The sequence below is a fragment of the Acinetobacter sp. AG3 genome (assembly GCF_022343575.1).
GTDB lineage: Bacteria > Pseudomonadota > Gammaproteobacteria > Pseudomonadales > Moraxellaceae > Acinetobacter > Acinetobacter guillouiae.
Genome location: NZ_JAKQZD010000001.1, coordinates 1,903,160 through 2,133,845, shown reverse-complemented (window position 1 = coordinate 2,133,845; position 230,686 = coordinate 1,903,160). Strand labels below are relative to the sequence as shown.

At 37.2% G+C, this 230,686-nt stretch carries 207 protein-coding genes, 1 other RNA gene, 2 pseudogenes and 2 riboswitches (1 of these 212 only partly in view); of the genes and pseudogenes, 90 read left to right on the top strand and 120 right to left on the bottom strand.

The window, feature by feature from the left end:
- From L3V46_RS09845 to L3V46_RS09765, 17 genes are all read right to left on the bottom strand, one after another.
- Nucleotides 1-558, bottom strand: the 5' portion of a protein-coding gene (locus L3V46_RS09845) for an adenosylcobinamide-GDP ribazoletransferase (RefSeq protein ID WP_034616781.1). 183 nt of this gene lie to the left of the window's left edge; 558 of the gene's 741 nt are visible here — the first part of the coding sequence; its start codon is at nucleotides 556-558; its stop codon lies off the left edge, out of view.
- On the bottom strand, nucleotides 555-1,166 hold the full coding sequence (locus L3V46_RS09840; RefSeq protein ID WP_004821760.1) for a histidine phosphatase family protein: 612 nt from the start codon (nucleotides 1,164-1,166) through the stop codon (nucleotides 555-557). Before L3V46_RS09840 ends, L3V46_RS09845 begins: the two co-directional genes overlap by 4 nt.
- Nucleotides 1,167-1,196: 30 nt before the next feature.
- Nucleotides 1,197-2,249 (bottom strand): nicotinate-nucleotide--dimethylbenzimidazole phosphoribosyltransferase, encoded by a 1,053-nt coding sequence (gene cobT, locus L3V46_RS09835; RefSeq protein WP_004821763.1) that lies wholly within the window; start codon nucleotides 2,247-2,249, stop codon nucleotides 1,197-1,199.
- Nucleotides 2,250-2,329: 80 nt separating this feature from the next.
- Complete coding sequence (gene cobU, locus L3V46_RS09830; protein WP_239045565.1) at nucleotides 2,330-2,842, bottom strand: bifunctional adenosylcobinamide kinase/adenosylcobinamide-phosphate guanylyltransferase; 513 nt, start codon at nucleotides 2,840-2,842, stop codon at nucleotides 2,330-2,332.
- A complete protein-coding gene (locus tag L3V46_RS09825; protein ID WP_239045564.1) occupies nucleotides 2,830-3,498 on the bottom strand; it encodes a 2'-5' RNA ligase family protein in 669 nt (222 codons plus the stop codon). Before L3V46_RS09825 ends, cobU begins: the two co-directional genes overlap by 13 nt.
- A 100-nt stretch (nucleotides 3,499-3,598) precedes the next feature.
- Nucleotides 3,599-4,273, bottom strand: coding sequence for an HAD family phosphatase (locus L3V46_RS09820; RefSeq protein WP_239045563.1), 675 nt, complete (start codon nucleotides 4,271-4,273; stop codon nucleotides 3,599-3,601).
- Between the two features lie 63 nt (nucleotides 4,274-4,336).
- A complete protein-coding gene (locus L3V46_RS09815; RefSeq protein WP_239046769.1) occupies nucleotides 4,337-5,935 on the bottom strand; it encodes a histidine-type phosphatase in 1,599 nt (532 codons plus the stop codon).
- Nucleotides 5,936-6,005: 70 nt separating this feature from the next.
- Nucleotides 6,006-7,301, bottom strand: a complete 1,296-nt coding sequence (locus L3V46_RS09810; RefSeq protein WP_239045562.1) for an MFS transporter — start codon at nucleotides 7,299-7,301, stop codon at nucleotides 6,006-6,008.
- A 139-nt stretch (nucleotides 7,302-7,440) separates the two neighbouring features.
- Entirely contained in the window at nucleotides 7,441-9,717 is a 2,277-nt protein-coding gene (locus tag L3V46_RS09805) for a TonB-dependent receptor (protein ID WP_239045561.1), read from the bottom strand.
- A gap of 10 nt (nucleotides 9,718-9,727) precedes the next feature.
- On the bottom strand, nucleotides 9,728-10,981 hold the full coding sequence (locus tag L3V46_RS09800; RefSeq protein WP_239045560.1) for an MFS transporter: 1,254 nt from the start codon (nucleotides 10,979-10,981) through the stop codon (nucleotides 9,728-9,730).
- On the bottom strand, nucleotides 10,969-11,352 hold the full coding sequence (locus L3V46_RS09795) for a hypothetical protein (RefSeq protein WP_004821778.1): 384 nt from the start codon (nucleotides 11,350-11,352) through the stop codon (nucleotides 10,969-10,971). Before L3V46_RS09795 ends, L3V46_RS09800 begins: the two co-directional genes overlap by 13 nt.
- Nucleotides 11,353-11,366: 14 nt before the next feature.
- Nucleotides 11,367-11,999: a GNAT family N-acetyltransferase gene (locus L3V46_RS09790; RefSeq protein ID WP_239045559.1), complete on the bottom strand. Its 633-nt coding sequence runs from the start codon at nucleotides 11,997-11,999 to the stop codon at nucleotides 11,367-11,369.
- 100 nt (nucleotides 12,000-12,099) lie between these two features.
- Nucleotides 12,100-13,908: an IucA/IucC family protein gene (locus L3V46_RS09785; protein ID WP_239045558.1), complete on the bottom strand. Its 1,809-nt coding sequence runs from the start codon at nucleotides 13,906-13,908 to the stop codon at nucleotides 12,100-12,102.
- On the bottom strand, nucleotides 13,905-15,377 hold the full coding sequence (locus tag L3V46_RS09780; RefSeq protein ID WP_239045557.1) for a SidA/IucD/PvdA family monooxygenase: 1,473 nt from the start codon (nucleotides 15,375-15,377) through the stop codon (nucleotides 13,905-13,907). The genes L3V46_RS09785 and L3V46_RS09780 overlap by 4 nt, the downstream gene beginning before the upstream one ends.
- Complete coding sequence (locus L3V46_RS09775; RefSeq protein ID WP_239045556.1) at nucleotides 15,370-17,154, bottom strand: IucA/IucC family protein; 1,785 nt, start codon at nucleotides 17,152-17,154, stop codon at nucleotides 15,370-15,372. Before L3V46_RS09775 ends, L3V46_RS09780 begins: the two co-directional genes overlap by 8 nt.
- Before the next feature lie 538 nt (nucleotides 17,155-17,692).
- Nucleotides 17,693-19,276: a phosphoethanolamine transferase gene (locus tag L3V46_RS09770; RefSeq protein WP_239045555.1), complete on the bottom strand. Its 1,584-nt coding sequence runs from the start codon at nucleotides 19,274-19,276 to the stop codon at nucleotides 17,693-17,695.
- A gap of 44 nt (nucleotides 19,277-19,320) precedes the next feature.
- A complete protein-coding gene (locus L3V46_RS09765) occupies nucleotides 19,321-19,896 on the bottom strand; it encodes a TMEM165/GDT1 family protein (protein ID WP_171066908.1) in 576 nt (191 codons plus the stop codon).
- A 71-nt stretch (nucleotides 19,897-19,967) separates the two neighbouring features.
- Nucleotides 19,968-20,112: riboswitch (yybP-ykoY riboswitch) on the bottom strand.
- A gap of 496 nt (nucleotides 20,113-20,608) precedes the next feature.
- Here L3V46_RS09765 and L3V46_RS09760 point away from each other — a divergent pair.
- Nucleotides 20,609-21,928 carry an NAD(P)/FAD-dependent oxidoreductase gene (locus L3V46_RS09760; protein ID WP_239045554.1) on the top strand — a complete coding sequence of 440 codons (1,320 nt, stop codon included), beginning with the start codon at nucleotides 20,609-20,611 and terminating at the stop codon, nucleotides 21,926-21,928.
- A 222-nt stretch (nucleotides 21,929-22,150) separates the two neighbouring features.
- Here L3V46_RS09760 and aqpZ read toward each other — a convergent pair whose 3' ends face one another.
- The 5 genes from aqpZ to L3V46_RS09735 all read right to left on the bottom strand — a co-directional run bounded on the left by aqpZ (nucleotide 22,151) and on the right by L3V46_RS09735 (nucleotide 26,103).
- On the bottom strand, nucleotides 22,151-22,843 hold the full coding sequence (aqpZ, locus tag L3V46_RS09755) for an aquaporin Z (RefSeq protein ID WP_239045553.1): 693 nt from the start codon (nucleotides 22,841-22,843) through the stop codon (nucleotides 22,151-22,153).
- Between the two features lie 346 nt (nucleotides 22,844-23,189).
- On the bottom strand, nucleotides 23,190-23,543 hold the full coding sequence (locus L3V46_RS09750; protein WP_239046768.1) for a YcgJ family protein: 354 nt from the start codon (nucleotides 23,541-23,543) through the stop codon (nucleotides 23,190-23,192).
- A 700-nt stretch (nucleotides 23,544-24,243) separates the two neighbouring features.
- Complete coding sequence (locus L3V46_RS09745; RefSeq protein WP_239045552.1) at nucleotides 24,244-25,023, bottom strand: APH(3')-VI family aminoglycoside O-phosphotransferase; 780 nt, start codon at nucleotides 25,021-25,023, stop codon at nucleotides 24,244-24,246.
- Between the two features lie 244 nt (nucleotides 25,024-25,267).
- On the bottom strand, nucleotides 25,268-25,570 hold the full coding sequence (locus L3V46_RS09740; RefSeq protein WP_239045551.1) for a hypothetical protein: 303 nt from the start codon (nucleotides 25,568-25,570) through the stop codon (nucleotides 25,268-25,270).
- Between the two features lie 32 nt (nucleotides 25,571-25,602).
- Nucleotides 25,603-26,103, bottom strand: coding sequence for an enoyl-CoA hydratase/isomerase family protein (locus tag L3V46_RS09735; protein WP_239045550.1), 501 nt, complete (start codon nucleotides 26,101-26,103; stop codon nucleotides 25,603-25,605).
- Nucleotides 26,104-26,202: 99 nt separating this feature from the next.
- Between L3V46_RS09735 and L3V46_RS09730 the strand changes: the two genes are divergently transcribed.
- Nucleotides 26,203-26,613, top strand: a complete 411-nt coding sequence (locus L3V46_RS09730) for a helix-turn-helix domain-containing protein (RefSeq protein WP_239045549.1) — start codon at nucleotides 26,203-26,205, stop codon at nucleotides 26,611-26,613.
- Between the two features lie 304 nt (nucleotides 26,614-26,917).
- Here the strand turns inward: L3V46_RS09730 and ybaK are convergent, their stop codons facing one another.
- Nucleotides 26,918-27,385 carry a Cys-tRNA(Pro) deacylase gene (gene ybaK, locus L3V46_RS09725; protein ID WP_239045548.1) on the bottom strand — a complete coding sequence of 156 codons (468 nt, stop codon included), beginning with the start codon at nucleotides 27,383-27,385 and terminating at the stop codon, nucleotides 26,918-26,920.
- Nucleotides 27,386-27,543: 158 nt separating this feature from the next.
- On the opposite strand from ybaK, the gene L3V46_RS09720 reads away from it, so the two are divergent.
- The 8 genes from L3V46_RS09720 (at nucleotide 27,544) to L3V46_RS09685 (ending at nucleotide 35,105) form a co-directional block, all read left to right on the top strand.
- Complete coding sequence (locus L3V46_RS09720; RefSeq protein ID WP_034617948.1) at nucleotides 27,544-28,179, top strand: CDP-alcohol phosphatidyltransferase family protein; 636 nt, start codon at nucleotides 27,544-27,546, stop codon at nucleotides 28,177-28,179.
- Nucleotides 28,180-28,207: 28 nt separating this feature from the next.
- Nucleotides 28,208-29,956, top strand: coding sequence for a bifunctional alpha/beta hydrolase/class I SAM-dependent methyltransferase (locus tag L3V46_RS09715; RefSeq protein WP_239045547.1), 1,749 nt, complete (start codon nucleotides 28,208-28,210; stop codon nucleotides 29,954-29,956).
- A gap of 91 nt (nucleotides 29,957-30,047) precedes the next feature.
- Nucleotides 30,048-31,403: a phosphatase PAP2/dual specificity phosphatase family protein gene (locus tag L3V46_RS09710; RefSeq protein WP_239045546.1), complete on the top strand. Its 1,356-nt coding sequence runs from the start codon at nucleotides 30,048-30,050 to the stop codon at nucleotides 31,401-31,403.
- A complete protein-coding gene (locus L3V46_RS09705) occupies nucleotides 31,400-31,828 on the top strand; it encodes a hypothetical protein (protein WP_239045545.1) in 429 nt (142 codons plus the stop codon). The genes L3V46_RS09710 and L3V46_RS09705 overlap by 4 nt, the downstream gene beginning before the upstream one ends.
- 317 nt (nucleotides 31,829-32,145) lie before the next feature.
- A complete protein-coding gene (locus tag L3V46_RS09700; protein ID WP_004821804.1) occupies nucleotides 32,146-32,886 on the top strand; it encodes a lysophospholipid acyltransferase family protein in 741 nt (246 codons plus the stop codon).
- On the top strand, nucleotides 32,883-33,827 hold the full coding sequence (locus L3V46_RS09695) for a phosphatidate cytidylyltransferase (protein ID WP_034617942.1): 945 nt from the start codon (nucleotides 32,883-32,885) through the stop codon (nucleotides 33,825-33,827). Before L3V46_RS09700 ends, L3V46_RS09695 begins: the two co-directional genes overlap by 4 nt.
- A 28-nt stretch (nucleotides 33,828-33,855) precedes the next feature.
- On the top strand, nucleotides 33,856-34,437 hold the full coding sequence (locus L3V46_RS09690) for a hypothetical protein (RefSeq protein WP_239045544.1): 582 nt from the start codon (nucleotides 33,856-33,858) through the stop codon (nucleotides 34,435-34,437).
- Between the two features lie 131 nt (nucleotides 34,438-34,568).
- The gene (locus L3V46_RS09685; protein ID WP_239045543.1) at nucleotides 34,569-35,105 is read left to right on the top strand and encodes a transglycosylase SLT domain-containing protein; all 537 of its coding nucleotides are present in this window, start codon (nucleotides 34,569-34,571) and stop codon (nucleotides 35,103-35,105) included.
- 121 nt (nucleotides 35,106-35,226) lie between these two features.
- Here the strand turns inward: L3V46_RS09685 and cysK are convergent, their stop codons facing one another.
- Nucleotides 35,227-36,225 (bottom strand): cysteine synthase A, encoded by a 999-nt coding sequence (cysK, locus tag L3V46_RS09680; RefSeq protein ID WP_154130056.1) that lies wholly within the window; start codon nucleotides 36,223-36,225, stop codon nucleotides 35,227-35,229.
- Nucleotides 36,226-36,457: 232 nt separating this feature from the next.
- Between cysK and plsB the strand changes: the two genes are divergently transcribed.
- On the top strand, nucleotides 36,458-38,659 hold the full coding sequence (gene plsB, locus L3V46_RS09675) for a glycerol-3-phosphate 1-O-acyltransferase PlsB (protein WP_239045542.1): 2,202 nt from the start codon (nucleotides 36,458-36,460) through the stop codon (nucleotides 38,657-38,659).
- A 154-nt stretch (nucleotides 38,660-38,813) separates the two neighbouring features.
- On the opposite strand, the gene L3V46_RS09670 is transcribed toward plsB, so the two are convergent.
- The gene (locus tag L3V46_RS09670; RefSeq protein ID WP_239045541.1) at nucleotides 38,814-39,494 is read right to left on the bottom strand and encodes a class I SAM-dependent methyltransferase; all 681 of its coding nucleotides are present in this window, start codon (nucleotides 39,492-39,494) and stop codon (nucleotides 38,814-38,816) included.
- Between the two features lie 29 nt (nucleotides 39,495-39,523).
- Nucleotides 39,524-40,153, bottom strand: coding sequence for a TetR/AcrR family transcriptional regulator (locus L3V46_RS09665; protein ID WP_034615342.1), 630 nt, complete (start codon nucleotides 40,151-40,153; stop codon nucleotides 39,524-39,526).
- Between the two features lie 516 nt (nucleotides 40,154-40,669).
- On the opposite strand from L3V46_RS09665, the gene L3V46_RS09660 reads away from it, so the two are divergent.
- Both L3V46_RS09660 and L3V46_RS09655 read left to right on the top strand, forming a co-directional pair.
- Complete coding sequence (locus L3V46_RS09660) at nucleotides 40,670-41,911, top strand: transporter (protein WP_239045540.1); 1,242 nt, start codon at nucleotides 40,670-40,672, stop codon at nucleotides 41,909-41,911.
- Between the two features lie 193 nt (nucleotides 41,912-42,104).
- Nucleotides 42,105-42,350 carry a hypothetical protein gene (locus L3V46_RS09655; RefSeq protein WP_004719975.1) on the top strand — a complete coding sequence of 82 codons (246 nt, stop codon included), beginning with the start codon at nucleotides 42,105-42,107 and terminating at the stop codon, nucleotides 42,348-42,350.
- Nucleotides 42,351-42,438: 88 nt separating this feature from the next.
- Here the strand turns inward: L3V46_RS09655 and L3V46_RS09650 are convergent, their stop codons facing one another.
- On the bottom strand, nucleotides 42,439-43,197 hold the full coding sequence (locus L3V46_RS09650) for a phosphodiester glycosidase family protein (protein ID WP_239045539.1): 759 nt from the start codon (nucleotides 43,195-43,197) through the stop codon (nucleotides 42,439-42,441).
- A 188-nt stretch (nucleotides 43,198-43,385) separates the two neighbouring features.
- On the opposite strand from L3V46_RS09650, the gene L3V46_RS09645 reads away from it, so the two are divergent.
- Nucleotides 43,386-43,922, top strand: a complete 537-nt coding sequence (locus L3V46_RS09645; protein ID WP_004821822.1) for a lecithin retinol acyltransferase family protein — start codon at nucleotides 43,386-43,388, stop codon at nucleotides 43,920-43,922.
- Between the two features lie 57 nt (nucleotides 43,923-43,979).
- Here L3V46_RS09645 and L3V46_RS09640 read toward each other — a convergent pair whose 3' ends face one another.
- The 3 genes from L3V46_RS09640 to L3V46_RS09630 form a co-directional block, all read right to left on the bottom strand.
- Nucleotides 43,980-44,423 (bottom strand): SRPBCC family protein, encoded by a 444-nt coding sequence (locus L3V46_RS09640; RefSeq protein WP_239045538.1) that lies wholly within the window; start codon nucleotides 44,421-44,423, stop codon nucleotides 43,980-43,982.
- Nucleotides 44,424-44,571: 148 nt separating this feature from the next.
- Nucleotides 44,572-45,704 (bottom strand): IS3 family transposase gene (locus L3V46_RS09635; RefSeq protein WP_225367773.1). Its coding sequence is split into 2 segments (ribosomal slippage): nucleotides 44,572-45,452 and nucleotides 45,452-45,704, totalling 1,134 coding nucleotides; the frame shifts between segments, so codons are not numbered across the junction.
- A gap of 115 nt (nucleotides 45,705-45,819) precedes the next feature.
- Complete coding sequence (locus tag L3V46_RS09630; protein WP_239045537.1) at nucleotides 45,820-46,872, bottom strand: aldo/keto reductase; 1,053 nt, start codon at nucleotides 46,870-46,872, stop codon at nucleotides 45,820-45,822.
- A gap of 104 nt (nucleotides 46,873-46,976) precedes the next feature.
- Between L3V46_RS09630 and L3V46_RS09625 the strand changes: the two genes are divergently transcribed.
- Nucleotides 46,977-47,873, top strand: coding sequence for a LysR family transcriptional regulator (locus tag L3V46_RS09625; protein WP_239045536.1), 897 nt, complete (start codon nucleotides 46,977-46,979; stop codon nucleotides 47,871-47,873).
- Between the two features lie 24 nt (nucleotides 47,874-47,897).
- Here L3V46_RS09625 and L3V46_RS09620 read toward each other — a convergent pair whose 3' ends face one another.
- Together L3V46_RS09620 and L3V46_RS09615 are read right to left on the bottom strand one after the other, a co-directional pair.
- Nucleotides 47,898-48,218: a pyrimidine/purine nucleoside phosphorylase gene (locus tag L3V46_RS09620; protein WP_239045535.1), complete on the bottom strand. Its 321-nt coding sequence runs from the start codon at nucleotides 48,216-48,218 to the stop codon at nucleotides 47,898-47,900.
- Between the two features lie 136 nt (nucleotides 48,219-48,354).
- Complete coding sequence (locus L3V46_RS09615) at nucleotides 48,355-50,076, bottom strand: glutamine--tRNA ligase/YqeY domain fusion protein (RefSeq protein ID WP_239045534.1); 1,722 nt, start codon at nucleotides 50,074-50,076, stop codon at nucleotides 48,355-48,357.
- Between the two features lie 168 nt (nucleotides 50,077-50,244).
- On the opposite strand from L3V46_RS09615, the gene L3V46_RS09610 reads away from it, so the two are divergent.
- From L3V46_RS09610 to nfsB, 3 genes are all read left to right on the top strand, one after another.
- The gene (locus L3V46_RS09610; RefSeq protein WP_004821835.1) at nucleotides 50,245-50,754 is read left to right on the top strand and encodes a peptidylprolyl isomerase; all 510 of its coding nucleotides are present in this window, start codon (nucleotides 50,245-50,247) and stop codon (nucleotides 50,752-50,754) included.
- Nucleotides 50,755-50,847: 93 nt separating this feature from the next.
- The gene (locus L3V46_RS09605) at nucleotides 50,848-51,594 is read left to right on the top strand and encodes a UDP-2,3-diacylglucosamine diphosphatase (protein WP_239045533.1); all 747 of its coding nucleotides are present in this window, start codon (nucleotides 50,848-50,850) and stop codon (nucleotides 51,592-51,594) included.
- Nucleotides 51,595-51,692: 98 nt separating this feature from the next.
- On the top strand, nucleotides 51,693-52,346 hold the full coding sequence (nfsB, locus tag L3V46_RS09600; protein WP_034615314.1) for an oxygen-insensitive NAD(P)H nitroreductase: 654 nt from the start codon (nucleotides 51,693-51,695) through the stop codon (nucleotides 52,344-52,346).
- Between the two features lie 81 nt (nucleotides 52,347-52,427).
- Here nfsB and L3V46_RS09595 read toward each other — a convergent pair whose 3' ends face one another.
- From L3V46_RS09595 to L3V46_RS09550, 10 genes are all read right to left on the bottom strand, one after another.
- A complete protein-coding gene (locus tag L3V46_RS09595) occupies nucleotides 52,428-53,036 on the bottom strand; it encodes a DUF4303 domain-containing protein (RefSeq protein ID WP_239045532.1) in 609 nt (202 codons plus the stop codon).
- 82 nt (nucleotides 53,037-53,118) lie between these two features.
- Nucleotides 53,119-54,363, bottom strand: a complete 1,245-nt coding sequence (locus tag L3V46_RS09590; RefSeq protein WP_239045531.1) for a D-amino acid dehydrogenase — start codon at nucleotides 54,361-54,363, stop codon at nucleotides 53,119-53,121.
- A 173-nt stretch (nucleotides 54,364-54,536) separates the two neighbouring features.
- Nucleotides 54,537-54,625, bottom strand: a riboswitch (glycine riboswitch).
- Between the two features lie 292 nt (nucleotides 54,626-54,917).
- Complete coding sequence (locus L3V46_RS09585; protein WP_239045530.1) at nucleotides 54,918-55,577, bottom strand: Imm19 family immunity protein; 660 nt, start codon at nucleotides 55,575-55,577, stop codon at nucleotides 54,918-54,920.
- An 18-nt stretch (nucleotides 55,578-55,595) separates the two neighbouring features.
- Entirely contained in the window at nucleotides 55,596-56,864 is a 1,269-nt protein-coding gene (locus tag L3V46_RS09580; RefSeq protein ID WP_004719943.1) for a D-amino acid dehydrogenase, read from the bottom strand.
- A 311-nt stretch (nucleotides 56,865-57,175) separates the two neighbouring features.
- The gene (gene rodA, locus L3V46_RS09575; protein ID WP_004821848.1) at nucleotides 57,176-58,312 is read right to left on the bottom strand and encodes a rod shape-determining protein RodA; all 1,137 of its coding nucleotides are present in this window, start codon (nucleotides 58,310-58,312) and stop codon (nucleotides 57,176-57,178) included.
- Between the two features lie 99 nt (nucleotides 58,313-58,411).
- A complete protein-coding gene (gene ispD / locus L3V46_RS09570) occupies nucleotides 58,412-59,131 on the bottom strand; it encodes a 2-C-methyl-D-erythritol 4-phosphate cytidylyltransferase (protein ID WP_034615302.1) in 720 nt (239 codons plus the stop codon).
- Nucleotides 59,094-59,480, bottom strand: a complete 387-nt coding sequence (gene ftsB, locus L3V46_RS09565; RefSeq protein ID WP_004719933.1) for a cell division protein FtsB — start codon at nucleotides 59,478-59,480, stop codon at nucleotides 59,094-59,096. The genes ispD and ftsB overlap by 38 nt, the downstream gene beginning before the upstream one ends.
- Before the next feature lie 404 nt (nucleotides 59,481-59,884).
- A complete protein-coding gene (gene eno, locus L3V46_RS09560; protein WP_004719930.1) occupies nucleotides 59,885-61,174 on the bottom strand; it encodes a phosphopyruvate hydratase in 1,290 nt (429 codons plus the stop codon).
- A 45-nt stretch (nucleotides 61,175-61,219) separates the two neighbouring features.
- A complete protein-coding gene (kdsA, locus tag L3V46_RS09555; protein ID WP_004719923.1) occupies nucleotides 61,220-62,077 on the bottom strand; it encodes a 3-deoxy-8-phosphooctulonate synthase in 858 nt (285 codons plus the stop codon).
- A 30-nt stretch (nucleotides 62,078-62,107) separates the two neighbouring features.
- Complete coding sequence (locus L3V46_RS09550; protein ID WP_004719920.1) at nucleotides 62,108-63,748, bottom strand: CTP synthase; 1,641 nt, start codon at nucleotides 63,746-63,748, stop codon at nucleotides 62,108-62,110.
- A gap of 229 nt (nucleotides 63,749-63,977) precedes the next feature.
- On the opposite strand from L3V46_RS09550, the gene L3V46_RS09545 reads away from it, so the two are divergent.
- Entirely contained in the window at nucleotides 63,978-64,442 is a 465-nt protein-coding gene (locus L3V46_RS09545; protein ID WP_096734258.1) for an internalin, read from the top strand.
- A gap of 144 nt (nucleotides 64,443-64,586) precedes the next feature.
- Here the strand turns inward: L3V46_RS09545 and L3V46_RS09540 are convergent, their stop codons facing one another.
- Nucleotides 64,587-66,005: an aspartate ammonia-lyase gene (locus L3V46_RS09540; protein WP_239045529.1), complete on the bottom strand. Its 1,419-nt coding sequence runs from the start codon at nucleotides 66,003-66,005 to the stop codon at nucleotides 64,587-64,589.
- 145 nt (nucleotides 66,006-66,150) lie between these two features.
- Between L3V46_RS09540 and L3V46_RS09535 the strand changes: the two are divergent.
- Nucleotides 66,151-67,026: pseudogene (locus L3V46_RS09535) on the top strand (LysR substrate-binding domain-containing protein).
- A gap of 291 nt (nucleotides 67,027-67,317) precedes the next feature.
- Here the strand turns inward: L3V46_RS09535 and L3V46_RS09530 are convergent.
- The 3 genes from L3V46_RS09530 to L3V46_RS09520 form a co-directional block, all read right to left on the bottom strand.
- The gene (locus L3V46_RS09530; RefSeq protein WP_004821858.1) at nucleotides 67,318-68,400 is read right to left on the bottom strand and encodes an alpha/beta fold hydrolase; all 1,083 of its coding nucleotides are present in this window, start codon (nucleotides 68,398-68,400) and stop codon (nucleotides 67,318-67,320) included.
- A gap of 90 nt (nucleotides 68,401-68,490) precedes the next feature.
- Nucleotides 68,491-68,901, bottom strand: a complete 411-nt coding sequence (locus L3V46_RS09525; protein ID WP_239045528.1) for a nuclear transport factor 2 family protein — start codon at nucleotides 68,899-68,901, stop codon at nucleotides 68,491-68,493.
- Between the two features lie 139 nt (nucleotides 68,902-69,040).
- Nucleotides 69,041-71,065 (bottom strand): NADPH-dependent 2,4-dienoyl-CoA reductase, encoded by a 2,025-nt coding sequence (locus tag L3V46_RS09520; RefSeq protein WP_239045527.1) that lies wholly within the window; start codon nucleotides 71,063-71,065, stop codon nucleotides 69,041-69,043.
- A 168-nt stretch (nucleotides 71,066-71,233) separates the two neighbouring features.
- On the opposite strand from L3V46_RS09520, the gene L3V46_RS09515 reads away from it, so the two are divergent.
- Both L3V46_RS09515 and L3V46_RS09510 read left to right on the top strand, forming a co-directional pair.
- Nucleotides 71,234-71,785, top strand: a complete 552-nt coding sequence (locus L3V46_RS09515) for a PadR family transcriptional regulator (protein WP_004719902.1) — start codon at nucleotides 71,234-71,236, stop codon at nucleotides 71,783-71,785.
- Nucleotides 71,786-71,793: 8 nt separating this feature from the next.
- Nucleotides 71,794-72,705 carry an alpha/beta hydrolase gene (locus tag L3V46_RS09510; RefSeq protein WP_034615279.1) on the top strand — a complete coding sequence of 304 codons (912 nt, stop codon included), beginning with the start codon at nucleotides 71,794-71,796 and terminating at the stop codon, nucleotides 72,703-72,705.
- A 71-nt stretch (nucleotides 72,706-72,776) separates the two neighbouring features.
- Here the strand turns inward: L3V46_RS09510 and L3V46_RS09505 are convergent, their stop codons facing one another.
- The 3 genes from L3V46_RS09505 to L3V46_RS09495 all read right to left on the bottom strand — a co-directional run bounded on the left by L3V46_RS09505 (nucleotide 72,777) and on the right by L3V46_RS09495 (nucleotide 76,914).
- Nucleotides 72,777-74,042: a DcaP family trimeric outer membrane transporter gene (locus L3V46_RS09505; protein WP_239045526.1), complete on the bottom strand. Its 1,266-nt coding sequence runs from the start codon at nucleotides 74,040-74,042 to the stop codon at nucleotides 72,777-72,779.
- 111 nt (nucleotides 74,043-74,153) lie between these two features.
- Entirely contained in the window at nucleotides 74,154-75,527 is a 1,374-nt protein-coding gene (locus L3V46_RS09500; protein WP_004821870.1) for an MFS transporter, read from the bottom strand.
- Between the two features lie 460 nt (nucleotides 75,528-75,987).
- Nucleotides 75,988-76,914, bottom strand: a complete 927-nt coding sequence (locus L3V46_RS09495; protein ID WP_004821871.1) for a LysR family transcriptional regulator — start codon at nucleotides 76,912-76,914, stop codon at nucleotides 75,988-75,990.
- 282 nt (nucleotides 76,915-77,196) lie between these two features.
- Here L3V46_RS09495 and catA point away from each other — a divergent pair, with 282 nt between their 5' ends.
- The 6 genes from catA (at nucleotide 77,197) to benE (ending at nucleotide 83,328) form a co-directional block, all read left to right on the top strand.
- Complete coding sequence (gene catA, locus L3V46_RS09490) at nucleotides 77,197-78,117, top strand: catechol 1,2-dioxygenase (RefSeq protein WP_239045525.1); 921 nt, start codon at nucleotides 77,197-77,199, stop codon at nucleotides 78,115-78,117.
- Between the two features lie 82 nt (nucleotides 78,118-78,199).
- Complete coding sequence (gene benA, locus L3V46_RS09485; RefSeq protein WP_224963616.1) at nucleotides 78,200-79,600, top strand: benzoate 1,2-dioxygenase large subunit; 1,401 nt, start codon at nucleotides 78,200-78,202, stop codon at nucleotides 79,598-79,600.
- Complete coding sequence (gene benB, locus L3V46_RS09480; protein WP_239045524.1) at nucleotides 79,597-80,106, top strand: benzoate 1,2-dioxygenase small subunit; 510 nt, start codon at nucleotides 79,597-79,599, stop codon at nucleotides 80,104-80,106. The genes benA and benB overlap by 4 nt, the downstream gene beginning before the upstream one ends.
- Nucleotides 80,107-80,212: 106 nt before the next feature.
- Nucleotides 80,213-81,229, top strand: a complete 1,017-nt coding sequence (gene benC, locus L3V46_RS09475; protein ID WP_239045523.1) for a benzoate 1,2-dioxygenase electron transfer component BenC — start codon at nucleotides 80,213-80,215, stop codon at nucleotides 81,227-81,229.
- A gap of 27 nt (nucleotides 81,230-81,256) precedes the next feature.
- The gene (gene benD, locus L3V46_RS09470; protein WP_239045522.1) at nucleotides 81,257-82,042 is read left to right on the top strand and encodes a benzoate diol dehydrogenase BenD; all 786 of its coding nucleotides are present in this window, start codon (nucleotides 81,257-81,259) and stop codon (nucleotides 82,040-82,042) included.
- 59 nt (nucleotides 82,043-82,101) lie between these two features.
- Complete coding sequence (gene benE, locus L3V46_RS09465) at nucleotides 82,102-83,328, top strand: benzoate/H(+) symporter BenE (protein ID WP_239045521.1); 1,227 nt, start codon at nucleotides 82,102-82,104, stop codon at nucleotides 83,326-83,328.
- 136 nt (nucleotides 83,329-83,464) lie between these two features.
- On the opposite strand, the gene L3V46_RS09460 is transcribed toward benE, so the two are convergent.
- The 4 genes from L3V46_RS09460 to L3V46_RS09445 form a co-directional block, all read right to left on the bottom strand.
- Nucleotides 83,465-84,829: a hypothetical protein gene (locus L3V46_RS09460; RefSeq protein WP_239045520.1), complete on the bottom strand. Its 1,365-nt coding sequence runs from the start codon at nucleotides 84,827-84,829 to the stop codon at nucleotides 83,465-83,467.
- 176 nt (nucleotides 84,830-85,005) lie between these two features.
- The gene (locus tag L3V46_RS09455) at nucleotides 85,006-86,163 is read right to left on the bottom strand and encodes a hypothetical protein (RefSeq protein ID WP_239045519.1); all 1,158 of its coding nucleotides are present in this window, start codon (nucleotides 86,161-86,163) and stop codon (nucleotides 85,006-85,008) included.
- A complete protein-coding gene (locus L3V46_RS09450; protein ID WP_239045518.1) occupies nucleotides 86,160-87,668 on the bottom strand; it encodes a hypothetical protein in 1,509 nt (502 codons plus the stop codon). The genes L3V46_RS09455 and L3V46_RS09450 overlap by 4 nt, the downstream gene beginning before the upstream one ends.
- Before the next feature lie 8 nt (nucleotides 87,669-87,676).
- The gene (locus L3V46_RS09445; RefSeq protein ID WP_239045517.1) at nucleotides 87,677-90,517 is read right to left on the bottom strand and encodes a type VI secretion system Vgr family protein; all 2,841 of its coding nucleotides are present in this window, start codon (nucleotides 90,515-90,517) and stop codon (nucleotides 87,677-87,679) included.
- Between the two features lie 591 nt (nucleotides 90,518-91,108).
- On the opposite strand from L3V46_RS09445, the gene L3V46_RS09440 reads away from it, so the two are divergent.
- From L3V46_RS09440 to L3V46_RS09430, 3 genes are all read left to right on the top strand, one after another.
- Complete coding sequence (locus L3V46_RS09440; RefSeq protein WP_004821900.1) at nucleotides 91,109-92,407, top strand: MFS transporter; 1,299 nt, start codon at nucleotides 91,109-91,111, stop codon at nucleotides 92,405-92,407.
- Nucleotides 92,408-92,516: 109 nt separating this feature from the next.
- Nucleotides 92,517-92,852 (top strand): hypothetical protein, encoded by a 336-nt coding sequence (locus L3V46_RS09435; RefSeq protein WP_004821903.1) that lies wholly within the window; start codon nucleotides 92,517-92,519, stop codon nucleotides 92,850-92,852.
- Between the two features lie 172 nt (nucleotides 92,853-93,024).
- Entirely contained in the window at nucleotides 93,025-93,726 is a 702-nt protein-coding gene (locus tag L3V46_RS09430; RefSeq protein WP_239045516.1) for a Sir2 family NAD-dependent protein deacetylase, read from the top strand.
- A gap of 54 nt (nucleotides 93,727-93,780) precedes the next feature.
- Here L3V46_RS09430 and L3V46_RS09425 read toward each other — a convergent pair whose 3' ends face one another.
- Complete coding sequence (locus L3V46_RS09425) at nucleotides 93,781-94,782, bottom strand: DUF4349 domain-containing protein (protein WP_239045515.1); 1,002 nt, start codon at nucleotides 94,780-94,782, stop codon at nucleotides 93,781-93,783.
- 143 nt (nucleotides 94,783-94,925) lie between these two features.
- Complete coding sequence (aspA, locus tag L3V46_RS09420) at nucleotides 94,926-96,377, bottom strand: aspartate ammonia-lyase (protein ID WP_239045514.1); 1,452 nt, start codon at nucleotides 96,375-96,377, stop codon at nucleotides 94,926-94,928.
- Between the two features lie 374 nt (nucleotides 96,378-96,751).
- On the opposite strand from aspA, the gene putP reads away from it, so the two are divergent.
- The gene (gene putP, locus L3V46_RS09415) at nucleotides 96,752-98,257 is read left to right on the top strand and encodes a sodium/proline symporter PutP (RefSeq protein WP_239045513.1); all 1,506 of its coding nucleotides are present in this window, start codon (nucleotides 96,752-96,754) and stop codon (nucleotides 98,255-98,257) included.
- 51 nt (nucleotides 98,258-98,308) lie between these two features.
- Here the strand turns inward: putP and L3V46_RS09410 are convergent, their stop codons facing one another.
- The gene (locus tag L3V46_RS09410; protein ID WP_004821915.1) at nucleotides 98,309-98,806 is read right to left on the bottom strand and encodes an Lrp/AsnC ligand binding domain-containing protein; all 498 of its coding nucleotides are present in this window, start codon (nucleotides 98,804-98,806) and stop codon (nucleotides 98,309-98,311) included.
- Nucleotides 98,807-98,926: 120 nt separating this feature from the next.
- On the opposite strand from L3V46_RS09410, the gene putA reads away from it, so the two are divergent.
- The gene (gene putA, locus L3V46_RS09405) at nucleotides 98,927-102,682 is read left to right on the top strand and encodes a trifunctional transcriptional regulator/proline dehydrogenase/L-glutamate gamma-semialdehyde dehydrogenase (protein ID WP_239045512.1); all 3,756 of its coding nucleotides are present in this window, start codon (nucleotides 98,927-98,929) and stop codon (nucleotides 102,680-102,682) included.
- Between the two features lie 141 nt (nucleotides 102,683-102,823).
- On the opposite strand, the gene L3V46_RS09400 is transcribed toward putA, so the two are convergent.
- From L3V46_RS09400 to L3V46_RS09380, 5 genes are all read right to left on the bottom strand, one after another.
- Nucleotides 102,824-103,390, bottom strand: coding sequence for a TetR/AcrR family transcriptional regulator (locus L3V46_RS09400; RefSeq protein WP_239045511.1), 567 nt, complete (start codon nucleotides 103,388-103,390; stop codon nucleotides 102,824-102,826).
- A 29-nt stretch (nucleotides 103,391-103,419) separates the two neighbouring features.
- Nucleotides 103,420-103,764: an SMR family transporter gene (locus L3V46_RS09395; protein ID WP_239045510.1), complete on the bottom strand. Its 345-nt coding sequence runs from the start codon at nucleotides 103,762-103,764 to the stop codon at nucleotides 103,420-103,422.
- Nucleotides 103,765-104,664: 900 nt separating this feature from the next.
- On the bottom strand, nucleotides 104,665-104,889 hold the full coding sequence (locus L3V46_RS09390) for a hypothetical protein (protein ID WP_004719860.1): 225 nt from the start codon (nucleotides 104,887-104,889) through the stop codon (nucleotides 104,665-104,667).
- Between the two features lie 77 nt (nucleotides 104,890-104,966).
- Nucleotides 104,967-105,962 carry an alpha/beta hydrolase gene (locus L3V46_RS09385; RefSeq protein ID WP_239045509.1) on the bottom strand — a complete coding sequence of 332 codons (996 nt, stop codon included), beginning with the start codon at nucleotides 105,960-105,962 and terminating at the stop codon, nucleotides 104,967-104,969.
- Nucleotides 105,963-106,094: 132 nt separating this feature from the next.
- Nucleotides 106,095-106,310, bottom strand: coding sequence for a hypothetical protein (locus L3V46_RS09380; RefSeq protein ID WP_239045508.1), 216 nt, complete (start codon nucleotides 106,308-106,310; stop codon nucleotides 106,095-106,097).
- 339 nt (nucleotides 106,311-106,649) lie between these two features.
- Between L3V46_RS09380 and L3V46_RS09375 the strand changes: the two genes are divergently transcribed.
- Entirely contained in the window at nucleotides 106,650-106,931 is a 282-nt protein-coding gene (locus L3V46_RS09375; RefSeq protein ID WP_004821930.1) for a hypothetical protein, read from the top strand.
- A gap of 554 nt (nucleotides 106,932-107,485) precedes the next feature.
- On the opposite strand, the gene L3V46_RS09370 is transcribed toward L3V46_RS09375, so the two are convergent.
- The 3 genes from L3V46_RS09370 to L3V46_RS22845 form a co-directional block, all read right to left on the bottom strand.
- Nucleotides 107,486-108,712, bottom strand: a complete 1,227-nt coding sequence (locus L3V46_RS09370; RefSeq protein WP_209826047.1) for an acetamidase/formamidase family protein — start codon at nucleotides 108,710-108,712, stop codon at nucleotides 107,486-107,488.
- A gap of 411 nt (nucleotides 108,713-109,123) precedes the next feature.
- Nucleotides 109,124-109,504: an NADPH-dependent 7-cyano-7-deazaguanine reductase gene (locus L3V46_RS09365; protein WP_239045507.1), complete on the bottom strand. Its 381-nt coding sequence runs from the start codon at nucleotides 109,502-109,504 to the stop codon at nucleotides 109,124-109,126.
- Between the two features lie 560 nt (nucleotides 109,505-110,064).
- A complete protein-coding gene (locus tag L3V46_RS22845; protein ID WP_004821939.1) occupies nucleotides 110,065-110,190 on the bottom strand; it encodes a hypothetical protein in 126 nt (41 codons plus the stop codon).
- Between the two features lie 210 nt (nucleotides 110,191-110,400).
- Between L3V46_RS22845 and L3V46_RS09360 the strand changes: the two genes are divergently transcribed.
- Entirely contained in the window at nucleotides 110,401-110,865 is a 465-nt protein-coding gene (locus tag L3V46_RS09360; protein ID WP_239045506.1) for a DoxX family protein, read from the top strand.
- 93 nt (nucleotides 110,866-110,958) lie between these two features.
- Here L3V46_RS09360 and L3V46_RS09355 read toward each other — a convergent pair whose 3' ends face one another.
- Together L3V46_RS09355 and L3V46_RS09350 are read right to left on the bottom strand one after the other, a co-directional pair.
- A complete protein-coding gene (locus L3V46_RS09355) occupies nucleotides 110,959-111,360 on the bottom strand; it encodes a hypothetical protein (RefSeq protein ID WP_239045505.1) in 402 nt (133 codons plus the stop codon).
- Between the two features lie 80 nt (nucleotides 111,361-111,440).
- The gene (locus tag L3V46_RS09350; RefSeq protein ID WP_239045504.1) at nucleotides 111,441-111,767 is read right to left on the bottom strand and encodes a hypothetical protein; all 327 of its coding nucleotides are present in this window, start codon (nucleotides 111,765-111,767) and stop codon (nucleotides 111,441-111,443) included.
- 88 nt (nucleotides 111,768-111,855) lie between these two features.
- On the opposite strand from L3V46_RS09350, the gene xseA reads away from it, so the two are divergent.
- On the top strand, nucleotides 111,856-113,118 hold the full coding sequence (gene xseA / locus L3V46_RS09345; protein ID WP_239045503.1) for an exodeoxyribonuclease VII large subunit: 1,263 nt from the start codon (nucleotides 111,856-111,858) through the stop codon (nucleotides 113,116-113,118).
- On the top strand, nucleotides 113,111-113,305 hold the full coding sequence (gene xseB / locus L3V46_RS09340; protein ID WP_034615548.1) for an exodeoxyribonuclease VII small subunit: 195 nt from the start codon (nucleotides 113,111-113,113) through the stop codon (nucleotides 113,303-113,305). Before xseA ends, xseB begins: the two co-directional genes overlap by 8 nt.
- A gap of 114 nt (nucleotides 113,306-113,419) precedes the next feature.
- Here xseB and pepN read toward each other — a convergent pair whose 3' ends face one another.
- Nucleotides 113,420-116,029 carry an aminopeptidase N gene (gene pepN, locus L3V46_RS09335; protein WP_239045502.1) on the bottom strand — a complete coding sequence of 870 codons (2,610 nt, stop codon included), beginning with the start codon at nucleotides 116,027-116,029 and terminating at the stop codon, nucleotides 113,420-113,422.
- A gap of 205 nt (nucleotides 116,030-116,234) precedes the next feature.
- Here pepN and L3V46_RS09330 point away from each other — a divergent pair, with 205 nt between their 5' ends.
- The 5 genes from L3V46_RS09330 (at nucleotide 116,235) to dsbG (ending at nucleotide 120,708) form a co-directional block, all read left to right on the top strand.
- Entirely contained in the window at nucleotides 116,235-116,477 is a 243-nt protein-coding gene (locus tag L3V46_RS09330; protein WP_227504254.1) for a hypothetical protein, read from the top strand.
- Nucleotides 116,478-116,504: 27 nt separating this feature from the next.
- Complete coding sequence (locus tag L3V46_RS09325) at nucleotides 116,505-116,960, top strand: hypothetical protein (RefSeq protein ID WP_034615556.1); 456 nt, start codon at nucleotides 116,505-116,507, stop codon at nucleotides 116,958-116,960.
- A 68-nt stretch (nucleotides 116,961-117,028) separates the two neighbouring features.
- A complete protein-coding gene (gene dsbD / locus L3V46_RS09320) occupies nucleotides 117,029-119,059 on the top strand; it encodes a protein-disulfide reductase DsbD (RefSeq protein ID WP_239045501.1) in 2,031 nt (676 codons plus the stop codon).
- An 11-nt stretch (nucleotides 119,060-119,070) separates the two neighbouring features.
- On the top strand, nucleotides 119,071-119,901 hold the full coding sequence (locus L3V46_RS09315) for a TlpA disulfide reductase family protein (RefSeq protein ID WP_239045500.1): 831 nt from the start codon (nucleotides 119,071-119,073) through the stop codon (nucleotides 119,899-119,901).
- Between the two features lie 57 nt (nucleotides 119,902-119,958).
- Entirely contained in the window at nucleotides 119,959-120,708 is a 750-nt protein-coding gene (gene dsbG / locus L3V46_RS09310) for a thiol:disulfide interchange protein DsbG (protein WP_239045499.1), read from the top strand.
- 137 nt (nucleotides 120,709-120,845) lie between these two features.
- On the opposite strand, the gene hpaR is transcribed toward dsbG, so the two are convergent.
- From hpaR to L3V46_RS09295, 3 genes are all read right to left on the bottom strand, one after another.
- Entirely contained in the window at nucleotides 120,846-121,277 is a 432-nt protein-coding gene (hpaR, locus tag L3V46_RS09305; RefSeq protein ID WP_004821962.1) for a homoprotocatechuate degradation operon regulator HpaR, read from the bottom strand.
- Between the two features lie 678 nt (nucleotides 121,278-121,955).
- Nucleotides 121,956-122,336: a hypothetical protein gene (locus L3V46_RS09300; RefSeq protein ID WP_239045498.1), complete on the bottom strand. Its 381-nt coding sequence runs from the start codon at nucleotides 122,334-122,336 to the stop codon at nucleotides 121,956-121,958.
- Between the two features lie 19 nt (nucleotides 122,337-122,355).
- On the bottom strand, nucleotides 122,356-122,694 hold the full coding sequence (locus L3V46_RS09295) for a hypothetical protein (RefSeq protein ID WP_151957464.1): 339 nt from the start codon (nucleotides 122,692-122,694) through the stop codon (nucleotides 122,356-122,358).
- A 137-nt stretch (nucleotides 122,695-122,831) separates the two neighbouring features.
- Between L3V46_RS09295 and umuD the strand changes: the two genes are divergently transcribed.
- Together umuD and L3V46_RS09285 are read left to right on the top strand one after the other, a co-directional pair.
- Nucleotides 122,832-123,371, top strand: coding sequence for a translesion error-prone DNA polymerase V autoproteolytic subunit (gene umuD, locus L3V46_RS09290; RefSeq protein ID WP_151802384.1), 540 nt, complete (start codon nucleotides 122,832-122,834; stop codon nucleotides 123,369-123,371).
- 107 nt (nucleotides 123,372-123,478) lie between these two features.
- The gene (locus L3V46_RS09285) at nucleotides 123,479-124,681 is read left to right on the top strand and encodes a crosslink repair DNA glycosylase YcaQ family protein (protein ID WP_239045497.1); all 1,203 of its coding nucleotides are present in this window, start codon (nucleotides 123,479-123,481) and stop codon (nucleotides 124,679-124,681) included.
- Between the two features lie 132 nt (nucleotides 124,682-124,813).
- Here the strand turns inward: L3V46_RS09285 and L3V46_RS09280 are convergent, their stop codons facing one another.
- Entirely contained in the window at nucleotides 124,814-125,020 is a 207-nt protein-coding gene (locus tag L3V46_RS09280) for a hypothetical protein (protein ID WP_209826038.1), read from the bottom strand.
- 351 nt (nucleotides 125,021-125,371) lie between these two features.
- Between L3V46_RS09280 and L3V46_RS09275 the strand changes: the two genes are divergently transcribed.
- From L3V46_RS09275 to accC, 4 genes are all read left to right on the top strand, one after another.
- Nucleotides 125,372-126,688, top strand: a complete 1,317-nt coding sequence (locus L3V46_RS09275) for a Y-family DNA polymerase (RefSeq protein ID WP_239045496.1) — start codon at nucleotides 125,372-125,374, stop codon at nucleotides 126,686-126,688.
- A gap of 235 nt (nucleotides 126,689-126,923) precedes the next feature.
- Nucleotides 126,924-127,379, top strand: a complete 456-nt coding sequence (gene aroQ, locus L3V46_RS09270) for a type II 3-dehydroquinate dehydratase (RefSeq protein WP_004719793.1) — start codon at nucleotides 126,924-126,926, stop codon at nucleotides 127,377-127,379.
- 17 nt (nucleotides 127,380-127,396) lie between these two features.
- On the top strand, nucleotides 127,397-127,816 hold the full coding sequence (locus tag L3V46_RS09265) for a biotin/lipoyl-containing protein (RefSeq protein WP_004719790.1): 420 nt from the start codon (nucleotides 127,397-127,399) through the stop codon (nucleotides 127,814-127,816).
- Nucleotides 127,817-127,832: 16 nt separating this feature from the next.
- Entirely contained in the window at nucleotides 127,833-129,197 is a 1,365-nt protein-coding gene (gene accC / locus L3V46_RS09260) for an acetyl-CoA carboxylase biotin carboxylase subunit (protein ID WP_239045495.1), read from the top strand.
- Nucleotides 129,198-129,312: 115 nt separating this feature from the next.
- On the opposite strand, the gene L3V46_RS09255 is transcribed toward accC, so the two are convergent.
- On the bottom strand, nucleotides 129,313-129,801 hold the full coding sequence (locus L3V46_RS09255) for a hypothetical protein (RefSeq protein WP_004821977.1): 489 nt from the start codon (nucleotides 129,799-129,801) through the stop codon (nucleotides 129,313-129,315).
- A 253-nt stretch (nucleotides 129,802-130,054) separates the two neighbouring features.
- On the opposite strand from L3V46_RS09255, the gene L3V46_RS09250 reads away from it, so the two are divergent.
- Both L3V46_RS09250 and L3V46_RS09245 read left to right on the top strand, forming a co-directional pair.
- Nucleotides 130,055-131,530, top strand: coding sequence for a GGDEF domain-containing protein (locus L3V46_RS09250; protein WP_151802379.1), 1,476 nt, complete (start codon nucleotides 130,055-130,057; stop codon nucleotides 131,528-131,530).
- Nucleotides 131,531-131,552: 22 nt separating this feature from the next.
- Nucleotides 131,553-133,043, top strand: coding sequence for an amidase family protein (locus tag L3V46_RS09245; RefSeq protein WP_004821981.1), 1,491 nt, complete (start codon nucleotides 131,553-131,555; stop codon nucleotides 133,041-133,043).
- Between the two features lie 205 nt (nucleotides 133,044-133,248).
- Here the strand turns inward: L3V46_RS09245 and L3V46_RS09240 are convergent, their stop codons facing one another.
- Genes L3V46_RS09240 through L3V46_RS09230 form a run of 3 tightly spaced genes read right to left on the bottom strand, consistent with a single transcriptional unit; the run spans nucleotide 133,249 to nucleotide 136,959 of the window.
- Nucleotides 133,249-134,739, bottom strand: coding sequence for a flavodoxin domain-containing protein (locus tag L3V46_RS09240; RefSeq protein WP_239045494.1), 1,491 nt, complete (start codon nucleotides 134,737-134,739; stop codon nucleotides 133,249-133,251).
- Nucleotides 134,740-134,751: 12 nt separating this feature from the next.
- Nucleotides 134,752-135,342, bottom strand: coding sequence for a PepSY-associated TM helix domain-containing protein (locus tag L3V46_RS09235; RefSeq protein ID WP_004821984.1), 591 nt, complete (start codon nucleotides 135,340-135,342; stop codon nucleotides 134,752-134,754).
- A gap of 60 nt (nucleotides 135,343-135,402) precedes the next feature.
- Complete coding sequence (locus L3V46_RS09230; protein WP_239045493.1) at nucleotides 135,403-136,959, bottom strand: DUF2271 domain-containing protein; 1,557 nt, start codon at nucleotides 136,957-136,959, stop codon at nucleotides 135,403-135,405.
- A gap of 101 nt (nucleotides 136,960-137,060) precedes the next feature.
- Here L3V46_RS09230 and L3V46_RS09225 point away from each other — a divergent pair, with 101 nt between their 5' ends.
- Entirely contained in the window at nucleotides 137,061-137,957 is an 897-nt protein-coding gene (locus L3V46_RS09225; protein ID WP_239045492.1) for a DUF4198 domain-containing protein, read from the top strand.
- Nucleotides 137,958-138,430: 473 nt separating this feature from the next.
- Here the strand turns inward: L3V46_RS09225 and L3V46_RS09220 are convergent, their stop codons facing one another.
- Nucleotides 138,431-139,675, bottom strand: coding sequence for a transposase (locus L3V46_RS09220; RefSeq protein ID WP_239045165.1), 1,245 nt, complete (start codon nucleotides 139,673-139,675; stop codon nucleotides 138,431-138,433).
- 365 nt (nucleotides 139,676-140,040) lie between these two features.
- Between L3V46_RS09220 and L3V46_RS09215 the strand changes: the two genes are divergently transcribed.
- From L3V46_RS09215 to L3V46_RS09205, 3 genes are all read left to right on the top strand, one after another.
- Nucleotides 140,041-140,919: a sulfite exporter TauE/SafE family protein gene (locus tag L3V46_RS09215; RefSeq protein WP_239045491.1), complete on the top strand. Its 879-nt coding sequence runs from the start codon at nucleotides 140,041-140,043 to the stop codon at nucleotides 140,917-140,919.
- Nucleotides 140,920-141,062: 143 nt separating this feature from the next.
- Entirely contained in the window at nucleotides 141,063-142,154 is a 1,092-nt protein-coding gene (locus L3V46_RS09210) for a 3-deoxy-7-phosphoheptulonate synthase (RefSeq protein WP_004719768.1), read from the top strand.
- A gap of 74 nt (nucleotides 142,155-142,228) precedes the next feature.
- On the top strand, nucleotides 142,229-142,753 hold the full coding sequence (locus L3V46_RS09205) for a protein tyrosine phosphatase family protein (RefSeq protein WP_034615591.1): 525 nt from the start codon (nucleotides 142,229-142,231) through the stop codon (nucleotides 142,751-142,753).
- A gap of 113 nt (nucleotides 142,754-142,866) precedes the next feature.
- Here the strand turns inward: L3V46_RS09205 and L3V46_RS09200 are convergent, their stop codons facing one another.
- The 5 genes from L3V46_RS09200 to rmuC form a co-directional block, all read right to left on the bottom strand.
- The gene (locus L3V46_RS09200) at nucleotides 142,867-145,824 is read right to left on the bottom strand and encodes a M66 family metalloprotease (protein WP_239045490.1); all 2,958 of its coding nucleotides are present in this window, start codon (nucleotides 145,822-145,824) and stop codon (nucleotides 142,867-142,869) included.
- Nucleotides 145,825-146,188: 364 nt separating this feature from the next.
- A complete protein-coding gene (locus L3V46_RS09195; protein ID WP_239045489.1) occupies nucleotides 146,189-146,917 on the bottom strand; it encodes a phosphoglycerate mutase family protein in 729 nt (242 codons plus the stop codon).
- A 375-nt stretch (nucleotides 146,918-147,292) separates the two neighbouring features.
- Complete coding sequence (locus L3V46_RS09190) at nucleotides 147,293-148,144, bottom strand: 3'(2'),5'-bisphosphate nucleotidase CysQ (protein WP_004719760.1); 852 nt, start codon at nucleotides 148,142-148,144, stop codon at nucleotides 147,293-147,295.
- Between the two features lie 139 nt (nucleotides 148,145-148,283).
- Nucleotides 148,284-148,511, bottom strand: coding sequence for a hypothetical protein (locus L3V46_RS09185; protein ID WP_239045488.1), 228 nt, complete (start codon nucleotides 148,509-148,511; stop codon nucleotides 148,284-148,286).
- 32 nt (nucleotides 148,512-148,543) lie between these two features.
- The gene (gene rmuC / locus L3V46_RS09180) at nucleotides 148,544-149,869 is read right to left on the bottom strand and encodes a DNA recombination protein RmuC (protein ID WP_239045487.1); all 1,326 of its coding nucleotides are present in this window, start codon (nucleotides 149,867-149,869) and stop codon (nucleotides 148,544-148,546) included.
- 289 nt (nucleotides 149,870-150,158) lie between these two features.
- Here rmuC and L3V46_RS09175 point away from each other — a divergent pair, with 289 nt between their 5' ends.
- From L3V46_RS09175 to L3V46_RS09150, 6 genes are all read left to right on the top strand, one after another.
- On the top strand, nucleotides 150,159-150,878 hold the full coding sequence (locus L3V46_RS09175; protein WP_239045486.1) for an HAD-IA family hydrolase: 720 nt from the start codon (nucleotides 150,159-150,161) through the stop codon (nucleotides 150,876-150,878).
- Nucleotides 150,862-151,302 (top strand): S4 domain-containing protein, encoded by a 441-nt coding sequence (locus L3V46_RS09170; RefSeq protein ID WP_004719756.1) that lies wholly within the window; start codon nucleotides 150,862-150,864, stop codon nucleotides 151,300-151,302. Before L3V46_RS09175 ends, L3V46_RS09170 begins: the two co-directional genes overlap by 17 nt.
- A gap of 159 nt (nucleotides 151,303-151,461) precedes the next feature.
- Nucleotides 151,462-152,505 carry a recombinase RecA gene (gene recA / locus L3V46_RS09165; protein ID WP_004719755.1) on the top strand — a complete coding sequence of 348 codons (1,044 nt, stop codon included), beginning with the start codon at nucleotides 151,462-151,464 and terminating at the stop codon, nucleotides 152,503-152,505.
- Nucleotides 152,506-152,651: 146 nt separating this feature from the next.
- Entirely contained in the window at nucleotides 152,652-153,500 is an 849-nt protein-coding gene (locus tag L3V46_RS09160) for an SDR family NAD(P)-dependent oxidoreductase (protein ID WP_239045485.1), read from the top strand.
- A 1-nt stretch (nucleotide 153,501) separates the two neighbouring features.
- Entirely contained in the window at nucleotides 153,502-154,932 is a 1,431-nt protein-coding gene (locus L3V46_RS09155; RefSeq protein ID WP_239045484.1) for a class I adenylate-forming enzyme family protein, read from the top strand.
- Nucleotides 154,933-155,135: 203 nt separating this feature from the next.
- Nucleotides 155,136-155,762 carry a regulatory protein RecX gene (locus L3V46_RS09150; RefSeq protein WP_239045483.1) on the top strand — a complete coding sequence of 209 codons (627 nt, stop codon included), beginning with the start codon at nucleotides 155,136-155,138 and terminating at the stop codon, nucleotides 155,760-155,762.
- A gap of 139 nt (nucleotides 155,763-155,901) precedes the next feature.
- Here L3V46_RS09150 and ffs read toward each other — a convergent pair.
- An RNA gene (ffs, locus tag L3V46_RS09145) (signal recognition particle sRNA small type) lies at nucleotides 155,902-155,998 on the bottom strand.
- 380 nt (nucleotides 155,999-156,378) lie between these two features.
- Here ffs and L3V46_RS09140 point away from each other — a divergent pair.
- Entirely contained in the window at nucleotides 156,379-157,236 is an 858-nt protein-coding gene (locus L3V46_RS09140; protein ID WP_239046767.1) for a YbgF trimerization domain-containing protein, read from the top strand.
- A 70-nt stretch (nucleotides 157,237-157,306) separates the two neighbouring features.
- Here L3V46_RS09140 and lpxA read toward each other — a convergent pair whose 3' ends face one another.
- The 12 genes from lpxA to rimO all read right to left on the bottom strand — a co-directional run bounded on the left by lpxA (nucleotide 157,307) and on the right by rimO (nucleotide 169,704).
- A complete protein-coding gene (lpxA, locus tag L3V46_RS09135; RefSeq protein WP_004822130.1) occupies nucleotides 157,307-158,095 on the bottom strand; it encodes an acyl-ACP--UDP-N-acetylglucosamine O-acyltransferase in 789 nt (262 codons plus the stop codon).
- Complete coding sequence (gene fabZ / locus L3V46_RS09130; protein WP_004719745.1) at nucleotides 158,092-158,577, bottom strand: 3-hydroxyacyl-ACP dehydratase FabZ; 486 nt, start codon at nucleotides 158,575-158,577, stop codon at nucleotides 158,092-158,094. The genes lpxA and fabZ overlap by 4 nt, the downstream gene beginning before the upstream one ends.
- 2 nt (nucleotides 158,578-158,579) lie before the next feature.
- Complete coding sequence (gene lpxD / locus L3V46_RS09125; protein ID WP_239045482.1) at nucleotides 158,580-159,650, bottom strand: UDP-3-O-(3-hydroxymyristoyl)glucosamine N-acyltransferase; 1,071 nt, start codon at nucleotides 159,648-159,650, stop codon at nucleotides 158,580-158,582.
- A 3-nt stretch (nucleotides 159,651-159,653) separates the two neighbouring features.
- Nucleotides 159,654-160,139: an OmpH family outer membrane protein gene (locus L3V46_RS09120; protein WP_004822135.1), complete on the bottom strand. Its 486-nt coding sequence runs from the start codon at nucleotides 160,137-160,139 to the stop codon at nucleotides 159,654-159,656.
- A gap of 43 nt (nucleotides 160,140-160,182) precedes the next feature.
- Complete coding sequence (gene bamA / locus L3V46_RS09115) at nucleotides 160,183-162,711, bottom strand: outer membrane protein assembly factor BamA (RefSeq protein ID WP_239045481.1); 2,529 nt, start codon at nucleotides 162,709-162,711, stop codon at nucleotides 160,183-160,185.
- A gap of 36 nt (nucleotides 162,712-162,747) precedes the next feature.
- Nucleotides 162,748-164,103, bottom strand: coding sequence for an RIP metalloprotease RseP (rseP, locus tag L3V46_RS09110; RefSeq protein ID WP_034613921.1), 1,356 nt, complete (start codon nucleotides 164,101-164,103; stop codon nucleotides 162,748-162,750).
- Nucleotides 164,104-164,105: 2 nt separating this feature from the next.
- A complete protein-coding gene (ispC, locus tag L3V46_RS09105) occupies nucleotides 164,106-165,302 on the bottom strand; it encodes a 1-deoxy-D-xylulose-5-phosphate reductoisomerase (protein ID WP_034613919.1) in 1,197 nt (398 codons plus the stop codon).
- Nucleotides 165,303-166,127, bottom strand: a complete 825-nt coding sequence (locus tag L3V46_RS09100) for a phosphatidate cytidylyltransferase (RefSeq protein ID WP_004719733.1) — start codon at nucleotides 166,125-166,127, stop codon at nucleotides 165,303-165,305.
- Entirely contained in the window at nucleotides 166,127-166,879 is a 753-nt protein-coding gene (gene uppS, locus L3V46_RS09095; protein WP_004719730.1) for a polyprenyl diphosphate synthase, read from the bottom strand. The genes L3V46_RS09100 and uppS overlap by 1 nt, the downstream gene beginning before the upstream one ends.
- A gap of 7 nt (nucleotides 166,880-166,886) precedes the next feature.
- On the bottom strand, nucleotides 166,887-167,441 hold the full coding sequence (gene frr / locus L3V46_RS09090) for a ribosome recycling factor (RefSeq protein ID WP_004719727.1): 555 nt from the start codon (nucleotides 167,439-167,441) through the stop codon (nucleotides 166,887-166,889).
- A gap of 125 nt (nucleotides 167,442-167,566) precedes the next feature.
- Complete coding sequence (pyrH, locus tag L3V46_RS09085) at nucleotides 167,567-168,295, bottom strand: UMP kinase (protein WP_004719725.1); 729 nt, start codon at nucleotides 168,293-168,295, stop codon at nucleotides 167,567-167,569.
- Nucleotides 168,296-168,360: 65 nt separating this feature from the next.
- Nucleotides 168,361-169,704 carry a 30S ribosomal protein S12 methylthiotransferase RimO gene (rimO, locus tag L3V46_RS09080; RefSeq protein WP_239045480.1) on the bottom strand — a complete coding sequence of 448 codons (1,344 nt, stop codon included), beginning with the start codon at nucleotides 169,702-169,704 and terminating at the stop codon, nucleotides 168,361-168,363.
- A 363-nt stretch (nucleotides 169,705-170,067) separates the two neighbouring features.
- On the opposite strand from rimO, the gene glnL reads away from it, so the two are divergent.
- From glnL to L3V46_RS09065, 3 genes are all read left to right on the top strand, one after another.
- A complete protein-coding gene (gene glnL / locus L3V46_RS09075) occupies nucleotides 170,068-171,174 on the top strand; it encodes a nitrogen regulation protein NR(II) (RefSeq protein WP_034613940.1) in 1,107 nt (368 codons plus the stop codon).
- Nucleotides 171,164-172,648, top strand: a complete 1,485-nt coding sequence (gene glnG / locus L3V46_RS09070; RefSeq protein ID WP_004822147.1) for a nitrogen regulation protein NR(I) — start codon at nucleotides 171,164-171,166, stop codon at nucleotides 172,646-172,648. The genes glnL and glnG overlap by 11 nt, the downstream gene beginning before the upstream one ends.
- Nucleotides 172,649-172,768: 120 nt before the next feature.
- Nucleotides 172,769-173,485, top strand: a complete 717-nt coding sequence (locus L3V46_RS09065; protein WP_004822149.1) for a hypothetical protein — start codon at nucleotides 172,769-172,771, stop codon at nucleotides 173,483-173,485.
- 56 nt (nucleotides 173,486-173,541) lie between these two features.
- Here L3V46_RS09065 and L3V46_RS09060 read toward each other — a convergent pair whose 3' ends face one another.
- A complete protein-coding gene (locus L3V46_RS09060) occupies nucleotides 173,542-174,144 on the bottom strand; it encodes a YidB family protein (RefSeq protein WP_004719714.1) in 603 nt (200 codons plus the stop codon).
- 123 nt (nucleotides 174,145-174,267) lie between these two features.
- On the bottom strand, nucleotides 174,268-174,738 hold the full coding sequence (locus L3V46_RS09055; protein ID WP_004822152.1) for a DUF6231 family protein: 471 nt from the start codon (nucleotides 174,736-174,738) through the stop codon (nucleotides 174,268-174,270).
- Between the two features lie 32 nt (nucleotides 174,739-174,770).
- On the opposite strand from L3V46_RS09055, the gene L3V46_RS09050 reads away from it, so the two are divergent.
- Nucleotides 174,771-175,643, top strand: a complete 873-nt coding sequence (locus L3V46_RS09050; protein WP_239045479.1) for a DUF2797 domain-containing protein — start codon at nucleotides 174,771-174,773, stop codon at nucleotides 175,641-175,643.
- Between the two features lie 160 nt (nucleotides 175,644-175,803).
- On the opposite strand, the gene lpxB is transcribed toward L3V46_RS09050, so the two are convergent.
- Nucleotides 175,804-176,979 (bottom strand): lipid-A-disaccharide synthase, encoded by a 1,176-nt coding sequence (lpxB, locus tag L3V46_RS09045; protein ID WP_239045478.1) that lies wholly within the window; start codon nucleotides 176,977-176,979, stop codon nucleotides 175,804-175,806.
- A gap of 229 nt (nucleotides 176,980-177,208) precedes the next feature.
- On the opposite strand from lpxB, the gene L3V46_RS09040 reads away from it, so the two are divergent.
- The 3 genes from L3V46_RS09040 to L3V46_RS09030 are packed head-to-tail and all read left to right on the top strand — an operon-like array spanning nucleotide 177,209 to nucleotide 181,249.
- On the top strand, nucleotides 177,209-179,344 hold the full coding sequence (locus tag L3V46_RS09040; protein WP_239045477.1) for a TonB-dependent siderophore receptor: 2,136 nt from the start codon (nucleotides 177,209-177,211) through the stop codon (nucleotides 179,342-179,344).
- A gap of 60 nt (nucleotides 179,345-179,404) precedes the next feature.
- Nucleotides 179,405-179,683 carry a hypothetical protein gene (locus L3V46_RS09035; RefSeq protein WP_239045476.1) on the top strand — a complete coding sequence of 93 codons (279 nt, stop codon included), beginning with the start codon at nucleotides 179,405-179,407 and terminating at the stop codon, nucleotides 179,681-179,683.
- A gap of 3 nt (nucleotides 179,684-179,686) precedes the next feature.
- Nucleotides 179,687-181,249, top strand: coding sequence for a PepSY-associated TM helix domain-containing protein (locus L3V46_RS09030; RefSeq protein WP_239045475.1), 1,563 nt, complete (start codon nucleotides 179,687-179,689; stop codon nucleotides 181,247-181,249).
- Between the two features lie 401 nt (nucleotides 181,250-181,650).
- Here the strand turns inward: L3V46_RS09030 and L3V46_RS09025 are convergent, their stop codons facing one another.
- Nucleotides 181,651-181,953, bottom strand: coding sequence for a helix-turn-helix domain-containing protein (locus L3V46_RS09025; protein WP_004719697.1), 303 nt, complete (start codon nucleotides 181,951-181,953; stop codon nucleotides 181,651-181,653).
- The gene (locus L3V46_RS09020; RefSeq protein ID WP_239046766.1) at nucleotides 181,946-182,302 is read right to left on the bottom strand and encodes a type II toxin-antitoxin system RelE/ParE family toxin; all 357 of its coding nucleotides are present in this window, start codon (nucleotides 182,300-182,302) and stop codon (nucleotides 181,946-181,948) included. Before L3V46_RS09020 ends, L3V46_RS09025 begins: the two co-directional genes overlap by 8 nt.
- Nucleotides 182,303-182,727: 425 nt before the next feature.
- Between L3V46_RS09020 and L3V46_RS09015 the strand changes: the two genes are divergently transcribed.
- Nucleotides 182,728-184,599, top strand: a complete 1,872-nt coding sequence (locus L3V46_RS09015; RefSeq protein ID WP_167321166.1) for an ABC transporter ATP-binding protein — start codon at nucleotides 182,728-182,730, stop codon at nucleotides 184,597-184,599.
- A gap of 378 nt (nucleotides 184,600-184,977) precedes the next feature.
- Here L3V46_RS09015 and L3V46_RS09010 read toward each other — a convergent pair whose 3' ends face one another.
- From L3V46_RS09010 to L3V46_RS08995, 4 genes are all read right to left on the bottom strand, one after another.
- Entirely contained in the window at nucleotides 184,978-186,126 is a 1,149-nt protein-coding gene (locus tag L3V46_RS09010; protein ID WP_004822164.1) for a phospholipase A, read from the bottom strand.
- A gap of 27 nt (nucleotides 186,127-186,153) precedes the next feature.
- The gene (locus tag L3V46_RS09005; RefSeq protein WP_239045474.1) at nucleotides 186,154-189,093 is read right to left on the bottom strand and encodes an insulinase family protein; all 2,940 of its coding nucleotides are present in this window, start codon (nucleotides 189,091-189,093) and stop codon (nucleotides 186,154-186,156) included.
- Between the two features lie 229 nt (nucleotides 189,094-189,322).
- The gene (locus L3V46_RS09000) at nucleotides 189,323-190,078 is read right to left on the bottom strand and encodes a hypothetical protein (protein WP_239045473.1); all 756 of its coding nucleotides are present in this window, start codon (nucleotides 190,076-190,078) and stop codon (nucleotides 189,323-189,325) included.
- A 363-nt stretch (nucleotides 190,079-190,441) separates the two neighbouring features.
- Nucleotides 190,442-190,909 (bottom strand): GNAT family N-acetyltransferase, encoded by a 468-nt coding sequence (locus tag L3V46_RS08995; protein ID WP_239045472.1) that lies wholly within the window; start codon nucleotides 190,907-190,909, stop codon nucleotides 190,442-190,444.
- A 314-nt stretch (nucleotides 190,910-191,223) separates the two neighbouring features.
- Between L3V46_RS08995 and L3V46_RS08990 the strand changes: the two genes are divergently transcribed.
- The 3 genes from L3V46_RS08990 to L3V46_RS08980 are packed head-to-tail and all read left to right on the top strand — an operon-like array spanning nucleotide 191,224 to nucleotide 193,187.
- Complete coding sequence (locus tag L3V46_RS08990; RefSeq protein ID WP_004822172.1) at nucleotides 191,224-192,228, top strand: adenosine kinase; 1,005 nt, start codon at nucleotides 191,224-191,226, stop codon at nucleotides 192,226-192,228.
- Between the two features lie 18 nt (nucleotides 192,229-192,246).
- Complete coding sequence (locus L3V46_RS08985; RefSeq protein WP_239046765.1) at nucleotides 192,247-192,558, top strand: Rieske (2Fe-2S) protein; 312 nt, start codon at nucleotides 192,247-192,249, stop codon at nucleotides 192,556-192,558.
- 14 nt (nucleotides 192,559-192,572) lie between these two features.
- On the top strand, nucleotides 192,573-193,187 hold the full coding sequence (locus L3V46_RS08980) for an OB-fold-containig protein (RefSeq protein WP_004822174.1): 615 nt from the start codon (nucleotides 192,573-192,575) through the stop codon (nucleotides 193,185-193,187).
- A gap of 70 nt (nucleotides 193,188-193,257) precedes the next feature.
- On the opposite strand, the gene L3V46_RS08975 is transcribed toward L3V46_RS08980, so the two are convergent.
- Nucleotides 193,258-193,854 (bottom strand): NAD(P)H-dependent oxidoreductase, encoded by a 597-nt coding sequence (locus L3V46_RS08975; RefSeq protein WP_239045471.1) that lies wholly within the window; start codon nucleotides 193,852-193,854, stop codon nucleotides 193,258-193,260.
- A gap of 546 nt (nucleotides 193,855-194,400) precedes the next feature.
- On the opposite strand from L3V46_RS08975, the gene cydP reads away from it, so the two are divergent.
- Genes cydP through L3V46_RS08950 form a run of 5 tightly spaced genes read left to right on the top strand, consistent with a single transcriptional unit; the run spans nucleotide 194,401 to nucleotide 197,752 of the window.
- Nucleotides 194,401-194,592: a cytochrome oxidase putative small subunit CydP gene (gene cydP / locus L3V46_RS08970; protein WP_004719678.1), complete on the top strand. Its 192-nt coding sequence runs from the start codon at nucleotides 194,401-194,403 to the stop codon at nucleotides 194,590-194,592.
- Entirely contained in the window at nucleotides 194,592-196,178 is a 1,587-nt protein-coding gene (locus L3V46_RS08965) for a cytochrome ubiquinol oxidase subunit I (RefSeq protein WP_239045470.1), read from the top strand. Before cydP ends, L3V46_RS08965 begins: the two co-directional genes overlap by 1 nt.
- A complete protein-coding gene (cydB, locus tag L3V46_RS08960) occupies nucleotides 196,175-197,320 on the top strand; it encodes a cytochrome d ubiquinol oxidase subunit II (protein ID WP_004719675.1) in 1,146 nt (381 codons plus the stop codon). Before L3V46_RS08965 ends, cydB begins: the two co-directional genes overlap by 4 nt.
- 30 nt (nucleotides 197,321-197,350) lie before the next feature.
- Nucleotides 197,351-197,452, top strand: a complete 102-nt coding sequence (cydX, locus tag L3V46_RS08955; RefSeq protein WP_002120988.1) for a cytochrome bd-I oxidase subunit CydX — start codon at nucleotides 197,351-197,353, stop codon at nucleotides 197,450-197,452.
- Nucleotides 197,453-197,455: 3 nt separating this feature from the next.
- Nucleotides 197,456-197,752, top strand: a complete 297-nt coding sequence (locus L3V46_RS08950; RefSeq protein WP_004719673.1) for a cyd operon YbgE family protein — start codon at nucleotides 197,456-197,458, stop codon at nucleotides 197,750-197,752.
- 47 nt (nucleotides 197,753-197,799) lie between these two features.
- Here the strand turns inward: L3V46_RS08950 and L3V46_RS08945 are convergent, their stop codons facing one another.
- From L3V46_RS08945 to L3V46_RS08935, 3 genes are all read right to left on the bottom strand, one after another.
- A complete protein-coding gene (locus L3V46_RS08945; RefSeq protein ID WP_239045469.1) occupies nucleotides 197,800-198,348 on the bottom strand; it encodes a GNAT family N-acetyltransferase in 549 nt (182 codons plus the stop codon).
- Nucleotides 198,338-198,706 (bottom strand): hypothetical protein, encoded by a 369-nt coding sequence (locus tag L3V46_RS08940; RefSeq protein ID WP_239045468.1) that lies wholly within the window; start codon nucleotides 198,704-198,706, stop codon nucleotides 198,338-198,340. The genes L3V46_RS08945 and L3V46_RS08940 overlap by 11 nt, the downstream gene beginning before the upstream one ends.
- A 78-nt stretch (nucleotides 198,707-198,784) precedes the next feature.
- Complete coding sequence (locus tag L3V46_RS08935; RefSeq protein WP_239045467.1) at nucleotides 198,785-199,450, bottom strand: DUF2057 domain-containing protein; 666 nt, start codon at nucleotides 199,448-199,450, stop codon at nucleotides 198,785-198,787.
- 278 nt (nucleotides 199,451-199,728) lie between these two features.
- Between L3V46_RS08935 and L3V46_RS08930 the strand changes: the two genes are divergently transcribed.
- Both L3V46_RS08930 and L3V46_RS08925 read left to right on the top strand, forming a co-directional pair.
- On the top strand, nucleotides 199,729-200,922 hold the full coding sequence (locus L3V46_RS08930; RefSeq protein ID WP_239045466.1) for a hypothetical protein: 1,194 nt from the start codon (nucleotides 199,729-199,731) through the stop codon (nucleotides 200,920-200,922).
- A 128-nt stretch (nucleotides 200,923-201,050) separates the two neighbouring features.
- Nucleotides 201,051-201,314, top strand: a complete 264-nt coding sequence (locus tag L3V46_RS08925; RefSeq protein WP_004822185.1) for a hypothetical protein — start codon at nucleotides 201,051-201,053, stop codon at nucleotides 201,312-201,314.
- Nucleotides 201,315-201,451: 137 nt separating this feature from the next.
- Here L3V46_RS08925 and L3V46_RS08920 read toward each other — a convergent pair whose 3' ends face one another.
- Complete coding sequence (locus L3V46_RS08920; RefSeq protein ID WP_239045465.1) at nucleotides 201,452-201,685, bottom strand: DUF6678 family protein; 234 nt, start codon at nucleotides 201,683-201,685, stop codon at nucleotides 201,452-201,454.
- Nucleotides 201,686-201,880: 195 nt separating this feature from the next.
- Between L3V46_RS08920 and L3V46_RS08915 the strand changes: the two genes are divergently transcribed.
- Genes L3V46_RS08915 through L3V46_RS08905 form a run of 3 tightly spaced genes read left to right on the top strand, consistent with a single transcriptional unit; the run spans nucleotide 201,881 to nucleotide 204,592 of the window.
- Nucleotides 201,881-203,035, top strand: a complete 1,155-nt coding sequence (locus tag L3V46_RS08915; RefSeq protein WP_004719663.1) for a hypothetical protein — start codon at nucleotides 201,881-201,883, stop codon at nucleotides 203,033-203,035.
- 9 nt (nucleotides 203,036-203,044) lie between these two features.
- Nucleotides 203,045-203,911, top strand: a complete 867-nt coding sequence (gene thiM, locus L3V46_RS08910) for a hydroxyethylthiazole kinase (protein ID WP_239045464.1) — start codon at nucleotides 203,045-203,047, stop codon at nucleotides 203,909-203,911.
- 60 nt (nucleotides 203,912-203,971) lie between these two features.
- The gene (locus L3V46_RS08905) at nucleotides 203,972-204,592 is read left to right on the top strand and encodes a DUF4240 domain-containing protein (RefSeq protein WP_239045463.1); all 621 of its coding nucleotides are present in this window, start codon (nucleotides 203,972-203,974) and stop codon (nucleotides 204,590-204,592) included.
- Between the two features lie 38 nt (nucleotides 204,593-204,630).
- Here L3V46_RS08905 and L3V46_RS08900 read toward each other — a convergent pair whose 3' ends face one another.
- The 6 genes from L3V46_RS08900 to aceI all read right to left on the bottom strand — a co-directional run bounded on the left by L3V46_RS08900 (nucleotide 204,631) and on the right by aceI (nucleotide 212,812).
- Entirely contained in the window at nucleotides 204,631-205,014 is a 384-nt protein-coding gene (locus L3V46_RS08900) for a 5-carboxymethyl-2-hydroxymuconate isomerase (protein ID WP_239045462.1), read from the bottom strand.
- 543 nt (nucleotides 205,015-205,557) lie between these two features.
- Nucleotides 205,558-207,012, bottom strand: a complete 1,455-nt coding sequence (locus L3V46_RS08895; protein ID WP_239045461.1) for a SulP family inorganic anion transporter — start codon at nucleotides 207,010-207,012, stop codon at nucleotides 205,558-205,560.
- A 397-nt stretch (nucleotides 207,013-207,409) separates the two neighbouring features.
- Nucleotides 207,410-207,823: a hypothetical protein gene (locus tag L3V46_RS08890; RefSeq protein WP_239045460.1), complete on the bottom strand. Its 414-nt coding sequence runs from the start codon at nucleotides 207,821-207,823 to the stop codon at nucleotides 207,410-207,412.
- Between the two features lie 23 nt (nucleotides 207,824-207,846).
- The gene (locus L3V46_RS08885; RefSeq protein WP_239045459.1) at nucleotides 207,847-209,562 is read right to left on the bottom strand and encodes an AAA family ATPase; all 1,716 of its coding nucleotides are present in this window, start codon (nucleotides 209,560-209,562) and stop codon (nucleotides 207,847-207,849) included.
- 131 nt (nucleotides 209,563-209,693) lie between these two features.
- The gene (locus tag L3V46_RS08880) at nucleotides 209,694-211,763 is read right to left on the bottom strand and encodes a hypothetical protein (RefSeq protein WP_239045458.1); all 2,070 of its coding nucleotides are present in this window, start codon (nucleotides 211,761-211,763) and stop codon (nucleotides 209,694-209,696) included.
- Nucleotides 211,764-212,386: 623 nt separating this feature from the next.
- Nucleotides 212,387-212,812, bottom strand: coding sequence for a chlorhexidine efflux PACE transporter AceI (gene aceI, locus L3V46_RS08875; RefSeq protein WP_004822192.1), 426 nt, complete (start codon nucleotides 212,810-212,812; stop codon nucleotides 212,387-212,389).
- A 147-nt stretch (nucleotides 212,813-212,959) separates the two neighbouring features.
- On the opposite strand from aceI, the gene L3V46_RS08870 reads away from it, so the two are divergent.
- The 4 genes from L3V46_RS08870 (at nucleotide 212,960) to L3V46_RS08855 (ending at nucleotide 217,592) form a co-directional block, all read left to right on the top strand.
- On the top strand, nucleotides 212,960-213,850 hold the full coding sequence (locus L3V46_RS08870; RefSeq protein WP_034618362.1) for a LysR family transcriptional regulator: 891 nt from the start codon (nucleotides 212,960-212,962) through the stop codon (nucleotides 213,848-213,850).
- Nucleotides 213,851-213,938: 88 nt separating this feature from the next.
- The gene (gene tal, locus L3V46_RS08865; protein ID WP_239045457.1) at nucleotides 213,939-214,922 is read left to right on the top strand and encodes a transaldolase; all 984 of its coding nucleotides are present in this window, start codon (nucleotides 213,939-213,941) and stop codon (nucleotides 214,920-214,922) included.
- Between the two features lie 149 nt (nucleotides 214,923-215,071).
- Nucleotides 215,072-215,725: a leucine efflux protein LeuE gene (leuE, locus tag L3V46_RS08860; RefSeq protein ID WP_239045456.1), complete on the top strand. Its 654-nt coding sequence runs from the start codon at nucleotides 215,072-215,074 to the stop codon at nucleotides 215,723-215,725.
- A gap of 694 nt (nucleotides 215,726-216,419) precedes the next feature.
- A complete protein-coding gene (locus L3V46_RS08855) occupies nucleotides 216,420-217,592 on the top strand; it encodes a benzoate/H(+) symporter BenE family transporter (RefSeq protein ID WP_034617575.1) in 1,173 nt (390 codons plus the stop codon).
- A gap of 349 nt (nucleotides 217,593-217,941) precedes the next feature.
- On the opposite strand, the gene map is transcribed toward L3V46_RS08855, so the two are convergent.
- A complete protein-coding gene (map, locus tag L3V46_RS08850; protein ID WP_004822201.1) occupies nucleotides 217,942-218,736 on the bottom strand; it encodes a type I methionyl aminopeptidase in 795 nt (264 codons plus the stop codon).
- A 335-nt stretch (nucleotides 218,737-219,071) separates the two neighbouring features.
- On the opposite strand from map, the gene brnQ reads away from it, so the two are divergent.
- Together brnQ and L3V46_RS08840 are read left to right on the top strand one after the other, a co-directional pair.
- Entirely contained in the window at nucleotides 219,072-220,364 is a 1,293-nt protein-coding gene (brnQ, locus tag L3V46_RS08845) for a branched-chain amino acid transport system II carrier protein (protein ID WP_004822203.1), read from the top strand.
- Between the two features lie 647 nt (nucleotides 220,365-221,011).
- Nucleotides 221,012-221,248: a hypothetical protein gene (locus L3V46_RS08840; RefSeq protein ID WP_004719635.1), complete on the top strand. Its 237-nt coding sequence runs from the start codon at nucleotides 221,012-221,014 to the stop codon at nucleotides 221,246-221,248.
- 522 nt (nucleotides 221,249-221,770) lie between these two features.
- On the opposite strand, the gene L3V46_RS08835 is transcribed toward L3V46_RS08840, so the two are convergent.
- Nucleotides 221,771-222,229 (bottom strand): hypothetical protein, encoded by a 459-nt coding sequence (locus tag L3V46_RS08835; RefSeq protein ID WP_004822205.1) that lies wholly within the window; start codon nucleotides 222,227-222,229, stop codon nucleotides 221,771-221,773.
- A gap of 126 nt (nucleotides 222,230-222,355) precedes the next feature.
- On the opposite strand from L3V46_RS08835, the gene L3V46_RS08830 reads away from it, so the two are divergent.
- Nucleotides 222,356-223,228: an alpha/beta fold hydrolase gene (locus L3V46_RS08830; protein WP_239045455.1), complete on the top strand. Its 873-nt coding sequence runs from the start codon at nucleotides 222,356-222,358 to the stop codon at nucleotides 223,226-223,228.
- A 448-nt stretch (nucleotides 223,229-223,676) separates the two neighbouring features.
- Here the strand turns inward: L3V46_RS08830 and L3V46_RS08825 are convergent, their stop codons facing one another.
- The gene (locus tag L3V46_RS08825) at nucleotides 223,677-225,215 is read right to left on the bottom strand and encodes a transporter associated domain-containing protein (RefSeq protein WP_004822208.1); all 1,539 of its coding nucleotides are present in this window, start codon (nucleotides 225,213-225,215) and stop codon (nucleotides 223,677-223,679) included.
- A gap of 964 nt (nucleotides 225,216-226,179) precedes the next feature.
- Here L3V46_RS08825 and L3V46_RS08820 point away from each other — a divergent pair.
- Nucleotides 226,180-226,644 carry a MarR family transcriptional regulator gene (locus L3V46_RS08820; RefSeq protein WP_004822209.1) on the top strand — a complete coding sequence of 155 codons (465 nt, stop codon included), beginning with the start codon at nucleotides 226,180-226,182 and terminating at the stop codon, nucleotides 226,642-226,644.
- Nucleotides 226,645-226,647: 3 nt separating this feature from the next.
- Here L3V46_RS08820 and L3V46_RS08815 read toward each other — a convergent pair.
- The 3 genes and pseudogenes from L3V46_RS08815 to L3V46_RS08805 form a co-directional block, all read right to left on the bottom strand.
- Nucleotides 226,648-227,318, bottom strand: a pseudogene (locus L3V46_RS08815) (SOS response-associated peptidase family protein).
- Nucleotides 227,319-227,466: 148 nt separating this feature from the next.
- On the bottom strand, nucleotides 227,467-228,087 hold the full coding sequence (locus L3V46_RS08810) for a 2OG-Fe(II) oxygenase (protein ID WP_004719624.1): 621 nt from the start codon (nucleotides 228,085-228,087) through the stop codon (nucleotides 227,467-227,469).
- A 190-nt stretch (nucleotides 228,088-228,277) separates the two neighbouring features.
- A complete protein-coding gene (locus tag L3V46_RS08805; protein WP_239045454.1) occupies nucleotides 228,278-230,440 on the bottom strand; it encodes a malate synthase G in 2,163 nt (720 codons plus the stop codon).
- Nucleotides 230,441-230,686 lie beyond the last annotated feature (246 nt).

The following is a 230,686-nucleotide window of genomic DNA, read 5'->3' as shown; positions in this document are numbered from 1 at the left end:
GCCCAATAAACTGATACCAAAAATGATCATTGCCCAAGTTTTAGGGATATATTGAGCAATGGACCAGCCTAAGCCCTTTTCACGGACATATTCAGTGGTCAGAAATAAAAATAATGGTGTTAAACGCCCTAAAATAGGAAATAGAATCAAAGCAGTATAGTGTTGTTCCTGTAATAACACATACAGTGCAGACCATTTAATCAAACAGATAACAATTAAACTCAGCACACCAAACGGTCCACATGCTGGGTCTTTCATAATTCTTAAGGTATTTTCTTTATCACCAAAGCCACCGACCCAAGCATCCGCAGTATCCGCTAAACCATCTAAATGTAAGCCACCCGTGAGCAAAATCCAGATGACCAGAATAATGGTACTGAGTAAAACTACAGGCAAAACATGTAGAAAACTGGCAACGGCAAACAGAACCAAACCAATCAAAAGCCCAATCACTGGATAAAATAGCAGTGACTGACCATTTTGTTTTGGCGAAGGCATATTTTTTAAATAAACAGGGAAAATCGTTAAAAATTGCAATGCAATAAAAAATGGGGTCATTTATTGCTCTCCAATAACTCTAATTGCATGGTTTCGCTGTCCAACATAAAGCGATTTAATTGCCCAAGCTCAGCAGACATTTTTAAAATATCATCAAGAGATTGTTGTAGCGCCATACATTTTAAAAGCTTAATCACACCACCATGCGTCACAATCAAAGCTGTTTGACTTTGTGTAATCAGCATTTGCTCTTTGATCGCTTGTAATGCTTGCTTAATTCGATACTGAAAATCTAAATATCTTTCAGCATTTGGTGGAGTATAACGTGTCGGAGATTGCCAAAAATTTTCCAATAACTCAGGCGTTTTTGCATAAATCTGCTGTGTTGAAATACCTTCCCAATCACCAAAATGAATTTCTTGTAATCGATGATCTTGCATCAGTGGTATTTGAACTTGTTCAGAAAGTCTCTGTGCAAATGAGAAACAGCGCTTTAAAGGCGAGCTAAACATAAAATCCCATTGCGTTTGCACAGAGGATTGATCATAGGAAATGGTCTGGTGCATTTGTTGCCAGCCCAATTCTGTCAATTCATCATCAGTCGAACCACGCAAAGTATGATTCAGCGTAGTTTCCCCGTGACGTAATAGATCAATCCTCAATTTCATGCATATGCTCTTTTTGAATTATGAATAAATTTAAACTTTCTCGCCAATTACCGCAGCTTCTGCAAAAGTGGCCATATTGTTATGTAAACTACATGCCAACTTAATCACACCCAAGGCAGCACCCGCACCACTGCCTTCTCCCAAACGTAAATTAAGCTTTAATAATGGATCAGCATTCAACTCTTGTAATAGGCGTTGATGCCCATATTCAGCAGACTGATGACCGAACAACATCCATTGTCGAACTTCAGGATTGAGTCGTACCGCGACTAATGCCGCCACAGAACTAATAAAGCCATCGACAATTACAGGCATCCCGAGTTGAGCACAGCGAATATAAGCTCCTGTCATTGCAGCAATTTCTAAGCCACCTACAGCACACAAAACTTTAAATGCATCATTTTCAACATAATTTTTATGTAACTCAAGTGAATGCTGAATGATATTTTTTTTATGAATCAACTGATCAGCACGAATCCCCGTGCCTACACCTGTCAGTTGCTCAGCTGGTTCATTTAATAAGAAACATGCAATCGCTGAAGCTGAACAGGTATTTCCAATCCCCATTTCCCCAGCAATGTAAATTGAAGCACCCTGTGCAATGGCTTTTTCTACACTCTCACGCCCTAGCGCCATGGCTTGCTGACATTGTTGTTCAGTCATTGCCACTTGTTGAGCAAAATTGGCAGTCCCTTGAGCGATACTATGACGTTCAACGCCTTGATATTGGTAAACCTCACCCACTGTGCCGCAATCAATGACTTGTAAAGTCGCAGCATATTCTTTAGCAATCACACTGATACAAGCCCCACCCGTTGCAAAGTTTTGCAACATTTGGCGCGTTACAGCTTGCGGATATGCTGAAATATTTTCAGCCATTACCCCATGATCACCTGCAAAAATCGTGATCCAAGGTTTATCTACATTCGGTTTTGAATTACTTTGCAAAGCTGCCAATTGCACGGCGACATTTTCCAAAACAGACAGCGAGCCTGTTGGCTTGGTCAATTGTAATTGACGTTCTTCAGCCTGTTGTTTTGTTTCTGCGTTTGGCACTTTACATGCTTCTAACCACCAATTCATTGTTGCTCTCCATCTCGTATTTTAAAAATTCATTGTTAATCGTTAAAATGCTCAAGTTTATATGATAAAAATCACAATATTTATCCTTTTAATAACATCGGAAAACCTGCGATGCAAAACACTACTTTATCAGCTATTTGACCTAATAGTTGATGTAAACGTCCTGATTCATCAACAAATTTTCGAGTTATTTCACCCATTGGTATAACACCGAGTCCTGTTTCATTGCTAACTAAAACAATTTTAGACTTTAATGTAGGTAGAATTTTCAGCAATTTTTCACATTCGATGCGCTGAAGATTTGAGTCCTCATGCATCAATAAATTACTCATCCATAAGGTTAAGCAATCCACCAAAATCACTTGTTCTTGTTGATCTATTTTTTTTAAACAATCGGCGAGGTAAAGTGGTTCTTCAATCAGCCGCCATGCATCAGGTCGTTGTGTCTGATGGTGTGAAATACGTTGTCGCATTTCATCATCCCATGCTTGTGCGGTAGCAATATAAACAACTTGTAGATTTGAGTCTTTTGCGATCTGTTCAGCTAATTTACTTTTGCCAGAACGCGCGCCACCTAGGATTAATTGCAACATAAATTTGACTCCCAAGATCCATCTGTTTTTTTCGGATTGAGTATAAGCTGATGTAACGTAGCTAAAGGCCCCTGTAAGACTTGCGCTTGATATATACCAAAATTAAGCTGATCAATGCCAATTTCAAAACTTTTTTGATCAATCGTTTCGATAGCCTTAAATATTTGTTGCGCTTTAAACTCAGCTGAATACAAACCTAAGGTGATATGCGGACAATAATCTAAAGCAGCAATTTCTTGGCTTGAATGGGATAATAATTGTCGAATATTGCTTAGGCTATTTTCGTGATCTTGAATTTCTATAAATAAAGCACTGCTAAAACTATTTATTTTTCCTGTTGTTAATTTAAAACTATTTAACTGGTTTTGGCTCAAAATTTTAAGCTGTTGTTGAAATTTACTTTGGATAAAATCATCATCAAATTGCTTTTTATCTTCGGTTAGAAAGCCACAAATATACAATGTGATATGAAATTGGCGTGTGTTGGGGTGCAATAAATAGTTTGAGAATTTTTCTGTTAAATCGCTTAAATAAGCCAATAATTCAGGATGATGAATTTCGATATACCATAAGGCGTAGTGTTTTCTCCCTTTGTGCCACTCGGGATAATCATGTGTCTCAGTTGGAGTTGTTAAACTTTGAGAACCTAAAAACACATCAAATTCACATTAATTTTAATGCTTCTATTAAAGCACGTAATCATCATGTTTAAATCTTGAATTGACTGAGTGTTGTTCAATTGAAAATGAATTTTATTCAGTCAGATTTTATGATTGCTTGATAAAAATCCAACATAGATTCAAAGTAGTAATCTGCTCTTGCCAGCATGGTCTGATTTGGCGCTTTAATATCCTCAATCAAAATCGTTACTCCCCCAGCCAAATCTGCTGAAGTAATCCCATTTTCAGAATCTTCAATCATCAAGCTGTGTTGCGGATTTAGATTTAATAACGTGCAGGCTTTGTTAAAAATTTCTGGGTGTGGTTTACCTTGTATCACGTCATCGCCACAGACCAACAAGGTAAAATAATGATCAATTTTTGCAAGTTTTAAATATTTTTCAGCAATTTTTCGGGTACTAGATGTAGCGACAGCCAATCGGATATTTTGAGATTGCAAATAAGCTAATATTTCTAAAAGCCCAGCTTTCACTGGTACGCCTTGCGACAAAATCATCTCAAGTTCAATTTGTTCAGCACGTTGCCGAATGTGCTGGTAAGGGATATCTTGACCATAAAACTTTTGTGCTAAGTGTTCTGAGCTTAACGCATTAAGCCCTAAACATTGCATCAAATAATCTAAGCTAAATTCTACACCAGTGATTTCCAAAGACGCTTGTTTTAACACATCAAACCTAAGCCGTTCAGTGTCCAGCATCGTACCGTCCATATCAAAAATAGCAGCTTGAATCGTATGTTGCTGGAATTTCACAGTGTCCCTTTTATAAACAGATTAAAAGGGAGAAACCCGTTCTCCCTCAAATTTTATAGCAATCTATTGAATACTATAACATTGTTTCAACTTTAAATAATCATAATAATAGCTGTTTGCTTTATAGCGGGCATAATCACAACCTTTTTTAAAAGCAATCTCTTTTTCGTTATAGAGCATTTTTAACAAAGTCTGCCCTTGCGAATTCTGATAAATATCCCACTGTAAGTTTGCTGCCATCGGTGAGATATCTTCACCACGCCACGCACTATTTGAATAATTAAACGTCTGCGTCAAGGGCACAGATTGCATCATCCCCTTTAACTCTAAGCTGGTGGCTAAAGGGATTATGATTTCAGCATGAGCAAATCTTAATACAGCAACATTCTTTTGTGTATTGCTCATAACATCATCAACTTGTTTAAATAAATCCTGTTTGAGTGATTTGGCAATATCTGTTGTTACAGCTTTGCCTGTATCAAAGCTTGGGCCCTTACTATAAAAATCATTGGCATCGTTATATTGCGCATAAAACTTAGCCGCTTCAATTGGCATATATTTTTTAAAATTTGTCGCTCCAAGCTCGTCTTGCATTCCGCCAGTGATTGAATACAACTCGTACACATAAGCAGCAGCATCTACTGCACTGGCAATGGTATTTTTCCCCTTTCCTTTTTCAGTAATCTGTTCACCTTTAGGGCTTGTTACAGTGAATGATCCTGAATTACTAAAGCTATAGCCAGTTTGACCAATTTTTTGAATAAATGCTGTTTTAAAAATTGGGCTTAATACTTCTGTTGCGATTTTTTGCGCATTAGGATCTGCACTCAATGTTTTAATTTTTTGTTTTAAATCTGGATCATTCTCTTCAAAATCTTGATATTTTAAACTAGCCGCATAGACTGTTTTGTCTAAATCCGTTTTAACATTGGCCAAATCGTCTTGTGCATTTAAACTATGAAAATACAGATGAAAGCGATTTACCCCGCCATCGACAATACTTGGTATAGAGGTACTGTTGAGGCTTTGATAGCTTGCTGGTGTAATTGCAGTCTTTAAACTTGGTTGCTGTTTCAACAATTCATTGGTAAAAAATTTAGCACTGTCCACCGCACGATCCACACCCGAGCTAACGATCTGTACAGATTTACCTTGTTGACTGGCTTGATTAAACAATTGTGGTAAGCGTTGTAATAAGCGATCGGCAATACCCTGATGTTCTTTAATACCTACAGAAGTTTCGTTGCCATAGCCATACTGGCGTATACCTTCCACTCCATAACCCAATAGAATATTGGCTTTCATCATGCCTTCTAAATCAGCACCCAATTGTTCACCCAATGGCGTTAAGGCATTTTCCTGTTTTGCTTTTAACCACATGTTGTATAAAGCTAAATCATATTTAATACTCGATAAACCTCGTGAACCATGTCGAGCAACTAATTCTGTAAAAACTGCACGATAACCTGCTGGCGTTGCTTCATAACTGCTTAGTTTCTGCTGAGGTTGATAGGGTTGTTTGGTCTGTAAATATAGTGATGTATCAGCTTTAGGTGGGACGACAACAGCTGAATTATCATCATGATCATTATTGCAGGCTGTTAAAAATAGTCCTGAAGCAAAACAAATGATTAGCGAATGTTTAATTTTAAATGGTTTCATCATTGAAATGTCATATTTGATTTAATGCAGGCAAACTAATCAAAGAACATGACACTGGTATGACCATCCTCTATTTATTCCATTTAAAAACAACAAAATAAAAATACAGCAATAAGAAAATACTAAACAGTAAATAATATGGGAAGATAATGTTAAGTTGGTACAGCCCTGTGCTCATTAATGGTGCAACAACCAAACTGAGCGCTTGCGCCATGGTGCATAAAGCAGCAATTTTAGTTTGCAAATTTATCGAAACTGATTGTGATGCACCTGTGGTAAATGCAGGCATTAGACATGCCACAGCGATACCATAAAAAACATAAGCCAACTGAAAAATCACGATCTGCTGGGTATAAATTGACAAGATCAGCCCAACCAACATCGTGCTTAATCCGACCATTAAAAGCTGTGTTAAAGACCATTTAAACCATTTAGAAATCGCAATTTGCATCAAGACCGAAACAATCCCCACAATCAACAAGCATTGGGAAAAATAGAGGGCACTTTGCTGAATGTTAAATTGAAATTTATCTTGAATATAAAAACCTGCAGTTAAATTCAGAGTAATAATCGCAATATATAAACTAAATCCAAGGATCAACCAAATCATCGATTTTCTTAGATCATCATCACTCAGACGAACCAATTGCGAATGACTAGAATCTTGCTGAGAAATCTCTTTTTGTAAAAGTGCGTCTTGAAAATGCTGATCTTCATCAAAATGATAGGTTAAAGGCGAATGGTTTGGATCATGACGTTTTGAATGTGACTGTTGAGCATTTTCCCCGTTGTGTTGATATAAACCTACTATCAGCATACTCATGACAGTCAAAAGCAATACGGCGAGCCACAAAGGAATCAATATTCCCCAAATAATGAGTAATGTGGTTAAAAATGGCCCTAAAATTAGCCCTACACTGTTTAAGGCACCAAAGCTTGCCATCTTCTGACTGCGTGTCGTTTCATCTATATATCGCGTCATCACATAACTTTGTAATGCGATTTGCGGCATTGCCATAAAAAAGCCAATACTGCTTCGTGTAAGCAATAATAAAGTGAAAAATAGTCCAATTGGCATGCTATACATTAGCCCATAACTTAATACCCCTGAAAATAGTCCCCACGTTATGCTCATTCCAATAAAACCGATACTCAATAAATAATAATGATTTTGAAGATTCGGTTTTTTAGAAATCCACATTGCAGTCAAACTCATCAGCAATGCACTAGCAGACACCATCAAACCTGCCTGAAGCTCTGAGATTTTTAATAGACGAATAAGAGGTGCAAGTAAAGGTAAAATCATGGATAAGCTGATCCCGTTGAGCAGCGTTGCCATCATCCAAATATCATTATTTTTATTCATTTGAATCTCCTAAAATAGCAGTCTTGACTGATTAGGAAAATTTTTATTGGATTTATATAATTACCCACGCTTCAGTTTTTTCATCGAGATATTGCTCAATAAAAAGCCTCTTTCAAATTTTAAAAAGGCTTTATCTGGATCAATACTTCAGCGTATAAGTTAAACCGTAGCTACGACCTTGTGCAGCCAAACTTGAAATAGCCCCATAGGTTGGCGCAACCGCTTGACTAAACACTGTTTTATAGTCTGTATTCCATACATTATAAACGCCAAAGCCTAATCTGCCTGGACCTACTTTTGCACTGGTGATCACATCCATAATCGCAAATCCCTTAATCTCAGCGGGTTTTCGACTACTGCGGTCATTTAGTGGATTGACATAGTCTTTAGTGGCCTGATCTGTACCACCAATTGCTAAAGTCTGTACGCGTAAATTGATATTATCTGCAAATTGCCATTCTGAAAATAGCGTGCCTTTCAGTGGTGAAACTCGTGTAGCATCTAGCTCTTGCCAATCACCGAGTATATTTTTAAATTGACCGCGCGTATAAGCAATAGTTCCTCCCATATTCCACATATTTGAAATTGCATATTTTACATTGGCTTCCAAACCATATATGCGTTCATCGGTATCAATCACTTCAATATTAAAATTTGGGGCAGCATTAAACCTCACAGATTTATCAGAATCATTATAAAAAGCAGTCAGCCCTAGATTGAGTCCCTTTTGCTCTTGTAAACGCCAGCCGAGTTCATAATTATTCACTTTAATCGGATCAATATTATTACTGGTCACAACAAAACTTGCTGGAACATCTCGCAGCATCCGTTGTACGTCTGGAATACTAAAGCCTTGAGAAAAATTAGCAAAAATTTGTTGCGTATCATTTAAGTGATAAACCCCGCCCAAATTAAATAAAGTCGCATTATGTTTAACTTCACCACCTTTTAAACTTTTCGCCGTATAGCTAGGATCGAAGTCAGCGACAATACTTTCAGGGTACGGGGTAGAATCACTGACATCACTATTAATTCGTTCGTGACGCACGCCTGTCTGTAAATTTATACGATCCGTAACTGCATAATTCGCCTGAATAAATGCCCCAAGTTTTGCAATTTGAACATCTGGTCCCATCGCATAGTTTTTTGTCGCTTGATGATTTAAGCCATTACTCGCAATAAAAGTATTAGTATCATACCTTTGCCCTTCTTGACCATTTTTCTCATTTTCAAAATCTAAACCGTAACTTAACCCTAAAGCCCGATCTACAACTTTAAAATCTTTCTGTAAGGCTAAACGTGATCCCCAAATATTAATATCCGTATTAGACTGCATCACAACAGGAATACTTCTAGTAGGAAGAGGTAATTGCGGATGCGGTAAATTTACTGCCGTTGGAAACCATCTTGCCTGCTCTTTACGGTAATAAGCTTCCAAGGTTAAACTTTGCCCCAATACATCATTATGGTTATATTGGGCGTGCGTTGACCAGCGTTTTGTTCTAGGTTGATCTTCGAGTTGTAAGCCTTTTAATGCTTTTAAACTGGGTGTAGCTCCTCTAAATATGACAGATAAACCCTGCCCATAATCAGGTCCATAATCACTGTCTTGTTCATCATTATAATATTGTGCGCCAACGGTTAAGTGCTGTTGATCTGAAATGTTCCAAGTGAGTTGTCCATTGACATCAAGGGTCTGGGTATCTTGACGATCAGTTTGCGCAACCTCAGGCCCAATACGATCGCCACGACTGTCTTGAATTTCACCACGTTTAACATAGCCAACACCCAAATTACCTTTGATGCGTTCTTGGTTAAACGAAACATTTTGTGAAGCTTCATAAGCCAAGGCATCGCCTTTAAAATTATTCCCTGACGTTAGCCCCAGTTTGGTTTCAAAACTTAAAGGCTTGTCACCGCCTTTTCTGGTAATGATATTGATAATACCGCCAGTTGCACCTGAGCCATAAATACTCGTTGCCCCAGACACAACTTCTATTCTGTCAATCACTGAAGGAAGAATGCTATTGAGCTGACGCGATCCATCCCGTGAACCTGTTTGTGGTATCCCATCAATCATATATTGCACCACACGGCCGCGCATGGTCATACCATAATTAGAAGTTGTACCAGTATTGGGCGTGAGCGAAGGAACCAATAGTCCTAAAATTTCTGCCGTGCTTTTACCCGCATTGGCTTGCTTTTCAATTTCACTACGCTCAATGCGATACACCGTCCCTGCAATATCTGAAATACTTTTTGCAGAACGTGTTGCCGTGACCACGATTGGCGCTAGGCTTTTTACCTCTGCCCCAGTATTTTCAACTTTTTGAGTCGTGGGCTCTTGCGCATAAATCTGTGTCGCAATAGCCAAACTTAAACACGTCAGTTGTATTTGAATTGATGTTCTTTTCATGATTTATCCCTTACAACATCTCTGATCTTAGAGTTTTTTGTGATTTGGAAATAATGAGTTGTGAGAGAATCAAACTCACTACAGATGCAATAGCTAAAACAATATAAAAATTGCCATAACCTAATGATTTGGCAAGAAAACCTGAGCCAGCCCCGCCAATAAAATAGACCAGCAATTCAAAACACACCAAAATTGTAAAGTCGGTCCCTGCTTGCGCTTTTGAGCTACTCTGCATGAAATATGCATATAAAGAAGTCATTGCGATATAACGAATTGCAAGGAATGCAATCACAAAAATACCCAGCAAAAGCTGCCACTGATTTAACCATCCGAACAGAATAGCGATTCCTAAGAGTCCATATATCAGTGTTCTCACCCAGCCAGCCCATAGCAGTAATTGGGTCGCCTTTCGCTTTTTAAGCAGCAATGCAGCAGAAACGGCAGCAAGCAATCCAACAGCTGCACCCACCACAGACATCAACACACCAATTTGTGAAAGTGACCATTTTTGATCAATCAGCATTGGATTGAGCATTGCCATTGCGGGGGCTTCTACAAAGCGATAACAAACAATTAAAAGTAATGCCCAACGAATTTCAGGTCGTTTAAATGCTCGCATTAAACTCGGTGGGCTTTTCATCATGTGTTCAGTGTTTTTTTCTTGTATTTGAAAAACTGCAAACATTGTCAAAGCGGTTAAGCTTGCTAAACAAATCAGTGCTGTTTGCCATCCATAATATTGATATAGCCAAAGTGTTGCAGCACCACCGAGCATACTGCCAAGTGCAATGCCAATGCTTTGCGCCATACTGCCAAAGCGGTAATCTTGTGGTGAAAATGCTTCAACGGTATATCCATCAATGGCAATATCTTGGGTGGCTGCAAAACTCGATATCCATAAACCAATAACGACAAAGACCAGTAACCCATAAGAAAACTGAGTCAATGCAAGCGCAATAATTCCTAAAACCAAAGCAATTTGAGTGAACAGCAACCACGTTTTTCGTTTGCCTAATTTTTTAATATAAAAACGGTCAATGAGTGGCGCCCAAAAGAATTTGAAAGCCCAAGGAATATAAAGCAGTGACAATAGCCCAATCCAGCGTAGATCTACGCCTTGATGTCTTAAAATCGCAGGCAATGCCACATTATAAAAATACAAAGGCAAGGCATGAGCCAAATATAAAACAACCACAACACTTAGACTCATGACGGAAATTTGTTGAGTAACAGATGGTTTGGTTAAATTATTTATGCGTTGCATAATAGCCACCTCTGCACAGCCCATTGCAATGCATCAGCACGATCTAATGTCACATAATATGGAACTTGCCATGCAACATGTAGCGCAGGTGTATTGAGCCGTTCTTGATCGGCTTGATCTAAGGCGATCCGTACTAAACCTACACAGTACTTAAAAAAATTGGCTTTATTTTTTTTATACCAATTCGCTTGAATTTGACGGTATTCCTGTGGAAATGTCGTACCTTTTGCACTCCTCATCACCAAAACAAAATTTTGTTGCTGACATAGAAATGTTTCAATTTCAGCCAACCAGAACTGAAATTCAACGATTGAGACATCTTTGCAAAAAATCATCTCTTTGATCTGAATATGTATAGATTGATAACTCATAAGGCAAATTCAACTTATTGGATTTTATATTGTTTTTTTTGTGCTAAATATTGCTGAGATTGGACTAGGTATTCACCAAATTTTTGGTAAAAAGTATCTCTAAAACAATAATATAACATTGCATCTTTCTCTGGCATCCTAAGAATACCCTGAGTTTCGTAGCACATTTCTTCTACAACTGCTGCATAGGGTTTAACTGTCGAGTCAGGTTCACCTACGATTTTCAGCGAGTTCGCATGCTCAAAAATATAAAAGTTTAATAAGCGCGCTACTGTTCTAAGATAGCCTTTACCAAAGGCCGATTTTTCACCAAACAGCAAATGCCAGCCCAAGTCCAGTTCATGCGCAATATAATAACGACTTAATCGATCTCGTTTAGCTTCATAGATTTCTGCATAGCCCACATCCTGTCCATCAACTCCAACGACAAATAAACGATGATGATCATCAGCCAATTGTTTTTCAAAATAGACCTTCAGATCTGTTTCTGATTTATTCAATTGCCACTGCGGAATCACATGTGGTTCATGCATCCATTTGTGTAATAAAGCCATATCATCAGGGTATTTCACTTGACGTAAATAAAACTGATTGCTGTTTTCATAGTATTCATAAAAGTCTGGCAATTGCTGTGATAACGTTTTCATCACGGTCACCTTTATTGTATTTGTTAGATTATTGAGCTTTTGATTCGTGTTAAATCTAGGTGCTACACAGATAAAACACACTCTGCACGAGCACGGTTTATCATGCTGGCGCAGGCGAAAATTGTGCTATCCAACTGTTTAAGGTTTCTGGGCTTACAGGGTTTGCAATCAAATCTAGAATTACAGGTACGGGGCGTTGTGCTTCATCGTGATAACTGGTGGTAAATAGACGAACACGGTTTAAGCAAACCTTATGGTATTGATTTCTAAACATTGCAAACTTTTCAATTCTTGCTGAATATTCTGGATGCTGTTGATGAAATTCATCAATTACATAGGATACGGTTTGCCAGAATTCAATTTCATGATGTTGTGGGAAATCCTGTAGAAATACATTACAGATATAGCGGTAATGCACCATAAACAAACCTGTAAAAATAAAGTGACTCAGGTCTTGTGCAGAATGTCTCAGTAAAATTTTAGCCTCGTCAGGAAGATCCGCCAATTCAGGAAAATCTTCATCGACAAGATTGATATCATCAATAAAGTCTTTAAGCACCATGGCTTTAGGTACACCATTTTCATGAATTAACATGGTATTTTCACCATGGGGTGAAAATGCAAGTCCGTATTTATAAAGGCAAATTAGAAGCGGATGAATACTGACTGTAATAAATTGTTTTAACCAATCCAATGGGGCTAATCCTGAAGCTTGGATAAGCACCGTTAAAATGGAAAGCCCTTGAATATCACGGTGTAATAAAGCAGCTTGTGATAAGACCTGCTGATGATATTCAACAAATGGATCTACACTCTCACGCCATAAACAGCCAAATAATTCTTTAAATTGATAAGGTGCGCCTGCAATGTGATCATAACAAGGCTGCCGAATGGTCAAGGTTGCAATCTCACCTAAAAACACCACCCCCGTTTTTTGTAAATCCACATCTTGTTTTAAAATATTTTTTAACCATGCTGTAACAGCAGGTGCTGCTAAGTTGCGTTGAGCAGGCAACCCTCGATAAACGGCGGTATTTAGAATACTCAATGGTAGTTTAATGTAATGACGTTGTGCATATGATGTATTACATAAAGTGCGTATTGACTGCATTGGTGCATAATCATCTTGACCAATTTCAAGTTCGACAATTTTTTGATCTACAATTTCATTGGCATAAGTTGGCACAATCCATTGATGCCACTGCCAAGCATGTGCAGGAATGAGATAATAATCCTCTGAGTTTAAAGCAAGACTTTGCATTTTTTCACGGAATTGTCGCAATTCCTGCTGGTCAAACTCATGGCAATATAACTGTCCTGCATACCATTCAGGTGTAGAACGAAACTCTGCCAAATCACGATGCACAGCCAGCCATAACACTTTGACTCTGGGTAAAATCTCAGGCGCTGAGTTCAGATAATCATCATAACCAAAGCCCATTCGTCCTTTACTCATAATTAACCAAGGATGACCGCGCAACATCGCTTCAATTTGGTAATGCGGTGCAGTCAGTACTGCTGCGCTTGTTAGTCGATTTTCATCCAGTACATGTGCTTCGGCCAACCATGTATTGTTCATCTCTTTAATCAAATAGGCTTTGGTAAAGGGTTTAACCTCAACCTGATTGGAAAAAGCAGCAATAAATTGATGCAAATTCCAAGCAGGCCTTTTCGTATCCAAAGTTAAATCACGTACTGAACCCTCTTGAATCTGCCAATGTCCCAATAAATACTGTTGTGCATTAAACTGATAAATTCGGTCATCCAATCTCAATTGAAATACATCATCACCCAGACTTTCCGCCTGAATAATTTCTTCATATAAAAACTCAGCGATTGCCATTTCAATTAAGCGCTGGCCTGCACTTCGCCATTGCTGCTGATTAATTTGTAACTGTGCAAAACTCATATGCTGCTCTCAATATTCGAATATCGTTGATGGTTTTGTTGATGCTGAGAATGTTGTGTAGTTGGGCTTTGAGATTGAAAATTGACATTTTTAAGCAAATCTTCAACATGCTGAGCATGCACATGATGCTGTGTTGTGATATTTTTCGAGATCACTTGGACTTGCGGATTCTGCAAAGGATCAAAATGTTGGAAACATTGGGGAGATGTTGCTAAGTCATATAGCGCATAACCCACTAGCTGATTGGCAATTGTCGCCGCACGATAAGCACCTAAACCCAAATCAGGTGTGCCAATACCATGACTATGCATATCCATGTTCTGAACAAAAATTTTGCCAATGCCAGCATATTCAGCAGCATAATTTGCTGAAATATTCCAATGTCCTTGTGGATTGGTTTTAATCAAGGGCTTCAGTTGCTTGAGAAATTGAAATTCAGGACGGCGATAGCCTGTAGCACAGATCACATAGTCACTGTCTAGACTGAACTGATTTAAAGTCACTCGATCTTGAAAAATCAGTCTAATTTTCCCCTGTTCCGTTAAAACAACATCAATTAGGTTGGACTGACTATGCAAATGTGTTGCTAAATCATTTCCAGCAAGATGTCGGTGGTAAAGTTTCTTATATATTTCACGAATGGTTTGCGCACTGATTCCTTTATATAAAAGTGACTGTTTACTCAATTGTAAATCTTTATTGAGGTCATCAAAGTGATGAAAATGTTGGCTATAATCTGGACTAAAATGTTCTAAAGCTAATGGAGTATATTCCATAGGAAAAAAGCCATTGGCTCGGGTCAGCCAATTGAGATTGAATTTCGGTTGAGAAACCTGATCAAATTGATATTGACGATCGAATAAATCTAAAAAGATTTCTGCCGCAGATTGCCCTGATCCCAGTACCACAACATTGCCTTGTAAATTTTTTGGCTGATGCTCTAGATAATGTGCTGAATGTTTACATCGCTCAGGATAGCTTTGAATCAATGTCTGCATACATTGTGGGATATAAGGCACATTTCCCGCCCCTAATACAATGTTTCGACAGCGATAGCGCTGATAAATCCCCGCTTGAAAAACGAGAACTTCAAAGCCATAGGATTTGGGTACAATTTCTGTGACTACAGATAAATATTGAATATGTTCAATTTGATCTGCAACCCATTGGCAATAATGATTATATTCTTTACGAGGGATATGCGGTTGTTCCAAAAAATAGAACTTATAGAGTCGCTGTTGCGCTTTTAAATAATTGAGAAAACTAAATGGGCTGGTCGGATCTACCATAGAGACCAAATCAGCCATAAAAGGCACTTGCAACATTGTGTTTGGAAGCTGCATTCCTGCATGCCAATCAAACTGAGCTTGTTTTTCAAAAAACAGATATTTTAGCTTTGATTTTTGTTGTAACAAGCTGGCTAAACTCAAATTAAACGGTCCTAAACCCACAGCAATAAAATCAAGCATAAATTGCATCCTTTTGTTTTAGACATAAAGGATTTGGCAACTGAATATAAATTGATTGCTGTTCTACAGGCGCAATCAGTTCATCCAGCTCATATAAACGCGTAAGTAAATTCCCTTTATATGGCAAGGTTGGTTGATACAATAAGCCTTGTAATAAACTACTGTCAGGATACTGTTGATATAATTCCATCAATTTATCTTGCAATAGATCAATAAGTTGCTGTTCTGAAACACTCCCTGTTGCTCCAATTGCGTTGATCATGCCAAATAAAGTATTAGCAAAAAAATAATAGCTAAACCTTTCATCAACCAAAGTTTTTGGCCCAACAGCCTGCGCTTTTCCATCAAGTTCCGGGTATTCTTTTAATATTTCAGTGGCGTATTCTTTGATGTAATAAAAACCCTGATTGTCTCTTAACCATAAATTTTGAGGATACGCATTTTCCAATTCGACCAGTACATTCTGCTGATGTGACTCAAATGCCATGCCATAGTGATGATACAAATACATCAAGGGAACTAAGCTGATCGCTAAAAATCGCTCAAACCAATTTAATGCAATTTTTTCAATACTTAGCTGCGGTTCTGCCTGTGCAATTTGTTCAAATAAATGATCAAAGCGATTTAAATTTTTTGCTGGATGATCTTGGCATAAGGAGGCAATACATGACACTTGCTGCTGTCGATCAAAGGGCTGATCTCTAAAAATGCAGATCGTTTCGTTAACAATTGTTCCGTCGATGATTAACGCAGTCCATGCGGGGTCATGAATTGCTTTCAATGTAGGACAAGATTTTAAAATCGATTGACCTATTCGCCCCTGCCAAAGTTGACGCGTGATTTCTCCACGATGACATTCTTTGGCCAAATTGACTCGGATAGAGTTGGTAATCATCACGGATAGTGAAAGTTTCACCATCCACGGCGCTGAATAGCTGACCAATGTTCTGACGGATGTTGTTGCAGAAAAATGCCAAGCCTTTTCACCAAAATCAATTAGTTTTTTTTTGGCTTTTAACTCTTTATACCAATCTTTGCTCTGTAAATAACGTGCTTGCCATGGATGCAGCGTCAACAATTTATAGCTTGAATGTGTATGAATTAAATCTAATTCTGCTTCGCTCAAATACCATTGCATATGCTTGATGAGTTGAGTCGTGATTGGCTGATCTGATGTTGTACTTTCTGCCAGATATTCTGGTGCAACTAACCAATAATACAGTTGTGTTTGACCCTTGTGTTCTGGTGAGAATCTTAACCAATCTTCATGAACGAAACCTGTGCGACTCTTTGGCGCTGGATGCATACTGTGCCCAAGAATCAATGCTTGTTCTGTCTGGATAAAATCTTGTTTGGCTTGAATCAATTGGTCAAAATCATATTGACGCTGCTTTAAAAACTCAGCTAAAGCATCTCGGCTTTGGATCCATTTTTCAACCAATGATGCTGAATCTAAGGATTCAACAGAATTTCGTAGCAGCTCTTCTAGAAGTAAGCAAACCATCGCAATTGGACTAAACCTTTGCGCTTGTCCTTTATTAAAAATCTGCGGCAGTTTATCTATTCGATGCCGCCCTAGAAGACTTCTATACGAAAGCGGTACATATAATTGGGATTGGATGGATTCCAATGGAATCATTAACAAGGTCAAGCCTTGGCTAAACGCAAGTTGTGTAGAGTTTTGCTGATATTTCTCCAGTAAAATTCTACTTCCTGTTTCTTGTGAGTATGCATTGATTAGGTGCTGCATCGCCAATCGGCTGGCAAGCTCTTTCATCTGACCATATCCTCTGTACAAGACTTTTTACTGCACTAAAAAGATCTAGAAATTTGATTTATGTTTTTCTTGGATCGTGTAGCTCTGCTTAACACAAAATAATGATAATCATTCTCATTTGAGAATGCAATGTTATACCCTGCTTGTCTATACAGGTTTAACACTATGATTTTGTGAAGATTCATGATGAATTGGTCTTTTTCTTATGGTTTATATTTTAAAATTTTAAATTGTAATAAATGATAATATTCTCATTTAGAATTGAGAAATTTCATCGAAATTTTCATTTTAAGAGATTATTTAGCAAGTTTTATCGATCTATAACTTCACTAGCAGATTTTAATCTATGGCTTATGTATTGATTTATCGTGATATTTCTAATGGAAAAATAAAAAGTAGATTTAACGATATCCGTGAATTGTGTCGCTTCTTTAAAATGTTATTTTATCTACATCTTGTCGAAGCAAATCTGACCCAATCAATCAGAGCGATACGGTTTAGCAAAAATTTTGTCCAAAGCTAATATAATATCGCTTGTTTATTTTGGTGAATGCCAAAGTAACTGAGGTACAAAATTACAAGTTTGATCTAACCAACACAATTTTTCTTTACGATCCAATCGATCATGAGCACCCATGAGGTGTAATACATATCGATCTAGGTCACTGGCATCAATTGGTTTTTCACTGACTATTCCTTTAGTCGGCATATGATCATACCAAATAATAATTGGAATACGGTAGCCAGCTTCAGTATTTGCACTATGCCCAGCATAGTTTTTAGCATGCCCGACTTCATTACCATGATCCGATAAAAAGGTAAAAGATCTAAAATCAGATTGTGTGGAAATTAAAAGATCGAATAACTTTGCAACAACCCAGTCTTGGTAAAGTATGCTGTTATCGTATTCATTGCGTTTTAACTGAATTAAGTGATTGATCTCATTTCGTTCAAGTTTTTCTTCAACCTCATCATTGCTAGAATCATTAAACTTAGAAAATTGCTCTGGGTAGCGCAACTTATAATTTGGATGTGAACCAATGAGATGCAAAATAATCAATTTACGAGGATCTGGGTCATCCAATGCAATTTTATAAGCGGGCAGAATATTTTCATCTAATGACGTGCTACTACGACCTGACTTTTTATTGATAAAAACAGCTTCATCTGCAAATGAGGCAAAAAGTGAAGAGATATAAACATCATCTTGGTTACTAATCCAATAAACTTTAAAACCTGCAGCCTTAGCGTATGCCATAATATTTTCAGGGGCATGATCATCCATTGCATTTCGCGTACCATCATTAAACAAATAACGTAAAGATTGGATAGTAGATGATGCTGGCGAGTAACCACGACAAAAGACTTTGAATTGATCACTCCGTTGAGTTAGCTCAGGTGTTGTATTTCGTGGATAGCCACATAATCCAAAATTAAAACTGGTAATGCTGTCAGTTAAAACTATGGTATGTGTCTGCCTTTTATTCAATTGACCACTAAAATCTAAGCGCTGTTCTGCATTCAATGTCCATTCTTTATGTATCTGATCATGCTGTAGAATACGCTGTTTAAAATCTTGAATTTTGCCATAGTATCCATACCAAAATGGCAATGGATGTAAAGCAATTGAAGGCTTAATCGCATAGCTGGCAGTACACAGTAGAAATAACAAACCTATAGCATAACGTCCTAATCGATGTACTTTCTGATCATGGAACTCACGCGTATTAAAATATTTAAATAAAATAAAAAAATATAAAATCAAAACGCTTAAAATAAAGCCAACAAATAGAATAAAAAAACCAAGATGCAGTTGAAAAAATTCTAAACTTTCATTCAATGTTGTATTCGCGATAGATTCAATAATTGAATATGCTTCAGCATCACTATTGAACAACAGCCAACTTACTGAGAGTAAGCTGGTATGAAATATAAAAATAAACCACCAAATGATTGAAAATAATTTCCAAAATAAATTTGATTTTTTTGTGGCTTGAAAACACAACCAACACCCTGGTAGTGATAAAAATGCCAAACGAACACTATCCGACCAACTCCCAGCTAAACCTAATAACAGTAAAGTGATCAGTGGTAGTGCAAGTAGATACGGTATAAAAAACATGCGTTGCCAGCTTACTGGTATTCGATTAAATCGTTTCATTGTCATTAGAAAAAGTAATGTTGAATGAGTGCTGCAACACCAATAATTAAGAAGACAAGTGCGCCAATTTTATGAATGAGTGAAATTGGAAGTTTTTCTGCAAGTTTATTACCAATAAATACGGCTGGAGCATTCACCAACATTATTCCTAAGGTAGTACCTACAGTTACCCAGCCGATACTGTCAAAACGAGCAGCTAATGCCACAGTCGCTATTTGAGTTTTATCACCAATTTCTGCCAAAAAGAAAAGCACAAAGGTTGCGCCAAAGACACCGTATTTTTGCCACTTATCGATACTTCCAGATTCATCATCTAGCTTATCTGGGATTAACATCCATACGGCCATCCCAATAAATCCTAGAGAAACAATCCACAATAAGACAGTTGGACTAAGAACAGTCGTAATCCACTGCCCGAGTACGGCAGAAACACCATGATTTACCAGTGTCGCGAGAAAAATAGCGATAAGAATAGGAATAGGTTTTCGGAATCGTGCAGAAAGCAGTAGTGCCAGTAATTGGGTCTTATCTCCCATTTCAGATAAAGCAACTACAGCAAGAGAGATTAGGAAAGCAGATATCATAATAATTTCTCTGGCTAGCAATAATTACCAATGATTTATTACTCTTGCTAGCCATAGCAGAGTCATAAATCAAAGGTCTTGCCAACAAAAAGAAATCTATGATCGGAGGATCATTTGGTTCTTTGCTATGATGACCATGCTAGTTTAAGCAATTATGTTGACCATCACCTTTTTACCTAAGGTAAAAAGCGGCTACTCCCCAATGAAGTTTTTTTATTTTAGTAGAATCAAGTGTAGTTTTCAATCATACTTTTTAGATAAATTAAAAGAACTCATTCCTGTTTGATTACGCCGTCTACTCACCGCATATTCCTATAAAAATATTTTAAATATTGATCAGTAACAAAATTGCAAAGTTATGAATATATTTAGCTAGAAGGAAATAATATTAAAAACGATCAATTCTAACAAAAAACATTTAAATTCAATAGATTATATAATATTTATTTTTAAATAGCAGCCATTGCGTGTACGCATTGGTCGCATAAGCATGACTTTAATTTCATTCTACTTGGCGCTTTTATCGAAAACAAAAAAAGCTCATATTAAAAGATTATTATTCAACAGTCTCAGCCATTCTAAAGAACCTGTAATCAATGTGATAAAATATAATTTACTGATTTTTTAAAATAAAAATCAAATAATTTTATCTGAGAAGTATAAGGTGTATTATCTTAATTTTAGATACAAAACTGAGCTATAGATTTTTATGTTGGAACATAGCGAGATTAATTTACCGATTATTATTATTGGCGCTGGGATAGCAGGAATCGCATGCGCTAAAAAATTACAAGAAAATGGTAAAAAAGTTACCATACTCGAAGCGAGGTCTCGCACAGGTGGGCGCATAGATTCATTGCAATCTGATGCTGATGTTTTTGATTTAGGTGCATCATGGATTCATGGCGTTGAAGGTAATCCTATCTGGGAAATTACCCAAGAGAATCATATAGCAACAACTGTATTTAACTATGACAAATCGCAATATTTTCATGAAAATGGGTTGTTATTTTCTGACAAAGAAGTCCAAGAGTTTGAATCTTATGTAGAGGAAATAGAAAAGCAACTTTCTCAAACACAAACGCAATCTGCCCTCAAGGCGACTGAAGAAATAATTTCTTCTTTACATTATTCAGGTAATACATTTTCAGAAGATTATCTTAAACAATTATTATTTAACTTTTTCAACCGAATAGCAAATGACCCATTTGCGACAAATCTTGAGCTACTTTCATCAAATTACAAAAATTACGAAGGTTATTTTGATGGTGATGAAGTTATTTTTCCCAATGGCTATGCCCAAGTTATAGAGGTGCTTTCAAAAAAAATCGACATTCAATTCAATGTTGATGTAAAAAAAATCATCTGTGAAAATGATTATGTCAAAATTATTGATTCCAATGATAATTTTTATATAGGTTCCCGTGTAGTGGTTACTGTCCCACTTGGAATTTTAAAGAAAAATCATATCGCGTTTGATCCTGCATTACCTCATCACTATACTCAATCTATTCAAGATATTGGATTTGGATCCTTTAATAAAGTATTTTTTGAATTAGAACAACCACTTTCTTTTAGATCCAAAATGCCGATAGACAAGATAAGTGATTTCTATTGGAATGAGCTTGGTTGTTTTAATATTCTAGACTTATCTGGAATTTATAAAAAACCAATTTATTTAATGCTGTTTGGAGGAAAGCAATCTGAGTTTATCGATAATTCAGTGGATCATGAAATATCAAAGTTTATTTTTAGTAACTTGCAGAAACAATTTAACAATATTCCCCATACACCTAAAAGACTCATCGTTACACGTTGGGGTGCCGACCCTTATAGCTATGGTTCTTTTAGTTTTCCCTCACTAAAGCACAGTGAGGATATTGTTAAAGTGTTGCATCAACCAATTCAAGAAAAAATCTTCTTCGCTGGCGAACATTGTAGCTTGAAATATGCAGGTACGGTTCATGGCGCATATTTAAATGGCGATGAAACAGCTCAAAAAATATTAGCTGAAGTTTCACTTATTTAAGTCTAATCTCAGCCATGAAAAAACCTCCCGAGGGAGGTTTTTATAATGTTGTCTAGAGTTAGGCGCATTGATAATAGACTTCTTTCATAAGTCCTTTTTAAAACCATTAATCAACATAAAAGCACCCTCATCCTAGCCTTCTCCCAAAGGGAGAAAGAACTTTCAATACCAATATGATTCACTCCACATGATCATTTTTTGATTTATGAAAGATCTTTAATGCTATTTGCAATTTTTTTGCTCAAAACACTTATAAATTAAAGCGCCAATCACAGCGCCAACAAGTGGTGCAACCCAGAAAAGCCATAATTGACTCAGTGCAGCCGTTTCAGCAAACAAAGCCACTGCTGTACTACGTGCAGGATTGACCGAAGTATTGGTGACAGGAATACTGATTAAATGGATCAAAGTTAATGCCAAACCAATAGCAATAGGTGCAAAACCAGCAGGTGCACGTTTATCTGTAGAACCGAGAATTACAATTAAGAAAATAGCAGTTAAGACAATCTCAATTATTAATGCAGAAAGCAAAGAATATTTTCCAGGCGATAAATCACCAAAACCATTTGTTGCAAATCCACCCGTACCAGTGAATCCTGCTTGACCTTGTACAATCAAATACAATATAAATGCAGCGAAGATACCACCTACGAGTTGAGCAATGATGTATGGTGCTAAGTCTTTTGCATTAAAACGACCGCCAACCCATAAACCTATACTTACTGCGGGATTGAAATGTCCACCTGAAATATGACCTAATGCATACGCACCAGTCAGTACAGTGAGACCAAACGCGAGTGCAACACCGACAAAACCGATACCCAATTCTGGAAATGCTGCAGCAAGTACTGCACTACCACACCCTCCAAAGACCAGCCAAAATGTTCCAATAAATTCTGCAAAATATTTATTCATGTTCATTACTTTTCTGTTCAATAAATCCAAGCGAAATTTAGCAAAACAAGTCACACTTTTAAACAAAAACATGAATTATTTTACAAAAAGCATAAGTAATTGATGAAATGACGAAATTCATAATTTTTATAAAACAAACCCTTCGATTGAAGGGTTTGTTAGACAAATTAAAATTCCAATTCAGAGGGGGAAGAAGGAATGATTTAATAAATCTATTGGTAATTATTAACATGTATATAGATTTATACAATCTTATTTAATAGAACACAGCATTCTAAAAATTTGAAGATCAATCAAAAAAAAGCCCATCTGCGGGTAAGCTCTTTAGCCGATTTATGGCAAAGAATTACTTATTATTAAAAAGCTGATCTGTTATCTTTTGATTAACTTTACTTCGATGTCCATTGTCAAAATATCGATCTACATGGCATCGTTTTGTATTTGTATCGGAGAACACCCCATTTGAGAAAGTAAATGCAGAGTGATCAAAATCACCTTGTGAGAAAACTTTATTCGCTTTTTGGGTTCCTAAATATTGAGCTGTAAGTGATTTTGATACACCTTTGTTATTTACACAAATATATTGATCACAAATCACACCTTTTTTAGGTGAAACTAAACTTGTGTTGGTTTTAGCAATCACTGGAAAACTGATGATTAAACAAGCATAGCTGATGAGACTCAATAATCCTTTAGAAATTTTCACTTTTAAACCTGCAAAACAATACAAAAAAATAAAGGAAAATTATAAGATCAATTGGATTTAAGATATACAACAATTATGTTTAAACCTATATAAGAAAACACATTAGGCTTCTTTTATAAGATATTTTTAAAACGATAAATCAACATAAAAGCCCCTCATCCTCGCCTTCTTTTAAAGTGAGAAGGCGATTTCAATAGCAATATGAATCACTCATTATAAACATTCATTCAGTTTAGAAATAATCTAGAGATATTATGATTAACAGCAGAATTATCGATAAAATCAAATAAGTATTGATATTATTAAAGCTCTTAAGATAATTTAACATTCGTCATTTCCCATAAGAATTTAATAAAATACTATATGGCTGACAGATAGATAAAAGACTAGGAAAAGAAAAGCAGACAAAAAAATACCATCGATAATCAAATTGGTTAAAAATGTTGCACGATGAAATTTAAATAAACTTGTAAAGCTAATAAATTAACAATTTTATATTCATAAAAACTTAAATCACAAGTTAAGCTAATAAACAGTTTTAGATATTTTAAATAAGTTCATTTTAAAAACCAAAATTTAGATTTATTGGTGATATAAAACTTTAAATCAGTGGCTCCACTAACACTCTTCACTTATTTATTTAAAATTTAGCGACGTTAAAAGACAATTAAGTATTTTTAGATAATGCTTAGAATCAATTCAATTCATCAAGTTTTAAAAAATAATTCCTTTTGTCAGGTCTATCATTTTTTAAATGCTTTAAAAATATTTTAGCAGTTTCCTCCGAGGCATCCTCTCTTAGGCAACGTTCAACAAAGGATATATCTACAAATTCATCAGCTAACCCAGCACGGCCAAGATCTAAAAAGTAAATTTCATTGAATTTATCTATAAAAATATTACTATCCGTGATATCGCCATGAGAAAAAACCAATCTTTCTTCAACACGAGTCTCAGTTAACTCATTCCATAGACTTAGGTAAGTTCTATGGTCTCCCCATAATTCAGCGTCAAAATCATCTTGATCTATATCGTCAAGGAGTTGGTTATCAATAAAAAATTTTGACTCTTTTAACCGATGATCAATGTTTGAAATAAATGGACAATCAATAATAGCAACTGAATTTAACAGATTGAGTGCCTCCTTATAGATAGCAAGCAATTCTTGGTCTGTTAAAAAAAGCGCTGAAATTGGTTTTGCATTGATCGCTTTAGTGATCATGAATTCAAACTGCTCATCCTGAAAAGTCATGATGAGTTCAGGCACCTTTAATTTCTCAGAGAGCCAACTCAACATTTTCGCTTCGCGAGAGACACTGTATGTGGTCTCTGTATATAAAGTGCTAGATCGCTTAAGAAAAAAAGTTTCATTATTTCGATTAAAAGAATAAACATCCGATGGCGACTGACCAATTTTATTTGGCTCTAAAATGCTGTTTCCAATAAATTGTTGAATGATATTGGGCAATTCCATCAAGTTTTCCTTTTATTTCAGCATTAAAAACCCCGCAAATGCGAGGCCTAGTAAATAGATGATCTTAATTTGGTTCACTGTAGCAAAAATATGGCTTATTCCCTATAGATGATCAATACTTCAAAATTTTGTCATCATCTTTCAATTATATAAATTGCGCTAGACTTAAAAAGTGGAGTGCAGTATTTCTCGACCGCAAACCTCAGGAATAAGCTAGAGCAGAATATTAGACAGCAGCAAGACCTCAGGATGCAGATAAATCGCGGAGTAGCTGCTCTAAATCCTGTTCGCCTACTTTTGTTTGAGCACCTGCCTGCAAGCCGCCACGAATGAGTTTTTCAGCAGCAGGACGCGCAAACTGACCTGCCCATGCTTTGTGCTCTCGAAGGAAGCCTTCGCTTAAATCCGCTGGTGGGATTACTTTCTTTGCAGCGGCGATGACTCCTTCAGGTAAAGCTGCAATATTTGTGGCGATGCGATGAACAAAAGCGTCTAAATCATTTGCCGGAAGCGCACGATTTACCCAGCCATATCGTTCGGCTAGCAAAGCGTCAATCAGCTCAGCACCAAGAATTACCTCTAATGCACGCCCCGTGTCATACGCTGTGAAAGATATTGAGTACCACCACCACCAGGAATAATCCCCATCAATGCCTCACATTGGGCGAGGCCAGCACGCCCAATAGCAGCAAATGCCATATCCACTGCTGCTACAAATTCAGCACCGCCACCACGCGCCAAGCCTTCGAGCTTAACAATCGTCACTTGCGGCTGTGCCTGAATCATCTCTCCTAAAGCCTGAAATGGATTCAATCCATTAGGTAGATCTTTTGCGAACTGGTCAAAAGCGTTTGGCTCATCAATTAAGGTCATGTCTACATGAGCGATGAAAAACTCAGGATCGGCGCTTTGGAACACGATTACACGTGTTTGTGGGTCATCACGTACCTGAGTGAGAAAAGCTCGAATATCACTCATCAAGGCAACATCCAATACATTAACTGGTGGATTGTTAATACTGACAGTCGCCACGCCTCGATCATACTCAATGTGAAGTGTGGAATAAGTTGGAATGGTCATCATATACCCTTGATTTTAGCTGTGTGCAATCATGGTATCTTATGTATACTTAGTGTCAATTACGCACCTTAAGCATCCTAAGTATCTTGGAGCATACCTATGAACCCTGCTCACGATCCAATCTACCGTGCCGACTGCCCAAGCCGTGCCATTCTCGATCAAATCGCAGATAAATGGTCAATGCTGGTTTTGATGGTGTTACATGAACCACGTCGCTTCAACGCCATCAAACGGCGTCTTGATGGTATTACCCAACGTGTATTGACACAGACGCTTCGCAAGTTAGAACGCAATGGTATGGTGACACGCACCGTTATAGATGGGAAAACTCTAGGCGTGGAATATGCCTTGACGCCACTTGGTCAATCACTCAAATTGCCTTTTAACGCGCTCTACGACTGGACTGTCGAGAATATGGACACCATTCAGGTGTGCCAATCTCGCTATGATCAATCTGATGATGTTATTCGCACAGCGACCACCCAGCAATCAGGCATAACACTAAAATAACGTGTGTAGTCGCTAGCTAGAAATGTGAGAGTTTGGCTTGTTCGTCCAAAATCGTATGAATATGGAAAAGATTATTTAGGTTTTAAAACTACCACCTGTTTTGCTTACTTAATTTTACTTACTTAATTTAGTTCCACTTTCATCTATACAATAAAAAACCACCGCAAAGGTGGTTTATATCTTGAATGAATGACTGTAATCTTGGTCTTTAATTTTCAGTTCTATTGCCTTAGTGGAGTCAATATTTTTGTGACTAACTATAGTGAATCACAGCTTTTTTTAAATTTAACTCAAGAAACTCTTCTTATTCATCAACAATATCAGCAAAATTCGCACCCAAAACCTTAGCTAAATCTAGTGGATTAACCCCAATATCCAAGCCCCTTTTACCACCACTCACATACATTTTACTTAACTGTTGTGCACTTTCACAAATTACCGTTTTTAAACGCTTTTTTTGACCTACAGGACTGATTCCACCGACTAAATATCCAGTTAAACGCTCTGCATCTTTAGGATCAGCCATATGTAGTTTTTTACAAGAAAAAGCACTCGCCACTTTCTTTAAATTTAATTGATGGTTCACTGGAAGGATGGCAACAAAATAGTTTTTATCATCTGTCACCATCAAAGTTTTAAACACTTCTTCAACATTTAAACCTAATTTTTCAGCAGCCTCTAAGCCAAAACTTTTTGCATTTACATCATGTTCATATTCATGAATTGAAAATTCAATTTTATTTGATTTTAAAACTTTGCAAGCAGGCGTCATAGAATAAACAAGATCAAAATTAAGAAGACATTTGAATTATAGGACTATTTATGTAAATTTTAAAATAACAATACAAATTTAAATGATGAAAATTAATACTTGTAAAATCATGGAAAACTTGATTAAAATCCTGTCATATACCTTATATTACTAGAACAATGCCATCAATCTATCAATTAAAACCAGCATTTCAAAACTTATTGCGCCCTTTTGTTCAAAAGCTTTTTAATATCGGAATCACGGCAAATCAAGTCACCTTATTAGCGATGTTTATATCGCTTGGTTTAAGCTTTTTTCTATACCAGTATTATCTGAATCATGCTGTAAATGGGTGGTTATTGCTCTTTCCCTTGTGGATGCTGCTACGAATGGCTTTCAACGCCATCGATGGAATGCTTGCCCGTGAATTTAAACAACAATCCAACTTAGGTGCGTTTTACAATGAGTTGTGTGATGTTATTTCGGACACAGCACTCTATCTATGCTTGATTGCTTTTGGCTTTATTAATGCAAAATTACTGTTATTGATTGCTTTCCTTGCAATTCTAAGTGAATACACTGGTGTAATGGCGCCACTGATTGGGCAAGAACGTCGTTATGATGGTCCAATGGGAAAAAGTGACCGTGCATTTTGGTTTAGTTTAATCACAGTCGTGATTGTCGCCTTGCCATTTTTCACTACAAATTTACAACTTCTCGGCTTAATCTGTAATGGCATACTCATTTTAATTGGTCTGCTGCTTAGTTTAACCATCTATAACCGAATTAAAAATAGCTTAAAAACAGCTTTATAAAACAGTTTCATATTTAGGGTAAATTCGTATGTATAACAACAGTCATCACACCTTTAACAGTCATGATGGAACAGAATTGTTTTATCAACATTGGGCAACCAACTCACCGAGCGAAACAAAAAAAGCCATTCTTCTGTTTCATCGTGGACATGAACATTCAGAACGTATGGCGCATTTGGTCAAGGAACTCAATTTAAGTGATTTTGATTTCTTTGCATGGGATGCCCGTGGTCACGGCGATTCCCCAGGTGAACGTGGTGATGCACCTAGCTTCTCTGCATGTGTAAAAGATATTCAATATTTTGTCCAACATATTGAAGAAAACTATGCTATCGACGCCAAGAATATTGCTGTAGTTGCACAAAGTGTAGGTGCGGTATTGGCCGCAACATGGGTACATGATTATGCGCCTAAAATTCGCGCCTTGTGTCTCGCGTCCCCTGCTTTTGACATTAAGCTTTATGTGCCATTTGCCGAACCAAGTTTAAGAGTTATGGAAAAAATTCGTGGTAATTTTTTCATCCAAAGTTATGTTAAAGCCAAAATGCTGACCCATGATGAAGAACGTGCTCAAAGCTATGATACCGATCCTAAAATTGCTAAAGCAATTTCGGTGAGAATGTTGCTTGGACTTTATGATGCCTCAAAGCGTATTGTTGCAGATTCACAAAACATCTTTGTACCGACTCAAGTGTTATGCTCAGGTTCAGATTTTGTGGTTTTTCAAAAACCGCAACGTGAGTTTTACCAAAAGCTTCCGCATCCTAAAAAAGAATTACATATTTTAGATGGCTTCTTTCACGATACTTTAGGTGAAAAAGATCGCCATATAGCAACAGAGAAAATACGCCGATTTATCCAGCAATGCTTTGCGGTTGAATATCAAGCTCCAGACGTTTTAAATGCGGACAAAATTGGTCCAAGTTGTGCTATCGCTGAAGATCTCAGTTCACCTTTACCCGCTAAATCAATGAAAAATGCATTTTGGGAAATCACCAAAAAGAATCTAAAAATTGGTAGCCATTTATCTAAAGGCTTAAAAATTGGTGAAGACACTGGCTATGACTCTGGAAGTACTTTAGATTTTGTCTATCGTAATCAATCTGAAAGTTCCAATCCTATTGGCAAAATCATTGACCGCCAGTATTTAAATGCGATTGGTTGGCGTGGGATCCGTGTCCGCAAACAGAACATTGAACATTTGGTTCAGAAATATGCGGATATTCTGATTAAAAAACGCAAGCCATTGAGAATTATGGATATTGCATCTGGTCATGGGCGTTATATTTTAGATGCTGCGGTTCAACTACCAAAACGACCAGATTCGATTTTATTGCGTGATTATAGCGATATCAATGTACAAGCTGGTCAGCAAATGATTGCAGCGCGTGGACTCAATGACATTGCTGAATTTGTTCAAGCAGATGCGTTTGATACACAGTCTTTGGCCTCTGTTAAACCAAAACCATCACTTGCTGTGGTTTCGGGTTTATATGAATTATTTGCAGACAATGATTTGCTCCGTCAATCACTTGAAGGCTTAAGTAAAGCAATTCTTAAAGATGGTTATTTGATTTATACCGGTCAAATTTGGCACCCACAACAAGAATTTATTGCGCGTGCACTAACCTCACATCGTGAAGGTGATGCATGGGTAATGCGTTTACGCTCACAAGCGGAAATGGATGCACTTGTTGAAGCTGCTGGCTTTAAAAAGGTTGACCAATGTATTGATGAGTTTGGAATATTTACCGTCTCAGTCGCACAAAAGCTATAAAATTTCTGCTATCACAGTTGGTGACTTGATATAAATCAATCTAAGTCACCAATTTTTTAATTTAAATAGAATAAAAATCTACGGATGTTTTATGCAAACACTCATCAAAGAAACTGGGACATGGAAATGGGGCGTACTTTGCTTAGTTTTTCTTGCGCCTTTCTTTTTCCTCACTTATGGCTTTGCAAATCAATATGCATCAGGTCTGAGTGATGTTCCAAGTATTGTCTTTGCTTGGGAAAAGCATATTCCACTTTGGGCTTGGACGATTGTGCCGTATTGGTCAATTGACCTGTTTTATGGTCTCTCCTTATTGCTTTGTTGGAATAAGTTTGAGCTTAAACAACAAGCGCTTAGGCTATTTTTAGCGCAAGTTATTTCGATTAGTTGCTTCTTACTGTTTCCTTTAAAGTTTAGTTTTGAACGCCCACCTTTAGATGGTTTTTTCGGTCTATGGTTTGATGTCCTCATGGGCTTCGATAAACCCTTTAACCAAGCGCCCTCATTACATATTGTTCTGTTGATTATCCTTTGGGATTTCTATCGTCGCCATGTATCGGGGATATGGAAATATTTGGTCGATTTTTGGTGTGTGCTGATTGGCATCTCTGTACTCACCACATGGCAGCATCATTTTATTGACCTTCCTACAGGAATACTGGTTGGTGCTTTATGCTTATGGTTATTTCCAATTTCAGTAAAATCCCCATTTAGAAAAGATGGACTGCAACTGTTAACAGCAAAACATTTAAAGCTTGGCAGTTATTATCTATGTGGTTCAGTGATTTTCTTTATCTTAGCTTATGAGTTTAGATCATGGGGGTTGTGGTTAATTTACCCTGCTGTGAGCCTGTTTATCGTTGCACATAGCTATAGTTTTGTACGTCCACATTTTTTTCAAAAACAAGAAAATGGCAAAATGACGGTTGCAGCACAAATACTGCTTGCGCCTTATTTAATCTTTGCTTGGTTTAATAGTCGTTTTTGGACCAAAAAGCATCCCGAAGATTCTTTCATCATTCAACATGAACTTAAAAAAATCTATATTGGAAGAATTCCAACACAACAACATCACCACCAATACAATGCAATATTTGATTGTGTTGCTGAGTTACCCTTAAACCATGCAACGGTATATCAGCAATATCTCAGTCTAGATCTGATTCCATTACAAGCCAATCAGCTTGAGTTAGCCGTAGCACGATTAAATGATTTGATGTCAAAGCTTGAAGCAAGCTCTACCCAAAATATTCTGATTTTTTGTGCCTTAGGTTATTCAAGAAGTAGCGCTGTACTCACTGCTTGGCTGATTCAACAAAACCAAGATGCCAATATTGATGAAATGGTAAACATTATTCGTAAAGCTCGCCCTTGGGTGGTATTAAAACAAGCTCAACTTGAAGAATTAGAAATTTACCATCTAAAACTGAAAGGTTTAGCGCCATGAAAATGAATTTTTATGTGGTTGCGCAACTGTTATCAGCAACCACAGCTATATTGCTTTCAGGTTATTTGGCTTTTGCCTTATCTATTTTTGCCATCCTGTTCAAAGGCTGGCAATCCATTGAGTTTTGGACGTTCATTGTCATTACATTGTTATTATCTGGGTTTCATCACTATCTCTCATTTCGAGTTAAGTTTGATACTCAACTCATTAAAATAATTGCACGAGAATCACAAACTGAATCTATTGAAAACTTAACCCTGCAATTTGATCAAACCCTAGTGAGTATGAAATTGATGCCCGCATCCAAAGCAGGACGTGATTGGTCACAGCGTTTTGCAGGATGTTTTAAACTTTTAAAACTTCAAATTGCTTTATTATTGATACAATATCTGGTTTTAATGATTTTGATTTCTAGAATTATTTAAAGCGATTTTAACCTCAACTGATACAGTTTTAGCTGATATATCAATTGTTATCGTATGATGGCTTGAATCATCTTAAATCAAGAAAATTTTCAGCTTCTCAGCAGTGAAGATCTTGAAATGCTATAAAATTCTTCTATGATTCAAAAAATAGAAATGATAAATTTGTAAAAGGAGACCAAGCTTTTTACTTTTTATTCAAAACTAAGTTTGGTTATATTTTTATTTTAATCACTTAAAAAGTAGAATTTTATACTTTAATCATCTTATTATACAGCTTGCCCCACAATAAAATGCTTCAATATCAATCGGCTTAGAGAATGAATCAACTACCTGAACAACGTTCCGAACAAGATAAAGAGTCATACAATAAACCGTCTTTAGAGCAAAAGACTCAACACTTAGATTCATCTAATGGAAATTTAGCATCACACTCTATTGCTCGCTTTATCGCATTTTTGACACGCCGTGGCGCACGACTCTTAACTGGTGCTCGTAGCTTGTGGGTTGGTTGTCAGCCTGAGATGAAACAACGTATTTACTATGCCAATCACAATAGTCATATCGACTTTATCTTATTATGGTCTTCACTTCCCAAACTGATGCGTCGTAAAACTAAACCTGTTGCTGCTTCAGATTATTGGCTGAAAGATGGTTTTAGACAATTTTTAATTAAAGACACCTTTAATGGTGTCACGATTCAACGTAATCGCGAAGATAATGCAGACCCTTTACAACCTGTGAAAGACGCTCTTGCTCAGGGTTATTCCATTATTTTCTTTCCTGAAGGTACTCGAAATCTCGATGATGATCTTGAGCTATTACCTTTTAAAAGTGGCCTCTATAACTTACATAAACAATTTCCTGAGATTGAGATTGTCCCTGTTTGGATTTCAAATCTAAGACGTGTCATGCCAAAAGGTTCTTTTGTTCCTTTGCCATTACTGTCTACCGTATGCTTTGGCTTTCCTTTAGAACAACATTTAGAAATGGATAAAGCCACATTTATAGATTATGCACAGAAGCAGCTATTACAATTAAAAGAGGTTGAGAATCAATGATTTTAGATAATCTGAATAAAACCTATCTTTTATTTGGTATTTTTGCGGGAATTTTAGTTTTTGCATCTAGCGTGGGCTTTATTCTCAAGCAAAAAGCTGGGCAAAAACCCTCATCAGTGATTGATAATTTAAATGCACGGATCAATGCTTGGTGGGTGATGTTGATCGTCATTGGTGCAGCCATCCTATTGGGTCAAACTGCATTTATTATCTTATTTGGGATTATTTCCCTGTTTGCTCTACGAGAATTTACCAGTCTATTGCCGACACGGCGTGGTGATTATTTTCCTTTACTTATCGCCTTTTATTTTGTTATTCCCTATCAATATTATTTGATCTATATCGACTGGTACGGCTTATATTCAATTTTTATTCCACTTTATGTATTTTTACTGATTCCGATTGCTAGTTTAAAACAAGAAGATACCAAACACTTCCTTGAACGTAGTTCTAAAATTCAATGGGGGCTCATGGTCTGTGTTTTCTGTATTTCCCATGTTCCGGCATTACTCAATTTAAAACTAAATGGTTTCAAAGGTGAACCGATTTGGTTAGCAATCTGGCTGATTATGGTCGTTCAAGCATCCGATGTTTTACAATATGTCTGTGGTAAGCTTTTTGGAAAGCACAAGGTTGCACCAGTCTTATCACCATCAAAAACAGTTGAAGGCTTAGTGGGTGGGATTGTTTTAGCCACAGCTTTAGGTGTTGCTATGGCATGGCTTACTCCATTTAGCTATCTACAAGCGACATTGATAGGACTGGTTGTATGTATCTTTGGCTTTTTCGGTGGTTTGGTGATGTCAGCCATCAAACGTGACCGTGGTGTCAAAGATTGGGGACAGTTGATTCATGGTCATGGTGGGATGTTAGATCGGATTGATTCTATCTGCTTTTCAGCACCCATCTTCTTTCATATTTTAAGATATTGGTGGAGTTAGTGAATAAACATGATTGTGAGAGATATAGATGAATTACAAAATAATATTTACAATGCTCTGTGTAGGTTTGGGTCTGCAAGGGTGCAGTTTATTTAATCAGTCTGAATGTAATAATCAACAAGTGACTGATCGTGTAAAAAAACTCTACTCAAGTCAGGTAAATATCAGTTTTGGATCAAAATTAAATCAACTTACTCAACAATTTAATCCAAATGCAAACAAAACAACAAAAACCATACCTTCTATAGAAGGAATCACTTTAACTAAAATAAAGCGATTAAATCTGGAAAAATTACAGGCTGATAAAGACAATCAGGATTCACAAAATCTAATCGATTTGATTACTGATCGTTTTGAAGGTGCACAATATATTTGCCAAGGTGTAATTCAACAAGAGATTAGCACCAATGTACTTGCAGATATGACCAAAGAACTTTTAGATAAAGACTCAAATGTGATTGAAGAAAATAAATTAAATATTCCAGTAATTTATGCTCTGTACCAGCACAATGGAAATCAACAATTTGAAGTCCAATATACTGCTCAGAATCCATTGCATTTAATGTTGGCAATAATGTTACAGAAAAAACAAGCAAAAATGACGAAATAACGCCTAAATAGCAAGCAACCAACAGCTTAAGATACAAATCACGAATAAATCTACCAATTTTCATAGATTGACAGGTTTAAATCAGCTACTTAACATCAGGGCAATCTTGGATACATAGCATTGGTTTTATTTTGAATTTTCAGTATCAGTTAAAAATAATTTCTGCAGTAGGCTTAACACTTGCGATCACAGCATGTTCGTCTTTGGGTGGCGGCTCTGTGCAAAAACGTGCTGCTAAACTTTCGACTGGAATCCAAAAAGCCTATTCTGTCTCTCCCGATGTTGCCAATCGTGTATCCCCAATGATTGTACAAAGCGCAGATCAATATGATGTAGATCCTTTACTGATCGCAGCAACCATCCGTCAAGAATCGAGCTATCGGAGTTATGTCACCTCTCCATCTGGTGCTGTTGGGCTTACCCAAATCATGCCGCGTTATTGGCAACAGGCCTGCCCTGGTGATTTGTTTGATGAATATACCAATGTACGCTGTGGCACCATGATCTTGGCAAAATATAATCAAAGTGCAGGAAGCTGGAAAACGGCCTTAGCCTACTACAATGTTGGACCCACAAATTACCAAACAAATCGTAAAATGAAACGCCAAGGTAAACGATACGCGAAACAAGTCAAACAACATGAAAAGCAGTTAAAGTCTTCATTATAAAATTTAAGAATAGAAACTGAATATCAATAAAATAAACCCACTCTTGCTGATACTTGAGCGGGTTTATTTTTTAGTCTATAACAACAATACACAACATAGACATAAACGATTTAATTCAAACTTAATCTGCTGAAATATCTTCAAACAAAACGGAAGACAAATAACGTTCACCCGCATCTGGAAGAATCACCACAATGGTTTTGCCTGCATTTTCAGGACGAGCAGCTAATTGTGCAGCAGCAGCTAACGCCGCACCACTAGAGATACCGACAAAAATACCTTCTTGAGTGGCACTTTGACGGGCAAAATCAATCGCTTCTTGGTTGTCGATAGCAATAACTTCATCAACTAAGTCTAAATCCAAGTTTTTCGGAATAAAGTTTGCACCAATCCCTTGGATCTTATGTGGCCCAGGCGTTAAAGTTTCACCACGTTTGGTTTGTCCAATAATTGGTGAATCTGCGGGTTCTACAGCAACGGAGTAAATCGCTTGCTGCTTGACCTTTTCAAAATAACTTGAAATACCTGAAATGGTACCGCCAGTTCCGACACCAGCAACAAGAATATCGACTTTACCGCCTGTTGCAGCCCAAATTTCAGGACCAGTTGTTGTCTCATGTATTTTAGGATTGGCTGGGTTTTCAAATTGTTGCGGTAAATAATATGTTTCAGGTTGTTCTGTCGCTAAACGTACTGCCTCGTCAACTGCGCCTTTCATACCTTTTGCGGGTTCAGTTAAAATTAAATTTGCACCCAACGCTTTTAATACTTTACGGCGCTCTATACTCATACTTGCTGGCATGGTTAAAGTGATGGCATAACCTTTTGCCGCTGCTACAAATGCCAATGCAATACCAGTATTGCCGCTGGTTGGTTCTACAATATGCATGCCTTTTTTCAAAAGCCCCTTTGCTTCTGCATCTGCAATAAGTGCAGCGCCAATTCGATCTTTAACAGAAAACGCAGGATTACGACTTTCAATTTTTGCTAAGACCGTTGCGCCACCTGTAATAAGACGATTGATACGAATAAGTGGTGTATTTCCAATTGCCTCAGCATTATTAGAATAAACAGCAATCCCTAAGTTTTCAGTTGCTGGAAAATTTGGATCTGTAGACATGACCTTTCCTTGAATTTAAATGAATTTATATCAATCTATCATAATGCTTTTCTATGAAACTTTGATATTGAGTAACTGAATTTAATTATACCAATATCGAAATAGTTTATTGATAAAAATCATAAGTTTAGTTTTTAGGCAAAGTGTTTGACCGATTTGTCGTCAAATCAAACTATATATTTGTATATTATTTCAAGCATAATAACGATATGACTCATATTTAGAGAATATTATGGCAAGCAATGCTTATCAAAAATTTTATCGTCAATTTACAAAAAAAATCTTAGATAAAATTGTCAGCCCACAAGTTTTAGGCGATACAAAAACTCTTGAAAATACAGTTAATGATCCAAACACAGCTAATTTTCCGATTTGCTATGTCATTCAAGATGACTCAACTTCAAATAAAGTCTTGATCGACAATGAAACAGAAAAAAGAAAACTCAGCCCTGCTTTTGCGCCACTTAATCTAGGGGCAGATTATCAGGAAGATGATCGTTTTATCACTTTAGAACCTACCAAAAGCAATGCTTCTGCCTACTACCCAGATAAAATTATTCGCTTAGTCGAATATTTATTGAAACATCCTGAGCAAGATGTGCTTTTAGTGCCAACAACGATTTTATGGGGACGTGCACCAGAGAATGAAGATAGCTGGTATAAAGCATTGATGACCGATGCTTGGGCTAAACCAACGGGCATTAAACAAGCACTGAATATTACCCTGTATGGCCGTAATAATTATATTGAATTCCATCAAGCAGTTTCTTTACGCCAGTTAATTGACTCAGCCATTGAACTCACACCCAATTTTTCACCAGCGCATTATGTGGTGACTGAGCTCAATAAACAATTTAATGGCTATAAAGAAGCAATTCTTGGTCCTGATATTTCAGATCGTCGCAATGTGATTAACAAACTCATGGTGAGTGATGCGGTCAAAGAAGCCATTCTCAATGAAAGCATTCATAAAAAAATCAGCATTAATGAAGCCGAAGCACTCGCGCATAAATACCTCGATGAAATCGTCTCTGATTTTTCTTATTCGACCTTACGCTTTGCTGAAATTGCTTTAACTAAATTATGGACCCAGCTCTATGATGGTATCGAAGTACATAATTTCGATACGGTTCGTGAACTTGCCAAAGATTATGAAATTGTCTATACCCCTTGTCATCGCAGCCACATTGACTATTTGTTATTGTCTTATGTGATTTATAACCGTGGCTTGATGGTTCCCCATATTGCAGCAGGTATTAATTTAAATATGCCAGTGGTTGGGCAACTGATGCGTGGTGCAGGTGCATACTTTATTCGACGTAGCTTTAATGGTAATGCGCTTTATACCGCTGTTTTTAAAGAATATATCTACAGTATGCTCAATCGAAATACACCGATGGAATACTTTATTGAAGGTGGTCGTTCTCGTACTGGACTTTTATTGCCGCCTAAAAAAGGGATGCTCGCAATGACCATCCAAAGTTATTTGCGTGGCAATAGTAAACCGATTGCCTTTATTCCGACTTACTTTGGATATGAAAAACTGATCGAAGGCAGTTCATACATAAAAGAACTGGGTGGACAGAAAAAACAAGCTGAATCACTATTTGGACTACTTAAATCTATTCAAAAGATTGAAAAAGTCTTTGGTGTTGTCCACGTCAATTTAGGTGAACCAGTTTTCCTTGAAGAGATCTTAAAAAAGAACAATGCTCCACAACGTGTTGCTTTGCATGAAGAGATGCCTGAGTCTGTTAAAGCCACGGTCAATGATGTTGCATTTGATATTTTGGAAAATATCAATAAAGCCGTAGTGATTAACCCTATCAGTTTGATTTCTCTAGTCTTATTAAATGCACCAACCCATGCTTTGGCAGAGCGTGAAGTATTGGTACGTTTAGAACAATTCCGTAATCTACTCAAACAGCATCGTTATGATGAGCGTATGCAAATCACTGAACTTTCCAACACAGAAATCATTCAATATGCCATGAAGCTTAAACAAGTTGAATTGATTGAGCATGATAATGAACGTTGGGTGAAAGTCAGTGATATACAGGTGGGCTTGCTTAAGTATTTCAGTAATAACATTCTGCACACGTTTATACTGCCAGCACTGATTGCCAAAGTATTGCGCGTTGAAACAGAGCAGCAGCTGTTTGAGATTTCAAAATCTGATTTATATACCCAAGTCATCGAACAATACCCACTTATTCAAAAAGCCTTCTTTTTAAAATGGGATGAGTCTGAAATTGAGAGTGAAATCACACAAATTGTCGATTATTTTGTTGCGGAGAAATTAATCACACTTGAAGCAGATCAAAGCATTAAGATTTCAAATGCAGATCCTAAAATTCGTTTACTTTCCGCCCTTGCTCATCTATATGATGTCAATGTGGTGAAAGAACCTGAAAAAGAAAGCAAAGAGAAATAATCCTTTATGTTTTGGTTTTGATCCACAATAAAAAAGTTCCTTCAACCATTTGGATAAGGAACTTTTTTATAAGCGTATATAGCTCATAGAAATATGGCTAATTGATTTACTTTAAAGCAAAAAATGATTTTTAGTTATTACTTAGACGTTTTTCTTAATCCGTTTTAAATGCAATAAAACCATGATAATTCAATACTTGAGCAAAGTTTTCCACACGCTTAAAACCTGCTTGCAAATACAAAGCGCTCATTTCATCAACAGAAATTAAAGCAAAATCTTGTTCAATACGATCGGTCATAAGTTGCGCCTGTTTTTCTGTTAATCCGGTTGCTAAACTCAGATTTTTTAAAGCTTGTAATTGTTTGGTATTCGAAATTTCCATCAACTCATAACTTAAACATAGACCAGTACTGCTTAGGTGATTTGCAATATCTTTTAAGAATTGTGCTTTTGCATCAACTGGAACAAAATGTGAAACCAAGATCGCCAAAGCCACATCAAAACTCTCATCGACTCGTTTAAGAACAGATGTATCACCTTGTATAAACTGAATACGAGAAGAAAACCCTAAGCCCGCTATATGTTGTTTGGCTTTATCAATCATATTTGCTGCAGGATCGATTGCTGTAAAATTCCAATGAGGAAATTGCTCAGCCAAATATTGCAGTTCATAACCTGTACCACATCCCACGACTAAAATCTGCGCTTGAGTCGATACATAGCTCTTTAATACAGCATGGACTTGTAAATGTATCAGTTCATAACCGGGAATTAATTTACGAATATGTGCATCATATCCTTCAACTACAACTGGATTATTAAAGTCCTTTGCCATTTCTTTAAGCCTTGCAATGATGATTAATATTATTCCTGAGGATGTTTGACTTTCACTGCCTGTAAACAAAAATCAGCGATTTGTTTTACAAAATACTCTTTATAACTTTTATCAAAACGCTTGGTCTTGGCGATACTTAAAGGTTCAATCACAACAAAAGTCATTGCACCCACGATGCACAATGCCGTGGTGTTTAAATCCTCAAAAATAAACTCACCTGAATGACGTCCTTCGGTCAAAATTTTAATAATACTTTCTTTAATCAATTGCTTGCTTTGAAAACGTTCTAATTCAAATTGAGGATCGACAGGTTCAAACAATAAAGAATAAGACAGTCGAGGGCTATTCATTGCCCTTTTTACAAAGGTTGTGACAGCTCGATCTAATTTTTCTACAGCGCTGAGTTGGGTATGTGCAATATCATTGAGAATATTGACTTCGATATGAATCGCCGCATTTAAAACTTCAATCAATACCTGATTTTTATTTTCAAAATAACGATAGACCAGTCCACTTGAAACGCCTGCCCGATCTGCAATCGCTTGAATTTGTGCATCTTTAAATCCTCCTTGTGCAACCAGTTCTCGTGCAGACAATAAAATCATCTCGCGGTTCTGTTGCATTTTCTCTTCCATGACAGAGGATCTTTTATAGTTCATAGCGATACGTAAATTCCATTCCAAATAAACTGGCAGCGAATAGTTTACCCTGTTGATACCACAAGGTAATTTAGATTAAATACTAATAAATTTTGCAACAATTAGCTATCCACCTAGATCGCTTGATTCAATATTTAATAAATCATTGATGAACTTAATCATCTTGTTGATGTTATTTTGTACCATTGCTGATCTATCAATTCCTCATCGATCAAAGCAGTCATTTTAAATTACTTCTTTTTGGAAAATGATCTTTTTTAAATCAGCGATTGATCCTTCAATATTCTTCAATGATCTAAGGCAACTTCTTAAGACAATGCACATATGAATTGTCCGATAATCCCCCCTTAAATTGGTCATTACACCCCTTTATTAAATCCAGTAAAAATGATTCACTAAAATCATCAAGCTTTCAGATAAAACTTAAATAAACTAATAGCTTAACCTCTATTAATCACTATAGTTTTGTCTGAATTTTATATGCGAAATAAAAAAAACATTCAAGGAAAGAAAAGCATGAAAACTCAATCACTCATTCTCAGTATCCTCAGCGTTTTACCCACTGCTTATACTCATGCAGCTGCGATGGATCAATCTGGTCAATCGATACTGGCGTTTCTTGAAGACAAGAATTATTTCGAAGCCAGTATTGCCGCAGTTGACCCGAAAGTATCAGGCAAAGTCCGAAATCGACCTGATTTAGTCAATGCGGGCAGCAATGATCTGAGTACAGGTGATATGGCACAATCATATCAATACTATAATGCAGCATTAAAACTGCAAATTGCGCCAAAAGTTTCCTTTGGGCTCATCTATGATCAACCTTATGGTGCTGCAATCGAATATCCTTTACGTAGCAATAATACCTTCTCTGATACTGAAATCAGTATGAAAGGTACCCTTGCGGATGTTGATACTCAAAATATTGCGATGCTATTTGGTTTTCAGCCAGATGCTCATTTTAACCTCTACGGTGGTGGCGTATACCAGACAGTCAAAGGTAAAGTGTCTTTACGTGGTAATTCGATGAGTGTGTTTAATGGCTATGATGCCAACTTTAAACAAGATAGTGCTGTTGGATGGCTTGCTGGTGCTGCTTTTCAGATTCCTGAAATTGCTTTAAAAGCAGCAGTGAGTTATCGTTCTAAAATCAAGCACAAAATAGATGCTCAAGAAACAATTTTTGGACAACCTTTAGCATTCACCACTGATAAAGATACAGAAATCAACACGCCACAATCGGTAAATTTAGATTTTCAAACAGGAGTTTATAAAGATACGCTGGCATATTTAAATGCGCGTTGGGTAAATTGGAAAGATTTTAGAATCCGTCCAACACAGTTTGGTGCACTCACTGAACTGGCAACGGCTGAGTTAAGCCAAGGCCTATATGCTGGTGGATTTAATCTGGATGACTATCAAAAAGACCAATACAGCATCACTGTTGGCTTAGGACATCAATTCACACAAAAATGGGCTGCGTCGGCTGATGTTTCATGGGATTCTGGTACTGGAAATCCTGCTTCTGTATTAAATCCTACCAAAGGCGGTTGGGGCTTAGGGTTGGGTGTTCAATACAATCCTACTGACAATTACTTTATCGCAGGAGGCATCAAATATATTTGGATTGGGGACGCCACGGCACAAGATGGTACCTATTACATTCCGGTACCCGGTGCTTCAGAAATTGCCCAACAAGGTGATTATCGTGACAACAATGCCATAGGCTATGGTTTAAAAATAGGTTACCGTTTCTAATGCTCGATGCGTGATCTTGTTAAAATTATTTTTTAGCGTAGACTTCATTCTAGTGTATATACTTGAGAATGAAGTCTTTTTCTTTTTATTCAAAGACAAATTCATTTTTCCGTCATTTGTATACGCTATAAATTTTAATGATCAATATGAATAAACCTCAGTAAAAAACCAACTTAAATTAAAGGATCAGAATATGAAATTATTACGTTTAATTCCAATTCTCGCTTTAGGCACTATCTTAACCGCATGTGGTGGTATGCCAAAGGAATGTGAAGAATCTTGGAAGCATATGGAAGACTTGGCAAAACAAAGTGGCATTCCTGAAGATTCACTAAAAGAACAGAAAAAAGCCTTTGAAGAAGAAATTAAAAAGTTATCTAAAGAAGATGCTATTCAAGCCTGTAAAGCACAGTCTTCAATCATTGGCATGGTTAAGTAATTTATCTTTGATCTACAAAATGGATGCTTCTGTTTGCAGGCATCCATTTTTGCCTGTAAATAAAAACTCAAACTTTAATTTTGCCATTTTAATCGTCACAATTTTTTGCTTCACTATAAATAAACATTGGGCCTAAATCATAAGTCTGATCATTCCTTTTCACTTGTGGAATGAATGCACTTGAAATTGAACCATCTAAATATAAAGCTTGATCTGTTTTAAGCTGCGACTTAAAAATATCAGCAAAATTATAAAAATTAATTTTTCCACGACTTATCACAAAATACAGTTGATTATTTTTAATTCCCACCCCATTGCGAACTTTTAATGAATCTGAGTTTTTAACGAAAATTGGATTGATCTCACCATTGATCAATAACATTGGACCAGATTGGGTAGCATAACGAGCTTTAAAATTAGATTTAAGATATTGTTCTGTGGTTTTAATCACAGCTTGCTTATTGTTCCAAGCAACCACACCATTGGGTTGCATAAAAAAATTACCAAATTTGTTTTTTTGTTGGTTTAATTCTGTTTGTTGTTTACCTTGTTCAATGTACAACCCCACTGGTGCAAAATTAGGGTGATACATTCCTGCATTCATGGCAAAACTGATCTGGCATTTTTTAAGCTCTTTTTGCACAGTTGCGAACTTTTTATAGGTTTGCCCTTGTTGGTTTTTTAAAAATAGTTGTAGCTGATCCAGATCTTCGATACGTACAGCATCTGCGATCACCTTCTTGTCTTTGATTATTTTGATATAGTCAGTATTGGCATTGACGTGAAATGAAAGTGCACTCAATCCCATCATGCTTATCAGCGCATATACCCCAGTTTTAAAATTCATAACATCCCCATGCAAAGCGTTATATTTTATCGTGTGATCTATTGAATAATGAAGGCTAATTAGCACTTTTAATGCATTTTTTTACTTAATTATCACTTTAAGGGCTATCAAATTCATTTTGCATGGTTATAATCAAACTATCCTTTCAATTAAATACATGTGTACACTTTATTTGAACTGAGTGGAATATGCAGACAAAACAAATAGCTAAATACCCGTTAGGTGCGCATTTAATCGTCAAACATTTTGGCTATAGCCATCATGGAATCTATGCTGGAAAAGGTCGTGTTATACATTATTCAGGGCTGGCACATTTTGTAAAAAAACGCCCAATCGAAATCACTTCACTTGAAAAATTTTCACATGGTAAAGTGATCCGTGTCCGTTACTATGATCAACCTAAGTTTTCTGGTCGTCATGTGGTGCGACGTATGCGTACACGTATGAACGAAAACAGCTATCATTTGATTATCAATAATTGTGAACATCTGTGTAGTTGGGCAATTACAGGAGTTGAAAGTAGTCCTCAAGTGGTAAAAATGATGAACCGTTTAACCACGATTGGCTATATCAGTTCAATCATGACCTATATGAATGGTTTATTTTTAACAGTTGCAACCACCTGTTTTGCATTGGTCTTATATATAAAAATGAAACTCAGGGCCCAGTCAAAATTAAAACTTCCAACCTATTTATCACTTAAAGAACAACAGCCTAAAAAGTAAAATACTCAACTAAGTTCTTCATATGACGTTAGGCAAAGCCCTGATTTTAAATCACCACTAAAATGGTGAAAATTTGTCTTCAACCAATTTGAGTTCTATTCCATGTTCCAAATAAGCTTTTAAACCATCCAGCACTGTGGTGAATCCCCCAGTCGCATCTATAATAAATTGAATCAGTTCAGAGCCTTGTAGTGAAATATCGTAATTTCTAATTTTTAAATAGGTTTGCTCGGGGCTAATTTCTTCAAATATAAAATCTACCGATGTTTTGGGTTCACCCCAAGTAATTTGAATCAATTTATTTTCAATAATGTTAAATACCATAACCTTTGCGCTGACTTGATACTTATCCCAACTCCATTGCACAATTTTGCCTTCTTTTAGCGGGCCTGTAGAACGACTAAACCAGAATTTTGAAGTAATTTCAGGATCAATAAATGCATTAAAAACCGCAGACACGGGTTTACGAATTAACATTTGAGTTTCAATGGTTGGATTCATTCTTATTACTCTTCTAAGCTTATATAGAACTATATATGGATAACAAAGTGATACTGATAACATAAGTGCTATGTAATCAGTATCATGAGAAGTGGTCCCACATGTTTGAACAACTAAAAGCTTATTTATAAGTGATACTCTGCTCTAGTTAAGCTACCTTATTTTGTTGTGGTAGCTGGTCATAGTAAAACTCATCTGGAGTCATTTTGTCCAGACTCGAATGAGGTCGTTTCAAATTATAAAATTCAAAATATGCGTTTAATTGCTTCTTCGCATCCAAAACATTGCTGTAGGCTTTGAGATACACCTCTTCATATTTAACGCTCCGCCATAATCGTTCAACCATCACATTATCAACCCATCGACCTTTACCATCCATGCTGATTTGGATGTCATTTGATTTCAATACATCAATAAATGCATCACTGGTAAACTGACTGCCTTGGTCTGTATTAAATATTTCAGGTCGACCATATTTTTCAATAGCTTCATTTAATGTTTCTATGCAAAATGTAACCTCCATACTAATCGATACTCTATGCGCAAGTACCTTGCGGCTATGCCAATCAATCACAGCACATAAATAAACAAAGCCTTTTGCCATAGGGATATACGTTATATCCGTAGACCACACTTGATTACTGCGCTGAATAGCCAATCCTTTGAGCAGATATGGATATTTGCGGTGAGCTTGATTAGCCTGGCTTAAATTTGGTTTGCAATATAACGCATTAATGCCCATTTTCTTCATTAAAGTACGTGTATGACGTCGTCCTATATGATGTCCTTGACGATTCAACAAATCACGCATCATACGGCTACCTGCAAAAGGGTATTGCATATGTAACTCATCCATACACCGCATCAGCTTCAGATCTGATGCACTCACAGGTTTTGGGCGATAGTAATAACAACCACGGGAGACTTTCAGCAGCTGAGCTTGCTTAGATACTGAAATCTGAAGTGAGTCATCGATTAACTTTTGTGGTTGAAGCGGCCCAGTTTCTTCAACACACCTTCTAAAAAATCAATTTCTAATGCCTGCTCACCGATTTTTGCATGTAGTTTTTTTAGATCGATGGGTGGTTCTGTTGGAGCTTTTGATTGATCGAAAGCTTGCGAGGAAGCTGAAATCAGTTGATTTTTCCAGTCGATAATTTGGTTTTGATGAACATCAAATTCAGCACTCAATTCAGCAAGTGTTTTTTCTGCTTTAATCGCAGCAAGTGCTACCTTAGCTTTAAAATCATTTGAATGATTTCTTCTTGGTCTACGTGCCATAAAATACTCCATATATTGATGTTTATAACATCATTTGGGGAGCAAAATATCACTTATAAGTGTTGTTCAAATTTCCTGATCCACCTCTCATGTTTTTGTTAACAAATTTAACGGATTAGTTTTGAATAAGTGATGATTCAACAATGCGCTGATAGCGCTCTGAAAATTGACCATTCCAATACGGGTAATATGGATATACTGGATAAACCGCACTGACTTGATTTAAACGCTGTAATTGTGAATCCGTAAGCACTAGATCTGTTGCAATGAGATTATCTTGCAGTTGTTGTTGATTTCGAGCACCAATCAGTACAGTAGACACTGTAGGACGTGTGAGCAACCATTTTAAAGCAATTTGTGGGACTGAATATCCTGTGTCTAATGCAATCTGTTTTAAGGCATCGATTACCCTATAAAGATATTCTTCGTTTACAGGTGGTGCAAATTGAGCTGTTTCGTGTAAGCGACTATTTTCAGGCAAAGGATTGTGACGATCAAACTTACCTGTCAAACGTCCCCATCCCAAAGGACTCCACACAGCAGCACCTATATGCTGATCATGATTTAAAGGCATCAACTCCCATTCATAATCCCGACCTATCAATGAATAATACACCTGATGTGCCACCATTTTTTCATAACCATAACGATCTGCAATCGACTGCACTTTCATCAATTGCCAGCCTGAAAAATTAGATGCCCCGATATAACGAACTTTTCCGCTTCGGACCAATTCATCTAAAGTTTTCATAAGCTGATCTAGCGAAGTAAAGCTATCAAACTGATGTAACTGTAAAACATCGATATAGTCTGTATTTAAGCGTTTTAACGATTGCTCTACAGCATGAATTAAATAATGACGACTCAATCCGACCTGATTCACTTGTTCATTGCTACGAAGCGCAACTTTAGTTGAAATAATTGCACTGTGCCGATACGGCGCTAATGCAATTCCAAGCATTTTTTCAGATTCACCGTCTGAATACACATCGGCCGTATCAAAGAAATTAATTCCTGCATCTATACATGTAGTAATCATTTGATTGGCTTCTTTCTGCCCTGCTTGTCCCCATGCAGAAAATAGAGGACCTTTCCCACCAAAGGTTCCAGCACCAAATCCCAACTCAGATACTTTTAAACCAGAATTGCCTAAAAAATTATATTTCATGATCATTCACCTTGATTGAATAATGTGTCTCATCACAAAATAACAACTTGGTATTATTTTAAAAATCAGGATAATAAGGAATTACTTTTTCGATTTTATGGAAAATGAATACACAAGACTTTCAATTCTTCTTACGTGTCGCAGATTTAGGTTCAATCAGCCAAGCGGCAAAAGAAGCCAATATTGCAGTTTCAGTGGCAAGTCAACGAGTGCAAAGGCTTGAAAATCAGCTCAGTCTTAAACTTTTTTATCGCACGACACGGAAACTGAGTCTGACCGAAGAAGCCAAAATATTGATTGAGCAAGGACGTCCACTACTCGATAGTTTCCAGACATTAACCGAAAATTTAAAGCTTCAAGATCAAAAGCTTTCAGGAAGCATCAATATCACGGCTTCCGCAACCTTTGGAACACAGATACTGGTTCAGGTTATTGCTGAGTTTTTAAAACAACACCCTGAATTATTAATCAATTTAGATTTAGATGACCAAAATGTAGATCTTATTAGTCAAGGCATGGATCTCGCGATTCGCATTGGCAAACTACAAGATTCTTCTTTCATCGCAAAACCATTATCTATCAATAAGCGCTTACTTTGTGCTGCACCTGAATATCTCACTAAATTTGGTATCCCCAAACGTTTAGAGGATTTACAGCAACATCGTTGTATCGTGCAACGTCATCAACAAGGCATCAGCAATACATGGAACTTTGTGGATCATGCTAACCCAAATAGAAGATTAGATATTCAGGTAAATGGCTATTTTATTACCAACTCCGGCGAAGGGATTCGTCAGGCATCTTTGGCAGGGCTCGGCATATCTAATCACTCACTTTGGCATGTCAAAAACGATTTAGATTCAGGAAAACTGGTTCATGTGCTTCCTGATTTTATGGTAGAACCCACTGCTATTTATGCTGTTATTCCCGATAAAAAATTAATCTCTGATAAAGTAAAAGTTTTTATTGAGTATTTACAGGATTACTTTAAAGAATTCTAATGATGATTTGGCTAATGTTATCCGTTATTCCAAATGACAAACATAATCTACAACTTCGCTGGATTGCAAACTAAAACGGCTATTTGCAGGAACAGTAAAAAACTCTCCAGAACTGTAGACTTCCATTTCTTCTTGATCTGCTATCCGAACCAAGCATTTTCCAGAGACAATCTCAATGCGCTCAGTCACATGCGTTTCAAAAGTTAAAGGTTTCTCTGTGGGTAAAATTACCCCCAATGTTTTCTTCGAACCATCTTTGCATTCGATAAGATAACTGATTGATCGCCCTTTATAATGAACATTAGGTTTAATATGGACCGTAACAAAATCAAATTGGGAAGACATATATTTGTCCTGATTATTATTTGTGCATTTACTATATCGCTTTTCTATAGTATTCCTCAATCAATTTCAAACAGCATAAAAAAAACCTAGCCGAAGCTAGGTCTTAAATCATGATTTCATTCAAGATTGAATAAAATTATTTACCTGGTTTAAAGCTATCTTTCAAATCTAAGACACGGTTAAACACAGGTTTATCTGCTGTATGATCATATTGATCCGCAACAAAATAACCCTCACGCTCAAACTGGAAACGATCTTCTGGTTGCGCTTGAGCCAAAGCAGGCTCGATCACTGCTTGAAGTACCGTTAAAGACTCTGGATTTAAATTTGCCAAGAAATCATCATCTGCATCTGGTGCAGCTTCGGTGAATAAACGATCGTAAACACGAACCTCAGCCGGAATCCCTTTCGACGCAGAAACCCAATGTACAACGCCTTTCACTTTACGACCTTCTGGGTTTTTACCTAAAGTTTCAGGATCAATTGAACATTTCAACTCGATCACTTCGCCATTGGCATCTTTAATCACTTCATCACACTTGATCACATAAGCATGACGTAAACGTACTTCACCCTCAGGAACTAAACGTTTAAAGCCTTTTGGTGGAACCTCTTCAAAGTCTTTACGATCAATAAAGATTTCAGAGGTCAAAGGAATAATACGATCGCCCATATCTACATTTGGATGACGTGCATGGCTTAAATCCAAATCTGCTGGCAAGTTAGTCAAAGTTACTTTCAGCGGATTTAAAACAGCCATACCACGTGCTGCTGTATTTTCAAGAGATTGACGAATACAGAACTCAAGCATAGCCACATCAACGATACCGTCTGTTTTAGACACGCCTACACGCTTACAGAACTCACGTAACCCTTCAGGGGTAAAACCACGACGACGCATGCCCACCACAGTTGGCATACGCGGGTCATCCCAACCATGAACATAGTTACCTTCTACCAATTTACGTAATTTACGTTTAGAGGTAATCGTATAGTCTATATTTAAACGGCTAGATTCATACTGACGTGGAACTGATTGTGAATGCACTTTCTCAACCACCCAATCATAAAATGGACGATGGTCTTGAAACTCTAAAGTACATAATGAATGGGTAATCCCTTCAATCGCATCTGACAATGGATGAGCATAGTCATACATTGGGTACATTTTCCATTTATCACCCGTTTGGTGATGTTCTGAATGAAGTACACGATATAGAATTGGATCACGCATATGTACATTTGGTGAGGTCATATCAATTTTGGCACGTAATACTGCTTCACCTTCAGCTAACTCACCATTGTTCATTTTTTCAAAACGAGCAAGGTTTTCTTCAATAGATGCATCACGATAAGGTGAGTTTTTACCTGGCTCGACAAAATTACCACGGTTAATTCTAATTTCTTCTGGGCTTTGTAGATCTACATAAGCATCGCCCTGTTTGATCAACTGAACTGCCCAAGAATGTAATTGGTCAAAATAACTTGATGCATAGCGAGGTTCGCCATTCCACTCAAAACCTAACCATTTTACGTCATTGGCAATACCGTCAACATATTCTTGTTCTTCAGCATCTGGGTTGGTGTCATCAAAACGCAAGTTACACAAACCATCGTATTCTTGAGCAATGCCAAAATTTAAGCAAATAGCCTTTACATGGCCAATATGTAGATAACCATTTGGCTCAGGTGGAAAACGTGTAACAACTTTTTGTGTACGGCCCGCTGCCAAATCTTCTGTAATGACTTGGCGTACAAAATCTAAGCCCGCTTGTTGTTCTTGCTGCGCATTATCGACAGGGCTTGGACTATTTGTCGGGGTTTTCGGCAGTTCTGAAACAACATCATTTGGCTTCATAGTTGATAAATCACTTCTAAAAGTTAAAATTGAATATAGAAAATGTGATTTTATCCTTTTTTAACAAAAGAATTTCACATTTTTACTTGCTATGTAGTTTACAGTTTGCTTATGCTTCTCTCAACCAAAAACCCATGACATTTTTAGTCATGATTAGGAGATTATAGAATGAGTTTTCCTCAAGTCGAATTAAACACCAACAAAGGACGCATTGTTCTTGAACTTAACTCTGAAAAAGCACCAAAAACTGTTGCTAACTTTTTAGAATATGTTCGTGATGGTTTTTATGATGGCGTAATCTTCCATCGTGTTATTGATGGTTTCATGATCCAAGGCGGTGGCATGGATGAAAACTTCAAAGAAAAAACCACACGTGATTCAATTGAAAATGAAGCGGACAATGGTTTAAGCAATGACGAAGGTACGATTGCAATGGCACGTACTCAAGCGCCTCACTCTGCTTCTGCACAATTTTTTATCAATGTAAAAAACAACTCTTTCCTTAACCATACAGGTAAAACTGCTCAAGGTTGGGGTTATGCAGTATTTGGTAAAGTAACTGAAGGTTTAGACATCGTTGAAGCAATCAAAGGCGTTCGTACAGGTAACCGTGGTTATCATGCTGATGTTCCTTTAGAAAACATTGTGATTGAATCTGCAAAAATTATCTCTGAATAATTTATAAATCCTCCCGAAGCTGACTTTTAAATAAAAGGATACTGTTCCCTTTACAAAGCAAGCTTGGGAGGAGTTATTAAATAGGAAAAATAAGTGACCTATCTGTTTATCGCTGATTTACATTTGTCACCAGAACACCCTCGACTGGTTCGAGGGTTTTTTGATTTATTAGAACACTATAAATATCAAAATACGCAACTGTTTATTCTCGGTGACTGGTTTAATGCTTGGATTGGGGATGATTATACTGCGCCTTGGTTAGATGAAATTATTGAGCATCTAAAACAATTTTCCTTGCAAGCTGGTAATCAAATTTATTTTCAAGTGGGTAACCGTGATTTTGCCTTAGGGCAAACATTTTTAAATCAGTTTAATGGTAAATTACTTCCTGAATTTTATACATTTAACATTGGTAATAAAAAATTTCGTCTTGAACATGGCGATGCTTTATGTACCGATGATATTTCTTATCAACGATTTAAAAAAATTATTCGTAATCCAATTGTATTGGGACTTTTAAAAAGCACCCCACTTGGTTTTAGACAAAAACTTGCCAACGGTTTTCGTAAAAAAAGCCGTGAATCTCAACAAAATAAATCCTATAAAATTATGGATGTTAACCAACAAGCAGTAGAAAAAGCAGTTAATAATGTCGATCTGTTGGTTCATGGTCATACTCATCGCCCTGAAATTCATGATGTAAATGGTAAAACTAGAATTGTTTTAGGGGATTGGCGTGAAAAAACATCTGAAGCAATGATTTTAGAAGTGGATGAAAATGCGGATTGGAAATTTATTAAATGGACAATTTCAGACACAAATCACTTTACCCATGATTAAAAATCATGATTTTTCACCTTTATTTACGTTTTGAAGATTCAAATTTCGCGATTTTAGCATACAATATATCGAAAATTTACGATATATGAGATCGCCTTATGGATGTATTAAATGTAGCAAAAACACGTTACACCACAAAAGCTTATGATTCTTCTAAAAAGATTCCTCCAGCACAATTTGCACGTTTACTTGAAATCCTGCGTTTAACCCCATCGTCAATCAATATCCAGCCTTGGCATTTTTTTATTGCTGACAATGATGCAGCTAAACAACGTATTGCTAAAGCCTTAGTCGGAAAATATAGCTACAACGCACCAAAGGTTTTAGATTCATCACATACGATTTTATTCTGTACCAAAGCCGATATCACAGAACAGCACCTGAGTAATTTACTTCAGCAAGATGATCTCAGTGGCCGCTTTAAAGATGACAAGGCCAAACAAGGTCAAAAAGACAGTCGTACAGGCTATGTCTCTTATTATCGCAATGAAAAAGGTGATATTCAGCGCTGGGCGGAAAATCAAACCTTTATCGCACTGGGTCAAATGCTATTAGCTGCAGGTATTGAAGGTATCGATGCAACGCCAATCGGTGGTTTTGACGAAGATATTCTGACTGAAGAATTAGGCTTAATTGAAAAGAATTTGGTCCCGTCTGTGATTATGACACTCGGTTATCGTAGTGATAGTGATTTTAATGCAAAACTGCCCAAGTCTCGTTTGACCCAAGAAGAAGTCTTTACTCGTCTATAACTTTTTAAAGTACTTGCTCCTACTTAATAAGTGCTGTGGGGCACACCACGTCCCTCAGCACTGAATCATAAGAACTTTTTGTTAAGAGAAATCACTTTCACAGGCATCCATAAATTCATTGATTAACGCGCTTGGATTGGCTCTTTTGGTCCACGAAATGGGTTCTTCATAATATTCAAGCTCATGAATAATGACTGGAAGATTTTTCCCAAATGTATCTTGAAGAATATTTTCAGAAAATAATTGCTGAACCATTTTGATTATTTGTGTAATAAACAATTGAGCAAACTGCTCGCCTTTTTCTAAAAGTTCATTAAATAGCGCATCATCTTCTTGTTCAGCATATTCCATCTGTTTTTGAGAATAATAAAATGGCGTTTGCTCAAACCATTGTGCCAAAAGCTGATCATTCTCTCCACCAATATCCCAAGACGGTTCTTGTAACCAATAGGCATAATTCCATTTCGCTTCAGCTTGACTCGAAGCTTCAGAAATTTGCGCTTGAAACTGTTGATTGGTATTAAAGTTAAGTTCAACTTTGGGAAAACAAGGTTCATCATCGTCACAATAGTAGTACAAGGCCAAGGCGTACACATCGTGATAATTTTGTGCAATATATTGAATCGATTCAACTAACTTTGCATAACTCGTTTCATGCCAGTGCTTTTGCGTTGTTGATTCTATATTCATAACACACCTAATTATTTTTACCAGCACTCTGGTGAATATGGACATTCACCAGAGTGCAAATACAAAAATATTGCCTATATGATTAAATCGGATGCGAACTTGCAATTTCCTGACTAATCATCACAGCTGTTGCAGCAGACAACGTCCAGCCTAAATGCCCATGCCCTGTATTGTAAAATACCCGTTCACGTTTTCCACGTTTTACCACAGGCATCATATTCGGCATCATCGGACGTAAACCCGCCCACGGAATACAATGCTCGGTTGAAATATCGAAGTTCTTATTGACCCAATCTGTTAAAGGTTGGATACGATCTGAGCGGATATCTCGATTATAGCCATTAAATTCAGCAGTTCCAGCAATACGTAAACGATTGGCACCTAATCGTGACGTGACGATTTTCGCACTTTCATCGAGCAAGCTGACCCAAGGTGCGCCATTGATACTTTTTTCATCATCCAATTGTACGGTGATGGAATAGCCTTTTACAGGATAAACATTCACACGATCGCCCAATTGATTGGCCAATTGGTAACTGCCAACACCACCACAAATCACCACGGCATCTGCACTGAGTTGTTCGACTGCTACTGAACCGCCTTCCATGTTTTCAACACTCGAATGATATTGAATATTTACCCCATTGGCAGTGTGTTCTACATTCAAGACTTCCATACCAAATAAATATTTTACCCCATATTTTTCAGTCGCTTTAGCAAGTCCAGTGGTAAATTTATGGATATCACCAGTTGCATCACCTGGGCAATAAAAACCACCATAGTATTCACCCGTCAAACTCGGCTCGATGGATTTAATTTCTTCATTGGTCACGGCATGACGCTCTAAACCACCTTTACATAACAGCGCATTGACGTTGGTTGCCACTTTATAATCATATTCAGAATGGTAGAAATGTAAGATGCCACGTTTTTCTAAATCAAAATCAATGCCTTCTTGTTCAGCAATATTAAATAGCCTTTGACGCGCTAAAAGTGCCATTTTCACTGTATTTTGAGTATTTGCTTCATAGTGTTTGATATTGCCAAGGAATTCGACCAGCCATGCATATTTGTGCAAATCAAAAGATGGATTGAGCAATAATGGTGCATCTTTCTTCGTCATCCATTTAATGCCTTTTAACACAGTGGATTTTTGATTCCACACTTCAGCATTACACGCAGACAGCTGCCCACCATTGGCAAAAGATGTTTCCATTGCGGGAAATAAATGTTTATCAATAACAGTAACTTGATAACCTAATTGAGCAAGTTCATAGGCAGAGGTAACACCTGTAATACCAGAACCAATAATGACGACATGACACATACGCACACTCCGTTGAAATGCAATATTTTTTTATTACATTGTCAATGTATGCCCCATCTGTCATGTGTACCTGAGAGCTTCGATAAAAACCTAAACTATTTAGGCTTTACCATCCCCTTCGGTGAGTCATTTCTTTTTTGTTTTCAATAGAATGACTTCTCTCCAGAGGTTTTACAATGATTACAGTCCTTTTGCCTGAGAGTTTCCGGGGTCGTTGCTCCTTCGGCGAGTCCGCAAGAGACTTCTCTCCTGCAATCATCTTTCCTTGTATTAGCAATTAATATGCCATGAATTTGTTCGAATACAAGTAAAATATGTTCAATTATTCTCTAATTTTTAAATTAAAAATTAAGATCTTTAAATTGCTTAAGAATTAAATAGCTTAGCGATTAAATTGTTCAGCGACTCTGGCTCTGTTGTAGCTTGATTGAAGTCAGCATCAAGCTTTGTCAATTCTTGAAAAGTTGTCGAACATCTTGCAAAGTTACAGCGAATGTTTTTCATTTCCCCATTTCTAATCGCGGTAAACGACGCTTTTATTATTATTTTCATATTTATTCATGCTTTAAAATAAGATTAATGGTTTTTATATGTTCCAAATCATCAGGATATAACTCAACATTACGCATACTATGATTTTGTCGATTTAATATCCCGATTTGTTCATCCTGATAAAATTCTTGATTCATCTTTAAACCATTCACGATACAATTTGCGATGTAATCTTGTTGCCCTTGAAATAACAGAATGTTATTTAATCTTTTTGATATTTGAATTTTAGCCTCTAAAGTCTGTTGATGTTCAACACCCAACATCGTTAACAATAATAAGAAATGCTGATCATTCAATTGAAAACTCAAAAGTTCTTCTAGCGTAAAAAACCATGCTTCAAAGTGCCCACTCAGATTGCCTATATATAGATCATTGAGATAATAATTAATCTGCTCTTGGGTAAACTGGATATCTACCCGAATATCAGCACTAATGGAAAATTGATAATTTCGAATGCTATTATTTTCACTGGGTAGAAATGATTGATACCACGCTGCCAATTCCTTGCTATACGGATCTAAACCAACCGCTTCCTGAATCGCCTCATCTAAATTCAACTCCTTTTCTTCATCAAAACCACGAAGTAAAAGCAGAAACCAATGCCAAAAATATACATTGGAAAATGAAATTTCCTGTTCTGCGACTTGGTGATTTTGATTCATATCGCCTTAACAATCGTCTTAGTGATTCACTGAGTCATATCGGAACACATTCAAATCATCATATTCAATTTGTGGTGTGGTTCCAGAAATAATATCGGATAATAATTTTGCTGAACCACATGACATGGTCCAACCTAAGGTGCCATGCCCTGTATTGGTATATAGATTTTGATACCTTGTTTTACCAACAATCGGTGTGCCATCTGGCGTAGCTGGTCTTAAACCCGTCCAGAAATGTGCATCTGATATGTCACTTGCATTTGGAAATAATTGTTGTAAAACCATAAGCAAAGTGTCTTCACGGCTAGATTTTAAAGAGCGATCAAAACCATTAATTTCAGCCATCCCCCCTACACGAATTCGATCATCAAAACGGGTTAAGGCAATTTTATAAGACTCATCTAGAATTGTAGAAACCGGTGAAAGTGCCGGATCAACAATTTTGGTGGTGATCGAATAGCCTTTTAAAGGGTATACAGGTGCATCTATCTCTAATTGTTTGAGCATTTCATGACTATAACTGCCCAATGCCATGACATAAGCATCTCCCTTGATTTTGCTACCATCTTTCAAGTGAATCGCGGTAATCCGTTCAGCATCTTTTTCGATTGATTCAATTACCGTATTAAATAAAAAATTGACCCCTTGTTTGGCTGCAAGTTCTGCCAACTCTGTTGTAAATTTTTGGCAATCGCCTGTCTGGTCATTGGGTAAACGCAAACCACCAACAAAATCGACTGTTGCATGGGCTAAAGCAGGTTCTGCCTTGATAACCCCAGCTTTATCCAACAACTCAAATGGTACACCTTCATGTTTTAAAACTTCAGTATCTTTGCCTGCCACATCCAATTGATGTTGTTTACGAAAAAGTTGTAATGTGCCTAGTTGACGTTCATCAAAATGAATCTTGGTCTCTGCACGTAACTCATCCAAACAGTCACGGCTATATTCTGAAATTCGTACCATTCGCTCTTTATTGATCTGGTAGCGATTGATATTACATTCAGCCAACATGCGCACCATCCACTGATACTGATGCATATCGCCTGTTAGCTTAATTGCCAGTGGTGAATGTGGTTGAAACATCCATTTAAACGCTTTTAGTGGAATACCTGGCGCAGCCCAAGGTGATGCATAACCTGGAGAAATCTGCCCAGCATTGGCAAAACTGGTTTCTAAAGCCACATTGGGTTGTCGATCAATCACAGTGACTTCATGACCTGCTTGTTTTAGATAGTAGGCGGATGTTGTACCAATAACACCTGCCCCCATGATGATGATATGCATACTGAACCGAACCTTATACGAATTAATCGTCTTATAATAAAAATGATGTAGTTAGAGAAATAATTTATATAACTATTTTAATTTAGCACTTAGAACAGATTTAGCAATACCGATTTGATGTTGAAATGTCAGCTTTAATTCGATTTTAAATAGATAAATCATTAACAATATCACATGATTTTTAAACTATCAGGAAACTATATAAACGGTTTAATTTTAAGAAAAATATTTTTATTTATGTTTGATACCATCCTTCTCTTAAAAAAGAGAAGGAATAGCTTTAGATTGAGAAATTCTAAATTGCAAAGATTTTATTTATGCGTATGGATAGACATAACAATACCAAAACTCGCTAACAATGCAATTACGGCTGATCCGCCATAACTCATCAGCGGTAATGGATCGCCAGTTACAGGTAAAATCCCACTGACCATACCCGAGTTTACAAATACATAGAAAAACAAAGACAAACCAATCGTACCCGCCAATAAACGGCCATAGTTATGGAAGCTGCTTAAGCTAATGATCATACATCTAAAAATCATTGCGGTATAAAGTGCAAATAAGAAGAATACCCCAATAAAGCCAAATTCTTCTGCATAGGTCGACATAATAAAATCAGTATGATGTTCAGGTAAATAACCCAACTGAGACTGTGTTCCTTCTAAGAATCCACGCCCAGTCATTCCACCTGAACCAATCGCAATTTTAGATTGGATAATGTTCCATCCTGCCCCAAGCGCATCTGACTCAGGATCAAATAAGGTCATGATCCTTTTCTTTTGATAAGCTTGTAATACAAAAGTCCAAATTAAAGGAAAAGCCAGTGCCAATGCAGCTAAGGTCCCAATAATTAAAGTCCACGACATGCCACTTAAAAACAAAGCAAACACACCACCAATCACGATACCAATTGCCAAATCTGGCTGTAACAACGCCAATACGAAAGGCACCATCATGATGATCAAAGCAATTACAATATGTTTAAACTTAGGCGGCAACGGGTTACGTGCAAAATACCATGCCATCATCAATGGCATGGCGAACTTCATAAATTCGCTGGGTTGCATACTGCCAATCCCGGGAATAGTCAGCCAGCGCTTTGCGCCTAATCGAACATCACCAACCAATAAAACCAGAATCAACAACAAAATTGCAAACAAATAAAACCAAGGACTGATCGCTTGATATACTTTTGGTGGAATTTGTGCACAAATAAAAAGCAGAACAAAACCAACACCGAAACTCACGGCTTGTCGAATGACCATAGACATATCTTCAGAAGATGCGCTATAGACCATCAATAAACCCAAAATCGCATTGATAATTAAAAAGCCCAATAACCAAGGATCAAGGTGTAGTTTGTCCCACCTTGAAACTTTTTGATTAATACTTAAACCATCTCTGACTGATTGACGTAAAAACTTATACTGTGGCGATGGTGTCATGAATACAAATCTTAAACCTAGTTTAATCTGGTCAAATTATAGAGATAAATAACGGTTGAGAAAATCAATCAATGCATAATTATTTTTATTTTCGTTGTTTTATTGCTGCGATTGCAAAATTAACTTGGCTAACTCCAAATCGTCTGGATAGGTAATTTTAATATTATCAGAACGCCCCATGACCACTTTGACAGGTTCATTGATATATTCCAATGCACTCGCCTCGTCTGTAATGACAATATTATTCGCTAAAGCTGTTTCGATTGCCGTTTTAAGCTTTGAAAAGGTAGAAATTTGTGGTGTCTGTGCTTGCCATAATTGATCTCGACTGACTGTTTTATTGATATCTTGCTGATTTTCAACACACTTCAAAGTATCTCTTACAGGAATTGCAAGAATCGCACTACTGTTCAGGTTTATTGCGGTATCGACTAAATTTTCAAGACATTGTTGTGTCACACAAGGACGAGCAGCATCATGTACAAAAACCAAATCATCGGCTTGTGCAAATTGTTCTAAATAACGCAACGCATTTAAAACAGAATCAACACGTTCTGCACCACCCAAACAAAAATGACTCAAATGTTTATTTTTTAATGGCAATGTTTGCGCATAATGGTCTTGCTCACCAACAGCGAGTACATAACCCGCAAGCGGTAAATCGTTTAGACGCGCTATGGTATGCGCTAACACTGTTTGATTTTGGATGACTTGGTATTGTTTAAGTTCGGTTTTTGAAAAACGACGCCCTGAGCCAGCCGCAGGAACAATTGCCCAAATTTTACGGTTGTTCTGGCGCAGGTTCGTTGTCATCTTCATTGGTTCTTAAATCTACACTTGGATCGGTATAAATAGGTTTGTAATGGGTACTGATGGTACTCATCTGTACAAAAGTTTCATGTGGCTTGACTAGACCAAGGTCTAAACGTGCATGTTCTTCTATGGCTTCAGCACCATTTTTTAAATCATACACTTCAGCAGCAAGAATTCGGTTGCGTTCTTTTAACTCAGCATTGACTTCAGCTTGCTGTTCAATTTGCTGTAGTAAAGCTTGATGAGGGAAATGACCACCCTCACCGAACCAAAAGCGATATTGTAATACCACAACGATTAAAATCGCGAGTACTGCAATCACTTTACTTGAAGTTGTTTTAAAGACTTCTAACATGGATTTGCGTCTTGAGTAACAGCATTAAATTAAGATGCTAATATACATCAAATATTTTGTATGAAGAACACTAAACTATGCGAAAACTGCAAAACTAGAACAAAATAACTTTTCTTTCTTTATAAAAAATAAGTGGGTGATCAATAATCTACTTTGTAATTAAAAATCAAAAAATTATCTTTATGCTAAAAACTCACATATCGCGATATTATTTATTATAAATTTCCATTTTCAATAAACTAAGTTAATTAAATTCTTACCCTAAATTTTATTATCAATCAATTACATGATATTAAATTTCCCTTAAAACATACTATTCATGATTATTTTTTAGCGTATAAAAAAGCCATCCCCTATATCAAATAAAAGAATGGCTTTTTTTTAATTTAAATCAATAAAAGATATTAATTTAAACCTTTAAACTCAGCTTTACCGCGATAAGCAGCATGAGTCAATTCTTCAATACGAAGCAATTGGTTATATTTTGCAACACGGTCAGAACGGCAAAGTGAACCAGTCTTGATTTGACCCGCTGCTGTACCCACTGCAAGATCTGCAATTGTTGAATCTTCAGTTTCACCTGAACGGTGTGAAATCACAGTGCTATAACCATTCGCTTTAGCAAGATAGATTGCATCTAAAGTTTCAGACAAAGTACCGATTTGGTTGTATTTGATTAAGATAGAGTTACCTACTTTCTCATCAATACCACGTTGTAAAATCTTAGGGTTTGTAACGAACAAATCGTCACCGACCAATTGGATTTTATCACCAAGGATAGAAGTTAAATAGCTCCAACCTTCCCAATCAGACTCATCCAAACCATCTTCAATTGAGATAATTGGATATTGTTTAACAAGGCCAGCAAGATAGTCAGCAAATTGGTTGCTTGTGAATGCTTTGTTGCCTTCACCAGCAAGAATATATTGACCATTTTTGTAGAATTCCGAAGATGCACAATCAAGCGCAAGCATAATATCAGAACCTGCTTTATAACCAGTTGTTTCAATTGCAGAAAGAATAACAGTAATTGCTTCTTCATTTGAACGTAAGTTAGGTGCAAAACCACCTTCATCACCAACTGCAGTATTTAAACCTTGTTTTTTCAATACAGATTTTAAAGCATGGAAAATTTCAGCACCAGCACGTAAAGATTCAGCAAAAGATGTGAAACCTACAGGCTCAATCATGAATTCTTGAATATCAACAGTGTTGTCCGCATGTGCGCCACCGTTCAAGATGTTCATCATTGGAACAGGCATAGACAAAGTTGTTTGACCACGAAGATCTGCAATGTATTGGAACAATTCAGTTTTCTTCTCAACAGCAGCCGCACGTGCAGCCGCCAAAGATACAGCCAATGTTGCGTTTGCACCTAATTTTTCTTTGTTTTCAGTGCCATCAAGCGCAATCATTTTGTCATCAAGCGCTTTTTGTTCAAATACGTTTTGACCTTTTAATAAGTCTTTGATTTGACCATTTACGTTTTGAACTGCAGTGCGAACACCTTTACCTAAGTAACGTGATTGATCACCGTCACGAAGTTCTAAAGCTTCACGAGAACCAGTTGAAGCACCAGATGGTGCACATGCACGGCCAACAACGCCAGAGTCTAGGATTACGTCTGCTTCGATGGTTGGGTTACCACGAGAGTCCAAAATTTCACGTGCACGAATGTCAACGATTTGGCTCATGAATAATTCCTCAGTTGATTAAAAATAAGATGCTTTCTAAGCGCATCAATGTGTATCTAACTTTTTGAAACCTTTAACTAAGGTATCCAATTCTTTTAACTGTGCTAAAAATGGCTCAAGCTGTGACATACGTAATGCACAAGGACCATCACATTTTGCATTTTCAGGGTCTGGATGACTTTCTAAAAATAAACCTGCAAGCCCTGTTGCCATACCCGCACGTGCTAAGGTCGTGATTTGCGCACGACGACCACCTGCTGAATCAGCACGACCGCCTGGGGTTTGCAATGCATGCGTGACATCAAAAAATACCGGCACATTCATTTCTTTCATGATGTCGAAACCCAACATATCAACAACTAAGTTGTTATAGCCAAATGACGTACCACGTTCACACAAAATGAGCTTGTTATTACCCGCTTCTAAACATTTGTTTAGAATATGGCTCATTTCACGAGGAGAAAGGAATTGTGCTTTTTTGATGTTGATAATGGCTTGAGTTTTCGCCATTGCTTCAACCAAATCAGTCTGACGACTGAGAAATGCAGGAAGCTGGATAATGTCAGCAACTTCAGCGACAGCTGCAGCTTGGTGAGGTTCATGAACATCGGTAATAATCGGAACATTAAAATGCTTTTTAATGTCGCCTAACCATTCGATGCCTTTTTCCAAACCGGGGCCACGGAACGAATGTAAGCTTGAACGATTGGCTTTATCAAAACTGGCTTTAAATACATAAGGTATCTCTAAACGAGTACAGATATCGACATACGTTTCTGCAATTTCAAAAGCCAAGTCTTTCGACTCAAGTACGTTCATGCCGCCGAATAATACAAATGGCAAGTGATTTGCCATTTGTATATCGCCTAAACGTACAATTTCTTGTGGTTTTAATTGTGACATTTAAACTTCCTAGTTTAAGTTCTTACATACTTACTTGCTGTTTTGGTGCTGCTTTTTAGCGGCATCGATAAAACTAGCAAATAATGGATGTCCATCACGTGGTGAACTTGTAAATTCCGGGTGGAATTGTACAGCAATAAACCAAGGATGTTCAGGAATTTCTACAGTTTCAACAAGATGTTGCGCTGTAGAATAACCCGAAATTTTCATACCTGCCTGTTCAATTGCAGGAATAAAGCGATCATTCATTTCATAACGGTGACGATGACGTTCAGTAATTTCCGCTTTACCATAAACTTCACGTGTTTTAGTGCCTTCAACCAATTCTGATTTTTGTGCACCTAAACGCATTGTGCCACCAAGGTTTGACTCAGTACTACGATGCTGGATTTCACCACGTTCATCTAACCATTCAGTAATTAAACCAATCAATGGAAATTTTGTTGAACGATTAAACTCTGTAGAAGTCGCTTCTGGCATAGCAGCAACATGACGAGCAAATTCAATCACGGCCAATTGCATACCTAAACAAATACCCAAGAAAGGTACTTTGTTTTCACGGGCATATTGAATCGCCTGCATTTTGCCTTCAGTACCACGTTCACCAAAACCGCCAGGAACCAAGATTGCATCGATACCTTTTAATACTTCAGCTGGATTTTGGCTTTCAAGCTCTTCAGCATTGATATAGTCAATTTGAACTTTGACACGATTTTGAATACCCGCATGTAAAAGTGCTTCATTGACAGACTTATATGCATCTGGCAATTCAACATATTTACCCACCATCGCTACACGAACTGTGTACTCTGGATTCAATAATGCTTCAACCACATGATCCCAATCCGAAAGATCGGCTTCAGGCAAGCTGTCATAACCAAAACGTTCACAGATTAAATCATCAACGTTTTGTTCATAGAATGTACGTGGGATTTGATAAATTGAACGTGCATCTTTACACACCACAACGGCACGCGCTTCAACGTTTGTAAAGAGTGCAATTTTACGGGTGGTATCTGCGTCAACATCATGTTCAGTACGACAAATCAGAATGTCTGGTTGAATACCAATCGACAATAATTCTTTAACAGAATGTTGAGTTGGTTTGGTTTTAAGTTCAGCAGCAGACTTGATATAAGGTAATAAAGTCAAATGCATCAACATGGTACGTTTATGACCAAGCTCAACCATCAACTGACGTACAGATTCCATGAATGGGAGAGATTCAATGTCACCTACTGTGCCACCGATTTCCACAATGGCAACGTCATAACCTTCGCCTGCGCGAAGAACACGTTCTTTAATATTATCCGTAATATGTGGAATAACTTGTACTGTACCGCCGAGATAATCACCACGACGTTCTTTATTTAAAACGTCTTGATAAACACGACCTGAAGTAAAGTTATTTAATTTGGTCATTTTGGCACGACGTAAGAAACGCTCGTAATAACCCAAATCTAAGTCAGTTTCAGCACCATCTTCTGTGACAAATACTTCACCGTGCTGGAATGGGCTCATAGTCCCAGGATCGACATTAATGTATGGATCCATTTTGACCATGGTTACTTTTAAACCACGGGCTTCTAAAAGTGCAGCAACTGAAGCAGCTGAAATACCTTTACCTAGTGATGATACAACACCACCAGTTACGAATATAAAATGGGTCATTAAGTTTCTCGTACAATGGAGCCTAAATTGGCCTACAATGTTGTGCGATTTTACTTTACCTTGTACCAAGAAAGCAAAGTCAATTCACATCAATTCATAGAACAATAAACAATTGGCTATTCTATCAGCATTTCCAATAAAAAATTAGCACTTGATAAGGTGATTTTTAAATATCATTTTGCTGTTATACTAAGTAACATCTCTTTAATACGTTTTGTTTTGAGTCATTATGAATAAGAAATTTTTAATTTGTGGTGCAATTGCGACAGCGCTTTTGGTATCTGCTTGTGTAAAAAAAGAAGAGCCTAAAGAAGCTGAGCCAGAGAAAGTTGAAACTGCTCAACCTGCGACTTCTGAACCGACACAGTTTGAAAGCTTACCAAGTGTTGAGCAGAATAATGCACAACAAGTCGAAATTCCGGCACATGTAGAAGTTGAACGCACAGAAACAGCAAATACAAGCACTGAAATTCGCCGTGAAGCAACGCATGAAGCCCATGCAACTATGCCAAGTGCACAAGCGGAAAATAAACCTGCTGCGACTGAGGCGAAGCCTGCAAAAGCAGAGTCAGTAAAAACTGAAACTGCACAAACCAAAACACCAGCACCAAAAGCAAGCTCTGGTTCAGCACAATCTGAAGATGATGCTGTTGCCGCTGCCATCGCTGCTGCTACACCAGCTTTGAAAAACTAAGATTTTGCATCGCTAAAAAAAGGGAAATGATAATTTCCCTTTTTTTATAACTCCGTATAAGTATTCAGTTGCATATGCCATATGAAACTGAATTTCTTATGATAAGTCATGAATGAGTTTAATTGTACCTGTAGCTTTTAAAAACTAAGCCGCATGTTGTTTTGGCTGAACCATATTATGAACAGCAAGTACATCTGCTAAAATTTCATCTGAAAGTAATCCCTCAGCTTTGATCAAAGCCAAGACACTCTGCCCAGATTCATTTGCCATCTTTGCAATTCGTGTAGTGGTTTCATAACCTAAATATGGGTTTAACACCGTAATGATACCAATTGAGTTATCCACTAAATGCTGACAATGCGCTGCATTGGCACGGATATTTTGGATGCATTTTTCATTCAGCATTTGCATCGCTTTGCCTAATAACTCAATAGATTCAAATAGTTTAAGCGCAATTAACGGTTCAAACGCATTTAATTGTAGTTGACCACCTTCTGCAGCCAAAGTAATTGCTAAATCATTTGCAATAATTTGATAGCACGCCAAATTCATCGCTTCAGGAATCACTGGATTTACTTTTCCTGGCATGATTGAACTACCAGGCTGACGTGGTTCCAATTGTATCTCACCTATACCAGTACGCGGTCCACTCGATAACAAACGTAAATCATTAGAGATTTTAGACAACTTTGTTGCAGTACGTTTGAGTAAACTTGATAAAAGTACAAAGTCACCCATATCTGTAGTCGCTTCAATCAAATCAGGCGAGCTTGAAATGTTTTTACCAGTAATTTCTGATAAAGCTTGAATGGCATTTAAGCGATACTCAACCTCGGTATTAATCCCTGTACCGATTGCTGTCCCACCTAAATTAATCACACTGAGTGAGTCGGGCATAATATGATTTAACTTTTGCAAATCATTTTGTAAGGTATGCGCAAAAGCACTAAATTCTTGCCCTAATGTCATCGGTACCGCATCTTGTAACTGAGTACGTCCCATTTTCAAGATATCAGAGAACTCTTCAGCTTTGCGACCTAGGCTTTCAATTAGTTTTTGAAACGGAATATTGAGATGATCCAATGCAAATAATAGACCTATTTTTATTGCACTTGGATATACATCATTGGTCGATTGAGACATATTTACATCGTTATTGGGATGTAGATATTGATATTCGCCTTTTGCATGACCAAGAAATTCTAATCCAATGTTTGCAATAACTTCATTTGCATTCATATTTGTAGAAGTTCCTGCCCCACCCTGAATCATATCAATAGGGAATTGATTATGGTATGAACCATTTATTAATTGCTGACATGAATGTTGAATCGCTTTATATTTATTTTCTTCAATTTTATTTAATTTAAAATTAGCCTCTACACAAGCAGACTTCACCATAGCAAGCGCTTGAATAAAAATAGGAAAATGACTTAATTTATGTGCACTTAGGTTAAAGTTCTCAACCGCTCTTAATGTTTGTACACCGTAATAGCAATGAAATGGGACTTCTTTCATTCCCAATAAATCTTTCTCAGTTCTCGTTTTAATTTCAATGTTCATTTGCAATGTAACTCTACGAAGATAATCAATTCATCTTAGGTGAAACAATCTAAACTTGACCAATGTAAAAAAATATATCTGTATGCATTTTTTGCATATCACTTGTTATACTTTGCTTGAGTTAAATATTTATTGGTGATTGAACATGACGCTTGAAATTCGGTGGATAGAGGATCTTCTTGCATTAGACCAAGAGAAATCCATTTCTAAAGCTGCAGCTATACGTCATGTCACTCAATCGGCTTTTACACGTAGAATACAAAATATTGAAGAGTCGTTAGGGTTTCAAATTTTAAAGCGTTATAGTAAAAATATTGATTTTACAGATGCTGGTCAAGTCTTGCTCTCAACAGCAAAAAACATTCAGAATCAAATGGATACAACAATAAAGTATTTAGAAAAAAACATTAAAGATAATGAACTCTCAATTAAATTTGCAGTATCCCATTCTCTCATCACGCAGTTTTTTCCAAAATTTATTCAAAAACTATACTCAGACTATAATGATCTAAAGTTGGAAATTATTGCTGCAAATCTGCAACAAGGGATACATTTATTAAAAGAAGGTTCTTGTGATTTTCTCATTTGTTATTGTGATCAACTCACTTTACAACAATTGGATCTCACACTTTTTACCTATCATAAAATTGTAAATATGCAAATTGTACCTGTTACAGCCAGTAAAAATGGATTACCAAAATACCAACTCAACCAAACCTTCCCCCTTTTGGCCTATAGTAAACAAGCCTATCTGAGAAAATGTGTAGATAAAATTATAGAAAGTAAACTCAATTACCGAACGTTATATGAAACAGATAATGCCAGTGACTTAAAAGCGTTGGCTTTACAAGGCTTAGGTGTAGCTTGGCTACCTCGCTTACTGATTGAAGAAGAAATAAATTAAAATAAATTAAAAATACTTGATGGTTATAGTTTCTTTCAAGATATTTATATCGTTCGTAGCAATATTATTTACTCGCAAAAGATAAATTTTGTTTGGAATTATTTAGCGTTTAAATAGGTCTTTATTTTAAACAAAGATCTTTATTACTTCAAAAAATGATCATGTAACGAGAATCTATTGATATTGAAAAGTGCTTTCTCCCACTGGACGAAGGCTAGGATGAGGGGGATTTTATGTTGGTCTGTGTTTTAAAATGGACTTATAAAAGAAGTCTAATATTTATCTTAACCTAGCAACATAGGATCAATAAAACACCCAGTTGAAAAATTAAAACTGACAAATCAAATGATAATAGTTTGATCTGTCAATTTTTTAATTTAAAGAGATATTTATTGATACTGCGTATCATCATGAATACTGTCTTAAAAAATCAGCCATTAAACGCGAAGCCCAAGATTTGGTATTAAGACCTTCATAAAAACCACAATGACTGCCCTTTTTGGTCGTCACCACCACAACATTGTCCATATTTTGAATGGTTTCTTTAAATGGCTCTAAATTCTTTATTGAACATACAGGATCATCTTCTGAGTTTAGAATCATTAATGGAATTTTAACATTTTCAAATACATAAATTGGATTTGTGGCTTTTGAATAGCTTTCATAATCTGAAAAACCAGCCATTTCAAAATATTCAGTTTGAAACTCTTGTAGAGTTTTCGTTTGTAGAACATTTTGTACAGAATGTAATGGTGTCCAGGTTTGCTCATAAGGCTTAATAAATGCCTTAAACAATTTTTTGGTCATGACTTTGGTGTAGAAAGGATGGACATTTTGAAATCCAAGCTCAGTATCATAACCAGGGCACATGGCAAAAGCAGCTTTAAAAGGTGTATCTAGGCCTTGTTCACCAAGATAACGCACAAGTAGGCCTGTACCAGCGGAAGAACCTACTGCATAAAGATCAGATTGTGGGAATGTGTTTTGAATCGAAGCCAATTGCTCTTTTAAATCAGAAGTTGAACCAAAAATCGACATTAAAGGAACAGGCATAGGTAAGCCTGCATGCCCACGGCGTAGACATAATGCAATACGCCATCCCGTATATTCATGGAGATCTTTGACCAATTCACGCATACTGTCAGGTGTGCCTGTAATCGTATGCATAATCACGATGGTGGGAGTTTCTTGTGGTAAATCGTAGCCATACCATGCAATTGCCGTAACACCACCATCTTGCATGGTCAGCTGATCAATTCGATCATAGTCCAGCTTAACGGATTTTTTCTTAATTAAATCAAAATATAACAGATGGGCATGGGTATTGCTGAGCCATGGTGTAGGACGATATTTATCCTGTAGTTGAGGCAGTTTCTTGATAATCTCAGACATTTTCCCTTGCTGATTAAAATACAGCTTTGGTAATTCAGCACCTGTCACTTGATCCAATAAATCTTGGCTAATCTCAGTAAACTTATGTAATACAGACATTTTCCACCTCAACTCTTTTATCACTCATCATCATTTTAAAAATTAAGAAATTTTTCACGCTTAATTTTATTTATTGCAGTATATACGTAATTAGGCTTTAGGTATAAAGCTGGCCATACGTTGCCCCATTTGAGCTGCCAATGCTTCCAAACCACTTTTTGGTCGAATCATCACTTCAAAATCAACAATTTGACCTTGTTGATTAAAACGAATCATATCAATCCCTTTTAATTTTTTTTCACCAACATTGGCAGAAAATTCTAAAACTACACTTTGCTCATCTTCTGTAAAAAATTCTCGATGATATGTAAAGTTTTCAAAAATTTGAATCACATTACTTAAAATGAAAAAGACCACTTGCTTACCTTCATAGGGGTTATAAGCCACAGGTGAACGAAAAACCACATCGTCTGCCAGTAATTCATTTAAAAGACTCATGTCTCGACTTTTCAGTATGTTGTGCCATTTTTGGATTGCAGGCTTGGTATTTGTATAACTCATTTTTTATATCCCTTTAATTTGAAATAATTTGAATTTATGTCCATCATTTTTAAAGATCATTCATAAAACCCCTTCTCTCGCAGCATGCTTCACACTACACATGACTTAAAGAGAAGGAGTTCAAACAGGGTTTATTCTTTTAAATCACAGCTGCCAATTCAGCACCTTGGCGAATTGCACGCTTCGCATCTAACTCGCCCGCTTCTTTTGCACCACCAATCAAATGTACAGATTTTCCATCAGCTTGGAGTTGATCAAACATTGCTGTATAAGGTTCTTGGCCTGCACAAATCACCACATTGTCGACATCTAAAATCATGGTTTTGTCGCCAACCGTAATATGTAAGCCCTGATCATCAATCTTGTCGTAACTTGCGCCAGGAATCATATTGACATGACGATGTTTTAAACCTGTACGATGAATCCAACCTGTTGTTTTGCCTAAACCAGCACCAACAGATTTGGCTTTACGTTGCAGTAAGTAGATTTCACGAGGAGATTGTTCAATCTCAGGTTGTTTCAAGCCACCCACATGTTCATAGGATGTATCAATTCCCCATTCATCATAGAATTTTTGTGGATTTAAGCTGCCACTCTCTCCTTCATGGGAAAGATATTCAGCAGTATCAAAACCAATACCGCCTGCACCAATAATTGCTACTTTCTTACCGACAGGTTTACGCTCACGTAAAACCTCGATATATGACAAAACTTTTGGATGATCGATACCTTCAATATTTAAATGACGAGGCGTTACACCTGTAGCCACCACAACATCATCAAAGTCACCAGCCGCTAATTCTTCATAGCTTGCAGTGTGGTTAAGTACCAGTTTGATATTCGGTTGTAATTCAATTTTACGTTTAAAATAACGTAAAGTTTCATAGAACTCTTCTTTGCCAGGAATGGTTTTTGCAATATTAAACTGACCACCAATCTGATTAGATGCTTCAAAGATTGTAACTTTGTGCCCACGATCAGCTGCATATGTTGCAAAACTAAGTCCCGCTGGACCTGCCCCAATTACAGCAATATTTTTAGCTACTGGCGATTCTTTAAAAATAAGTTCAGTTTCATAACATGCACGTGGATTGACCAAACACGTTGCAATTTTCATTGAAAAAATATGATCTAAGCAAGCTTGGTTACAACCGATACAGGTATTGATTTCATCAGCACGGCCTTGTTCAGCCTTCAATACAAAATGCGAATCTGCAAGCATGGGGCGCGCCATCGAAATAATATCAGCATCGCCTTGAGCCAAAACATGCTCAGCCATTTCAGGAGTATTGATACGGTTCGAGGTAATTAAAGGAACTTTGACGGAACCTTTTAATTTTTTCGTCACCCAAGTAAATGCGGCACGCGGTACTTTGGTGGCAATGGTTGGAATACGTGCTTCATGCCAGCCAATTCCAGTATTGATAATGGTTGCACCGGCTTTTTCAATTTCTTTCGCAAGTTGAATCACTTCCTCAAGTGTAGAGCCGCCTTCAACCAAATCCAACATAGATAAACGATAGATAATGATGAAGTTTTCGCCGACTTCCTGACGTGTTCTTCTGACAATTTCAATCGGGAAACGGATACGATTTTCATAACTTCCGCCCCATTCATCATCACGATGATTGGTACGTGCAGCAATAAACTCATTGATCAGATAACCTTCTGATCCCATGATTTCCACACCATCATAACCTGCAATTTGTGACAATTTTGCACAATTGGCAAAGTCTGCAATGGTTTGATGAACTTCTGCTGAAGTTAAAGCATGTGGCTTGGTTGGATTGATTGGCGCTTGTATCGCAGATGGTGCAACATTTTCAGGGTGATAAGAGTAACGACCTGTATGTAAAATTTGCAGTGCAATTTTACCGCCAGCATCATGCACAGCTTTGGTAATGAACTTATGTTTTTCTGCTTCTTCTAAATGATCCAGTTTTGAACCACCAAAGAATGTTACCCCATGATCATTGGGCGAGATGCCACCCGTCACAATTAAGCCAACGCCACCTGCTGCACGTTCTGCATAAAATGCAGCCATACGTTCATATCCACCTTGAACTTCTTCTAGTCCAACATGCATTGAACCCATCAATACACGGTTTTTTAATGTGGTAAAGCCTAAATCTAAAGGCGCAAGTAAATGCGGATAATTAGACATGTGAACTCCCTTGGCGTGCTCTCGCTAGCTATCAATCTGTTAAATGACACTTCATATCTGTTTAATGCAACAAGTTGCATAGTGTGAGTATTTATAATCGAGATTTGATTTTTATGCAACATGTTGCATAATGACTTTATATTCATTTTGTTGATGTGATATTACACAATGTCATTAGCCCATGTTTTATTGACCAGTCTGATAGAGAAGCCAAGTACAGGTTTTGAATTGGCGCGACGCTTTGACCGATCTATGGGATTCTTCTGGAATGCAACGCATCAACAAATCTACCGTGAACTTAACGGCATGCAAAAGAAAGGCTGGATTTCCACCCTTGAAGATCAGTCTGATCATGGCCGTAAAAAAACCTATCAAGTTGAGCAACTTGGACGGGTCGAACTGGCTGACTGGATGGTCAAACAAGGCCAGCCTGCACAGCTTCGTGAAGAAATTATGGTTCGCTTACGGGCAGAAGCACAATTTGGTGGAAATACTGTTTTACCTGAACTTGAGCGTCATTTAGAATTACATCGTGAAAATTTAAAACTATACCGCCAGATTTTTTCCAAAGATTTTGAACAAATCGAGCAACTGGATCGAACTTTATATATTCACAAAATGATTTTACAATTGGGTATAGACTTAGAAATGGGCTGGATCAATTGGCTCGACCAAGTCATTCCACAGCTTAAAGCGTTTGAGAATAAAGAGAATTCATAGGAAACTGCATGCCACACTATACAATGCCAGATGGCGAAAAATTATTTGTTCGTGAAATTGGTCAGGGTGAACCTGTACTGGTCCTGTCTGGTTTAGGTATGCATAGTTGGCAATGGCTTCCCTTTTTACTGCCTAATATTAAACATTATAAATTTTATATCCCAGATTGGCGCGGATTTGGTGGCTCTAGAACCTGTAAGATCCCTCAAGAAATCGATGCGATTAGCAACCATTGGCGTGATCTTGAAAGCTTAATTGACCAGTTAAATTTAGATCATTTTATTCTTATGGGTTATTCCATGGGAGCAACCACTGCCATGCATGGGATGCAATATGGCAATTTGGCTGAAAAACTCAAAGCTTATCTACACATTGATCAAACCCCTAAAATCCCAACGGATGAAACATGGGAGTTTGGATTATTTGGGAAAAAGTATTTTAAAATTAAAAGATTGCTAAAAGACTTCTCTGATTTTTTACATCAATATTCAAATTATCGTTTTGTCGATGAATTACCGATTGAACCACGAACTGAACTGATTCAAATTTGGTTAAATTTTATTAAAATTCAGGGCAGTAATAAATTAAGCCCATTTATGTTTAATTTGGCGCTTAAACATCCTCAATTACAAAAACATTTATTACCTATCCGTCGAATGGATTATTTAACTTGGTATATCGATAATTATCTCAACCATGATGAAGATTATCGTCAGGCAATTTCACAATTGGAATGTCCAACTACATTCTTTATTGGGGAAAAGTCATCGCTCTATCCTGCTGAAGGTCAAATGCAAATTTCTGACAGTTTAGCCAATGCGAAAAATATTATTTTTAAACGTTCAGGGCATACGCCGCTTATTACAGAACCCGTGAAATTTAGCCAAGCAATCCGTTTATTTTTAAAAGAATCCGCTTAATTGAATTCCAAAAGCCCTGTTTAATGCATATTAAACAGGGCTTCTTTGATGATTATACTGCAACGGATAACTTAGAAATTATACATCGCAACCGCATTAAAACGATTGTCCTCACCTGTATCCTGTCCATTAGGCGCTGCAACAAAGGCTTTACGCTCACCATAAACATATTCCAGACCAAAACTTAACGGCTTTTTCGGGCTATAAAATACATTGGCCCAAGCTTGCCAAAGTGTTTTATTGGCTTTGGTCGGATCACTCAAATATCGAATATAATCCTGATTTTCATCTGCTTTCATATAGCCATATCCCAATGTTCCTCGCCATTTTGAGTTAAACTGTTGCGTCACCCCTACAGCGATTGAGTCAAATTGATTCAGCGCCATGATGTTTTTATTGGCATCTATAGCAAAGCCTTGGTTCGTCCATGACACTAAACTGGAATCACCTTTAACATGATAATAATCTGCTTTAAGTGTGGTTTTTGCAGAAATATCGTATTTTGCTCCAAGTCCAACACCCCAAGCGAGTTCATTATCAGCAACAGTCCTCTTTTCACTAACCATGCCTCGCAAACTCAATGCACCCGCTCGATCAGCAAATGATTGATTGAGTCGAGTTGATAAAACCGGGATCCGCATATTCGATAAGGCATCTTTGGAATCTTCCAAAGCCGTTACCAGCTGTGTTTCAGCATTAAATTTATGGGTATAACGAATTTGTGCATCTCGTTTAACAGCGCCTCCCACATAACCCAAAGCATCAATTGTTTCTGGCATATAATCAGGCACTGCAAAGTTGGACCATGTTTGACCAATCAACCACTGACCATAATTAAAATAGGCATGGCGAATTCTAAGTCCATCATTCGCGCCCAAGAAATCAACTTCTATTTTTCCAGAAATATCTTTGTCAGTAGTTTTAAAATCTAAACCTAAACGTGTCGCTGCAAGAGTCGATTTTAATTGATCACTACTTTCATTATGGCCTTTAAGCGGTACGCTATTGATCTGATTATACAGTCGATCGGCACTTCCACCTTCCGACTGATACAATAGATCCGCACGGATATTCCCATATAGTGTTACTTCTGCACCTGCTTTTGTTCGTGCAAAGCTTTGATCTTTTGCCTGCGATACAACCTGTGCCGTTTTAACATTATTTTCCAATGCCACAATTTGCTTATTTTGCAGCTGTTGCTGTTGTTCAATCATTTCACGTAATTGTTTAACTTCATTACGTAACTGTTCCACTTCTGTCATCGAATCTGCATGTGCCATATTTAGGCTAAGTAATCCCATTGACACCAAAATAATGTTGTATTTAAAAATATGCATTGTAGAAATCATCCTATTCTCTACGGTTTAATTTTCGTATTTATTGAGCAGCCGTCATCTTCATGATTCGGGCTGAGATAGCAATTCAGTGAGTGAGTTTGGTTTACGAACTTAGTTAATTGTATTTCCAACAATATTTTGTTGAGTTGTTGGTGCTTCGGCCGTTTGAGTTTTTTCCACTGAAGCATTTAAATTCACAAAGAATATCGCCAGTGCTGCAATAAATCCTGGAACAGCGATAACAAGAAAATTCATTTGGTGAGGTAACTCTAAGGTCAGCAATGCACCTGTTAAGACTGGTCCAACAATGGCACCAATTCGTCCAATGCCTGATGCCCACCCCATACCTGTAGAACGTACTGTTGCAGGATAAAATTGTGCAACAAAGGTATAGAGTAAAATTTGTGAACCAATGGTTGCTGCACCAGCAATTGCAATCAAGGTATAGAGAATGAATTGTGGGCTTTTAAAACCAAGGAAAATGAGCGCAATCGCACCAACCGTAAACATGATGGTCAATACGGGTTTAATATGAAATTTATCCGCCAAAGCACCACCACCAATTGCACCAACCATGCCACCAATATTTAATGCAAATAAGAAGATCATACTTGCACCCAGTGAATAGCCTGCTTGGATCATTAATTTAGGCAACCAACTTCCGAGTGCATAAACCATCAATAAACACATAAAGAAAGCAATCCAGAACATTACTGTGCTTGATCGACGGCCTTGCTGAAACAATGCACGTAACGGTGCTTCATCACCAGCGGTGACTTCATTTAATTCAAATTGAGTCGATGCATGAATCTGTTGCTGTGGTGCAATTTTCTGTACCACTTCTCGCACTTGATCGGTCTTGCCTTGGTGAGTTAGAAACATTAACGATTCAGGTAAAAACTTCCAAATAAGTGGTAAAGCCAAGAATGGGATAATGGCGATATAAAACATGATTTTCCAACCATAATCGACCACCAGCCAAGCACCCAGCAAGGCAGAGGTCATACCACCAATGGCATAGCCACTAAACATCACAGCGACCAGTGTGCTACGTATACGTTTAGGCGCATACTCGGTCATTAAAGCCACCACGTTCGGCATCACACCACCAATACCAAGTCCTGCTAAAAATCTGAGAATCCCAAATTCAACGGGTGTTGATGCAAATGCACCGAGAAAAGTAAATCCACTAAAAATAGCCACACAAATCATGATGGTTTTTTTACGGCCCAACTTATCAGACAGTGTTCCAAAACTCATTGCACCAAACATCATGCCAAAAAGTGCTGTACTGGCTAGCAAGCCTGCTTGTACAGCAGTTAATCCCCACTCTTGCATCAATAAAGGTAAAGCTACGCCATAAATAACCAGATCATAACCATCAAAAATAATAATTAATAAACACCATAATAGAACGCCCCAATGAAAAGGGGTGAATTTTGCTTCATCCACGATACGATTAATATTTAGTTTACTCGTTTGCACTTTTGCCTCCTGCGGTGAAACGCTACGAAATTTTTTCAAACAATGAGGCAGCTGTTATTTTTTGTCCAAAACCGATTGCATATATATCCATACCTTAAAAGTCGGTTTAATATTTTTTATTGAATAAACAATAGGTTAAAAATAATCATTAAAGAAATCGGGCTTTATATTTTCAATGATTTATTTTTTATTTTAATGATTATCTCGATATTTTTAGAGTTTTAGAACCAATCAATCGACTTGTTCTGATTTTTCAATATGTTACTTTTCACACAAAAGAACATCTATAAATAACTTTTCATTCAATGCTTGAACTGAATAGGCTTCTATCTTAAGTCCTTTTTTAAATCATAAATCAACATAAAAGCACCCTCATCCTAGCCTTCTCCCAAAGGGAGAAGGGACTTTCAATGCTAATTTATTAACGACACATGATCATTTTTTGATTGATGAAAGCGGTTTAATAAATGGTCGTAAAGCTCGCACGATCATATTGAAAGCCTTCTAAATCATAAACCTGATAAATACAATCAAATAAAGACCGAATATTTTCACTTTCATCCATACAACGTATTGCCATAAAAATTGGGCTTTTTGCAGAGCTATCTAACAATGGGATATAGATTAAATTCGGCAATTGAATGGTTTTTGCACTCTCGGGGACAATACATACGCCTTCACCCGCAGCAACCAATCCCAAAGCCAGTTGAATTTCTCGAACTTCTTTTAGATTCTTAGGATCTAGACCATGCTCGGAAAACAGATGACGTACTTGGGTAGAAAAATTGGGCTTAGGGTGACTTGGGTAAAGGAATAAGTTCTCATCTTCAATATCGGCAAAATAAGTGCCTTTAGAATCTGTAGCAAGATGATGACTGATATGGACAGCCAACATTAACGGCTCCTCTCGTAACAAAACTCGCCTAATGGCAGGATCAGAAATTCTTAAACGTCCAAATCCAACATCAATACGCCCCTCTTTAAGCGCCTGAATTTGATCTTTGGTACTCATTTCAATCAGCTCAATTTTTAAATGTGGTTGCTGTTGACGGAACATATAAACGATTTTGGGTAATAAACCATACAATAAAGAACCCACAAACCCCATGGTTACCGTTTTTTCGATCAAGCCAATTCGCTTAGTCATGGACTTTACTTCTTCGGCATTAGACAAAAGTTTAACAGCGTGTTGATAAAAAAATTGCCCTGCTTCTGTGGTTTTTAACGGACGGCTTCCACGTTCAAAAAGCGCGATACCCAATTCACCTTCAAGGTTTTGAATCTGTCTGCTCAGTGGAGGCTGAGCAATATAAAGCTTTTCTGCTGCTTTGGTAAAACTTTGTTCTTCTACAACAGCAACAAAATAGCGCAAATGCCTGAGTTCCATCTCAAACTCCATACCTTTAAGATATAAAAAAATGCAAATTTGATCTTAGACAGCGATCATCCATTCTTTTAAGGTATATCAAAAGCAAGATGTAAAGCAAGACTGTAAAACTTTTGATATTCACAGCCAGCCAAAGAATCTCATTCTGTTAGCCCAATGAATCACTTTTATCAGTTCCAGCTTTAAATCTCGCACATGAAGAACATGGAAAGTGGGCAGCAAAGTTTCAAACGATTTTTTTCGTATGCAATGCCAAACCACGCATACTGCAGGAGATCTAGTATGAACCGTCAAGAAATCGATACTTTGGTCAAACAAATGAATGTAGACACTGCAACAGGTGCAGTCGATACACGTGTACAACAAGTAGTGGTACGTTTATTAGCTGACTTGTTTCAAGCCATTGAAGATTTAGACATTTCACAAAGTGAATTATGGAAAGGCCTAGAATATTTTACCGATGCAGGTCAAGCCAATGAACTTGGTCTTTTAGCAGCGGGTTTAGGTTTGGAACATTATTTGGATTTACGTGCTGATGAAGCAGATGCAAAAGCTGGTATCACAGGCGGCACACCACGCACCATTGAAGGCCCATTATATGTCGCTGGTGCGCCTGAGTCTGTCGGCTTTTCTCGCATGGACGATGGTTCAGAGAGCGATAAAATCGACACCCTATTTATTGAAGGTACAGTAACTGACACAGATGGCAATCTTATCCCAAATGCTAAAGTTGAAATTTGGCATGCCAACAGTTTAGGTAATTACTCTTTCTTCGATAAATCGCAGTCAGATTTTAATCTACGCCGTAGCATATTGACTGATAGCAATGGTCAGTATATTGCACAAACAACTATGCCCGTTGGCTATGGCTGTCCACCACAAGGGACGACTCAGTTTGTACTGAACAAATTAGGCCGCCATGGTAACCGCCCATCTCATGTGCATTATTTCGTATCTGCACCCGGCTATCGCAAATTAACCACACAATTCAACATCGAAGGTGATCAATACCTTTGGGATGATTTTGCTTTTGCAACACGCGATGGCTTAGTGGCAACAGCTATTGATATCAGTGATGAAGCTGAAATTGCTCGTCGTGGTCTCAACAAACCATTTAAATGTATTTCATTCAATGTAGCACTGGTAAAAGAACAATCTAAAGCACCATCTACAGAAGTAGATCGTCGTCGCGCAAGCGCTTAAACCCACACGCACGGAACCGAAATGTTTGCACTATTGCAGCACTTCGGGGACTTCCTCTCATTTGGAAAGTCGGAGAACCCATATGCCACGTATTCCTGTTATAAATACCAGCCATCTTGATCGAATTGACGAACTCTTAGTCGATAATTTTGAAACGGGTGAATTTAAACTTCATCGTTCTGTTTTCACAGATCAAGCCCTTTTTGACCTAGAAATGAAATACATCTTTGAAGGCAACTGGGTTTACTTGGCACATGAAAGCCAAATTCCAAATAACAACGACTATTACACCACCACTATGGGGCGTCAGCCCATTATGATTGCGCGTAATCGCAATGGCGAATTAAATGCCATGATCAACGCGTGTTCACACCGTGGCGCACAGCTTTGTCGGCATAAGCGTGGTAATAAAGCGACTTATACATGCCCATTCCATGGATGGACATTTAATAACTCTGGGAAACTACTCAAAGTTAAAGATCCAAGTGATGCAGGTTATTCGGACTGCTTCAATAAAGAAGGTTCACACGACCTGAAAAAAGTAGCTCGTTTTGAAAGTTATAAAGGTTTCTTATTTGGCAGTTTAAATCCAGATGTACCAAGTTTAGAAGAATTTTTAGGTGAAACAACCAAAATCATTGACATGATTGTCGACCAATCTGAGCAAGGCTTAGAGGTTTTACGTGGTGCTTCAACCTATACCTATGAAGGTAACTGGAAACTGACTGCTGAAAATGGTGCAGATGGTTATCACGTTTCAGCTGTACATTGGAACTATGCAGCGACCACACAGCAACGTAAAGAAAAACAGCAAGAAAATGACAATGTACGTGCAATGAGTGCAGGTGCTTGGGGCAAACAAGGTGGCGGCTCATACGGTTTTGAGCATGGACATATGCTGTTATGGACTCAATGGGCAAACCCTGAAGATCGTCCTAATTATCCAAAAGCTGATGAGTACACTGAAAAATTCGGTGCGCCAATGTCGAAATGGATGATCGAACGTTCACGTAACTTATGCCTTTACCCAAATGTCTATTTCATGGATCAATTTGGTTCGCAGATTCGTGTATTGCGTCCAATTTCAGTCAATAAAACTGAAGTGACGATTTACTGTATTGCACCTATAGGTGAAAGCCCTGAAGCACGTACACGACGTATTCGCCAATACGAAGATTTCTTTAATGCTTCGGGCATGGCAACTCCTGATGACCTTGAAGAATTCCGTGCCTGTCAAGCCGGTTATGCTGGTATTGAGCTTGAATGGAATGACATGTGCCGTGGATCAAAACACTGGATTCAAGGACCGGATGATGCGGCCAATGAAATTGGTTTAAAACCTAAACTGAGTGGTATTAAAACAGAAGATGAAGGCTTATATCTCGCCCAACATCAATACTGGTTAGAAATGATGAAACATGCCATTCAATCTGAAAAAAATCTTGCTCAACAAGAAACATCTCAGCAAGGAGCAACAGCATGAATGCAACAGCAAGCATCGATCAAGTTTCTTTAGAAAATATTGCGCAATTTCTCTACCGCGAAGCACGTTTTTTAGATGATGAACAATGGGATCAATGGCTCGCCTGCTACTCACCTTCGGCATGTTTTTGGATGCCTGCTTGGGATGATGACGATCGTTTAACCGAAGATCCTCAGTCTGAAATCTCTTTGATTTATTACCCTGACCGTCAAGGTTTGGAAGACCGTGTTTTCCGGATTAAAACTGAACGTTCTTCAGCAACCATGCCTGATACACGCACTTGCCACAATATTAGCAATATTGAAATTATCGAAAGAGATGGTGACAAAGTCACAGTCCGCTTTAACTGGAATACACTGAGCTTTCGTTACAAAAACAGTTATAGCTACTTTGGTATGTCTCGTTATGTCATCGACTTTTCTGCCACACAACCACAGATTCTCAATAAATATGTGGTGTTAAAAAATGACTACATCAACCAAGTCATCGATATTTACCACCTCTAATTTTTTATCTCGAATTGTGTAAAAAATATGAGGTGTTTGCTTTAGCCAAATGGAAAGTTGGCTAAAGCACTCAAAAGTTTTAAAGATTTTTATAGGATTTTCAGCCATGTCAAACCACAATGTTGCTCTTCAATTTGAAGATGGCGTAACGCGTTTTATCTCAGTTACACAAGGTGAAACTTTATCTGATGCAGCATATCGCCAGAAAATCAATATTCCTTTAGATTGCCGTGATGGTGCTTGCGGTACATGTCGTGCTTTTTGTGAATCTGGTTCGTTTGACATGCCTGAAGAAAGTTATATTGAAGATGCTTTAACACCAGAAGAGGCTGAACAAGGCTATATCTTGGCCTGCCAATGTAGACCTTCTTCTGACGCAGTATTCCAGATTCAAGCTTCATCTGAAGTATGCAAAACCGAAATTCATGCATTTCAAGGCACATTATCTCGTGTGGAAAAGCTCTCTGATTCCACCATCACTTTCGATATTCAATTAGATGAAAGTCAGCCCGATATTCATTTTCTTGCAGGTCAGTATGTCAATGTGGCAATTCCACAAACCACTGAAACGCGTTCTTATTCATTCAGTTCAAAACCCGGAAATCGCTTAACAGGCTTTGTGGTACGTAATGTTCCAAATGGAAAGATGAGTGACTTTTTAAGTGAAAATGCCAAAGCGGGCGACAAAATGACCTTTACTGGTCCATTTGGAAGTTTTTACCTTCGTAATGTAGTTCGCCCTGTCGTTATGTTGGCAGGCGGTACAGGTATTGCACCATTTATGTCGATGTTACAAGTGCTTGAAGACAAAGGCTCACAACACCCTGTACGTTTAGTATTTGGTGTGACCAATGACTTTGACCTTGTGGCACTTGAAAAGCTCAATGAACTGCAAAATAAACTGCCATGGTTTGAATACCGTACAGTCGTTGCACATGCTGAATCAACACATGAACGCAAAGGTTATGTGACAGGTCATATTGACAATGACTGGTTAAATGGCGGTGACGTCGATGTTTATTTATGTGGTCCTGTTCCTATGGTTGAAGCTGTTCGAGGCTGGTTAGATACCGAAGGGATTAAACCGGCAAACTTCTTATTTGAGAAATTCTCTGCAAACTAAAATCGTACTGTTCAGGAGCTGAGAAGAATGTCAGATCACCAAAGATTTAAAAATAAAGTTGTCATTGTTACTGGTGCAGCACAAGGTATTGGTCGTGGTGTCGCCCTACAAGTGGCAGCGGAAGGTGCGCATGTGGTTATGGCCGATCGTTCAGAATATGTCGAAGACGTGCTTGTTGAAATTAACAAAACTGGCGGTGATGCAATCACCGTCAATGCAGATCTGGAAACTTTAGCGGGTGCTCAAGCTGTCGTTGCTAAAGCCATTGAACGCTATAACCGTGTTGATATTTTAATTAACAATGTCGGTGGTGCAATTTGGATGAAACCGTTTCAAGCGTTTTCTGAAGAAGAAATCATCAAAGAAGTGCATCGCTCACTATTTCCAACCTTATGGTGTTGTCGAGCAGTCCTGCCCGAAATGATCAAAAATCAAAAAGGTACCATTGTTAATGTATCCTCTATTGCAACATGTGGTATTCATCGAGTGCCCTATTCAGCCTCAAAAGGTGGTGTAAATGGTCTAACTACAGCACTTGCATTTGAACATGCCAAAGATGGTATCCGGGTTAATGCTGTTGCGACTGGCGGTACAGAAGCACCTCCACGTAAAGTTCCTCGTAATACTACGGCATTGACCGAAAATGAAAAACAATGGATGCAAGATGTGGTAGATCAAACCATTGATCGTACTTTTATGGGCCGTTATGGTTCGATTCAGGAACAGGTCAATGCAATATTATTTCTTGCCTCTGATGAATCCTCTTATATGACAGGTACTATTGTCCCTGTAGGTGGTGGTGATCAGGGTTAAAACTGGTTTCTTTTTATATAGCAGGATCATTGAAATTCAATGCATGGAGGCTTTGCCCAATGGCATCCCTGTTCAAAACATTAAAACAAGATTGGTCTTTATCAGCGACAGTTGCAGGATTTTTAGCTGTACTGATTTCTTATGCAGGACCAATGATCATTTTTTTTCAGGCCGCTCAACAAGCCAATGTTTCCTCAACCATGATGGCATCATGGATCTGGGGGAGCTCTATTGGTGCGGCAATCACTGGAATCATTTTATCCATTAAGTTTAAAACGCCGATTATTACCGCATGGTCAGCACCGGGAACGGCGCTCTTGGTGGCTTTATTTCCGCATATTTCTCTTAATGAAGTTGTTGCAGCCTATATTACTTCTGCAATCATTATTTTTATCATTGGGATTACTGGTTCTTTTGACAAACTTTTAAAATGGATACCACAAGGGCTGGCAGCAGGAATGATGGCTGGAATTCTGTTCCAATTTGGTTTAGGTCTGTTTAAAGCTACTGACACAATGCCCTATGTGGTTTTTGGTATGCTACTCTGCTTTTTACTGGCGAAACGCTTTTCGCCTCGCTATGCCATAATTTGGGTATTATTTTCAGGGATTACGCTCAGTTTTATCTTTGGAAAAATCAATCCAGTACCAATGGATTTTTCATTGGCAGTTCCTGTTCTGATCAGTCCAGAATGGACCTGGTCTTCTACATTGAATCTTGCAATTCCACTTACAATTGTCAGTTTAACGGGCCAGTTCTTGCCGGGTATGGCAATTCTCAAACTGAATCATTACGATACACCTGCTAAACCGATTTTAAGCATAGCCAGTATCACCTCTATTGCTGTGGCTTTTACTGGTGGAATCACGATTGTGTTAGCAGCGATTACTGCTGCACTTTGCACGGGTAAAGATTCGCATGAATTGAAAGAAAAACGCTATATCGCGGGTATTGCCAATGGCATCTTCTATATTCTAGGTGGATTATTTGCAGGCAGTTTGGTGATGCTATTTAGCATACTTCCCAAAGAGTTGATTGCGGCACTTGCTGGATTGGCCTTACTCGGAGCAATTACCACCAATCTTGGTATTGCAATGAAAGATGAAACACAACGAGATGCTGCCATCATTACTTTTCTTGCCACTGTATCAGGTATGCATTTTTTAGGATTTAGTTCGGTTTTCTGGGGAATTTGTATTGGCATGATCGCACACTTGATTTTAACTCGACAACAATCAAAGGCTGCCATTCCAACTCCAATACAAGACTCACCGCAAAGTCAATAAACCAGCATATTCACTTAACAATCAGCATAAAATCCCATGCAGTTCGATGGGATTTTTCTGTAATAGCATATTCTGGAATATAACCAAGTTTCACTTTATGAAAGCACTATTTCTTGCGGTTAAATCTTAAAATATTTCACTGTAGTTTATTGGTGATTTCTAAATACCAAATCGTTTCACCCCAAGCACTATTTTCAATTTTTGGAAAAATTTCTCCTTGTTCAAAATAACGAGATTGAGATTTGTTTGCTGGACTCCACCAATATCCTGATCTTGGGCAACTTTGGCTTGATAAGGCCTTTATATTTTCAACATCCAAAGAATTATCTGAACCACCTTCATCAGCAATTCTTTCAATTAATATCCAATTCACTTCAGCATACAATGTTTCATATGTGTCTGGATCCACCCCGATTGGTACTACACTTCCCCACCCTCTATCCTCTTCTTTGCTTGAAGCTATAAACTCAATCCGCTTCTGGTCTTCTTTACAAATATAAATCCCTGTCGTTTTTACTTTCTCATTAGATTTAACGGTTATTTCAAAATTTATCCGATATATTGGATAAGAGTTTGGTAAATCAACATCAATTCCTTGAAATATAGCTGCTTCTGGAAATTCGGCTTCAAGAAAACCCATATCCCAATTTTTTGGGTAAGAATTTCTAATAATTGAGGCATATCGATTTGTGATTGAATAATAATCCCAACATTGTCGTACTTTATCGTTAGGTAGATCATCCATCCAATGTGGAGAAAATTCACTTAGACCTTTGTCATTCGAACGAATTTCCCCCACACAATTTAGATAAGTAAAATCACCTGATTTTATTTTTATATAAGCATATTCTATCCGATCCATCGTGGACCTAAAATTTGGTAAAACTGTACCGCCCCAATTAATATCTGCCCGTTCAGGTAAAGGAAAATCACTTAAGTTATAAGGAAGATTATGCATATATATTTCAAATAACTCTTCTAAACTATCTAAAAATTGACGATGGTTATTACGTACAATTTCAAAAAAATGCAAAGCGCTAAATTGTTCAAGCAAATAGGCTTCTTTCGGACTAAATGTATAAAAACTGCTTAGATTTGGTTTTTTGTCCTTCAACTGCAAATATACTTTCGCACAATCATTTTTAATCTCTGGTTTTTTAGTACAAAGCTCTTCACTTTCCCCAAAAACAATAAGACTAAGAGAATAATGTTTTTTAAATAATTCTTCATAAATCACAATCAGGAGAACCCCGATTATTGGTAGGATAATTATCAGTAATACATAGTTTTTACTTAACCAAAAATAAATACCTAATCTTAAAATTAACCCTGTGCTCAATCCCCCATAAAGATATGATGAGTAAATTTGAAGTTTTTGAAAGTTAAAGTAATAACATACTCTATATAAGCAGAGAGTGATTAAGCTAAAAACCAATATTGTGAGTACACTAAAGTGAGAAAAACTAAGTAATCCCACTAAGAAACAGATAAAACTAATCATGAGTTTTATCCTTCAGATTTTAAAGTATGAATACAATGAATATTATAATAGTGCATCATCACTTCCGATTAGTTACTTCAAAATTAAGCATAATTATCATATGTAATTCATTACTATTTTATTCTAACTAAAAAGAAAACCATCCTTTTATGGATGGTTTTTGCCAATTTAAAAGTTTAGTCTTCACCATCAAACTGCCAATACACATCACCCCAATCGCTCTTAATATTAGGGAATACATTACCTTTTTCAAAATATTGTCGTGAATTTTCTTTGGCGACTGTAAACCAATATCCAGACTGAGGACATATACTGCCCGAGATTTGATTTTTAAAAAACATATCATCAGTTTTATTATCTGGGTGATCTATTACTTCCCATTTAACGTTATCAAAGCGAAGAATAAACTTATTAGTAAAAGCCCATAAATAAGACTCTGATGCTTCAACTTTAAATACTAAATCTTCATCTACAAGATTACTAATAATAATTTTAGTTAACTTTTCATCACAATACTTATATATTCCTTTTGAAGATCCAATATAAACAGCATCATTAAATTCAGTCAAAGAGTAAAAATCTGCATGTATATTTAGATCAGTTAACCTTTTTATAGAGTTATCATCTTTTATTAAGAATAAATTACCTTGAATCCCCGCAGCAAAAACATTTTTATTCTTTAATAACAATAATGAGTATAATGTAGCTGGTGTTTTTCGTTCCAATACATTCCATTGCTTCCCATCATAATGAGCAATTAAACCTGATTCACCAATTCTCCCCACACAAAAAAATTCATTTGAATTTCTACCACATATATCAATGATCGAAATATCATTTTCTTCAGATGTAAGCTCAATATTTGTGATTTCTATATTATCACGACTTAATTCAAATCCTTGATTGATCAATGACCATTTTTTATTAGAAAACTGATAAATTTGGCCATCATACCCACAAACAAAAATTTCTTGATTTATTGCTTTTATTGTAAATAAATATCCTTTACCTAGACTCCAATCTTCATTTAGTCCAGCCCCATCAATATATGAAAACTTACTAGTTTCTCCATTATATTCCTCTAAATGCCCTTCATTGCTAATTCCAAATAGTTTTTTATTATTTGGATTGTTATTATAACACACTGATACTACATCAAATTCCACATCATGATAATACCAGCCTGTTTCTAATCCGTCATCATAATCAAATAAGATACATCTTGAATATTCCGCATCAAACTTATCTAAGTTATCTAGTGAAGCGCTTAAATAGACCATACTATCAGAAATTACACATGCGCTTTTGAATGTTACAGGAGATATTTCTGTCATAGTTTCTTTCCACCATTATTCATATTTGTACCAACTTTTGCCCCTAAGTGAGTTTTATCAATAGTCATTTTACCACTTGGGTCTGCCCGTACTTTAAAATCTTCGTTCATGCCCATAAGCTGATGATATGCTCTAAGTTTCGCTAACATTTTTGTTCGATCACATTTTAAGATTTTTGAGACTGATACTGCTGCAAAATACTCTAATTTCCATAAATCAGTAACCCCTTTTGGAGTAGAAGTCCTCCCTAAGATTCTTTCTTTTTTATCATAATAAGCATGTATTTGCCCATGTTGTAATTGCTTACCAGCGCCAGTTACACATACAACTAATCCATTATTTTCAGATATAGCTCCAGAGATACGCTTATCTGTTTCATTTCTTTTCCCATATCTAAATGCCCTATCTGGTACAACATGATGTCCAGTTTTACCAAACGGTTTGCAAGTATCAGGATAGTATGGCTTTAGAGCACATGGATCATCAATATCTTTATCTTTTGGTGGCTTATTTTTTTCAGGTGTATGTTCCGATTGTCGATGTGTCGAACTTGTTGTTTTCCCAGATTGAACATTTGTTTCATATCTATTAGTGGGAATATTATGACCATTCCCTCCTGCCATACCTAATTGCTTTTGAGGCAATATATTATGAAACAAGTTCTGTATATTTTCACAAAATTCGTCTATATATTTTTTTATAGAGTTTTTTGCGTTAGTAATTCCTGTTTTAAATTTTTCCAATAAACTTTTAAGTGAGCCGCTTACTGTTTCAAGAAGTCCATTTATGGCTTTCAGTAATCGATCAATACAATTCTTTAAGGCATCAAATGCTCTTGTTCCCATTGTTTTCCACGGTTTAGACCTTAACCAAGTCTCTGGGCTTTTCCCCCACGGGCTTTTTATTTTTAATTTTGTAAAAATACTTTCAAAACCTTCCATTGTTTTAATTATGCTTATTTTAGTTACTCCCTTTACTTTTACTGCTTTTACAATAGTTTTAATTGCAGAGCCAATTTCAGGAATAACACCAAAAGCTGTTAATGCCAAAGCCATATAATTTTCTTTTGTTTTCCCATTTTCCTCAGACAGATCTATAAGATTCGCTATTAAATCTCGGATATCACATACTTGGTCTACCAAAGGGATCATACTTACTAAGCCACTTACAATTACCTGCGACATAGTAGGGCTTTTATTAAAGTCGCCTTTAAGCATTCCCCAAATCCAACTACTACTTTCTACTAATGCCACTGCTGTATTGTGACTGGTTACACCTTCATTAATTGCTGCTTGACCTTGATAAAAGGCCATTTTACGCCACCATGGCAGATTGGGATCAGGTTTGCTTGTATCATATTCTCGATACGAAAGGTAATTTGCGGGATTATCATGAATATACTTTGCTAATTTTTCAGCACCATACCAAAATTGTTGTTGAATATCAGTAGATCGACTAGCAATTTTTTTCCAAAAGGCTTGGTTTTCAGGATTTTGCACTGTCATATTATTCTCTATTTTTCTTTTTCATCTAAAGAAGTCAATTCATTCTGAAGAAACCAATCATCGACTTCATGAGGTGGATATTCTGTTTCACTTTGATCTTCACCGTATTGGATTTTTGCTTTACCAGCAGGAACTGCTTTTACAACAGCCTTACCTTTTTCATCCAATTTTCCTTTTCTTCTGCTGCCATCTGACAGTAGAATTTCAAAATCAGCACCTTGGACTGGTGTTCCATCACTGTGTAGATATTCCAATACTAAATCATCAAGTTTTAAATCCGTTATTGGTAGATGAGGTAAAATAAAATTTGCTTTAGCCCCACTCACAAACTTGTGCTGCCCCGCCTTACTCTCAAACAAACCACCAGTAGTGGCAAACACACCTGAGCCATTGATTCTTAATTCTGAGGTATCTGCAACTAATCTAATCTCTTTAGGACTGGTAATATAGATTGCATCTTCAGTTGAAATGATTTGAATCCCTTTCCGTGCAATCAAATCAGCCCCATCTCCTTGAGCTTGTATTTCAACCTTGCCTTTACCTGCATAGAATCTGGCACCTTCCTGTGCTGCAAACAAACTGATTTTACTTTGTGCATGAGCTAACAAGTTCTTTTGAGTACTTAGGTTAATACTATCACCTGCACTATGACTAATTTGACCATCTGCTGAAAGATGTACATCTTCATTGCTTGCAAGGGCGATTGAATTGGGTGAAGTCAAAATCATTAAAGCTTGTTTAAATGCTTTTGCCTTAGTTTCGCTTTGCTGTTCGATTTGTTCAATAAACTGCTTAAGATCATCTAGAATTTCTAAAGGGTCGGTTTGTTGATTTTTAGCGACTTCACTTAACGCTTTTGAATTATTCAAACCAGATTCAAGTTGTGATTTGGTCTCTTGTGCATCAAGATGATGACCACTTGCTGAATCTTGCGAATAGGTAGAAAGCAATAAGCCTTGTTTAGCTCTAAGCGCTCCCCACTGATCTGTACGCAATTCAAAGCCTTCACCACGTCCCTCGCTGGTGTCAGTTTCTTTAGGATGACTGAGATTACCTAAATTCAGCTGGCTTGCTGAATGACTACTTTGCAGCTGGACGCTGATTTGTCCTGTACTATCATCAAATCTCAGTTGGTTGTAGCCACTCCCTTTATATTCCTTACTTTTAATCCCTGATAATTTTTTAGTATCTGGCAATTTGCCTTTATGATCAAATTTGGAGGGATGACGTTGTGCTTCATGAATTCGCCCCACGACATACGGTCGATCGATATTGCCATCAAAGAAATTAATGACCACAATTTCTCCAATACGAGGCAAGAATCGTGCACCATAGCCTTCTCCTGCCCAAGGCGTCAGTACATCGACCCAAGCCGAATCTGTATCATTGTCATTTGAACCTGCACCGCGATCATGGGTGTGGTCTTCATTTCGAGTGAACAAGAAGCGTACTTTGATACGTCCCCATTCATCGATATGAATTTCCTCGCCATCCATCCCGACAACTTTTGCTCGTTGTGGATGTGTGGTAGGTCGTTGTTGCAGTGGGTTATATTCAGGAACAATGTCGATGCTTCGACGTTGCAATACAAGCTGATTGGCTTGACGTTCATCTTTGTTATTGGTGATAATATTGTTCAATTGCCAATGACTTTGTTTAAGTAATGCTGTCACTTGATCATTCAGGTCTTTAGGCAAGTTGTTCTGATTATAGAATGTCTTTGAGGTGATCAAAAATTCTTTGTCTGCACCTGAATGCTGATCTATTTCAGGATGTTCATTAAATTCAAACCAATACCCCACATATGCATCTCTTACTGTAGAAATAGCAGTAAATTTTTTGGCTTGTAGATCGAAATATTTACTCAAGTTTTCATTGAGCTTTTCAATTTGGACATGACCAGATTTGGTTACACCATCTTCACCTTTTAAGTCCTGTATCCATGCAGGACTGACATGAAATGCCTGTTCTAAAGCTAAACTTGCCACATTCTGATTGTCTGAATGCTTATGTTTGGTAAGAACTGAACCTGCACCTTCTTCTTGTTCTAAAGCATCCGCTTGCCATCTTTGTACATGTACAGCCGTAGGTTGAATGGAACGTAAACCAGTAAATGCCGTTATGCTATCTTGTCTTTCTACAGCACTGCTACGGTGAAAACGGATACTACGGCGATCTAGTGCTTTGTATTGCGCATTATGATCGATTAGGCGTAGTTTCTGTGGTTGAATCGGCTCTGAAGAACTAGAAACTTTATGCTGTGCTTCATCGACTAAGAAACTTATCCCTTCAGAAGCCAACAACCGTTGAATAAAGTCAAAATCGAGCTCATTGCTCTGCATGATGAATGGTCGGACATCATAGTCTTTGGTTAAGGCTGTTTTGTCCAAAGTCAGGCTTGAAGCAAACAATGGACTTCGCTCTCGCCATTCTTGAAATAGAACCTCCACAACTTGAACAACAGATTTATTCATAAACACTCTGGAGTTTCTACGATATTTCCAAAGCGCTGTGGGGTCTTCAACTGTAAGGCGATAAATTGTAAGAGAACCGTCACTGGCACCTACATCGGCTTTGGTTACGATCCCTGAAATTCGATTCAGCTCAGATTTGTCATTAACAATATCTACGGCCACTTGGCTACCAATAAAGCTTTTTAGAGCAATGCTTGCTGATGTAGATAGACAAGTTAATTGTAGGCTAAGGCCTAAGTTAAGTGTATGTGTCCCATCAATACGTTGCAGTAAAACTTGATCATTTAAAGATGAATTTGAAAATAGAACATGGATCGCACGTTTTTGCGTACCAAGTCCCAGTTGCTCTAAAGCAGTGTAAATATTGTTAGACATAGTTTATTATTTAATTTTAGAATGTGATGAATTATACTAAAAAGCTTAATAAAATGTCTAGACAGGCTTGTCTACAGCCGCTTTTAAAACGACAAATTGTGTCTCATTTTGTTTCAACGTGTTAAGTCAATTATGCCGATAATCAATCTGCCCTTTGGTCATTTGAAAATATTCTTGTATTTTCTTTCTCTCTAATTTGTCTCATTCGAATTGATGTGATTTCACCCAATCGTAATTAGATATTTTTTCTCAACTACAATACCGAATACTTTTCGATGGTTCTTTTCATTTAACTTAAATCATAAGTAAATCTATCTAAAACCCAGTTTGATAATTATTTATTTTTTTCATTTTTACAATATGCAATTAATCAATAAATTCTCATATTACGCAAATTAAAACAAGAACATTCGTGCATTAATTTTTAGATATAGCTGTATTAAGCTGTGTATTTTTTGTACCAATACCGTATTTGTATAATCGTTTAATCTTAAAATCAAAATGCAAAATCCAAACAGTTTGAAATGCAAAAAATTTGATTTTTCACATTTTCAAGACATAAAAACCGTAGCAGCATAATAAGGATATTTTATGACTGAAACACATATTTATCAGCCACATGAAAAACGTAATCGTGTCATGGCTATCGTTGGGGCTGCTTCTGGTAACTTGGTGGAATGGTTTGATTTCTATATTTATGCAGCATTCGCAACCTATTTCACCCATGCATTAACCGCTCCAGATATGGATGACTCCACAAAAGCAATTTATGTGTGGGGCGTCTTTGCTGCTAGTTTTTTCATGCGGCCCATAGGCAGTTGGCTTTTTGGCTGGATTGGCGATACCTATGGACGTAAAAAATCCATGATCATTTCTATTACCTTAATGGCGATCAGTTCATTTTTATTTGCAGCACTCCCGACTTATGATCAAGTCGGTATGGCAGCACCATTTCTATTATTGGCTGTACGTCTGTTACAAGGACTTTCAGTAGGTGGTGAGTATGGTACTGTTGCGACCTATATGAGCGAGGTTGCTTTAAAAGGTCAACGAGGATTCTATTCCTCTTTTCAGTACGTCACGCTGTCTGGTGGACAACTTTTAGCAAGCCTTTTAGGCGTGATTATGTTGGCCCTTATGTCTAAAGAACAATTAATGGATGGTGGCTGGCGTATTCCATTTGTTATTGGTGGTGTCGTTGCCATTCTTTCATTCTTTGCACGTCGACATTTAAAAGAAACCTTATCTGAAGATGATAGTGCAAAAGAGGGTTCAGGCAGTTTAAAAGAATTACTCAGCAAGAACTGGAATACGTTCCTACTGGTTGTTGGTTATACCTCTGCGGGTTCATTGTGTTTTTATATCATCACAGTATATTCAAAAACCTATATCACCAGCCTTGGTTTTGCCGACAAAACGGTCGGCTATATGATGACCATTGCCCTATTTGTATTTATGTGTGCACAACCTTTGTTCGGGATGCTGGCAGATCGAATCGGTCGTCGTGCTTCAATGATGCTCTTTAGTAGCAGCTGTGCCATTTTCATCTATCCTGTCATGGTCATTGCAATGCCGTACTTTAGTGGTTCAGCTTTTATCGTGACATTATTACTGATCTTCTTAATGATGTTACTCAGTTTCTACACCTCGATTAGTGGTTTAGTTAAAGCAGAAATGTTCCCGCCACATATTCGAGCCTTGGGGGTTGGTTTTGCCTATGCTGTCGGTAATGCAATCTTTGGTGGATCTGCACCTGCTGTTGCATTAAAGTTAAAAGATCTTGGTCATGAGAACAGCTTCTTTGTTTACGTGATTGTCATGCTAATTATTTGTCTTTTCTGTAGCATGCAACTCCCTAAACAGCCGAAATATTTACACCATGATCATTAAGCTCAGTATTTTAAGGTCTGTTTTTACAGACCTTTTCTTTTAATACATGCCATTTGTTGTAAAATAACCGCGTATATACAATAAAGTCTTATTAAATCTTGAGGAAAAGATGAAAAAAATATTGCTTATTCTTACCTGTATTTCAATCAGTCATTTTGCCAATGCTAAAACACAAAACTATATACTGGCCAATGGTGGTGGTGTTGATGACAACGGCTTGCTGTTAAAAAATACCCAAGGCAAAACCATTTATGCATACTGCAATCAAAAGTGCGGGCCATGGTTTGACCATGATGAAGAAACAGGCGGGCAAATTTTAAAAAAGCAATATATTGAAAAAAAAGTCCAAGCAGATATTCAATTTGAAAAAAATGCAGATCGAGTTGCTGGTCCTAGTGCAGATGAGTCTTTTTACTTCATTAAACAAATCAAATTTATTGAATAATTTAAAAATAAATCATGACATTAGAATCCACTCCCCATTCTAAATGTCATGCTCTGGATCTTGTAGATAAGCCGCCTGACACCATTTAACTGCTTCAGGATAGTTATAATAATGAGAAAACACGTTTCACTCAATTTATGTTAGGATTTTAAAAATTTTAATTGTTTATCCTATGAAAAAAATTGTAGTTTTCTCAGGTGCAGGAATGAGTGCAGAAAGTGGAATCAGCACGTTCCGAGATAGTAATGGCTTATGGGAGAATTATGATATTCAAGAGGTGGCTACACCTGAAGCTTGGCAGCGTAACCCTGCCTTGGTGCAACGTTTTTATAATGAACGACGTCAACATATTCTCAAAGCCCACCCCAATCAGGCACACGATACCATTGCTCAACTCGAACAATATTTTGATGTCATTGTAATTACTCAAAATATTGATGATCTACATGAACGTGCTGGAAGCCAACAGGTTATTCATTTACATGGCAATATACGCCTTGCTAAAAGTTCTAAACCTAATGCGCAGTACACAAATGAGTTTTATCCTATAGATGGTTGGCAATTGGATCTAGAACAACATAAATGTCCTGAAGGATTTCCACTTCGACCTCATGTGGTTTGGTTTGGTGAAGCTGTTCCTGCGTATGAAGAAGCAGTAGAGATGATCCGTGATGCTGATATTTTTATTGTTATTGGCACCACATTGACCGTCTACCCTGTGGCAGGTTTGATTCACGAGATTCCAGAACACTGTGATGCATATTATATTGACCCGCAAGCCAGTTATGAGCGTGTTCCCCAGCAATACCAGTGTTTAAAAATGAATGCGACTGAAGGAATGCAACAGCTTTTTGAAAAACTGACAACACATTAAAAAACCAGTGCAATTGCACTGGCTTTAAAAATTACAGCATAGCGCTAAGCAAAATCATGCATTGTCATCTGTGGAATTCATCTGATCTTTTTTTACATCTTTAGAAGGTTTAGTCGAAGATGAATCATTGAATAATTTATTCATTACAGGCTTAACCACTCGATAAATAATCAAGCCAAAAAATACCAGTAAATAAAGTGGCCAAATGGTGACTAAAATAACCAATAAATCCAAAATAAATTGCCAGCCATATTGAATACCTTCCCAAGCACGCTTCCAAAAACTATCACCGTTTAAGCGTGCCACAGCATCAACATCAACATCCAGACTTTCTCTCACCATCGCGGGTTGCTTAATGGCAATACTAATCGTGCTAAAACGTACCCGATCTTGAACTTCAAGTTGAGTTAAACGGGAAATTTCATTCAGCTGTGATTGTTTAGTATCACTTGGAACGCTTTGAGTTTGTCCGATTTTTTCTTCTAAAAGCTTTAACTCAAACCGCTTTGCAGAATATTGTTGTTGATTTAAAAAATACATCAAAGGCAATAACTGATTGACATATAACGCGGCTTTATCACTCGGTACTCTGACAATGATCTCTGCATGCGGATCAACTTTTTCAAAAACTCGGATTTTACCATCCGCAATTTTTTGTGTTTTGACATCGAGTACATCAAAACTGATATTTTTCTGCTCTATAAATCCGCCCGCTTGAAAAGTGAGCTTATCAATTTCTAAAGCAGTTTTAACCACATCTTTGACTGTGAAATTAACCTGAGCTTCACGCACCATACGACGTGCTTTTTCTGCTTGACTGACATCGGTACTTAAAATAGTTTCAGGTTTTTGTTCAGTCACAGGTGTGGTATCAACAGAATTTTCAGCAGCTTGCTCAGTACTTTTTTCTGCGGCATCAGCCGCTTGTGCAGCACCCTGAGCAACGACTTGTGCATCTTGAGCAGACGCCGAACTTTCAGCAGCTTGTTCCGATTTTTTCGCACATCCAGAAAGAAGTACCAAGCTTAAGGCGAGAATTAAATGTTTATTATTCATAGATTATTGACTTTTGTTGGTGATTTTAAATTTTGTTGAATTATAAAGAAACTTTATTTTTTTTACCATGCATAAAAATACAGCACCGAAATGCTGTATCTATCAGCGTTTTTTACACGGATCAACAGGTGTAATTCAAACAATTAGCCTGCTTTACCGATTTCTTCATATGGCTGTACTGCAATTTCTGAAATCATATTTTCAAAAGAGAAAATTTCATCTAGACGTTCTTGGCTCAATAAACCTTGTTCGAGTACAACCTCTTGAATGGTTTTATTTTCAGCAATACATTGCTTCCCAATTTCATCACACTTTGCATGACCTAAAATTGGATCAAGTAAGGTAATAATTCCCACACTACGCATCACTGCATCAAAACAGGTTTTTTCATTGGCAACCACACCTTGAATACACTTCTCATCCAAGGTTTGAATCGCATTGATCAATAATTCAATTGATTCATTCATGGTAAGCGCAATCACAGGCTCCATAACATTTAACTGTAATTGGCCTGCTTCTGCTGCGAAGGTAATGGTTAAATCATTACCAATCACTTTAAATGCAACTTGATTGACGACTTCGGGAATCACAGGATTGACTTTTGCTGGCATGATTGATGAACCAGCTTGTAATTCAGGTAAGCGAATTTCCCATAAACCTGTTCTTGGGCCAGAACTTAATAGACGTAAGTCATTACAGATTTTAGAGAGTTTTACAGCCAAACGTTTTAAGGTGCTTGAAAGGATAATAAATACACCGCAGTCACTGGTCGCTTCAACATAATCTTCTGCACCAATTAAATTTAAACCTGTTAAGGCTTTTAAATTTTCATTGACCTGCGCAGCATAACCATGTGGCGTATTTACCCCTGTACCAATCGCAGTAGCGCCTAAGTTAATTTCTAATAAAAGTTCACGGGTCTTTTTAATTAGACGAACATCTTCTTTGAGTAATGTCGCAAAGGCATGAAACTCTTGTCCTAATGTCATTGGGACAGCATCTTGTAACTGGGTCCGTCCCATTTTTAGCACATACTGAAACTCAGCAGATTTTAATGTCAGTGAACTAATCAAATTATTGATTTTTTCAAATAACAAATCCAGTGAATAGTAAGTTGCTAAACGTAATGCGGTGGGATAGACATCATTGGTCGATTGAGATTTATTGACATGGTCATTTGGATGGATGATGTCATAACGTCCTTTCGCATAACCTAAAGACTCTAATGCGATATTGGCAATGACTTCATTGGTGTTCATATTAATCGATGTTCCCGCACCACCTTGGTAGACATCTGATGGAAATGCATCTTTCCAATTTTGCGGATTTTCAATCAGTTGATCACTTGCTTTTTGAATCGCTACACTGATTTCTTCAGAGATCTTATTAAATTGCAAATTGGTTTGTGCCGAGGCCTTTTTGACCTGAGCCAAAGCGCGGATAAAAAAGCTTTGCTCACCGACGCTATGTTTAGAAATATTAAAATTTTCTAAAGCTCGGATTGTATGAATGCCATAATAACTGTTTATAGGAACTTCTTTACTTCCCAATAAATCTTTTTCTATTCTTGTAACTTCAGGTTGAACCGTTTCCATGTGATCTGCTCATTATATATTTATGCACTATAGTTGTGCAGTTATAATAATATTCCTTCTCATCTGCTTTTGTACTAGCAAAATATGTCATTTCGATAAACAATTTTATGGAATTATCAATTAAACGTTAACAATGTAACTTTGCGTAAAGTATAATCCCGCAGTCACTAAACACTCCCAGTAGAATTTTTTTGGATATAAATTGCTGATTTTTTGCATTTGTATCTAAAGTTACAATCGGATACATAAATCTTGCACAATCACCTTATAAAAATCACAGCGATATTTTTTAGTTGTGTGAAAGAATTCGCTCGTGAAACTTATGCGATAAAAAATAAAACTTGGAGATTTACTCCACAAGGACTGAATTAAATATGGACTCACTCAACCCCACAGTTGTCACGTTTATCTTTTATATCATTGCAATGGTTTGTATAGGCTTATATGCCTATATAAAAACCACCGATTTCTCAGATTATATTTTGGGAGGTCGAAGCTTAGGGAGTTTTGTCACTGCACTTTCAGCAGGTGCATCGGATATGAGTGGCTGGCTACTCATGGGTCTCCCCGGCGCAATTTACTTGACTGGATTATCTGAATCATGGATCGCAATCGGGCTTATTATTGGTGCTTGGCTCAACTGGTATTTGGTTGCAGGCCGTTTACGTGTCCATACTGAAATACAAAATAATGCATTAACATTACCAGATTATTTCACCAGCCGTTTTGGTGATAAAAAGAAAGTGATCCGTATCATTTCTGCACTGGTTATTTTAATCTTCTTTGGTATTTACTGTGCTTCAGGCATGGTGGCAGGTGCACGTTTATTCGAAAGTATTTTTGCCATGAACTACACCACTGCACTTTGGGTTAGTGCGATTGCAACCATCAGTTATGTATGTATCGGTGGCTTCCTTGCGATCAGTTGGACAGATACATTTCAAGCGGGCTTGATGATTTTTGCATTGCTGTTGGCACCGATTATGACTTTCTTGGCAGTCGGTGATTTACAACATGTCAATCAATTGATTGAAGCCGCACGTCCACATGCAGCAAATATGTTCCAAGGGGTTAGTTTTATTGCCATCATTTCGTCAATGGCATGGGGCTTAGGCTATTTTGGACAACCGCATATTCTAGTCCGTTTTATGGCAGCAGATTCAGTGAAAACCATTCCCAACGCTCGTCGTATTGGTATGGCATGGATGATTCTATGTTTAGCGGGCGCTGTTGCTGTCGGTTATGTGGGTATTGCTTATTTCCAAGCACATCCTGACATTCCATCAGCTGCAATTGTGGCAAAAAATCCAGAAACAGTGTTTATGGAATTAACCAAAATCTTATTTAATCCATGGGTTGCTGGTGTTGTCCTAGCCGCTATTTTAGCAGCTGTCATGAGTACCTTAAGTTGTCAGCTTTTGGTATGCTCAAGTACCTTAACTGAAGATTTATATAAATCTTTTCTTCGTAAAAAAGCCTCACAAAATGAGTTGGTTTGGGTTGGTCGTTTAATGGTTTTAGCCATTTCAGTGCTCGCGATCATTTTGGCATTTAACCCAGAAAGCAAGGTACTAGGTCTAGTGGCTTATGCATGGGCTGGTTTTGGTGCAGCATTTGGTCCGCTTATTTTATTGTCTGTGTTTTGGAAACGTATGACTTTAAATGGCGCATTGATCGGTATCATTGTCGGTGCTGTAACCGTAATTGTTTGGAAAAACACCATGGCGCATACGGGCTTATATGAAATCGTGCCAGGCTTTGTGCTTTCTTTCATCAGCATCATTGTGGTCAGTTTAATGGACAAAGCGCCTGAAAAAGATGTAATTGATCGTTTTGAAAATGCTGAACAAATTTATAACCGTGAAATGAAAAATATGTAAATTCACATGTTTGAATAAACCATTAGCGTTGGGGGCATTCATGCCCCTTTTCTATTTCTTTACTTTCGCTTTAAAATTTAAATGTAATTGTGAGCTGTCTTTAATCACTTCCATCACTGGATAACTACGTGTTTCTTTTACCCCAGGCAATTGCCAGAGTACTTGCCCTGAAATACGACGAAACTCCTCCATATCAGCACATCGAATTTTCACTAAAAAATCAAAACCGCCACTGATCATATGACATGCCATGATTTCTGGATATTGTACAATGGCATCTGAAAAAGCATCCAAAGCATTGGGTGTGGTTTTGTCTAAAAGAATCTCAACAAATACCACAAAATTAGCGCCTAACATTTTCGGATTTAGTTTTGCTTCATAGCCCAAAATAAATCCTTCCCCTGTCAATTTTTGCACCCGAGCAAGCGCAGCTGTGGGCGATAAATTAACTTTTTCAGCCAGCTTAATATTGGAAATTTTTCCATCTTTTTGCAAAATGTCCAAAATCCGAATATCTATACGATCTAAGCTTAAATAAGCACTTTCCATAGAATAATTCTCTAAATATTATTCAAATTATAGTGAGTTATTCACCAAATATTCTGTAATCATAAATTATATAAACCCATCTGCTCAACAAAAATATTTGCTAGTCACAGGACGTTGACAATGAATATGGATTCACCTCAAGTTTTAAATGCAAACCTACTTCCAAGTTTGGATTACATTACCGAATTTAAAGACAAAACTGATTTTGAAGAAGAAATCAATCATGCGTGGCGTCGTGCTGAATCGGAATGTGTTGAAAACTTACTTGAGCACAGTCAAATTTCTGAAGCAATGAATCAGAAAATTTATGAGATTGCATTTAACTTAGCGCATAGCTTACGTGACCGTAAAAGTTCGTCAGGCAAAGCAGGTATCGTACAAGGTCTGCTGCAAGAGTTTTCATTGTCTTCACAAGAAGGCATCGCATTGATGTGCTTGGCTGAAGCCTTATTGCGTATCCCTGATAGTGCGACCCGAGACTTATTGATTCGCGATAAAATTAATCAAGGAAACTGGAAAGATCATTTAGGCCAAAGTAATCTGATGTTTGTCAATGCTGCTGCATGGGGACTCATGCTGACTGGCAAGCTGATGGAAACGCCTAAACAAACCAGCCTTTCAGGGATTCTCACTTCGCTTTTAGCGCGTACAGGTAAAGGCATCATACGTAAGGCAGTTGATGCAGCCATGCGTATGATGGGTGAGCAGTTTGTTACTGGTGAAACCATTGAAGAAGCATTGGACAATGCCAAAATCCTTGAAGACAAAGGTTTCCGTTATTCTTATGACATGCTTGGTGAAGCGGCACTGACTGAACACGATGCAGATCGCTATTTTGAAGACTATACTCAAGCGATTCATGCCATAGGTAAAGCGTCTGAAGGTAAAGATGTTTATACCGGTCCAGGAATTTCAATTAAACTTTCGGCTTTACATCCACGTTATCAACGTTCTCAAACCGAGCGTGTGCATCATGAACTTTATCCTCGTATTTTAAATTTAGCACTTTTAGCAAAGACCTATGACATTGGTCTTAATATTGATGCTGAAGAAGCAGATCGTTTAGAGCTGTCTTTAGAATTACTTGAGCGTTTATGCTTTGAGCCACAACTGGCAAACTGGAAAGGTATTGGCTTTGTCATTCAAGCCTATCAAAAGCGTTGTTTCTATGTGGTAGATTATATTATTGATCTGGCAAAACGTAGTCAAAAACGTTTAATGATTCGCCTGGTCAAAGGTGCTTACTGGGACAGTGAAATCAAAAAGGCACAAATTGACGGTATGTCTGACTATCCAGTCTTTACCCGTAAAGTGCATACAGATTTGTCGTATATTTCATGTGCAAAAAAACTATTGGCTGCGCCTGATCAGGTGTATCCGCAATTTGCAACACATAATGCGCAAACGCTTGCCACAATTTATGAGTTAGCAGATCCACAAAAATATTATCTTGGTCAATATGAATTCCAATGCTTACATGGCATGGGTGAACCACTTTATGAACAAGTGGTAGGCAAGGTTTCGGATCAGAAACTAGGGATTCCATGTCGTATTTATGCGCCTGTCGGTAATCACGAAACCTTATTGGCTTATTTGGTTCGACGTTTATTGGAAAATGGTGCAAATACTTCATTTGTTAACCGTATTGCAGATAAAAATATTAAAATTGAAGACTTGATTGAAAATCCTGTTCAAGAAATTTTACATACTGCAGAAAAAGAGCATGCAGTCGGGCTAAAACACCCTGCTATTCCGCTTCCTCATGATTTATATCAAGGCATACGCCAAAACTCTCAAGGTTTAGACTTAGCCGATGACAGTAAATTAAAAGATTTAAATCAAACTGTTCAGCACTATTTAAAACACCAGTGGAACAGTTATAGCCTTGTCGATCAGCTTGATTTACAAGACTTAGCTGAAATAAATTCGCAAGAAATCCGCAATCCAGCTGATCACACTGATTTGGTTGGTTATGTGATCGAAGCAGAAACAGCGCAAGTTGATTTGGCCTTAGATAACGCTCATCAAGCTTTTGAAAATTGGAAAAACGCATCTCAAGATTTTCGTGCAGAGTTATTGCTCAAAGCTGCTGCAATTATGGAATCGCGTATTCAGGAACTGATGGTTTTACTGTGTCGTGAAAGTGGTAAAACCTACAGCAATGGTATTGCCGAAGTACGTGAAGCCGTTGATTTCCTCAGATATTATGCAGCTCAAATGCAAAGTATCGAAAAAAATGGCGCACTTAGCCCCTTGGGTACAATTTTATGTATCAGCCCTTGGAACTTCCCGCTTGCAATTTTTACTGGACAAATATCGGCAGCACTTGTTGCAGGAAATACCGTAATTGCTAAACCTGCGGAACAAACCCCATTAATTGCAGCACAAGCAATTCAAATCTTATGGGAAGCAGGAGTTCCAAAATCAGTTGTACAATTACTTCCTGGTCGTGGTGAAACAGTCGGTGCAAAACTTAGCCAAGACGAGCGTATTCAAGGCATTATGTTCACAGGTTCCACTGAAGTTGCTAAGATTTTACAAAAAACCGTGGCACAACGTCTGAGTCCAACAGGTCAACCGATTCCGCTGATTGCTGAAACAGGTGGCCAAAATGCGATGATCGTCGATTCTTCTGCGCTGACAGAACAAGTGGTAATTGATGCAGTAAATTCAGCATTTGATAGCGCAGGTCAACGTTGTTCTGCCCTCCGTGTATTGTGCGTTCAAGAAGACAATGCAGCAACCTTAATTAAGATGCTTAAAGGCGCCATGCAACAGCTCAATATTGGGCAACCTATTTTGCTTAAAACAGATATAGGTCCAGTGATTGATGGTGAAGCGCAACAAAATATTGAAAAGCATATCGAAATGATGCGTAGCAAGGGCTATTCAATACATCAACTTGCTTATGAAACACCAACATCTGATCTAAATGCAGGCACATTTATTGTCCCGACGGTGATTGAGCTTCCAAATCTGAATGATTTAAAACGTGAAGTTTTTGGACCTGTATTGCATGTTATTACCTATAAATATGGTGAATTAAAGCAATTGTTAGAACATATCAATGCAAAAGGATATGGTCTAACCATGGGTTTACATACACGTATCGATGAAACCATTCAAACCACTATTGAACATGCGGAAGTGGGCAACTTATATATTAATCGTAATATTGTAGGTGCTGTTGTCGGCGTACAACCTTTTGGTGGTGAAGGTTTATCAGGAACAGGGCCTAAAGCTGGCGGTCCGATTTATTTATATAAATTGATGCAGCATACAGCCCTACCCAATCGCCCTTTTGGTACTGTAAAAAATATCTCGGAACAGCTCAATCTAAAACCATCTGAGATTCAAACAGAATTTAACACTTGGGCGAAGCAGCATTATTCGCAATGGGCTATGCATCAGTATCAATCCCCGATTGCTTTATATGAACTTCCGGGTCCAACAGGTGAATTGAATCAATATCATGTTGTATCACGTCATCGCATATTGGCAATCGCAGCGCAAGAACAGGCTTTGCTGAATCAATTTAATGCAATTTTGTCTCTCAATGCGCAAGTCTGTATTTTAAGTGATGATGCGATTGCTTTAAAAATGATTCAAAGTATGCCAAAAGCATTGCAACAAAAATTTTCGATGATCAATGATGTGACTGTTGGAGAGTTTGAGGCAGTTTTACATCAAGGTGCTGGTCTAAAAGAATTACAGACTGTGATTGCGCAACGTGAAGGCGCAATTGTTGGCATAACGCATTTAGCGGATGCCAATACAATTATCCCACTTGCACCATTACTTATTGAGCGTGCGATCAGCATCAATACTGCTGCTGCGGGCGGAAATGCAAGTTTGATGACTTTAGGCAGTGAATAAATCATAAAGCAATGATTTAACCCAGTTTAAAGAAAGTTTTCCATTCCAAGTCAATATCATTTGACTTGGTTTTTTTTATTTAGGAACGTTATTTTAGTTTGCAGCTATTGGTTTTGCTTAAAAATCTGAGCAAATGAATCACTATTCAGGATAAGTCCTTAATAACAATTGCTGTTTAATTTCCTCATAATCATCCTGCATTTTTGGGGAGAGACTTTCTACAAACCATGCCCCATCCGCTGCATAACGTAATATTTTTAATGTGGCAGAATCATCCGTTTCAGCATGTTGAGACAATCGCCGTGTCAGCCATTGATCCCACTTCTCACTATAAGATTTATCAGTCATCAATGTCATGCTTAAAGCACTCCATACCGTGTTGACCCCAAATGAAGAACTTAAGGTGACAGCAATATATGCACGTGTAAAACAGCCATAAGTGACTGGATCTTGTTCAATTGCTAGACTGACTTGCTGGTCCAGTTGTTGGATTAATTCTTCCAACATGGCCTCAATCAAAACTTGTTTATTGGCAAAATGATGAAATACACCACCTTTCGTTACACCTGAACGTGTTGCAATACTTTGAATCGACACGCCATTTACACCGTGTTCAGCAACTAAACTCATCGTGTTGGCTAAAATTAATTTTTTAACACCTTCAGGATCTTTTTTACGTTGATAAGCATTTTCTACAATTTTATCCATACTCAAATCTTACCTGCTTCGTGCATTTATCAATGTCCTGCTGATGTTGAAAATAAGTTAATCACCAATACACCTGAAATAATTAATCCAATGCCTGCAATTGCAGCAAAGTCTAAGCTTTGTTTGAAAATGAAGTAACCCACCAAAGCAGTCAGGATAATACCGACACCAGCCCAAATTGCATAAGCAATACCTAATGGAATCGTTTTAATCACTTGAGACAGTAAATAAAAAGAAATCACATAAAAAAATACCACCAGTAAACTTGGGACTAACTTTGTGAAGCCTTGCGATTTCACTAAGAATGTTGAACCTGTTACTTCAGCGATGATAGCGACCGCCAATAAACTATAGGCAAAAAGTGTAGAATTCATAAACTCATCAAAAGATACCATTTGGTTGGTATGTTATATAAATTCAATTTACAATACAATCTTTAGCGATTTGTAATCTCAGCCATTAAATTTGATGAGTAATAAGCAATTTCACTTTGATAAAAATTATTTTATAAAAAAAGGCGAGTTATCAATATGATACTCACCTTTTTTCTTCAATTTTCTACTTAATCAGGTAGGATGAATAAAATAGAAAAATGAAATTATAAACAACAAGGCAATGACCGCCAAAATTAAATACGTGTTTACCGTGTTGAAACTCTTTATAAAGTTTAAAATTTCCATTATTTTCGTCACAAAATAAACCAAAATCTATTTTAATATATCTTGTCACAATTTGTAAGATCATTAAGTCTGCTTAAATTAAAAAACACTTAAAAAATGAGTCTAAACGTCTACTTTTACAGCACAAATAGATATTAAAATGAGCCATTCCAAATGATAAATATTATCATATAGTTGTTTTTATTCAGTTATTCTGTAGGTTTTGATACCTATATCACAAGAATAAACATCAAACTCCGTTGATAAAAAATCACCCGAATTGATTAAATTATCTTAACAAACTATGTTTTTAATGTTTTAAACATATGATAAAAAAATCAAAAAAATGAAATATTTAGATACACTCTTCAAATAAAATGAATAAAAAATGAAGGATTTAGATAGAAGTGTTACAAGTTGTGTTTAACAATAAGCGCGCATAGCAATGCTTTATGTATATTAAATTTTAAGTGTATAAGGCAAAAAGTGATCACTATAGGATCAACTAAGTGTTTAAAAGATATATTACTTTTTCTCATGCAAAATGATAAAAAAATTTACACTCATTCCTTGAGTTGTAAATTTTAAAAATTGTTATTCTACTTATTAAAAAGCTTATTTCACCTCAAAATGGTGTTTTTCTGTGACCAATTTAATTTTTATATCTTTATAGTAACGAACCATTGTGTTATTGGGATCTTTCTTGAGGGCATCTGCAAATTTATCTTCATTCATTAACTTGGCATAGGTTTTATAGCCAATTTCTAAAGTTGATGCTTTCTTACTTGATTCTTGAAATTCATCTATACGCTTGTTGATTTGCTTTACACTGATTTCCATCTTTCATTTCTCGCTACAATTTTATTTTTTATAACATGCTTTTATGACAATTCAGTTTAAATCATTATTTTTTGAGTTTATTTTGAATCAACATTTTTCTTCAAAAACAAAATAGTTTGATCAAACGTTTGCTGACTCGCCTTTTTGCCCAAGAAAAATTGATATTCATGGACCAACCATTCTTTTGATTCCGGGTAGAAAATAGCTTGAACAGGGATTTGCTTTTCTTGCAACGCTTTTACAAAAGGAATGGACTGCGTATCTGTGAGAAAATCTTTATTCCCTCCACTGATAAATACAGGCGGATAATCCTTGGTAAGATGTTGTATAGGTGATAAACGTTTTAAATATTCAGGATTGTCTTTTTGATTACCTGTATAAGCTTGAACAAGGTTATTTACCCCCCATTCAATCAGTTTGATTTCATCTGGTGCTGTATTGATAAAGGCATTCATATCATAAATTCCGCAATGCAGAATTAAACCCTTAAGTTGTGAAGCTTGAATCGAGGCTGTAAATCCAGATTCTTTGGCAAAATTTGGGTTAGTGAGAAGCGCTGCATAATGACTGGCCAAATTGGCCCCAGCCGAATCCCCTGCTAAAAATAATTGATCAGCATCTATATGGTATTGTTTTGCATTTTGCTGGATAAATCGCAGTGCATTATTGATTTGATACAACTGCGTTGGATAAATTGCTTGCGGTGCAAATTGGTATTGCACAGAAACAACATTATAACCTTGTGCTGCAAGCAGTTTAAAATATCCTCTTGCATTATCTTTAGCACCTGAAATCCAACCACCACCATGAATCCAGATCACTGTTGGGCGTTTTTCAAATTGTTGAATATCTATTGGCTGATAGAGATCTAAACTGAGTTTTGGTTGTTCTTGGTAAGTTATATTATGGGTAACAATGACATTCTCTGGCGCATGTTTATCCATCAGATAGCGTTGAAAATGTGTTGAAGTATCAAATGCCTTGGCAATGATTTTGTTATTTTTTTGCACATTTTGGCAGGCAGACAGTGTGAATAGTGAAAGTGTACAAATAAGAATTTTCAGTTTATGCATTTTGACCTCAAAAATGTTCAATCATTGTGATTTTCACATTATCGATACATTCAATTGTGAGCCTAATATAGCTTAAAAAATGAATTCCTTTTCTTTTAATTTCAATGCAAAAATAACTAAAAAAATTTTAATTTATATTTGCGCGATTTGTTGATGTAGAGTTTGCAAAAATAAATCCGCTTCAGCTTTCGTCTGGCACTTTTTATGATATAGACCATTGGCATTTTGATTGTGTGGTGTATATTCTATAGTTATAGAAAAATTTTGCGTAATCATATCTTTAGAAACATGTATCGCGATAATATGCAGTGAATTTAGGTAAAAACCATCTTCTATTTTAACCAGCATTTTAAGCCTCAAACTTTATAACACAGAGAGAGTAAGATAAAAAAGCCCATCTTTTGATGAGCTTATTGTTTAAATATTTTAAACTTAATCATACTTCAATTTAGCCAATATTTAAAATTTTTGGCTGTTTATTATGTAACAAAAGGAATATCCACTAAGAATTTTCTTGAACAATACAATAATAAAAAACTAACACATCATCAAAATTCAGCTTTAGATTGTCTGACATTTTTTTAATTGATCAAATTGCTTTGGTGTTAGATTGAATAAATCGTGATACTTATCACATTTCATAATAAAAGTTATTTTATCGAAATCTCTTTTATGGAGGTTGTTAATATGAATTATTTGATTATTCTAAACTCATCACAAGCACATCATTATGATGAAGTCCATAAGCTTATCTGTGACTACGATGCTTCGATTCGGGTGAACCCTTCCACTTGGCTGATCAATACCAACTATGAAGCCAACATCATTCGCCAGCATTTAGCGAGTATTATTAGCATTCATGACTCTTTGTTAGTCTTTAAGATTGATGGTGAACATTCATTTACCAATGATTTGGATTTAAATGACTGGATGGAGGATATAAACAGTAAAAGTATGATTCGTGTCTAAAGCTCATTCCGCTAAATTGCTATAACTAAGGCTTAAATAAACATGATTTTTCATGTTTGAAGCGCTTTAGCATTGATGTCACATATCGAAAGCCACGATAACAAACGACTAAATATCGTTTGAAAACATAAATGAATAAATTGCAGGAAAACAATCAACACTAAGAAAGACGAAAAGATTATAGCTTTATATCATTTCAAAGATAATGATAAATCCTTGAAAGTTGAATACACGACCTCACTTCCAAGGATATTTAATTAGGGTCTGTTGACAATTCGTCTACGTTTGCGACTACGTGTGTTTTTTAGGCGATACTAGGCGCGAAATACGAAATTTAGTCATTCTAAATAATGAGAAACATCGTTTCGCAAGGTAACACGTAGCGGCAAAAAACACGCTAGTCCCGAAGTAGGTTAAAATTGAGCAGGCAAGGCATGAAACGAAGAGAATAGCGAGACTATTTTCGAGTTTCATAACGAAGGCTGAGATAATTTTAACCACAATCCTTCGCAAGCCATTTATGAAATGTCAACAGACCCTAAGCAGCTTTAGTTTTACTTAGCGTCTTCAACAAACTCTTTAAAGTCAGCTTTACGTATTTTTGCATGGATCCCCTTGGTCTTATCGACCACTTGCGATACTTCAAAATCGGTAGCAGCGCTTAGATAAGCATAAGCAATCGCTTCATCAATACCATATTCTTGATTTAAAAAACGAATCGCTTCACGTGTAGATTTTTTCATTGCTTCGTCTAAATCTTCATCTAATCCTGGTGTAATCCAAAATTCAGCATTCTCTGCTAATGGCTGTACGATTTCTTTACCCGGGATCTTATCTTTGCCTGTTTTTAATAAAGTGAATTTGAATGTTGCTCTTGCTGAAGCTTCTAATGCAGTTAATGCAACTTCGCCATCACCTTGGGCAAAATGACTATCACCGGTATAGAACAATGCACCCGGCACTTGTACTGGGTAATATGCAGTTGATCCAGCACCTAACTCATTTATATCAATATTACCACCATACATCGCTGGTGGTACTGAATGAACTGGCTGTGATGTATTCGGTGCGACCCCCATAATGCCCATAAACGGACTTAGTGGGAAACGAATCGATTTACCTGATTGTGTTTTTAGTACCCCCTCATATTCACCCTTGGCATTTTTTTCTATTGGGGTAAACACTGAAACGTTTCCATATCGCTCAGGATGTTCAGCCGAAGCATTTTCTTGTTGAGGTCTTTTAGGAAATTCGCCCACTAAAGCACCTTTACCATGACGATTTGAAATGACGCCATAGGGAACGCGAGGCTCTACTTTAATGACTTCTACTTTTAAAATATCACCAGCTTGTGCACCTTGAATCTCAATTGGGCCAGTCACAATATGAGGTCCATCTTTATGAAAATCATGTTTTAGAGAAGATTTTGTAATATTTTTTGCTTCATCTAAAATGTATTCATCTTTCACCCCTTTTGATTTAAAGAATTTTTCCGCATCCCGCCCTTGATCTTCAAGTAAACCTTCATGTGAAACTGTATCAAAAGTTACCACACTCCCCGACGGAACAGAAATCACAGGCTTGGCATCTTTATTCGGTAAGTAACCCCAAGTAATCGTGTTTAAAGTCGAAGGTACATAATAATTGCCTTTGTATTCACCGTCTTTTAATTGAACCGGCTTATTGGATAATTGCTTAAGAACATTAAAACTTTCAGCATGAACGACTGAAGTACTGATAGCACTGAAAATAAACAGTGAAAGAACCGTGTGCTTAAACATAAAAATACCTTTAATAATTGAAAAATAAAAATATTGCAAAGGTGTTTTCAGCAAATTTCATGCCACGGTAAAATTACTTTAATCTGTTCATTTCAATAGCTATTGCGCCAATTGTTTACAATTAGTCGGTCTATTCAAGTGCATAAATAATGAAATGCCCGTAAATATCTTATTTTTGAATGGGTTTTAAAGTACTTAATTTTAATGTGTACAGTTTTCTCTCAACCTATTCGGCTTCTTTCATAAGTCCTTTTAGGGCGATAAGCCAGCAAACTCCCCCTCATCCTAGCCTTCTCTCAAAGGGAGTAAAAACTTTTAACACCAATATAATTCACTCATTACGATATTTTTTGATTGATGAACTACGAATAAAAAACCCCACCAAATGGTGGGGCTATTTACATCATAATTCTATTTAACTTCTTTTACTGTAAAAGATTTATCTTTAGCAAGTTCAATGGTTCCTTCATCGCCTTTAGAATGAATTGAAACACCATTGTCACCTTCTAAACGCATACCGCTTCCAGCAGATACTTCTTTCAATGAATAGTTATTTCCATCGCTATCCGTTAATGTCGCTGTAACAAAATTATCACTGGTCTTAAGTGTAAATTGTTTCTTATCAGCGGTTTCATATTTTACCGTTTTTTCAGCTGACTCATTTGTATCAACAGCAACGGCACTACTACTTACCTCATTATCAGGAGATGTCGCTTTATCTTTGTCTTTTGCACTACACCCAGCAACAAAAACAACAGCTAAAAAAGATGAAATTAATAATAATTTTTTCATGTTTAATCTCGAATAAATATGGAAGTTAAGTTCTAACATAGCGCTTTAGAGCAATCCAACCACTTATTGCGAATAACTACTTGTTGCCTACACAAATTATAACAATCACTTAGAACCTTATACACTTTAAGCTTGAATTTTGTTTTAATTTAAATATTTAGTTTTATTTTTTGATCAATGGATAAGATGTATTAAGCCTAGATAAGTGCTGTCATTGCCGATTAGGACGAGACGGTTTTAAATCATTAAAGAAAATTACTCGGCTATCTTAGCTTATGCCTACAGTATGATTTCTTATAGAGGAAGCCTAAAAATTACTTGAATTAGATATAAAAAATCCAAATAAAACTTTGCTTTAAAATTAATAACTCCCCCACTTTTCGATATCTTTTAATTGTGAAATAGAGTTTAAATAGTCAAAAACTTATCTGTAAAATATTTGTCTAATCTCAAACAAGACTTTATCTTTACAATAAAAAAGACGCTTTAAGCGTCTTAGCATAAACATGATTTCGCCAACCTATTATATCAATCAGCCCACTGTATCAGTGGGCGTTGGGTTAACTGTCCTTATCGACTGAATGTGGCGTTGTTGTTTGATCTTGCTTTTGTGTATCTGTATCTCTTTTTTGACACGCTGTTAAGCCGATCAACATAGCTAAACTTAAAATTGAAAATATTTTCATACTTCGCTCAGTTTTGCCTAAAAATACACCATATAAAAGTATGGACTTCTTGATGTGTATTTTGTGAAACTTGCGTAACATTTCCCACAGCCTTAGCAAAGTTTTAAATCAGTATAGATGACAAATTATATACACTCACCAACAATGCTTACATTTAAAAAATCTACTCAGATTATTAAGATATTTTTTAATTTTCAGAATCATAGACACATGTTTGGTTTTCTCTTTAAAAATCCATTTAATTCGCCAAAATTTAGTCACTTCGCCTTAATATTAGCCAGAATTTCGATCGGTTTATTTTTCTTTACAACGGGTTATAACAAATTATTTGTAGAGAAAAATCAACAAATCATGTTGGAAACGATTGTTTCGGCAGGTATACCTTTTCCAGAAGTGACAGCTATCATTGTTTCTTTATTTGAATTTGTATTCGGGCTATTGCTAACCATAGGATTATTTACTCAGTTAACCAGCCTTATATTGATCTTTATTTGCTTTGTTGCACTCGTAACCGTTGGTATTTATACAATTCCACCAGGCCTTAATTTGATCACTTGGATAAGCTGGTTTTTCTATATCCATGATTTGCTTTATATTTTCATTTTACTTTTTATTTTTACAAACAGGCCAGATTCTTTCACTCTAGATAAACTTTTTTTCAAAAAATACTTTTAGAAAATAGCCACTTTTTGGGGAAGTGGGTTATTAAAATAATATATCAGTTGATTATGATTTATGAGAATTTCTCTTTAAATGAAATTTTAAAGTTTATTTATCTAAACAAGCATCTTCAATCAACTTACTACCCTGTGGAAATTTAGTCACAGTTCTATAAGTTTCAATAAGATCTGCATTGTAATCATAATATCCCGCATACAAGAAAATTTTTCTAGCTTCGCAGTCGTGATAACCAATCATTTTGATATAATTTTGAAGCTCATATTCTCTACCAAATATTATTCTAGTAACAATAACTTTATATTTAGGTTGATCTAAATCTGTTTCTCGTTCTGCGATTAATTTATCATTTCCAAGATACCGAGTATGATCACGATCAAAATATTCTTTGAATTTCTCTATATTTAATTTTTTATCAAAAATTGGCATTATTGGATCTGCATAACAAAGCTGTGATATCCATAAAAGAAATAAAAAAAGGATTTTTTTCATAATTTATAATTTTTTGAATGCTCTATAAAATAAATTTAGCTTACATAAAATTAAAGCCCATCCATTGATGAGCCTTTCAGTTATTTGGTTTGTTTTGGGTCAACTTTATAACAATCGGTTCGCATCTTCGGTGAGAGTGTATTGCTGTTAAGCATACTCATCCCATTCTGACTCTGATATCTAAAGCGATCATAATCACTCATTGTTGATGTAATGTTACTGACATCTGCTCCATATCCCATACAATGCGCATGATTACTTTCTAAATCATAACTGGTACAAGATACCAAGAAAAAAAAGCTAATAAATATTAATGATTTCACTTGTGTTTTTACTTTAAAGGCTAAAAAATAATTTGGTTTAAGTAGATGTTTATAACGCCCGTCTACATCATAAAAATATGCCATATCCGATGTATAAGATCAACATATCTTCACCGCCTTGAGCCACCATGTTATATACTATTTTAGATAAATTTACCGTAATTGCCTTTGTATGTCTGACCTACAGTTTTCCTTAAGTGAATACCTTGCAACTGTTCAAGAAGTTATACGTGTAACTTTTGATGAACCAATATGGGTAAAAGCTGAGATTAGAAATCTAAGTATCAAGGGCGGCCACTACTACTTAGAACTTGCAGAAAAGGAAGAAGATTCAGATAAAGTCATTGCCAGTTGTAAGGCAACAATCTGGAAATTCTCTGCTGCCAAAATGGTATTAAAATTTGAACGTGAAAGTGGTGTTGAACTCTCTCGCGATCTCAATGTACTGATTAAAGTGAAAGCTGTATTTAGTCCCCAATATGGCTTTTCAGTCAATATTGAAGCAATAGATTCAAGTTATACCCTAGGTGATATCGCACGGCGTTATCAACAAATTTTAGAAAGACTGACCAGCGAAGGTTTACTGAATAAAAATAAATTACTCCCTGCCCCATTTGATATTCAAAATGTCCTCGTTATTGCTCCTGAAAATGCTGCTGGCTTGGGTGACTTTAAGAAAGATGCAGACGCTCTCGATCAAGCTGGGGTTTGTCATTTTGTCTATCATACGGCAACGTTTCAGGGGAACACTGCGGCTACAAGTATTTCTGAAGCTTTAGCAAATGCATTACGACAATGGGCGAAAGACCTCAGTACACCACCAGATCTTATTGTGATTATTCGTGGTGGAGGTGCAGTCAATGATCTAGCCTATCTCAATGACTACAATCTCGCTGCGCTACTCTGCAAACGCTCTGTTCCAATCTGGGTAGGTATAGGCCATGAAAAAGATAGAACTATTTTAGATGAAGTGGCGAACCGTTCTTTTGATACACCGAGTAAAGTGATTGGAGGTATTCGAAATCTAATCGTAGAGCGCACTCAAGATGTGCTAGATTCTCTACATAAGATTAAACTGTTATCTCAGCATCAAATCACAGCTTATCAAAGCCAGAATGATCAGTACATCAAAGTCATTAAAACGCTTTCTCAAGGGCAGATCAATGAAGCAAATAAAAGCTTAGATTTGATGAAAGGTACTGTTCAGTATTTGGCACAGCAACTGATTAAATTGGCATCCAATCAAGTTGAATCACTCATGCGTGAAACGCTTTTGCAAAATCCACGTCATGTCATGGCCAAAGGTTATGCTATTGTCCGTAGTGATGGTAAAGCCATTCGTTCTATTCAACAAATTTCAACTGATCACATCCAAGTAGAGTTATTGGATGGTACGATCAACGCAAATGTGACACAGGTATTAAGCAATGGCTAAACAAGATTTAACATTTAAAGAAGGTTATGACGTTCTAAAGAAAAATGCAGAATTATTAGAATCTCAAGAAGAACCTGATATTGATAATTTGATGAAGATTGTGGAAGAATCCATGTCTGCATATAAAGCCTGTAAGTCACGTGTAGATGCTGTGCAACAGGCTCTAAATGAGACTTTTAAAGAATAGATAGATAATCAATCTAAATGTTCAATAACTTTATAACTCCTAAACATGCTATTTCTCCTATAACAATAAGAGAAATAGCACTACAAATATAATTAAATAAAAAATTATTAGTAATTAAACACTTAACATACTATTTAAGGTTTCACTGACATTTTTTGATTTCACTTGAGATTTTAATCCTTCAAGTGCGGCTTTTACTTCACTTCGTTGTGGTTCAGCTAATGTATACCAGCGTGTAAGGACTTGGAGTAAACGAGAGCCAACAATTGGATTCTTCTCATCCAAATACTTCGCCAAATCGACAAAATGCTGAACACCAAAACTCCATGCATTGACAGGATTGGCATTTAAACCACCACTCACTGAACGAATACGGTTAGGAGTACCTAAATCATAATCAGCATGTGACGTTAAATACTGAATTGTTTCAGCCGTTGCTTTCGGATGCGCTGCTTGAATCATAAACCATTGATCTAATGACAATGCTTCATCCTTAAAGCGCTTATAGAAGTCCGCTAAGGCTGCTTTTGCTTGTGGAGCATCATTCCATACCAATACTTTAAGTGCCCCAAGTCGCTCAGACATATTCACAGAATTTTCATACTGTGCATAAGCCAAATCAAATACTGCGGTATCCCCCTGACGCGCCATAAAACTCAACATGATATTTTTCAGAGCACGAACACCCATTGCTTGTGAAAATTCATTTTGTGAATCTGGATCAAGTGATACATATGTTTCTTTAACAAAGTCACCCAAGACTTTAGCCAATTGATTCAACAAGGCTTCACGTGCTTCATTTACAATCAAAGGATTATAATCTTGATCAATGCGACTACCCAAATAACCTTCACTTGGTACATCAAATAAGCGTGACGCCAATAGCGGATCTTTTTCAATTACATTTGGTAAGGTCTGTTTAATTGCATCTACATAAATTTGAGCATCATGACCATTAAGCAAAATACGCTCAAGCAAAGTCTGTGTGGCTTGCCACTGGTTAAAACCATTGGTTTCATATTGTAATAAGAAGGCAAGTTCTTCATCTGAATAGTTAAATTCAAGATTTACCGGTGCTGAGAAATTACGTAATAAAGATGCTACAGGCTTTTCGGTCACACCTGTAAATTCAATACTTGCTTCTGTTTGATCAAACAAATACACCCCATCTTTTACCCCATTCTCAAATAAAGCCTCAGAATGCAAGGTGTACTGCTCACCTGTTTCTGCATTAAACAATGCTAAAGCCACAGGAATAGGTACAGCTTTTAAATTTGGATATTTAGGATGGGGTTTTAAACTTTGTTTAAAGCTTAAACGATAAGTTTGAGTACTCGCATCATATTCACCTTTCGCTTCAAGCTTTGGCGTTCCTGGTTGGTTATACCAGATTAAAAATGCAGACAAATCGACACCTGAACCCGCAGTTAAGGCAGCAACCCAATCTTCAACAGTGACCGCTTGACCATCATGACGTTGAAAATATTCATCGGTACCCTTACGGAATTTTTCCTTGCCCAATAAAGTTGACATCATGCGGTTAATTTCCGCACCTTTCTCATACACTGTCGCGGTATAGAAATTGTTGATTTCTACAAAATGATCTGGACGTGGAGGATGCGATAATGGACCTGCATCTTCTGGAAATTGATGCGCTTTAAGCACAGCAACATCGTCAATACGTTGTACTGCAGCCGATTGTAAATCTTCTGAAAAAGACTGATCACGGAAAACTGTTAAGCCCTCTTTTAAACACAATTGGAACCAATCACGGCAAGTAATACGGTTACCTGTCCAGTTATGGAAATATTCATGAGCAATCACAGACTGTACACGCATGATTGCGGCATCAGTGGTATATTCTTCATCAGCAAGCACACATGATGTATTGAAAATATTTAAACCTTTATTTTCCATTGCACCCATATTGAACTGACTGGTTGCCACAATCATATAATTGTCTAGATCGTATGCACGCCCATAATGTTCTTCATCCCAACGCATAGAATGCTTTAACGCTTCCATCGCAATATGACATTTTGGGATATCTTTTTCTTCTGCATAGATTTCTAAAGCCACATCACGACCTTCTGAAGTGGTATAACGGTCTTTTAAAACTGCTAAATCACCAATCACACAGGCAAATAAATAAGCTGGTTTTTTGGTTGGATCTTCCCAAATGGTATAATGGCGCTCATCACCAGTTTTACCCGCTTCAATCAAGTTACCATTTGCCAAAAGCACAGGATATTTGTTATCGGCTTCTACACGAGTGGTAAACACAGATAAGACATCTGGACGGTCAGGATAGAACGTAATTTTACGGAAACCTTCTGGCTCATTTTGAGTGACAAATAAATCACTCCCCGCAAGATATAATCCTTCGAGTTGTGTATTGGTTTCAGGATGAATGACCACAGATGTTTCAACGATGGCTTCATCTGGTGCATTGGCAATCACCAATTGCTCAGAATCAAGCTTATACTCACTTTCAGTAAGCTGCTTACCATTAATAGAAATTGATTTAAGCTCAAGATCGCGTCCAAGCAATACCATATCTCCTGCTGCTTGGCGTTTCATGACTAATTTGCTGTTTACATTGGTATGGTCATCATAAACTTGGATATCGAGATTGATTGAATCTACAACATATGAAGGTTTTTGATAATCTTTTAGATATATAGTTTGATCTGCTTCAACTACTGGGTTTGCCGCGATATTCATATGATGTCCTAATCCTATTGTTGAGCTTCGACTTGTTATCGTGAGCTTGATCATCAATCAAATTTCACAAAGTGTCTGTTCTGTACTGTTGATTAATTTCTATATGGGTCTAGTTGAAATTAATTTCAATTGTTGGAATGCAAAAAACGTGCGAGATGGCCTATATTTATACAACAATTTATCCTGTAAATTAGAAATGATGCTTATGAAAATTAATGCAATAAAAAGCAAACAAGATTTTTTAACATTTTTAGATAATCTCAAACAAGATCATCTTGAAAATATTCAACAATGGGAAAATAAAGATCTGCAAAGCTTTTTAGCAGCAATGCACAATTGGGTGGAAGATATGGAGGGTTTTTATGCCAATACCCAACAGCCACAACCAGAGTGCATCCCATGGAAAATTTTTGCAGATATTTTAATGGCTGCAAAAATCTATGAATAATGACAAGGAAAACTTTGAGGAAAATATATGAAATCGCTTAGGCTATTTATAACTATAATGAGTCTTCTCTCTTTGCCTGTTTATGCAAAGCAAACTGCCCCATATTTTTGCTTTAAAGAAAGTCAAAACAACATAGACGAATTGTCAACAGCCCCGAACCTTCTGCTTATTTCTGAGGAAGAATTTCCAAAAGTCAAAACAGTTCAATATTATCCTTATATGAAAAAAATCTCGTTAAAGTTTACCCACTATGATGCTGTTGATACAGCACAAGGTAGACCAAGTGAATTTCACGATTTCTATAAAGAAATAATCAATCAGAAAGAAACAGGAACTTATGAAATCGTTTATCAAGGTGCTGTGCTTTACAATGTCAATTACACCAGCAAAAAAACCAAGAAAATGACCCAATTCGACAGACTCTATCCTAATGATGGACAAATTTTTCAAAAACTTAAGCAAAATGGGGTTAAATGCTTTTAACGGTATTTTTACAAAGAAAAACTTAGAATAATGCCTTCTTTATCTGAAATTATGGATAATGGCTGTAAATGAAACAAAGATATGGAATTATGAAGTTGCGAACCTTGCTCAGTGTATGTGGTTTTACTTTGTTGAGTCTAAGTACCATCAGCCACGCAAATCCTGAGTTTCTCCCCCCAGATCAAGCTTTTCAATTCTCTGCTGAATCAATTTCAGAAAATAAAGCACAATTGAAATGGACAGTTGCACCTCACTATTACCTTTATCATGATCAATTTAAAGTAACAGTCAACAATAAAGCTGTACCTTTAAGTCTCCCAAAAGGTCATATCAAAGATGATCCAACCTTTGGGAAAACAGAAGTTCATTATGAAAATGTGACTACACAGATTCAAGTCAAACCAAATTCACAATATTTAGTGATGTATCAGGGTTGTTCTGCGGATGGCTTATGTTATCCATTACAAAGGAAAACTATTGCAACTGATGCAGATGGCTTATTACCACAAAGCAATACATCGTCTAAGCACCTATTCAATAATAATTCAAATAGCACATTACTCAATCAGCCTGCTACTGTCCCAGCTCAAGATAAAAAGCTCAAAGAAAACGCTGAAACTAAAGCCAATTCAACTGCTGAAGAACCAGTTCCAAACAAAGTATTGGATGATCAAACCACTCAGCTTGGACAAAAAACTGTCAATAAAGCAGATAACACTGCACATCTAATCGACCCCAATGCTTCTGTTGCAAGTAGCAATGCAATTACAGATACGGAAAATTCTGCTGATTTAAACAGCAATACGGGCACTAAAAACAATACATCGTCATTACAATGGAATGATGATCAATCATTCTTCAAACTATTGTCTAAAGACTCTCTGTTTCTAAATTTATTGGTGTTTTTCGGTTTAGGTATTTTACTGGCGTTTTTACCCTGTTCGCTGCCACTTATTCCAATTCTCTCTGGCATCATCATTCAGCGCGCGAAAGGTTATAAAGCTGTTGTGATTGCCTTGTGCTTTGTAGTGAGTATGGCAGTGGTTTACGCCATTATGGGGATTGTGGTTGCTGAAATTGGTTATAGCTTTCAACGTTGGTTCCAAAGCCCTTGGATCGTTTCATTATTTGCAGTTTTATTTGTTGTATTAGCTTTAAATTTATTTGGTTTATATCAATTAAACTTACCTCAATTCATCACCAATAAATTGAGTCATCTGCAAAATAATCAAAAAGCTGGGACAGTGCTCGGTGCTGTGGTTATGGGTGCATTATCAGCACTTATTGTTGGCCCTTGTATGAGTGCCCCACTTGCTGGCGCATTACTATTTGTTTCACAAACTCAAAGTGCTGTATTAGGTGGCTTGTACTTATTTATTCTCGGTCTAGGTATCGGTTTACCTTTATTTATCGCCAGTGTATTTGGTTCTAAATTATTACCAAAACCAGGTAAATGGATGGATCGGATTAAAGTCAGTTTTGGCTTTATTATGCTGATGGTTGCATTGTACTTTATTCGCCCTATGCTGCCTTCGACTGTCTATGCTGCAATTTTTGCCTTGCTGTGTATTGCATTGGCAATCTATCTCTTTATTGCTCTACGTGACAGTGAAAAAACGGTTAATAAAGTTATTCTTGCCATTATCGCAATAGCCAGTTTAATGGCTGGTTTTTTGAATATTCAACAAAGTTATTCTGCTTATCAAATTCAACATAGCCAAACAGAACATTTAGTTTGGAACAAAGTGACCACCGCTGAACTATTAGAACAGGCTTTGGTCAATGCAAAACAGCAAGGCAAACCCATCATTATTGATGTCTATGCAGACTGGTGTGTGGCGTGTCAACCGATTGAAAAAGAGGTATTCCCACGTACCGATGTACAAGAGGCATTGAAAAACTTCACGCTTATCCAATTAGACTTAACCGAATACAACGCCTCACAAGACATCATTTTAAAACAACGTGAAATTTTAGGTCCACCAACCATGCTGTTTTTAAATAGCAATGCACAAGAAATCCGTGAATTGCGCTTTACAGGTACCTTCTCAGCACCACAACTTATTCAACAAACTGAAAAAATACACACAGGACGTTAAGCAAACTCTCCATGATCACTGCACAAGCAATTCATTTAGGACCGATTATGTTGCCATGGGGATTAACCATCCTCATGCTTGCGATACTGATGAGTGTGGTAATTGGAAAGTTTAGCTTTCAATATTTTAGCATTTCAAATTTACAATGGGCTACGTTTAAAGACTCGATTTGGTCTGCATTCTTGGTTGGCTTGTTATCTGCACGACTGGGGTTTGTCTTACTCAATTTAGATGTTTATTTAGAGCATCCAATTGAAATATTTAAGATTCAAGATAAAGGTTTTCATCTTTATGTGGGAATTGCTTGCGCTGGCCTATGGATGGTTTGGAAAAATCGATCTCTAAAGAAAAGCTTTATTGCACTATGCTTTGCAGCTTTTGCCCTGTTTTTCATTTCAGGCCAATATTTCTATCAACAGGTACAATTGCAATACCAACAATTTCCTCAAGTCAATTTAGTGAATCTTCAACAAGAGCATGTTGAGCTGACTCAGTTCCTCGGTAAACCCACCGTAATTAATCTTTGGGCCAGTTGGTGTCCGCCTTGCAGACGTGAAATGCCGGTGTTAAATGATGCTCAACAACGATACCCCAATGTGCAATTTGTCTTTATTAATCAGAATGAAGACGCCAAAACGGTGCAAACGTATTTGCAACAACACAAACTTAATTTGCATTGGGTTCTACTGGACTTTGACGGTGTAACGGCACAAAAAATGGGAATGTTTGGCTTACCCAGCACTTTATTTTTTAATGCACAAGGCAAATTAATCGATACACATATGGGGGAACTTACCCATGCAGCGCTTCACCAAAAAGTTCAAAGGATAGTTTCGGAATAATCTATTTCATTGGCATTGATTAAAGAATTATTGCTTTTAACCTTAGGAGTCATCTTGATGATTGATTTAAAAACACTCGGTATTTATTCGCTTGGTTTGGTGTTAAGTGGCTCTTTGTTTGCTGCTGATGCAAATTTCCTTAAAAATAAATTGGAAGAAGAAGGTTATAACTTTGTTAAGCAAATAGATGCACCCGAGGGTTTAGAAGGTTGGACGGGCTATAAAGATGAATATCCATCGACAATCTTTATTTCAAAAGATCAAAAGCACTATATCGTTGGTGACCTATTTAATGCTTCAGGAAAAAATTTAACCGAAGAAGCGATTAACACCCATGTTAAAGGTGCGGTATTAGATGAAATTTGGAAAAGCCTAGAAAAATCAAGTTGGATTCAAGACGGCGATCGCAATGCGCCAAAAGTCGTTTATGTGTTTAATGATCCAAACTGCCCTTACTGCCATACCTTCTGGCAACAAGCACGTCCCTTTGTAGATTCAGGAAAAGTTCAATTACGTCATATTATGGTTGGGGTCATTCGCCCAAGCAGCAAAGGACAAGCCGCAACGATTTTAAACAATGCCAATCCTGCAGAAATTTTCAAACAATACAATTTAAGCAACGGTAAGAATAAACTGGTGGAAATGAAAAGCATTCCTAAGCCGTTATCTGAAAAGTTAGATGAAAATACCAAACTGATGGATAAATACGGTTTTTATGCTACTCCTGCAATGGTATGGAAAGATACAAAAGGTGAAATTCAAAGCCAGCAAGGCGCACCGAAAGACATTAAAAAGTTATTTGATTAAGCAATGATAAAAATGAGTGATTAAAACCCACTCATTTTTGATTAGGGTGTTTTGCATATTTAAAATGAATTGAGTGACATGCAGTTTTATTTTAACTCTTAAACCATTGTTTCACTTGAAATCTGATAATTTAAAATTTATCGTGGTTTTATTTTAGAGAGATCGTTTAACAATTCCATAAGCTGCTGGATTTTCTCTGCACCATATTGTGTTTGAATATCTGTATAGCTTTCTTCCATTTTCACCGCTTGCGTCTCAAAGTATCTTTTACCTTCATCGCTCAGCTGAATCAAGCTCACTCGTTGATCATGTAGATCTTTTCGTTTCTTAATCAGATTTTGATCAAGCATACGATTTAAAATCCCCGTTAAACTGGGTCTTAAAATACATGCCAAATCAGCCAAGTGGTTATTTTCAAGTTCATCATATTGATAAAGTACAGAAATCACACGCCATTGCTGCTCAGTCAAACCCATTTCATTTAAAATCGGTCTAAAATGCATCATTGTAGCTTCTCGCGCTTGTAACAAAGCTAAAGTCAGAGATGGCGATACGCGAATCGGTTTCATAAAAATCCTTTAAATAAAAATTTATAGAGAGATTAATTAAAGAATTTATTCAATACATAGCCTCACGATTTGACTGATCAGTGAATTCATACAAATCCATATTTTCTTGACGACAAAATGATAATAAAAAATTTATGCTGCTCATGCGAACAATCTTACAGTAACAACATCTGCGCAAAATAAAAATATTGTGGCAATGCTTGTTGCATATCATAAAAAATCATCAATAAAATGAATGACTCACTTTATTTATATGATTGTAGTATATAGCAAAATTTTCAACTTTTGTTCAAGTGCTTCAGCCTGTTTGGCTTTATCCACGATCTTGAATTACCCTGCTATTCTTTTTAAAATTCTGCGCAAAAACGAATGCTGGTTGATTTTTCTGTTTCTTTTTTGAGTGGTTATTTTCTTTTTAATCGTCTTGCTGTCTTTTTCCGATATTCAGGTAAATAAAATCCATAAAAAAATGCATTAAAAAACTCGCAATTAAGCGAGTTTAGGGTGCGTCAATCATACGATTGACGCTTAAAGCCACACAAAATACAGACCAGGGAAAATCAAATCTTGTACTGCTTTAATTCGTCTATTATTGATCATTTTTTTAAAAACAACTTATCATTTTCAGCCAATTAAATATCATTTTCTGACTAAAATAAGGCTTAAATGACATTTTGTTTATTTCTTAATCGAACAAAATCGCTCAAGCGTCATTCCAGACTGCTCAATACTTTGCTTTTGTCGATCTAAAAAATTATTGGCGATCACCAACATCATATTGGCCGTATCAAGTTCTAAATTTTCTTTCGAAATCCTAGCAATCGCTTGATAAGCATCTAAACGTGAACAAAATGCTTGATGCTGTTCAATCGCAGTGATCGTGCTATGCGCTTCATCCAAGATATGTTTAGTTGCATTGACTTGATCAGTATAGGTTTGAATACGTTGATCATACTGTTCTTGGGTGAGTTTTTGCGTGGATGATTCAGCAAAACTTTGCGTGCTCAATCCACTACTCAGAACAATACTGCAGAGGCTCAAAATAAATCTATAGATCATGCTGAAGCAAACCTTTTATTTATAAAATATCTGCTTTCCATACATCTTCGTATTCATCAGCATCTATCATAAATCTAAAGCCTTGTTCCAAAGCCAGATAAGGGATCGCATCAGGAAAAACTTCTTCAAGCTCTTTTACACTGATCACATCAAAAAAATCTTCCCCCTCTTCCAACTCACCACCATAAATAAACCATGACACGTTTTCAGCATCTGGCTGTTTACGCAAACCCACGATCGGTTCTTTATTTAAGGTTTGCTTAGCGATAGCCACGAGATCCGTTTCATTGACTTTGATATATCGAGAGTCAAATTCTTCACACACTAATTTCTGTTCTTCTACAAAATCTTGCAACATGTACATTTCCGAGCGATTGGATTTTGTTAAATTGTAAGCTGACAGTTTGACAATCACAATCAATTCACCAAAAGAATCTTGCATCACGCGTTTATTTTGTTAAACTTGATTATGTTACATTTTCAAGGTGAATCGTGATGCCGCCAAATTTGACTCCGCCATCGAAGTTAAGTGATCGCTCTGTAAGAGAAAATTTTAAGACAATCAATTCTCTTATTTCTATTATCGAGCCTATCTCAAAGCAAGATTTACGTACAATTGAATTTCGTAGCAACATCTGTATTCCCTATCCTTTGGAAACCGTTGCAGCAGGTTTTCCATCACCCGCTCAAGACTATACTGAAAAGAAAATTGATTTAAATGAACACTTAATTCATAACCCTATTGCAACCTTTATGTTAAAAGTTAACTCCTTATCAATGAAAAATGCAGGTATTGAAATTGGAGATGAAATTTTAATTGACCGTAGCCTAGAGGCTGAACACGGCGATGTTGTTTTGGCATTAATCAACAATGAATTTACAGTCAAACGCTTTATGCAAGTTAAAGTATCTACAGGAATTTATGATATTTGGCTCAAAGCAGAAAATCCTGATTTTCCAGATATTCATCCACACAGTGAAGAACAAATTATGATTTGGGGTGTCGTTACTTGTATTCTTAAAAAATTAAAATGATCATTGAACGGCATAGCCTTTGTTTGTGCCAATCATCTTCAAGCTTCATTTGCGATACCCACATGGCAACCAAGACTCACTAAAAATAGGTTAAAAAAATAATTGTTATGATTGAATCATTAAGACGTCTAGCACTCTCTCATCAAGGCCTAATTTCACCTGCTTCCTTTGGTACAGGATTATCTGGAACACGCCATGCGATTGAACATCTTGGCTATGTTCAGATTGATACAATTTCTGTGGTAGAACGTGCCCACCACCATATTTTATGGAGCCGTGTTCCAGATTATCAGCAAAGTCACTTAAATCAACTGGTCAAACAGCAGCATATTTTTGAATATTGGTTTCATGCAGCATCTTATTTACCAATGCAAGATTATCGCTATGCACTTCCTCATATGACATCGATTAGAAATGGTGAGCATCGTTATTTTAATCGCGGTGATCAAGCTTTTATGAATGAGATTCTAGCCCGGGCGAAAGCTGAAGGCAGTATTCGATTACGCAACATTGAACAAGGCAATAAACAAAATTCGGGGGGCTGGTGGAACTCAAGTTTAGCGCGTCGTTCGATTGAGCAATTGTTTATGCAAGGCGATTTGATGATTTCTGAACGTAATGGTATGGAAAAAGTCTATCAACTGACCGAATATTGTATCCCAAGTCATCTTGATCTGAGTGTTCCTACACTAGAGGAATATGCCCGCTACTTGTTCAATACCACGCTCCGTGCACATGGCGTGTTTGCATGGAAGCAATTGTTGCATTTAAAAGTTGGGCAAAAGATTCGTGAGGCAATGCGTGACATCGTCAATGAACAATTAGATGCAGGTGTGATCACCACTTTAGCTCAATTCGGCAATAGTGACAAAGAGAGTCAAAATCTTTATATCAAAACCGATGCCTTAGAACAGATCCCGAATATTGAGTTAAAAGTAAAAATTCTCTCTCCTTTTGACAATCTGGTAATACATCGTGAACGTTTAAATACCCTGTTTAAATTTGATTATCGTTTGGAATGTTATGTGACACCACCTAAACGTATATTTGGTTATTTTTGTTTACCTATTTTATATGGGGATCAAATTGTCGGACGTATAGATTGCAAAGCACATCGGGCAAAAAATCAATTTGAAGTCATCAGCCTACATCTTGAACCGCAACATCTTAATCATACTATTGCAGACGCGGCGCATTTCTTTAGCGCACTAAACACTGAAATACGCCATTTTGCCCAATTTAATCAATGTATAAATATAAATGAAGGTCTTCATAAAATTCTTGATGAAAGCAATAAACGATTTAAGTAATCGACAACGTAAGCTTAAAATCAAGACACTTAAAAATGAAGAAGCTTAAAATTCAAAATAGCTAAAATGACAAAACGCCTAAGTTGAGGCGTTTTGTCATTTAGAAGCTACGATTAAGATGAATTCAAAGCCCTATTTTTGCTGAGGCTTGTGTTGGCTTTGCTGATTTTGTTGAGCCTGTTGGTTGGATTGTTGCTTTTGCTGATTTTGTTGATTTGATTGTTGATCTTGCTGACTGTGTTGCTTCTGCTGCTGATTAGATTGGTTGGGTTGACCTTGTTGGTCATTCTGCTGGTTTTGTTGCTGATTCTGTTGAGAGTTATGTTGTTGATTAGCCATTTTCATATCCATCCTTTTCAATATTGGGATATGCCGTACAAATCGACGACAACTGTTAATTTAGCCCTCTCAGTTTTCTATACAAGGATTGAGATGTTTCATTTTTCGACATTGTAAGCTGCAATTTAAGATATACCTTTTAAAAGAACCACTTCTCTATTTGCTCTTTTTACCTAAATTACTTAAACCACTACGAAGCTCAACAGTGCTTAGTCAGTTTTGCATCTCACTACACCGATGATTTAATCATCCAGCCCAAAGGATGAACAAATCCACACTAGATTTGATTTGAATTTATTTTAAACATCTTTTAATATTTCACTTGAATTTGCAACTTTTTCAAGACAGCCCATGAGCGAACAAATTTTTGCTTTGATCGACATTAACAATTGTTATGTCAGTTGCGAGCGCGTATTTAACCCCAGTTTAAATAACAAGCCAGTTGTCGTCTTAAGCAATAATGATGGTTGTGTCGTTTCACGAAGCAATGAAGCCAAGGCGTTAAACATAGATATGGCAATCCCTTGGCATGAAGTTGAACAACAAGCTAAAAAAGCTGGGGTACTCGCCTTTTCAAGTAACTATGCTTTATATGGTGATTTCTCAGATCGTTTTTTTAAAATTTTAAAGATTTTTTTTAAAGATGAGGATTTGGAAGCCTACTCTATTGATGAATGTTTTATCAATCTCAGCTCTTACCAAGACTTATTCGATCTACAGGATTACTGTAGAAAACTCATCAAAACCATCCAAAAATGGCTTGGTCTGCCCTGTTGCATTGGTATTGGCTATAGTAAAACTCAAGCCAAGCTTGCCAACAATTTTGCCAAGAAACGTGGAGGCTTTGATAGCGTCTGTGACCTGACTGGTTTAGATTTATGCAGTTTTGAAGGCCTACTGCTTGAAACCAGTGCTGCAGAAGTCTGGTGTGTTGGACGTAAAACCAGCAAACGCTTACAAGCTTATAATATTTATAATTGCTATGACTTAACTTTTGCCAATGAACATTACCTTGCACGCGAGTTTTCAGTGGTCATTGGACGCACCATTCGTGAGCTAAAAGGTCAATCCTGCATTGCTTTGGACGATGCAGACATTCCCTCCAAACGCATCCTTTCCTCACGCAGTTTTGCATCTGCTCTAAACAATGTTGAGATTATTAAACAAGCCATTATTTTCCATGTCAATCGTGCACATCAACGACTGAGCAAGCAACGACAACTGTGTGCAGTTGTGCATGTTTCCTTATATGAAAAAGTTGCACAAGCGCCCTATAAAAAGGCACAAAGCAGTGTCATTGGCTTGATGTATGCAACAGACGATTTGATGATTTTAACCAAGTCAGCATTACAGCAAATTGATGTTTTATTTAAAGAAAATTTAAAGTATGTAAAAGTTGCTGTGATGTTCTCAGCACTGCATAGCAAAAGCCAGCACATCAATGACTTATGGCATCCTGTAGACTTTATTCAGCAACGTGATCAACTTATGGATACGCTCTCAAGTATGAAACAACGCTTTGGCTCAGACTGTATACAAGTGGGTTATCATTCCAACCAAGAAACATGGAAAATGCGCCAGCAAAATCGGTCTCCAAGCTATACAACACGTTGTAGTGAGATCTTATCTATTGACGATAGTCATATGGCTGTTACACAAATCAAATGAATAGTTTTGGTCACTCAGTTTAAAATAAAGTCTCTGTAAAACATCTGCTAAAAATGTCATATTTTAACATTGCCATTTACAGACAAAATTAACATTATATAGCCCATACAAGGCACTGCGTTTCCGCGACGATTCAAAGAAAATATAAAGTATTTGTGGAAAAATATGCCATAATATGCAAACTTTGCAGACATCTTGCAAATTTTTTTGCGACTTTTGAATTGGAGCACTCTCAATGAGTTCGACCATTTTGGTCATTCACGGACCAAACTTAAACTTGCTAGGAAAGCGCGAACCTGAGGTCTATGGTCACCTCACATTGGATGACATTAACCAACAATTGAGTCTCCAAGCACGTCAAGCCAATATAAGTTTAGATACTTTTCAAAGCAACTGGGAAGGTGCTGTGGTCGATCGTATTCACCAAGCACAACAAGACGGCATAAAATTTATCATTATTAATCCTGCCGCGCTGACCCATACCTCAGTCGCTATACGTGATGCCCTACTTGGCGTTGCGATTCCATTTATTGAAGTACATCTTTCTAATGTTCATGCACGTGAAGCATTTAGACATCATTCTTATTTATCAGATAAAGCCGTTGGCGTCATTTGTGGTTTAGGTGCCAAAGGCTATTCTTTTGCACTTGATTTCGCCATCGAAAAACTTAAATCTTCAACCCAATCATAATTTAGGAATACGAACCCATGGATATTCGCAAAATTAAAAAGCTCATCGATTTGATGATCGAATCTGATCTTCAAGCAATTGAAGTGAAAGAAGGCGATCAATCGATTGCTTTAACTCGCCGTAATCCTGTGGTTGCTGCTGGTGTAGCACCTATTGCCCTCCCAACCGCTGAAGCGCCTGTAGTTAAAGCTGCCTCTCGTGGTGCAGTAGAAACGTCTCCAATGGTTGGTGTGTTCTATTCAGCACCAAGTCCTGGTGAAGCACCCTTTGTAAATGTAGGTCAAACTGTTTCTGCAGGTGAAACCCTCGGGATCATCGAAGCAATGAAAATTATGAACCCGATTGAAGCAACACAAAGTGGTGTAGTTGAAGAAATTTTAGTAAAAAATGGTGATGTAATCCAGTTCGGTCAACCTTTATTCCGCTACCGCGCGTAATACCTCGGGGGTTGATATGTTGCAAAAAGTTTTAATTGCAAACCGAGGTGAGATTGCGTTACGCATCACTCGAGCTTGCAAAACTTTAGGAATCAAAACTGTCGGCATCTATTCAGACGCTGATAAAGATTTGATGCATTTACGTTTTTGTGATGAAGCAGTATGTATAGGTCCAGGTGCGAGTAGCGAAAGCTATTTAAACATTCCTGCCATTATTACCGCAGCAGAAATTACAGGCGCAGATGCCATCCATCCCGGTTATGGTTTCTTATCTGAAAATGCTGAATTTGCAGAAATTGTAGAAAACTCAGGCTTTATTTTCATTGGACCGCGTCCTGAACATATTCGTCTAATGGGAAATAAAGTTTCTGCAATTACGGCGATGCGTAAAGCAGGTGTACCAACAGTTCCTGGTTCAGCACATGCTGTGACACCCAACAATGCGTTGGCTGAAGCCAAAGAAATTGGTTTCCCACTGATTGTAAAAGCTGCTTCAGGCGGTGGTGGTCGCGGAATGCGTATTGTTGAACGTGTCGATACATTACTTGAATCGGTTCAAGCTGCACAACGTGATGCTGAAATGTGGTTCGGTGATGATACGGTTTATATGGAACGTTTCCTGCAAAAACCACGTCATGTTGAGGTACAAGTTTTAGCAGATGGTAATGGTCAAGCGATTCATTTATATGACCGTGACTGCTCTTTACAACGTCGCCATCAAAAAGTGCTTGAAGAAGCACCTGCACCAGGTTTACCAGAAGAAGCGCGTGCGCATATTCTTGAAGCCTGTGTCAATGCATGTAAGTTGATGCAATACCGTGGTGCTGGTACTTTTGAGTTCTTATTTGAAGATGGTGAATTCTTCTTTATCGAGATGAATACCCGTGTTCAAGTTGAACATCCTGTGACTGAACAAGTGACTGGTGTAGATATTATTGAACAGCAATTACGTATCGCTGCGGGTCTAGGTTTAAATCTTCAACAAGAAGATATTAAAATCGAAGGTCATGCGATTGAATGCCGTATCAATGCAGAAGATCCGTCGACCTTCTTACCATCACCAGGTAAAATTGAATCATTCTATGCGCCAGGCGGTGCAGGTATCCGTTTAGATTCTCATATCTATCAAGGATATAACATTCCTCCGTATTATGACTCAATGATCGCAAAGTTGATTTCTTATGGTAAAGATCGTGAAACTGCGATTGCCCGTATGAAACAAGCCTTGGATGAGATGATCTTAACTGGAATTAAAACCAATATTCCATTACATAAAGATCTGATCCTTGAAGACAAAAACTTCTGTTCACAAGCAATGGATATTCACTACCTTGAAAAACACTTGTTAAAACAAGTTCAAGGACATGAAAAAGATGCTTAATATGCATCCTCTAATCCAGTAAAAAATCCAATAAAAAACCTCTGTAAAATCAGAGGTTTTTTATTTTAAAGCAAATGCTTGACTATTTAGCCAAGCATTGATGCTTTAAATCAACTTAAGGCAAGACTCTGCGTAAAGTAGCAAAGCACTGATCGCCTTTGTCAGAAATACAAAAATTCAAAGTATTCTTATTAACCCACTTCACAAAATATTGGGTAACTTCACCTGACTGATCTTCTTTACGCCCCGAACAATCAGTTTCATTATTTTCATAGCGAATTTGCATGATTAATGCGGGTGGCTTTTCCAGCGTATTATCGGGTGAAGGCTGATAATCAAACAGACCGATTGACCACTCTTTGGCACTATTCACCACCACTTCATTGGAACCGCGGAAATTATAATATTCTGTACATTTCTTATTTTCTGGAATTTCCATGCCCCATAAGCCTAAAATTTCAGGGCGAGTATTTATACGAATTGTGCTTGTGGTATTGGTTGCAGCCACAGTCGCAGGATTGGTTGCTTGAGGTTGAACTGTTTCAGCTCTCGCAAAAGGTGAAAGGCTAAGCAATAAAGAAATTATAAGTGCTGTTTTTTTCATACCAAGTCTGTATGTAATATTTCATCAGACATAAATTAGCATAGATTTAGAATAAAACATGTAAAATTAACGATATATGAACAATCTTTCTTGTTTAGTCTAGGCAAAAACATTTTTGTGACGAGCCCGAATTAAGGTAACTAAAACTATTGATTTATCGATATAAATAGATATGATTACTTATTAATACCTTAGCAGAGCCAGATAAAATATTGGCTTAGAGATTAATCCCTCTTTAGAATAGGTTAGAAAATTGCCTCGAGCTATCGCATATTTAAGTCAAACGCTTAAAGACAACATCTCTGCATTTTTTATTATTGCAATGATTATTTTTGTCTGCGCATTGGCTGGAATATTTGGTAGACCCTTATCCTTTCTTGCCATTTTTTGGCCCGCAAATGCTGTTTTACTTGGACTTTTTTTAAGGTTTCATCGCTTAAAAAATATAGGGGGATGGATTGGTGCATTTACCGCCTTTATGCTCGCAGATCTGCTTACTGGCAATTCATTTTTAATCACCTTCTTTCTGACTCTGGCCAATCTAGCTCACGCCTTGGTCACATTAGGACTGATTCGTTTTTTTAAACTGGATTATAAACAATATAATAAAGGCCTAACATTTTTATACTTATTTGCAATCAGTGCCTTTGGCGGTTGTTTAGCCTCACCAATCGTTGCAAGTTTAACAGTCCCTTATTTACCAAATACCTTTATGGTTATGGATAGAATCTGGATTGATTTTGGCATGTGGTGGACGGGTGAAATCCTCAATGTCATTGCCTTTTTACCGATTATATTGGCAATCCCAGATAAAAAAACCATTCAAAACCATATTCAACAATTTAAACAACAGCCTTTTCAATACGAAAAATTTCTTCCGCTGTTGGGTGTGATTTTATCGGTCATTCTGACTCATTTTTTTCTGGGTCCAGGTGCAATCATGTTCCCCATTGCAGCACTGGTCTGGGCTGCACTAAGCTATAATTTATTCTTTGTCTCTATCATTAACTGTATCGTGTGTATGCTGCTCTATAATGCATTGACTGCATATTATATTGCTCAGTCTCCAGATGCCTATTTAGGCACCACACTGTCTGTACGCATCGGTTTAATGATGTTGGCTTTAGGGCCTTTAACCCTTGCTATTATCAGTTTAAATCGCCAAAAGCTTTATCACCAAATCTTATACTTAGCCAATCATGATGGTCTCACCACCACACTCAATCGTCGTTATTTCTATGAAGAAAGTGAACGTACCATTGCTGAGGATGTTGAAAAGCAACAAGCACACAGTGTCACGATTTTGGTTTTAGATTTAGATCATTTTAAGAAAATTAATGATCAATATGGCCATGTGATTGGTGATTATGTTTTGCAAGAGTTTACCCATCAAGTCAAAGCACAAATTCGCGCGAATGATCTATTTGGTCGCTTAGGTGGTGAAGAGTTTGCTATATTATTAAAAGATCTATCTTTAGAACAAAGTGTTGCCATTGCACAAAGAATTTGTAATAGCGTTTTCAATACCCCGATTCATTTAGATGATCAGCGTAGCTTAAATATCAGCGTCAGTATTGGCTTAAGTTATCAGACTTTACCCTATTGCATACCTTTTCAACAGCTGATTAAACGGGCTGATGATGCTTTGTATTTAGCCAAGGAAAAAGGTAGAAATCAACTTTGTCTAGAAACCACGATCGAGCAAAACCAAAAGATATTTGCCCAATAACTCAGAACAGCAAGGGAAAGCTATGAAATTTTCAGAATATATTCAATATGATGGTATCGGTTTAGCACAGCTTGTTCAAAACAAAGAAGTACAAGCACATGAATTATTAGAAATCGCAATTCAACGCGCTGAACAGGTAAACCCTAAAATTAATGCGATCGTTATTCCGATTTATGAACAGGCATTAAAAAATACCCAAAACTATGCAACTGGTCCCTTTTCAGGTGTACCGTTTTTGCTCAAAGATCTACACCAAGAATATGCGGGTGTCGCAACTTCATTTGGTTCTAAAGCATTTAAAAATGCTAAATATATTGCTAAAGAAAACTCAGAAATCGTCAATCGCTGGGTAAAATCGGGCGTGGTTACTTTTGGTTTAACCAATTCGCCAGAGTTTGGCATTAAAGGTATCACTGAACCTGAGGCTTGGGGCAGTTGCAAAAATCCGTGGAATTTAAAACACAATAGTGGTGGTTCTTCTGGAGGTTCTGCTTCTGGCGTGGCAGCAGGTATCGTACCAATTGCAGGTGCAAGTGATGGAGGCGGTTCTATTCGGATTCCAGCCTCATATTGTGGCCTATTTGGTTTAAAGCCAAGTCGTGGACGTACACCTTGGGGACCTGAAATCAGTGAAGCAATGCATGGGGCTGCGATGCAACATGTATTGTGCAAATCAGTCCGTGACAGTGCCGCAATGTTAGATGCTACTCAAGGCTCAGATCGCACGGCGCTTTTCAATATCCAAAGTCCAACTGAACGCTACTTAGACATCATTGAAAAAGCCCCAAAACGTTTGCGAATTGGCTTTTCCACTGTTTCCCCAATTGGAACCAAAGTTTCAAAAGATGCAGTACAAGCCATTCAAAAAACCGCCAAACTTTTAGAATCTTTAGGACATATTGTTGAAGAAGCAACCCCTCAGATTGACGGTATGGCGCTTGCCAAAGACTTTATTACCACATGGTTTAGTCAATGCGCTTATACAGTGAATCAAGTCAAACAGCGATTTGGTGCAACAGATCAGGATTTTGAATTAGATACTTTGGCAATTGCAGCATTTGGTGCCAAAGCTTCTGCTGTGGACTATATTAACAACCTCAATAACTGGGGTGTTTATGTTGCAAAAATGAACCATTTCTTTGAGCGTTATGACTTATTTCTGATTCCGTCTACAGCCTCAGTTGCACCTAAAAATGGTGAGGTAAAAACACCATCTTGGCAGGTTCCGATTTTAAAAGCCTTGCTCAAAGTCGATCAAGCCCACTTACTGGCAAAAGGTAAGCTGGTTGAGCAGATGATTAAAAATAATTTGCAATGGGTTCCATTTACCCAATTGGCCAATATTACGGGCTTACCAGCCATGTCAGTACCTTTATATTGGAATAAAGATAATCTGCCCTTAGGTTCACAATTTATTGCACCTTTTGGACGTGAGGATGTGTTATTACAACTGGCGGCACAATTGGAGCAAACGCAACCTTGGGCAGCTAAATATAAAGGCATTGCGATATAAATTTTATCAGCTTAAATATTCACATTAGTCATCTGGTACTGGTGTGAATATTTTTGAGAATAGCGTGGCATTGCAAGCTTTTCAATCATACATATTCATTTCTATAGAAGAGTATAATTTCCATAAGTTATAAAGTTTGCTTTCGTAAGATTATTCTTAGTTCATTACTTTAACCCTCTTTATATAAATGAGAAGCATCACGCAATTAATATACATCACGTAAGTAACGTTTTTGTTCAATCAACTGCTCAAACTGATCTTCACCTAAAATATCAATTAATACTGTTTCAACCCCTTGTGCCATCCCCTTTAAACTACCACAAATATAAATTGATGCACCTTGCTCAATCCAATGTTTAAGTTGCACTGATTTCTCCAATACACAATCTTGTACATATTTCTGATTATCTGTATCACGTGAAAACGCATAATCAATTTGCGACAGTACAGACTGTTGTTGCCATAAATTCAATTGATCTGCAAAGCCAAGGTCAACTTGGTACTGACGTTCACCATAAATCAACCAGTTTTGCTGAAAAGACCATTCTGCACGTTGCCGAATATGTGACATCAAGCCTGCTATCCCAGAACCATTTCCAATCAGAATAATAGGTTGATCATTTTGGACCAAATAAAATGCAGGATTTGAACGAACTCGACAAGAAATTTGCTCACCTAAAGCCAGCGCATGGGTAAGATAGCCTGAACCCAGCCCTAAACCTGTTTGATGAACTTCTCGTCTGACCACCAACTCAATCTGATTTTGCGATGTAATACTGGCAATCGAATATTCACGAATCGGTAAGTCTTCTACCTGTGCCAACCATTGCTCAAATGCCGTTGAATGTTGCATGGCATCAAATGAACGTAAATTCTTAAACCGCAATAATTCTATTGGATGATTAGCCTGAAACACACTGGAGTTTTGAAGATTAAAATGATCTAAAAATGCCTTGATTTGTGAATCTGTATTGGCACATTGAATTTCAAGAATATCACCAGATTTCCAACATAATGCTTCAACTTGGGTAAACACAAGATGATACATTGGATGCCCTAAACTGCCTTGATTTAATAAATGGCGTTCAGATAAAACCACGGAATGAAATGGATGTTGTGTCAATTGAACAGGTTGAGCTGAATATTGCGGCAAAACTAGGTCAAGTTGAGTTTGCCATTCCGTCAGACCTGTAGGGTTTAGTTGATCAACACAAATCATGGGAAATAAAGCTTGTGCATGGTTTTCAGTTAACCATAAATCCAATTGTCTACCAAAATTACAGAAATTTGCATAATGCGAATCACCAAAAGCCAACACAGCATACTCAATGTCATTTATATCAAATGACTTTGTCATTACGTTTTTAACAAACTGACGTGCTGAATCTGGTGCATCCCCCTCGCCATAAGTACTAACGATCCATAGAATCTTTAAGCTACGTTTAAATAAAGCGGCATTCACCTGTTCAATACTCAAGCACTGAACCAAATAACCTGAAGCAGATAATTGCTGGGCTGTTTGCAAAGCAAAACTTTCTGTCTGCCCTGACTGACTTGCATATACAATCAAATATTCATCTGCATTTTGAGCTAAATTGCGTTTTGATTGAGGTCTCAATAAAAGCAACAGAAAAATGCCATGAAATATAAACAAGATTGCTAAAAATATAAGTACAGTCAGTACAGCATGTGTCATTGTTCTAACCTTTTATACCACTATCCAAACCAGAAGCATCAATAACGCTAAGCTGAATACCGTCAAGAAAAGATGTGTTTTTAAGCGAGTCTTAATACTTAAAAATAGGATATAGCCTGCCAATGATAAGATCGTAATGATGATTGCACTGATATCAATCAGCCAAGTCCATGCTTTACCCGCATTTTTTCCACGGTGCAAATCACTGATCAATGAAACGGTAGAGGCTGGTTTAAGCGTAATTTCAGCTTGACCATTGTCTAAAGTGACCCAAATATCTGTTGAACCTGCTGGGCTTGCCAAATGAATCATGACTTCATTGTCCATGACTTCACCACTCTTATAACGACCAATGACTGCATGATGTTGTCGTAGATAATCTACGATTTGAGTGCTTGGATTCTCTTGGTCTTTAATTTGAGTCAGGACATTTTCAGGTAAAGTAATCGTTTCAGTATTTTCATCTGTTGCAGGGGTAAACCATTCAGGGTGGTTTAAAATTAATCCCGTAACAGCAAAAAAGATTAATACAATAAAGGCAAAAGCTGATAACCAGCCATGCACATAACGTGCATGGCGGTAAAAATCTCGACGTTGATACACAATTAAACTCTCATCAAAACTTTTATCAAAACGCTTATCCGAACAGGCATAGTCAGCAAATTAATTCACTTTCTGGAAATTCAGTTTGACGACACCTATTTCCTTTTGTGCCGGTAAATTTTGAGAGGAAGCTTTTGCTTTTACGTCCAAGTTAAAGGTTTGATAAGAATGATCACCATGCTCACGTGAAGCTTCAACATGTATTTGATATTGCCCTGCATCTACAGTTTTACCATTGTCATCTTTACCATCCCAAGCCAGCTTATAATTACCCGGTTGGCGTGACGGTTTAGCAACTGCATCCAAGTTCGTTATTTGACGACCATAACGGCGCCACCATACATAGTTTGAATTAATCCATTTTGGGTCTTTGCCCCAAGCAGCAAGTGTCCGCACTAATTTTTTATCACTGTCGGTCACCCAGATCGAGATATAAGGTGCACGATAATTTTCCACAACCAATTTGGGAATAACCAAATCGATCACCGCTTGATAACCTGCGGGCCATTTTGCTGAAGCATTTGCTGCAACATTATGAAAATCTGCTTGCTGTGGCAGTTGAACCAAAGCATTCCAACCTGTGCTTTGATGCGTTTCACCTGTTGATAGTGTCAGTTGAGCTTCATAACCGAGCAAAGATTCGATCAGTTGCATGCCTTCTGCTGGCTTCATCACAGTCAAGGCTGTTGCTAAAGCATCCGCATCCGCAGCACATTTTCCAACAACTACACATTGCTCAACATGTTGGATTGGCAAACCGGTATGTGGATCTAAAAGATGAGATTGCCCCGCCAGACTACGATAACCCTGACCACTGAATGCGACCGCTTGGTCTTTTAAGTTTAAAACTTGGCTTGGTGCTAGATTGTCATAGTGATGAAAGGCATCTTGTACACCAACATTCCAACCCGCTTGATTGGGTGAGGTTCCCCAAACGCGCATGTCACCACCAATATCCAGTAAAATACCTTTTAAATTCGGTACCGTTTGACGTGCTGCAATTAAAGCTCGATCAATAATATAGCCTTTTGCATAGCCATCTGGTGCAAAAGTAACAGAGCTATCCATTTGCACACTTTTTGTTTTTTCATCCAAGCGAACACTGTTGTCTTGCAACTGAGAAATCAATTGATCACGTGTACTTTGATCAATTTCAAGCATGCCATTGGCCTGTTGCCACATTGCAATCAAATTGCCTAAACGCGCATCAAATGCGCCACAGGTTTTACCACGCCAAGCTTCACATGCAGCGATGACTTGATACAAATCCGCAGATGCTGTGAGATGCTTTTGTTGGTTGAGTTGCGAAATTTCACTGTCATTTTGCCAAGTTGATAACACTTGATTCAAATCAGAAATTTCTTTTTCGATTGCAGCTGTTGCACGTTCAGCTTCTTGTTGCGAAGTTCCAGTAATCACCACATCTAAAGATGTACCCAAAACATGATCACGATGGAAATGATGACTTTCCAATTCAACATGGTTATTGCTTGTAGCAGAAACCTGCACTGTTTCTGCATAACTATGCAGTGGAGATATCAGTGCTAATGCCATGACCAGAGGCGAAAGACGAAATACGGCACGAGTTGAGGGTGAACGTCTGCTTGATGAGGACATACGGATAGTCTCTGAATTTTGTTAAAATAATATTGATAATGATACTTGTTATCAAGTACATTATGTAAAATATTTTAACTTAAGTTTACAGGACGCTTTAAATGAATCAATGGCTCAAAATTGCCTTGCTATCTGCATTACCCGTAGTTGGTTCTGCACATACCATCAGCCCTTTTATTCTCCCTGAAGTTTTTGATACCAGCGCATCCCAAAATGTAAGCTTCCAGAGTTCACTGACCCTTGAAAAATTTTTTGTTCCCAGCATTAACTTTAAAACCAGCTATCTCATTACAGATCCTAAGGGTCAGCAAATAAAAATAAACCCTGCTGCCGAATTAAAACGCTTTAATGTTGCTGAGTTTGATCTTCCAAGTGAAGGGACTTACCGTATCCGTACAGATAATGCTTTAGGGAATAGTAGTAAATATGCCCTTATAGATGGTCGATGGTTACGTATCCGCCCTGTACGTCAGCAAAATGCAAATATGCAAGCGCCTAAACCAGAACAACCAAAAGCCGATGCTGAAAAAAAACCAGTAACACCACCACAACCGCCACGTTCAGTTTCAGCAGACCAAGTCCCTGCAAACGCACAAATCTTAGAAGTTAAAAACAATATTATTGCTGAAAGCTTTGTCACCAAAGGTAAACCAAGTCCTGTCCCAGCAATCACTAATAAAGGATTTGAAGTTAAGTTTTTAACCCATCCAAATGAATTGTTTGCGGGTGAATCATTAAAAGCGCAGATTTTACTCAATGGCAAAGCTGTACCAAACCTTGAAGTTGATGTGTTTAAAGGCGCCAGTAGTTATGAAACCAGTGCACAACGTGAACAACCACATGTAAAAACCAATGCAAAAGGTGAAGTGGAAGTTAAATTTGAAAAACCTGGAATTTATTTGATTACGACTTCTTATCCAGAGGCTAATCCTGACAATAGCAAAAAGCCAGAAAGTGAGATTTTTACTTATGGTCTAACCGTTGAGGTTGCTGAGTAAATCCTATTAAGATCTTAATTTTTATTTAATAGATCTTGCGAAAGTTAGTCAAAAAAATGAGCATTAAGCACCCATCCATATTTTGGACTGGATATGCAATGAGTTGTTTTTATATTGACGAATTATACATGGTCGTTCTATCGCGTGGCGACATGGATGTCGCCGTTGGGCGGGGGTACAGGACGTACCCCTCGCCTAACGGAAGATTTTTGTCACCTTTTCATCTCTGAAAAGTGAGGCATCGCCTACGCAAACCTATTTAAACTTCAATTGTAAAGTGTGGCATTGTAAGCTTTTCAATCATACATATTCATTTCTATGGAAAAGTATAAGTTCCAAGTTATAAAGTTTACTTTCGTAAGAAAAGCCAAATAATTAGCATATTTATTAGCTTTCTTTCACAAGTCTTTTTAAAAGCATAAATCGACATAAAAGCACCCTCATCCTAGCCTTCTCCCAGAGGGCATTGGTATCTACACATCTTTTTGTAGAGACTCTAATGCAATTTCAGCAATCAGCTTAAGGTCATCAACCGAATGTTCAGATAATAATTGTAGTGTATTCAGTAATATTGACAGACCAGCCAAAATTGCAGGAGCACTTTCCCTTGTTCCTCTTTTTTGTTGCCTTCCTGATAGACGTGTTAGAAAGACTCTAACTCTTGAATTTTTCTCATCATTTTCTCGCTGTATTCGCCAAGTTAATACACATGCCATACTTGCAATTAAGAGTCGTCTTAATATCGCTTGCGGAGTTGTTTGTAGCCATGACTCAATGTCATGGCCCGCCTGTTTTAACAACTTAAAATAGTTTTCTATTTTCCAACGCCAGTAATACCAAGTTGCCAATTCTATACTTGGAATTTCTGATGATACATTACTTAATAAGCTCCAACGAGAAAGTGATTTTCCTTGCTTATTTTTAACTTCAACTACAATCAGTCGAACGGTTAATGACTTTCCCTTTTGTGGTGGAACTCTTTTTCCCGTTTCGTCTTTTTGCATTGGTCTTGCATTACGCGTAATACTGATTTGAGTTTCACCAACATAGAGTTGTTCGCAATTCCCTTTATATTGAATTGTATGGGTTTGTGTAGTTGGTATTTGGTCTGACACTTCCCTTAACTTAACATCTTCTCCTTGATATTCAACACGATTTCCTTCTTTACCTCGAATAAGAAATAAATGTTCTTGTTGATTCAATAATCTAAGATGAGCAATTGAATCTCCTTCACGATCAATAATATGTACGAGTTTCTTTTCTATTGGTAAAGACTCAATATGTTCGATTTGTTCACATAGTGCATTTAAATGGGTTTCTTTTATTTTATGCCCATCAGTAAATGTTGAATAACGTCCAGTAGCATCACATAAAGTTTGATCTAATGGTGCAATGGGTAAACCCGTTTCCGCATCAATTAATAAACTGCTTTGTAATTCATAGCCTTTGTCACTTGCATGTGTTCTTTTGAATCTATTTAACTTGTTGTTATGTTTGAAATATTGTAGTTGAGACCAATCATGAGCAACTAAGGCATAGTGATGGTTCGATAGAGCGATTTGTTCAAGCGCAAGTTTTTGAATAGGCTGATTGAGTTGTTGAAATGAAACGTTTTCGTTATTTAAGAAACGCCAAACTGCTTGGGTTGTAGCAAAGCTAGTCTTTTGGGTAGAGGCAATATCTTTAAGCGCTGGGGCTAATGAAGCAAGTGGATTCATATTAAGTTTTACAAGACTTCCGTAGCGTTTAACTAATCGGTTATCTAAGTGTGGAATGTTAAATTGGAGAGCATGCTCTCCAATTTAACTTAAATAGATTTAATTGTGTAGATACCTATGCCCAGAGGGAGAAGGAACTTTTAATACGAATATGATTCAATTCAAATGATCATTTTTCAATCTATCAAAGATGACCGAATCAAAATTTAAAATAATAATCAATTAGATAGATATACAAATCTGGATTACTTTAAAGTTAAAAGACTTTAGCATTTTTTTGCATAAGCAAATCAACAATCAAGACAACCACTTATACAAAAAAGTCATAAGATATGCCTGTTTTTTGATATCTGGCAATATAAGTCATGTTTGGTCCTGTTGAGTTTATTCTAGCTGGCGTTTTAGTCGGCTTCTGTGTAGGTATTACTGGTGTAGGCGGTGGTTCTCTTATGACCCCCATCCTGATTAGTTTATTTCGAATAGAACCACACATCGCAATCGGAACAGACCTACTCTATGCGGCTATTTCTAAGTTTTGTGGCTCAATGGTCCATGCTAAAAAACTCAATATCGTTTGGCCGATTGTTCTCTGGTTAGCCTTGGGCAGTGTCCCTGCTTCATTTATCACCCATTGGGTTTTAGACAATTACCTTAGCAGTTCAACCCACTACAAAGCCATTTTAACCATGGTGTTAGGCTTTATGCTGACCATAACAGGCTTGTCTATCGTGTTCCGTTCTAGAATTGAAAAATTCTTTGCTAAATTTCGTGCAGAAAAGCAAGATTTTCATGAGGCCAATAATTTCAACATTGAAGGCAAACGCACTTATGTTGTGATTATGGGGATTGTACTGGGTGTATTCGTGACCCTTTCTTCTGTAGGTGCTGGCGCATTTGGTATCATGGCGCTGATCCTCATGTTTCCCAATTTACCGATGATTCGTATCATTGGTTCAGATGTGGTACATGCTGTTTTATTAACCTCTGTTGCTGGGTTTGCACATATGACATCTGGCAATGTAGATTTTCATCTGCTTGGATGGTTACTGGTGGGCTCAATTCCTGCAATTGTGGTGGGAACCTTAATCAGTTCTAAAATGCCAGAAAAAATGATTCGCAAGGTTTTGGGGATCACCCTATTTGCCTTGGGTATTAACTTTATCTTAAACCCAGTTAAATCCAAACCCGTAGAAAAACCACAGGTTGCAATAGTGACACCATCCGTCCAACAACCACAGGTTTAAAATTAAGCTTTTATTGATAACTAATAATTATGAATTGACCGTAAAGTTTTAATGATTTATTTATGACAAAACTTCGGCCAATTCATGTTATATTCTGACCACTAAAAATACTTTCTGTATGTTTCTAATACCCAGTGACGGCAATGAATACATTAAATTCAAATCCAATTACTCAATCAGATATTGATGACGTGAATGTCCAAAGCATTCAAACGCTGGTAACCCCAGCGGAACTTAAAGCTGAATTACCATTAAATGAAAATGCCTACCAAACTGTACTTCATGGTCGGGAAACTGTTCGTAATATTTTAGATGGTAAAGATAAACGTCTATTTGTTGTGATTGGCCCTTGTTCTATTCATGACCCTGTTGCAGCACATGATTATGCAAATCGTTTAAAAGTATTAAGTGAAAAAGTAAAAGATACTTTATATATCATCATGCGTGTTTATTTTGAAAAACCTCGTACAACCGTTGGTTGGAAAGGTTTGATCAATGATCCAGATATGAATGATTCTTTTAATATTGAAAAAGGTCTACGTTTAGGTCGCAAACTATTGCTTGAGCTAAACGATAAAGGCTTACCTTGTGCGACTGAAGCGCTTGACCCAAACTCACCACAATATTACCAAGATCTTATTTCATGGTCTGCAATTGGTGCACGTACAACGGAAAGCCAAACGCATCGCGAAATGTCTTCAGGTCTTTCTTCACCTGTAGGCTTTAAAAATGGTACAGATGGTGGTTTAACCGTTGCAACCAATGCTATGCAGTCTGTTAAACATGGTCATAGTTTCTTGGGTTTAAATAACGAAGGCCAAGTTTCAGTGATTCGTACTAGTGGTAACCCTTATGCACACGTTGTATTACGTGGTGGTAATGGTAAGCCGAACTATGATGCAGGTTCTGTTGCTGAAGCGGAAAATGCGTTAGCAAAAGCCAAAGTCAGCAATAAAATCATGATTGATACCAGTCATGCCAACTCAAATAAAGATCCGTATTTACAACCACTTGTGTTGAAAAATATCACTGAACAGATCTTAGATGGCAATAAATCTATTGTCGGCATTATGGTTGAAAGCCATATCAAAGGTGGACGCCAAGATATTCCTGAAAATCTTGCTGATTTAGAATATGGTAAATCGGTGACTGATGGTTGTATCGATTGGGAAACCACTGAAAAAGCGCTTCTGGAAATGGATGCGGCTTTAAAAGAAATTTTACCAAATCGTTAATTAATATAAAAACGCCATCTACATAGATGGCGTTTTTGTTTATGATGTTATTAAACATTTTCTGTAAGAATGCTATGAACGAACTTGAACAAGAACTCTGTCAAATCGCAAACTTCCAGTTTGTCCACGAACATTTACTGACTTCAGGTCAGCCGAGTGCTGAACAACTGAAACAGATTAAAGAATACGGCGTAGATACAATCATCAATCTGGCATTTACAGATGCCAGCTTACACCTTGAACATGAAGATAAAATCTGTGCTGAGTTTGGGCTCAACTACATTCAAATTCCAATCCATTGGGATACACCAGCAGATGATCAATGCTTATTTGTGTTAGATTTGATCGCGCATTTGGTACAGGAAAAAATTGTTTGGGTACATTGTGCAAAAAATATGCGGGTGAGTTGTTTGATGTATTTATATCGCCAATATTATATGGATATCGATATGCCAACCGCACAAGAGTTGATGCATCAAATTTGGGAACCCAATGAGACTTGGACCGGTTTAATACATGCTGTTGCCTTACAACTGCAAGGGCGCAAAGCCACTGAAGATTTACAACACTCCTTGATGAATGCGGATCAGTTTTCTTAAACCAGCATAACAACAGTTCAATCATTGATGTATTTAAGTAAAATCATCAACATGAACAAAAATAAGCGCCTTATGGCGCTTATTTTATTGTGATAACTTAATGTTTGATTTGCTTACTTGATCAATAGTTGCTTGATCAAAGCTAAATTTTCAGCGCGGGTTGCAGCCAAAATCAAACTGTTATTGGCAGTAAGATTTGTCCATTTTTGATTCCCACCAGTACCGCAATTATAACTAATCAAACGTGCTCGGTTATTGCTTAAATAACCATATTCCAAATCAAAACATTTTGAACCTTGCTCGATACGTTGCAGTGTGGCATTCATCGCCCACACTTGGCTTGCTGCATCATGGTTACATGAGCTTAGATTAATCACACCACCCTGATTGGCTAAACACTGATCCATATATTTTTTGCTGTGGATTTTACCCATTGCATCGTAGATCCACTGTTCAGTGTCATCACCCGTACAGCCACTCTTACCACTGATATAGGCATTCAATTTGCCATTAGCCAGTGTTTCAACTTTTAGACAATTTGTCCCATTTTTAATACTGGAAACATGGTTTAAATTGAAATCAGTACTTAGTTCCAACTTTGCCACAAACTGATTAAATGCCTCAATTGCTTCTACATTGCCACTTTCAAGATCAGTTCGATATGCATTTATCCAACGATTTAAACGATAAAGTTTAATTTGCTGTTGGGTATAACGGACCATTTCTGTTTGCGCGTCCGCTGACAATTCAGTTTTAAATTGACGATAAGAGTCAAATAATAAGCGTGAATCCGCATCTAGGCTGACCACCTCTTTACCTTTATTATTCAGCAAAGCTTGTTCGAGCTGTGGCATTTCAAGTGTTCTTAATGCCGAATACTCTGCTTCTTTACCAATAGAAACAAAAGGTGCCATTGCTTGTGTAGTGACTGGAATATTGATATTCGACAATTTCACTGCTTGCTGACCTGCTTTTTGGCAGTAAAGATCAACATTTTGAGGTGTATCACTTTGCGCAAGGTTGATATGGAACTTATTGGCATTGCTACCTGAATTTACCCGTTGTGGTGCAAGTGCAATATTTTCTACTTTGTTGGCATACTGCACATTTAACCAACAACTTGCAGCTGTGCCAGCCGTGTTGGCCTGAGGTAGATTAAAGACATTGCCCCAATTGCCTCGTGCCGCAGGATAAATAATCCCCACCTGATTAACTGGATCATAGCCACCTAAAATCGTATAAACAGGCACACTAAACAACCGTGGTTTTAAAAAGTTACCATCGGCACTGTTATACCAAACATTGCCTGAGTTTGGCGTTTTGGGTTGTGCATCAACCATTTCACGTGTTGCTGCATTCCATTTTTTATAACCTGTCGTAGAGTTTGGATCCCACACGTATTTATCAAAAGCAGGTTGAATTTTTAACCACATACTATAACCAGTATAGTGGGTATATTTGGAAATTGAGCTAGCGCTAGATCCACCACTCATGGCATCCCAACCATAGGCATAGAGATTTTGGAAGTTTGGTACACCATTACTGCCATCACCTAAATTGGTATTGCCCCAATTTAAATTGCCACGCATTTTATTTCGAAATGCAATATATCCCCAGCCGCTATCCGCATGGTGTGCAGACCAGAAATAATTTGTAGGACTTCCACTTGTTTCGACTGAGCCAGGATAATGCCCTAAACCATAGTGATGCCCGATTTCATGGCTAAATTCATTCCCCACCGAATCGATCAATGTCAAAATACCATTTCCACCACTTAAGCCGTGATTGGACTCACCATTGGCATATTTACCTCTGGCATGATGAATCACCACACTTTGAGTCACTTGTGGTTGCTCTTGGCTTTGCATCGATGAACTGGTGACACCCCAATTCGCTAAGTTAATTCCAACACTAAATGTCGATTTAGCGGTGTTTTCACGCATATCTCCATCATAGACACCACCATTTGTTGCACTAACAGAACCGTAAATGACACCACTTGCAACCATGACCCGATTAAGCTTCATTTCATCGTATTTGCTGACAATCATTTTTGCAGCAGGGATGGTTTGGAAATAATCGGTTCCTGCTTTTTCAGGTTCCAACAGCATATAGTGACCATTGGATTTAGGCGCATCAGTCAATAAACCTAAACGAATACTTTGTACCACCAACTCGCCTGGTGCGGCAAAATCAATATCTGTTCCAGCTAAAGAACCACTGCGATTGTTTACAGAGTCTATAATACGGATGGATAATCCTGAACGTACCTCATCCCACTTTAATGCTACTGACCATGCCTGTTTAGAGTACATCACCCGCGCTCGATCATCCTGATTAGATTGATCGGAAGCAGCAAGACGTGAAGGCTCTTTTAGATTTACGGTACGTATCAGTTGGTTACCTTGATAAATTTCCGCTTGTAATTTATCAACATCTCCCATTGAAACCAAAGGTGTAACCAATAACAATGCATCTTTCTGCGTTGTTAAGCGTGGCATTTTATCCTGTTCATTATTCTTCGGATTTACCACATGGCTTTGGGCAAACTGTAGCATTGCAGCAAAGTCACCATTTAAATCATTGCGTAATAAGCGATTTCCACCCTGTGCATTAAAATCATAAAAGCCTAATACACTGCTTGAGATTTTATTTTTAACTGGTTCTGGATATTTTTCTACTACAGGTGGTGTTGTGCCTGTACCACCATTTGAACCGCCCGAACCATTTTCAGGAGGTTGTGTTGTACCACCATTTGAGCCACCTGAACCACTCTCTGGAGGCTGAGTCGTACCGCCATTTGAACCGCCCGAACCACTCTCAGGAGGTTGTGTTGTACCACCATTTGAGCCGCCTGAACCACTTTCAGGAGGAGTCTCCGTTGACCCACCTGAACCATTGTCTGGGGTTTCTGGTGTACCATCGCCAGGTAACTCATTTGTACCATCGCCAGGGTTTTGCGGTATATTCGATGGCTGATCATTTGTAGAATGGCTATCACTACCGCCTCCACATGCGATAAGCATTGCTGAAAGCGTACAAATTGTTAAATATTTAAACCGTAATTGCATCACATATCTTCCCCATATTTATAACGACTTATCTCTATCCCTAGTTTCTGAGATTAAATTAAAATAATTATATATTTCAATTATTTAAATATATCATATTGTTTGTAATCATGTGATTTTTATTTAAAAAATATAAAAAGGACATATTGCTCTAAATTTTACTTTTATGGATTTATTGAGTTTTAGGTTGTTATTTAATCACACCAAGCCTGCTTACAACATGGTGTTAGCAATACCATTACTAACTTAAGACTTTGCTTTTTACATTTTTTTTACATCTTATTGCTATCGTGTGGCGACATGAATGTCGCCCATTGTGTAAGGAATACACTGCTATTTAATCTTCTTCTTGTATTTGATCCAATTATTGCTGAAACTCACGTATCGACAATTCACCACGTTCGCCTCGCCAAATCCATTTCAAATGACTATCTGCAAAACGCTCACCTTCAAACCAAACAAATAGACCTTCCATCATCTCAGGCCAATCACTTTGGCTGATATAGGTACGCTTTGAAATCACCGCAATAATTGCAGCAAGAATCGTATCGTGGCTCACAGCCAAACTAATACCGTTGTTTAGCGTAGGATGTGTTTCATAGATTAATTCAAGCACATCCACCACACCCGTAATCGGATGCTTCATACCAGGTAAGGCATTATTTACAAAACTGTTGATAAAACCTAAAGCACCTTGTGCTCTAAAATAGGGAGCGGCCTGTTTAATATCCAGCACAAAGCTTCCCGGCTCAACCAATAAGCCCTTTTCTACAATTTCGATATGATGGGTATTCGGATAAGAAGAAATTCCGTCAGCGCCTTGAATCATCAAAGCCGCGGTATCGACACAACGCTGAATGGGGCTTGAAATACAGTGTTGAATCACACGATCCGTATTTTCAATCAAATAACAGCCCCAAGCTTGCGCTAGATCACGACCTTGGGAAGTTAATTGCAGATCATAACCTGCCAGCCCCTGCCCATTCACAACCTCACGAATTGAATGACGCGTGAATAAGGTTACAGGTGTTTTCGCATCGGGCAATAAATCTATTGCTTTTAGCATACTGTTCGGCAATAAATCTAAGGCCATATCAACTTAAAACTCATTTTTATACAAGCTTACTATAACATATGCAGCCAAGCGCTCAATCTAGGGTCTGTTAACATTTCATAAATGGCTTGCGTTGTAGGTTAAAATTGAGCAGGCAAAGCAGGAAACGAGGAGAATAGCGAGACTATTTTCGAGTTTCATAACAAAGGCTGAGATAATTTTAGCCACAACCCTTCGGGACTAGCGTGTTTTTTGCCGTTACGTCCTTACGAACTACTTATTTAGAATGACTAAATTTCGTATTTCGTGCCTAGTATCGCCTAAAAAACACACGTAGTCGCAAACATAGACGAATTGTCAACAGACCCAATATCAAAGTGTTAAATTATCTATAAAATGCATATGTATATCAGATTAAAAGCTCACATTGCTTAATGCTTCTAAAGCAATTTCTTTATTCTCGACATTCCGAAATGCGATAAAACCATCATTTAACACGGTATCACGTTGATTATAGGTAAATGGAACCGCAGCTAAACTCAGTAATCCGCCACCAATACTTTCCAATAATCCTTGTCCTGCACTGGTATCCCACTCAGAGGTTGGATGAAATCTTGGATAAATATCAATTTCGCCTTCAAGCATCATACAAAACTTATAGGCACTGCCCGCCTCGCGTCTAATGACAGGCGATTCTTGTTCAATATAATCAATATATTGCTGATACTTTGGATTTTTACTGCTATGGCTTAGTCCAATTTGAATTGCATCTTCCTCTACAGCTTTAAACTTACAATAACGTTCCCAAGTACGATGAATAAAGCAATATTTATAAGGCAATTCTGTTAAATATCCCAAATACATCACTTGCTCTGTCGGTACAGCAATGATTGAAAATATGGTTTGGTGGTTGTGAATTAGACTTAAATTAATCGTAAATTCATCACGTTCATGAATAAATTCTTTGGTTCCATCCAAAGGATCCAACATCCAGCAGATATTCCATGTATGTCGTTGAGAATAATCGCTCTCTTCTGATAGCACTGGAATTTCAGGAGTGATTTTCGCCAATTGTTCAATTAAATAAGCATTCACTTTTAGGTCAGCTTGAGTAACAGGTGACTGATCATCCTTTTTATCAATATTAAACGCATTTCCAGCACAATAATTTTGGTATTCCTCGAGCAAGATTTGACTTGCAGATGCCAAAACTGGAACTAATTTTAAAATTTGTTCATCTTGTGGTGCTTGAGTGGTAATAAACATTGATCCGACCTGTAGGATGTCTGATTTTTGTCCACAAGCCTACCATTTTTTTATGTTGAGTGCATGAAAACAATAGCTTTTAATTAATAAATATCCTGAGTTTGGCGTGATAAAAAGCACATAAAGGTGCTTTGTAAGTTTATTTACCACACTGTGAACAAATCCATCGATTTGCAACAGCAGAAGCAGGTTTTGCGATCATATGCCACAATAAAATAATAATCCAAATAATCAGCCATAAACCGCCAGTAAAAATGGTTAAAACCAAATGCATTAGCCAGCTCATCTCTTTGATGTTTTTTTGATGTAATGTTTGTCTCCCACAAGATTTACACATCATCATTTGTTGGGCTACTTTTTTTGCCATTTCATAATTTCCACATATACATGTGAGTGATTTTATTGAGGAAGTGTATCTTCTAAATCAAGAATATTATCCGCCTGAGAACTTGGCAGCTCTTGAACCTCTTTTAATTTACGTCCAACTGCTCTTGTTCTGACTTGTGCCTGATCAATACTATTTGAAGCTTCTTCAAGTTTCTTTTTAACCTTATCTAATGCTTCACCATATTTAAACCATTCCGTTTTAACAGCAGCTAATGTGTTCCATACTTCACTTGAACGCTTTTCTATTGCTAAGGTTCGGAATCCCATTTGTAAGCTATTTAATATCGACCATAATGTTGTAGGGCCTGCAAATACCACTCGATAATCACGCTGAACCATATCAACAAGATTAGAACGTTTGGTCACTTCAGCAAATAGACCTTCAGTTGGTAAATATAAAATTGCAAAATCAGTTGTGGATGGTGGTGAAATATATTTTCTACTGATGTCATTGGCACTTTGCTTTATACGTAATTCCAATTCTTTTAAAGCTGATTCAACCCCAACTGCATCAGCATTATCTTGCGCTTCAATTAAACGGCTATATGATTCCATAGGGAATTTAGCGTCAATAGGTAACCATACAATCTCTTGATCACTATTCTTACTTGGAATCTTCACAGCATATTCAACACGCTCAGCATTACCCTTCGTTGACACATTCGCTTCATACTGATCAATTGTGAGTACTTGTTCCAACATGGCACCTAATTGGACTTCTCCCCAAGTACCTCGAGTCTTAACATTTGTTAAAACTTTTTTAAGGTCGCCAACACCACTGGCTAAAACTTGCATTTCGCCAAGTCCTTTATGAACTGATTCTAACCGTTCACTAATCAATTTAAAGGATTCGGATAATCTTTTTTCAAGCGTGCCTTGGAGTTTTTCATCGACAGTTTGACGCATTTTCTCTAGTTGCTCAGAATTATCTTTTTGTAAGTTAATTAACTTTTCTTCAATCTTATTTCTAAGTAATTCTGCTTGTTGTGTTTGAGATCGATTTAGACTGTTAATTTGCTCTACAAAGGCATTTAAATGCTTTGTTTGTTCATCAGAAATCTGCTTTAGACTTTCTCGCATTGTTTGTGCATAAGTTAATAATTCTGCTTTAACTGTACCTCCAAGCTCCTCGCGATTAAATCTTGATTGCTGGCTAGATTCTTCCCTGCTTTTCCCCAATTCATTGCTTGTGAATCGCTCAATACGCTCAAAAGATTGACTCATCGGGGATAAAATATCGTCTGTATTGAATTTCCCTGATTTTTTTAATAATAGCAATATTTGTAAAATTGCAACGATGATTATGGCAACGAGTATAATTATTTGTATATTTTCCATTGTGTTAGTAGTCCCGGTAATTCATAAAATTAGTTGTAATTTTCATATCTACAGAATTTAAAGCTAAATATATGGTCGTTGAACTAAATCCAATAACAACACATAATAATCTATTCATTTATATCCCCTTTTTATAAAGACAGAATATCTTTTGCCTCATTATTGTGCAATATGAAATTCAACCGCCTGTTATTTGTATAAAAATTTATCGCTAATTTATTAAAAATGAACTCGTTTTACAATTTCAGATGAACTTTGTTAAACTTTAAAAAACTTTGGAGTTTCTTGAATGCAAAAACCGATCATCTTTTTTGACATGGACGGTACACTCCTTGATTTAGCTTTTGATGATCTGATCTGGAACACAAAACTCCCTGAACGGCATGCAGAAACCCATCAATGTAGTTTAGAGCACAGTCAAAACATTCTAAATGCATTTTATCAACAACATAATCATACCCTCTGCTGGTATTCTTCAAAATATTGGTCTGAAAAAGTTGGGGTTGATATCCTACAGTTACAATATGATTTTAAAGATAAAATCACCCCAAGAATGGGCTGTTTTGAATTATTAAAACAATTAAAAGCACAAGGTTATCGTTGTTGGTTACTGACTAATGCAGATTGTGCTGGCTTAAAACTTAAACTTGAAAATGTTGATCTCAGCCCTTATTTTGAAGTAATGATCAGTAGTGAAGAAATTGGCTATTCCAAAGAGTTTATTGAGTTTTGGCAAATCCTGCAGCAAAAGCATCCATTTGATCCACAAAATGCATGTTTTTTGGATGACACCATCCCAGTATTAAAAGGTGCTGAAAAGTTTGGTATAGCGCACTTAATCACGATTACCCAACCTTCCAGTGGTCGTGTTGCGCGTCATCACTTAGAATTGCAATACCCTGCAATTAATCATTTAACTGAGCTTTTACCATTACTGAAAAACGTAGCGTTAGCAAATTTACACTCAACAGATTTAGAACATAAGGATGTCGATGTCAAAACAGCCTGAGAAACAACAACTTGAAACAATGCGTGTAGACAAATGGCTTTGGGCTGCACGTTTTTTTAAAACACGCTCTATTGCCAAAGATGCAATCGAGGGTGGTAAAGTTCATCATAATAATGAACGTGTTAAAGTCTCAAAAGAGATTCGTGTTGGAATGGAGCTCACCATACAACAAGGTTTTGATCGTAAAACGGTAGTGATTAAAGCACTCTCCGTTGTTCGTGGCGGCGCACCGATTGCCCAACAACTTTATGAAGAAACTGAGGTGAGTGTGGCACGTAGAGAGTTGATTTCATCCCAAAGAAAATTGCATAATCTAGCGCGCCCTGATCATCGACCAAGTAAAAAAGATCGACGACAAATTAGCAAATTTAAACAAGAAAATGATCAACAATTTGACCAATCTTGGTCCTATGATGATGACTGAATTCGTTTAGGTTGGGTACGACATCTTATGTCGTACTAATGTTTTTTAATATAGAACCATTTTTTATTTTCTGTCACTATTACTGCCGTGGACGAAAGATCAAATTTAATGACATCCACTTAAGATATTAGTGATATTACATCGTTTGAGGTTTACGAGATGGATGATAACAAAAGCAAGGCACTGAATGCGGCACTGAGCCAAATTGAGAAACAATTTGGTAAAAACACAGTGATGCGCTTAGGTGATAACACTGTTCAAGCGGTTGAAGCGGTCTCTACAGGCTCTTTAACACTTGATATTGCATTGGGTATTGGGGGCTTACCAAAAGGTCGTATCGTTGAAATTTACGGTCCTGAATCTTCTGGTAAAACGACAATGACGCTACAAGCCATTGCACAATGCCAAAAAGCAGGTGGAACATGTGCCTTTATTGATGCGGAACATGCTTTAGATCCACAATATGCACGTAAGCTTGGGGTAGATATAGACAACCTTCTAGTTTCACAGCCAGATAATGGTGAGCAAGCACTTGAAATCGCAGATATGTTGGTTCGTTCAGGTGCAGTCGATATGATCGTTGTCGATTCTGTAGCAGCGTTAACCCCTAAAGCCGAAATTGAAGGCGAAATGGGTGACTCTCACATGGGTCTACAAGCACGTTTGATGAGCCAAGCTTTACGTAAAATCACAGGTAATGCCAAGCGTTCAAACTGTATGGTTATCTTCATTAACCAGATTCGTATGAAAATTGGGGTGATGTTTGGTAGCCCTGAAACCACAACTGGTGGTAACGCATTGAAGTTCTACGCTTCTGTACGTTTAGATATTCGTCGTATTGGACAAGTTAAAGAAGGCGATGAAATTGTAGGTTCTGAAACCAAAGTCAAAGTTGTAAAAAACAAAATGGCGCCTCCTTTCCGTGAAGCACTTTTCCAAATTATGTATGGTAAAGGTGTAAATCACTTAGGTGAATTGGTTGATCTTGCAGTTGGACAAGAACTTGTACAAAAAGCAGGTGCTTGGTACTCATATCAAGGCGACAAAATCGGTCAAGGTAAAAATAATGTCATTCGACATTTAGAGGAAAACCCTCAATTGGCTCAAGAACTTGATCGTATGATTCGTGAAAAGCTTTTGACTACTGCCAATGCTGCACCAGCAGAAGAGAAAGAAGAAGAGCCTGACTTTTTAGATGTTTAAATTCAAACTTTATTTTTAAGTATATCAAGCACCTTTCGAGGTGCTTTTTTATGCTAAAAACCAAATTAAACAACAGTTATTTTGATTTAATATAAATTTCAGTTATAACTAAGCTAAAGCCGTATGAATCAGATTCTTTCATTATTATGTATAAAAAAATCAGAACAATCACTGAATTTTTATTTTTTCGAGCTCCACGAATTCAAAAAAATAAACTCAAACAACACTTTCAAAATAAAACCATTTTAATTACAGGGGCAAGTTTTGGGATTGGTGAAGCATGTGCAAGGCTGTTATCCAATACACAATGCACGCTTGTGCTGATTGCACGCAGTACAGATAAACTTATACAACTCAAAAGTGAATTAGAATCTTATTCGTGCCATATTGAAATCATCTGTGTAGATTTATATCAATCCGATGCTGCAGAACATATTTTTCAAAGCCTAGCAGCACGTAATATTCAGATTGATGTATTGATCCATAATGCAGGAAAATCAATTCAGCGCTCTGTTTGGGATAGCTTGGATCGCCCACAGGATATCGATCGAACCATTGCGATTAACTATATCAACCCTGCTCAACTTACCCGTTTATTGTTAGGTGATTTAAAACACAAGCAAGGACAAATTATTGTGGTTTCAACCATCAATACCAAACTGTTTGCCCCGCCATTTTGGTCAACCTATCAAGCTTCGAAAACCGCAATGCAACAGTGGATTCTTGCCATTCAACCAGAATTGGCGATTCATGAAGTACACGCAGGCTTAGTCTACTTGCCCTTAGTCCGTACACGAATGATTTTACCCACCAAGCAATATCAACAAATGCCAGCGATGCAAGCAAAAGACGCTGCTCAAGCGATTCTTGCGTGCCTAATTTATCGTAAACGACAATGGCAACCATGGTGGCTAGGAATTGCACAGATTGGTTCAATATTGTTGATCACACCGATTTATTATTTCTATAAACATTTACTCAAGCGAAAGTTATAAGATGAAATGGATCTTTTGGTTAAGATGGTGCATAAGTTTATGCTATAGCACTACTCAACATGGTATTCATTTATATAGTATTTTAGATGCACAGACGCGTATTCAAAAAAATAAAACAGCATTTATTATTGATGATCATCAAATTAGCTTTTTAGAATTAAAATGCAGAACTGATCAACTTATTTGTGAATGGCAAAACTCCCATAATCCAAAGCAACTTCCGCAACAGATTGGTTTAATGATGCAACAAGACCTAGATAGCTTGGCGGCCTTGTTTGCACTGAGCCGTTTAGGTAAAGATATCATTATCGTTAACCCCAGCCTCGTACAGCATAAACTTCAAGCTTTAATTGACCAGAGACAACTGCATCTTATTGGCAGTTTAGATGTATTTACTCCACTCAATATCCAAAATTTTACGCTTATTCCTGCACCAAGTACCCAGCAGAAATTTCGTATAAAACCGACTTATTTTAATAAAATAAGTGTCTGTTCTTCTGGTTCAACAGGAATTCCTAAAGTTGCGACAAGGCAATCTAAACCACTACAAAGTTTACCTTTGTTAGACCTCATGCTCAGAAAACTAAAATTTTTTAAAATTAAGCAAATTTTTGTGATGACACCACTCTGCCATGCGGCAGGTTTAACTGCGAGTTTGATGGCGCTGAGCTTTCATAAAACTGTGATTTTGCAAAAACGTTTTGATCCACAATCTGCCAAGCAACTGATTAAACACTATCAAATTGATTGTTTAAACTTAGTGCCCACTATTTTATACCGTTTAATTGAACTGAACGCTCCTCTGAGCTCAGTGCAATACATCATTACAGGTAGCGCGCCTTTAAGTGCGAATTTAGTCAAACACGCCCTACATCACTATCCTCAGATACAACTGTTCAATCTCTATGGCAGCTCTGAAAGTGGAATTAACCTCTTGGCAACAACAGCTGATTTAAAACGAAATCCTGAAAGTATAGGAAAAGCTATTCAAGGTGTACAAATTAAAATTGCCGATTCTACAGGTCAGCCTTTAGAAAATGGCAATATCGGTATCTTATGGAGCAAATGTGCTTGGTCAATTACACCGAATCAATGGCTACAGTGCGGTGATTTAGCCGTACAAGATGCTAAAGGTTATTATTATTTAAAAGGTCGCTCTGATGATATGTTAATTTGCGGTGGTGTAAATGTTTACCCGATTGATTTGGAAAATATTTTATATACCCATAGCGCAATCAAATTTGCACACGCTTATGCTATAGATGATGCTGATCTTGGACAATGCTTGGCAGTAGACATTATTCTCAATCAGATACTCAATATTGAAGAATTACAATTATGGATTAGCGGCCAAACTCCTCGCTACCTTCGCCCTAAATCAATTCGAATCATTGATCAAATAGAAACAGACAGTATCGGTAAGCCAGTTTAGGCGTTATTAAGCTTCGACATGAAGCGCTTTAAATAAAAAATCTAAACCCTGATATCTACTTATCTTCCCCTCTTATACTGGTTTAGATTCTTTGATATTTAGGCGGAGGAAAATTCATCCGTATAGCATTTGCACTGTTAAAAAAATGAATTAAAGCTAAACTAGTGTTTATCTCTGAAATAAATAGATTGTTATCAATAGCTATGAGCCAAGCAAAATTTCCCAAATTGTTAGATTACCAAAAACTCAAACAGCAATTTGGTGAACAGGAAACAATAGAATATCAGCATTCTACATCTCAACCTGCAGAACCTGCATCTGGCATTGCAAATGATGAGCACGCCTTTAATGCGGAACAGGATCTTGCACCCAAACCACAGGGCTTAACCGGTACACGTTTGCGTTCTTATGCTTTTGCGGTGTTGACTCGAAAAGAATATTCCAAAGCTGATCTAATTGAAAAGCTGATGACCTATGCGCAGAGCCGAGAGGAGGTTTTAACTTTGGTTGATGAGTTGTCAGCGAATAACTACCAAAGTGACCAACGTGTGGCAGAAATGACTGTACGTAGCCAAGTCCGTAGAGGTAAAGGCCCGAATCGAATCAAACTGGCCTTACGCGCCAAACAACTGGATAGAGCCTTAGTACAAGAGGATATTGCAGAAATTGATTGGTATGAACAAGCCTATCAATTGAAAGTTAAAAAATATGGTACAGAGGTCAGCAAAGATCCAAAAATTAAAGCCAAACAAATTCGCTTTTTACAATATCGTGGTTTTGAAATGGATGCGATTATGAAAGCAATTTCAAAAAAACCAAGTGATGATTGAATTAAATCAGATGGTCTAAAGATTGAGAATATAAAAATTTTCAGGAATTAAATAGCAGAGATAGTTTTAAAATGTAGGATATAAATCGAATGGATATATTAAGTTATTATTATTGGTAGATTTAAAAATCTGGTGGCAGCCCTACTAGCAAAATCTCGGCACATCGTATTTCTGATACCGTTGCTACCTTCCGGTCCTGGCGGGGTTTTCAGAGTACAATTGCGAAACCACCAGCAGGGCTACCATTGCAAGAACAGAGTATAGAGATTTTTAATTTTCTTTCAAGCCTAACATTGTGATTTTCTCAAGTTATTCATTCGTTTGCTTATTTCATCATCAATATGGTTAATTTTTAACAGTAATTCTAACTTTTCTTTTCAGTAGCCCATTAAAATTATCAAGCATCAGTCAATATTCTACTGAATTTTATCTCAGCGCTACTTCATAGATTGCAGGTGTTAAAATACAAAAAAGCTTCATATTGCATTAGAATTAGCTGAAGATTGTAAAAGCATCTTGCAATTCCGCCCCTAGCCGTTTTTAATGATAACAATTATTGATTTTCAAATAGCCCATATCAGTCTATTTGAAAAATTTTGACTTTGATGGATTTTAAATTATGCTAAAAAAGCATGCCCTGTTTTCTATTGCTTTACTCAGTTCAGCATCTTTATATGCAATCCCTATAGAATCTCGTGGATTAAGTGATACTGCATCATCTCGAAATGATGTAGCGAATTCACCAGCACCCATTGCTGGAAATATGAATTGGGATTTAATACAAAAGAATCAACAATTAGAAAATCAAATTCGTGAATTACGTGGCAAGATTGAAGAACAAGATCATGCCATTGATCAACTAAACAAAGAACTCACCAACCGCTATACCGATTTAGATCAACGTCTTGAACTGCTCAATCAGAAACTTGAACCTGAAAGCAATCAACCAGAACAAGCACCTGCTGAAAATGCACCTGTCGATAGTTCAACCGCAACCGATCAAACAGCCACAGCAAGCAAAGCTACAACGAATAGCCCGGCACCAACAACGGCTCAAAATCCAGCAACACCAGCCAACAGCAGTAACAATACCAGTGATCCTGTTGCACTGGAAAAAGCAGCTTATACCATTGCTTTAGATGCCTATAAAAAAGGCGGTGCAAAACAAGCCATCGCTCCTATGCAAAACTTTATTAAAAACTACCCAAACAGTATTTATACTGGAAATGCTTATTTTTGGTTAGCTGAGTTTCAATTGGCAATTGATCCACCAAACTATAATGAAGCCAAGAAAAACTATGAAATCGTGGCAGCTAAATTTCCAAACTCGTCTAAAGCACCGCGTGCTTTATACCAACTTTATAGTATTGCCAAAGATGTTAACAAGAATACACAAACTGCAAATGTCTATAAAAGCAAACTGTTAAGCACCTACCCTAAATCAGAAGAAGCAGGTTTTTTCAAAAAAGGTTAATCCGCTTATTCACAATTTAGACCAAAAAAAATGCCTCAATAGAGGCATTTTTTATTGATATTTTTAACAATTAACGCACGATACCGCGCTTAGATTCTAATACTGAATCAATCAATAACTGGACTTCTTCAACTTCTGGAAGGATCTCTTGACGAATTTTTTCAATGGCTTGTTCAGTGGTTAAATTCTCTTTATAGATCAATTTAAACGACTCTCTTAAGCCTTGAATCACATTCTTAGACCAACCTTTACGACGCATCCCTTCAACGTTCATACCATAGGCATGCGCAGGGTTGCCTGAAACCATGACATAAGCAGGAACATCTTTAAGAATCAGTGATGCACCACCAATCATACTATAAGAATCAATCTTACAGAATTGATGGATACCTGAGTTCCCGCCCACAATGACGAAATCGCCAATGTGAACATGGCCAGCGATGCCGACATTATTTGCAAAAATATTGTTATTTCCAATCAAACAATCATGTGCAATATGCGTATTCACCATCAATAGGTTATTGCTTCCTATTTTGGTTAGGCCTCGATCTTGAACAGTGCCACGATGTAAGCTGCAATGTTCACGGATTTTGTTGTTGTCGCCAATTTCTAACCAAGTTTCTTCACCTTGGTATTTTAAATCTTGACAAATTTCACCTACACTTGCGAATTGGAAAATATCGTTATTTTCACCAATACGTGTATAGCCTCCAATCACAACATGTGAGTGAAGTTTGGTACCAGCACCAATCGTCACTTGTGGACCAATAATACAATATGGCCCTATTTGGACATCTGGTGCTATCACTGCAGAAGAGTCAATAATAGCGGTTGGGTGGATTAAGTCGTTACTGCTCATGCCTGCTCTAATTTCTGATGAGAAATGATAATTTCAGCGGTTGCTGCTACCACGCCGTCAACACTGGCAGTACATAAATACTTGTAAATGCCACGTTTTTGCATGAGTAATTCAGATTTTAGCACGAGTTGGTCACCTGGTACGACTTGTTTTTTAAATCGTATTTTTTCAGCACCAGCGAATAAGAACAAAGAACCTGGTCTTGGCTTTTCATTATTCATGATAAAACCAAGCACACCAGAAACTTGTGCCATCGCCTCAACGATCAAAACACCCGGCATAATTGGATAGCCAGGGAAATGACCTTGCATAAATTCTTCATTAATTGAAACGTTTTTGTATCCTACAATCCCATTCTCTGTAACTTCAGTTACACGATCGACAAGCAAAAATGGATAACGATGTGGCAAATACTCGCGAATCGTTTGGGTTTGCATTGGTAATTCAGGAACCGTAAAAGGTAGAGATTTAGACTCAGTCATAATTATTTACGCGACTTTAAAGTTGATTCAATGGACTCAATTTGAGCCTGCATATGATCTATTTGTTTCACCAGTTTGGTCAATGGCACATCTGCTAATTGTCTTAAGCGCACAACCGTTCTTTTCCAATGATTTGTTTCAAACTGTCCAGTACCTGAAGAATAAGAACCTGCTTCAGAAATACTTTTTGTGACTATTGACATTCCAGTAATTGTGACATTATCTGTGATTTTTATATGCCCTACGATGCCAACAGCACCTGCAAGAACACAGTTTTTGCCAATAATCGTACTACCCGCGATACCACACTTGGCTGCAATGGCAGTATTTTCGCCAATTTGCACGTTATGGGCGATTTGCACAAGGTTATCAATAATGACACCGTCATGAATGATTGTATCGTCCAAAGCACCACGATCAATACTACAATTTGAACCTATACGTACATCATTTCTGATACGTACAGAACCCAATTGAGCAATACGATTCCACTTTCCTTGATAAGGTGCAAAACCGAAGCCCTCTCCACCAATTGCAGTATTGGAATGAATCCGAACACGATCTGCAATTTTTGTTTGGCCTGTAATAGTCACATGAGAATCGACAAAACCGTCTTTGCCAATTTCAACACCATCATCAATTTTGCTGTGCGATTGGATAACTGTATTTGCACCCACCACACAATCATCACCAATCACAACATAATGACCAATATAAGCATCATCTGCAATAATTGCTGAAGGAGAGATTTGCGCGGTACTTTCGATACCCCGTTTAGTTACTTTAACTTCAAATTGATGGGTTAAAATCGCAAAAGCGAGATAGGGATTGGCAACAACAATAAAATTCTGGCAATTTGTAAGCTGTTCTTTTAACTCCGCCGTGACGATCAAAGCGCCAGCTTTAGAATTTTGAGCTTCATTCAAATATTTGTCGTTATTTACAAAAGAAATATGATTGGATTGCGCGTGTTCTAAACTTGCAAGCCCATCTAAAACAAAATTGGCTTGACCAATTAGCTCACCTTGTACAAGCTGAGCTAATTCATCGAGATGAAAACGATTTGATTTCATTGATTATTTAATTGCATTAACCTTTTGGATTATTTTAGCAGTTAAATCACTCTTTGCGTCATAAGCAAGTGCTGAATTTTTATTCAAAACAAAGTCTAATCCAGCTTCTTGGCGCAATTGTTCAGCAGCTTGCTTTACACGAGCCTCAAAAGTTGCATTGGTGTTTTGAATTGTGCTCTGTACTTTCGCCTGAACACCTTGCTGAATCGTTTGGAATTCATTCACTTTTGCTTGGTATTGCGCATTAATTTGCTGAACATTTGCACCTTGGGCCTGTGCTTTTTGTTTCAACGCTTCAATATCTTTGGTGATTTGTTCAAGCTTAGTGGTTTGCGGTTTAACCGATTGTTCTAAACTTGCATTCTGTTGCTTTAAGTAGGTGCTACTTTCTACAACTTTTTCTAGATCAACTACACCAAAACCTGCCGCTTGAACCAATCCAGCAAAACCCAAGCCTAAGCCCATAATGGCCATTTTCATTGTTTTCATCATTGTTCCTTATATTAAGTTAAATCTCGTAAAAAGATCGTACTTAGAAAGTACGACCAATCTCGAATTGAATATTTTTAGTTTCATCGCCCGGTTTGTCATTCAATGGGAATGCATAGCTCAACGAAAGTGGGCCAATCATGGTAATCCAAGTAAAGCCTACACCAACACTATAACGCATGTTACCAAAGTCAAAATCATTATTGTCTTTACAGTACTGTTTTGCATTAATTGGTGTTTTTGAACCATCTAGATAAAGATCACCAGTCGCTGTGCTACAGTCTGTATCAAAGACTTGTGCGCCCTCAGCAAAGATCACCGGACGGATCTGACGCGCCCAATCACCCTTAAATGGAACAGGTAGAGCCAATTCTGTACCGAATTGTACTAAAGCATTACCACCAACTTCTTCAGGGTCATAGTCTTTGGTTTTTCTTTCGTTATAGGTCACACCAGGGTATTTTGGACCCAATGTACTGTTGTCATAACCACGGACTGAACCAAAACCACCCGCATAGAAGTTTTTATAGAATGGTAAATCATTACCATAACCTAACTTACCATAGCCACGTAATACGAAATCACGGCCTAATGGGAAATAAGTCTGTGCATCGTAAGTAACTTTTTGATATTCAACATCACTACCTGGCAATGCAATTTCAGCATTGACACGATGTGAGGTACCGTTAGTAGGGAAAATTGGACGGTTCAATGTATTATATGACCAACCCAAATTTAAATTATAAGTTAAGAACTTACCTTCAAACTCAGAATCAAATGGTGTTAAATCTTTAACCTTTCCTGCTGAATCAACACATGAAAGATCATCTGGTTTTGTAGAATCTAGTGCTTTCCACTCACCATCACAATATGTACTTGTACCAATAGTTTTACCACCATGGGCTTTTAAGTAATCACGTACATAGGTTGAAACATAAGCACCAGTAGTTACTTTAGTTTGGTCAACGTTTAAACCTGCACTAATGTTTTGGTTTTCATCAATTGGATAACCAAATGTAACACCACCACCGATACTGTCCGTTACATAGTTGTTAACGTTATAATCATTATTTAACTTGGTTTTACGGTAGTACATGTTATAACCACGACTTACACCATCAATGGTAAAGTATGGGTCAGTCACACTTAAGTTATAATAATCTTGGGTTTCTGAACGAGATAAATCGATAGAAACACGATTACCGGTACCCATAAAGTTGGTTTGGCTTAAACCTGCTTGGAATGTGATACCACCATTCTGAGAATAACCTACAGCCAATGTACTGGTACCAGAATGTTGTTCTTCAACATCAATATTCAAGTCCATTTGATCTGGCAAGTTCGGTACACGAACAGGTTTAACATCAACTTTACTAAAGAAACCAGTACGTTCTAAACGAACTTTAGACAAGTCGATTTTTTCGTTACTTGCTAAAGCACCTTCCATTTGACGCATTTCACGACGTAATACTTCATCCGCAGTTTTAGTATTACCAGTAAAGTTAATACGACGTACAGTCACTTGTTGACCAGGATTAATATAGTAATTTAAGTCAACAATATGGGTTTCATTATTGATTTCAGGGACGACATTTACTTCTGCATAGTAGTAACCCGCATTACCATATTTACGAAGTAATAACTGCTTTACAGCATTGACTTTTTCTTGAGAATACGTTGTGCCATCTTTATAGATTTGTAGCGCTTTTAAATCTTCAGTTTTATAAAGTGCATCACCTAAAAATTTAGTTTCGCCAAATTTAAACTGCTCGCCTTCGTTGACTGAAACTTCAATAAAGATATGTTTTTTATCTTCACTAAGATTTAAATTTGAACTGTTAATATCAAAATTGATATAACCTTTATTGAGATATAGCGCACGCAATGACTCTAGACTTGCTGACATTTTTTCACGTGCATAACGGTCATTTCGAGAAATAACCGATAACCAGCCACTCTCTTTTACCGCAAACGCCTGTTTAATGTCGTCTTCTTTAAATACGGTATTACCAATAATATTGATATCAAAGACTTTTGCAGGCTTACCTTCATTAAAATTGATATTCAATTCAACGCGGTTATTAGGTTGAGCAACTTGTTCAACTTTAATATCTGCATCATAACGACCTTGTTGAGCATATTGTTGCTCTAACTCAGTTTCTAAGGTTTGTAAGGCAGACTTTTTAAGCACTTCGCCTTCGGCCAAGCCCATTTTCTTTAAACCATCCGTCAAAGCTTCTTTCGGAATTAGTTTATTGCCTTTAAAATTAATTTTTGAAATTACTGGACGTTCAATCACTTTAAACACCAAGACACCGTCTTGGTTAGATGCTTGGATATCATCAAATAGATTTGAAGCGTACAAAGCACGAATTGAATCAGCAATTGCAGGATCATTGACACGGTCACCACTATTTATTGGTAAAAGTGCAAGAACATTTTGTTGCGTTAAACGAACCAAGCCATCCACACGGATATCACGTGCAATGAACTCATCTGCCGCTTGTACTTGCTGTACAGCTGCCATCGCACTAACGAGCGCTAATGGCATAAATAAATGTGAGTGCTGCATGCCTATTATTTTCCAGTAAGTTAATCCACAATTGCGTTATAAACGCATAAAATCATTAAATATTGCAAGAAGCATCATGCTACCAAGCAGTACCATACCAATTTTTAACCCAACCAATTGTATTTGTTCAGAAACAGGTTTACCACGAATTGCTTCAACAATGTAATAAACCAAATGACCGCCATCTAACATCGGGATAGGCAATAAATTTAAAATCCCCAAACTCACACTCATCAAAGCCATAAATGAAATGAATGTTTGCCACCCCATTTCAGCACTTTGACCAGCGACTTTTGCAATGGTAATTGGACCTGATAAATTATCTAAGCCAATTAAACCACGTACCATCTTCACCATTGAATTCAAAATCATTGCTGAAAGTTGCCCGGTCTTTTCAACAGCAACAACAAAAGCTTCAGCAGGATTATATTGAATTGTTTGTTTATATTCAGTAGGAATTGTCAGTTTATCAGTCTGTGCTTGCACACCCAACATACCTGTTACATTTCCCATATTGTCGCGTTTACCTTGCGGCATTACTTGTAAATGTACAATTTGCCCTTGACGCAACACATCAACTTTAAGTAACTTTTCAGGTGATTTTTGTACCACATCCACCACATCAAACCAATCTTTCATTTTCACCTGATTGATTGAAATGATTTGGTCACCTTCTTTCATCCCTTGACGAATCGCAGCGCCATCACTACTTAACTTATAAACAGTTGCAGGAATCTGTGGACGATATGGGGTAAAACCTAGTACATCAAATGGTGACTGACTTTGGTCTTTTAAGAAATTCTTGATTGGTAAAGCAAAACTCTGCGGCTGACCATTGCGCTCAACCTGAACATCGATATGACCTGTTTCACCAACACGATCAACGATGGCATAGTTGAGTTTTTCCCAAGTGCTGACATCTGTTCCATCTACAGCAACAATTTTATCGCCAATTTGCATTTGAGCTGTTGCAGCAGGTGTATTGGGTAGAATTGCACCAACACGAGTATTTAATTGCTCTTGTGCAGGCAGAAATAGAATCCAAAATAGGACGATTGCAAAAATCAAATTGATCAATGGACCTGCAGCAACAATCGCAATACGCTTCCATGGTGGCTGACGGTTAAATGCTAACGGCAAATCTTCCGCACTAACATTCCCCTCACGCTCATCCAACATCTTGACATAACCACCCAGTGGTAATGCAGAAAGTTGATATTGGATACCTGATTTTTTCGATGTCCACTTCAACAAAGTTGGACCAAAACCAATCGAATAAACCAGTACTTTTACACCGAGTTTACGTGCAACCCAATAATGCCCAAATTCATGAATCGCAATCAGCGGACCAAGTAAGAATATGGCAGCAACAATGATAAATAGAACACTCATGATCAGCTTCCCAATTGTGTAATGCGTTGTGAAGCAACTTGGCGCGCAAGTTGATCTGTCTGCAAAATCGTGTCAATCGAATCTGCCAAACCATTTTGAACGTGATTTAAGGTATGTTCAACCACTTGTGAAATTTGTAAAAATGCAATTTTTTGCTGTAAAAAAGCACTCACAGCAATTTCATTGGCAGCATTGAGAATAGACGGTGCCAATCCGCCCGCCTGCATAGCATGCCGAGCCAGTTTAAGCGATGGAAAACGCGTAATATCTGGTGCTTGAAAGTCGAGTTGTGAATGGACAAATAAATCCAGAGGCGGGACATGTGTTTGAATCCGCTCAGGCCATGCAAGTGCATGCGCAATCGGCGTACACATATCAGGATTACCCATTTGAGCCAAAGTTGAACCATCCACATATTGAACCATTGAATGAATGATACTTTGTGGATGAACAACAACTGTAACAAATTGTTCTTTAATTGAAAATAAATGACATGCTTCGATCAATTCTAAACCTTTATTCATCAGGGTTGCAGAATCTACCGAGATTTTTTGTCCCATCGACCAATTTGGATGTTTACAGGCTTGTGCAGGTGTTACGGTTTTTAATTGTTCTAAACTAAAGTTTAAAAATGGGCCGCCTGAAGCAGTCAACAAAACTTGCTTGACCCCCAATTGAGGCTCACCATTGGGTTGAATCTGTAAATAATTTTGCGGAAGACATTGGAAAATAGCATTATGTTCAGAGTCGACAGGCAGTAACAAAGCATGATGATCTTTAGCTGCTTGAAGCATAATATCGCCAGACATCACCAAGGCTTCTTTATTGGCAAGTAAAACGCGCTTACCTGCTTTCACTGCGGCTAAAGTCGGCAACAATCCTGCTGCACCAACAATTGCTGCCATCACCACATCTACATCAGGATGTTCCGATACGGTGATAAGCCCTGCCTCATCTGTAAGGATTTCGATATCAAAAATATGATGTATAGCAAGTAGCTGTTGTAACTCATCTACTTTATCCGATGGTACAACAACACATTTCGGTCGATATTGTTTGCATATTTCACTGAGTTCTTTGATTCGACTAAATCCAGTCACTGCAAAAACTGAATACTGGTCCGAATGCTGTTGTAAAATTTTTAAAGTACTGCGCCCAATAGAACCTGTAACACCTAATATACAAACAGATTGTGACATCTATAAATCTACACCAATAAGTTTTAAAACATACATGCCAGCCGCAAAAAACGGAGCCGCAGCAAGCAATGAATCTATACGATCAAGCACCCCACCATGTCCTGGAAGGATACGACCTGAGTCTTTAATTCCTGCACGACGTTTGATCATAGATTCAAACAAGTCGCCAAGCACAGAGCTAAACACAGTCACAATAGACAAAACTAGGAAAAGAATATGTTGTGGAAGCGTTAAATGTAGGTAAATCGATTGAACCACGATGATCACAATCGCAACAGTGACAATCCCACCAATTAAGCCTTCGATTGATTTGTTTGGACTCACATCTGGCGCAAGTTTACGCTTACCAAATTTACGCCCAACAAAATATGCACCACTGTCCGCGCCCCAAACCAACAGGAACAGGTACATCAACCACCAAGGAGAGCTTTTCCAAACTTCAAAAATAGCGGTAACTGCGGCACTGATTAAAACCAAGCCAACAATATTTAAAGTGATATTGTACCAGCCATCATATTCAGGATAATGTTTTACCCAATACAGACTACACAACCAAGTGAGAATAGAGGCACTCCAAAGAATAAGCGCCAAATCATTAAAATATAATGCTAACCCTGAAAAAAAAGCGGTCAATACACCGAATCCAGCAGCTTTAATTTTCTTCACATGGTCAGATTCATGTGGCATGAGTTTAAACCACTCATAACCTGCTGCCCCAGCTGCGATAATCATTAACACTAACATTGGATATTGAGATTTTGTTGCAAACATACAACTCAGTACAACTGCCACCAATACCAATGCGGTTATAATCCGCTCTAACATTATAAATTCTCTATATGTTCTTGTTGAATTTGTTCAGAGGTTTTTCCGAAACGTCTTTCACGCCCTGAAAAAATATTGAACGCATGATCCAACTCTTGCACTGTAAATTCTGGCCATAATGTCTCAGTAAAATATAACTCAGCGTATGCAGCCTGCCACAGTAAGAAATTAGACAGTCGGTAATCACCGCCTGTACGAATCAATAAATCCACGGGTGGCAAATCCCCCAAACTTATTTGTTGTGCAAATAACTCAGTATTGATTTGATTCACATCAATTTGTTGATCTTTAACCTGTTGCGCAAGTTTACGTGCAGTATCTGCGATATCCCACATACCACCATAACTAATCGCAATTGTTAAAGTCATGTTACTGAACTTAGCAGTCCTTTGTTCAGCATGCAACATTAATTCACGTAGCTCTGGAGAAAGCCGACTACGATCACCAATAAATCTCAACGAAATTTCGAATTTTTCCATCCGTGGAATTTGTTCATGAATTGTGTCTTCTAACAATTTCATTAACAAATCAACTTCATACTGCGGTCGGTTCCAGTTTTCACTTGAGAAAGCAAACACAGTAAGCGCCTGAACGCCAACTTTACGGCAATGCTCTACAATCGGATCAAGGACATTTTTACCTTCACGGTGTCCATCACCTTTTTGCAGTTGTTTCTTTTTTGCAAAACGATTGTTGCCATCCATGATGATGGCAACATGTTTTGGAAGATGGTTGTCTTCAGATGTGGTCATTTAAATCTTAGACCTTCATCAATTCAGCTTCTTTCGCAGCAAGACGTTTGTCCACTTCAGCAACAAATTTATCGGTAATTTTTTGGATATCATCGCCTGCACGACGTTCATCATCTTCAGAAATTTCTTTATCTTTTAATAATGATTTGATATCGCCTAAAACATCACGACGAATGTTACGAATCGCAACTTTGGCATTTTCTGCTTCGTTACGTGCAACTTTCTGCATATCTTTACGAGTTTCTTCTGTCAAAGCTGCCATTGGCACACGAATCGCATCAGCAGTTACTGGGTTTAAGCCCAAATCTGATTCACGGATTGCTTTATCAATTGCAGAAACCATTGAACGTTCAAATGGTTGAACTAACAAAGTACGTGAATCTTCAACACCCACGTTAGCCACTTGGTTTAACGGCACGTCAGAACCATAGTAAGGAACCATAACTCCATTTAGGATGGATGGATGCGCACGACCTGTACGAACCTTTGCAAAACCATGTTCCAAAGACTCCAATGACTTATTCATACGGTCTTCTGCGTCTTTTTTAAGATCGTTAATCATATGATCTTCCTTACTTATTTATCTAAATGTGTATGGGGTCTAATGACATTTCATAAACAGGCGAAGTGTCAATACACCCTAATCTAAAATTGCAGTAGTATAAAGAGCTTTACTACCCACGTACATTAGTTTGTAACGTGAGTGCCCTCTTTTTCGCCCATTACCACAGAAAGCAAAGCACCAGACTTGTTCATATCAAATACTTGAAGTGGCACATTGTGATCGCGGCATAAGCAAATTGCAGTTAAATCCATGACACCAAGTTTCTCATCTAAAACTTCATCAAAGCTTAAATGGTCATATTTAACAGCATCATCATATTTGCTTGGGTCTTTATTGTAGACACCATCAACTTTAGTGGCTTTTAAAATAAGGTTTGCTTCAATTTCAATACCACGTAAGCATGCTGCTGTATCCGTTGTAAAGAACGGATTACCTGTTCCAGCAACAAATACGCACACTTCACCTTGAGTTAAGTGGCGAATTGCATCACGGCTTGAATATGCTTCAACTACTGCACCAATTGGCAATGCTGACATTAAACGGGTTTTGATATTACGGCGAACCAAAGCATCACGTAATGCCAAACCATTCATTACCGTAGCAAGCATACCCATTTGATCACCCGTTACACGGCCAACCAAACCATCTTTTTGTAATTGACTACCACGGTATAAGTTACCACCACCAACCACAATACCCACTTGCACACCCAAACCAACCAAGTGAGCAATAGATAAAGACATTTGATCTAAGACTTGGGCATCAATCCCCATGTCTTTATTACCCGCAAGCGCTTCACCCGAAAGTTTCAGCAAAATTCGCTCATAGCGCGGCTTTTTAGAATCTAACATCACAAAACTCCAATACTTATATCTACAATTTTATTCGTATTTAATCAAATCGAAATCGGCAACACTTAAGCTGATTTAACGCGAATCAACTTGGCAAACAAATCGTATTCATCTGCATCTGTAATTTCAACTTCAAGTAAATCACCAGCTTTAATCACTGACTTATCAATATCTTCAACAAAAACATTACCATCAATCTCAGGTGCATCTGCATAAGAGCGTGCAACTGCGACTGGGAATTCTTCTTCAAGATCATCCACTAAAACCGTCATGGTTTGACCAATACGACTTTGCAGTTTTTTAGCAGAAATCGCTTGTTGAACTTCCATAAAACGTTCATAGCGTTGTTGCTTAATTTCTTCAGGAACATGATCAGGCAAATCGTTGGCTGTTGCGCCTTCTACAGGTGAGTAGGTAAAGCAACCTACACGATCAAGTTTCGCCTCTTGTAACCAGTCCAATAACATTTGAAAATCTTCTTCAGTTTCACCAGGGAAACCCACGACAAATGTTGAACGAATAACCAATTCAGGACATTTTTCACGCCATAATTTTAGACGTTCCAAGGTGTTTTCACTATGAGCTGGTCGCTTCATCAATTTTAAGATGCGCGGACTGGCGTGTTGAAAAGGAATGTCTAAATACGGAAGAATTTTACCCTGTGCCATTAAGTCAATCACAGCATCAACATGTGGATATGGATAAACATAATGTAATCGCACCCAAATCCCTAACTGACCAAGCGCTTCGCACATGTCATAGAATTTGGTTTTAACAGGCTGACCATTCCAGAAATCAAGCTTATATTTGGTATCTACACCATAAGCGGAGGTGTCTTGAGAAATCACCAAGACTTCTTTTACACCCGCTTTTTTTAACGCCTGTGCTTCATTTAATACTGAGCCAACAGAACGTGACACAAGATCACCACGCATGCTTGGAATAATGCAGAATGTGCAACGATGGTTACAGCCTTCTGATATTTTTAAATAAGCATAATGTTTAGGTGTTAAACGAATACCTTGTTCAGGTACAAGATCTACAAAAGGATTGTGTTTCGGTGGTTCTGGAACATACTGATGGACAGCTTCCATCACATCTTGATACGCCGCAGCACCTGTCACTTTTAAGACATTTGGATGCATCTGGCGAATTTTATCTTCATCTTTACCCAAACAGCCTGTGACGATCACACGACCATTGGCGCTCATGGCTTCACCAATTGCGTCTAAAGACTCTTGTACTGCAGATTCAATAAAACCACAGGTGTTCACAACAACTAAATCAGCACCTTCATAATCTGATGCAACATCATAACCTTCAGTCTTTAACTGCGTTAAAATGCGTTCAGAATCTACCAATGCCTTAGGACAACCTAAAGATACAAAACCGACTTTGGGGGACTTCATGAATCTGCGCTCCACTATAATCCGCGTATTGTATGACTTTTCAAGAGATAAAAACAGGTGGAAACTGCACTCTTTGTATAATGCACCAAAATACATCCAATCAAATAATTAAATTACTACAATGCACCATTTTGGAACAATATAATGATAGCGTAATATGAATGCTGGTTTTTACACGTGAATAAAGCGCAGTAAATGCGCAATTTTTATCATTCATGTAAGAAAACTGCGCAGTATATAAAAGTTGGCGTGCATCTTGCTTTATATCAGGACGATTTAACCGATTCAATCACCCATGTTCGGGAAAATAGAAAACGAGGTGCAGATGCCATTGCGCTATTTAAAGACAGGAAAGCTCTGCTAATGGATCAATACCCAACAATTGATTATAGATTGCTTGTGGATAATTTAACCACTGCAATTCTTTTGGTCGATTGTAATTTAAATATTTTTTATCTTAATTCATCATGCGAAGCATTGTTTGATATTAGCTTGCTTCGTGCGGCAGGTCAGCCAGTGATTAATATTCTACATGCACCAAATGATAGCTTTAATACCTTGGAAGCATTAAACAACTCAATAAAAACAGGTCAAGCCTATACACGCCGTGAAGCGATTATCAATGTTAACTTTAAAGACATGCATGTTGATTATTCCGTATCGCAGCTAAATACAGGAAGACCCTATCACCCATTACTATTAATTGAATTAAATCCGATTGATCGGATGCTTAAAATTTCTAAAGAAGAAAACCTGATTCAACAACACCAAGTTGCACGACAACTGATTCGAGGTGTTGCACATGAAATCAAAAACCCATTAGGTGGAATTCGTGGCGCAACTCAACTGCTTGCTCGTAGTTTAAATGATCCACAGTACGCAGAGTTCACCGATATTATTATCAGTGAAGTCGATCGTTTAAGAAACCTTGCTGACACTATGCTGGGTTCACGTCAACTCCCAAGCTACGAATTGGTCAACGTACATGAACCGCTTGAACGTGTTCGCTCATTAATTGTAAATCAGACCAAGAAGAAAATTAAAATCACACGAGACTATGACCTTTCATTGCCTGATGTCAAAGCGGATCGCGATCAACTGATTCAAGTGATGCTCAACATCAGTGTCAATGCAGTACAGGCGATGACTGAGAATCGTGAGTTTTTTATTGATCATCAACCTGAACTGATGTTGCGTACACGCATCCAACGTTTAGTGACGATTAATGGCGTACTGAATAAATCAGCCATTCGTATTGATATTGAAGACAATGGCCCTGGTGTTCCTGAAGAAATTTTAGAATCCGTGTTTTATCCACTTGTGACTGGTCGTGCCAAAGGAACAGGTCTTGGCTTAAGCATCGCACAAAATATCATGCATCAACACAACGGAATGATTGAATGCCAATCCGTTCCTGGAAAAACAGTATTTAGCTTATATCTACCTTGGGAGTCTAACCATGTCGCATAATAAAATTTGGGTGATCGATGACGACCGTGCTATGCGTTGGGTCTTGGAAAAAACATTTAAAGAAGAAGGCTTCGATGTCACCAGTTTTGAAGAAGCACAATCTGCTTTAGATCAACTTCCAAGCAATGCGCCAGATGTCATTCTCACTGATATTCGTATGCCCGGCATTGATGGTTTAACCTTCCTAGGAAAAGTCAAAGGAAGTTATCCTGATCTGCCTGTGATTATTATGACAGCACATTCAGATTTAGAATCTGCAGTATCGAGTTATCAAACAGGTGCTTTTGAATATCTACCAAAACCGTTTGATATTGATGAAGCACTTGCGTTGGTAAATCGTGCGATTTTGCATATCAACAAACTGCAACAACAAGAATCGGCCAAAGTTACCCCGATTCAATCTACGGAAATTATTGGTGAATCCCCTGCAATGCAGGAAGTTTTCCGCGCCATTGGACGTCTATCTCAATCGCATATTACTGTATTGATCAACGGTGAATCTGGAACAGGTAAAGAGTTAGTTGCACACGCTTTACATCGCCACTCACCAAGAAGCAGTAAACCATTTATTGCGTTAAACATGGCCGCTATTCCAAAAGATTTGATTGAAACTGAATTATTTGGCCATGAAAAAGGTGCATTTACTGGTGCCAATACTCAACGCCAAGGCCGTTTTGAACAAGCCAATGGCGGAACCTTATTCTTAGATGAAATTGGTGATATGCCTTTTGAAACCCAAACACGCCTACTTCGTGTTTTGGCAGATGGTGAGTTCTATCGTGTTGGTGGTCATATTCCAGTTCGTGTTGATGTTCGTATCGTGGCAGCAACACATCAAGATTTAGAAAAATTGGTCAATGATGGCCGTTTCCGTGAAGACTTATATCATCGTCTAAATGTCATTCGTATTCACATTCCTAAACTTGCGCATCGTTCTGAAGATATTCCGATGTTGGCGCAACACTTCTTGGCACGCGCGGGTAAAGAACTCGGAGTTAGTCCGAAAATTTTACGCCCAGAAACGCAAGAGTATATTCAAAAACTGCCTTGGCCAGGCAATGTACGTCAACTCGAGAATACCTGCCGCTGGTTAACTGTAATGATCACAGGGCGTGAAGTTTATCCAGAAGATTTGCCGTCTGAATTAAAACAAATTCCAATCAACAAATCTGATGATCAGGGTCAAGCGCAAGCTGGTATTGATCGTATTGCATTACATCATTGGGATGAGTTACTGGCGCAATGGGCAATTCAAAAGCTTAAAAATGGTGAAATGAAAATTTTAGACATTGCCACCCCAATGTTTGAACGTACTTTGATCATCGCAGCACTTCAACAAACCCGTGGTCGTAAACGTCATGCTGCTGAACTTTTAGGTTGGGGGCGTAATACTTTAACCCGCAAACTCAAAGAATTAGGTATGGATTCTGCTGAAGATGATGAAGAGGAAGACAAAACTGTCTTAGCTGAATAATAAGCAACTCATAAATATAAAGTTTACTCCAACCATATTTCGTAAGAATATGGTTGTTTTTTATTGGCTCATAGTGAAAAATAGCCTCGTGAAATTTAAACTTTATCGTCTAGGGTAAAAATGAAGAAAACTGTTGTTGTAATTAGCTTACTCTCTATTTTTAGTGTTGCTTGCTCTAAAAATAAACCGCATGACAGTTCTGAACATCAAGCAGAAGCCCCAGCGGTTAAAAAAGCACATAAAGCAGCCAATTCAGATGATTGTTTTAAGTTAGAACCCAACAAACAGTTTACCCTTAACAACAATGAAGAAACACAAATACAGATTGTTCCTACAACCTTCAACAATCAGAATGCAATAGCAATCGTTAGACAAGGCGCAGGTGTGCGTACAGATTATATCTACGATTTAACTGGCCGCACCATGCTTGCAAACTTGGACTATGGTATTGCTGCGCTCGGATCAAATCCAAATGATGTGCTGGTAAAAACCACCTATCAAGCCCCGCTTCCAACATTCCCATCCAATCTTAAACCACAGCAAAAATTCCAAATGACGTATAACGCAGTCATTGAATCGCAAATGGATAACAATGATAAGTCTGAAAATAATAAGACGATTGACCTAGTATTTGTAGGATTTGAAGATCTGACTTTAATTGACAATGATGACAATACCTTAAAGTTTGATAATGCATGTCATTTCATTTCTCAAATCGGAGATGAAACATTGGATGAATGGTATGCTGAAGGATATGGGCAAATTAAATACATTAAAAAGAAACAGAATGGCGACGTAAAAAGTAGCGAAGCAATTGGCGATGACCCACAGCCTTAATTTAAATCAGCCAGTCAACATCTATTGACTGGCTTTTGTCATTTTTATATTCGATTTTACTTTAAAAAGCCTGATACCAAATTCATGACATTTTGAATATCACCATTGGCTTCAGTGTGATCTGTTGCATCACCTTGTGGTGTGAGTGAATCAATAATTTGCGGTAATACTGTAGAGATTGCACCATATACTTCATTGGTCGGAACATTGGCTTGTTGAGCAACTTGTTCAACTTGCTGACCACCAAATAAACTCTGGATTTGCTCTACATTTACAGCACCATTTCCTTGTGACGGATCGACCCAACTTTGAACCTGCCCACCTAAGCCTGCGCCTTGCAATTTAGCTAAAGCACCTTGTAGACCACCATTTTGTTGAATCCAACCCAAGACCAATGGCACAACTGCAATCAATAAAGAAGAGGCATTAAAACCACCCGCTTGCGGTGCTTGTTGTTGTTGTCCACCTGTCAAACCACCTAAAACTGAACCAAGCACGCCACCCAATCCACCTTGTGATTGTTGCTGCTGCCCACCCAAGCCACCGAGTACTGAACCAAGTACCCCGCCCAATCCACCACCTAGCCCGCCTTGTGATTGTTGTTGTCCGCCAAGTGCTTGTTTTGCCAGAATTTCCACAATATTGGTTAAATCTGTCATGCGTTTTCCTTTTTTAAGTTTTATGAGACAAGTACAGCATACTTGGCTTTATCCTATTCACCAAAATTGGAATTGTTAAATTTTGCAATAGCTTAAGACTGGTTTATAACCAAAATAAAATCACTACCAACGAAATTTATTCCAGTTTTCTGGATTAGCCCAAAACTTAGAATTAAACCAATCTGGTACATGCTTATAGGTCAAAATATTAAACTGCCAAAGTGCAAAATCATTTTGATGTAAAGTTTTATCAATAAGTTGGGTAAAACCTAGCGATCTGAGTAACTGCTCATCTTTTAGCTGACATGCCACGACAATTCGTTTTGCCAATAAATCACGCAACTTGACCAATAACTGGGATTTTTGTAAATCGGTGATCCCAGACATTTCATCTGTATCTAAAAGTACAAATCCTAAATCATATCGTTGCGTAAAAGGCAGACTTAAAAACTCAGATACGTTAAAATAGGACCATTGAATTGAATAATTTGTAGGGTATTGCGCCAAATTTTGCCCAATACACAATGCAGTTTGAATTGGCTGTTCTTGCGATAAATCGTCTAGCATTGAAGTGATGACATTTTGCTCAGCCATAACTGCACCTTTTTTGAAGCGAGTAATTAAACATGGAACTACAAGGCATTTGCCATAAAATGCATGCAGGTCTTAAAGACCTTAGTGTAACTGATCAACAAACACATAAGGCAAATGTTGAATATAAATTTATATTAGATCGCTCAGAAACCGAGCTACCATTTAGTTTAGGCCAGGAAATTGAGATTGAAGCGACAGGAAATATTTATTGTGTTTCTTGTGGAGCAAAAACACCAAAGTCTTATTCGCAAGGCCACTGCTTTAAATGCATGAAAACCAAGGCGTCTTGCGACATGTGTATCATGAAGCCTGAAACTTGCCATTATCATTTAGGTACTTGCCGTGAAGATGATTTTGCTCATGATGTTTGCTTTCAACCGCATATTGTCTATCTAGCAAATTCAAGTGCTTTAAAAGTGGGGATTACCCGTCTAGGTCAAATGCCAACACGCTGGTTAGACCAAGGGGCGACCCAAGCATTGCCTATTTTAAAAGTCGGTTCGCGCCGTCTTTCAGGTCAACTTGAAGTCATGTTTGGTACACAGGTTGCAGATAAAACGGATTGGCGAAAACTACTTAAGGGTGAAGCTGAACCGATTGATCTGATTGAAATTCGTAATGAATTGGTTCAAGAGTTTTCCCCAAAGATTCAAAGCATTCGCGATGAGTTTGCGCAAAATCTTGAGTTTAATGAAACGGTTGAATTGTTAGAAAATGAATTACCCCGTGAATTTATCTACCCTGTCGATATTTATCCTGAAAAAGTTAAATCACACAATTTAGATAAAACTCCAATCATTCGCGGCAAGCTACAAGGAATCAAAGGTCAATATCTGATTATGGATACGGGTGTTATCAATATTCGTAAATATACAGGTTATGAACTTAAAGTTCGGGCGGAATAATTTTCACACTCAAACCCAGAAATTGATTTATACATACTCCTCTTTATCTTAGATTTAGAGGAGTTTTTATTGGTCAAAGGTTTTCTAAACTGATTACAAAGTATTCCAGCAGCTCGATAAGCAAACGGATATTTACTTAATCGGTTGTTAGCGTTAAAAATCAAGCTGTTAAAATTGCTAAAATCGCCTGAACCGGATCTTCACTATTTCCAGCCAAAAGTTGCTTGTGCATGGTAATCAATTGCATCACCTGAATTTGTGCAGTTTCAATATTCATTAATTTTTCAATTTGATTGGCCAAATTTTCTGCTGTAGCATCTTGTTGGATAAGCTCTTGAATCACTTTTTTTCCCGCAATAATATTCGGCAATGAATAATACGGAATTTTCACTAAAAATTTAGCAATCACATAGGTTAACCAATTCAACTTATAAAAAGTCACCATTGGACGATGCAACAATAATGCTTCAAGTGTCGCTGTCCCCGATGCCAAAGCTACAATATTGGCAGCATTCATGACCTGACGACCAATTTTTGATTCTTTATCGGTATTTTCTAGTAAATGAATTTTTGCGACCAAGTCACTTGGATAATGCTTTAATAATTCCTGAATTTGTTGTTTGCGTAAATCATTAATGGCAGGAATCAGGAACTGATAATCTGGATATTTTTGATAAAGAATTTTTGCTGCATCCAAAACCAACGGTCCAAGTCGTTCAATCTCACCACGCCGACTTCCTGGTAACAAGGCAATATGCTTTTGACTGATATCTAAGCCAAGCTCTTGCTTTGCATCCAAAATTGGATTTTGTAATGGCAATTGACTTGCCAGTGGATGCCCAACAAAGGCTGCTGGTACGTCATATCGTTGATAAAAGCCTTTTTCAAAAGGAAATAGACAAAGCACTAAATCTATACTGGCTTTGATACCATGGACCCGTCCTTGTCGCCAAGCCCATACAGATGGACTGACATATTGCACCGTTTTAATCGGCAAGTTTTTCTGTTTTATTGTTTTTGAAAGGCGTAAGTTAAAGTCTGGCGCATCAATACCGATAAAAACATCTACAGGATTGGCAGTCCATTTCTCGACGAGACCATCACGTACAGCAAATAATTTTTTTAAATCTTTAAGCACTTCAACAATCCCCATTACAGATAAAATATCCATTGAATAAAAACTGTTAAATCCTTCTGCAATCATTTGAGGACCACCAATCCCCTCAAATTCAGCATCAATACCCTGTTCACGAAAACGACGAATAAGTTTTGCGCCTAAAGTATCCCCTGATACCTCACCTACGACAATTCCAATTTTAAGCTTTCGATTTTGCAAGATATTCTTCCTGATCAGCACTATAACTGCATGATAGCATATTCATCAGATTTAATTGTGAATAGTCAAAACAGGATACTGCTATGGCAAATAGGTGAATTTATAAAACAATTCATCTAATTTTCTATCGTTATTTTATTTTCTATTTATATTTTCAATTGCACGACGCTTGTAAGCACTTCTTACAAACAATAAACTAAGCGATAATTATTATCATTTAAGATAAACAATGTTGAATTCTCTCCCACACAGTTTTAAGTTCTCTATTCTTAGTTTAGCGGTACTCAGTGCTCAGCAAAGTTTTGCTGAAAATATTGAAAATCTACCCACGATTTCAGTTCAAGCCACAGCGGATCAAACTGAATTAAGCTCTGAACAATCAAAATCTTATATCGTTAAAAAATCAGCAAGTGCGGCCAAGCTGAATATTCCTGTCAAAGAAACACCACAAACAGTGAATGTAGTGACACGTCAGCAATTAAATGATTTTGCGCTCAATAGTGCACGTGAGGCTTTAAGTAATACTCCCGGTATTACTGTCAGCAATCAGGAAACCGAACGTTCAACCTACACCGCTCGTGGTTTTGAAATCTCAAATATTTTAACTGATGGCGTCGGCTTCCCTTCTAGCAGCTACAATTATAATAATACCAATCCTGATACATATTTTTATGATCGTATTGACGTGATTAAAGGTGCAGATGCTTTAACCAATGCTTTTGGTGATCCAAGCGCAACAATCGATTATATCCGTAAACGCCCTACCCAAGAATTTCAAGCCAACGCTGGACTAAGTTATGGCTCTTGGAATACCCAACGCTATGAAGCAGATGTTTCAGGAGCACTCAACAAAGAAGGTAGCATCCGCGGACGTTTGATGGGTTATGAGCAAACTGGGGATTCTTATCTAGATCGTTATTCATCTGAGAAAAATGGATTTTCTGGCATCATTGATGCGGATTTAAGTGATAGCACGTTATTGACTGTCGGTTATAGCCAACAACAGAACAAACCTAATGCAAATAATTGGGGTGCCTTACCACTTCTCGGTGCAGATGGGAAACAACTTTCCTATGAGCGTAATTATAATCCCAATCCAGATTGGGCATATTGGGATAATAAGTCACAAAATGCTTTTGCTGAGTTAAAGCAAAAAATTAATGATAAGTGGACAGCAAAGCTGAGTTATAACTACACCCAAACTGACCACAACAGCAACTTACTCTATTATTATGGTTATCCTGATCAAAATGGAGCGGGTGTAGCCCTTACCGCTTGGGGTGGAAAAGAAAATCTAAAAAGTCATTTTGCCGACTTAAATCTACAAGGCTCATATTCATTATTTGGCCGTGAACACGAAGCGACGCTAGGTTATAGTTATCTACAAAATAAACAGTATGATCAACAAACCTCAGGCACAATTAATGACAGCAAAATCAATAATAATAAGACCACTGACTGGGCAAGCTGGACACCTCAATCAGTCACTTGGTCAGCGTTTAGTGATGCGGCAAACTATACACAAAAGCTCAATTCTGTATATGCGGCAACACGACTACACTTAAACGATGATTTAAAACTTTTACTCGGTTTAAATTATGTTCAAGCTAAAAGTGAAGGTGAAAGTTACGGTTCATCAATGGCCTATGACGAAAACAAAGTATCTCCTTATGCTGGCATTACCTATAACTTTAACCCTGAATACACAGGTTATCTAAGCTATACCTCTATTTTCCGCCCACAATCTGGATTGGGTACTGATAATAAAGCACTCAAACCAGTTGAAGGTGAAAGCTATGAGGCAGGTATTAAAAGTTCATGGCTAGATGACAAACTCACTGGAACTTTGGCGGTGTTTCGCACAGAACAAAGTAATTACCCTTTACGTAACTCTGATGGAAACCCTCTCAATCGAAAAGTTGAAACCAGTGACTTACGCTCTCAAGGGGTAGAAGTTGGACTGGCTGGACAATTAACAGATCATTTGAATCTGGCATTTGGCTATAGCCAATTTAGCTTAAAAGATTTAAAAAATGGTGGAGAGGCACGTACTTACAACCCCAACCAAACCATTAATCTTTTAACCACCTATACCATTCCAGCTATACCTAAACTGAAAATTGGCGCAGCCTTACAATGGCAAGATGCAACCAAGCTGTATGACTCTACTGTAAAGAGTACAATTACCCAAGATGCTTATGCTTTAGTGAATTTGATGACCAGCTATGAGTTGAATAAGCATATTTCGCTTCAAGCAAATGCAAACAATGTAACAGACAAAAAATATTTATATAGCTTTCCAGATGGTCAGGCATTTTATGGCCCATCTACAAACTATAATGTTGCAGTGAAATTTAAATACTAATCTGAATTCGCCTTAATCTTTTAGGATTAAGGCGTTTTCAATTGCAAGAAAGTGATCGTTATGCAGATTGTGCTCTACCCTTTATCAGTGCTCTATCGTTTTATACTGGCTTTTGGTATGGGCTATGTGTGCAGTTATTTAGTATCCTTAACTTTAATTGATGTGTTTTATCCTTATTTTGCCAAAGCTGAATCTATTTATTTGGCGGCATTTAGCGCACTTATTTTTTACATTATTTTTGTGATTCTAAGCTTTTGTATACATTCTTTAAAGAAACTTACGCTGATCAGCCTAGCGTTGGCCGCTACTTTTTTCCTATTTTCCAAGTTTATAGGTTAACTCATGCATAAATCTGTTCGTCAATCTATGGCATGGTTACACTCTTGGATCGGGCTTACTTTCGGCTGGCTGTTATTTGCAATTTTTTTGACAGGTTCTGCAACATATTATCGCCATGAAATTAGTATGTGGATGCAACCACAATTCGCAAGTATGCAAATCAAACAGGAATCCGCTATACAGTCTGCGTTTGCTTATTTGCAAAAAAATGCGCCAGATGCAAAAAGTTGGTATATCGGCGTTGCAAATCAGAATACCCCTGCAAATAAAGTTTATTGGCAAAAAGCCGATGGTGGTTATGAAAGTAAAACTTTAGATGCCAATACAGGTAAAGAATTGAGTCTTTCTGCCACACAAGGCGGTGATTTCTTCTATGGGTTTCATTACCAACTTTATGGAATGCCTTATTCTATTGGACGTTTGATTGTCACCTTTGCAGCGTTAATTATGTTTATAGCCTTGATTTCAGGCATTATTACCCATAAAAAGATATTTACCGATTTCTTTACCTTAAGAGCATTTAAAGGTCAGCGTTCATATTTAGATTTTCATAATGTAAGTTCGGTAATCGCATTGCCCTTTTTCTTAACCATTACATTTACCGGCTTAGCGATCTTTTTCTATCTGCTTTTCCCCGCAGGGATGAAAAAAGCCTATCCAGATAATCCATATCAGTATTTTGATGAAATTCGTCATGTTTCAACTGCAAACAAGGCTCAACAAGCACAGCCGAAGAATATGTTATCTATTCAACATTTCCTGCAACAAACCCAACAGCAATGGGGAAAAACTTATATTGATAACATAACCGTAGATCAACCCAATACACAGCTTGCCAAGCTCACGATTACTGCCTTAGAAGATCATTCGATTACACGTAATCAAGCACAACTTAGCTTTAATGGCGCTACTGGTGCTTTAATTGGGAATACTCGTAATAACAGTGCAATTGCAACATTAAATGCCAGTATGTATGGGCTGCATATGGCGAATTTCGCCCAACCTTTATTACGTTTAGGCTTGTTTTTCTCTGGTCTTCTTGGCTGTGCAATGATTGCTTCGGGCTTATTGCTCTGGAGTTTAAAACGACAATTACAAAAGAAAAATGATCATTTTCACTTTGGGCATTATCTGGTCAATCGACTCAATACCACGATGATTATTGGTTTACCCATTGCGATGTTGGGTTATTTATATGCCAATCGTTTTGTGCAACTTCAAGCAGATACACCGAATTATGAAGTCTATACATTTTTCACTTTATGGTTATTCAGTTTTATTATTGCGCTCTGCACAAAACAACAATATCTCTGGAAAACTCAGCTCAAGTTGCTGATTGCTATGACATTAGCTTTGCCTATTTTAAATGTCTATTATCTGATTTCTAATCAATATATTCATTCATTACAGGATTATTGGTTATTTTTACGTGTGGACTTAATGATCTGGTTATTTGCCATTTTAGCGATTTTTTTACATCAAAGAATCACACCGATTCAAAACAAAGCTGTGGCGAAGATCAAGAAAAAGCTGGAACAAAAACAAGCGCAGGAGTCTGTGTCATGATATTGACCTTAGCATTCCTCCTGATCCTGATTGCCAGTTATAGCTTATATTTGATCAGCTCAAAGCAGATCACCAAGACTCAGAAAAGTAAATTTTCTGTTTTAGTACAACATGTGAAACTGGTAAAAGTTATCGCGTTTGCGTTGATCATCTCAGCTTTATTTTTATTCAGTGTAAATTATGGCAATAGCATCTCTTTTGTGGCCTTATGTATACTGAGTAGCCCAATACTGTTTGGATTGATACTCTTTGTAAATGATTTAAAACCAAAAATAAAAAAGTAGACATCTAGCGTTTGAACACAGCTCTAGACTCAATTAAATTTAAGTTTAGATAATTTTCAGCATAATCGTGCTCATTCCTATCAAAAAATGGAAGCTTATCGCTTCCATTTTCAACAGTTAAACATTAAATTCAATATGTTTTCCTGTTGGAAGCTCTACATCAATGCGAAGCTTCCCTCCCATTGCTTCAACATATTTCTTTATCGTTGAAATTTTAAGATCATGACCACGATTTTCAATTGCTGAAAGTGAAGGCTGCTTGATTCCAAGTATCTCAGCTAATTCTTTTTGCGAAATCTCTAATTCTTCTCGAATAAGATGCAGCTGCGTTTGTAAACGTAGTTCATCAGCCATTTTTTGAATTCGGTCTTGACTCTCTGGAGAGCGACCAGCCAATAGTTCCTGTAAGGTTTTAGCCATTAGATTGATCTCCTAGGGTTGAAAGATGAAGTTCGTATTGCTGTTCTGCAATATCTAACATCTCTTTATAAAAACGCTTTTTACCGCCCTTATTACCAATACAAAGCACAACAGCCTGTCGTAATGGATCAAATATAAAAAAGGCTCTTAGTGGTTTACCTCTATGCTGAACACGTAATTCTTTCATGTTCATGAATTTCGAGTCATTTACGGTATCAACTAAAGGGCGACCTAAACTTGGCCCCAGCTGTTGTAGAACGACCAATGCAGCTAAGACTTTTTCCTGTGTTGAATCATCTTGCTGTTCAAGCCATTCATTAAACAAATCCGTTGTAATGACTGTCCATATGCGAAACCTAGAAATATAGACTGTAATCTATATTTTAATATAGTACTTATAGAAAGGCAAAGTTTCTTTTAAGAATTGAACGCTCATGTAAAAAACATTCGAGCAGTGTTGTTACTTTCTCATGATTGTTATTTTCTACCGTTTAAAAGTATATTGATAAAGTGTTAGAAGATTAATGTGCAATTTACGATTAGATTGTCAAAGTACAATAATTTTTTAATTATCTTTGGCTATACTATAAATCGTTTTTATTCGATATAAATAACTGGTGTAATTTCCACGAAAACTATACAATCTACATTACCCCACTATTCTCCCAATTTCTGCTGAATTTGCCTTAAAATAATTTAAGCTGTTCAGGTTGTAACTTCATTTCAATATTTTACAATTTAATCAATCTATAAAATTTCCACGAGGATTTTATGTTGCTGCAATGGTTTGAAAAGTTAGTAGATCCATATCCGTCGAAAGGTTTAAACGAACCATTACCCACCAAGTTCTTTCCATTTGTTTGGCAAGCTGCGACTGGTGTTAAGCGTTATTTATTGATTTTAATATTATTCACTGCTGCAACAGCAAGTTTTGAAGCTTTATTTTTTTCACAAATCGGACATTTAGTCGATTGGTTGACACAGTCAAAACCTCAAGACTTTTTAGTAAATCATCGTGAAAATTTGATCTTTTTAAGCTGTATTCTGTTGGCAAATATCTTTTTTGCCAGTATGCAATCCATTATCAGACATCAGATTTTATACAGTAGTTTTCCAATGCGTTTGCGTTGGAGATTTCATAATTTAATGCTACGCCAAGGCTTAGACTTCTTCCATAATGACTTTGCTGGACGTTTATCTGCCAAAGTCATGCAGACTGCGCTAGCGGTACGTGAGTTTTGGGTGATTTTGGGCGACATGGTGACTTATGTTGTCATCTATTTCATTACCATCAGTATCGTGTTGGGATCAATTTCTCCTATTCTATTGATTCCACTTTTATTATGGTTGGCGTTGTTTGTCAGTGCGGCATTATATTACATTCCAAGATTAGGACGAATTTCCAAAGAACAAGCCGATGCGCGTGCGGTGATGACTGGACGTGTAACAGATGCCTATACCAACATTCAGACAGTAAAACTTTTTGCACATGCAGGCCGTGAAAGCCAGTATGCAAAAGAGTCAATGAAAGAGTTTATGCGTACAGTGTTCAAACAAATGCGTTTAGGCACTGCATATGAACTTTGCATCAATTTGCTGACAGCCGTTTTATTCTTTGGGGTTTTAGGTACTGCCGTTTGGTTATGGTTACAGGGTCAAGCAGCGATTGGTGTGATTGCAGCAACAACAGCCATGATTCTTAAACTCAATAGTATGGCTGAGTTTATGATGTGGCAAACCTCTGCCCTATTTGAAAATGTCGGCACAATTCAAGATGGTATGCAAACTTTAGGTCGTCAGATCAATATCCAAGACAAAGAAGATGCCAAACCACTTGTTGTGACTCAAGGTAATATTAAATTTAGCGATGTCACATTTGCTTATAATAGCAAAAAAGTCATTGATCACTTTAATTTAAACATTCAACCGGGTGAAAAAATTGGTATTGTGGGACGTTCAGGCGCTGGAAAATCCACATTAATTCAATTACTTTTACATTTTTACACCATCAATAATGGAAAAATTACCATTGATGGTCAAAATATTGAAGAAGTCACTCAAGACAGCTTAAGAAAAAATATTGCGCTTGTGACCCAAGATACTTCTTTATTACATCGTACAGTTGCGGAAAATATCAAATATGGTCGCCCTGATGCGACTGATGAAGAAATGTATGAAGCAGTAAGAAAAGCCAAAGCAGATGAGTTTATTCCGCAACTTTCAGATTTAAGAGGCCGTACTGGCTATGATGCTTATGTTGGTGAGCGTGGAGTAAAACTTTCGGGTGGTCAACGTCAACGTATTGCCATTGCGCGTGTATTTTTAAAAGATGCGCCTATTTTAATCTTGGATGAAGCAACCAGTGCTTTAGACTCCGAGGTTGAAGCTGCAATTCAATCAAGCTTAGATGAGTTAATGCAAAATAAAACTGTAATCGCGATTGCTCACCGTCTTTCAACCATTGCACAAATGGATCGTTTGATTGTGTTAGATCAAGGTCAAATTGCAGAACAAGGTACTCACGAGGAACTGATCGCACAAAATGGTATTTATGCACATTTATGGCATAGACAGACTGGTGGTTTTTTAGTTGAACCTGAACCAAAAGCCACAGAAGATGAAGATTCAACAGTCAGCACTTCGTAAATAAAGTGTTTAAATAGCCAAATTATAAAAAACCACGTTAAAAATAGCGTGGTTTTTTATTATATAGTCAACCAGTCAAAAACTCAGACTCAAGAATATAATTTTTCATAATTAATATTTTAAATTAAATCAATTATATGTAAAAAATTATTTGATTATAAAAAGTTAGCAATACCACACTTTACTTTTAAAATTTTAATCGCATTGCGTAGGCTATCCCTCATCTTATACTGCAAATAGCACTCTTGCGCTTTCCGCTTACTTATCCAAATAAAACAACAACTCTTCCTTATAAATCAATAATCAAAAACAAAAAAGCTGCCTTATATAAAGACAGCTTGTGATTTAAATCTAGCCAATTAACGCTATTTTAAATGATTAATACCAATTCATTAACGAAACACCTAGACCGACATAAGTCGCACGGTGATTATAATCAATCAAGCTTTCGCCATAACCATCAAACAATTGAAAATGCCCACGTAACTTGCCTTTAATTGGAAACGCCCAATCAAATTGCATTGCGCCGTGCGAATCGTCCCCACCTTTTAAAGAGTGACGTAGCATCAAAGAAAAATCATTGTCATTCCAGCGATAGAATGCAGTCAAATCACCACGACCGATATAATTTTTAATGTCAGGGTTATTGTCATCCTTAAAATCTTCTTCGATGCGATACCACGGACGCACCATCAAGGCAAAATTATCTTTTTCAAAACCAAGATTTAAAATAACCCGATTCCAACTACGTGATAGCGGATCAGAACGCCCGTTTGACTGATGATTCAAAGTCAAACCCAGTAAGCGACCATTTAAACCCAATAAATTATAATTGGTTCTAAAAATCAAACTTGCTTCAGGTTCGTAATTTGTTTCACGAAATGGACGAGACTCTTCACTGTTATAAACTTGCCAGCGAGACGATTGGGTATAACCAACCCAAACATCACCATTGTTCCCAAAAATATTTTCGGCAGCTTTGGTTTTTAAAGAAATCTGAAATTTAGCTTCCATTGACTTTAAATTTTGATCTTCATCCACGGTGTTTTGAGGATTTGGACTCTGCGGAAATTCATTTTTCTTGCTGGTCCAAAATGCAGGAAGCAAATAAACAGGTTGATTCGCGCGAATATTCCACGTACCTAATTTACTGTCTTGAGAAAGCTCCCAACGTCGATCAAGTAATGAGGTATTTGGATCAATTTTATCACCATGAATGGCAAATAAATTTTCTGCTTTCTGGGTGATTTTATCTTTGAGTGTTTCAGGTTCAACATTGGCTTTTTGAATATCTAAAGCAGCACGTTGCTCTGACACCAAGACTTGCGGAGCAACGGTAGGTGTTTTAAATATTTTATCGTAACAAGCCAAACGGTCAGCATTAGATTCGAGCGCAACACAGGCTTGCGTACTTGCAGGATTCACTTGTGCAGTATCATCTGCATGAGCAATGGTCACCAAACCAAAACTGAGCATCATTAAGATGCTCAGATTCAATGGTGTACGTTCAAAATTTTTGAACGACATAGAATTCTCCAGAAAGAATTTATAGGGTTAATTTACTTTCTTAATTTCAAAACCTAATTGTTCCAACACTTCTTTTTTGGCAACTGGAGCGACTACAGCTCTTACAGGCTTTTGCTCAAGTAAATAAGTTTGTGTGACACGCTTAAGATCGTCAATAGTAACGTTTAATAAGCGCTCGCGTAATTGCTTTCTAAACGCAGGTGTGCGTCCATGAAGCAATGCATAGCATGCAGTAATGGCTTCACCTGCGGGTGAACCAGGTTTATCCATACTAGAAACCAGACCAAGAATGGCTTCTTCAAGCTGATAATCATGCTGCTCTTTGTTTAACAACCAATCTAAACTTGCTTCAAAGTCTTGGAAAGTTTCTGCAAGGCGTGGATCACGATAACTATAGAATCGGAACGAGCAAGCATTGCCATCATAACTTGCGCCCCCACCATATGCACCACCCTTTTCACGAATAGCACTATGCAGGAAACCATTGCGTAAATAGCCTGCAAGCACCATCAACGGCGCCGCATCTGGATGGGCAACATCTACAGCTTGGTAAGCAGAAGCACAAAATTGAACATTGGCTTGAATTAACCACGCTTGATCTGCATTGCTCTCATCCATAGCCACTTGCGTTAAATAGACAGGAGATTGATCAACTGCAAGTTTATCCCAAACCGTTTGCACTTCTTCAACTAAACGCTCTGAATGATGCTCTTCACACACCAATAAAAATTGTTTTGGTGCAAGCATTAAGCCCTTATGAATTGATTTTAACTCATCTATAAACGCATCATATGCAGCTTCATCTTTTTCAATTTTTGCGATCAAATCACCTAGCCAATTCAATGCGCCTAGGCCGGTATTGTCATAATCACGTTTTGCCAACGCACTCATATGACGTGAGGCAATTTGCATGGCATAACTATGTCCAGAACCCGATAAACGAGAAGCCCAACGTGTTTTACGTTGTTGTAAAAGTTCGATAATACGATCTTTTTCATCAAAACGTAGTTGCTCAAAAGCCAATTTAAGCAACTGAATCGCATCAAACTTATCCGTTAAAGATTTGGTTGTTAACGTCAACCATGCACTAATTTGACCTTTGTCATCGGTTTTAGAACGAAGCGAAGCACCCATTCCCAAACCGCCACTGACTGCCGTCTGTAACTGTTGAAGTTCAAGATAATCATATTCGCCCGCACCCACTTCTCCCATGAGAACAGACAGTAAGTTAAAATAAGGCGATTTTACAATTTGATCTGGAATTTGAATCAATACTTGTTGGTAGTAAATTCCATTTGTGCCTGCATGGTACAGATTCAATGGTGTATCTACCCCATTGCAAATCACTTCACGCAATTGGCCTTGAACAATGGCCAATTCAGCTGGAATGTCTTCCAAACCGACTTTAGGCAATAAGCTCAAATCATCTGGAGTTTCTTGACGAATTTTTAAAGCTTCTGTCTGAGCAATAATTTCAGCTTTATCTGCTTCTGACAAAGCCTCACCAATTTTCGCCAAACGTGCTTTTTCATCTTCTGCTTCTTGAGCAGATTTATTTGCATCTGGAACTAAAGTCATTTGTACACGATGCGGATTATCCAATAAATGAACTTGAATCAAGTTGGATAACCACATCGGATCTTTGAGTTCTTCTTTAACTTCTGCAATGGCAGTATCCACATCCCAAGCATGGATTGGATCATTATGATGAATTGCATTGCCCAAACCATTGAGAATCAGTGTTAAACCATACGGCGTACCATCACCACTGATTTCACGTTGATGTAATTCAATTTGATGCAAAATTGCATCGACCATGTCTTTATCGATAGGCTTTGAAGCAACGTCTTGAAGAATATTAAGCACGCCATTTTTAAATTCTTCAGTATGCTCAGGATTTGAACCTTGAACTCCACAATAGAACGTCATTTCATAGTTAGAATCATCTACACCCATGATTGGACCTGTAGACTGTGCATAACCACAAGTTTCTAAATAATGGCGCAACGGCGAAGCAGAGTTTTCTAAAAGAATCCCTTCAACCAAACGCATACCTAGGCGAAGTTTAACATCACTGGTTTTTGGCAATAACCAAGACAAAATATGATAAGTCTTGTCTGTTAAATCTTCTGCATCAACAGCATAGGTTTCTTGTACTTCAATCGGTGCTGTTAGTCTTTGCTCTTCTTTAGAGTAAATCGTTTCGCCTTTACTGAATTTAGACAGCGCCAACTTTTCAAATTGTTCTTGCAATTTATAAGCAGGCTCATCACCAAAGGTCATAAATACTGCATTACTTGGATGATAATGTGATTTATAGAACGCCACTAACTCATCATAAGTTAAGTCAGGAATATCCTTCGGATCACCACCAGAATTATAATGATAAGTCGTTTTCGGGAATAGATGATGCGCAAGCTGATGATAAAGCTGATCTGAAGGTGAACTCATTGCCCCTTTCATTTCATTAAATACCACGCCTTTATAAACAGGCTCACCATTTTCCAACTCAATACGAATACCTTCTTGAGCAAAATCCAATGGATTTAAATTGGCTGCAAAAGCCGCGTCCAAATAGACTTCCAAAAGGTTTTGGAAATCCTTTTTATTTTGGGTTGCAAATGGATAAGCGGTCCAATCAGCTGCTGTAAACGCATTCATAAAAGTATTTAATGAACGACGAATCATCAAAAAGAATGGATCACGTACTGGGAATTTCTCTGAACCACACAATGCTGTATGTTCAAGAATATGTGCCTCACCTTTGGAATCCATTGGTTGAGTACGGAAAGCAACAAGGAACACATTTTCGTCGTGATCAGTTGTTAAATGGTAGTGCATTGCACCAGTCACTTTATGTTTATATTCAGACACTAAAATGTCTAAAGCTTCTACATGGTGTTGACGTACCAGCTGAAACGCAGGATGAACAGTTTGAGATAAGGTTTCAGTGACATCTACAGTCATGCGATCTCCAATATTAAATGTTTATCTATACCTTCAAGTATAACCGAAACTTAAATAAATGCGATTCATTCCTAACACTAATTCTTAGTAAATCAATCAGGATTAACCGTGACTTGCTGCTGAAATATCAAGAATACGCAATGCGATAAATAAAAAAAGTGATGATCAAAGGATTCGATCATCACTGTAAACTTAACTTTTTAACTCAATATTTTTAAATTAGTAATACTTATGTTTTTTCTGTATCCCAACGCTGAGCGATAAAAATACAGATGAAAATCGCAATCAATAATACAGCCGATGCAGTGAAACGACTCAGGGCTAATCCACCATGATCAATCGGTTTATCCAGAAAATCACCAACCACAGCGCCTAATGGTCGAGTAAGCACAAATGCGCTCCAGAACAAAATAACCCTTGAAGTTTTTGTAAATAAATACAAGGCGATGACGATGAGAATCAAAACCACATACAGCACAATCCCACCGCTATAACCCAGTCCTGCTGTATCTGATGACCAATCCACCAATGCAGTACCTAAAGTTTGTGAAAAGGTAATGGTTAACCAATAGAACAGTTCTGCACGAGGCTGATTGATATGTGGTGAAATTGTTCCTTCGACTTTGTACCAAGCATATAAAGTCAACAATACCAAACTGAGTAATAACGTACTTCCACCTAAATAACCAATACCCAGTGAACGATCGACAAAGTCTGCTAGTGTCGTCCCCACTGTCGTACTTGCAATAATGGTAAACCAATATAAATAGGGATGAAAAGCTTTAGCCCGAATTTGAAAATAGACAAAAGCGATAAAGATAAAAGCAAAGATAAAGGTACCGACCAAATACCCTAAATTAAGTGACATTGAAACAGCATCGCCAGCCGTTTCACCAAAAGTGGTTGCAAAGATTTTGGTGATCCAAAACAGTAATGTGACTTGCGGAACTTTAGAAATCAGTACATCTAAATCATTTTGCTTCATTTGATTTATTCAGCAATTATGCGTTAAAAGCTATATTCTATGCTTCGACTTAAAATAGAATTAAAAACGTGATAAAAGTCACTTTACCCTGCTAAAAACTGAGTCATCATTTGTATTTAGCGCTTATCAATACTTCAAAAAAGCGGATGTATGTCTGATCTAGCTTGAGAAGTTTTTATATAAAAGAATTGCTTAGGCTATTTTTTAGTATTTTACCACTAAAACTATTTTTGCAGATCAACACGGATTCATTTCCAAAAATAAAAAGTATCTTAAAGCCTATAGCTGCAAACCAACAGCACCATTTTCAAATGATGCTGTTACTCAGAGTTAGAGGTATAGACCAAGGGATTTACAAATTCACTAAATTAAATATTTAAAGTAATTATAATTTGGGTGATTTGAGACAAAAACATAATTTTGCTTTTGATAAAATGGCGCTGCATCTTTTTCACTACTTAAGCACAATGCAGAAAAATTAGATTTTGCTCTTTTTTCAAGTTCGAGCAATAAACTTTTACCCAATCCAGTTTTGCGATATTCAGGCAATACATAGAAACGGCGTACCCGACCAATTTTATGCTGAGTTTCTGAGTTCTGCTTTGTATCACCATCCTCACTGATTTGAATATTTAAACCACCGCATGCAACCAGTTTATCTCCATCAAATGCAACCAATAAAAATTCACCATGTCGATTAAATTTATTGCTGCCTTGCTGAAACTCATCAACCAAACGTTGAATAAAATGAAACCCTTCTTTTTCAGCAACTACGGCTAAATCTTGAATTTGCGCAGGCAATTGATCTACCTGTTGAATTAAAATATTCACTCAACCTCCAATATGTTTTAGGGTTTGTAGACAGTTTTAGCTTGATGCCTATGTTTATTTCTCAACAAAACCTAACCCAGCGATCTCAATCAATCACATTGAAACAATCTAATTTAATCACGCACACTGATCAACACAATGGCTTAAACTACGCAATAATCGTCTCAAAAACTGGTTTTGTTCAGCACACCAGCAAGTTGTAAAATTCCAACAAACCATATTTGACAAATGTAATTGAAATTTTTTCAACAAACTACTGTAAAGCTGAGCATTCGTGTAAACTTTATGTTTTTAACATTGATGTGATGAAGAACATGGCTACAGTTGACCTTTTTGCAATTGGTAACGCGCTCATTGACCAAGAATTTAAAGTATCAGATCTCTTTTTAGCTGAACAAAATTTGCAAAAAGGCACCATGCAACTCGCAGATGGTGAATCTCAAACTCGGCTATACAATAATTTAAAAGCCAGCCAAAATTATAAAGGTCAAGCATCTGGCGGTTCAGCTGCCAATACCACAGTGGCATTCAGTGCATTAGGTTCTTCAGCATTTTATGCGTGCCGTGTTGGAAATGATGATCTAGGCACAATTTATCTCGATGGTTTAAATGATGCAGGCATCAAAACGTCGAAAAAATCGATCAGTGAAGGTGTTACGGGTACATGTATGGTTCTGGTCAGTGAAGACTCAGAACGTACGATGCAAACTTATCTCGGCATTACCGCAGAACTTTCAGATCTACAAATGGATTTTGAACCTTTAAAAACAGCGCAATGGTTATATATCGAAGGTTACTTGTCTACAAGTGATTCAGCACGCGCAGCCGTAAAACAAGCACGTCAAATTGCTCGTGATCACAAGGTTAAAATCGCATTAACCCTATCTGACCCTGCAATGGTGCAATATGCACGCCAAGGTCTAAATGAATTAATCGATGATGGTGTGGATCTAATTTTCTGTAATGAACAAGAAGCCATGATGTATACAGAAACTGACTCTGTAGAAGCTGCGCTGAATAAATTAAAAACACTAAGCACTGATGTGGTGATTACACTCAGTGAAAAAGGTGCATTAGTCGCAGATCAAAAACAGCATTTTTATGTTCAAGGTCGTAAAGTAAATGCAGTAGATGCAAATGGTGCTGGTGATGCATTCTCAGGTGCTTTCTTATATGCTTTAAATAATGGTGAAAATTTACAAACCGCGGCACAACTTGCTATTCTTATTTCAAGCGAAGTGGTGTCTAAGTTTGGACCACGCCTAGACGTTGCAGAATACGCAAATCTACTCGAAACGTTCAAAAAGGAATGTGCATAAATGTCTGAAAAAATTGCAATGACCGATGAAATTGAAGAGCGTAAGGCACGTGCGTTTGACACAATCACTGGCGATACCATTTTTATCACTCAACGTGATGGCGCATTTTATGCCTACCAAAATGTCTGCCCTCATCTACAAACTGAACTGGAATTTCTGGAAAATCAGTTTTTAGACCAAGACGGCGAATATATTCAATGCTCGACGCATGGTGCTTTGTTTGAAGTTGAAACAGGTGAATGTATTTCAGGACCATGTCTGGGTGATAAACTTGAAAAAGTAAATATTTCAGTCCATTCAGATGGTGGCATTTACATCGAGGACGAATAAGGTTGGAAACTGCCATGCTTGGATTCTTATTTGAACATGAATTAATGCCCTTTCACCTCAGTGTCTTGGCTTTAATTCTGCTGAGTATGGCAGAAACTTTTGGCTACTATATCGGCTTACGGCCAAGTACCTTTCTGAAAAAAATTTCACCAGATTGGCTCATTGAGTCGCCGCTGTTACAAGTTAAATTTTCCAAAGTACTTATTTTCGTTTTTTTATTATTGAATTTTAGTTTTGCAGGCTATTTTTTACAGCTCTCTATCTTTGCAAGCAAACAAGTATTTGCCGCTTGGTATTATGTAGTTTTACCCGCATTGGTAATTGCAATCTTCTTCACCGTGTTTATGATTCATTGTTTGGATCAGGTGATAAAACCTAAAGTTACGTTGAATCAAGTTGACTTGCTTGGACGATTGGCCACAGTCTCTAGTGGTAATGCACGACCTGGGTTTTCAGCTCAAGCACGGGTCCGTGATGAAAATGGACAACTGCACTATATCCAAGTCGAACCAGAATTTGGTGAGTTAGAGTTTCAATCGCAAATCATCTTAATACGTTTTAGAAAATCACATTATATTGCCAAGAAAATTTCGATCTCAAATCATCTATTTAGTTCAGATCAGTATTAAAAGTTTGACTCGGTTGAGCACGTCCAAAACCTTTATTACGTCTCCAGCTGAATCTAATCATAACTTGCCCTCATTTTGGCCAACTTGCAATTTTAGCTTCAATCCGTGCACAAAATGACGCAATTTGAACTTGAGTAAGCGATTCAGCTTTATACAGTGACAACATTTGAAAATGGCATTTTGGTGCGCAGGTACTCAATAATGCGATTTTCAATATGCGTTTTACTGGTTGCCAAAGTACCAAACGATCTACCCACCAAGCTGAACCCAATGAAGTAATCGCCAATGTGTATTTTAGGTTGTCGAGTTTAGGTTGAATTGCACCCAAATCGTTTGCATGATCATAAGCAACTCCAGGAGCCCAAATACGATCAAACCAGCCTTTCAGTATTGCAGGAAAACCAAACCACCAAGTCGGAAAGACCAGTATTAAAGCTTCTGCGGAAAGTAAATCATCTATATTCTCTTTGACAGCAGTTTGTTCAAATGTAGGACTGTAATAACTTTGACGTTCCTCATCTGTAAGTGCGGGTGAAAAACCAGAGGCGTACAGATCTTCAACCACAACTTCATGACCATTGGCAATTAAAGTCGCTATTGCGGTCTTCGCCAAGCTTTGACAAAGGCTATCAGTTAAAGGGTGAGCAATAACAACTAAACATTTCATGGTGATTTCCTTTCAGCTCAATCAGTTATAACTTATTAGATAAAATGAACAAGAATTTAAATCATTGAACTTTAGCAAAAATCCAAATATAGATGAAGTTGTACATAATCAAATAAATACCCAACTATCAAAATAGAAACATCTTTTAACTTTTAATTATGACTAAAATTTAAGCATAAATCACGATTATTGTTCCCCCCATATTTGTTACTCAATTAGATTTTTTCTAAAATAATAAACTCAGCAAAAATTTAAACCAACCATTTTAATCGGAATAATTTTTCACCAAATTTAATTCAAACTAATTTGGTTGGTTTAATAAAATCTAAACAATACTATTTTACTAGGTTTTATTTTTATTAATTACAAGTGTTTTAATCAACTTTAAAATCAGTATAAATTAGTATATTTTTTAACAATACAAATTTTTAAGTTATTGTTTAATTTAAATTTAATAATATATTTTTATTTTAACTGTTTTATCTATTTATTTCTTGTTGCGTTTTGTTTAATAATATAAGCATATTTAAATAATAGGCTTAACGCATGAGCTTAAAACCTAACGATTTAAACCGTCGGCTTGTCAGAGAAATTGCAGTCATATTAATAATTAAGATTGCCCTTTTAATGACGATCAAACATATCTGGTTTGATGCGCCGACTATTCCTAAAGATTTTGATAACCAAGTTGCTGAGCGTATTGCTGGCAGTCCTTCCCAAATCAAGGAGACACGTTGATGATTTCTGAAAGCGTGGTCGATCTTTCGCGGTTCCAATTTGCAATGACCGCGATGTATCACTTTATATTTGTACCACTTACTCTAGGTCTGGCTTTTATTCTTGCCATTATGGAAACCACTTATGTGATTTCTGGTAAAGAAATTTATAAAGACATGACCAAATTCTGGGGCAAACTTTTCGGTATTAACTTTGCTTTAGGTGTAACCACTGGTCTGACCATGGAATTCCAGTTCGGTACAAACTGGGCGTACTACTCTCACTATGTGGGTGATATTTTTGGTGCGCCACTTGCCATTGAAGGATTGATGGCATTCTTTCTAGAATCAACTTTTATTGGTTTATTCTTCTTTGGCTGGGATCGCCTTTCAAAAGTTCAACATTTAAGTGTGACATGGTTAGTTGCGCTGGGTTCGAATTTATCCGCATTATGGATTTTAGTTGCCAATGGTTGGATGCAAAATCCTGTCGGTTCAGAATTTAATTTTGAAACCATGCGTATGGAACTTGTCGATTTTGGTGCTTTGATTTTTAACCCAGTTGCTCAAGTGAAATTTGTTCACACAGTGTCTGCAGGTTATGTCACTGGTGCAATCTTTGTTCTCGCCATTTCAAGTTATTACTTATTGAAAAAACGTGATTTACCATTTGCGCGTCGCTCTTTCGCCATCGCTGCAATCTTTGGTTTAGCGTCTACACTTTCAGTCATCTTATTGGGTGATGAATCTGGTTATGAGCTTGGTGATGTTCAAAAAACCAAGTTGGCTGCAATTGAGTCTGAGTGGGAAACACATCCAGCACCTGCACCATTTACTTTATTTGGTATTCCAAATCAGGAAGAACAACGTACTGACTATGCCGTAAAAATCCCATATGCAATGGGTATTATTGCCACACGTTCACTCGATAAAGAAGTCACAGGGCTTAAAGATTTGATGGTGCAACATGAGGCACGTATCCGTAATGGTATGGTAGCATATAGCGAACTCGAAAAACTTCGTGCTGGTGACCGTTCGCCTGAACTGATGGCATCGTTCAAAGAAAACCAAAAAGATTTAGGTTATGGCTTACTTCTTAAAAAATATACTGAAAATGTAACAGATGCTTCTGAAGCACATATTCAAGCAGCAACAAAAGATACCATTCCAAATGTAACTGCATTGTTCTTCTCTTTCCGTGCAATGGTCGCTTCTGGTTTCTTGATGCTACTCCTGTTTATCCTTGCAACATTTGCTGTGGCAAAACGTAATGCAGAAAATAAACCATGGTTACTTAAATTTGCATTGTTTGCACTACCATTACCTTGGATTGCAGCACAAACTGGTTGGTATGTAGCAGAAGGTGGTCGTCAACCGTGGACTATTGGTGAAGTTTTACCTACACATCTTTCTGCCTCAAGTTTAAGTACTGGTGATGTATGGGGATCAATCATTGCATTAGCCGCGTTCTATACAGTGTTATTGATTATCGAAATGTATTTAATGATCAAATTCTCACGCTTAGGACCAAGCTCTTTACATACAGGTAAATATCACTTCGAGAAACTTGAAGCTCAGCAAGCTCAAACTGGGGAGAATCAATCATGATCGAATATGAACTTCTCAAAATTATCTGGTGGGTTTTAGTCGGTGTTCTACTGATTGGCTTTGCCCTCACAGATGGTTTCGATATGGGCTCAATGGCACTGATGCCATTTGTAGGTAAAACTGATGATGAACGCCGTGCAGCAATCAACACCATTGCACCGCATTGGGAAGGCAACCAAGTGTGGTTCGTGACTGCGGGTGGCGCACTATTTGCTGCTTGGCCTATGGTTTATGCAACGGCTTTCTCAGGTATGTATTGGGCACTCTTGCTGGTCTTATTTGCACTCTTCCTTAGACCTGTTGGCTTTGACTATCGCTCTAAACTGCAAAATACCCAATGGCGTAATTCTTGGGATTGGGGCTTATGTATCGGCGGTGCTGTACCTGCGCTGGTTTTCGGTGTTGCATTTGGCAATATGTTCTTGGGCGTCCCGTTTACTTTAGATGAGACTGTACGTTCAACTTATACAGGTAGCTTCTTTGCCCTACTTAATCCATTTGCATTGGTTTGCGGTATAGTAAGTTTGTCGATGCTGTGTGCACATGGTGGCGCATGGTTAATGCTGCGTACAGATGGTGTATTACGTCAACGTTCTGCTAAAGCAACACAATTGATGGGTATACTCTTCTTAGTTACCTTCTTGGGCGTGGGTGCTTGGTTATATTTTGGTGGCATCGAAGGATATACTTTGGTACAACCATTTAATACCAATGCTGTTGCCAATCCGCTTGCGAAAGAAGTATTAACAACGGGTAATCATGGTTGGATGAATAACTATTCAATTTACCCAATCACCATGCTTGCACCTATTTCTGCAATCCTTGGCGCAATCCTGATTATCTTTGGTGCTGGTAAAAACAAAGCTGGCGTCAGCTTTACAGGTTCTACCTTAGCGGTGACGGGTTCAATTTTAACTGCTGGTTTTGCACTGTTCCCATTCTTAATGCCATCAAGCATTAACCCAACTGTAAGTTTAACTATGTGGGATGCGGTTTCAAGTAAGAATACATTGACAGTAATGACTGTGGTTGCTTCTATATTTGTGCCAATTATTTTAATCTATACCACATGGTGTTATTACAAAATGTGGGGTGTTATCACCAACAAACATGTTCAAGATAACTCACACAGCCTGTACTAAGGCTGTGTCTAAGCAAATAGGAGAATATTTATGTGGTATTTCGCTTGGATTCTTGGGATCTTGATGGCGTGTTTTGCAGGTGTTTTAAGCGCACTCTATATTGAACATCATCAAGATTTGGATGAGGAATAAACCATGACAGAGATCGCAATGACAACAAAACAAAGAAAGCCGAATAAGTTTGCAATGGCCATTTCGTTTTTGATGGCATTGCCTCTTGCTGCGGTATTGTTGATTCACCCTGGCGCAATGCTTGATGCCAATGGTCACTATAACCATAGTGCGCTCATGATGGTGATGATTGGTATTTCAGGTGGCTTTATACATGGGGTAGGATTCCTACCACAGTTTTGGTTATGGAAATGGTTATTTAGCCCCTATGTCGCATGGCCACTCATGCTGTGGGGCTATTACACTTGGTTCTTTAGCTAAGTCCAAAATTTGAAACAATAAAACCCTGATTTATTCAGGGTTTTATTTTAATTGGATGAAATGCTACTCGTAACACTCTTTCTCATTTCGATTAAATGCAAATCTACAACAGGTATGCCTACATTTGCACTTAAAGGATAATCCTCCACTACACCCGTTTGTACATAGCCACGGCGCTGATAATAAGCAATCAATTCATGACGTACACTTAAAACCCACATAACGAAATGCGTAAAATGGCAATGGTTGGATAGAACTTTGTTATGAACATACTGTTCAGCAAAATCTAAAACATATTTGCCAATACCTTGATTTTGTAATGTAGCTGCAATACAAAATGTGCCGATTTCCACATCATATTGGGTAAAAGTCAAACCAATACATGCGACAATTTGCTCATCCAATTCAGCAACAAATAACTGAAAATTATCCTGAGCCAAGGCTTGTTCTAATTGCTTGGCATTGATTCGATTTCCCGTGACAATCTCTGATTCACTGGTCCAACTACGACCTTCTTGTTGTCGATAAGCAGAATTAATCAGATCAACTAAATTTGTAATGTCGGATATTCGTGCTGTTCTAAAATTAAGCTGCATACAATTTGCTTTTTAAAAACTTAAATATAAATAAGACCAATTCAAAAATGACCAGTGATAAGGCAACCTCAATGAGAATTAGCAATTCCCCACTTCGACTAGCCGAACAATGCATTTGGGCAGTTCCCGCAATACATTTAAAGATCAGCTTATAAAATGAGATTGACCAGATATATAAAATACCTAAACTAGCAAAGAAAGCTATAAAATGGAAAATATTAGATTTATTTTGAATGAGTTGTGCTGTAATACGATAAGCTCGATATGGAATCCAGCTAAAAGCAAATAAGCCAATAACGGTAAAAATGATCGCTACTGTATAAAGAAAATCATCTGAGATCAAAAAACTTTCAAACATTTTATTCTTTTTTTCAAAAAAACACGTTGTTATAACACAAAAAAGACCATCGAAATGGTCTTTCAGATTTACTTAAAATTATTGCTCAGCTAACCAAGTCATAAACTTCTGACGTTCCGCCTTAGTTGCATTTTGCCAGATTTGAATCAATTGGCGATCTGCTGAATTGGCGTCACTCACAGTTTGAGTGGTCTTGCTAACTGTGGTTGCTGCTGGTGATTGGCTTGTCGTTGTTGCATATACAGCTGCTGGTTGATTTACTGGCGCTTTGTTACTTGAAGTTAAATCAATCACTTTGCCAAATAAACCAGAACCTAACCAAGGCTTCGCTTCAGTATTTACACCAGTCTGTTGCACCACGAGACGGTTTTTATTGTCATAAATCGCAATCGTTGGTTGTTCTGCATATTTTTTTGCATCTTCAAAACGCTGAGGCGGATTCACTAAAGCAATTTTATAAGTTTGACCATCTTTTAAATCTGGCGCAGTCACTGTAACCACACCCGACTTTAAAATATCATGTTCACCATTTAAATGTTCAAAATACTGTTGATAACGAACACTTACCGCAACTTGACCTGCATCGACTTTATATTCATTCTTTTTACGGATTAAACCTGAATTCACTTCTTGATCGTTCACCGCCAATACTACAATTTCTTCTGGCGCAGATAAGGTGACTGCTGCAAAAACTGATCCGCTTAGCATTAAAGCTAATGCAGCAACGCCGTATTTAAAAGCCATATTGCTCTACTCTTATGTCAAAAATATGTAAAATTTATTGCACTATGCAATGTCGTGATGACAGTTTTATGACAATGGCGATTTGTTCTGATTTTTATAATGAAACTATATTCATTTTACTTATCACATAATTTTATCATTTACTGGAAAAACCATTCATCTGCTTGTCCTGAACGCACATTTTAAAATTATTTTTTCTTATTTATAACTACAGCATTTGAATAGCACACATTCAAAATAAGCATAATTCTAAAAAACAAATTAACAGGATGTTCCCCATGAATAAGAAAACCATATCCAGATTTAAAGCAATCTTAACGAGATGTATCATCGGTATTACAACTGTTTTTGTCGTACCTTATGCCACACAAACAATGGCAGCAACCAGCTATGCCACTCAAGCGAGTCCTGCACAACTGTCAAAACTTGCCTACAATATGAACGCCAATATGGCACAACGTAACCTCAACACATCTGAAAAAAATCTGTACCAGCAACTTTACAACATTGCCAATAATCAAACCACTTTATACGACCCATCTATTACCTCCACTATCCAACAATATGAAAGTATACGTAGCAAAATTCGTCAACAATTTTCAACGGTCAAACAATTGGCGATAAATACTTATGGTAATCAATCACAACAAAAAATAGTGTTGGCGACCAATGCCTTTATTTTGATGTATTACGATGCACTCAGTCGTAATAACCCAAAATTCTTCTGGCCAAATCTGGGGATTTTTGTAGCCAATGATGTCCGTTCAACGTACGCATTAACCTTCTCATTGTCCAATGCTTTAGATCCCTTAAATGTCACCAATGGTCAAAACATCATTATTGCGGGGATGAATGTACCAACATTACAGTCCACCATTGCCCAAGCCAATAATGAATTAATTAATGGGCAAGCCAATGTGATGGCAGATATTGGTGGACTCAGTATTATGCATCAACACTATGATGCTTTGGTGTTAGCACAACAACTGACTGGCTATGGATCTACCCTGACTCAAGCGTTTCAATTACAAAAAATCGCGGATGAAGAAGCGCTTAGATCAGGTATTTATTCATCAAAATTTAAAAAACTGGCTACAAATGCAGCCATTAGCTTTGGTATCCATGAACAGGAGAAAATTTTACAACCGATGTGGGATAAGCCATTAATGCGTGATTTTGCTAAACTTAATGATTTTATGCTCTCACTAAGTTTAGAGAACTTAGGCTTACGTGGTGATATTTTTGTGGGCATCAATAAATTTAAATTAATTTTCACCCCCTATCTGATTATACGCGCACCATTCACTGCAACCAATCTGGCCAATGTACAACATCGTATTGCGATTGCACGCAATGGTTTCAATGTGCTAAATGAATGGAAACAAAATATATTCTTTGCGCCATGGATACCCATCTATCAAGCAGAGATTGGTAGAGGAAATGGCTTATACCAACCAGTAGGCGCACGATAAAGCATTAAACCCCACGATGCACAACATTACACTTTTTTCAAAGCGACTACATTTTGAGCACAGTTTTTGCTTGTTTAATGTTGTGTATATCGCACAATAAAAATACTCAACAAAAAATGAGGTGCAACATGATTTTTAAAGACCATATAGTCCGTGTTGAAAACATTAAAACGATGCAAATGCTGGATAAAGCGAAGTTAGATCATCAGGTTATTGCGATGTTTATGACTTGTGAAGGCATTCCTTTAAAAACCAGTGAAGTGACTGCGCTTTTAAAACAATATGAAATGTTAGGACAGCACAAAGTTCCAGTTAAAAAAGCCAAGGCATTGCTTCAGGCTAAAATGGAGCATTTTGAGGATTCTGAATTACCGTGCCCTGCTGCTTATTAAGGCAGCTAAGCGTTAGGATTATTGTTTAAATCACCTTTTATCGGTAAATAGAATCAATAGATACGTTCTATTTACCGCATTTAAACCATATAAACTACTAAACCATGCAAGCTTGATTTCCCCAAAGCCCCACATTGTTACTTTTGCAAAGGGATTACAAATATTTGCTTTTCAAAATAATAATGTAAACCAGACTGCGCTATTTTATCCTGCAATAATTCTGAATGGTCAATATGTTTTGACGCAACAAGGCGCCCCATATAACGGTTCTCAATCGGATCAATTTGAATATTTTTAAGTGCTTTGAGCAAGAAAATACCATAACGGCATTCTACGTACAGACTAGATAGAAAGATTAAAAATGATCCCATTTCGAAACATCTAAACTTGCACTCAACTGGATTCAATCATTGAGATTTAGTCTTTGAATATCATTGAATAATCATACAATGGGTTCAATCATCATCGAATTGTATATTTTATAAAACATTCATTTTAAGCAATCAGCTTTCATCTATATAGATGTGTATAATGAAAAGTCCTGAATAATTTATATATTTATCTCTATGCTTCAAATTCTGCAAAAACAGCTGGATGAAAGTACATTTTGCCCGCTTTGTCAGGCAAGTATGTATTATGTTGAAGCTGAAGAATTTGAGAAAGAAGTCAGTTTTCACCAATGTAGTCATTGCAATCATCAAGTTTTTCAAAACAATCAACGTAACTGTCATTGTGAAACATGCCAAAGCAAACGACGTAAGCTGATTAAAGAAACTCGCTTGCAAGAAACCCGTAAGCTAAAGAAAAAAGATAATTTTGAACTAGGTTTAGACCAACTCAGTTTTTTACATAAGTTATTTTTACTGAGTATTTTAGACAATCAGGTGCATGAAAATACCAACCATCAAGAGTTTATTGATTGGGAAGTGATTAAATATCACCCAATTACCCCCAATTACTATTTCCAAAGTCAACTTCTCAATCAACTGATTAAAGACAATGTATTTGTTGCCAAAGATTTTAGTGATGATGCACATCAATACTATATCAATGTCCGTTTGGATGGTTATTCCGAACCGAGTATGTTTAGTATCGCAACACAACTACGCCACTGGTTCTATGAAAATCTAAGCCAAGGTATCCCATTTAAAACATCCGAAGAAGTCAAAAATGCACTCTATGTTGTGCTGTATCAAGAAATTGTACAGTTTACCCAACATTATTGCCGCACGTGGGGTATCCAGATTTCGGGCAATAAAAACTTCCAAATCTTCTGTTATCACCTACTCGACACATTGGCTGTTGGACAAATTTTCTATCTCATTCAGACTGCACTTGAATATCTATATCAAAAAAAGGCGCTACAAGTTCGTAACGAAAACTTTATTAATACCAATATTCTCAAGAAAACAGTGCAACAATATCGAGAACGTGCAATTGCTGAAAAATGGGAAACATCAACCCTACCACGCCCACCAAATATTCCATTGAGTAGGATGAGTGAAATACTGTTTTATCGGTTTTTGGGCTACGATGAAGGTATCTTCTTTCAACCTGTGTGGAAATCTTGGAAAAAGATTGAACCACGCTTAAATTTCTATTCACAAAAGCGCTGTATGTATTGTGGCTCAAACGAATTAACGGTTGAGTATGATGCACAAAATTATGTGACATTATTTTGTCGCAGTTGCAAACACCAAGACCACTATTTTACTCAGTAAGGAGCATTTATGAATCATCCTGAAAATATTACACATTCTCAAACGGATCAACTTCATACCCACACTGATGTCATTTTACAAAAAGTTGTGGATGCTTGGACTGAGTTACAAACTCAACAGCCCTTAGTACAGTGTATTACCAACAGTGTTGCAGCAAATTATGCAGCCAACGTCTTATTGGCTGCTGGGGCTTCACCTGCGATGATTGATAACCCATTTGAGGCGGAAAGCTTTGCTTCTATTACTGCGGCATTAAGTATCAATGTGGGAACGCCGACCTCTGAACAAATGCAGGCCATGCAAATTTCAGCACAAACTGTAGCAAGTAAAAATACACCGTGGGTTCTCGACCCTGTTGGTTATGGTGCATTTCTCAAATGGCGCAGTGAAATGGTTGATCAATTGGTTTTGCTTAAACCGACTGTTATTCGTGGTAATGCCTCAGAGATCAGTGCACTTGCAGGTAATCAAGTTGAATCCAAAGGTGTAGACAGTACTGTGTCAAGCAATGAAGTGTATTTACAGGCTTTAGCACTTTTAACCCATACCGAATGTGTTGCAATTTCTGGTGAATCTGACTTTATCCTTTCTAAACAGCTCAATAGCGTGATTCAGGTCAATGGTGGAAGCTATTTACAGCCTAAAGTCACGGCAACAGGTTGCGCTTTAGGGGCATTAATTGCTGCGTATAGTGCAGTCACAACAGCCACGATTGCAACAATCTCTGCACATATCCATTTTGCGATTGCAGGAAAATTGGCTTTTGAAAAAACCCAAGCTGTTGGAAGCTTTAATGTTTCATTTTTAGATGAAATATATCAAATGAGTGCAGATAAAATTTGGCAATATGCAGACATAGAAGTTTTAAGTCTTTAGACTAAACATATAAATTTGCTTTTTAGCATTAAAATTAAGCTTAAACCTATGGAATCACTGATGTCATTACGAGAAGAAGAAAAATTGTTTTGGGACGCAATAGACCAGTCGAATCACAACAAAGATGCTCACTGGTCTGACTATGATATTGACCAGCATTTACAAGATCTTGTGCAATATTTATCTCAATTAGATAAACAACAACTGATTACTTTTGAAAAAACACTCCAGCTCAAACTCTCACAACTCTATAGTGCTGAAATCGCAGAACTCTCGACAATTCTAGAATCTGATTTTACTGAAAAAGATGGTATTTTCAATTTCGATGCTTATCTATCAGATGATGGTTTTATTTATTTTAGATGTTGGTTAATCCTCAAAGGTAAGGAATTCTTTGATGACATACAAGAAGATATTCAAAACTTTGTTAGCGGAAAATATAGTTTTGATATAGGCGACACTTGGGCTGAGGGTCTACTCTATGTTGCTGATGAGGCATATAGCGTTCATCATGAAAATGAAGAAGAGTCTGAGATTCGTGATGCGGTATATTTACAACATCCAGAACATCACTATGATTTTGCAGCGGGCGAGATTGAAAGAGATTTACTCAATGGTGCTGAGTTACAAGCGCGATATCCAAAACTGGTTAAAGCAATATGCGAACTCAGAAGTGAATAAGTAAAAGATTGGGGCTTATTTTTTAAGCCCCAAGCTGATTATTTTTGCACAAAAACTTTTTTATAAATTTCTCGTGGCATTTCAGCAAACTCTACACAGAGCTGAATTTCTAAACCCTGTGCACAATAATCTTCAAATGACTGTAAAAATTGCGATAAATTTTCAGTCATTAAGTCTTTTTGTGGTTCAGTACGACCACTTAGACCTTGTAAACGTACAAAAATAAATGCTTGATTACTCTGTTCGCCGCTTTCATCCCCAAAGCCAATCAAATAATCCGAAACTGATTGAATACGGGATTTAATATCATGTGCTTGCCCCACTAAACCTGTATCAAACAGTGCATGATTTAAGCCCAACATCAATTTCTTTTTATCTAAATTTTGAATATTGTCAGAATAATCAATAAACATTTGTGGCATGGTATTAACCGTTTGAAAGCACTAGATATTGATAAGAATTATAGCATTAACATATAAAAAAACTGTAAAATTAACGCTAAATTAACATTTTAGCGCTTAGATTTATGAGAACGGTAAAAGAAAAAGCAAGCCGTAGAGGTGTTATTTTTTTTAGCTTACTTTTAGCTCTACAAATTTACTTCCAAATACTAAATTTTCTAAATGATAAGGAATTCGAGATAAATCAAATACTAATCTATATTTCGTTGATTTTAATCTGTAAATATTACTTTAAGTTTGAATCTTTTTTAAAAGCTAGACATTGGGCTTAAGTTAGCATCTTAATTATTTCAAACATTTTATTTTTTTACACTACATTGATTATATTTTTCAGCTGTATCAATATTCCACAAGCTAAAACCATTCTCTCTTGCTTATTTTAGTTTTAGCATTTGTGGCATATATCCCATAAATGAATCTTAGCTAATTCATATTACGAAGCACTTGCATAATTAAGATTATACCGATTTTAGAGACTCTACATAAATATAGAGTCTCCTTAATTTAAATTCTGGCATGTGTGCCATACTTATCGATCATAATTGAACTCGCTTCATTTAAACCACGTACTGTGACGTTGATTCCATTCTTACGAAATTTGCTTACAACAGAGTCCAACATCGCAACAGATGTGACATCCCAAATATGGGAGTGAGTCAAATCAATAATGACATCTGAAATTTTCTCATTGAAGTCAAAACTTTGCATAAATTTTTCAGAAGAGCTAAAGAAAATCTGACCGCTTAAATCATATAAACGTGCTGAACCTTCAAAAGTAGACTTCACCTGAATATCATCTTCTAATTTAATGGCAAGAAATAGCGCTGAAAGCAAAACGCCACTGAGTACACCTAATGCGAGGTTATGAGTAGCCACGACCACTATGACGGTCACGATCATCACAGCATTACTACTTTTAGGATTTGCTTTAAAGCTAGTTAGAGAACGCCATTCAAAGGTACTAATAGAGACCATAATCATTACAGCAACCAATGCAGCCATCGGAATCACTTTGAGCCAGTCACTAATAAATACAACAAGAATAAGAAGAAAAATACCCGCTGAGAATGTTGATAAGCGAGAAAAACCGCCTGATTTCACATTAATCATAGATTGACCAATCATTGCGCAACCCGCCATTCCTCCCATAAAACCAGATGCAATATTCGCGATTCCTTGCCCTTTGCATTCCTGATATTTATCACTTGGTGTATCAGTCATTTCATCCACGATCGTCGCTGTCATCATAGATTCAAGTAAACCAACTGCCGCTAATGCGAATGAATACGGCAAGATAATTTTCAATGTTTCAACATTCAAAGGGATGTCTGGAAGTAAAAATATTGGAAGCGTATCAGGCAAAGCCCCCATATCCCCAACTGTTCGCACATCAAATCCAAGACTCATTGCCAATATCGTAATTGCAATAATACACACAAGCGGTGAAGGCAGTATTTTTCCTAATTTTGGAATGAGCGGAAATAAATAAATGATTACCAAACCTAATGCAACCAAAGCATAAACATGCCACGTCACATTCACAAATTCAGGCAACTGAGCCATAAAAATTAAGATAGCTAAAGCATTCACAAAGCCAATCACTACAGATTTAGAAACAAACCGCATTAACTTCGCTAACTTCAAATAGCCTGCAAATATTTGAATCACACCCGTTAAAATTGTTGCAGCAAGTAAATATTCAAGGCCATGCTCTTTTACTAAAGTGACCATAAGCAATGCCATAGCGCCTGTTGCTGCTGAAATCATTGCTGGACGCCCCCCAACAAACGAAATCACGACGGCAATACAAAATGATGCATATAAACCCACTTTTGGATCTACACCAGCAATAATTGAAAAAGCGATAGCTTCAGGGATGAGTGCAAGCCCCACAACAAGTCCAGCAAGCACATCCCCACGGATGTTAGAGAACCATTGTTCTCGGATATTAGATAACATAAATAGCGCCTATTTTTTTGATTTTTTGATAGGCTAGTGATGTGATATACGACACACAAACGACTACACCACATCACTAGACAGTGATGAGTTATTTACAGATTAGAAGAGGTAAATAAACTTAAGGTGGCGTAAGTGTCATAAAAAAGCGCTGGTTTTGAAGGAAGTTAAAGTGCGAGTATAGCATCCAAATTTACTACACAGCTATACGATGCTGAAATTCACTTTAATTTTAGAATAAGAATAACCATAAGATGAAACATTTCTGGACTAGGGCGCTTTATGGTTCTTTATCTCATTCAAAGCAGGACATCTATTGTATTCTATTGATAGACCTTAACAAAATCATCAATAAACATCTGTGTTAATGCATTCTTTTTCACTTAAAACGATTGAATCATAAGATCTGAGATGCAACAGTAGCATTGATCACCAATTCTAGATTTTCAAAATCGTCAAATTGCTCAAACTCAAAATCGATCTTGATTTTCGCAATCACTTTTAGATAACCGTCACGACTTTCAATAAATGCCAATTGGTATAAATCGACAGGATTATGGATACTTTTAATGGTAAAACACCCATTAAATGCATCACATTCATTTTCATCAAAAACAAACGTCAACCCAAGCAAGTCTTTTAAAAATGGAGATGGTAGCTCCAACCCTTCAAAAGAAATATTTGAATCTATCAATTCATGCGCATAATAAAATGGGCACAACTGAAAGCTGAGATTATAACTATTAGAATATTTGCATTTAGACAAAATAGCTAAACGTGGACTTAATAACTTTTTCTCAAATTTAGCCATTAATTCATCACTAAAAACATCTATCACTCAACAAATAACAATGCCAAACGTACCTGATCATAGCCCATTTTGGGACTGGTTAAATCAACGATTGGACGCAATTTAATCGCACCATCATCATTAAAATGACTTGGATCTTGACGTTTCTTCAATTTTTTATAGATCACACGAATTTTTTCTACAACTTCTTCACCAGGATTTGCAATCGAGATATCTAAACCTTGCTCTCGATGTAAACGAGCCAAATGATTGATAATCGTCGCAGGAGTTAATCCACGTTCAACCGCAATATCCTGAATCTCATAGCCACTTTCAAACAATTCACGTGTTTCATCAAGTGTTGCCGAAGCATAATTGGTTTTACCACTATTACGCGCCAGCTTCTTTTCATTACGTTCAATTTCAGTGGTATTTAACGTCCCGCCACAATGACGAATAAAGGCATTGTGCTGTGTGGTTAAATCTGAATCTGCATAATGCACTTCGGCTTCATTGGATAACTCTTGAAAACGGCGATCTGCTTTAATTGCAAGACTATCCAGTTCCAACGCCTGATCATTAAAACCTAACAATCTTAAACCCTGAATCGATTTAAGCCGGGATAAAGCTACATAACCCTGACCTTTTTCAAATGTATGGCTTAAATTGATTTCCGCAGCTTCCAAGGTCATCCCTTGTGATTTATGGATAGTAATCGCCCAAGCTAACCGTAATGGCACTTGTTGTAGACTAGCAATGGTTTTACCCCCTTCATTGTCAACAGACCATGTTTCTGGCGCAACCAATAAGGTTGTACCATCGGTCATTTTGACTTTAGGCAACATCCCCAACTCATCGTCTTCTTCAAATCCAATAACTTCACCTAAACTACCGTTGATATAGCCCATATCGAAGTTATTTTTAACAAACATAACTTTGGCATACTTTTTAAGCGTCAACTCATCAGGCGCACGTACAGAAGATTTCAATGTTTCAATCAGCTTTTCATTCCCATCTGTCACTGCTACAAATTGATGATCATCCCCTTCAATCGCATTAAGATGCTGAAAGTTGATGCTATCCACGTCCATATTGTGGGTATACAAACGCGTGTAGGTATCACCAATGTCTTGATTACGGGTATCTTGTAGCGCTTGAATATGCTTTGGCTGAATATTCTGGGCACGAATCGCATTGAGTACATCATTCAATGCCGAATCATCTTGACGATGCTGCTCTGTCAGGTAGCAAACACGAAATTTTGCTTCAACCCAAGCGGTTGACATAAAACAAAATTTATCTCGATTTAGTTCGCTATTTTTTCCTACAGGCGGCAGCTGAAAAAAATCACCAGCCGCAATTACTTGAATACCACCGAAAGCATCATCAGATTCTTTAAAATATTTTAAAACTTGATTGACTAAATTAAGCTGTTTGGCATGTAACATTGAGATTTCATCAATGATCAAGACTTGGGCATTTTCTAAATGCTCTTTTAAGTATTTACGCTCTTTCATACGCTTTAAATCATCATCAGTCAGCGTATCTTTGATCCCAATGCCTGCCCAAGTATGAATCGTCATGCCATTCATATGTGTTGCTGCAATCCCCGTAGATGCTGTAATTGCAACAGGGACTTTGCGTGCTTTTAAATAATTGATGTACTGATTAAGCGTATAGGTTTTTCCTGCACCAGCAGATCCAGTCAAAAAGACATTTTCACCCGCTTTCATAAGTTTGAGTGCAGTTTCTTGTTTCATAACAGCCTTGAATTACCTAAACAGGATGGGACGGCTATAGCCTAACGATTTTTACATAAAAAGTTAAGCCAAATGCATCATGAAAAGTGAATTAAAGCCAAGTCGCTCACTCAAAATTCATCTACGTCAAACTATAAGTTTCCCAATTCTTCATTGGGTTGAATACTGCTTTTCCATTTTAAATGCTGATTTACATCATCAATAAAAGCTTGAGCTTTCAATATATAAAACTCATCAGGAATATGATTATTGGGTAAACGCAATTGATCAAAGACCAAACGTCCTAATTTATAATAGCAACCTAAAGTCATTTCCTGAGTCGCATCATCAACTTTCGATACATGAAATGCTACATATTCACGATCTACGATCCGAGCACAATAGGACAATGCCAAACAGTGTTTAAACACTAGCGACTCTTGAATAATTCGTTTTAAGCTATTCAGTTCCTCATAGCACCACTCTTCAAAATAAATCTTTTGCATTGGTGCAACGCGATCCCAATGCTCTACATCTATTTTTTCTTTAAGTGTCGACAAGGTATCAACAAAATAATGATGTTGATGCCAACGCTGTGCTTGCTGATATAGACCAGACCAAGTGACATTCCGCTCAATATCGTGATGATCATTAAATAAATGCATCACATAATCCAAAACAAAGCTGTCGTAAATACTATGGTTAGATGCACGACCGATCTGCATGTGTTTCAGTTTTTTACGGAAATCATCGACTGTTATATTGTGCTTTTGCAACTGAATAAAAAATTCAGCATGTTGTTGTCGTTGCGGATAAATAAATTTAATCAGTTGCTTAGGCAAGCCCTGAGCAATGTGTTGTACAAACAGCATAAATGCTTGAATGATACGATTTATCTTAAGGTATATTTTTTTATACATCTGTGGTTGATCCGCTAACATCAACGCAGCGAAATCCAACCATTCTTCGATATATAAATAAGAATTAGAAATTATTTTCTTATTCGATTTATTTTCAATCTCTGTTTTTAAAAAACTATAACGATTGTTCTTTTGGTGATTTTGCCATTCATTTGTAATTGCAAAGGAATGACATTCAATTAAAAATAGCCGCGCTGCAATATTTTTAAAATACTTTAAAACACTTATAGTGACTTCAGGATAAATCTTTGAAGTATCAATCAGACTTAATGCTGTGATCGTGATCCTGACATTGGGATCCTTTATATGTCGACTAATCCAATCATTGACCTGTTCATCTTGTTTAAATAGCCAATTTGCAGTGCGCTTAAGGCTACAAATTGGAAATTGTGGAACTTGATCCTGTTCCCAATATTCAGCATCTTTTTGTAAAAAGTGCTGCTTGCTCAATAAATCCTGATATTGCCAAAAGCCCCGTTTCATATATTTTGCATAAGCAAGCATTTGCGGTTGTTCTTGAGCATGTACAGCCAGTAGTTGATAACTTGCAAAATACTGACTGATTTCGTGTAAGCGTAATGATTCTGGGTGAAAAATCTTTAAAATACGCAAATAATGCGCTGGAATAAACTGATCTAAAGAAAAAATGGCCTGTTGAAATTTGGGTAGCAATGACTGAATCGGTAAAAACTCTTGACCCAATACAGAATTAATCAGCACTAAATGCTTAATGTTAATTTCAACACTTAAAGGGATTGCTTTACCATATTTGGCAAAATCAGAAACATAGGCATAATCAAAATATTCATAGTGCAGCAAAATTTGATCAATACGCTCTGCATCTGCTTCACTAATATTATATAAATACTGCTCTACCCGATTTTCACCATCCACCCACTCGAAAACCTGCTCAATCAGCGTTTGGCGGATGATTTGGGCTTTGGTCTTTAAATCAGTTGGATGTATCTCATGATATTTTGTTGTATAAAAATAAATATTTTCTGAGAAATATTGAACAAAACGATTGATATTGATTTTATTTTCTAAACAACGCGGTAACTTTTCAAAATTTAAAGCAAAAATTAAACCCTTTTCTTCATCAAAGTAGATATTGAGTAACTGATTTGCCAGACTGAATTTATGCTGCTGTGGATCAAACTGGAAAAAGTTGTGCGCAGTAATCTCGGACAAATAGTCAAATTGATCAAGATAAATCTTATTTAAATTTGCTGAAACCTGAAGTAATTCTTGAGCAGCAAGCTGGTGTCTATGTGGCAGCTGCTCCTGAACTGTCTGCACCATATTTGTTTGCCTCAATCCATCTCTTACATATTATTGGATTTGTTATTGTAGGCGAACAATTTTACAAAACAAATTGAATTCCAATTATCTTTTGCAAAAGTTTGTTTAAACTGAGCTGTGATCGTGTAACGGGTTTTTATTTTATTGATTATGTTTTACCTAGTTTTTATTCCTTATAGTCAAACCACCTAATTATTTATACAAGTGACTTCTATCAAGCAACTGATCATAAATGAAGCTTATGTTTTTATATGAACTTTGAGTAACAATTGGTTATCAATTCATTTTTGTACTTTTGAATCATAGATGATGATCCTATCGTGGGGCGACAGGGATGTCGCCGTTGGGCGGGGGTAAAGGACGTACCCCTCGCCAAACAGAAGATTTTTGTCACTTTTCATCTCTGAAAAGTGAGGCATTGCCTACGCAAAGCTATTTAAACTTTGAATGTAAGGTGTGGCATTGCAGTTTTTTTATAATCAAACAATTTTTCCAGAAAATTAATTTAATTAAATTTTTATAAAAAAAAGATCCCCTTACTTTTCAATAAAACTAAGGGGATCTCTATCGCAACACATTTGAAATTTTCACTAAAATTTAAAATAAATGCATTGCAGGCTTAATTAAGAATGTACAGGCTTTGCCCCCATACGCTCTTCAATCAAGTCATAACACCATTGGAAAATAAAGGTATACACCAAAATACAGGTGGTCATTCCAAAATCCAATAAAATTGCTTGCCACAAAGACATATCCATTGCGTAAGCAACCATTGGAATCGTAGCTAACATCAAACCACCCTCAAAACCAATGGCATGTAAAATACGTACACCAATCGTACGTTTAAGTTTTCTCTTACGTTCAAATTGTTCAAAGAAATGGTTAAACACCATATTCCAAACCACTGAAGTCACGGCCATTGCAACACCTAATACACCAGTAACTTCCATTGGCACTTCAAAAATAAAACTTAATGCAATCGCTATGATCACCAACAGGATGACTTCATAGCTTAATGCATGAATAACCCTTCTTTTGGAAATCATCATTTAAAACTACTCTTTCTTGATTCGATGGATGCATTATATTTTTATAATATTGATCAATCGAGTCAGGTTATTTCAATTTTATTGAAAGGTTGCGTGAATTGGAGTAAATTTAATAACTGAAAAACTAAACAGAATGGTGCCAAGCGCATGAATATTAACCAAGAACAACTCACTATCTTTAAAACGGTGATGGAAACAGGTTCATTTTCAGCAGCAGCCCGCCAGCTTGGCAAAGTTCCCTCCGCTGTTAGTATGTCTATCGCCAACTTGGAAATAGACTTAAATCTAAAACTCTTTAATCGTGTGGGACGTGAACCAATCCCCACACCTCAAGCTCAACGCTTATATGAAAAAACTGAACAACTGCTGGTAGAAATGAATCAGTGGAAACAACAAGCGATTGCACTTAGCGAAGGCTTGGAATCCTCATTAAATATCGTGGTGGTTTCAGAATTACTGCATACAGACTGGGCTGAATACATTGCACTGTTGGGAGAGCATTTTCCAACTTTAGAAATTAATATCTTCTCCGCACCACAAGAAGATGCACTGAAAATGCTGATGAATCAGACGGCTCAACTGGCATTGATGTTTGAACGTGAAATACTTGAAAGCCGTGAGCAATTTGTCGAATTTAAAAAAGAAGCCTTGGTCCCTGTTTCAGCTATTCATCACCCATTATCAGCACATAAACAAGTTACTTTTGAACAAATCCTACAATCCAGACAAATTGTCGTGGCAAGTCGTGATCGAACCATTAAACCCGAACTGCTTTATTCTAAAAACTATTGGCGTACTGACAATCACCACTCAGCATGTGCTTTAATTTTAAAAGAACTGGGTTGGGGGGTACTTCCCTTGGAAATGTTTAATGAAAATCCTGAGCTCAAACATAAGTTAAAAATCTTAGATTTGCTCGATTTCACACCAAAATTTGAATATTTTGTCGACTTAGTCTGGAGTCGTGAGAGCAATTTAGGCTCAGCTGCTCGTTTTTTGATTAATCACATTCGAAATCAAAGAATTCATACAAAATAATAGGCCTTTCAGTACATTTTCCTCTTTTGCTCAAATCGCATTGTGTTATAAATAAATCACAAATATTTTAACTAAGAAATAATCGGTAATGACACAATCTGCATTAGATCAATTAAAACGCTTAACCACTATCGTTGCTGATACAGGTGATTTAAACGCAATTCAACAATTTCGCCCTTTGGATGCAACGACTAACCCTTCACTCATTACAGCAGCAGCACAACAGCCTGAAAGTCGTGAGCTGATTGAAGATGCCTATGCGCAAGCAAAAAAAGAAGGTTATGAATTAGATGCGCTCGTCGAACGCACCATCGATATTCTCACCGTCAAACTCGGTGTCGAAATTTTAAATATTGTAGAAGGTCGTGTTTCAACAGAAGTGGATGCAGCCCTTTCCTATAATAGCGAAGAAACCATTGCCAAGGCTAAAGAGCTACTTGCATTGTATAAAGAATATGGGATCGACCAAGACCGTATTCTGATCAAGATTGCCTCTACATGGGAAGGTATTCAGGCAGCGAAAGTGCTAGAAGCAGAAGGCATTCATTGTAACTTAACCCTGCTTTTTGGTTTACACCAAGCCAAAGCCTGTGCAGATGCCAATGTTACTTTGATTTCTCCATTTGTCGGTCGTATTTTAGATTGGTTTAAAAAAGCTGAAAATGTAGAAAGCTATCCAATTGAGAAAGATCCAGGCGTATTGTCTGTTAAACAAATTTATCATTACTACAAGCAACATCAAATCAAAACTGAAGTGATGGGCGCAAGCTTCCGTAGCATTGACCAAGTTCTAGGTTTAGCAGGTTGTGACCTTTTAACCGTTGCACCGGGTCTGCTTGAAAAATTGAAAAATGATCAACGTCATGTGGTTTCTCAACTCAGCTTAGACACGGACCAGACTGCTCAAGAACATCAAGAGATTTCTAAAGCAGAATTTAAACAACAATTGGAAGCTGATTTAATGGCATTCCAATTATTGCAAAGCGGGATTGACGGTTTTATCAAAGCACGTGAACAACTCGCATTATTATTGCGTCAATCTTTTGGCCTAGATGCTGATTTTATTGACTAATCTATGTATTTAGAATGATTTATATAAATCTAAATTATAGATGCGCTTTTGGTTAAAATTGCACTAAAATCGCTCACACTCTAAAGCCGAGTTTGTTATCATAAACACTCGGCTTTTTTATTTCGCTTTTCTTATACAGTGAGAATGTTGTGTTTGGTATTACCGATATTGTGACATATATCCTAGGGACTATTTTTATCGTTATTTTACCCGGTCCCAACTCATTGTATGTGATGTCAATTGCCTCTCGATTTGGGATTAAAACGGGCTATATCGGTGCTTTAGGCGTATTTACAGGAGATTTAATCCTGATTCTCTGCACTGTTTTAGGTGCTGCCTCTTTACTACACGCCTTTCCTTGGTTATTTATCATTCTCAAAGTTGTAGGTGCAAGCTATCTGTCTTATCTCGGTATTCGTTTGTTGATCGCAAGTATCAAAACTTGGCAGAGCAAACCACAAACGCTGCAAACAAATACATCGAATACTGCAACTAACGAACAATTTCATCCATTTCGAACAGCATTAACCATTAGCTTACTCAACCCAAAAGCAATTTTATTTTATCTCTCGTTCTTTGTTCAGTTTGTTGATCCTGATTACCCTTACCCTACTTTAAGTTTTGCGGCACTTTCTGTGATTCTACAAATCATCAGTATGAGTTATTTGACGATCTTGATCTTCTCAGGCGTTAAACTCGCCACTTTTTTCAATACACGCTACAAAATTGCTGCAGGTTGTGTTGCTTGTGTAGGCTTACTGTTCTGTGCTTTTGGAATCAAGCTCGCTGTTTCAACGATGTAAGCTGATTTAGCTCAATAGATCTCCCGATTAAAAGCATTCTTTTTTGGATCGTTCTTTTGGATAAACTGCGCTTTCTATTCAAGGCAATATCTAATCTTTATCAATGGGTAATCTATAGTCAAACCACCTCATTATTCATATAAGTGATTTGCATCAAGTCATTGAGCATAAATGAAGTTTATGTTTTTGTATGAACTTTGAAAAAATGTTGGTTATCAATTCATTTTTTAGTTTTGAATTCTAGATGGTGATCCTATCGTGGGGCGACATGGATGTCGCCGTTGGGCGGGGGTACAGGACGTACCCCTCGCTCAATAGAAGATTTTTGTCACTTTTCATCTCTGAAAAGTGAGGCATCGCCTACGCAAAGCTATTTAAACTTTGAATGTAAGGTGTGGCATTGCAAGGTTTTTTATAATCAAATAATTTATTTTTCCATGTAATTGATTTGATTATAAATACTCATTAAGGGAAATTATATTCTTGAGTCAGCGTTTTTTGACAGCTTATCTATACATTGTTTTCAACTAAAACAGTTCTAGGTTAAAAAAGCCAAATTCTCCCAAAATGAGAATTTATTCAATTTTATTTTTCCTTTTGCTATTTAATTCTAATTAACCCTATAAGCTTTAAAATGATCCATGTATGATGGTTGCATTTTCAACCATTCAATCAAATTTAAAAGCAAGGGATCATGCAAAAGTTACTCCAAGACTTCTCTATACCTGCTGTATTTGCAGGTTTCATTACCTTCTTAATTGGTATCAGTGTTTCGGCTGTACTCGTTATACAAGCAGCTCAATTACTTGGCGCAAACCCTGAACAAATTACCTCTTGGTTTTGGGCACTCGGTTTAGGTATAGGTCTTTCAGGATTAATTCTTTCTTGGAAATTCAAATATCCTGTTGCCACCTCATGGTCAACCGCTGCACTTGCACTCATCATTGCCACTGCCAGCGGCTACTCACTCTATGAAGCCATTGGTGCTTTCTTGGTGAGTGGTTTACTGACTGCCACACTAGGCTTTTTAGGTATATTTGAAAAAATTATTTCGTATATTCCTCAGAGTTTGACCAGTGCCATGCTGGCAGGCGTATTACTCAAGTTTGGTATTGCTCTATTTGCCAGTATGCAAAACGACTGGGCATTTATTCTCAGCCTCTTGGCGGTTTATATCATAACTAAACGGCTATGGGCTCGTTATTGTATTGTGATTACCGTGATCGCTGGAATCATCATTTGTCCATTTTTTATGGAGTTTCATGTTCCAACCTTACATTGGGGATTGGCAAAACCAGTATGGATGACACCTGAGTTCACATGGTCTGCAATTCTCGGATTGGCACTGCCTTTATTTGTAATCAATATGGCATCTCAGTATTTACCAGGGATTGCGATGATTAAAAGTTATGGCTATAAACCCCATGTTAACCAACTTATTGGTTGGACTGGTACAGCGCAGACTTTGCTTGCACCATTTGGCTGTTATACCGTAAATATTGCCGCAATCAGTGCTGCTGTCAGTCTGGATGACCAAGTTCACCCAGACCCTGCGAAGCGTTATATTGCCGGCATGAGCTGTGGTTTCTTTTATATTTTGATGGGGCTATTTGCGGCAACATTGACAAGTCTATTGATGTCTTTTCCACATCTTTTTATTGTGGCATTAGCGGGGATCGCCTTGTTTGGTACGATTAGTCATAATATTGCGATTGCATTTCATGAAGTCAAAGACCGTGAAGCCGCACTGCTCACCTTCTTATTCAGTGCATCAGGTGTTCAGTTTTTTGGGATTGGTTCCGCTTTTTGGGGACTACTATTTGGCTTCGCTGTTTCGTTTATTTTAAACTTTAAACTTAAAAAATAGCATTTTGATCAATAAGATGAATGGAGGCTCATTCATCTTATTTTAAATTTTCAATCGTCGAATCAAAGCAAATCGAGAAGCGATAGACAAAAAAAAGCTTACCCTAGGATGGGTAAGCTAGAAAGCTTGAAACAACAATAGAAACTACAGCGAGAATCTGGAAGCTATCTTAGCGATTGGTTAATATTTAAACCAATACTTAAAAACACTTATTGGATATTTCTTAAACGAAAATATCCCCTAAAAGATCCACATTTCCAGCAAATAAAGTGAGAAAAATCTCATTTTCAAAGATAAAAAAACAATAAATCGCTGAGCATAATTCATTCATTAGACCAAAGTCTAAAGATTAAATCTCAGGGTAGTTGCCAGTGCCTTCAGGCCAAGGTGTAAGCAATTCAAATCCTGTATCTGTGACAGCAACCATATGTTCCCATTGTGCTGACAATGACTTATCCGCAGTAACCACAGTCCAGCCATCTTTCAGCTCTTTGACACTGGATTTCCCCGCATTAATCATTGGTTCAATGGTAAAAACCATACCCTTTTTAAGCACTAAGCCCTGTCCGGGTTGACCATAATGTAATACGTTAGGTTGCTCATGATAAATCTTACCAATCCCATGACCACAATATTCACGAACGATCGTATAACCTTCACGTTGCCCAACTTGTTGGATCGCATGACCAATATCCCCAAGTGTTGCACCGGGTTTGACCATATGAATCCCAGCCACCATTGCCTCATAAGTCGTTTCAACCAGTCTTTTCGCTTCAGGTTTAACTGTACCCACATAATACATACGGCTGGTATCACCAAAATAACCATCTTTGATAATCGCAACATCGATATTGATAATATCGCCATCATTTAAAACCTTATGTTTTGATGGGATACCGTGACAGACCACTTCATTTGGAGAAATACAGGTGGTTTTGGTATAACCATAATATCCAATATTTGCAGGGATCACTTTTAGCGTATTGACAATAAAATCATTGCAAATATCGTCTAAATACTCAGTCGTCACGCCCGGCTTCACATATTCACCAATCATTGCTAAAACTTGAGCAGCTAAACGCCCCGACACTCTTAATTTTTCAAGGTCTTGTTCGGTTTTAATGGTGACTGTAGAAGCTTTCATTGGATCTGTCCGCAAAAGTGAAAAAATATTATATGCCTTTTCAATACGTTTAGGGCAATTTACCGCCTATCTTATTCAATAAAAATGCAAAATCAAGCACATAAATTTTAGAATAAGTATAATCTTTCCATATGATGATTTTATCTATTCTATATTTTTTGAAAATTTTGATTTTTTCAATTTTTGAAAATTAACGGTGAATCATCCACATAAATATAATCAATATGACTAATTGGTTAAAATTTATAAAAAACGGGAATATTATCCATAAAATAAAATACAAAAAATAAGCTATTTCTACTAAAATCGCTGTTTTGCTTTTTCAACCACAGTTTATGACTAATCTCCGTACAAAGGATATTATTGCTTTAGGCTTTATGACCTTTGCCTTATTTATTGGGGCAGGCAATATTATTTTTCCACCCATTGTTGCTCAACAAGCCGGTGAACATGTATGGCTCGCAGCGCTAGGTTTTCTAGTCACAGCTGTAGGCTTACCTGTTATTACCATTATGGCACTTTCTAAAACTGAAGGTTCTATTGCGATTTTAAGCTCGCCTTTAGGTAAAGTCGCAAGTTTAATACTGACGGTTGTGTGTTATCTCTCGGTTGGGCCATTATTTGCTACACCTCGTACTGCAACTGTTTCTTATGAAATTGGTTTTTCCTCATACTTTGGAAATGGTGGTACAGCATTATTTATTTATAGTGTTATCTATTTTGCATTTGTAACTTTAGTTTCTCTTTATCCAAATAAATTATTGGATACAGTGGGTCATATTCTTGCACCGCTAAAAATTATTGCACTGGCAATTTTAGGTATTGCAGCATTTCTGATCCCGACTGGTTCAATTTCTCCTGCGATCAACAATTACGCTACCAGCCCTGTTTCTGAAGGTTTTGTGAATGGTTATTTAACCATGGACACTTTAGGCGCTTTGGTTTTCGGTATTGTGATTATTCATGCCATCCACTCTCGTGGTGTAACAGATAAAAAGCTCGTAACCAAATATGCAATTATTGCAAGTTTGATTTCTGGTGTAGGTTTAACGCTGGTTTATCTCAGCTTATTTAAACTTGGTTTAGGCAGTCATGATGCTGCTCCAAATGCTGAAAATGGCGCAGTGATCCTGCATGCTTATGTTCAACATGCTTTTGGTGACTTAGGTTCTTTATTCCTGACAGGTTTGATTTTTATTGCATGTATGGTTACCGCGATTGGCTTAACCTGTGCATGTGCTGAATACTTCTCTGAACTCACGAAAATCCCATATAAAGTTTTAGTGATTATTTTAGTGTTATTTTCATTGGTGATTTCAAATCTAGGTTTAACCAAACTAATAGCTTTTTCAGTCCCTGTACTCAGTGCAATTTACCCACCGGCAATTGTGGTCATTCTATTAAGCTTCTTTTGGGGTAAATTCAATCACCCAACCACGGTTATCGCACCTGTTACTGGCGTTGCATTTCTATTTGGTCTTATTGAAGGAATTAAAGTCACAAGCTTTAAAGACAGCTTACCTTTTATGATTCAAAACTTACCGTTAAATGAACAGAATCTAGCATGGGTGATCCCATCATTGATCGTGTTAATCATCTGTGTCGTAATTGATAAAATTAAAAAATAAAGCTTTTTAATTATCATCCTTAAAATTTGATTTTACCCAAATCTTATTTTAACAGTGATCAATAATTGTCATGTTTACCCCACAGGCCGTTATTGTTTGCGACACAATTTTTAAAGCGTTGTTTGATCCATCTTAGTGCTTCAAGCATGTGATCAATGCACCTGAATAGATCGAATCAAGCTTTGCGCTATGTATAAAAAACTTTTGGCTAAAAAATACTAAAACTTAATTTTCATTGAACACAGATAAATTCAGTCGCGTTGTTGCATTTTTTCAATGAATGAAACGCTCTCCATGTCAAAATCGAATTATTTTGAAAAAAATAGTCATTTTTTTCGATTTTTGCATAAATATTGCATAATTTTTTATCAACTTTAGTCGAAAGTGCTTCCAAGACCTATTCAGTTATTGTATTTTATTTTGATAACTGGCTCACACTAACCCCACAACAATTACATCATTTATATAAAAAATCACTCATATTTTCATTTTTTATAAAATAATCATCATTTGTAATAAATATGTCATAATTATTTTGAATAATAGAGGTATTTGCTCTTGAAATAATAATTAGATATGGTACAACTGAATAAACCAATCCAGACTAAAACAATGTGGTTTTTGTCGAGCAGACAGGAGGAATGGGGATGTTATCAATACATTTCAATAAGCAAGTCTTCATTAATTCTTTGAAGACAAATACAAAACTGGTCATCTATCTAAGTACAACACTTGCACTTTTAGTGACTCTGTTTATTCATGGACTCATTCAAGGCAATTTAAAACCTGAATTTTTTGCCTATGCATTAGTCGTTTCTGCTGCCTTCTATGTTTGGGATGTAGTCGACCATAAATCTCGTAAACTCGCGAAGATTACAGAATAAAAGATGGATGCCATGCATCCATCTTAAACAAGAAAAGCAGAAAAATATCAGAACAAAAAATACAGAAAAATAAGCAATAACGCCAATCTCAACATTTCATTCAGCTTTCCAATAGTATTCTCATGACGTCTTTTAGCCGAAGATCTGTCATATATTTTTAAATTAATTTTTAAACCAACATACTGAAAAGTATAATATTTCTTCTTTTTCGTAGCACAATCACTCAATCTAACATTTGCTTTAACGGGTTTTTTAATCCTCGCCTTTGTGAAGATTCGGCTTAGGGGTTTTAATCCTCCCCTTTGTGACGTTTCGACACAGAGTTTTAAATCCTCCCCCTTGCGAAGTTAACACTTCTCACCTTTGAAAAAGGAGGAAGTTTTTCGTTACTCAAATAAATTGAGTTTAACCATACAGCGTGTTGCTATCGCGTGGCGACATGGATGTCGCCCATCGCCTATGCAATTGCAACACAGCTATATCTTGAATTGAAAGTTGAGCGGCTTTATTTAAGGTGATTGATTAAAACAAAGTAATCAACATACCAAGTAATAATCCTCCAGTCGCAACAATCTCCCCGAGTACCAATAACAGCATTGCTATACGTAACAATATTTTCGGTAATTGCATGGTTCCTAATTGGTGCGGTTGTTTGAATTGATTGGTCGTATCTTTTAAAAAACCATGCAAAACATAACTGGCGATTGAAAAGCTAAAAAAGAATAAATTGATCAAGACAAATATCAAATTTGTGGTTTCTGTCCAGCTTGAACAATAGGCCATTACCGCCAAAATTAAAGTGGCTGGAGCATAAAGCAAGCTGCTGCGATGTGCGATATCGACATAATAATGCGCTCGGGCCATTTCTGATCGACTAATTTGGTAGTATTTCCAAACCCCTGTCAGCATACCTACCCATAGATAAATCCCGCTGAATATTAAAGCTAACTTTACTGACAAACCTAAACCCGCAAAATCCATTTAAAACACCCTAATTCAAACAGCTTAAAATATTTAGATTAGCTTTGACTCATAAGTCATACTTTGATCAAGTTTCTTTTTGGAACTTATGTAAAGTAATCATCAAAGCATACTCATTGAATTGTTATGAATACATTTGAAAATTTAACCATAACTTGTGCAGATAGCTATAGCTTAACTGCACGTTTTTATCCGGCAAAACAATCAACCCATCGATTGCCTATTTTGATTTGCCCTGCTACAGGGATTACCCAAGGTTTTTATCATCATTTTATAGAGTGGCTTGCTCAACAAGGTTCAGATGTGCTGGTCTTCGATTTCCGTGGTATAGGTGAATCCTTACATGGTCCTCTTCGTCAGTCCAAAGCAAGTATCCAAGACTGGGGTCAACTGGATATTCCTGCAGCCATTGAAACTTTGCTGAATAAGACAGGAAAACAACAAGTTATACTTTTAGGTCATAGTGCTGGCGGACAATTATTAGGCATTGTTTCTAACTATAAGAAAGTGGCACAAGTGATTGCAATTTCAGGCTCTACAGGACATGTAAAAGGACTTAAAGGGCGAACCAAACGTATGGCGCCAGTCATGTTTAAGATGATCTTTCCTGTTTCAAGCTTAGTCAAAGGTTATGGCGCAACCAAGTTTTTAGGCATGGGAGAAAATTTACCCAAAAATGTTGCAAAACAATGGGCTGAATTTTGCAGTAAACCCGGTTATGTAATGAACGCTATAGGTAAAACGATTTTCGAGGACTATCACAACGAAATTCAATGCCCAATTACGGTGTATTGGTCATCGGATGATGAGATCGCTACTGAAGCCAATGTCAAAGACTTACTTCGCCTATATCCAAAAGCCAGCACAGAAATGATAGAGCTTAAACCGAAAGATACAGGTCATAAAGCCATTGGTCATATGTTAATGTTTAAGAAGTCACATCAAAACTTATGGCCAACAATGGCACAAAATATTTTTAATGATAGTCAGACCAGCTAATTATTCATACAAGTGATTTCCATCAATTCATTTTTTGTACTTTTGAATCCTAGATGGTGATCCTACCGTGGGGCGACATGGATGTCGCCGTTGGGCGGGGGTATAGGATGTACCCCTCGCCAAACGAAAGATTTTTGTCACTTTTTATCTCTAAAAAGTGAGGCATCGCCTACGCAAAGGGATTTAAACTTTGAATGTAAGCTGTGGCATTGCTAACTTTTTAAATCAAACAGTTTATTTTTTTATGCAATTGATTTAATTAAAAATATAGATCTAAGAGAAATTATATTTTATGTCTAAATTTTTTTACAGGTTGATTATAGTTTTAAGTACTTAGATAAGTAATCCTATCTAAGTGCTCTTTTTATTCAAAAAAAATGCCTCATCAATGAGGCATTTTTCTACTTAACTTTTTATATCTGCTTGCGATTTAATCGCAAAATAGTGATCAAAATTGCTCTGGACGGGTAATTTTTACCGTCTTGATTCGATTTTCATCCATTTCGATGACTTCAAACCAAATGCCCTCTTGTTCAATCTGAGTACCTACTTTTGCTTCGCCTTGAGTTTTGTCTAAAATCAAACCTGCTACGCTAAAGTAACCTGAGTCTTCTTGAACCAGATCCAACATACCAAGTTCCAACTCAAGCTGATACAAGTCAAGCATACCTGATGCCTTCCACGTTGTATCATTCAATTTGATCAACTCTAGCTGTTCATCTGCATCAGGAAATTCACCCGCAATTGCCTCAAACACATCCAATGGAGAAATCAAACCTTGGATATTGCCAAATTCATTACTCACCAAGACCAAAGAACCTTTAGACGTTCTTAAGGTATGGATTGCGTCAATCACTTTCATTTTTTCAAAAATAAAAATTGGACGACTACGTTTAAGCAAGGCTTGTAATTGCTCTGGTTCATCCAGTACATCAATTAACTCTTTAGCACGGACAACCGTAACCACTTTATCTAGTTGTCCACGACATACAGGGAATAAACTATGTGGTACAGCCAAAATTTGCTGACGAATACTCTCCGCATCATCTTCAAGATCGATCCACGAAATTTGATTTCTTGGCGTCATGATTGAGGCAACTGAACGTTCAGCAAGGGTCAGTACACCACCAACCATATAGCGTTCTTCATCACCAAAGGCTTTTTGAGCAGCTAAAGCTTCAGGGCTTTGTAATAGATCTGCATCCAGCTTGCTTCCCATCAATTTTAAAATTGAATCTGCGGTACGATGACGTAATGGTGTTTTCGACTGATGCTTTTCAACATTACGGCTGGAAAACTGGTTAAAGGCTTCAATTAAAATTGCTACGCCAATACCTGAATAGATATAGCCTTTCGGAATATGGAAACCAAAACCTTCCGCGATTAAGCTCACACCAATCAACAATAGGAAACTTAAACATAGAATTACGACAGTCGGATGCTTATTGACAAAAGCGGTTAACGGCTTAGACGCAATCAACATCACAACCACAGCAATCGTTACAGCGGCCATCATCACGTAGATATTGTCGACCATACCGATCGCGGTAATCACTGAATCAAGAGAGAATACAGCGTCTAAAACGATGATTTGCGCTACAACTGCCCAGAAGCTTGCATAGACAACTGCACCTGAACTTTTAACCTCAGGTTTGCCTTCCATTTTTTCATGTAGTTCAGTGACGGCTTTATAGACGAGGAATAGTCCACCGAATAATAAGATTAAGTCTCGACCTGAGAAAGACAACCCGCCAAATGCGATTAAAGGCTTGGTTAATGTGACCAGCCACGAAATGATAGACAGCAAGCCTAAACGCATAATTAAGGCTAAAGATAAGCCAATAATACGTGCTTTGTCTCGTTGTTCTGGAGGAAGTTTATCTGCAAGAATGGCGATAAAGACGAGGTTATCAATACCCAGTACAATTTCTAAAACAATCAGGGTTAAAAGACCAACCCAAATTCCAGGGTCTAATAAAAATTCCATTATTAGAGCTCCTGCTTATTATTATCAATATATAAAGTGGAGAAAAATAAATTTGACCTACACGACGACGGATCCATGAATGAAACCTTTTCAACTAAATTAGCTTAATTATGCACAATATCTTGCGGTTGTAATTATTTTTCACAAAAATTTTACATTTATTTAAGATTTTTCTTATGGATAACCTCACCATACGGGCGAATTGCAGTTCATCCCTGCTCTCGTATGATCAACTCAATGCTTTACAGATGCCGATTCATCTTATTCAAATTATTTTTCACTCAATCTTACAAAAATGTCATTGGATTTTTTCAATATAAATTGTGTATAACTATAGTTATTAAATGCTACTTACCTTTTAAAGGTATAAATCGCTTTAATTTAATTAATAATTTTCAATCGGATATATGGGCATTTAGAGAGGAAATATTTAGATTTATCGCCATGATGACGTAATCAAGGGAAATTATTAACAGTAAAGCCAAGTTGATTTTTCTTATTTTTCAGTTAAAATAACATCAGATGTTAATTTTTTTAACTAATAAGCTTGCTTTTCACAACATCTTCTTGGTAATTTTCATACTTGAGCAAGCTGAAATACATAGGATGAACCATTATGACACAAGGACATTCATTGACTTTCAATAAAAATAACCTTTGCGGTTGTTTTGAAAATTTCGATTCCACACCAACAACTAGAGAATGAACTCTGTTCATTCCAAATTGCATGAAGAAGCGACTAAATTTACGCAAGGTATTACTACTTTTTATCTAATTTAAGACAGTTATACAATGCCTTTACTGAATACTTTAACTTAAGTTTAGTTCAAGCAAAATTTACATTTCGTCGATTTTACTTGTTTTTTTCATTAAGTGATCTATCACATATTGATTCAAGTATTCAAAGTAAAATATGATTAGCGCTTAATATATGGCAATAATTACAAAAAACAGGGACCTCTAAATGACTAAAAAATATGCAAAATTTTTACCCGCTGCTGAAAATTTTAACATCGAAAATTTCCCATACTACTGGATCACTCAAGTTCATTCTCAGTATGTTTTAAATTTAGATCACGTACTTAAAAAGTATGGGGTAGACAACTCTAGACGACGATTATTGGTTGCTTTAGAAGCCAAGCCAGATGCAAGTGTCTCTGAGCTTTCAGAAATGATCGTTTCTAAAATGTCGACAACAACCAAAATTGTTTATCGCTTAAAAGAGGAAGGCTTTGTAGATACCTACTCTTGTGAAAACGATGCACGTATTACACGGGTACATTTAACAGAATCTGGGCAACAAATGACCCATAAAATTAATGATTTAATGAGTGTTGTACTTGAACAGTCATTTGACGGTTTAACACCACTACAAATTGAAAAAACCATGGAAAATTTAAAAATCATCTTTAAGAATCTTGCACATTAATTGTTAAGATTCTTCATCAAAGATGTTCAACTGTGGCGAGTTTTTGTTATTTGATACTTTGGGGCAATAAAAACACTCAAACTCCGCCACAGGGAAACCCTCTATAAAACTCGAAATATTGGGCTGTTTTAAGCCCAACCACTCATCAAGTCGATGCTGTGGAATAACCACCACCGAACGTTTATCTGTTCGAGGTTCATGAAATTCACTCATCATCGGGTGGGTGTGGGCATCCATACTGATCATGGTGGCTGAACGAACAACTTCATCGGTTTTTAATCGGGTAATCTCATACAGTGCAGCAATATAAAAAGCCTGACCATCTTTACGTCGCACACCCCACCGTTGTGGTCGACCATTGATATACTTGGATTCATAAAATTCTGTCACGGGGATCACACCAAATTGGCACTTGCTAAAAGCCTCGACAAAACTGCGTTTTCCATCAGGGTTTCATTTCTTGCATTATAAGTATGTTTTGCAGCATCTTTGTCCTCAGCCCATTTTGGCACTAAACCAAAGTTGACTAAACGCCATTCCATCCCTTGATCGGATTTAAATAACAACGGCGTTTGAAAGCTTGGAAATATTTCTTCTTCATAAAGGAAAGGGATCGGGGGTAAGCCAAGCTGTTGAACTTGTAATAAGCTGATCGGTTTAAAGTTAGCACACATAATAATAAGATTTAAAATATTGATTTATAATTGTTGAATTTATCTATCGCGCTATCCATTGATAAGAATATTAGACACTGATAAAAACTTGAGACAGCACGCGATTTCAATTGAGGATAAACCGAAGTTTACCCTCTTCACTTAGCTTTTATCCAAAAATCTTTTTCACTTTGGCACTTAAACCATGGAAAAACTTATGTTTTGCATTGGCTTTTTCGCTGGTCAAAAAGTTAATTTGAATAGATTGACGTTGCCCTTCATAAGGAATATAGCCATGCCAACCATTGTCAGTTACTTTAAATGCAACCAATGAGCCCGGACCTGCATTGATTTCAGTCACATAGTTATTGATGTCTTTATCATCATTGAGAATGCGTAAACGTCCATTCGGCGCATCCCAAGATTCATTTAAATAGATCAAAACCGTCAACAATTTGCTTTTTGAATCACTGTGAATCCGCCCATCTTTTTGACGAGAATAACCACGTAAAGTAATCATCATCGGATGTTCCATCACATTGACATCAAATTTATCTGTTAAAATTTGACGAAATTCTGGTGTATCCAACGATTTTAGAAATCGATCAAAATTAGGCTTAATTTCTACATCTTCGATGTTAAAGCTTCCGCCCTGTTCAATTTTAGGAAAGTCTTGGATTACGGCCTGGACTTCACTATCAGCCAAAGCATTTTCAACCACAAAATACGGATAAGGCGTACTCGCAACTTCAGCATTTTTCAGCGCATCTAATTTCAGAATTGATGTCATTTATAATTCAGCTTAATGATTAATTCCGTTAAATTGTATCAGAGATTTTATCTTATTGGCTGAAAACTCAAAGTCACGTCTACAAATTTTATATATGCAGGCAAAGCAACATTTAAAATAAACCATAAAAAGAATAAAGCCTCCGAAGAGGCTTTATTGATAAGCTAATAGGATAAATTAGACGATAAAATTAATCGCCTGTATAACCTTTTAACTTTAAGCGATACGCATGCAATAATGGCTCAGTATAACCAGACGGCTGTTCACCACCTTTAAATACTAAATCATAAGCAGCTTTATATGCATAACCGTCAAAACCAGGCGCCATGTTGCTATATTCAGGGTCGTTGGCATTTTGTTCATCAACAATTTTCGCCATACGCTGCATAACTTCTTCAACTTGCGCTTTAGTCACAATACCATGACGTAACCAGTTCGCAACGTGTTGAGAAGAAATACGTAAAGTCGCGCGATCTTCCATTAAACCGACATTGTTAATGTCTGGCACTTTAGAACAACCCACACCTAAATCAACCCAACGAACAACATAACCCAAGATACCTTGAAGGTTATTTTCAAGCTCTTTGGTCTTCTCTTCTTCAGTCCAGTTTGTATCTGTGGCTAAAGGTGGTGTCAACAAGTCATCTAACGGAAGCGCTTCAGTTTTCAATAACTCTTGTTGGCGTGCTGAAACATTACATTGATGATAATGAATCGCGTGAATCACAGCACCTGATGGTGAAGGAACCCATGCACAGCTTGCACCTGCTTCTGGATGTTCAATTTTGGTTTTATACATGTCTAAAAGCATGTCAGGTTTAGGCCACATGCCTTTACCAATCTGTGCTTTACCACGTAAACCTGCTTGTAGACCTACCATCACATTACGGTTTTCATAAGCTGGGAACCAAATTTGGCTTTTCACTTCGCCTTTACGAACGAAAGGACCTGCTTCCATAAAGGTATGAATTTCATCACCTGTACGGTCCATGAAACCAGTATTGATGAAAATAGTACGGTCTTTCGCTTGTGCAATACAGTTTTTCAAGTTTACAGATGTACGGCGTTCTTCATCCATAATCCCGATTTTCAACGTTTTCGCTGGTAAGCCAAGTGCTTGTTCAGAACGTTCAAACAATTCAACAGCAAATGCAACTTCTTCAGGACCATGCATTTTTGGCTTAACGATATACATTGACCCTTTACGAGAGTTTTTGTTTTCGTTTTGACCTTTGATGTCTGCGAAAGTCAATAATGGTGTAATTAAAGCATCCATAATACCTTCGTAGATTTCAGCACCATCTACAAGGATCGCAGGGTTCGTCATTAAATGACCAACGTTACGAAGAAGCATCAATGAACGGCCATGAAGTGTTGTTTCACCACCGATCAAGTTCTTATGTGTACGATCTTTATTCAATGTACGCGTCACGGTTTTACCGTTCTTCTCAATTGATTCTTCAAGCGTACCTTTCATTAGACCTAACCAGTTACGGTAGCCTTCTACTTTCTCTTCTGCATCTACAGCAGCAATCGAATCTTCCAAATCTTGAATCGTAGTAACAGCAGCTTCTAAAACAAGATCTTTAACACCCGCCGCATCAGTTTTACCCACTGGGCTATTTGCATCAATTTCAATAACAACGTGTAAGCCGTTATTTAAAAGTACAATTTCAACAGGTGCAGATTCTTCGCCATTAAAGCCAACAAATTGTGATTCTTTCGCCAAAGTCGAGGTTGAACCATCTTTAAGGCTTACAACAAGTTTTTTGCCTTCAACAGCATATTTTGTTGCATCTGCATGTGAACCATTTGCCAATGGGAATGTTTCATTTAAGAAATTCTTAGCAAATGCAATAACTTTATCGCCACGAACAGGGTTATAGCCTTTACCTTTTTCCGCGCCACCTTCTTCAGAGATCACGTCAAAACCGTAAAGCGCATCGTATAAAGAACCCCAACGTGCATTTGCCGCATTTAAGCAATAACGTGCATTACGCACAGGTACTACCAATTGCGAACCAGCCAATAATGCGATTTCTTCATCTACATTTTCTGTACTGATTTGAAAATCTTCTACTTCTGGTAATAAGTAGCCAATTTCTTTTAGGAAAGCTTTATAAGCTTGGAGTTCAAATTTATTGTTGCGGTGCCATTCATCAATTTTAGCCTGAATCTCGTCACGCTTCGCTAAAAGCGCCTTATTCTTAGGGCTAAGATCGACAACAACTTGCTCAAAGTTTTTCCAGTATGTTTCACTATCTAAACCAGAACCTGGTAGTGCTTCATTTTCGATGAAATCGTAAAGTTCTTTAGCAATCGCTAACTTGCCTTTTTGAATACGTGCAGTCATTGTCTTTCCTGATATTGCTACTTTTTATAACAAGAGTTTCTAGTATACCGATTTAAACCATGCTGAATAGTACTATCACATTGCTAAATAGTGATCATTTTAATTAAAAAAAATAGCTACATTAACTTAAAAAATAATGATCAAAAATACAGCAACACCATCAACTAAATCATCAACTTAAATCGCTTTTTAACAGTGTATAAATTTTTTAAAATGTCTAAATTAGACCAAAGTGCTGAATCAACC

Bases quoted from the DNA above. Each gene is read 5' to 3' on its own strand.
- L3V46_RS09840 (WP_004821760.1), bottom strand. From the start codon at position 1,166: ATGAAATTGAGGATTGATCTATTACGTCACGGGGAAACTACGCTGAAT.
- cobT (WP_004821763.1), bottom strand. From the start codon at position 2,249: ATGAATTGGTGGTTAGAAGCATGTAAAGTGCCAAACGCAGAAACAAAA.
- cobU (WP_239045565.1), bottom strand. From the start codon at position 2,842: ATGTTGCAATTAATCCTAGGTGGCGCGCGTTCTGGCAAAAGTAAATTA.
- L3V46_RS09815 (WP_239046769.1), bottom strand. From the start codon at position 5,935: ATGAAACCATTTAAAATTAAACATTCGCTAATCATTTGTTTTGCTTCA.
- L3V46_RS09810 (WP_239045562.1), bottom strand. From the start codon at position 7,301: ATGAATAAAAATAATGATATTTGGATGATGGCAACGCTGCTCAACGGG.
- L3V46_RS09805 (WP_239045561.1), bottom strand. From the start codon at position 9,717: ATGAAAAGAACATCAATTCAAATACAACTGACGTGTTTAAGTTTGGCT.
- L3V46_RS09800 (WP_239045560.1), bottom strand. From the start codon at position 10,981: ATGCAACGCATAAATAATTTAACCAAACCATCTGTTACTCAACAAATT.
- L3V46_RS09795 (WP_004821778.1), bottom strand. From the start codon at position 11,352: ATGAGTTATCAATCTATACATATTCAGATCAAAGAGATGATTTTTTGC.
- L3V46_RS09790 (WP_239045559.1), bottom strand. From the start codon at position 11,999: ATGAAAACGTTATCACAGCAATTGCCAGACTTTTATGAATACTATGAA.
- L3V46_RS09785 (WP_239045558.1), bottom strand. From the start codon at position 13,908: ATGAGTTTTGCACAGTTACAAATTAATCAGCAGCAATGGCGAAGTGCA.
- L3V46_RS09780 (WP_239045557.1), bottom strand. From the start codon at position 15,377: ATGCTTGATTTTATTGCTGTGGGTTTAGGACCGTTTAATTTGAGTTTA.
- L3V46_RS09775 (WP_239045556.1), bottom strand. From the start codon at position 17,154: ATGAAAGAGCTTGCCAGCCGATTGGCGATGCAGCACCTAATCAATGCA.
- L3V46_RS09770 (WP_239045555.1), bottom strand. From the start codon at position 19,276: ATGTTTTTTATACCGTATCTACTTGCACTACCACTGATCACTTTACTG.
- L3V46_RS09760 (WP_239045554.1), top strand. From the start codon at position 20,609: ATGTTGGAACATAGCGAGATTAATTTACCGATTATTATTATTGGCGCT.
- aqpZ (WP_239045553.1), bottom strand. From the start codon at position 22,843: ATGAATAAATATTTTGCAGAATTTATTGGAACATTTTGGCTGGTCTTT.
- L3V46_RS09745 (WP_239045552.1), bottom strand. From the start codon at position 25,023: ATGGAATTGCCCAATATCATTCAACAATTTATTGGAAACAGCATTTTA.
- L3V46_RS09735 (WP_239045550.1), bottom strand. From the start codon at position 26,103: ATGACCATTCCAACTTATTCCACACTTCACATTGAGTATGATCGAGGC.
- L3V46_RS09730 (WP_239045549.1), top strand. From the start codon at position 26,203: ATGAACCCTGCTCACGATCCAATCTACCGTGCCGACTGCCCAAGCCGT.
- ybaK (WP_239045548.1), bottom strand. From the start codon at position 27,385: ATGACGCCTGCTTGCAAAGTTTTAAAATCAAATAAAATTGAATTTTCA.
- L3V46_RS09720 (WP_034617948.1), top strand. From the start codon at position 27,544: ATGCCATCAATCTATCAATTAAAACCAGCATTTCAAAACTTATTGCGC.
- L3V46_RS09715 (WP_239045547.1), top strand. From the start codon at position 28,208: ATGTATAACAACAGTCATCACACCTTTAACAGTCATGATGGAACAGAA.
- L3V46_RS09710 (WP_239045546.1), top strand. From the start codon at position 30,048: ATGCAAACACTCATCAAAGAAACTGGGACATGGAAATGGGGCGTACTT.
- L3V46_RS09705 (WP_239045545.1), top strand. From the start codon at position 31,400: ATGAAAATGAATTTTTATGTGGTTGCGCAACTGTTATCAGCAACCACA.
- L3V46_RS09700 (WP_004821804.1), top strand. From the start codon at position 32,146: ATGAATCAACTACCTGAACAACGTTCCGAACAAGATAAAGAGTCATAC.
- L3V46_RS09695 (WP_034617942.1), top strand. From the start codon at position 32,883: ATGATTTTAGATAATCTGAATAAAACCTATCTTTTATTTGGTATTTTT.
- L3V46_RS09690 (WP_239045544.1), top strand. From the start codon at position 33,856: ATGAATTACAAAATAATATTTACAATGCTCTGTGTAGGTTTGGGTCTG.
- cysK (WP_154130056.1), bottom strand. From the start codon at position 36,225: ATGTCTACAGATCCAAATTTTCCAGCAACTGAAAACTTAGGGATTGCT.
- plsB (WP_239045542.1), top strand. From the start codon at position 36,458: ATGGCAAGCAATGCTTATCAAAAATTTTATCGTCAATTTACAAAAAAA.
- L3V46_RS09670 (WP_239045541.1), bottom strand. From the start codon at position 39,494: ATGGCAAAGGACTTTAATAATCCAGTTGTAGTTGAAGGATATGATGCA.
- L3V46_RS09665 (WP_034615342.1), bottom strand. From the start codon at position 40,153: ATGAACTATAAAAGATCCTCTGTCATGGAAGAGAAAATGCAACAGAAC.
- L3V46_RS09660 (WP_239045540.1), top strand. From the start codon at position 40,670: ATGAAAACTCAATCACTCATTCTCAGTATCCTCAGCGTTTTACCCACT.
- L3V46_RS09655 (WP_004719975.1), top strand. From the start codon at position 42,105: ATGAAATTATTACGTTTAATTCCAATTCTCGCTTTAGGCACTATCTTA.
- L3V46_RS09650 (WP_239045539.1), bottom strand. From the start codon at position 43,197: ATGAATTTTAAAACTGGGGTATATGCGCTGATAAGCATGATGGGATTG.
- L3V46_RS09645 (WP_004821822.1), top strand. From the start codon at position 43,386: ATGCAGACAAAACAAATAGCTAAATACCCGTTAGGTGCGCATTTAATC.
- L3V46_RS09640 (WP_239045538.1), bottom strand. From the start codon at position 44,423: ATGAATCCAACCATTGAAACTCAAATGTTAATTCGTAAACCCGTGTCT.
- L3V46_RS09630 (WP_239045537.1), bottom strand. From the start codon at position 46,872: ATGAAATATAATTTTTTAGGCAATTCTGGTTTAAAAGTATCTGAGTTG.
- L3V46_RS09625 (WP_239045536.1), top strand. From the start codon at position 46,977: ATGAATACACAAGACTTTCAATTCTTCTTACGTGTCGCAGATTTAGGT.
- L3V46_RS09620 (WP_239045535.1), bottom strand. From the start codon at position 48,218: ATGTCTTCCCAATTTGATTTTGTTACGGTCCATATTAAACCTAATGTT.
- L3V46_RS09615 (WP_239045534.1), bottom strand. From the start codon at position 50,076: ATGAAGCCAAATGATGTTGTTTCAGAACTGCCGAAAACCCCGACAAAT.
- L3V46_RS09610 (WP_004821835.1), top strand. From the start codon at position 50,245: ATGAGTTTTCCTCAAGTCGAATTAAACACCAACAAAGGACGCATTGTT.
- nfsB (WP_034615314.1), top strand. From the start codon at position 51,693: ATGGATGTATTAAATGTAGCAAAAACACGTTACACCACAAAAGCTTAT.
- L3V46_RS09595 (WP_239045532.1), bottom strand. From the start codon at position 53,036: ATGAATATAGAATCAACAACGCAAAAGCACTGGCATGAAACGAGTTAT.
- L3V46_RS09590 (WP_239045531.1), bottom strand. From the start codon at position 54,363: ATGTGTCATGTCGTCATTATTGGTTCTGGTATTACAGGTGTTACCTCT.
- L3V46_RS09585 (WP_239045530.1), bottom strand. From the start codon at position 55,577: ATGAATCAAAATCACCAAGTCGCAGAACAGGAAATTTCATTTTCCAAT.
- L3V46_RS09580 (WP_004719943.1), bottom strand. From the start codon at position 56,864: ATGCATATCATCATCATGGGGGCAGGTGTTATTGGTACAACATCCGCC.
- rodA (WP_004821848.1), bottom strand. From the start codon at position 58,312: ATGACACCATCGCCACAGTATAAGTTTTTACGTCAATCAGTCAGAGAT.
- ispD (WP_034615302.1), bottom strand. From the start codon at position 59,131: ATGAAGATGACAACGAACCTGCGCCAGAACAACCGTAAAATTTGGGCA.
- ftsB (WP_004719933.1), bottom strand. From the start codon at position 59,480: ATGTTAGAAGTCTTTAAAACAACTTCAAGTAAAGTGATTGCAGTACTC.
- eno (WP_004719930.1), bottom strand. From the start codon at position 61,174: ATGAGCCAAATCGTTGACATTCGTGCACGTGAAATTTTGGACTCTCGT.
- kdsA (WP_004719923.1), bottom strand. From the start codon at position 62,077: ATGTCACAATTAAAACCACAAGAAATTGTACGTTTAGGCGATATACAA.
- L3V46_RS09550 (WP_004719920.1), bottom strand. From the start codon at position 63,748: ATGACCCATTTTATATTCGTAACTGGTGGTGTTGTATCATCACTAGGT.
- L3V46_RS09545 (WP_096734258.1), top strand. From the start codon at position 63,978: ATGAATAAGAAATTTTTAATTTGTGGTGCAATTGCGACAGCGCTTTTG.
- L3V46_RS09540 (WP_239045529.1), bottom strand. From the start codon at position 66,005: ATGAACATTGAAATTAAAACGAGAACTGAGAAAGATTTATTGGGAATG.
- L3V46_RS09530 (WP_004821858.1), bottom strand. From the start codon at position 68,400: ATGTCTGTATTACATAAGTTTACTGAGATTAGCCAAGATTTATTGGAT.
- L3V46_RS09525 (WP_239045528.1), bottom strand. From the start codon at position 68,901: ATGAGTTATACAAATACCAAGCCTGCAATCCAAAAATGGCACAACATA.
- L3V46_RS09520 (WP_239045527.1), bottom strand. From the start codon at position 71,065: ATGTCTAATTATCCGCATTTACTTGCGCCTTTAGATTTAGGCTTTACC.
- L3V46_RS09515 (WP_004719902.1), top strand. From the start codon at position 71,234: ATGTCATTAGCCCATGTTTTATTGACCAGTCTGATAGAGAAGCCAAGT.
- L3V46_RS09510 (WP_034615279.1), top strand. From the start codon at position 71,794: ATGCCACACTATACAATGCCAGATGGCGAAAAATTATTTGTTCGTGAA.
- L3V46_RS09505 (WP_239045526.1), bottom strand. From the start codon at position 74,042: ATGCATATTTTTAAATACAACATTATTTTGGTGTCAATGGGATTACTT.
- L3V46_RS09495 (WP_004821871.1), bottom strand. From the start codon at position 76,914: ATGGAACTCAGGCATTTGCGCTATTTTGTTGCTGTTGTAGAAGAACAA.
- catA (WP_239045525.1), top strand. From the start codon at position 77,197: ATGAACCGTCAAGAAATCGATACTTTGGTCAAACAAATGAATGTAGAC.
- benA (WP_224963616.1), top strand. From the start codon at position 78,200: ATGCCACGTATTCCTGTTATAAATACCAGCCATCTTGATCGAATTGAC.
- benB (WP_239045524.1), top strand. From the start codon at position 79,597: ATGAATGCAACAGCAAGCATCGATCAAGTTTCTTTAGAAAATATTGCG.
- benC (WP_239045523.1), top strand. From the start codon at position 80,213: ATGTCAAACCACAATGTTGCTCTTCAATTTGAAGATGGCGTAACGCGT.
- benD (WP_239045522.1), top strand. From the start codon at position 81,257: ATGTCAGATCACCAAAGATTTAAAAATAAAGTTGTCATTGTTACTGGT.
- benE (WP_239045521.1), top strand. From the start codon at position 82,102: ATGGCATCCCTGTTCAAAACATTAAAACAAGATTGGTCTTTATCAGCG.
- L3V46_RS09460 (WP_239045520.1), bottom strand. From the start codon at position 84,829: ATGATTAGTTTTATCTGTTTCTTAGTGGGATTACTTAGTTTTTCTCAC.
- L3V46_RS09455 (WP_239045519.1), bottom strand. From the start codon at position 86,163: ATGACAGAAATATCTCCTGTAACATTCAAAAGCGCATGTGTAATTTCT.
- L3V46_RS09450 (WP_239045518.1), bottom strand. From the start codon at position 87,668: ATGACAGTGCAAAATCCTGAAAACCAAGCCTTTTGGAAAAAAATTGCT.
- L3V46_RS09445 (WP_239045517.1), bottom strand. From the start codon at position 90,517: ATGTCTAACAATATTTACACTGCTTTAGAGCAACTGGGACTTGGTACG.
- L3V46_RS09440 (WP_004821900.1), top strand. From the start codon at position 91,109: ATGACTGAAACACATATTTATCAGCCACATGAAAAACGTAATCGTGTC.
- L3V46_RS09435 (WP_004821903.1), top strand. From the start codon at position 92,517: ATGAAAAAAATATTGCTTATTCTTACCTGTATTTCAATCAGTCATTTT.
- L3V46_RS09430 (WP_239045516.1), top strand. From the start codon at position 93,025: ATGAAAAAAATTGTAGTTTTCTCAGGTGCAGGAATGAGTGCAGAAAGT.
- L3V46_RS09425 (WP_239045515.1), bottom strand. From the start codon at position 94,782: ATGAATAATAAACATTTAATTCTCGCCTTAAGCTTGGTACTTCTTTCT.
- aspA (WP_239045514.1), bottom strand. From the start codon at position 96,377: ATGGAAACGGTTCAACCTGAAGTTACAAGAATAGAAAAAGATTTATTG.
- putP (WP_239045513.1), top strand. From the start codon at position 96,752: ATGGACTCACTCAACCCCACAGTTGTCACGTTTATCTTTTATATCATT.
- L3V46_RS09410 (WP_004821915.1), bottom strand. From the start codon at position 98,806: ATGGAAAGTGCTTATTTAAGCTTAGATCGTATAGATATTCGGATTTTG.
- putA (WP_239045512.1), top strand. From the start codon at position 98,927: ATGAATATGGATTCACCTCAAGTTTTAAATGCAAACCTACTTCCAAGT.
- L3V46_RS09400 (WP_239045511.1), bottom strand. From the start codon at position 103,390: ATGGATAAAATTGTAGAAAATGCTTATCAACGTAAAAAAGATCCTGAA.
- L3V46_RS09395 (WP_239045510.1), bottom strand. From the start codon at position 103,764: ATGAATTCTACACTTTTTGCCTATAGTTTATTGGCGGTCGCTATCATC.
- L3V46_RS09390 (WP_004719860.1), bottom strand. From the start codon at position 104,889: ATGGAAATCAGTGTAAAGCAAATCAACAAGCGTATAGATGAATTTCAA.
- L3V46_RS09385 (WP_239045509.1), bottom strand. From the start codon at position 105,962: ATGCATAAACTGAAAATTCTTATTTGTACACTTTCACTATTCACACTG.
- L3V46_RS09380 (WP_239045508.1), bottom strand. From the start codon at position 106,310: ATGCTGGTTAAAATAGAAGATGGTTTTTACCTAAATTCACTGCATATT.
- L3V46_RS09375 (WP_004821930.1), top strand. From the start codon at position 106,650: ATGAATTATTTGATTATTCTAAACTCATCACAAGCACATCATTATGAT.
- L3V46_RS09370 (WP_209826047.1), bottom strand. From the start codon at position 108,712: ATGTTTAAGCACACGGTTCTTTCACTGTTTATTTTCAGTGCTATCAGT.
- L3V46_RS09365 (WP_239045507.1), bottom strand. From the start codon at position 109,504: ATGAAAAAATTATTATTAATTTCATCTTTTTTAGCTGTTGTTTTTGTT.
- L3V46_RS22845 (WP_004821939.1), bottom strand. From the start codon at position 110,190: ATGAAAATATTTTCAATTTTAAGTTTAGCTATGTTGATCGGCTTAACA.
- L3V46_RS09360 (WP_239045506.1), top strand. From the start codon at position 110,401: ATGTTTGGTTTTCTCTTTAAAAATCCATTTAATTCGCCAAAATTTAGT.
- L3V46_RS09355 (WP_239045505.1), bottom strand. From the start codon at position 111,360: ATGAAAAAAATCCTTTTTTTATTTCTTTTATGGATATCACAGCTTTGT.
- L3V46_RS09350 (WP_239045504.1), bottom strand. From the start codon at position 111,767: ATGGCATATTTTTATGATGTAGACGGGCGTTATAAACATCTACTTAAA.
- xseA (WP_239045503.1), top strand. From the start codon at position 111,856: ATGTCTGACCTACAGTTTTCCTTAAGTGAATACCTTGCAACTGTTCAA.
- xseB (WP_034615548.1), top strand. From the start codon at position 113,111: ATGGCTAAACAAGATTTAACATTTAAAGAAGGTTATGACGTTCTAAAG.
- pepN (WP_239045502.1), bottom strand. From the start codon at position 116,029: ATGAATATCGCGGCAAACCCAGTAGTTGAAGCAGATCAAACTATATAT.
- L3V46_RS09330 (WP_227504254.1), top strand. From the start codon at position 116,235: ATGAAAATTAATGCAATAAAAAGCAAACAAGATTTTTTAACATTTTTA.
- L3V46_RS09325 (WP_034615556.1), top strand. From the start codon at position 116,505: ATGAAATCGCTTAGGCTATTTATAACTATAATGAGTCTTCTCTCTTTG.
- dsbD (WP_239045501.1), top strand. From the start codon at position 117,029: ATGAAACAAAGATATGGAATTATGAAGTTGCGAACCTTGCTCAGTGTA.
- L3V46_RS09315 (WP_239045500.1), top strand. From the start codon at position 119,071: ATGATCACTGCACAAGCAATTCATTTAGGACCGATTATGTTGCCATGG.
- dsbG (WP_239045499.1), top strand. From the start codon at position 119,959: ATGATTGATTTAAAAACACTCGGTATTTATTCGCTTGGTTTGGTGTTA.
- hpaR (WP_004821962.1), bottom strand. From the start codon at position 121,277: ATGAAACCGATTCGCGTATCGCCATCTCTGACTTTAGCTTTGTTACAA.
- L3V46_RS09300 (WP_239045498.1), bottom strand. From the start codon at position 122,336: ATGATCTATAGATTTATTTTGAGCCTCTGCAGTATTGTTCTGAGTAGT.
- L3V46_RS09295 (WP_151957464.1), bottom strand. From the start codon at position 122,694: ATGTTGCAAGATTTTGTAGAAGAACAGAAATTAGTGTGTGAAGAATTT.
- umuD (WP_151802384.1), top strand. From the start codon at position 122,832: ATGCCGCCAAATTTGACTCCGCCATCGAAGTTAAGTGATCGCTCTGTA.
- L3V46_RS09285 (WP_239045497.1), top strand. From the start codon at position 123,479: ATGATTGAATCATTAAGACGTCTAGCACTCTCTCATCAAGGCCTAATT.
- L3V46_RS09280 (WP_209826038.1), bottom strand. From the start codon at position 125,020: ATGGCTAATCAACAACATAACTCTCAACAGAATCAGCAACAAAACCAG.
- L3V46_RS09275 (WP_239045496.1), top strand. From the start codon at position 125,372: ATGAGCGAACAAATTTTTGCTTTGATCGACATTAACAATTGTTATGTC.
- aroQ (WP_004719793.1), top strand. From the start codon at position 126,924: ATGAGTTCGACCATTTTGGTCATTCACGGACCAAACTTAAACTTGCTA.
- L3V46_RS09265 (WP_004719790.1), top strand. From the start codon at position 127,397: ATGGATATTCGCAAAATTAAAAAGCTCATCGATTTGATGATCGAATCT.
- accC (WP_239045495.1), top strand. From the start codon at position 127,833: ATGTTGCAAAAAGTTTTAATTGCAAACCGAGGTGAGATTGCGTTACGC.
- L3V46_RS09255 (WP_004821977.1), bottom strand. From the start codon at position 129,801: ATGAAAAAAACAGCACTTATAATTTCTTTATTGCTTAGCCTTTCACCT.
- L3V46_RS09245 (WP_004821981.1), top strand. From the start codon at position 131,553: ATGAAATTTTCAGAATATATTCAATATGATGGTATCGGTTTAGCACAG.
- L3V46_RS09240 (WP_239045494.1), bottom strand. From the start codon at position 134,739: ATGACACATGCTGTACTGACTGTACTTATATTTTTAGCAATCTTGTTT.
- L3V46_RS09230 (WP_239045493.1), bottom strand. From the start codon at position 136,959: ATGTCCTCATCAAGCAGACGTTCACCCTCAACTCGTGCCGTATTTCGT.
- L3V46_RS09225 (WP_239045492.1), top strand. From the start codon at position 137,061: ATGAATCAATGGCTCAAAATTGCCTTGCTATCTGCATTACCCGTAGTT.
- L3V46_RS09220 (WP_239045165.1), bottom strand. From the start codon at position 139,675: ATGAATCCACTTGCTTCATTAGCCCCAGCGCTTAAAGATATTGCCTCT.
- L3V46_RS09215 (WP_239045491.1), top strand. From the start codon at position 140,041: ATGTTTGGTCCTGTTGAGTTTATTCTAGCTGGCGTTTTAGTCGGCTTC.
- L3V46_RS09210 (WP_004719768.1), top strand. From the start codon at position 141,063: ATGAATACATTAAATTCAAATCCAATTACTCAATCAGATATTGATGAC.
- L3V46_RS09205 (WP_034615591.1), top strand. From the start codon at position 142,229: ATGAACGAACTTGAACAAGAACTCTGTCAAATCGCAAACTTCCAGTTT.
- L3V46_RS09200 (WP_239045490.1), bottom strand. From the start codon at position 145,824: ATGCAATTACGGTTTAAATATTTAACAATTTGTACGCTTTCAGCAATG.
- L3V46_RS09195 (WP_239045489.1), bottom strand. From the start codon at position 146,917: ATGGCCTTAGATTTATTGCCGAACAGTATGCTAAAAGCAATAGATTTA.
- L3V46_RS09190 (WP_004719760.1), bottom strand. From the start codon at position 148,144: ATGTTTATTACCACTCAAGCACCACAAGATGAACAAATTTTAAAATTA.
- L3V46_RS09185 (WP_239045488.1), bottom strand. From the start codon at position 148,511: ATGGCAAAAAAAGTAGCCCAACAAATGATGATGTGTAAATCTTGTGGG.
- rmuC (WP_239045487.1), bottom strand. From the start codon at position 149,869: ATGGAAAATATACAAATAATTATACTCGTTGCCATAATCATCGTTGCA.
- L3V46_RS09175 (WP_239045486.1), top strand. From the start codon at position 150,159: ATGCAAAAACCGATCATCTTTTTTGACATGGACGGTACACTCCTTGAT.
- L3V46_RS09170 (WP_004719756.1), top strand. From the start codon at position 150,862: ATGTCAAAACAGCCTGAGAAACAACAACTTGAAACAATGCGTGTAGAC.
- recA (WP_004719755.1), top strand. From the start codon at position 151,462: ATGGATGATAACAAAAGCAAGGCACTGAATGCGGCACTGAGCCAAATT.
- L3V46_RS09160 (WP_239045485.1), top strand. From the start codon at position 152,652: ATGTATAAAAAAATCAGAACAATCACTGAATTTTTATTTTTTCGAGCT.
- L3V46_RS09155 (WP_239045484.1), top strand. From the start codon at position 153,502: ATGAAATGGATCTTTTGGTTAAGATGGTGCATAAGTTTATGCTATAGC.
- L3V46_RS09150 (WP_239045483.1), top strand. From the start codon at position 155,136: ATGAGCCAAGCAAAATTTCCCAAATTGTTAGATTACCAAAAACTCAAA.
- lpxA (WP_004822130.1), bottom strand. From the start codon at position 158,095: ATGAGCAGTAACGACTTAATCCACCCAACCGCTATTATTGACTCTTCT.
- fabZ (WP_004719745.1), bottom strand. From the start codon at position 158,577: ATGACTGAGTCTAAATCTCTACCTTTTACGGTTCCTGAATTACCAATG.
- lpxD (WP_239045482.1), bottom strand. From the start codon at position 159,650: ATGAAATCAAATCGTTTTCATCTCGATGAATTAGCTCAGCTTGTACAA.
- L3V46_RS09120 (WP_004822135.1), bottom strand. From the start codon at position 160,139: ATGAAAACAATGAAAATGGCCATTATGGGCTTAGGCTTGGGTTTTGCT.
- bamA (WP_239045481.1), bottom strand. From the start codon at position 162,711: ATGCAGCACTCACATTTATTTATGCCATTAGCGCTCGTTAGTGCGATG.
- rseP (WP_034613921.1), bottom strand. From the start codon at position 164,103: ATGAGTGTTCTATTTATCATTGTTGCTGCCATATTCTTACTTGGTCCG.
- ispC (WP_034613919.1), bottom strand. From the start codon at position 165,302: ATGTCACAATCTGTTTGTATATTAGGTGTTACAGGTTCTATTGGGCGC.
- L3V46_RS09100 (WP_004719733.1), bottom strand. From the start codon at position 166,127: ATGTTAGAGCGGATTATAACCGCATTGGTATTGGTGGCAGTTGTACTG.
- uppS (WP_004719730.1), bottom strand. From the start codon at position 166,879: ATGACCACATCTGAAGACAACCATCTTCCAAAACATGTTGCCATCATC.
- frr (WP_004719727.1), bottom strand. From the start codon at position 167,441: ATGATTAACGATCTTAAAAAAGACGCAGAAGACCGTATGAATAAGTCA.
- pyrH (WP_004719725.1), bottom strand. From the start codon at position 168,295: ATGTTAGATTCTAAAAAGCCGCGCTATGAGCGAATTTTGCTGAAACTT.
- rimO (WP_239045480.1), bottom strand. From the start codon at position 169,704: ATGAAGTCCCCCAAAGTCGGTTTTGTATCTTTAGGTTGTCCTAAGGCA.
- glnL (WP_034613940.1), top strand. From the start codon at position 170,068: ATGGATCAATACCCAACAATTGATTATAGATTGCTTGTGGATAATTTA.
- glnG (WP_004822147.1), top strand. From the start codon at position 171,164: ATGTCGCATAATAAAATTTGGGTGATCGATGACGACCGTGCTATGCGT.
- L3V46_RS09065 (WP_004822149.1), top strand. From the start codon at position 172,769: ATGAAGAAAACTGTTGTTGTAATTAGCTTACTCTCTATTTTTAGTGTT.
- L3V46_RS09060 (WP_004719714.1), bottom strand. From the start codon at position 174,144: ATGACAGATTTAACCAATATTGTGGAAATTCTGGCAAAACAAGCACTT.
- L3V46_RS09055 (WP_004822152.1), bottom strand. From the start codon at position 174,738: ATGGCTGAGCAAAATGTCATCACTTCAATGCTAGACGATTTATCGCAA.
- L3V46_RS09050 (WP_239045479.1), top strand. From the start codon at position 174,771: ATGGAACTACAAGGCATTTGCCATAAAATGCATGCAGGTCTTAAAGAC.
- L3V46_RS09040 (WP_239045477.1), top strand. From the start codon at position 177,209: ATGTTGAATTCTCTCCCACACAGTTTTAAGTTCTCTATTCTTAGTTTA.
- L3V46_RS09035 (WP_239045476.1), top strand. From the start codon at position 179,405: ATGCAGATTGTGCTCTACCCTTTATCAGTGCTCTATCGTTTTATACTG.
- L3V46_RS09030 (WP_239045475.1), top strand. From the start codon at position 179,687: ATGCATAAATCTGTTCGTCAATCTATGGCATGGTTACACTCTTGGATC.
- L3V46_RS09025 (WP_004719697.1), bottom strand. From the start codon at position 181,953: ATGGCTAAAACCTTACAGGAACTATTGGCTGGTCGCTCTCCAGAGAGT.
- L3V46_RS09010 (WP_004822164.1), bottom strand. From the start codon at position 186,126: ATGTCGTTCAAAAATTTTGAACGTACACCATTGAATCTGAGCATCTTA.
- L3V46_RS09005 (WP_239045474.1), bottom strand. From the start codon at position 189,093: ATGACTGTAGATGTCACTGAAACCTTATCTCAAACTGTTCATCCTGCG.
- L3V46_RS09000 (WP_239045473.1), bottom strand. From the start codon at position 190,078: ATGAAGCAAAATGATTTAGATGTACTGATTTCTAAAGTTCCGCAAGTC.
- L3V46_RS08990 (WP_004822172.1), top strand. From the start codon at position 191,224: ATGGCTACAGTTGACCTTTTTGCAATTGGTAACGCGCTCATTGACCAA.
- L3V46_RS08985 (WP_239046765.1), top strand. From the start codon at position 192,247: ATGACCGATGAAATTGAAGAGCGTAAGGCACGTGCGTTTGACACAATC.
- L3V46_RS08980 (WP_004822174.1), top strand. From the start codon at position 192,573: ATGCTTGGATTCTTATTTGAACATGAATTAATGCCCTTTCACCTCAGT.
- L3V46_RS08975 (WP_239045471.1), bottom strand. From the start codon at position 193,854: ATGAAATGTTTAGTTGTTATTGCTCACCCTTTAACTGATAGCCTTTGT.
- cydP (WP_004719678.1), top strand. From the start codon at position 194,401: ATGAGCTTAAAACCTAACGATTTAAACCGTCGGCTTGTCAGAGAAATT.
- L3V46_RS08965 (WP_239045470.1), top strand. From the start codon at position 194,592: ATGATTTCTGAAAGCGTGGTCGATCTTTCGCGGTTCCAATTTGCAATG.
- cydB (WP_004719675.1), top strand. From the start codon at position 196,175: ATGATCGAATATGAACTTCTCAAAATTATCTGGTGGGTTTTAGTCGGT.
- cydX (WP_002120988.1), top strand. From the start codon at position 197,351: ATGTGGTATTTCGCTTGGATTCTTGGGATCTTGATGGCGTGTTTTGCA.
- L3V46_RS08950 (WP_004719673.1), top strand. From the start codon at position 197,456: ATGACAGAGATCGCAATGACAACAAAACAAAGAAAGCCGAATAAGTTT.
- L3V46_RS08945 (WP_239045469.1), bottom strand. From the start codon at position 198,348: ATGCAGCTTAATTTTAGAACAGCACGAATATCCGACATTACAAATTTA.
- L3V46_RS08940 (WP_239045468.1), bottom strand. From the start codon at position 198,706: ATGTTTGAAAGTTTTTTGATCTCAGATGATTTTCTTTATACAGTAGCG.
- L3V46_RS08935 (WP_239045467.1), bottom strand. From the start codon at position 199,450: ATGGCTTTTAAATACGGCGTTGCTGCATTAGCTTTAATGCTAAGCGGA.
- L3V46_RS08930 (WP_239045466.1), top strand. From the start codon at position 199,729: ATGAATAAGAAAACCATATCCAGATTTAAAGCAATCTTAACGAGATGT.
- L3V46_RS08925 (WP_004822185.1), top strand. From the start codon at position 201,051: ATGATTTTTAAAGACCATATAGTCCGTGTTGAAAACATTAAAACGATG.
- L3V46_RS08920 (WP_239045465.1), bottom strand. From the start codon at position 201,685: ATGGGATCATTTTTAATCTTTCTATCTAGTCTGTACGTAGAATGCCGT.
- L3V46_RS08915 (WP_004719663.1), top strand. From the start codon at position 201,881: ATGCTTCAAATTCTGCAAAAACAGCTGGATGAAAGTACATTTTGCCCG.
- thiM (WP_239045464.1), top strand. From the start codon at position 203,045: ATGAATCATCCTGAAAATATTACACATTCTCAAACGGATCAACTTCAT.
- L3V46_RS08905 (WP_239045463.1), top strand. From the start codon at position 203,972: ATGTCATTACGAGAAGAAGAAAAATTGTTTTGGGACGCAATAGACCAG.
- L3V46_RS08900 (WP_239045462.1), bottom strand. From the start codon at position 205,014: ATGCCACAAATGTTTATTGATTATTCTGACAATATTCAAAATTTAGAT.
- L3V46_RS08895 (WP_239045461.1), bottom strand. From the start codon at position 207,012: ATGTTATCTAATATCCGAGAACAATGGTTCTCTAACATCCGTGGGGAT.
- L3V46_RS08890 (WP_239045460.1), bottom strand. From the start codon at position 207,823: ATGGCTAAATTTGAGAAAAAGTTATTAAGTCCACGTTTAGCTATTTTG.
- L3V46_RS08885 (WP_239045459.1), bottom strand. From the start codon at position 209,562: ATGAAACAAGAAACTGCACTCAAACTTATGAAAGCGGGTGAAAATGTC.
- L3V46_RS08880 (WP_239045458.1), bottom strand. From the start codon at position 211,763: ATGGTGCAGACAGTTCAGGAGCAGCTGCCACATAGACACCAGCTTGCT.
- aceI (WP_004822192.1), bottom strand. From the start codon at position 212,812: ATGATGATTTCCAAAAGAAGGGTTATTCATGCATTAAGCTATGAAGTC.
- L3V46_RS08870 (WP_034618362.1), top strand. From the start codon at position 212,960: ATGAATATTAACCAAGAACAACTCACTATCTTTAAAACGGTGATGGAA.
- tal (WP_239045457.1), top strand. From the start codon at position 213,939: ATGACACAATCTGCATTAGATCAATTAAAACGCTTAACCACTATCGTT.
- L3V46_RS08855 (WP_034617575.1), top strand. From the start codon at position 216,420: ATGCAAAAGTTACTCCAAGACTTCTCTATACCTGCTGTATTTGCAGGT.
- map (WP_004822201.1), bottom strand. From the start codon at position 218,736: ATGAAAGCTTCTACAGTCACCATTAAAACCGAACAAGACCTTGAAAAA.
- brnQ (WP_004822203.1), top strand. From the start codon at position 219,072: ATGACTAATCTCCGTACAAAGGATATTATTGCTTTAGGCTTTATGACC.
- L3V46_RS08840 (WP_004719635.1), top strand. From the start codon at position 221,012: ATGTTATCAATACATTTCAATAAGCAAGTCTTCATTAATTCTTTGAAG.
- L3V46_RS08835 (WP_004822205.1), bottom strand. From the start codon at position 222,229: ATGGATTTTGCGGGTTTAGGTTTGTCAGTAAAGTTAGCTTTAATATTC.
- L3V46_RS08830 (WP_239045455.1), top strand. From the start codon at position 222,356: ATGAATACATTTGAAAATTTAACCATAACTTGTGCAGATAGCTATAGC.
- L3V46_RS08825 (WP_004822208.1), bottom strand. From the start codon at position 225,215: ATGGAATTTTTATTAGACCCTGGAATTTGGGTTGGTCTTTTAACCCTG.
- L3V46_RS08820 (WP_004822209.1), top strand. From the start codon at position 226,180: ATGACTAAAAAATATGCAAAATTTTTACCCGCTGCTGAAAATTTTAAC.
- L3V46_RS08810 (WP_004719624.1), bottom strand. From the start codon at position 228,087: ATGACATCAATTCTGAAATTAGATGCGCTGAAAAATGCTGAAGTTGCG.
- L3V46_RS08805 (WP_239045454.1), bottom strand. From the start codon at position 230,440: ATGACTGCACGTATTCAAAAAGGCAAGTTAGCGATTGCTAAAGAACTT.